Source organism: Streptomyces sp. NPDC025651, from assembly GCF_055558735.1.
This window is the reverse complement of record NZ_JBVHLZ010000004.1, coordinates 224,500-446,935: the sequence shown is the minus strand read 5'-3', so window position 1 is coordinate 446,935 and position 222,436 is coordinate 224,500. Positions and strand designations below refer to the sequence as shown.

The 222,436-nt window shown below is 70.7% G+C and carries 220 protein-coding genes, 4 tRNA genes, 1 pseudogene and 2 riboswitches (2 of these 227 running past the window's edge); of the genes and pseudogenes, 69 read left to right on the top strand and 156 right to left on the bottom strand.

Translation table 11 applies throughout. The features are described 5' to 3' along the window. Both ACZ4D5_RS18420 and ACZ4D5_RS18415 read right to left on the bottom strand, forming a co-directional pair. Window positions 1–302 carry the 5' end (the start) of a DUF4328 domain-containing protein gene (locus ACZ4D5_RS18420; protein ID WP_467773392.1) on the bottom strand. The gene continues 445 nt to the left of window position 1, outside the view, so only the first 302 of its 747 coding nucleotides appear in the window; its start codon is at window positions 300–302; its stop codon lies beyond the left edge, outside the window. Window positions 303–378: 76 nt separating this feature from the next. Continuing rightward, entirely contained in the window at window positions 379–1,977 is a 1,599-nt protein-coding gene (locus ACZ4D5_RS18415; protein WP_467773391.1) for a beta-N-acetylhexosaminidase, read from the bottom strand. A gap of 237 nt (window positions 1,978–2,214) precedes the next feature. Here ACZ4D5_RS18415 and ACZ4D5_RS18410 point away from each other — a divergent pair, with 237 nt between their 5' ends. The 8 genes from ACZ4D5_RS18410 (at window position 2,215) to ACZ4D5_RS18375 (ending at window position 8,873) form a co-directional block, all read left to right on the top strand. Further along, complete coding sequence (locus tag ACZ4D5_RS18410) at window positions 2,215–2,793, top strand: 2-oxo-4-hydroxy-4-carboxy-5-ureidoimidazoline decarboxylase (RefSeq protein WP_467773585.1); 579 nt, start codon at window positions 2,215–2,217, stop codon at window positions 2,791–2,793. 169 nt (window positions 2,794–2,962) lie between these two features. Then, on the top strand, window positions 2,963–3,343 hold the full coding sequence (gene sdhC / locus ACZ4D5_RS18405; protein ID WP_365139561.1) for a succinate dehydrogenase, cytochrome b556 subunit: 381 nt from the start codon (window positions 2,963–2,965) through the stop codon (window positions 3,341–3,343). 8 nt (window positions 3,344–3,351) lie between these two features. After that, entirely contained in the window at window positions 3,352–3,843 is a 492-nt protein-coding gene (locus ACZ4D5_RS18400; protein ID WP_055699964.1) for a succinate dehydrogenase hydrophobic membrane anchor subunit, read from the top strand. Between the two features lie 16 nt (window positions 3,844–3,859). Further along, entirely contained in the window at window positions 3,860–5,614 is a 1,755-nt protein-coding gene (gene sdhA / locus ACZ4D5_RS18395) for a succinate dehydrogenase flavoprotein subunit (RefSeq protein WP_467773390.1), read from the top strand. Next, window positions 5,614–6,381: a succinate dehydrogenase iron-sulfur subunit gene (locus ACZ4D5_RS18390; protein WP_467773389.1), complete on the top strand. Its 768-nt coding sequence runs from the start codon at window positions 5,614–5,616 to the stop codon at window positions 6,379–6,381. The genes sdhA and ACZ4D5_RS18390 overlap by 1 nt, the downstream gene beginning before the upstream one ends. A 222-nt stretch (window positions 6,382–6,603) precedes the next feature. Next, window positions 6,604–7,251, top strand: a complete 648-nt coding sequence (locus ACZ4D5_RS18385; protein WP_467773388.1) for a hypothetical protein — start codon at window positions 6,604–6,606, stop codon at window positions 7,249–7,251. Then, window positions 7,251–8,318: a hypothetical protein gene (locus ACZ4D5_RS18380; RefSeq protein WP_467773387.1), complete on the top strand. Its 1,068-nt coding sequence runs from the start codon at window positions 7,251–7,253 to the stop codon at window positions 8,316–8,318. Before ACZ4D5_RS18385 ends, ACZ4D5_RS18380 begins: the two co-directional genes overlap by 1 nt. Window positions 8,319–8,426: 108 nt before the next feature. Next, window positions 8,427–8,873: a VOC family protein gene (locus tag ACZ4D5_RS18375; RefSeq protein WP_467773386.1), complete on the top strand. Its 447-nt coding sequence runs from the start codon at window positions 8,427–8,429 to the stop codon at window positions 8,871–8,873. A 33-nt stretch (window positions 8,874–8,906) separates the two neighbouring features. Here the strand turns inward: ACZ4D5_RS18375 and ACZ4D5_RS18370 are convergent, their stop codons facing one another. The 5 genes from ACZ4D5_RS18370 to ACZ4D5_RS18350 all read right to left on the bottom strand — a co-directional run bounded on the left by ACZ4D5_RS18370 (window position 8,907) and on the right by ACZ4D5_RS18350 (window position 13,994). Next, the gene (locus ACZ4D5_RS18370; RefSeq protein WP_467773385.1) at window positions 8,907–11,393 is read right to left on the bottom strand and encodes a DUF4132 domain-containing protein; all 2,487 of its coding nucleotides are present in this window, start codon (window positions 11,391–11,393) and stop codon (window positions 8,907–8,909) included. After that, window positions 11,393–11,785 (bottom strand): hypothetical protein, encoded by a 393-nt coding sequence (locus ACZ4D5_RS18365; RefSeq protein WP_467773384.1) that lies wholly within the window; start codon window positions 11,783–11,785, stop codon window positions 11,393–11,395. The genes ACZ4D5_RS18370 and ACZ4D5_RS18365 overlap by 1 nt, the downstream gene beginning before the upstream one ends. Before the next feature lie 111 nt (window positions 11,786–11,896). Next, window positions 11,897–12,295, bottom strand: a complete 399-nt coding sequence (locus tag ACZ4D5_RS18360) for an ATP-binding protein (protein WP_467773383.1) — start codon at window positions 12,293–12,295, stop codon at window positions 11,897–11,899. A 173-nt stretch (window positions 12,296–12,468) separates the two neighbouring features. Continuing rightward, a complete protein-coding gene (locus ACZ4D5_RS18355) occupies window positions 12,469–13,749 on the bottom strand; it encodes a metallophosphoesterase (RefSeq protein WP_467773382.1) in 1,281 nt (426 codons plus the stop codon). A gap of 2 nt (window positions 13,750–13,751) precedes the next feature. Beyond that, on the bottom strand, window positions 13,752–13,994 hold the full coding sequence (locus ACZ4D5_RS18350) for an SCO4848 family membrane protein (RefSeq protein WP_362332231.1): 243 nt from the start codon (window positions 13,992–13,994) through the stop codon (window positions 13,752–13,754). 109 nt (window positions 13,995–14,103) lie between these two features. Here ACZ4D5_RS18350 and ACZ4D5_RS18345 point away from each other — a divergent pair, with 109 nt between their 5' ends. Next, on the top strand, window positions 14,104–15,363 hold the full coding sequence (locus ACZ4D5_RS18345; RefSeq protein WP_467773381.1) for a D-alanyl-D-alanine carboxypeptidase family protein: 1,260 nt from the start codon (window positions 14,104–14,106) through the stop codon (window positions 15,361–15,363). Here the strand turns inward: ACZ4D5_RS18345 and ACZ4D5_RS18340 are convergent. The 4 genes from ACZ4D5_RS18340 to ACZ4D5_RS18325 are packed head-to-tail and all read right to left on the bottom strand — an operon-like array spanning window position 15,308 to window position 18,237. Next, a complete protein-coding gene (locus ACZ4D5_RS18340; protein WP_467773380.1) occupies window positions 15,308–16,270 on the bottom strand; it encodes a YihY/virulence factor BrkB family protein in 963 nt (320 codons plus the stop codon). The genes ACZ4D5_RS18345 and ACZ4D5_RS18340 overlap by 56 nt on opposite strands. After that, window positions 16,258–16,755: a GtrA family protein gene (locus tag ACZ4D5_RS18335; protein WP_467773379.1), complete on the bottom strand. Its 498-nt coding sequence runs from the start codon at window positions 16,753–16,755 to the stop codon at window positions 16,258–16,260. Before ACZ4D5_RS18335 ends, ACZ4D5_RS18340 begins: the two co-directional genes overlap by 13 nt. An 11-nt stretch (window positions 16,756–16,766) precedes the next feature. Next, window positions 16,767–17,723 (bottom strand): decaprenyl-phosphate phosphoribosyltransferase, encoded by a 957-nt coding sequence (locus tag ACZ4D5_RS18330; RefSeq protein WP_467773378.1) that lies wholly within the window; start codon window positions 17,721–17,723, stop codon window positions 16,767–16,769. Next, the gene (locus ACZ4D5_RS18325; RefSeq protein ID WP_467773377.1) at window positions 17,716–18,237 is read right to left on the bottom strand and encodes a phosphatase PAP2 family protein; all 522 of its coding nucleotides are present in this window, start codon (window positions 18,235–18,237) and stop codon (window positions 17,716–17,718) included. The genes ACZ4D5_RS18330 and ACZ4D5_RS18325 overlap by 8 nt, the downstream gene beginning before the upstream one ends. Window positions 18,238–18,404: 167 nt before the next feature. Between ACZ4D5_RS18325 and ACZ4D5_RS18320 the strand changes: the two genes are divergently transcribed. After that, entirely contained in the window at window positions 18,405–19,805 is a 1,401-nt protein-coding gene (locus ACZ4D5_RS18320; protein WP_467773376.1) for an FAD-binding protein, read from the top strand. Window positions 19,806–19,818: 13 nt separating this feature from the next. Next, window positions 19,819–20,574: a decaprenylphospho-beta-D-erythro-pentofuranosid-2-ulose 2-reductase gene (locus ACZ4D5_RS18315; protein WP_467773375.1), complete on the top strand. Its 756-nt coding sequence runs from the start codon at window positions 19,819–19,821 to the stop codon at window positions 20,572–20,574. A 3-nt stretch (window positions 20,575–20,577) separates the two neighbouring features. On the opposite strand, the gene ACZ4D5_RS18310 is transcribed toward ACZ4D5_RS18315, so the two are convergent. The 4 genes from ACZ4D5_RS18310 to trpS form a co-directional block, all read right to left on the bottom strand. Then, window positions 20,578–21,795: a hypothetical protein gene (locus ACZ4D5_RS18310; RefSeq protein WP_467773374.1), complete on the bottom strand. Its 1,218-nt coding sequence runs from the start codon at window positions 21,793–21,795 to the stop codon at window positions 20,578–20,580. Window positions 21,796–21,804: 9 nt separating this feature from the next. Then, a complete protein-coding gene (locus ACZ4D5_RS18305) occupies window positions 21,805–22,995 on the bottom strand; it encodes a hypothetical protein (protein ID WP_467773373.1) in 1,191 nt (396 codons plus the stop codon). A gap of 49 nt (window positions 22,996–23,044) precedes the next feature. Beyond that, window positions 23,045–23,626, bottom strand: coding sequence for a 2'-5' RNA ligase family protein (locus tag ACZ4D5_RS18300; RefSeq protein ID WP_467773372.1), 582 nt, complete (start codon window positions 23,624–23,626; stop codon window positions 23,045–23,047). A gap of 86 nt (window positions 23,627–23,712) precedes the next feature. Continuing rightward, the gene (gene trpS / locus ACZ4D5_RS18295) at window positions 23,713–24,726 is read right to left on the bottom strand and encodes a tryptophan--tRNA ligase (protein WP_467773371.1); all 1,014 of its coding nucleotides are present in this window, start codon (window positions 24,724–24,726) and stop codon (window positions 23,713–23,715) included. A gap of 89 nt (window positions 24,727–24,815) precedes the next feature. Between trpS and ACZ4D5_RS18290 the strand changes: the two genes are divergently transcribed. From ACZ4D5_RS18290 to ACZ4D5_RS18280, 3 genes are all read left to right on the top strand, one after another. Further along, a complete protein-coding gene (locus tag ACZ4D5_RS18290) occupies window positions 24,816–25,418 on the top strand; it encodes an RNA polymerase sigma factor (protein WP_467773370.1) in 603 nt (200 codons plus the stop codon). Beyond that, entirely contained in the window at window positions 25,411–26,286 is an 876-nt protein-coding gene (locus tag ACZ4D5_RS18285) for a hypothetical protein (RefSeq protein WP_467773369.1), read from the top strand. The genes ACZ4D5_RS18290 and ACZ4D5_RS18285 overlap by 8 nt, the downstream gene beginning before the upstream one ends. Window positions 26,287–26,357: 71 nt before the next feature. Then, window positions 26,358–27,086 (top strand): hypothetical protein, encoded by a 729-nt coding sequence (locus tag ACZ4D5_RS18280; RefSeq protein ID WP_467773368.1) that lies wholly within the window; start codon window positions 26,358–26,360, stop codon window positions 27,084–27,086. Between the two features lie 101 nt (window positions 27,087–27,187). Here ACZ4D5_RS18280 and ACZ4D5_RS18275 read toward each other — a convergent pair whose 3' ends face one another. Further along, window positions 27,188–28,486: a serine hydroxymethyltransferase gene (locus ACZ4D5_RS18275; protein WP_467773367.1), complete on the bottom strand. Its 1,299-nt coding sequence runs from the start codon at window positions 28,484–28,486 to the stop codon at window positions 27,188–27,190. 40 nt (window positions 28,487–28,526) lie between these two features. Next, a riboswitch (ZMP/ZTP riboswitch) is annotated at window positions 28,527–28,617 on the bottom strand. 201 nt (window positions 28,618–28,818) lie between these two features. Here ACZ4D5_RS18275 and rocD point away from each other — a divergent pair. After that, the gene (gene rocD / locus ACZ4D5_RS18270; protein ID WP_467773584.1) at window positions 28,819–30,000 is read left to right on the top strand and encodes an ornithine--oxo-acid transaminase; all 1,182 of its coding nucleotides are present in this window, start codon (window positions 28,819–28,821) and stop codon (window positions 29,998–30,000) included. 523 nt (window positions 30,001–30,523) lie between these two features. Here the strand turns inward: rocD and ACZ4D5_RS18265 are convergent. From ACZ4D5_RS18265 to ACZ4D5_RS18255, 3 genes are all read right to left on the bottom strand, one after another. Then, the gene (locus tag ACZ4D5_RS18265) at window positions 30,524–31,081 is read right to left on the bottom strand and encodes a hypothetical protein (protein WP_467773366.1); all 558 of its coding nucleotides are present in this window, start codon (window positions 31,079–31,081) and stop codon (window positions 30,524–30,526) included. A 266-nt stretch (window positions 31,082–31,347) separates the two neighbouring features. Continuing rightward, entirely contained in the window at window positions 31,348–32,538 is a 1,191-nt protein-coding gene (locus ACZ4D5_RS18260) for a glutathionylspermidine synthase family protein (protein ID WP_467773365.1), read from the bottom strand. Between the two features lie 25 nt (window positions 32,539–32,563). Beyond that, a complete protein-coding gene (locus ACZ4D5_RS18255) occupies window positions 32,564–32,977 on the bottom strand; it encodes a hypothetical protein (protein ID WP_467773364.1) in 414 nt (137 codons plus the stop codon). 166 nt (window positions 32,978–33,143) lie between these two features. On the opposite strand from ACZ4D5_RS18255, the gene ACZ4D5_RS18250 reads away from it, so the two are divergent. Next, entirely contained in the window at window positions 33,144–33,974 is an 831-nt protein-coding gene (locus ACZ4D5_RS18250) for a DMT family protein (protein WP_467773583.1), read from the top strand. 339 nt (window positions 33,975–34,313) lie between these two features. Here ACZ4D5_RS18250 and pdxR read toward each other — a convergent pair whose 3' ends face one another. Continuing rightward, complete coding sequence (pdxR, locus tag ACZ4D5_RS18245; protein ID WP_467773363.1) at window positions 34,314–35,726, bottom strand: MocR-like pyridoxine biosynthesis transcription factor PdxR; 1,413 nt, start codon at window positions 35,724–35,726, stop codon at window positions 34,314–34,316. 47 nt (window positions 35,727–35,773) lie between these two features. On the opposite strand from pdxR, the gene ACZ4D5_RS18240 reads away from it, so the two are divergent. From ACZ4D5_RS18240 to ACZ4D5_RS18230, 3 genes are read left to right on the top strand one after another with little or no spacing between them, the layout of a single operon-like run. Beyond that, window positions 35,774–36,316 (top strand): carboxymuconolactone decarboxylase family protein, encoded by a 543-nt coding sequence (locus ACZ4D5_RS18240; protein WP_467773362.1) that lies wholly within the window; start codon window positions 35,774–35,776, stop codon window positions 36,314–36,316. Continuing rightward, window positions 36,313–36,759 carry a carboxymuconolactone decarboxylase family protein gene (locus tag ACZ4D5_RS18235; RefSeq protein WP_467773361.1) on the top strand — a complete coding sequence of 149 codons (447 nt, stop codon included), beginning with the start codon at window positions 36,313–36,315 and terminating at the stop codon, window positions 36,757–36,759. The genes ACZ4D5_RS18240 and ACZ4D5_RS18235 overlap by 4 nt, the downstream gene beginning before the upstream one ends. Further along, a complete protein-coding gene (locus ACZ4D5_RS18230; RefSeq protein ID WP_467773582.1) occupies window positions 36,756–37,484 on the top strand; it encodes an isocitrate lyase/PEP mutase family protein in 729 nt (242 codons plus the stop codon). Before ACZ4D5_RS18235 ends, ACZ4D5_RS18230 begins: the two co-directional genes overlap by 4 nt. Before the next feature lie 73 nt (window positions 37,485–37,557). On the opposite strand, the gene ACZ4D5_RS18225 is transcribed toward ACZ4D5_RS18230, so the two are convergent. From ACZ4D5_RS18225 to ACZ4D5_RS18205, 5 genes are all read right to left on the bottom strand, one after another. Further along, complete coding sequence (locus tag ACZ4D5_RS18225) at window positions 37,558–38,541, bottom strand: ABC transporter substrate-binding protein (protein WP_467773360.1); 984 nt, start codon at window positions 38,539–38,541, stop codon at window positions 37,558–37,560. A gap of 1 nt (window position 38,542) precedes the next feature. Beyond that, complete coding sequence (locus tag ACZ4D5_RS18220) at window positions 38,543–40,519, bottom strand: ABC transporter permease (RefSeq protein ID WP_467773359.1); 1,977 nt, start codon at window positions 40,517–40,519, stop codon at window positions 38,543–38,545. Then, window positions 40,519–41,637, bottom strand: a complete 1,119-nt coding sequence (locus ACZ4D5_RS18215) for a quaternary amine ABC transporter ATP-binding protein (protein ID WP_467773358.1) — start codon at window positions 41,635–41,637, stop codon at window positions 40,519–40,521. Before ACZ4D5_RS18215 ends, ACZ4D5_RS18220 begins: the two co-directional genes overlap by 1 nt. Next, window positions 41,634–43,166: a GMC family oxidoreductase gene (locus ACZ4D5_RS18210; RefSeq protein WP_467773357.1), complete on the bottom strand. Its 1,533-nt coding sequence runs from the start codon at window positions 43,164–43,166 to the stop codon at window positions 41,634–41,636. The genes ACZ4D5_RS18215 and ACZ4D5_RS18210 overlap by 4 nt, the downstream gene beginning before the upstream one ends. Before the next feature lie 153 nt (window positions 43,167–43,319). Next, entirely contained in the window at window positions 43,320–44,849 is a 1,530-nt protein-coding gene (locus tag ACZ4D5_RS18205; protein ID WP_467773356.1) for an aldehyde dehydrogenase family protein, read from the bottom strand. Window positions 44,850–45,005: 156 nt separating this feature from the next. Between ACZ4D5_RS18205 and ACZ4D5_RS18200 the strand changes: the two genes are divergently transcribed. Further along, on the top strand, window positions 45,006–45,857 hold the full coding sequence (locus ACZ4D5_RS18200) for a hypothetical protein (RefSeq protein WP_467773355.1): 852 nt from the start codon (window positions 45,006–45,008) through the stop codon (window positions 45,855–45,857). A gap of 28 nt (window positions 45,858–45,885) precedes the next feature. On the opposite strand, the gene ACZ4D5_RS18195 is transcribed toward ACZ4D5_RS18200, so the two are convergent. Together ACZ4D5_RS18195 and ACZ4D5_RS18190 are read right to left on the bottom strand one after the other, a co-directional pair. Next, the gene (locus ACZ4D5_RS18195; protein ID WP_467773354.1) at window positions 45,886–46,419 is read right to left on the bottom strand and encodes a hypothetical protein; all 534 of its coding nucleotides are present in this window, start codon (window positions 46,417–46,419) and stop codon (window positions 45,886–45,888) included. Beyond that, a complete protein-coding gene (locus ACZ4D5_RS18190; protein WP_055699457.1) occupies window positions 46,419–46,664 on the bottom strand; it encodes a helix-turn-helix transcriptional regulator in 246 nt (81 codons plus the stop codon). Before ACZ4D5_RS18190 ends, ACZ4D5_RS18195 begins: the two co-directional genes overlap by 1 nt. 35 nt (window positions 46,665–46,699) lie before the next feature. On the opposite strand from ACZ4D5_RS18190, the gene ACZ4D5_RS18185 reads away from it, so the two are divergent. Then, a complete protein-coding gene (locus ACZ4D5_RS18185; RefSeq protein ID WP_467773353.1) occupies window positions 46,700–47,068 on the top strand; it encodes a hypothetical protein in 369 nt (122 codons plus the stop codon). Between the two features lie 18 nt (window positions 47,069–47,086). Here the strand turns inward: ACZ4D5_RS18185 and ACZ4D5_RS18180 are convergent, their stop codons facing one another. Next, window positions 47,087–48,004, bottom strand: a complete 918-nt coding sequence (locus ACZ4D5_RS18180; protein ID WP_467773352.1) for a LysR family transcriptional regulator — start codon at window positions 48,002–48,004, stop codon at window positions 47,087–47,089. Between the two features lie 107 nt (window positions 48,005–48,111). Between ACZ4D5_RS18180 and ACZ4D5_RS18175 the strand changes: the two genes are divergently transcribed. Next, window positions 48,112–49,524 carry an MFS transporter gene (locus ACZ4D5_RS18175; RefSeq protein WP_467773581.1) on the top strand — a complete coding sequence of 471 codons (1,413 nt, stop codon included), beginning with the start codon at window positions 48,112–48,114 and terminating at the stop codon, window positions 49,522–49,524. Window positions 49,525–49,636: 112 nt separating this feature from the next. Here ACZ4D5_RS18175 and ACZ4D5_RS18170 read toward each other — a convergent pair whose 3' ends face one another. Continuing rightward, window positions 49,637–50,626 carry a malate dehydrogenase gene (locus ACZ4D5_RS18170; protein ID WP_467773351.1) on the bottom strand — a complete coding sequence of 330 codons (990 nt, stop codon included), beginning with the start codon at window positions 50,624–50,626 and terminating at the stop codon, window positions 49,637–49,639. Window positions 50,627–51,030: 404 nt separating this feature from the next. Next, the gene (locus ACZ4D5_RS18165) at window positions 51,031–52,296 is read right to left on the bottom strand and encodes an XRE family transcriptional regulator (protein WP_467773350.1); all 1,266 of its coding nucleotides are present in this window, start codon (window positions 52,294–52,296) and stop codon (window positions 51,031–51,033) included. A gap of 368 nt (window positions 52,297–52,664) precedes the next feature. Between ACZ4D5_RS18165 and ACZ4D5_RS18160 the strand changes: the two genes are divergently transcribed. After that, window positions 52,665–53,213: a peptidoglycan-binding domain-containing protein gene (locus ACZ4D5_RS18160; protein WP_467773349.1), complete on the top strand. Its 549-nt coding sequence runs from the start codon at window positions 52,665–52,667 to the stop codon at window positions 53,211–53,213. 98 nt (window positions 53,214–53,311) lie between these two features. Here the strand turns inward: ACZ4D5_RS18160 and ACZ4D5_RS18155 are convergent, their stop codons facing one another. The 3 genes from ACZ4D5_RS18155 to ACZ4D5_RS18145 form a co-directional block, all read right to left on the bottom strand. Continuing rightward, the gene (locus tag ACZ4D5_RS18155; RefSeq protein WP_467773348.1) at window positions 53,312–53,839 is read right to left on the bottom strand and encodes a helix-turn-helix domain-containing protein; all 528 of its coding nucleotides are present in this window, start codon (window positions 53,837–53,839) and stop codon (window positions 53,312–53,314) included. 389 nt (window positions 53,840–54,228) lie between these two features. Further along, a complete protein-coding gene (locus ACZ4D5_RS18150) occupies window positions 54,229–55,107 on the bottom strand; it encodes a helix-turn-helix domain-containing protein (protein WP_467773347.1) in 879 nt (292 codons plus the stop codon). A 23-nt stretch (window positions 55,108–55,130) separates the two neighbouring features. Further along, window positions 55,131–55,907: a peptidoglycan-binding protein gene (locus ACZ4D5_RS18145; RefSeq protein ID WP_467773346.1), complete on the bottom strand. Its 777-nt coding sequence runs from the start codon at window positions 55,905–55,907 to the stop codon at window positions 55,131–55,133. Window positions 55,908–56,191: 284 nt separating this feature from the next. On the opposite strand from ACZ4D5_RS18145, the gene ACZ4D5_RS18140 reads away from it, so the two are divergent. Beyond that, window positions 56,192–56,602: a peptidoglycan-binding domain-containing protein gene (locus ACZ4D5_RS18140; RefSeq protein WP_467773345.1), complete on the top strand. Its 411-nt coding sequence runs from the start codon at window positions 56,192–56,194 to the stop codon at window positions 56,600–56,602. 102 nt (window positions 56,603–56,704) lie between these two features. On the opposite strand, the gene ACZ4D5_RS18135 is transcribed toward ACZ4D5_RS18140, so the two are convergent. The 4 genes from ACZ4D5_RS18135 to ACZ4D5_RS18120 all read right to left on the bottom strand — a co-directional run bounded on the left by ACZ4D5_RS18135 (window position 56,705) and on the right by ACZ4D5_RS18120 (window position 60,219). After that, complete coding sequence (locus tag ACZ4D5_RS18135; protein ID WP_467773344.1) at window positions 56,705–57,397, bottom strand: response regulator; 693 nt, start codon at window positions 57,395–57,397, stop codon at window positions 56,705–56,707. A 4-nt stretch (window positions 57,398–57,401) separates the two neighbouring features. After that, window positions 57,402–58,565 (bottom strand): sensor histidine kinase, encoded by a 1,164-nt coding sequence (locus tag ACZ4D5_RS18130; RefSeq protein ID WP_467773343.1) that lies wholly within the window; start codon window positions 58,563–58,565, stop codon window positions 57,402–57,404. 306 nt (window positions 58,566–58,871) lie between these two features. Next, window positions 58,872–59,345, bottom strand: a complete 474-nt coding sequence (locus ACZ4D5_RS18125; protein WP_467773342.1) for a DUF3017 domain-containing protein — start codon at window positions 59,343–59,345, stop codon at window positions 58,872–58,874. A gap of 19 nt (window positions 59,346–59,364) precedes the next feature. Beyond that, window positions 59,365–60,219 carry a bifunctional methylenetetrahydrofolate dehydrogenase/methenyltetrahydrofolate cyclohydrolase gene (locus tag ACZ4D5_RS18120; protein ID WP_467773341.1) on the bottom strand — a complete coding sequence of 285 codons (855 nt, stop codon included), beginning with the start codon at window positions 60,217–60,219 and terminating at the stop codon, window positions 59,365–59,367. Window positions 60,220–60,462: 243 nt separating this feature from the next. Between ACZ4D5_RS18120 and ACZ4D5_RS18115 the strand changes: the two genes are divergently transcribed. The 4 genes from ACZ4D5_RS18115 (at window position 60,463) to ACZ4D5_RS18100 (ending at window position 63,835) form a co-directional block, all read left to right on the top strand. Further along, a complete protein-coding gene (locus ACZ4D5_RS18115) occupies window positions 60,463–61,089 on the top strand; it encodes a hypothetical protein (protein WP_467773340.1) in 627 nt (208 codons plus the stop codon). A 148-nt stretch (window positions 61,090–61,237) separates the two neighbouring features. Next, entirely contained in the window at window positions 61,238–61,987 is a 750-nt protein-coding gene (locus ACZ4D5_RS18110; RefSeq protein ID WP_467773339.1) for an FHA domain-containing protein, read from the top strand. Continuing rightward, window positions 61,984–63,516: a serine/threonine protein kinase gene (locus ACZ4D5_RS18105; RefSeq protein WP_467773338.1), complete on the top strand. Its 1,533-nt coding sequence runs from the start codon at window positions 61,984–61,986 to the stop codon at window positions 63,514–63,516. Before ACZ4D5_RS18110 ends, ACZ4D5_RS18105 begins: the two co-directional genes overlap by 4 nt. A gap of 112 nt (window positions 63,517–63,628) precedes the next feature. Further along, complete coding sequence (locus tag ACZ4D5_RS18100) at window positions 63,629–63,835, top strand: hypothetical protein (protein WP_467773337.1); 207 nt, start codon at window positions 63,629–63,631, stop codon at window positions 63,833–63,835. A gap of 79 nt (window positions 63,836–63,914) precedes the next feature. On the opposite strand, the gene purH is transcribed toward ACZ4D5_RS18100, so the two are convergent. Next, window positions 63,915–65,492, bottom strand: a complete 1,578-nt coding sequence (purH, locus tag ACZ4D5_RS18095) for a bifunctional phosphoribosylaminoimidazolecarboxamide formyltransferase/IMP cyclohydrolase (protein WP_467773336.1) — start codon at window positions 65,490–65,492, stop codon at window positions 63,915–63,917. Next, the gene (purN, locus tag ACZ4D5_RS18090; RefSeq protein ID WP_467773335.1) at window positions 65,489–66,127 is read right to left on the bottom strand and encodes a phosphoribosylglycinamide formyltransferase; all 639 of its coding nucleotides are present in this window, start codon (window positions 66,125–66,127) and stop codon (window positions 65,489–65,491) included. Before purN ends, purH begins: the two co-directional genes overlap by 4 nt. A 250-nt stretch (window positions 66,128–66,377) precedes the next feature. On the opposite strand from purN, the gene ACZ4D5_RS18085 reads away from it, so the two are divergent. Beyond that, window positions 66,378–67,145, top strand: coding sequence for a hypothetical protein (locus ACZ4D5_RS18085; protein WP_467773334.1), 768 nt, complete (start codon window positions 66,378–66,380; stop codon window positions 67,143–67,145). Between the two features lie 266 nt (window positions 67,146–67,411). Here ACZ4D5_RS18085 and ACZ4D5_RS18080 read toward each other — a convergent pair whose 3' ends face one another. Further along, window positions 67,412–69,049 carry a cell division protein PerM gene (locus tag ACZ4D5_RS18080; protein WP_467773333.1) on the bottom strand — a complete coding sequence of 546 codons (1,638 nt, stop codon included), beginning with the start codon at window positions 69,047–69,049 and terminating at the stop codon, window positions 67,412–67,414. A 108-nt stretch (window positions 69,050–69,157) separates the two neighbouring features. Between ACZ4D5_RS18080 and ACZ4D5_RS18075 the strand changes: the two genes are divergently transcribed. Continuing rightward, on the top strand, window positions 69,158–70,297 hold the full coding sequence (locus ACZ4D5_RS18075; RefSeq protein ID WP_467773332.1) for a helix-turn-helix domain-containing protein: 1,140 nt from the start codon (window positions 69,158–69,160) through the stop codon (window positions 70,295–70,297). Between the two features lie 126 nt (window positions 70,298–70,423). Here ACZ4D5_RS18075 and sucD read toward each other — a convergent pair whose 3' ends face one another. The 7 genes from sucD to ACZ4D5_RS18040 all read right to left on the bottom strand — a co-directional run bounded on the left by sucD (window position 70,424) and on the right by ACZ4D5_RS18040 (window position 79,818). Beyond that, complete coding sequence (sucD, locus tag ACZ4D5_RS18070; RefSeq protein WP_467773331.1) at window positions 70,424–71,308, bottom strand: succinate--CoA ligase subunit alpha; 885 nt, start codon at window positions 71,306–71,308, stop codon at window positions 70,424–70,426. 21 nt (window positions 71,309–71,329) lie between these two features. Beyond that, window positions 71,330–72,508, bottom strand: a complete 1,179-nt coding sequence (gene sucC, locus ACZ4D5_RS18065) for an ADP-forming succinate--CoA ligase subunit beta (RefSeq protein WP_467773330.1) — start codon at window positions 72,506–72,508, stop codon at window positions 71,330–71,332. A 312-nt stretch (window positions 72,509–72,820) separates the two neighbouring features. Further along, the gene (locus ACZ4D5_RS18060) at window positions 72,821–73,903 is read right to left on the bottom strand and encodes a hypothetical protein (RefSeq protein WP_467773329.1); all 1,083 of its coding nucleotides are present in this window, start codon (window positions 73,901–73,903) and stop codon (window positions 72,821–72,823) included. Between the two features lie 119 nt (window positions 73,904–74,022). Next, window positions 74,023–74,901, bottom strand: a complete 879-nt coding sequence (locus ACZ4D5_RS18055) for a hypothetical protein (RefSeq protein WP_467773328.1) — start codon at window positions 74,899–74,901, stop codon at window positions 74,023–74,025. A 176-nt stretch (window positions 74,902–75,077) separates the two neighbouring features. Further along, a complete protein-coding gene (locus ACZ4D5_RS18050; protein ID WP_467773327.1) occupies window positions 75,078–76,247 on the bottom strand; it encodes a VWA domain-containing protein in 1,170 nt (389 codons plus the stop codon). Continuing rightward, window positions 76,244–78,667, bottom strand: a complete 2,424-nt coding sequence (locus ACZ4D5_RS18045; protein ID WP_467773326.1) for a DUF5682 family protein — start codon at window positions 78,665–78,667, stop codon at window positions 76,244–76,246. The genes ACZ4D5_RS18050 and ACZ4D5_RS18045 overlap by 4 nt, the downstream gene beginning before the upstream one ends. Continuing rightward, on the bottom strand, window positions 78,664–79,818 hold the full coding sequence (locus ACZ4D5_RS18040) for an ATP-binding protein (RefSeq protein WP_467773325.1): 1,155 nt from the start codon (window positions 79,816–79,818) through the stop codon (window positions 78,664–78,666). Before ACZ4D5_RS18040 ends, ACZ4D5_RS18045 begins: the two co-directional genes overlap by 4 nt. Before the next feature lie 153 nt (window positions 79,819–79,971). On the opposite strand from ACZ4D5_RS18040, the gene ACZ4D5_RS18035 reads away from it, so the two are divergent. Beyond that, window positions 79,972–81,321, top strand: coding sequence for an SWIM zinc finger family protein (locus tag ACZ4D5_RS18035; RefSeq protein ID WP_467773324.1), 1,350 nt, complete (start codon window positions 79,972–79,974; stop codon window positions 81,319–81,321). A gap of 59 nt (window positions 81,322–81,380) precedes the next feature. Next, window positions 81,381–82,997: a DUF5691 domain-containing protein gene (locus tag ACZ4D5_RS18030; RefSeq protein ID WP_467773580.1), complete on the top strand. Its 1,617-nt coding sequence runs from the start codon at window positions 81,381–81,383 to the stop codon at window positions 82,995–82,997. Window positions 82,998–83,240: 243 nt separating this feature from the next. Here ACZ4D5_RS18030 and ACZ4D5_RS18025 read toward each other — a convergent pair whose 3' ends face one another. Then, complete coding sequence (locus tag ACZ4D5_RS18025) at window positions 83,241–83,651, bottom strand: cobalamin B12-binding domain-containing protein (RefSeq protein ID WP_467773323.1); 411 nt, start codon at window positions 83,649–83,651, stop codon at window positions 83,241–83,243. A gap of 499 nt (window positions 83,652–84,150) precedes the next feature. Between ACZ4D5_RS18025 and ACZ4D5_RS18020 the strand changes: the two genes are divergently transcribed. Further along, on the top strand, window positions 84,151–85,020 hold the full coding sequence (locus ACZ4D5_RS18020; protein ID WP_467773322.1) for a lipase family alpha/beta hydrolase: 870 nt from the start codon (window positions 84,151–84,153) through the stop codon (window positions 85,018–85,020). 219 nt (window positions 85,021–85,239) lie between these two features. Beyond that, on the top strand, window positions 85,240–86,760 hold the full coding sequence (locus ACZ4D5_RS18015) for a M23 family metallopeptidase (RefSeq protein ID WP_467773321.1): 1,521 nt from the start codon (window positions 85,240–85,242) through the stop codon (window positions 86,758–86,760). A gap of 21 nt (window positions 86,761–86,781) precedes the next feature. Here the strand turns inward: ACZ4D5_RS18015 and ACZ4D5_RS18010 are convergent, their stop codons facing one another. Then, window positions 86,782–89,376 carry an ATP-dependent DNA helicase gene (locus ACZ4D5_RS18010; protein WP_467773320.1) on the bottom strand — a complete coding sequence of 865 codons (2,595 nt, stop codon included), beginning with the start codon at window positions 89,374–89,376 and terminating at the stop codon, window positions 86,782–86,784. Window positions 89,377–89,643: 267 nt separating this feature from the next. Then, a riboswitch (cyclic di-AMP (ydaO/yuaA leader) is annotated at window positions 89,644–89,806 on the top strand. A 7-nt stretch (window positions 89,807–89,813) separates the two neighbouring features. On the opposite strand from ACZ4D5_RS18010, the gene ACZ4D5_RS18005 reads away from it, so the two are divergent. Beyond that, the gene (locus tag ACZ4D5_RS18005; protein WP_467773319.1) at window positions 89,814–91,022 is read left to right on the top strand and encodes a C40 family peptidase; all 1,209 of its coding nucleotides are present in this window, start codon (window positions 89,814–89,816) and stop codon (window positions 91,020–91,022) included. Between the two features lie 104 nt (window positions 91,023–91,126). On the opposite strand, the gene ACZ4D5_RS18000 is transcribed toward ACZ4D5_RS18005, so the two are convergent. Then, window positions 91,127–91,480 carry a hypothetical protein gene (locus tag ACZ4D5_RS18000; RefSeq protein ID WP_467773318.1) on the bottom strand — a complete coding sequence of 118 codons (354 nt, stop codon included), beginning with the start codon at window positions 91,478–91,480 and terminating at the stop codon, window positions 91,127–91,129. 344 nt (window positions 91,481–91,824) lie between these two features. On the opposite strand from ACZ4D5_RS18000, the gene ACZ4D5_RS17995 reads away from it, so the two are divergent. Then, window positions 91,825–92,874: a C40 family peptidase gene (locus tag ACZ4D5_RS17995; protein ID WP_467773317.1), complete on the top strand. Its 1,050-nt coding sequence runs from the start codon at window positions 91,825–91,827 to the stop codon at window positions 92,872–92,874. An 80-nt stretch (window positions 92,875–92,954) separates the two neighbouring features. Then, window positions 92,955–93,590, top strand: coding sequence for a hypothetical protein (locus tag ACZ4D5_RS17990; RefSeq protein WP_467773316.1), 636 nt, complete (start codon window positions 92,955–92,957; stop codon window positions 93,588–93,590). Window positions 93,591–93,639: 49 nt separating this feature from the next. On the opposite strand, the gene ACZ4D5_RS17985 is transcribed toward ACZ4D5_RS17990, so the two are convergent. Further along, entirely contained in the window at window positions 93,640–94,371 is a 732-nt protein-coding gene (locus ACZ4D5_RS17985) for a LuxR C-terminal-related transcriptional regulator (protein ID WP_467773315.1), read from the bottom strand. Then, window positions 94,368–95,657 carry an ATP-binding protein gene (locus ACZ4D5_RS17980; RefSeq protein WP_467773314.1) on the bottom strand — a complete coding sequence of 430 codons (1,290 nt, stop codon included), beginning with the start codon at window positions 95,655–95,657 and terminating at the stop codon, window positions 94,368–94,370. Before ACZ4D5_RS17980 ends, ACZ4D5_RS17985 begins: the two co-directional genes overlap by 4 nt. Window positions 95,658–95,841: 184 nt before the next feature. Here ACZ4D5_RS17980 and ACZ4D5_RS17975 point away from each other — a divergent pair, with 184 nt between their 5' ends. Both ACZ4D5_RS17975 and ACZ4D5_RS17970 read left to right on the top strand, forming a co-directional pair. After that, window positions 95,842–97,206 carry a PspC domain-containing protein gene (locus ACZ4D5_RS17975; RefSeq protein ID WP_467773313.1) on the top strand — a complete coding sequence of 455 codons (1,365 nt, stop codon included), beginning with the start codon at window positions 95,842–95,844 and terminating at the stop codon, window positions 97,204–97,206. Beyond that, window positions 97,193–97,432 carry a hypothetical protein gene (locus tag ACZ4D5_RS17970; protein WP_467773312.1) on the top strand — a complete coding sequence of 80 codons (240 nt, stop codon included), beginning with the start codon at window positions 97,193–97,195 and terminating at the stop codon, window positions 97,430–97,432. The genes ACZ4D5_RS17975 and ACZ4D5_RS17970 overlap by 14 nt, the downstream gene beginning before the upstream one ends. Here ACZ4D5_RS17970 and ACZ4D5_RS17965 read toward each other — a convergent pair. From ACZ4D5_RS17965 to ACZ4D5_RS17955, 3 genes are all read right to left on the bottom strand, one after another. Then, the gene (locus tag ACZ4D5_RS17965; protein ID WP_467773579.1) at window positions 97,429–97,938 is read right to left on the bottom strand and encodes a DoxX family protein; all 510 of its coding nucleotides are present in this window, start codon (window positions 97,936–97,938) and stop codon (window positions 97,429–97,431) included. The genes ACZ4D5_RS17970 and ACZ4D5_RS17965 overlap by 4 nt on opposite strands. Before the next feature lie 146 nt (window positions 97,939–98,084). Further along, window positions 98,085–99,350, bottom strand: coding sequence for a hypothetical protein (locus ACZ4D5_RS17960; protein ID WP_467773578.1), 1,266 nt, complete (start codon window positions 99,348–99,350; stop codon window positions 98,085–98,087). Between the two features lie 214 nt (window positions 99,351–99,564). Next, the gene (locus ACZ4D5_RS17955; RefSeq protein WP_467773311.1) at window positions 99,565–100,350 is read right to left on the bottom strand and encodes a class II aldolase/adducin family protein; all 786 of its coding nucleotides are present in this window, start codon (window positions 100,348–100,350) and stop codon (window positions 99,565–99,567) included. Between the two features lie 121 nt (window positions 100,351–100,471). Between ACZ4D5_RS17955 and ACZ4D5_RS17950 the strand changes: the two genes are divergently transcribed. Next, window positions 100,472–100,951 carry a pyridoxamine 5'-phosphate oxidase family protein gene (locus ACZ4D5_RS17950; RefSeq protein ID WP_467773310.1) on the top strand — a complete coding sequence of 160 codons (480 nt, stop codon included), beginning with the start codon at window positions 100,472–100,474 and terminating at the stop codon, window positions 100,949–100,951. 68 nt (window positions 100,952–101,019) lie between these two features. Here ACZ4D5_RS17950 and guaA read toward each other — a convergent pair whose 3' ends face one another. Further along, window positions 101,020–102,600, bottom strand: coding sequence for a glutamine-hydrolyzing GMP synthase (gene guaA, locus ACZ4D5_RS17945; RefSeq protein ID WP_467773309.1), 1,581 nt, complete (start codon window positions 102,598–102,600; stop codon window positions 101,020–101,022). A 442-nt stretch (window positions 102,601–103,042) separates the two neighbouring features. Here guaA and ACZ4D5_RS17940 point away from each other — a divergent pair, with 442 nt between their 5' ends. Next, window positions 103,043–103,336 (top strand): chorismate mutase, encoded by a 294-nt coding sequence (locus ACZ4D5_RS17940; RefSeq protein WP_467773308.1) that lies wholly within the window; start codon window positions 103,043–103,045, stop codon window positions 103,334–103,336. Between the two features lie 631 nt (window positions 103,337–103,967). Here the strand turns inward: ACZ4D5_RS17940 and ACZ4D5_RS17935 are convergent. The 3 genes from ACZ4D5_RS17935 to ACZ4D5_RS17925 all read right to left on the bottom strand — a co-directional run bounded on the left by ACZ4D5_RS17935 (window position 103,968) and on the right by ACZ4D5_RS17925 (window position 106,039). Then, window positions 103,968–104,672, bottom strand: a complete 705-nt coding sequence (locus ACZ4D5_RS17935) for a hypothetical protein (RefSeq protein ID WP_467773307.1) — start codon at window positions 104,670–104,672, stop codon at window positions 103,968–103,970. A 141-nt stretch (window positions 104,673–104,813) separates the two neighbouring features. After that, window positions 104,814–105,566, bottom strand: a complete 753-nt coding sequence (locus ACZ4D5_RS17930) for a hypothetical protein (RefSeq protein WP_467773306.1) — start codon at window positions 105,564–105,566, stop codon at window positions 104,814–104,816. A 107-nt stretch (window positions 105,567–105,673) separates the two neighbouring features. Then, window positions 105,674–106,039 (bottom strand): hypothetical protein, encoded by a 366-nt coding sequence (locus ACZ4D5_RS17925; protein WP_467773305.1) that lies wholly within the window; start codon window positions 106,037–106,039, stop codon window positions 105,674–105,676. 250 nt (window positions 106,040–106,289) lie between these two features. Here ACZ4D5_RS17925 and ACZ4D5_RS17920 point away from each other — a divergent pair, with 250 nt between their 5' ends. Further along, a complete protein-coding gene (locus tag ACZ4D5_RS17920) occupies window positions 106,290–107,342 on the top strand; it encodes a PT domain-containing protein (RefSeq protein ID WP_467773304.1) in 1,053 nt (350 codons plus the stop codon). A 93-nt stretch (window positions 107,343–107,435) separates the two neighbouring features. Here the strand turns inward: ACZ4D5_RS17920 and ACZ4D5_RS17915 are convergent, their stop codons facing one another. The 3 genes from ACZ4D5_RS17915 to ACZ4D5_RS17905 form a co-directional block, all read right to left on the bottom strand. Next, the gene (locus ACZ4D5_RS17915; RefSeq protein WP_467773303.1) at window positions 107,436–109,253 is read right to left on the bottom strand and encodes a GMC family oxidoreductase N-terminal domain-containing protein; all 1,818 of its coding nucleotides are present in this window, start codon (window positions 109,251–109,253) and stop codon (window positions 107,436–107,438) included. An 89-nt stretch (window positions 109,254–109,342) separates the two neighbouring features. After that, window positions 109,343–110,959 (bottom strand): succinic semialdehyde dehydrogenase, encoded by a 1,617-nt coding sequence (locus ACZ4D5_RS17910; protein WP_467773302.1) that lies wholly within the window; start codon window positions 110,957–110,959, stop codon window positions 109,343–109,345. Window positions 110,960–111,104: 145 nt separating this feature from the next. Continuing rightward, entirely contained in the window at window positions 111,105–112,805 is a 1,701-nt protein-coding gene (locus ACZ4D5_RS17905) for a serine/threonine-protein kinase (RefSeq protein ID WP_467773301.1), read from the bottom strand. Between the two features lie 278 nt (window positions 112,806–113,083). On the opposite strand from ACZ4D5_RS17905, the gene ACZ4D5_RS17900 reads away from it, so the two are divergent. Beyond that, window positions 113,084–113,386: a hypothetical protein gene (locus tag ACZ4D5_RS17900; RefSeq protein ID WP_467773300.1), complete on the top strand. Its 303-nt coding sequence runs from the start codon at window positions 113,084–113,086 to the stop codon at window positions 113,384–113,386. A 57-nt stretch (window positions 113,387–113,443) separates the two neighbouring features. Here ACZ4D5_RS17900 and ACZ4D5_RS17895 read toward each other — a convergent pair whose 3' ends face one another. The 6 genes from ACZ4D5_RS17895 to ACZ4D5_RS17870 form a co-directional block, all read right to left on the bottom strand. Then, window positions 113,444–115,201: a serine/threonine-protein kinase gene (locus ACZ4D5_RS17895; protein WP_467773299.1), complete on the bottom strand. Its 1,758-nt coding sequence runs from the start codon at window positions 115,199–115,201 to the stop codon at window positions 113,444–113,446. A gap of 102 nt (window positions 115,202–115,303) precedes the next feature. Then, entirely contained in the window at window positions 115,304–116,953 is a 1,650-nt protein-coding gene (locus ACZ4D5_RS17890) for a serine/threonine-protein kinase (RefSeq protein ID WP_467773298.1), read from the bottom strand. Window positions 116,954–117,076: 123 nt separating this feature from the next. Continuing rightward, window positions 117,077–118,654 (bottom strand): serine/threonine-protein kinase, encoded by a 1,578-nt coding sequence (locus tag ACZ4D5_RS17885; RefSeq protein WP_467773297.1) that lies wholly within the window; start codon window positions 118,652–118,654, stop codon window positions 117,077–117,079. Between the two features lie 147 nt (window positions 118,655–118,801). Further along, a complete protein-coding gene (locus ACZ4D5_RS17880; RefSeq protein ID WP_467773296.1) occupies window positions 118,802–121,606 on the bottom strand; it encodes a protein kinase in 2,805 nt (934 codons plus the stop codon). A gap of 197 nt (window positions 121,607–121,803) precedes the next feature. Continuing rightward, window positions 121,804–123,810 (bottom strand): serine/threonine-protein kinase, encoded by a 2,007-nt coding sequence (locus tag ACZ4D5_RS17875; protein ID WP_467773295.1) that lies wholly within the window; start codon window positions 123,808–123,810, stop codon window positions 121,804–121,806. Between the two features lie 310 nt (window positions 123,811–124,120). After that, window positions 124,121–125,830, bottom strand: a complete 1,710-nt coding sequence (locus ACZ4D5_RS17870) for a glycerol-3-phosphate dehydrogenase/oxidase (protein ID WP_467773294.1) — start codon at window positions 125,828–125,830, stop codon at window positions 124,121–124,123. 227 nt (window positions 125,831–126,057) lie between these two features. Here ACZ4D5_RS17870 and ACZ4D5_RS17865 point away from each other — a divergent pair, with 227 nt between their 5' ends. Beyond that, window positions 126,058–127,311, top strand: coding sequence for a nucleotide sugar dehydrogenase (locus tag ACZ4D5_RS17865; RefSeq protein ID WP_467773293.1), 1,254 nt, complete (start codon window positions 126,058–126,060; stop codon window positions 127,309–127,311). An 89-nt stretch (window positions 127,312–127,400) separates the two neighbouring features. On the opposite strand, the gene ACZ4D5_RS17860 is transcribed toward ACZ4D5_RS17865, so the two are convergent. The 4 genes from ACZ4D5_RS17860 to ACZ4D5_RS17845 all read right to left on the bottom strand — a co-directional run bounded on the left by ACZ4D5_RS17860 (window position 127,401) and on the right by ACZ4D5_RS17845 (window position 131,693). Further along, window positions 127,401–128,525, bottom strand: coding sequence for a GuaB3 family IMP dehydrogenase-related protein (locus ACZ4D5_RS17860; protein ID WP_362332478.1), 1,125 nt, complete (start codon window positions 128,523–128,525; stop codon window positions 127,401–127,403). A 111-nt stretch (window positions 128,526–128,636) separates the two neighbouring features. Further along, window positions 128,637–130,145, bottom strand: a complete 1,509-nt coding sequence (gene guaB, locus ACZ4D5_RS17855) for an IMP dehydrogenase (protein WP_467773292.1) — start codon at window positions 130,143–130,145, stop codon at window positions 128,637–128,639. Window positions 130,146–130,260: 115 nt separating this feature from the next. Next, window positions 130,261–130,836, bottom strand: coding sequence for a sigma-70 family RNA polymerase sigma factor (locus tag ACZ4D5_RS17850; RefSeq protein ID WP_127909693.1), 576 nt, complete (start codon window positions 130,834–130,836; stop codon window positions 130,261–130,263). A 245-nt stretch (window positions 130,837–131,081) separates the two neighbouring features. Beyond that, window positions 131,082–131,693, bottom strand: a complete 612-nt coding sequence (locus ACZ4D5_RS17845) for a response regulator transcription factor (RefSeq protein WP_003948568.1) — start codon at window positions 131,691–131,693, stop codon at window positions 131,082–131,084. A gap of 389 nt (window positions 131,694–132,082) precedes the next feature. Here ACZ4D5_RS17845 and ACZ4D5_RS17840 point away from each other — a divergent pair, with 389 nt between their 5' ends. Next, window positions 132,083–132,415 (top strand): WhiB family transcriptional regulator, encoded by a 333-nt coding sequence (locus ACZ4D5_RS17840; RefSeq protein WP_467773291.1) that lies wholly within the window; start codon window positions 132,083–132,085, stop codon window positions 132,413–132,415. Between the two features lie 69 nt (window positions 132,416–132,484). Here ACZ4D5_RS17840 and ACZ4D5_RS17835 read toward each other — a convergent pair whose 3' ends face one another. Beyond that, window positions 132,485–133,435: a LysR family transcriptional regulator gene (locus ACZ4D5_RS17835; RefSeq protein ID WP_467773290.1), complete on the bottom strand. Its 951-nt coding sequence runs from the start codon at window positions 133,433–133,435 to the stop codon at window positions 132,485–132,487. Window positions 133,436–133,514: 79 nt separating this feature from the next. Between ACZ4D5_RS17835 and ACZ4D5_RS17830 the strand changes: the two genes are divergently transcribed. After that, on the top strand, window positions 133,515–134,192 hold the full coding sequence (locus tag ACZ4D5_RS17830) for an MOSC domain-containing protein (protein ID WP_467773289.1): 678 nt from the start codon (window positions 133,515–133,517) through the stop codon (window positions 134,190–134,192). Window positions 134,193–134,211: 19 nt separating this feature from the next. Continuing rightward, a complete protein-coding gene (locus ACZ4D5_RS17825) occupies window positions 134,212–134,985 on the top strand; it encodes an SDR family NAD(P)-dependent oxidoreductase (protein ID WP_467773288.1) in 774 nt (257 codons plus the stop codon). Between the two features lie 160 nt (window positions 134,986–135,145). Here the strand turns inward: ACZ4D5_RS17825 and groL are convergent, their stop codons facing one another. From groL to ACZ4D5_RS17810, 3 genes are all read right to left on the bottom strand, one after another. After that, on the bottom strand, window positions 135,146–136,768 hold the full coding sequence (gene groL, locus ACZ4D5_RS17820) for a chaperonin GroEL (protein WP_467773287.1): 1,623 nt from the start codon (window positions 136,766–136,768) through the stop codon (window positions 135,146–135,148). Between the two features lie 127 nt (window positions 136,769–136,895). Then, window positions 136,896–137,204: a co-chaperone GroES gene (gene groES, locus ACZ4D5_RS17815; RefSeq protein ID WP_006347174.1), complete on the bottom strand. Its 309-nt coding sequence runs from the start codon at window positions 137,202–137,204 to the stop codon at window positions 136,896–136,898. 532 nt (window positions 137,205–137,736) lie between these two features. Further along, window positions 137,737–138,663: a polysaccharide deacetylase family protein gene (locus tag ACZ4D5_RS17810; RefSeq protein WP_467773286.1), complete on the bottom strand. Its 927-nt coding sequence runs from the start codon at window positions 138,661–138,663 to the stop codon at window positions 137,737–137,739. Window positions 138,664–138,745: 82 nt separating this feature from the next. On the opposite strand from ACZ4D5_RS17810, the gene ACZ4D5_RS17805 reads away from it, so the two are divergent. Next, window positions 138,746–139,969 (top strand): class I SAM-dependent methyltransferase, encoded by a 1,224-nt coding sequence (locus ACZ4D5_RS17805; protein ID WP_467773285.1) that lies wholly within the window; start codon window positions 138,746–138,748, stop codon window positions 139,967–139,969. A 50-nt stretch (window positions 139,970–140,019) separates the two neighbouring features. On the opposite strand, the gene ACZ4D5_RS17800 is transcribed toward ACZ4D5_RS17805, so the two are convergent. The 3 genes from ACZ4D5_RS17800 to ACZ4D5_RS17790 all read right to left on the bottom strand — a co-directional run bounded on the left by ACZ4D5_RS17800 (window position 140,020) and on the right by ACZ4D5_RS17790 (window position 143,289). After that, window positions 140,020–141,303 carry an RNA polymerase sigma factor gene (locus tag ACZ4D5_RS17800; protein ID WP_467773284.1) on the bottom strand — a complete coding sequence of 428 codons (1,284 nt, stop codon included), beginning with the start codon at window positions 141,301–141,303 and terminating at the stop codon, window positions 140,020–140,022. 66 nt (window positions 141,304–141,369) lie between these two features. Further along, window positions 141,370–141,735 (bottom strand): YciI family protein, encoded by a 366-nt coding sequence (locus ACZ4D5_RS17795; protein WP_467773283.1) that lies wholly within the window; start codon window positions 141,733–141,735, stop codon window positions 141,370–141,372. Window positions 141,736–141,777: 42 nt separating this feature from the next. Further along, window positions 141,778–143,289 carry an MFS transporter gene (locus ACZ4D5_RS17790; RefSeq protein ID WP_467773282.1) on the bottom strand — a complete coding sequence of 504 codons (1,512 nt, stop codon included), beginning with the start codon at window positions 143,287–143,289 and terminating at the stop codon, window positions 141,778–141,780. A gap of 82 nt (window positions 143,290–143,371) precedes the next feature. Here ACZ4D5_RS17790 and ACZ4D5_RS17785 point away from each other — a divergent pair, with 82 nt between their 5' ends. Next, window positions 143,372–144,052, top strand: coding sequence for a TetR/AcrR family transcriptional regulator (locus ACZ4D5_RS17785; protein WP_467773281.1), 681 nt, complete (start codon window positions 143,372–143,374; stop codon window positions 144,050–144,052). A 22-nt stretch (window positions 144,053–144,074) separates the two neighbouring features. Further along, window positions 144,075–144,689: a class I SAM-dependent methyltransferase gene (locus ACZ4D5_RS17780; RefSeq protein WP_467773280.1), complete on the top strand. Its 615-nt coding sequence runs from the start codon at window positions 144,075–144,077 to the stop codon at window positions 144,687–144,689. Here the strand turns inward: ACZ4D5_RS17780 and ACZ4D5_RS17775 are convergent. Genes ACZ4D5_RS17775 through tsaB form a run of 4 tightly spaced genes read right to left on the bottom strand, consistent with a single transcriptional unit; the run spans window position 144,686 to window position 147,228 of the window. After that, window positions 144,686–144,943, bottom strand: a complete 258-nt coding sequence (locus ACZ4D5_RS17775) for a hypothetical protein (RefSeq protein WP_467773279.1) — start codon at window positions 144,941–144,943, stop codon at window positions 144,686–144,688. The two genes, ACZ4D5_RS17780 and ACZ4D5_RS17775, sit on opposite strands and share 4 nt — an antisense overlap. After that, window positions 144,940–146,052 carry a tRNA (adenosine(37)-N6)-threonylcarbamoyltransferase complex transferase subunit TsaD gene (gene tsaD, locus ACZ4D5_RS17770; protein ID WP_467773278.1) on the bottom strand — a complete coding sequence of 371 codons (1,113 nt, stop codon included), beginning with the start codon at window positions 146,050–146,052 and terminating at the stop codon, window positions 144,940–144,942. Before tsaD ends, ACZ4D5_RS17775 begins: the two co-directional genes overlap by 4 nt. Continuing rightward, window positions 146,045–146,527, bottom strand: a complete 483-nt coding sequence (gene rimI, locus ACZ4D5_RS17765; RefSeq protein ID WP_467773577.1) for a ribosomal protein S18-alanine N-acetyltransferase — start codon at window positions 146,525–146,527, stop codon at window positions 146,045–146,047. Before rimI ends, tsaD begins: the two co-directional genes overlap by 8 nt. 44 nt (window positions 146,528–146,571) lie before the next feature. Then, window positions 146,572–147,228, bottom strand: a complete 657-nt coding sequence (tsaB, locus tag ACZ4D5_RS17760) for a tRNA (adenosine(37)-N6)-threonylcarbamoyltransferase complex dimerization subunit type 1 TsaB (protein WP_467773277.1) — start codon at window positions 147,226–147,228, stop codon at window positions 146,572–146,574. A gap of 133 nt (window positions 147,229–147,361) precedes the next feature. Here tsaB and ACZ4D5_RS17755 point away from each other — a divergent pair, with 133 nt between their 5' ends. Next, window positions 147,362–147,910: a hypothetical protein gene (locus ACZ4D5_RS17755; protein WP_467773276.1), complete on the top strand. Its 549-nt coding sequence runs from the start codon at window positions 147,362–147,364 to the stop codon at window positions 147,908–147,910. Between the two features lie 312 nt (window positions 147,911–148,222). On the opposite strand, the gene tsaE is transcribed toward ACZ4D5_RS17755, so the two are convergent. The 4 genes from tsaE to ACZ4D5_RS17735 form a co-directional block, all read right to left on the bottom strand. Further along, the gene (gene tsaE / locus ACZ4D5_RS17750; RefSeq protein ID WP_467773275.1) at window positions 148,223–148,735 is read right to left on the bottom strand and encodes a tRNA (adenosine(37)-N6)-threonylcarbamoyltransferase complex ATPase subunit type 1 TsaE; all 513 of its coding nucleotides are present in this window, start codon (window positions 148,733–148,735) and stop codon (window positions 148,223–148,225) included. Between the two features lie 77 nt (window positions 148,736–148,812). After that, on the bottom strand, window positions 148,813–150,009 hold the full coding sequence (locus ACZ4D5_RS17745) for an alpha/beta fold hydrolase (protein WP_467773274.1): 1,197 nt from the start codon (window positions 150,007–150,009) through the stop codon (window positions 148,813–148,815). A 33-nt stretch (window positions 150,010–150,042) separates the two neighbouring features. Then, window positions 150,043–151,203, bottom strand: a complete 1,161-nt coding sequence (gene alr / locus ACZ4D5_RS17740; protein WP_467773273.1) for an alanine racemase — start codon at window positions 151,201–151,203, stop codon at window positions 150,043–150,045. Window positions 151,204–151,297: 94 nt separating this feature from the next. Continuing rightward, the gene (locus tag ACZ4D5_RS17735) at window positions 151,298–152,212 is read right to left on the bottom strand and encodes a L,D-transpeptidase (protein WP_467773272.1); all 915 of its coding nucleotides are present in this window, start codon (window positions 152,210–152,212) and stop codon (window positions 151,298–151,300) included. 177 nt (window positions 152,213–152,389) lie between these two features. On the opposite strand from ACZ4D5_RS17735, the gene ACZ4D5_RS17730 reads away from it, so the two are divergent. After that, entirely contained in the window at window positions 152,390–152,977 is a 588-nt protein-coding gene (locus ACZ4D5_RS17730) for a TetR/AcrR family transcriptional regulator (RefSeq protein ID WP_467773271.1), read from the top strand. After that, window positions 152,974–153,807 (top strand): alpha/beta fold hydrolase, encoded by an 834-nt coding sequence (locus ACZ4D5_RS17725; RefSeq protein ID WP_467773270.1) that lies wholly within the window; start codon window positions 152,974–152,976, stop codon window positions 153,805–153,807. The genes ACZ4D5_RS17730 and ACZ4D5_RS17725 overlap by 4 nt, the downstream gene beginning before the upstream one ends. A gap of 48 nt (window positions 153,808–153,855) precedes the next feature. On the opposite strand, the gene ACZ4D5_RS17720 is transcribed toward ACZ4D5_RS17725, so the two are convergent. Then, window positions 153,856–155,292 carry an NAD(P)H-hydrate dehydratase gene (locus ACZ4D5_RS17720; RefSeq protein WP_467773269.1) on the bottom strand — a complete coding sequence of 479 codons (1,437 nt, stop codon included), beginning with the start codon at window positions 155,290–155,292 and terminating at the stop codon, window positions 153,856–153,858. A gap of 99 nt (window positions 155,293–155,391) precedes the next feature. Next, on the bottom strand, window positions 155,392–155,760 hold the full coding sequence (locus ACZ4D5_RS17715) for a holo-ACP synthase (protein ID WP_467773268.1): 369 nt from the start codon (window positions 155,758–155,760) through the stop codon (window positions 155,392–155,394). Window positions 155,761–155,818: 58 nt separating this feature from the next. Here ACZ4D5_RS17715 and coaA point away from each other — a divergent pair, with 58 nt between their 5' ends. Together coaA and ACZ4D5_RS17705 are read left to right on the top strand one after the other, a co-directional pair. Further along, window positions 155,819–156,817 carry a type I pantothenate kinase gene (gene coaA / locus ACZ4D5_RS17710; RefSeq protein WP_467773267.1) on the top strand — a complete coding sequence of 333 codons (999 nt, stop codon included), beginning with the start codon at window positions 155,819–155,821 and terminating at the stop codon, window positions 156,815–156,817. Window positions 156,818–156,851: 34 nt separating this feature from the next. Next, entirely contained in the window at window positions 156,852–157,799 is a 948-nt protein-coding gene (locus tag ACZ4D5_RS17705; protein ID WP_467773266.1) for a DUF389 domain-containing protein, read from the top strand. Here ACZ4D5_RS17705 and glmM read toward each other — a convergent pair. From glmM to ACZ4D5_RS17685, 4 genes are all read right to left on the bottom strand, one after another. Beyond that, on the bottom strand, window positions 157,796–159,154 hold the full coding sequence (gene glmM, locus ACZ4D5_RS17700; RefSeq protein WP_467773265.1) for a phosphoglucosamine mutase: 1,359 nt from the start codon (window positions 159,152–159,154) through the stop codon (window positions 157,796–157,798). The genes ACZ4D5_RS17705 and glmM overlap by 4 nt on opposite strands. Window positions 159,155–159,310: 156 nt before the next feature. Beyond that, window positions 159,311–159,826 (bottom strand): 30S ribosomal protein S9, encoded by a 516-nt coding sequence (gene rpsI / locus ACZ4D5_RS17695; protein WP_362332563.1) that lies wholly within the window; start codon window positions 159,824–159,826, stop codon window positions 159,311–159,313. Window positions 159,827–159,868: 42 nt separating this feature from the next. After that, window positions 159,869–160,312 carry a 50S ribosomal protein L13 gene (gene rplM, locus ACZ4D5_RS17690; protein ID WP_055569478.1) on the bottom strand — a complete coding sequence of 148 codons (444 nt, stop codon included), beginning with the start codon at window positions 160,310–160,312 and terminating at the stop codon, window positions 159,869–159,871. 211 nt (window positions 160,313–160,523) lie between these two features. Further along, complete coding sequence (locus ACZ4D5_RS17685) at window positions 160,524–161,732, bottom strand: glycosyltransferase family 87 protein (RefSeq protein ID WP_467773264.1); 1,209 nt, start codon at window positions 161,730–161,732, stop codon at window positions 160,524–160,526. Between the two features lie 74 nt (window positions 161,733–161,806). On the opposite strand from ACZ4D5_RS17685, the gene ACZ4D5_RS17680 reads away from it, so the two are divergent. Next, window positions 161,807–162,673 carry a hypothetical protein gene (locus ACZ4D5_RS17680; RefSeq protein WP_467773263.1) on the top strand — a complete coding sequence of 289 codons (867 nt, stop codon included), beginning with the start codon at window positions 161,807–161,809 and terminating at the stop codon, window positions 162,671–162,673. A 27-nt stretch (window positions 162,674–162,700) separates the two neighbouring features. Here ACZ4D5_RS17680 and truA read toward each other — a convergent pair whose 3' ends face one another. The 35 genes from truA to rpsL all read right to left on the bottom strand — a co-directional run bounded on the left by truA (window position 162,701) and on the right by rpsL (window position 184,782). Next, on the bottom strand, window positions 162,701–163,555 hold the full coding sequence (gene truA, locus ACZ4D5_RS17675) for a tRNA pseudouridine(38-40) synthase TruA (protein WP_467773262.1): 855 nt from the start codon (window positions 163,553–163,555) through the stop codon (window positions 162,701–162,703). Between the two features lie 70 nt (window positions 163,556–163,625). Then, window positions 163,626–164,126 (bottom strand): 50S ribosomal protein L17, encoded by a 501-nt coding sequence (gene rplQ, locus ACZ4D5_RS17670; protein WP_467773261.1) that lies wholly within the window; start codon window positions 164,124–164,126, stop codon window positions 163,626–163,628. Window positions 164,127–164,264: 138 nt separating this feature from the next. Next, window positions 164,265–165,287 carry a DNA-directed RNA polymerase subunit alpha gene (locus ACZ4D5_RS17665; protein ID WP_016645160.1) on the bottom strand — a complete coding sequence of 341 codons (1,023 nt, stop codon included), beginning with the start codon at window positions 165,285–165,287 and terminating at the stop codon, window positions 164,265–164,267. A 118-nt stretch (window positions 165,288–165,405) separates the two neighbouring features. After that, window positions 165,406–165,810: a 30S ribosomal protein S11 gene (rpsK, locus tag ACZ4D5_RS17660; RefSeq protein WP_003948617.1), complete on the bottom strand. Its 405-nt coding sequence runs from the start codon at window positions 165,808–165,810 to the stop codon at window positions 165,406–165,408. A 65-nt stretch (window positions 165,811–165,875) separates the two neighbouring features. Then, window positions 165,876–166,256, bottom strand: coding sequence for a 30S ribosomal protein S13 (rpsM, locus tag ACZ4D5_RS17655; protein WP_127912744.1), 381 nt, complete (start codon window positions 166,254–166,256; stop codon window positions 165,876–165,878). 199 nt (window positions 166,257–166,455) lie between these two features. Continuing rightward, window positions 166,456–166,569, bottom strand: coding sequence for a 50S ribosomal protein L36 (gene rpmJ / locus ACZ4D5_RS17650; RefSeq protein WP_003948619.1), 114 nt, complete (start codon window positions 166,567–166,569; stop codon window positions 166,456–166,458). Between the two features lie 58 nt (window positions 166,570–166,627). Further along, complete coding sequence (gene infA / locus ACZ4D5_RS17645; RefSeq protein ID WP_003948620.1) at window positions 166,628–166,849, bottom strand: translation initiation factor IF-1; 222 nt, start codon at window positions 166,847–166,849, stop codon at window positions 166,628–166,630. A 154-nt stretch (window positions 166,850–167,003) separates the two neighbouring features. After that, complete coding sequence (gene map, locus ACZ4D5_RS17640) at window positions 167,004–167,843, bottom strand: type I methionyl aminopeptidase (RefSeq protein WP_467773260.1); 840 nt, start codon at window positions 167,841–167,843, stop codon at window positions 167,004–167,006. A gap of 114 nt (window positions 167,844–167,957) precedes the next feature. Continuing rightward, window positions 167,958–168,611, bottom strand: a complete 654-nt coding sequence (locus ACZ4D5_RS17635; protein WP_362332582.1) for an adenylate kinase — start codon at window positions 168,609–168,611, stop codon at window positions 167,958–167,960. Then, window positions 168,611–169,924 carry a preprotein translocase subunit SecY gene (secY, locus tag ACZ4D5_RS17630; RefSeq protein WP_467773259.1) on the bottom strand — a complete coding sequence of 438 codons (1,314 nt, stop codon included), beginning with the start codon at window positions 169,922–169,924 and terminating at the stop codon, window positions 168,611–168,613. The genes ACZ4D5_RS17635 and secY overlap by 1 nt, the downstream gene beginning before the upstream one ends. Window positions 169,925–170,147: 223 nt before the next feature. Next, complete coding sequence (gene rplO, locus ACZ4D5_RS17625; RefSeq protein WP_055564835.1) at window positions 170,148–170,603, bottom strand: 50S ribosomal protein L15; 456 nt, start codon at window positions 170,601–170,603, stop codon at window positions 170,148–170,150. Between the two features lies 1 nt (window position 170,604). Next, window positions 170,605–170,787, bottom strand: coding sequence for a 50S ribosomal protein L30 (rpmD, locus tag ACZ4D5_RS17620; protein WP_005481207.1), 183 nt, complete (start codon window positions 170,785–170,787; stop codon window positions 170,605–170,607). Next, on the bottom strand, window positions 170,787–171,392 hold the full coding sequence (rpsE, locus tag ACZ4D5_RS17615) for a 30S ribosomal protein S5 (RefSeq protein ID WP_016645168.1): 606 nt from the start codon (window positions 171,390–171,392) through the stop codon (window positions 170,787–170,789). Before rpsE ends, rpmD begins: the two co-directional genes overlap by 1 nt. Window positions 171,393–171,433: 41 nt before the next feature. Next, window positions 171,434–171,817 carry a 50S ribosomal protein L18 gene (rplR, locus tag ACZ4D5_RS17610; RefSeq protein ID WP_055553510.1) on the bottom strand — a complete coding sequence of 128 codons (384 nt, stop codon included), beginning with the start codon at window positions 171,815–171,817 and terminating at the stop codon, window positions 171,434–171,436. A 3-nt stretch (window positions 171,818–171,820) separates the two neighbouring features. Then, window positions 171,821–172,360: a 50S ribosomal protein L6 gene (rplF, locus tag ACZ4D5_RS17605; protein ID WP_055698229.1), complete on the bottom strand. Its 540-nt coding sequence runs from the start codon at window positions 172,358–172,360 to the stop codon at window positions 171,821–171,823. Between the two features lie 21 nt (window positions 172,361–172,381). Further along, complete coding sequence (gene rpsH / locus ACZ4D5_RS17600) at window positions 172,382–172,780, bottom strand: 30S ribosomal protein S8 (protein WP_018528360.1); 399 nt, start codon at window positions 172,778–172,780, stop codon at window positions 172,382–172,384. Between the two features lie 223 nt (window positions 172,781–173,003). Next, the gene (locus ACZ4D5_RS17595; RefSeq protein WP_003956452.1) at window positions 173,004–173,189 is read right to left on the bottom strand and encodes a type Z 30S ribosomal protein S14; all 186 of its coding nucleotides are present in this window, start codon (window positions 173,187–173,189) and stop codon (window positions 173,004–173,006) included. Between the two features lie 5 nt (window positions 173,190–173,194). Then, the gene (gene rplE / locus ACZ4D5_RS17590) at window positions 173,195–173,752 is read right to left on the bottom strand and encodes a 50S ribosomal protein L5 (protein WP_062775145.1); all 558 of its coding nucleotides are present in this window, start codon (window positions 173,750–173,752) and stop codon (window positions 173,195–173,197) included. Next, on the bottom strand, window positions 173,752–174,075 hold the full coding sequence (gene rplX / locus ACZ4D5_RS17585; protein WP_016645174.1) for a 50S ribosomal protein L24: 324 nt from the start codon (window positions 174,073–174,075) through the stop codon (window positions 173,752–173,754). Before rplX ends, rplE begins: the two co-directional genes overlap by 1 nt. A gap of 2 nt (window positions 174,076–174,077) precedes the next feature. Next, window positions 174,078–174,446, bottom strand: coding sequence for a 50S ribosomal protein L14 (gene rplN / locus ACZ4D5_RS17580; protein ID WP_003974257.1), 369 nt, complete (start codon window positions 174,444–174,446; stop codon window positions 174,078–174,080). Window positions 174,447–174,552: 106 nt separating this feature from the next. After that, window positions 174,553–174,837, bottom strand: a complete 285-nt coding sequence (rpsQ, locus tag ACZ4D5_RS17575) for a 30S ribosomal protein S17 (protein ID WP_055564830.1) — start codon at window positions 174,835–174,837, stop codon at window positions 174,553–174,555. Further along, entirely contained in the window at window positions 174,837–175,061 is a 225-nt protein-coding gene (rpmC, locus tag ACZ4D5_RS17570) for a 50S ribosomal protein L29 (RefSeq protein WP_006347226.1), read from the bottom strand. Before rpmC ends, rpsQ begins: the two co-directional genes overlap by 1 nt. Then, on the bottom strand, window positions 175,061–175,480 hold the full coding sequence (gene rplP, locus ACZ4D5_RS17565) for a 50S ribosomal protein L16 (protein ID WP_059424836.1): 420 nt from the start codon (window positions 175,478–175,480) through the stop codon (window positions 175,061–175,063). The genes rpmC and rplP overlap by 1 nt, the downstream gene beginning before the upstream one ends. A 5-nt stretch (window positions 175,481–175,485) precedes the next feature. Beyond that, on the bottom strand, window positions 175,486–176,325 hold the full coding sequence (rpsC, locus tag ACZ4D5_RS17560) for a 30S ribosomal protein S3 (protein WP_055698226.1): 840 nt from the start codon (window positions 176,323–176,325) through the stop codon (window positions 175,486–175,488). Beyond that, entirely contained in the window at window positions 176,325–176,672 is a 348-nt protein-coding gene (rplV, locus tag ACZ4D5_RS17555; RefSeq protein WP_030208989.1) for a 50S ribosomal protein L22, read from the bottom strand. Before rplV ends, rpsC begins: the two co-directional genes overlap by 1 nt. Window positions 176,673–176,712: 40 nt before the next feature. Beyond that, entirely contained in the window at window positions 176,713–176,994 is a 282-nt protein-coding gene (rpsS, locus tag ACZ4D5_RS17550) for a 30S ribosomal protein S19 (RefSeq protein ID WP_030782571.1), read from the bottom strand. A 12-nt stretch (window positions 176,995–177,006) separates the two neighbouring features. Further along, entirely contained in the window at window positions 177,007–177,843 is an 837-nt protein-coding gene (rplB, locus tag ACZ4D5_RS17545) for a 50S ribosomal protein L2 (RefSeq protein ID WP_467773258.1), read from the bottom strand. A 39-nt stretch (window positions 177,844–177,882) separates the two neighbouring features. Further along, the gene (rplW, locus tag ACZ4D5_RS17540; RefSeq protein ID WP_055564827.1) at window positions 177,883–178,302 is read right to left on the bottom strand and encodes a 50S ribosomal protein L23; all 420 of its coding nucleotides are present in this window, start codon (window positions 178,300–178,302) and stop codon (window positions 177,883–177,885) included. Then, entirely contained in the window at window positions 178,302–178,955 is a 654-nt protein-coding gene (rplD, locus tag ACZ4D5_RS17535; RefSeq protein WP_150171088.1) for a 50S ribosomal protein L4, read from the bottom strand. The genes rplW and rplD overlap by 1 nt, the downstream gene beginning before the upstream one ends. A gap of 8 nt (window positions 178,956–178,963) precedes the next feature. Beyond that, window positions 178,964–179,608: a 50S ribosomal protein L3 gene (gene rplC, locus ACZ4D5_RS17530; RefSeq protein ID WP_055698223.1), complete on the bottom strand. Its 645-nt coding sequence runs from the start codon at window positions 179,606–179,608 to the stop codon at window positions 178,964–178,966. A gap of 14 nt (window positions 179,609–179,622) precedes the next feature. After that, window positions 179,623–179,931, bottom strand: a complete 309-nt coding sequence (gene rpsJ / locus ACZ4D5_RS17525) for a 30S ribosomal protein S10 (RefSeq protein WP_003948644.1) — start codon at window positions 179,929–179,931, stop codon at window positions 179,623–179,625. Window positions 179,932–180,433: 502 nt separating this feature from the next. Next, window positions 180,434–181,627, bottom strand: coding sequence for an elongation factor Tu (tuf, locus tag ACZ4D5_RS17520; protein WP_361164964.1), 1,194 nt, complete (start codon window positions 181,625–181,627; stop codon window positions 180,434–180,436). A gap of 144 nt (window positions 181,628–181,771) precedes the next feature. Then, a complete protein-coding gene (gene fusA / locus ACZ4D5_RS17515) occupies window positions 181,772–183,898 on the bottom strand; it encodes an elongation factor G (RefSeq protein ID WP_055698221.1) in 2,127 nt (708 codons plus the stop codon). Between the two features lie 39 nt (window positions 183,899–183,937). After that, window positions 183,938–184,408, bottom strand: a complete 471-nt coding sequence (gene rpsG, locus ACZ4D5_RS17510) for a 30S ribosomal protein S7 (RefSeq protein WP_003974303.1) — start codon at window positions 184,406–184,408, stop codon at window positions 183,938–183,940. Between the two features lie 2 nt (window positions 184,409–184,410). Beyond that, a complete protein-coding gene (gene rpsL / locus ACZ4D5_RS17505) occupies window positions 184,411–184,782 on the bottom strand; it encodes a 30S ribosomal protein S12 (RefSeq protein WP_003948652.1) in 372 nt (123 codons plus the stop codon). A gap of 363 nt (window positions 184,783–185,145) precedes the next feature. Between rpsL and ACZ4D5_RS17500 the strand changes: the two genes are divergently transcribed. The 5 genes from ACZ4D5_RS17500 (at window position 185,146) to ACZ4D5_RS17480 (ending at window position 190,623) form a co-directional block, all read left to right on the top strand. Then, complete coding sequence (locus ACZ4D5_RS17500; RefSeq protein ID WP_467773257.1) at window positions 185,146–185,865, top strand: Crp/Fnr family transcriptional regulator; 720 nt, start codon at window positions 185,146–185,148, stop codon at window positions 185,863–185,865. A 151-nt stretch (window positions 185,866–186,016) separates the two neighbouring features. Further along, window positions 186,017–186,883: a hypothetical protein gene (locus tag ACZ4D5_RS17495; protein WP_467773256.1), complete on the top strand. Its 867-nt coding sequence runs from the start codon at window positions 186,017–186,019 to the stop codon at window positions 186,881–186,883. Beyond that, window positions 186,880–189,024 (top strand): hypothetical protein, encoded by a 2,145-nt coding sequence (locus ACZ4D5_RS17490; protein ID WP_467773255.1) that lies wholly within the window; start codon window positions 186,880–186,882, stop codon window positions 189,022–189,024. Before ACZ4D5_RS17495 ends, ACZ4D5_RS17490 begins: the two co-directional genes overlap by 4 nt. Window positions 189,025–189,028: 4 nt before the next feature. Further along, window positions 189,029–190,105, top strand: a complete 1,077-nt coding sequence (locus ACZ4D5_RS17485; RefSeq protein ID WP_467773254.1) for a PE-PGRS family protein — start codon at window positions 189,029–189,031, stop codon at window positions 190,103–190,105. Next, on the top strand, window positions 190,102–190,623 hold the full coding sequence (locus ACZ4D5_RS17480; RefSeq protein WP_467773253.1) for a Pycsar system effector family protein: 522 nt from the start codon (window positions 190,102–190,104) through the stop codon (window positions 190,621–190,623). The genes ACZ4D5_RS17485 and ACZ4D5_RS17480 overlap by 4 nt, the downstream gene beginning before the upstream one ends. 213 nt (window positions 190,624–190,836) lie before the next feature. Here the strand turns inward: ACZ4D5_RS17480 and ACZ4D5_RS17475 are convergent, their stop codons facing one another. Then, window positions 190,837–191,022: a hypothetical protein gene (locus ACZ4D5_RS17475; RefSeq protein ID WP_467773252.1), complete on the bottom strand. Its 186-nt coding sequence runs from the start codon at window positions 191,020–191,022 to the stop codon at window positions 190,837–190,839. Between ACZ4D5_RS17475 and ACZ4D5_RS17470 the strand changes: the two genes are divergently transcribed. Continuing rightward, complete coding sequence (locus ACZ4D5_RS17470) at window positions 191,023–191,865, top strand: M48 family metalloprotease (RefSeq protein ID WP_467773251.1); 843 nt, start codon at window positions 191,023–191,025, stop codon at window positions 191,863–191,865. It abuts the gene before it with no gap. A gap of 71 nt (window positions 191,866–191,936) precedes the next feature. Here the strand turns inward: ACZ4D5_RS17470 and ACZ4D5_RS17465 are convergent, their stop codons facing one another. The 11 genes from ACZ4D5_RS17465 to ACZ4D5_RS17415 all read right to left on the bottom strand — a co-directional run bounded on the left by ACZ4D5_RS17465 (window position 191,937) and on the right by ACZ4D5_RS17415 (window position 206,277). Beyond that, complete coding sequence (locus ACZ4D5_RS17465; protein ID WP_467773250.1) at window positions 191,937–195,836, bottom strand: DNA-directed RNA polymerase subunit beta'; 3,900 nt, start codon at window positions 195,834–195,836, stop codon at window positions 191,937–191,939. Window positions 195,837–195,933: 97 nt separating this feature from the next. Further along, window positions 195,934–199,419 carry a DNA-directed RNA polymerase subunit beta gene (gene rpoB, locus ACZ4D5_RS17460; protein ID WP_467773249.1) on the bottom strand — a complete coding sequence of 1,162 codons (3,486 nt, stop codon included), beginning with the start codon at window positions 199,417–199,419 and terminating at the stop codon, window positions 195,934–195,936. A 574-nt stretch (window positions 199,420–199,993) separates the two neighbouring features. Continuing rightward, window positions 199,994–200,380, bottom strand: coding sequence for a 50S ribosomal protein L7/L12 (rplL, locus tag ACZ4D5_RS17455; RefSeq protein WP_362332625.1), 387 nt, complete (start codon window positions 200,378–200,380; stop codon window positions 199,994–199,996). Window positions 200,381–200,488: 108 nt separating this feature from the next. Continuing rightward, a complete protein-coding gene (gene rplJ, locus ACZ4D5_RS17450; RefSeq protein WP_362332628.1) occupies window positions 200,489–201,019 on the bottom strand; it encodes a 50S ribosomal protein L10 in 531 nt (176 codons plus the stop codon). Window positions 201,020–201,280: 261 nt separating this feature from the next. Next, window positions 201,281–202,249, bottom strand: coding sequence for an SCO4651 family lipoprotein (locus ACZ4D5_RS17445; RefSeq protein WP_467773248.1), 969 nt, complete (start codon window positions 202,247–202,249; stop codon window positions 201,281–201,283). 90 nt (window positions 202,250–202,339) lie between these two features. After that, window positions 202,340–203,242 carry an SCO4651 family lipoprotein gene (locus ACZ4D5_RS17440; protein ID WP_467773247.1) on the bottom strand — a complete coding sequence of 301 codons (903 nt, stop codon included), beginning with the start codon at window positions 203,240–203,242 and terminating at the stop codon, window positions 202,340–202,342. Window positions 203,243–203,416: 174 nt separating this feature from the next. After that, entirely contained in the window at window positions 203,417–204,139 is a 723-nt protein-coding gene (gene rplA / locus ACZ4D5_RS17435; RefSeq protein WP_362332636.1) for a 50S ribosomal protein L1, read from the bottom strand. Window positions 204,140–204,226: 87 nt separating this feature from the next. Continuing rightward, window positions 204,227–204,661 carry a 50S ribosomal protein L11 gene (gene rplK, locus ACZ4D5_RS17430; RefSeq protein ID WP_030782612.1) on the bottom strand — a complete coding sequence of 145 codons (435 nt, stop codon included), beginning with the start codon at window positions 204,659–204,661 and terminating at the stop codon, window positions 204,227–204,229. A gap of 177 nt (window positions 204,662–204,838) precedes the next feature. After that, a complete protein-coding gene (nusG, locus tag ACZ4D5_RS17425) occupies window positions 204,839–205,732 on the bottom strand; it encodes a transcription termination/antitermination protein NusG (protein ID WP_467773246.1) in 894 nt (297 codons plus the stop codon). A gap of 77 nt (window positions 205,733–205,809) precedes the next feature. Beyond that, a complete protein-coding gene (gene secE, locus ACZ4D5_RS17420) occupies window positions 205,810–206,097 on the bottom strand; it encodes a preprotein translocase subunit SecE (protein WP_362332642.1) in 288 nt (95 codons plus the stop codon). Window positions 206,098–206,204: 107 nt separating this feature from the next. After that, window positions 206,205–206,277: transfer RNA gene (locus ACZ4D5_RS17415), tRNA-Trp, on the bottom strand. A gap of 182 nt (window positions 206,278–206,459) precedes the next feature. Here ACZ4D5_RS17415 and ACZ4D5_RS17410 point away from each other — a divergent pair. Then, window positions 206,460–207,686 (top strand): pyridoxal phosphate-dependent aminotransferase, encoded by a 1,227-nt coding sequence (locus tag ACZ4D5_RS17410; RefSeq protein WP_467773245.1) that lies wholly within the window; start codon window positions 206,460–206,462, stop codon window positions 207,684–207,686. 143 nt (window positions 207,687–207,829) lie between these two features. Then, entirely contained in the window at window positions 207,830–208,849 is a 1,020-nt protein-coding gene (locus tag ACZ4D5_RS17405) for an adenosine deaminase (RefSeq protein ID WP_467773244.1), read from the top strand. Here the strand turns inward: ACZ4D5_RS17405 and ACZ4D5_RS17400 are convergent. Then, window positions 208,839–209,438: a TetR/AcrR family transcriptional regulator gene (locus ACZ4D5_RS17400; protein ID WP_467773243.1), complete on the bottom strand. Its 600-nt coding sequence runs from the start codon at window positions 209,436–209,438 to the stop codon at window positions 208,839–208,841. The two genes, ACZ4D5_RS17405 and ACZ4D5_RS17400, sit on opposite strands and share 11 nt — an antisense overlap. Before the next feature lie 85 nt (window positions 209,439–209,523). On the opposite strand from ACZ4D5_RS17400, the gene ACZ4D5_RS17395 reads away from it, so the two are divergent. After that, window positions 209,524–210,156 (top strand): NAD(P)-dependent oxidoreductase, encoded by a 633-nt coding sequence (locus tag ACZ4D5_RS17395; protein WP_467773242.1) that lies wholly within the window; start codon window positions 209,524–209,526, stop codon window positions 210,154–210,156. 71 nt (window positions 210,157–210,227) lie between these two features. Here ACZ4D5_RS17395 and ACZ4D5_RS17390 read toward each other — a convergent pair. The 8 genes and pseudogenes from ACZ4D5_RS17390 to ACZ4D5_RS17355 form a co-directional block, all read right to left on the bottom strand. Continuing rightward, window positions 210,228–211,301 (bottom strand): annotated as a pseudogene (locus ACZ4D5_RS17390) (UDP-N-acetylmuramate dehydrogenase); the annotation flags it as partial. A gap of 42 nt (window positions 211,302–211,343) precedes the next feature. Continuing rightward, window positions 211,344–212,780 (bottom strand): DHA2 family efflux MFS transporter permease subunit, encoded by a 1,437-nt coding sequence (locus tag ACZ4D5_RS17385; RefSeq protein WP_467773241.1) that lies wholly within the window; start codon window positions 212,778–212,780, stop codon window positions 211,344–211,346. Between the two features lie 151 nt (window positions 212,781–212,931). Then, complete coding sequence (locus ACZ4D5_RS17380) at window positions 212,932–213,489, bottom strand: TetR/AcrR family transcriptional regulator (RefSeq protein WP_467773240.1); 558 nt, start codon at window positions 213,487–213,489, stop codon at window positions 212,932–212,934. Between the two features lie 152 nt (window positions 213,490–213,641). Further along, window positions 213,642–214,070 carry a MaoC family dehydratase gene (locus tag ACZ4D5_RS17375; RefSeq protein WP_467773239.1) on the bottom strand — a complete coding sequence of 143 codons (429 nt, stop codon included), beginning with the start codon at window positions 214,068–214,070 and terminating at the stop codon, window positions 213,642–213,644. A 4-nt stretch (window positions 214,071–214,074) separates the two neighbouring features. Next, a complete protein-coding gene (locus tag ACZ4D5_RS17370; protein WP_467773238.1) occupies window positions 214,075–214,539 on the bottom strand; it encodes an FAS1-like dehydratase domain-containing protein in 465 nt (154 codons plus the stop codon). 85 nt (window positions 214,540–214,624) lie between these two features. Further along, window positions 214,625–214,789 (bottom strand): 50S ribosomal protein L33, encoded by a 165-nt coding sequence (gene rpmG, locus ACZ4D5_RS17365; protein WP_004571794.1) that lies wholly within the window; start codon window positions 214,787–214,789, stop codon window positions 214,625–214,627. An 88-nt stretch (window positions 214,790–214,877) separates the two neighbouring features. After that, a tRNA-Met gene (locus ACZ4D5_RS17360) sits at window positions 214,878–214,950 on the bottom strand. 47 nt (window positions 214,951–214,997) lie between these two features. Next, window positions 214,998–215,070, bottom strand: a tRNA-Thr gene (locus tag ACZ4D5_RS17355). 243 nt (window positions 215,071–215,313) lie between these two features. Between ACZ4D5_RS17355 and ACZ4D5_RS17350 the strand changes: the two genes are divergently transcribed. Both ACZ4D5_RS17350 and ACZ4D5_RS17345 read left to right on the top strand, forming a co-directional pair. After that, window positions 215,314–216,606 (top strand): amidohydrolase family protein, encoded by a 1,293-nt coding sequence (locus tag ACZ4D5_RS17350; RefSeq protein WP_467773237.1) that lies wholly within the window; start codon window positions 215,314–215,316, stop codon window positions 216,604–216,606. A 207-nt stretch (window positions 216,607–216,813) separates the two neighbouring features. Continuing rightward, the gene (locus tag ACZ4D5_RS17345; RefSeq protein WP_467773236.1) at window positions 216,814–217,470 is read left to right on the top strand and encodes an NAD(P)H-binding protein; all 657 of its coding nucleotides are present in this window, start codon (window positions 216,814–216,816) and stop codon (window positions 217,468–217,470) included. Window positions 217,471–217,542: 72 nt separating this feature from the next. Here the strand turns inward: ACZ4D5_RS17345 and ACZ4D5_RS17340 are convergent, their stop codons facing one another. After that, complete coding sequence (locus tag ACZ4D5_RS17340; RefSeq protein WP_362332675.1) at window positions 217,543–217,755, bottom strand: hypothetical protein; 213 nt, start codon at window positions 217,753–217,755, stop codon at window positions 217,543–217,545. Window positions 217,756–217,858: 103 nt separating this feature from the next. Further along, window positions 217,859–217,940, bottom strand: a tRNA-Tyr gene (locus ACZ4D5_RS17335). Between the two features lie 196 nt (window positions 217,941–218,136). On the opposite strand from ACZ4D5_RS17335, the gene ACZ4D5_RS17330 reads away from it, so the two are divergent. Next, window positions 218,137–218,625 carry a YajQ family cyclic di-GMP-binding protein gene (locus ACZ4D5_RS17330; protein ID WP_223776178.1) on the top strand — a complete coding sequence of 163 codons (489 nt, stop codon included), beginning with the start codon at window positions 218,137–218,139 and terminating at the stop codon, window positions 218,623–218,625. A gap of 121 nt (window positions 218,626–218,746) precedes the next feature. Here ACZ4D5_RS17330 and ACZ4D5_RS17325 read toward each other — a convergent pair whose 3' ends face one another. Then, the gene (locus ACZ4D5_RS17325; RefSeq protein ID WP_467773235.1) at window positions 218,747–219,013 is read right to left on the bottom strand and encodes a GlsB/YeaQ/YmgE family stress response membrane protein; all 267 of its coding nucleotides are present in this window, start codon (window positions 219,011–219,013) and stop codon (window positions 218,747–218,749) included. Window positions 219,014–219,116: 103 nt separating this feature from the next. Between ACZ4D5_RS17325 and ACZ4D5_RS17320 the strand changes: the two genes are divergently transcribed. After that, window positions 219,117–220,349 carry an APC family permease gene (locus ACZ4D5_RS17320; protein WP_467773234.1) on the top strand — a complete coding sequence of 411 codons (1,233 nt, stop codon included), beginning with the start codon at window positions 219,117–219,119 and terminating at the stop codon, window positions 220,347–220,349. A gap of 28 nt (window positions 220,350–220,377) precedes the next feature. Here the strand turns inward: ACZ4D5_RS17320 and ACZ4D5_RS17315 are convergent, their stop codons facing one another. The 4 genes in view from ACZ4D5_RS17315 to htpX are tightly spaced (at most 60 nt apart) and all read right to left on the bottom strand, a layout consistent with a single transcriptional unit that may run on beyond the window. Further along, window positions 220,378–220,914, bottom strand: a complete 537-nt coding sequence (locus ACZ4D5_RS17315; RefSeq protein ID WP_467773233.1) for an SMI1/KNR4 family protein — start codon at window positions 220,912–220,914, stop codon at window positions 220,378–220,380. Window positions 220,915–220,974: 60 nt separating this feature from the next. Continuing rightward, window positions 220,975–221,847 (bottom strand): barstar family protein, encoded by an 873-nt coding sequence (locus tag ACZ4D5_RS17310; RefSeq protein WP_467773232.1) that lies wholly within the window; start codon window positions 221,845–221,847, stop codon window positions 220,975–220,977. Between the two features lie 15 nt (window positions 221,848–221,862). Then, on the bottom strand, window positions 221,863–222,258 hold the full coding sequence (locus tag ACZ4D5_RS17305; RefSeq protein WP_467773231.1) for a YccF domain-containing protein: 396 nt from the start codon (window positions 222,256–222,258) through the stop codon (window positions 221,863–221,865). Further along, a protein-coding gene (gene htpX / locus ACZ4D5_RS17300) for a zinc metalloprotease HtpX (protein WP_467773230.1) crosses the window boundary here: on the bottom strand, window positions 222,255–222,436 show its 3' portion. Its footprint extends 682 nt past the window's final position; the window shows 182 of its 864 coding nt (coding positions 683–864); the start codon falls outside the window, past its right edge — the gene reads right to left on this strand; its stop codon occupies window positions 222,255–222,257. Before htpX ends, ACZ4D5_RS17305 begins: the two co-directional genes overlap by 4 nt.

Here is a 222,436-nt window from a genome sequence, read left to right as displayed (position 1 = left end):
AACCACACGATGAAGACGACGGCGGTCGCGAGCAGCACCACCACCTGGAGCACGCCGGAGGCGCTGTACAGCGAGTCGGCCCGCTCGGCGTCCCGCTCCATGTTCTCGCCGTAGTTCCCCGAGATCAGGTCGCCCGTCACGGACCGCATGACGGTGCCCGCCCACAGCGAGTACAGATCGACGACGATCATGACGGCGAGGAGCACCATGACCGCCCGGCTCAGCCCGACCGGCGAGCGCAGCCAGGCGGGCGGTCCGGCCGGCACAGAGGGCTGCTGCGGCGGAAGAGCTTGGTACTGCATGGTCGAGCGACCCCCCACGGGTGGTTCACGAACGTGTGAAAACCGCCCGCGTCCCTCCCCAGGGCGCTGACGGCGGCTATTGGACCGTACCAGCCAGTTTCACGAAGTCATTCCAGGGCAAAGCGGGCTTGCGCGGGTCCCACAGCTTCTGCACCGTCGCCCGCAGCGGCATCCGGATGCCCTGCGCCACCTGCTCCTGGCTCTGCGACCCCGCGAGGTCGCACCACACCGCGAACGTGCCCCCGAGGATCTGGTCGTCGTACTTCTCGCTCACCGCCCGCGTCCCGCGGATCACCAGCGGGGTCCAGCTCTCGTAGATCCGCTGCCCGGTCGGATAGCGGAAGGTGTTGGGCTGCCCGAGGACGTAGTAGAGGTACTCGTCGTTGTAGTTGACGAGCTTGCGGCCCGCCTCCAGGTACTCGACGGGCTCACGCGCGCCGATCTCCTTGCCCGTCCAGTACGCGACTTCGAGGTCGTCCGCGGCCTGCTCGGTCCCGCCGCGGAAGAACCCGTCGTTCCAGGCCTTCAGCTTCTTCTCGTACGGGCGCACGGTGTCGGCCCGGTCGTTCAGCCAGCCCGTGGCCAGGTCCTGCACGCGGCCCTCGGAGCCGTAGCGCTCGCGGGCCGCGGCGGCCAGCTGCGGATAGGAGGCCTCGGGGTTCTTGACCGTCAGGGCGCGGTATTCGTCGGCGCCGAGGTGCCAGTAGGCGCCGGGGAACAGCTCGGCGTACTCCTCCAGGAGATCGTCGACGATCTCGGCCGCCGCCGGCTTGGAGATGTCGACGGCGCCGCGCTGGGCGATGCCGCGGGCGTCGCGCAGCTGCAGCGAGGGGTGCTGGCGGATGACCGCGCCGAGGTGCCCCGGCGAGTCGATCTCCGGCACGACGGTGATGTGCCGGCTCGCGGCCAGCTTCAGGATGCGGCGGACCTCGGCCTTGGTGAGGTGGTCGGAGGAGACGACCTCCGGGTGCGAGTCCGACTCGATGCGGAAGGCCTGGTCGTCGGAGAAGTGCAGGCCGAGCTGGTTGAACTTCAGGTCGCCCAGCTCGCGGACGCGGTCCTCGATCCACTGCACGTCGAAGTGCTTGCGCGCGATGTCGAGCATGAAGCCCCGCTGCGGCTTGGCGGGACGGTCCCGCACGACGCCCTCGGGAGCGGTCCTGCCCCCGCTCACCTCCTGCTTGAGGGTGCGCGTCCCGTAGAAGACCCCGGCCTCGGCGGGCGCGGCGATCCGCACGGTGCGGTTCTTCACGGTGAGGGTGTAGGACTCCGGGCCGCCCTTCGCCCCGGGGCTGAGCACCAGTTCGACGTCGCCCTTTCGGGGGCTCTCGTCCCCCGCGTACCGGAGCTTCAGCTCCCCGGCGAGCAGGCGTCCCTCGTCGGCGAGGTCGTCGTCGCGGACGACGACGCGGCCGCCCTTCTCGTCGGGACGCCAGCCGGGGCCGCGGGCGGCGGTGTGCTCGCGCACGGCGGGGATGGTGGCCGGAGCCTTGGAAAGGGGGTAGCTCCTGGTCGGGTCCGGGGAGGGGGAGGCGGCGGACTTCCCGTCGGACGGGGGTGCGCTCCCCGGCGTTCCTCCGTCGCCGGAGGGCCACAGGAGGACGGTCAGCGCGACGGCCCCGGCGGTGGCGAGCCCCGCGGCCGCGAGGGGCGCGCGCCTCACCACGTACCCCATCCGGCATGTGCGCCCCTCGCACTCATTACGTCCCTTACGTCACGCAGCAGAGCCAGAGCCATGAATCCACGCTACGACCGCGCCCCGGAGCGCGCCCGTCCACACCGCACCGCGAAACTCTCCCATCTGAGTGAAATTCGCTCATCCATCGGACACCTCCCTCCACGTCTCGCTAGCGTTACGACAACCCCCACATCGCACCGCCCTTCCCCGACGCCCCCTGCCCAGGAGCGCACGCTGCCCCCGCACCGTTCCCCTCGACTCCCCGGCCCCACCGAGCCGCGGCATCTCAACTCGGCCGCTCCGGCGGAGGCCGAAGCCGCCCTGCTCACCTGCTGCGGCAGCCGGCACTGGGCCCGCCGCATCACCGCCCACCGCCCGTACCCCGACCTCGACGCGCTGCTCGCCGCGTCCGACGAGGCGGCGTACGACCTCGCGCCCGCCGACCTCTCCGAGGCCCTGGCCTGCGAACCCCTCGACACCGTGATCCCCCACCAGGGCGCGCCGAACGCCGGCTACACCGCGGCCCACACCGCCCTGCGGGCCGCCCACGCCGCGTACGAGAGCCGCTTCGGGCACACCTTCGTGATCTGCCTGGACGACGTCGCCCCCGGCGAGGCCCTCGACCATCTGCTCTCCGGCATCCGGTCACGCCTCGGCAACGATCCGGAGGAGGAGCGCGCCGTCGCCGCCGAGGAACTGCGCCGCCTGGCGCGCGGCCGCCTCACCCGGCTCGTCCTCGGCCCGGCCGACGGACACGCCGCGTGGGAAAGTCGCCCACAAACGCGCCCCGATAGCCCGTACGTGCCTGTTTGATTGCCTGTTTGATCACACCGGCGGACCCGGGGCAGGTCCACCGACAACTCGTCGATACGATGACGAGCGGCCGGTGGACCGTACCCGGCCGGGCTCGTCCGACGCCGCGGAGTTCGATTTGCTTACGCGTGGCGGCCGGCCCCAATCCCCGCTTTCGGAGGGTTCTGCCGTGCCGGCTGGAACGCTGTACCGCGGCCGGGAAGGAATGTGGTCCTGGGTGGCTCACCGAGTCACCGGCGTCCTCATCTTCTTCTTCCTGTTCGTGCATGTGCTCGACACCGCTCTCGTTCGCGTCTCTCCGGAGGCGTACGACGATGTCGTGGCCACCTACAAGACGCCCCTCGTCGCACTCCTCGAGTACGGCCTGGTCGCCGCCATCCTCTTCCACGCGCTCAACGGCCTGCGCGTCATCGCCGTCGACTTCTGGTCGAAGGGCCCGCGCTACCAGAAGCAGATGCTCTGGACCGTCGTGGGCATCTGGGTCGTGCTGATGGTCGGCGCGCTGTACCCGGTCCTCGGCCACGCCGTCCGCGAACTCTTCGGGAGCTGACGCCAGACATGTCTGACACCACGCTTGAGAAGTCCGGAACGTCCGGTGTGGGTCCCGTCGAGGGCGTGTCGCTCTACGACGTGGACAACCCGGCCCCGGTCATCGAGGCCCCGCGCAAGCGCACCTCCAAGACCCCGCGCTCGACCCGCGGCAACTTCGAGATGGCCGCATGGCTGTTCATGCGCCTGTCCGGTGTCGTCCTGGTCGTCCTCGTCCTCGGCCACCTGCTGATCCAGCTGGTGCTCGACGGCGGCGTCTCCAAGATCGGCTTCGCGTTCGTCGCCGGCCGCTGGGCCTCGCCGTTCTGGCAGGTCTGGGACCTGCTGATGCTGTGGCTCGCGATGCTGCACGGCGCCAACGGCCTGCGCACGGTCATCAACGACTACGCGGAGCGCCCGAACACGCGCCTGTGGCTCAAGGGCCTGCTGTACACCGCCACGGTGTTCACCATCCTTCTGGGCACGCTGGTGATCTTCACCTTCGACCCGAACATCCGCTAAAGCCGAGGCGACTTCCGTGAAGATTCACAAGTACGACACCGTCATCGTCGGCGCGGGCGGCGCCGGCATGCGCGCCGCCATCGAGGCGACGAAGCGCAGCCGCACCGCCGTGCTCACCAAGCTCTACCCCACGCGTTCCCACACGGGCGCCGCGCAGGGCGGCATGGCCGCCGCGCTCGCCAACGTGGAGGAGGACAACTGGGAGTGGCACACCTTCGACACGGTCAAGGGCGGTGACTACCTGGTCGACCAGGACGCCGCCGAGATCCTGGCGAAGGAGGCCATCGACGCGGTCCTGGACCTCGAGAAGATGGGCCTGCCGTTCAACCGCACCCCGGACGGCACCATCGACCAGCGCCGCTTCGGCGGCCACACCCGCAACCACGGCGAGGCCGCCGTGCGCCGGTCCTGCTACGCGGCCGACCGCACCGGCCACATGATCCTCCAGACCCTCTACCAGAACTGCGTCAAGGAGGGTGTGGAGTTCTTCAACGAGTTCTACGTCCTCGACCAGATCATCGTCGAGGAAGACGGGGTCAAGAAGAGCGCGGGCGTCGTCGCCTACGAACTGGCGACCGGCGAGATCCACATCTTCCAGGCCAAGGCCGTGGTCTACGCGTCCGGCGGCACCGGCAAGTTCTTCAAGGTGACCTCGAACGCCCACACGCTCACCGGCGACGGCCAGGCGGCCTGCTACCGGCGCGGGCTGCCGCTGGAGGACATGGAGTTCTTCCAGTTCCACCCGACCGGCATCTGGCGCATGGGCATCCTCCTGACGGAGGGCGCCCGCGGTGAGGGCGGCATCCTCCGCAACAAGGACGGCGAGCGCTTCATGGAGAAGTACGCGCCCGTCATGAAGGACCTCGCGTCCCGCGACGTCGTGTCCCGCTCCATCTACACGGAGATCCGTGAAGGCCGCGGCTGCGGCCCCGAGGGCGACCACGTCTACCTCGACCTCACGCACCTCCCGCCGGAGCAGCTGGACGCCAAGCTCCCGGACATCACCGAGTTCGCGCGCACGTACCTCGGCATCGAGCCCTACACGGACCCGATCCCGATCCAGCCGACCGCGCACTACGCCATGGGCGGCATCCCGACGAACGTCGAGGGCGAGGTCCTCGCGGACAACACCACCGTCGTCCCGGGTCTGTACGCGGCGGGCGAGGTGGCCTGCGTGTCGGTGCACGGCGCCAACCGCCTCGGCACCAACTCCCTCCTGGACATCAACGTCTTCGGCCGCCGCGCGGGCATCGCCGCCGCCGACTACGCGGCGAAGGCGGACTTCGTCGAGCTGCCGGAGAACCCGGAGGAGCTGGTCGTCTCCCAGGTCGAGCGGCTGCGCGACGCCACCGGAACCGAGCGGGTCGCCGAGCTCCGCAAGGAGCTGCAGGAGACCATGGACGCCAACGTCATGGTGTTCCGCACGGAGCAGACGATCAAGACGGCCGTGGAGAAGATCGCCGAACTCCGCGCCCGCTACAAGAACGTCTCGATCCAGGACAAGGGCAAGCGGTTCAACACCGACCTCCTGGAGGCCATCGAGCTGGGCAACCTGCTCGACCTGGCCGAGGTCATGGCGCAGTCCGCGCTCGCCCGCAAGGAGTCCCGCGGCGGTCACTACCGCGAGGACTTCCCCAACCGCGACGACGTCAACTTCATGCGCCACACCATGGCGTACCGCGAGGTCGGCGACGACGGCGCCGAGTCGATCCGCCTCGACTACAAGCCGGTCGTCCAGACCCGCTACCAGCCGATGGAGCGTAAGTACTGATGGCTACCCCGACGATGGACAAGCTGGAGGCCCTGGAGAAGGACTCCACGGCGTCCCACCTCATCACGGTCACGTTCCGCGTCCGCCGCTTCAACCCCGAGGTCTCGGCGGACGCCACGTGGGAAGACTTCCAGCTGGAGATCGACCCCAAGGAGCGCGTCCTCGACGGCCTCCACAAGATCAAGTGGGAGCTCGACGGCACGCTGACGTTCCGCCGCTCGTGCGCGCACGGCATCTGCGGCTCGGACGCCATGCGGATCAACGGCAAGAACCGTCTCGCCTGCAAGACCCTGATCAAGGACATCAACCCGGCCAAGCCGATCACGGTCGAGCCGATCAAGGGTCTGACGGTCCTGAAGGACCTGGTCGTCGACATGGACCCGTTCTTCCAGGCCTACCGCGACGTGATGCCGTTCCTCGTGACGAAGGGCAACGAGCCCACGCGCGAGCGCCTGCAGTCCGCCGAGGACCGCGAGCGCTTCGACGACACGACGAAGTGCATCCTCTGCGCGGCGTGCACGTCCTCGTGCCCGGTGTTCTGGAACGACGGCCAGTACTTCGGCCCCGCGGCGATCGTGAACGCCCACCGCTTCATCTTCGACAGCCGTGACGAGGCGGGCGAGCAGCGCCTGGAGATCCTCAACGACAAGGACGGCGTGTGGCGTTGCCGCACGACGTTCAACTGCACGGACGCGTGCCCGCGTGGCATCGAGGTCACGAAGGCGATCCAGGAAGTCAAGCGCGCCTTGATCACGCGCCGCTTCTGAGTCTCCTTCGGTACGTGCTTCTGGGCCCCGCTCCTTTCGAGGAGCGGGGCCCGAGTGCGTGTGGGGAAAAATCAGGGCACCGGCTGCCCGAAATTGCCCCATGAGTGCCGTCATGCCTGAAGAGTGGCGTGATCTGTTCGACGCGGTGGCGGGATGCGTGCTCAAGTGCCCCACGGATACCGTTGTTTCCCCTGCTTTCCCCCCCACCCTCGGGAGCCCAGAGTGAACCGCCCCCTCCGTCTCATGACGGCCGCGCTGACCGCGTCCGCGGCCCTGCTGTTGACCGCGTGTGGTTCTGGAGGGGGCGACGGCGGGTCCTCGGACAAGATTGCCGGGGCGGACGGCGGGAGCGAGGCGTCGGCCTCCAAGGAGCCCGCCAAGAAGCCCGACGGGATCAAGCGGCCCGAGGTCGAACTTCCGTCGGAGTTCAAGGCGAACTTCGTGAGCTGGACCAACAGCGACCCGAAGCTGCAGAGCATCCTGGACGACGGTCGGGAGGAGCTGCGGGCGAAGTACGCGGCGATCATCGAGGCCGACCCGAACTCACAGGCGGTCGCCTTCTACGACTCGGGCAGCTCCCTGACCACCGCCCGCAAGTGGATCAAGAGCTTCGTCGAGACCGACGACAGCCTGACCGGCGAGATCAAGGCCTACAACCCCAAGGTCCACGTCACCGACAACGGCGCGGGCGTGCTCTTCTACTGCGTCGACGAGCGCAAGTCGTCCACGAAGAACCGCAAGACCGACAAGGTCACCCACACCCCGGACAGCCCCGAATCGGTCCTGCAGTACCGGGCCAGGCTCACCAAGTCCCCTCAGGGCGTGTGGCAGACCGTCTCCCTCGACACCGTTCCGGGCGGGTGCAAGTGATGCGAGCCAAGACCAGGGCCTGTGCGTTCCTTCTCGCCACGGCCCTCTCCGTCGGCCTCTCCTCCACGGCGTACGCCATCGGAGGCAAGGACAACCAGAATCCGCCGGGCCCCTCCGGCGGCGCCAACGGCAACACCCTCATGGCCGGCGCCGGGACCACCAACATCCAGGTCTCCCAGGTCAGCGGCGGCAAGGGCGGATCGTCCAAGCCCGTCGTACCGGTGGACCCGAACTGGAAGCCCCCGGCCTGCTGGTACGAGCCCGTCGCCACGCCCGAGCAGGTCAAGGAAGCGGTGGAGCGGCTCAAGAAGGAGCCCAACAAGGACCTGGTCCCTGTGACGCCCACGCTCAGCTGGGGCCGGGACCTGATGATCGACCACTACGAAAAGGGCAAGACGCAGTCCGACGGTGCCGAGGGGTACAAGGACTTCAACATCGGCAAGGACGGCAAGTTCTGGCGAGGCGTCGTCAATCCGGACATGGAGGACGATCCGGAGGCGTACGACTGCGAGAAGAACCTCTTCTGGCAGGACGCGGGGACCGTCCCGAAGATCGCCAACGCCCCGACGCCCAAGGTCCTCGCCTCGTACGCCTACGACCAGATCAAGGTCCCCGACACCGAGGTCGAGATGAAGCCGCAAGGCAAGTCGACCGTCAACCTGCCGACTTGGGTCTGGCTGGACAAGGGCAAGTTCGAGCCCGTCAAGGTCAGGGCCGAGCTGCCCGGGACCGGCCTCTGGGCCGAGACCACCGCCAAGCCCAAGAGCCTGCACCTGGACCCGGGGACCTCGGACGCCGAGACCTTCCCCTCCGACGGCGAGTGCGCGGTCAACGACGACGGCAGCATCGGCACCCCGTACACCAAGGGCTCCTCCAAGGAGGACCCGCCGTGCGGCATCAAGTACCTGCGGGCCACCGGCGGCGACCCGTACCGGATGAAGGCCTCCATCACCTGGGAGATCACCTGGGAGGGCTCGGACGACGACGGCGTGCACGACCTGCCCGACGGCACCTTCGAGGGCACCCAGGACATCGACGTCCAGGAGATCCAGTCCATCAACCGGTGACCCGGCGCGGTCACCACTGAGGGCCGTACGGTCGAAGAAAGGCGCGCGCCGCGGTGCGGTCCATGCGCGCCTGCGCCCGTACGGCCCCCGCCGACCTAACCTGACGGAATGTCAGACAACCAGTCGGTCGGCCTGTCCGCTGACCAGCCCGCCGCCCGGCCGACGGAGCTGCTCGGCTTCGACAACGTCCTGTTCCCCGTCGGCGACCTCGGCGAGGCCGTCGGCTTCTACGAGCGCGCCGGTTTCCCGGTCGCCTGCCGGCTCGACGAGATCGGGCTCGCCATCCTGAAGGTCGGCAAGGAGACGCCGGGCGTGCTGCTGCGGGTGGAGGACGGCATCGTGCCGCGTACGCCGCCCTGGCCCTCGCCCCGCGTCTGGCTCGAGGTCCCGGACGCCCGCGCGAAGGGGCAGGCGCTCGCGGCCGCGGGGATCCCGCTCCTCGCGGAGCCGTTCTCCGTGGCCACCGGGTGGACCGTGGAGATCGCCGACGCGTGGGGGAACGTCGTCGGCTTCACGGACTACCTCAAGCGGCCGGAGCTGGCCCGCAATTCATGAACGCGGCGGCCGGTGCCACGGGAGGCGGCGCCGTCAGAGCTGGCTGCGGATCGTCGGGTCCGTGATCTCGTCGTCCCTGGCCAGCATCATCGCCTTGCTCAGGATCACCGCCAGCGTCCGGTCGCCCTCGAAGGGCAGGTAACCGGCCCCGCCCGTCGGCGCCGCCCCCACCGCCGAGGGGACGATGCAGACGTACTGGTCCGACGGCGTCCGCAGGATGTTCCCCGACCCCAGGTGGATCTTGTACGTGTGCAACTCGCCCCGCACGTGCAGGAACCGGCCCTCGACCGAGCACCGCTCGCCGATCGCGAGGCGCGGCACCAGGCGGGCGACCAGGTCCCTTCGCGTCTGCGCGCTCGGCCCGAGGTCGCCGAAGCCGTACGCCGTCCAGTACTCGCGGAAGCGTCCCGCGGGACCGCCGTCCTGCCACGTGGGGTCGTTGCCCACGCTGGCCACGCCCACGAACAGGTCGACGTCGCGCAGGACTTCGCTCAGGACCAGCTCGGGTATCTCCTCCAGGGGCAGCGGGTCGACCGGCTCGCCGCCGTCCCGCAGCCACATGCGGTACTCGCCGCCGCACGCGTGCGCGGAGTTCTCCGGGGCGTCGATCGGGTAGAAGCGGACCTGGTCGGTGCGGATCCGCAGATAGCTGCCCGCGTCGGTGAGGTCGTCGTCCCCGTTCTCGCCGCCGATGCCCTCGACCCAGTACTCGGCGCGCAGCCCCCACTGCGGCAGTTCGCGGACGGCGGGCGGGTACTCGTCGTCGACGCTCAGGCGCAGCTTGTTCCGCCAGCCCCGCACCGCCGCGAGCGAGTGGAACTGGTGCTGGCGCAGGACGTGCGCGGCGAAGCGGTTGGAGTACGTGCGCGTGGTCCGCTCGGCGTCGGTGAGGAGGTACACCTCGCGGTGGGCCTGTTTGAAGGGCTGGGTGATGCCGTGCCGCTCCAGCCAGTCGCGCCAGGCGACGATCTCGGCGGGTTCGTGGCCCACCGGGTGCCATGTCCCGACGGCCGAACCGCCCTTCACCGGCTCGTCGTCGAGGGTGCGCAGCTCCCCGTCGGCGTACCCGCACGCCGTCCCGTCGACGGTCCACAACAGGCGGCGGGCGAGCGTGCCGACCAGGGGGTGGTCGAGGATGCGCTCGCGCCACGCGTCGTACGTCCACGCGCGGCGGGCCAGGAACTGCCGGTCGAGCCGCTCCGTCTGCGCCGAGAGCATCTTGTCGATGTCCTTGACGGCGGCCTTCAGCTCCTTCAGGTCGTCCGCGTGGTCGCGCTTGACGGCGGCAGGCGGGGCCTTGACCTGCTTGCCCGCGCCGTTGCGCCACGCGAGCGACGCCTTCGTGCCGGTGATCGTCAACTCGGCCTCGCAGTCGCCGAGTCGGCGCAGACAGCGGCCGACCTCCGTGAGGCCGTACGCCGGGATCGCCAGTTCCTCCACCTCGTCACGGCTCAGCCCGAGCACCTCGGCCCGCGCCTCCAGGCCGGTGTTGATCATCTTGAGCGTGGTCTTGTACGTGACCCGGGAGGCGAGGCGGGACAGCTCGGCGAGGGACGCCTCGCCCTCGGCGCGGGCGAGCGCGACGACACCGGCGTTGGCGACCTTGGGGTTGCGCGGGCCGAGTCCCTGGATCTTGCGCAGGGAGGACTCGACGAGGGCCGCGAGGGTGCGGGCCGACTCCGGGTGGGGCGGCAGCAGGGCAAGGGTCCAGGCGAGGCCGCGGATCGCGTCGGCGTTGAACGGGTCGTACTCGTCGTTTGGCGCGATGCCGTAGCCGGTGTTCACGATCGGGTGGGTGCGGGCTCTGCCGACCAGGGCGAGCCAGTCCACCAGGGCGTACCGCACCTGGTCGGCGCCCAGGGGCCCGATCAGGGCGCGGGCCGTCTTCTCCCACTTGGCGCTGGGCTTGGCGGACTTGGCGGTGAGCGCGTGCCGCACGAGCGCGTGCCAGGCCTCGTCACGGTCCGCGAGGTCCTCCAGGGCACGGTCGGACCAGGCCTCGCCGGGGTTGAGCAGGGGCTCCGCGAACGACTCGACCGCCTTCTTCAACCCGGCGTCGTGGTTCCAGTACTGGACGACGGCGGTGCGCCGCAGCGCGGCGACGACGAGGGCGGGCGGGGTGCGGCCCGCGGCCTTCTCCGCCTCGACGAGTGAGACGGCCTCATGCGTCGACCCCACGCAGTGGCCCGAGCCCAGCTCCTCCAGACGCTTGGCCCGCTCCCCGGAGAGCGGGTCGCCCGGCAGGTCCTCGCCGATGATGCCCAGCAGCGTGAAGGCGTTGCTCCGCGTCGGCGATTCGCGGTGGTACGGACTGCTCAGCTCCACAAGGGCGTCGGCGACCCGGCGGCGCTCCTCCTGGGGCAGCGCGTGGACGACGGCGAGCGCCTTCTCCCCGTCATGGCTCCACTGGTTGCCGTTGGTGATCGCCGTCTTGAGGAGCTCCTCGGCGAGGCCCCGCATGTCGCCGTCGGCGGCGAACCGCTCCACGTTGCGCACCCGCTCCGGGTAGTGCCCGGCCATCAGCCACCCGCCAGCGGGACGAGCTTGAGGAACGTGACCTCCGTGCCCGGCGACAGGTCGACCTCGGCGTCCAGGTCCTCGACCTGCCGCTCACCGACAAGCACCAGGAAGCCGTTGCGCCCGAACGCCTCGACGGCCTGCTGGAACTGTCGCTCGGGGTCTATGCGGCGCGGGGTGCGCAGCTCGTACCCGTTCAGGGTCCGCTCGGCGTCGGTCGGCCGGACAAGCCCGCGGAAGACGCCGGCCGTACGGGAGTTGTACTCCGCGACCTCCTGGAACACACGCCGCCGAATCACCTCCCGCAGCACGAGCCGTTCCTCGGCCACGTCGAGGCCCCCACCGGAGCGCCGCTCCCCTGCAGTCGCCTCGTCGACGAACGTCACCATTCCCATGACGTGAAGGTAGAGGCCGCCACTGACAATCGGCCCGGCGGCTCCGCGACCCGCTGCCGGGCCTGCGTCGACGGCAGGGCACTGCCCACCGGCACGGTGAACGGAGCGGTTTCACCCCCGCACCAGGGCCCACACCGTCTTGCCGTACCTGCCGCGCCGCCACACGCCCCACGCCTCCGCGAGCGCGTCGAGGAGGCTCATGCCGCGGCCGCTCTCGTCCTCCCAGGCGGTGGCCGTGCGCAGTTCGGGGCCGGACGGGCTCTCGTCGGACACCTCGATGAAGCACGAGCCGTCGGCGAGCACCGTCACCGCGACCTCGAACTCCCGCTCGCGGACGAGTCCGTGGAGTATCGCGTTCGTCGCGAGCTCCGACACGAGGAGCACGGTGTCGCCGAACGCTCCTTGGTCCGCCGTATGCCCCCAGGCCGACAGATGGTCGTGCACCCTCCTCCGCGCGAGCGGCACGGACGCCGGGTGCGGTGGAAGCCTGAAGGCATCACGTCTCAACAAGTCCTCGTTCCCCCTCCGGCGCAGCACGCATCAAGAACCGCACAAACATCCGACACTCAATGCTGCGCAGAGGAGTCACGTCGTGTCACTGCGTCACCCTCTGGCCCGCCCTTATCCGGCCAGGTTCGGTCCAACTACCCGCACAGGGGCAGAAATACGCACCTCCGCCCTGCTCAGGCCTGCCGAGACGCCAGCTCCACGACCGTGATGTCCGAAGGCGCCCCGACCCGCACCGGCGGCCCCCACGCGCCCGCGCCGCGCGTCACGTAGAGCTGCGTGTCGCCGTACCGCTCAAGGCCTGCCAGCGTCGGATTGGCGAGGTCCGCGACGAAGTTGCCCGGCCACAGCTGGCCGCCGTGCGTGTGGCCGGAGAGCTGCAGGTCCACGCCGTGCTCGACCGCGTCGTGGATGACCACCGGCTGGTGCGCGAGGAGGACGGAGGCCCGCGAGCGGTCCCGGTCGCCGAGCGCCTTGGCGAAGTCGGGCCCCTTGCCCTCGTTCCCGCCCGCCACGTCGTCGACGCCGGCGAGGTCGAACCAGGGCAGTTCGGTGCGGGCGTTCCGCAACGGGCTCAGACCGAGTTCGCGTACGTGGTCGACCCACTGCTCGGCTCCGGAGAAGTACTCGTGGTTGCCCGTGACGAAGTACGCGCCGTGGCGGGCCCTCAGCCCCGCGAGCGGCGCGGCGGCCGGCCGGAGGTCCTCCACGCTGCCGTCCACCAGGTCGCCCACCACGGCGATCAGATCGGGCTGCGTGGCGTTGATGGTGTCGACCACGCGCCGCGTGAAGTCGCGCCCGAGGATCGGCCCGAGGTGGATGTCGCTGACCACGGCGACACGGAACCCGTGCGCACCGCGCGGCAGCTTCGCCAACGGCACGGTGACGCGCTTCACCTTGGGACCGCGCAGTACGCCGTAGGCCCCGTACCCGACGGTCCCCGCGGCGACGGCGGCGGCGGTCCCGCCGACGACTCGGGAGACGAAGAGGCGACGGGACGGAGCGGCGGGCTCCGGCTCCCGCGCCTCTGGCACCGGCTCCGGCACCAGCACCGACTCCGGCTCAGGCACCGGCACCGACTCCGGCTCAGGCACCGGCACCGACTCCGGCTCAGGCGCCGGCTGAGACACCTCGGCACGTCTCTCCAGCCACCTCCGCAGCACGGGCCGCGCAGGCTCCCCCACCAGCAGCGCGAGCAGCAGGTAGAGCGAGAGGGCCATCCACATGAACCCGGGCCAGGCGAGCACCTGCTGGAGGAGGAAGGGCGCCCCGGCGCGCTCGGCAAGGAGCGCCGCGAACATCAGCAGCGGCGCGGCCACGAAGAGCGCCGTCCCCGCCCGCCGGGCGAGCCCCGGCCCGGCCGTGGTGTCACGGACCAGACGGCGCCAGGCGTACCAGTGGAGGCCGGCGAACGCCGCGAGAACGGCGACGACCACGAGGACGACGAGGACGACCACGGCTATGAGGTTCTGCGCAGAGCGCGGACTCCACGGAACCCGATGGCCCCAACCACCGTCCCCAAGACAAAGGAGACAACGGCGAGCGTCAGGTGCACCCAGAAGTACCCGGTCGGGTTGTCGGCGTCATCGAAGGCCAGCCCACTGCCGTCCTTCCACAGGTTCTTGACGAAAGTGATCCAGATGAACCAGCTCCACACCCCGAAGGCGAGAAGGAACCAGGAGACCGGTCGGCTGAGCTTCATACGTTCAGTATCGCCAGCCTCTCTTCCGCACCGCCGCCGGGGTGGGGACGACGGGACACAGCGCACCTCGGCGCCGACTTCCACAGCCCGGCCCTGTACGTTCTCGTCCGTGCCTGCCTCCAAAAAAGCCGCCATGCTGCTCGCTACCGCGACATTGCTGACCATGTCGACCACCGCGCCCGCTTTCGCGGACGGCAAGCCGGGTGACAAGGACCAACCGAAGCCTCCCGCCTCGATGTCGACCGTCGGCGGCACCCTGCTCGGCAAGCCGGGCACCCAGGTGAAACTCAAGCCGGGCGCCCCCGTCCTGCCCAAGGACCTGTCGGCACGCTCCTGGATCGTCTCGGACGCGGAGTCCGGCGAGGTCCTCGCCGCGCACAACGCGCACTGGCGGCTGCCCCCCGCGAGCACCCTCAAGATGCTCTTCGCAGATACGGTTCTGCCGAAGTTCCCCAAGACGCAGAAGCACAAGGTCAAGCTCTCCGACCTGCAGGGCGTCGGCGCGGGCAGCAGCATGGTCGGCGTCAAGGAGAACGAGACGTACTCCGTCCACGACCTGTGGCTCGGCGTCTTCCTGCGCTCGGGCAACGACGCGGTGCACGTCCTGTCCGCGATGAACGACGGCGTCGACGAGACCGTCAAGGACATGCAGAAGCACGCGGAGGACCTGCAGGCGCTCGACACGCACGTGGTCTCCCCGGACGGCTACGACGAGAAGGGGCAGGTCTCCTCGGCGTACGACCTGACGCTGTTCGCCCGCTCCGGGCTGCAGAAGAAGGACTTCCGCGAGTACTGCGCGACGGCCACCGCCAAGTTCCCCGGCGAGACCAAGAAGGTCACCAAGGGCAAGGACAAGGGCAAGACGAAGCGCGAGTCCTTCGAGATCCAGAACACCAACCGGCTGCTCACCGGTGACGTCGGCATCAGCCCCTACAAGGGCATCGCCGGCGTCAAGAACGGCAGCACCACGAACGCGGGAAACACCTTCACCGGTGTTGCCGAACGCGACGGCAAGGTTCTCCTCGTCACCGTCATGAACCCCTCCTCCGGAGAGCCCCACGGGGTCTACAAGGAGACCGCCCGCCTCTTCGACTGGGGCTTCAAGGCCGCGGGCAAGGTCGACCCGGTGGGTGAGCTCGTCGCCCCGAAGGGCGCGGCCACCGGCGGCGCGGGCAAGGGAGCCCCGGGCGGCGACGGCAAGGGCGGGGTCGAGAAGGCGGCGCACTCCTCCGACAGCGGGTCGAGCGGCATGGGCATCGCCCTCGCGATCACCGGCGGCGTGGTCGTGGTGCTCGCCGCGGGTGTCTTCGTGATCAGGCGCCGGATGCCGCTGCCCGGCCCGGGCGGTCGTCGGGCGCGTCAGGACTGACGGCAGGCGTCTCCTCTTCACCCTCCGCCCCCTCTTCCGCTTCCGCTTCCGCTGCACGTGAGGCCTTCTGCGTCGCCGTCCAGGCGGCGCAGAACAGCAGCAGCTTGGCGGTGAAGTTGATCCACAGGAGCAGCGCGACGGGCACTCCGAAGGCGCCGTACATGCTCTTCGCGGCGACCCCCTTCATGTAGCCGCCGAGCAGCAGCTTGAGCAGCTCGAACCCGGCCGCGCCGATCAGCCCCGCGGTGATCAGCTCGCGCCGGTGCGGCTGGACGCCGGGCAGCAGCGTCAGGACGTAGAGCAGCAGCAGGAAGTCCGCGAGGACGGCGATGGCGAACGCGACGACCTGGAGCAGCACCGCGCCCCAGCCCTTCTCGTCGATGCCGAGGAGGTCGGCGGTCCAGCCGACGGCAGTCGAGGCGAGCGCGGACGCGGCGAACGACGCGAGGCCCGCGCCGCCGAGGCCGATGAGCACCCCGGCGTCCTTGGCCTTGCGCAGGACGGGGTTCTCCTCGTCGTCCTCCAGCTCCCAGACGGCCCGCAGGCACTCCCTCATCGAGCCGACCCAGCCGATGCCGGTGAAGAGCAGCAGGGCGCCCGCGACGAGACCGACGGTGCCCGCGTTGGCGACCAGGGCGTTCAGGTCCAGCTGGTCGGAGATGCCGGGGACCTGCTCGGTGAGCTTGTCCTCGATGCTGGCCTGCTGCTTCTTGGAGAGCGTCGCCGCGGCGACCGCGGCCGCGACGGTGAGCAGCGGGAAGAGCGCGAGGAAGCTGATGAACGTCATGGCGGCCGCGAGGCGGGACCAGTGCACGCGGTCGAGCCGTTCATAGGCGTGCCACGCGTGCGTGCGCATGCCCTTCTCCACCAGCGGCCCGATGCCGGGCAGTTTCTTCAACCAGTCCATGACGCCTCCGTGCCTGCTGTTCTGCCCGGGATCCTGCCCGCCGCGCGGAAGACCAAGGTCCGGGTACCCCAGAACCTCAGCACAGTGGCGAGCGCCATGCCGATTCCGGCACCCGAGACGGTGTCCGCGCGCTGCGAGGTGAGGCCGAGCCCGTAGTGGGACACGGCGAGGCACAGCAACTGGACGAGGGCCCCCGCGATGTTGACCCCGAAGAACACCGCGTACTGGCGCAGCCGCGAGACCTCCGCGGTCCTGCCCCGGTAGGTGCCGAGCGCGTTGCCGGCGTACGCCACCGAACAACCCGCTACGAAGGAGAGCGATTTCGCGGTCAGCGGGTCCAGGCCCACCGGTCCGCGCAGCCAGACGAACAGGCCGAGGTCGGCCGCGTAGGCGCAGATCCCGGTGACGGCGAAGCCGAGCAGTTCGGGCCCGAGCGACCGCAGTCGCTCGCGTAGGGAATTCAAACCCACCCGTTCGCGACTCATCTGTCCACGACTCACCAGTCCGCGACCGCGAGCCCGTACATCGCGAGCCAGACGAGGCCGATCACGGCGAGCGCCCTGTCCCTCAGGACGACGTCCTCCGGCTCCCCCGCGGTGCCCCGGTCGGCGAAGACGGCGTACCGCAGGATCGCGAGGATGAAGGCCGCCATGGACAGCTGGCGCCAGGGCAGCAGGCTGCCGTTGGCGGTACCGCCCTCCTCCATGGCCCACAGGCAGTATGCGAGGACGGCGACCCCCGCGGCCAGCTGCCATACGAAGCGCAGGTACCCGGTGGTGTATTCGGTGAGCAACGCGCGCGTGGCGCCCAGCTTCTCGGAGCTCGCGGACATCTGCACGGCTTCGGAGTAGCGCTTGGCGGAGACCATGAAGAGCGCGCCGAAGCCGGTGGTGATCAGGAACCAGCGCGAGAGGGGGATCTCCAGGGCGAGCCCGCCGATCATGGCACGCATCAGGAAGCCGGTCGTGACGATCGTCAGGTCGACGACGAGGACGTGCTTGAGGCTGACGCAGTAGGCGAGTTGCATGCCCACGTACGCGGCCAGGAGCGCCGCGGTCAGCGGCGTGCACAGGACGGCGGCGGCCGCGGGCGCGAGGACGGCCAGGAGCCCTCCGGTGGCGTACGCGACGGATACCGGAACCTGTCCGGCGGCGACCGGCCTGCGGCACTTGGTGGGGTGGGCCCGGTCGGCCTCGGCGTCGCGCGCGTCGTTGATCAGGTAGACGGCGGACGCGGCGGCCGTGAACAGCACGAAGACGATCGCGACTTGGGCGAGGGCGTGCCGCGAGAAGAGCTCACCCGCGGCCGCGGGTGCCGCGACGACCAGGACGTTCTTCACCCACTGGCGCGGGCGGGCGGTCTTGAGGAGGCCGAGCGGCAGTCCGACCGGGCCGGGGTTCGGGGGCTGGGGCGGACGGGGCCGCTCCAGGACGGCGGCGATACGTTCAGGCACGGCCACGGCCTCCGTTCATCCAGGTGGCGCCCACGCGCGCGGTGAGCGCGCCGAGCGCCGCGCCCGCGGCCACGTCCGAGGGGTAGTGGACGCCGACGACCATCCGGGAGACGCACATCGCGGCGGCCAGCGGCGGGACGAGGTGGGCGCCGACGGGGCGCAGCGCGCCGTACGCGACGGCCGCCGCGGCCGCCGACGTGGCGTGCGAGCTGGGGAAGGAGTGCCGGCCCGCGGTGCGCACGAGCGGTTCGACTCCGTTGTGGGCGCCGGGGCGCGGGCGGCGGACGACCCGCTTGACGCCCATGCTGGCCAGGTGTGCGGCGGCGGTCAGCGCCGTACCGCGCAGCCAGGCGCTTCGGCGCTCGCGGTCGACGGCGGCGCCCGCGAGTCCCGCGGCGATCCAGAGCGCGCCGTGCTCGCCGCTCCAGGACAGGGCGCGGGCGGCGGCCGCCACGCGCGGGTCGGTGCCGCAGTCGCGCAGGGCCGACAGCAACCGGTGGTCCATGTCGTGCATGTGGCCTCATTTTCGAAGACATTTCGAGAGCTGGGCATCTCGACTCTTCTAGGCAACGCCCCAATAATTCCGGCAATGTTGGGTGACACTCCATCAATCACCCATTTCGGTGAGGGTATGGATGGTTTAGAGCGAACCACACTTCTACGGGCGATACGGTCGCTTTCATGCCTGCCGACTCCCCCGCCGATTCCCTCCCCCGCACCCCCGTCCCCGCGGCCTCCTCCGTGTCCGTCTCCGGCTGGGGCCGCACCGCACCCACCACCGCCCGGCTGGTGAGACCCCGTACGCACGAGGAGGCCGCGGCCGCGGTGCGCGACTGCGGGGAGCGCGGCGGCATCGCACGCGGCCTGGGCCGGGCCTACGGGGACGCCGCGCAGAACGCGGGGGGCGCCGTCTTCGACATGACGGGCCTCGACCGGGTGCGCGCCATCGACGCGGACGCGGGCACGGTGATCTGCGACGCCGGGGTCTCGCTGCACCGCCTGATGGAAGTCCTGCTCCCCCTCGGCTGGTTCGTGCCGGTGACCCCGGGGACCCGCTATGTGACGGTCGGCGGGGCGATCGGCGCCGACATCCACGGCAAGAACCACCACGTCTCGGGGTCGTTCTCGCGCCATGTCCTCGCGATGGACCTGCTCACCGCGGACGGCACGGTCCACACGGTCACGCCCGGCACACCCCTGTTCGACGCGACGGCGGGCGGCATGGGCCTGACCGGCGTGATCCTGTCGGCGACCGTCCAACTCCAGCCGGTCGAGACGTCCTTGATGAGCGTCGACACCGAACGCGCCACGGACCTCGACGACTTGATGGCCCGCCTCACCGCCACCGACCACCGCTACCGCTACTCGGTCGCCTGGATCGACCTCCTCGCGCGCGGGGCCTCCATGGGCCGCTCGGTCCTGACCCGCGGCGACCACGCGCCCCTGGACGCCCTCCCGCAGCGGGCACGCGCGCGTAGAGCCCCTCTCGCGTTCCGCCCGGGACAGCTTCCCGCCGCCCCCTCCTTCGTCCCCGAGGGCCTGCTCGGCAAGGCCTCGGTGGGCCTCTTCAACGAACTCTGGTACCGCAAGGCGCCCCGCTCCCGCACGGGCGAGCTCCAGAAGATCTCCACCTTCTTCCACCCCCTGGACGGCGTCCCGCACTGGAACCGCATCTACGGCCGCAGCGGCTTCGTCCAGTACCAATTCGTCGTCGGATACGGCAAGGAGGAGGCCCTGCGCCGCATCGTGCGGCGCATCTCGGAGCGCGGCTGCCCCTCCTTCCTCGCCGTACTGAAGCGCTTCGGAGAGAGCGATCCGGGCTGGCTGTCCTTCCCGATGCCCGGCTGGACGCTCGCCCTCGACATCCCGGCGAACCTCCCCGGACTCGGCGCCTTCCTCGACGACCTCGACGAGGAGGTGGCCGCCGCCGACGGGCGCATCTACCTCGCCAAGGACTCCCGGCTGCGGCCCGAGATGCTCGCCGCCATGTACCCACGGCTCGACGACTTCCGCGCGCTGCGGGCCGATCTCGACCCGCGCGGGGTGTTCCGCTCGGACCTCTCGCGCCGCCTCGCCCTCTAGGAGACCGGTACTCATGAAAGACGCCTTCGGCACCCCTCAGTCCCTGCTCGTCCTCGGCGGCACCTCCGAGATCGGCCTCGCCACCGCCCGTCGCCTCGTCGCCCGCCGCACCCGCACGGTGTGGCTGGCCGGGCGCCCCTCGCCGGACCTGGAGAAGGCCGCGGCCGAGCTGCGCGACATGGGCGCGGACGTGCGCACCGTCGCCTTCGACGCACTCGACTCCGAGTCCCACGAAGAGGTCCTCGGCAAGCTCTTCACCGAGGGCGACGTCGACATGGTGCTGCTCGCCTTCGGCATCCTCGGCGACCAGGCGCGCGACGAGGACGAGCCCCTCTCCGCGGTGCGCGTCGCCCAGACCAACTACACGGGCGCCGTCTCGGCCGGCCTTGTGTGCGCGCGGGCCCTGCAGTCCCAGGGGCACGGCTCCCTGGTGGTGCTCTCCTCGGTGGCCGGCGAGCGCGCACGCCGCTCGAACTTCATCTACGGCTCCAGCAAGGCGGGCCTCGACGCCTTCGCCCAGGGCCTGGGCGACGCTCTGCACGGCACCGGAGTGCACGTGATGGTCGTCCGCCCCGGCTTCGTGCGCTCGAAGATGACGGCCGGCCTGGAGGAGGCCCCCATGGCGACCACCCCGGACGCGGTGGCCCAGGCCATCGAGACGGGGCTGCGCAGGCGCTCCGAGACGGTGTGGGTGCCGGGGGCGCTGCGGGTGGTCATGTCGGCGCTGCGGCACGTGCCGAGGCCGGTGTTCCGGCGCCTGCCCGTCTAGGGGTCAGCCCCTCGCGGGTTCGTACGTGGCGACGACGGGCAGGGTCAGCGGGTTGCCGCTCTGCATCACGTAGACCTTGCCCGCGCCGACGAACTTCCTGGTGCCGGGCACCGGGACGATCGGTTCGAGCCAGAGCTGCTGCTTGCCCTCGGCCGTGACCTCGCCCTCGGCGGGCAGGCGCGGCCAGGTGAGCTTGGCGCAGCGGCCCTCCGGCGAGCGGTAACGGCCCACTCCGAAGAGCAGCCCTCCGTCAGGGCCATGCGTGACGATGCCTCTGGAGAGGCACGGGTCCTTGGCCGCGCCCTTCTGTTCGTGCCAGCGGGAGCCGTCCCAGCGCAGCAGGATGTGCTCGACGGCAGGCTCGTCCTCGACCTCTCCGTGGTTGAAGGTGTGCGATCCGTACGCCCACACCTCCTTCGAAGACACCGCCTCCACACCGTCCAGGGAAGCCCCCGGCTCGGGCGGGACGGGCTCAGGGAAGCGGTATTCGGGCGTCTGCGTGAGCGTCCAGGTCTTTCCGTCCCAGTGCATCGCCGCGGGCTGGTTGAGCTCGCCGCCGTCACCGCCCACTCCGGAGCCGCTGTCCCGGAAGCCGACCGCCCACAGGTCGTCGCCGGACGTGCCGTCGAGCGAGGCCGCCCCGGCGGGCAGCGTGTGGGGGTTCCAACGGTTGCCGTCCCAGTGCAGGACCTGCTTCTGGCCGCGCACCACCCATACGTCGTCCGGGGCGAACACCTTGGTCTCGGTGATGGCTCCTTCGACCGGCGGCCGTGGCACGCGCTGCCAGCGGGAGCCGTCCCAACGGGCCGCGCTCGCCCCGGAGGTGAGGCCGGAGGCGAAGAGCCACACGTTGTCAGGACCGGAGGAGTCCAGCCGCGGAGTGAAGATGTTCCCGTCGAGCTCGGCGGGCGGCTCCTGCCGCTGCCAGGTGCCGTCCGCGTAGTGCAGCAGGTACTGGCCGTCGGGGTCGCTCATGCTGCCGTCGCGCCGCTCGTAGCCCGCCGCCCAGATGTCGTCGGCGGACGCCGCGGTGACGGCGGTCAGTTCGCCCTTGGCGGCCTTGTCGACGTGCTCCAGCTTCCAGGAGCCGCCCTTGGACGGCGTGGCGGCCCCCTTGGAGGGGCTTCCCTCGGGGGCGGTGCGGGTGGGGCCGCTGTCGCCGCTGCCGCAGCCCGCTGCGGCGAGGGCCAGCACGGCCAGGATCACGGCGGTCTTCTTCATGGCCTGCTCCTAGCGCTTCAGGGTGACGACGACGGCTTTGTACGTGGGCGATCCGGACTGCATGACGTCGACCTTGCCGACACCGAGCACCTTGTCCGTGCCCGGTACGGGAACGATCCGCTTGAGCCAGAGCTGCTGCTGCGACTCCCGGCGCACGCCGTCGGTCGTCGCGGGCAGCCGGTGCTTCTTGATCTTGCTGCAGGTGCCGTCGGTGGTGAGGTGCCAGTTGCCGTCCATGAAGAAGCCGCGGTCGCCGTCCCGCATCACGGGTTTGCGGTACTCGCAGGCTCCGGGAAAGGGCTCGGCCTCAGCCCAGCGGGAGCCGTCCCAGCGCAGGGTGAAGGACGACGGCCGCTCATCGGGGTTCTCTTCGGCGTCGTACCCCTTGAAGGAGTGGTTTCCGGAGACGACGGCGTACGTCCTGGAGGCGACGTCGAGCTCCGTGAACTCGGCGAAGGGTTCGGGCGGCACCGGGTCGGTGAAGCGGAACGTCGGGGTCTTGGAGAGCGTCCACTTCTTGCCGTCGAAGTGCGCCGCGGCGGGCTGCGACACCTGGCCGCCCGGGCCGCCGACGCCCGGCCCCGTCGTGCGCGAGCCGACCGCCCACACGTCGTCCTGCGCCGAGCCCGCGAGGGTGACGATCTTCTCCGCGGGCATCGGCGTCACCGTCCAGCGGCTGCCGTCCCAGTGCGTCACCTTGCCGTCGTCCTGGAGCACCCACACGTCGTCCGGGGAAATGACCTCGACGTCCTTGATCGGCCCGGCCGGAGCGTTCCCCACGGGCCCCCAGCGGGTGCCGTCCCAGAGCGCGTACCTCGGGTTCGCCGGGGCCGCCGCGCTGTTCTCCGTAGTGTGCAGCCAGATGCCCGCCGACCCCAGGGACTCCATCCGCGAGATGAACGGGTTGCCCTTGATCGGCATCGGCTCGCGCGACCACTTCTCGCCGTCGAAGTGCAGCAGGTGCCCCTTGGCGAACCGCCCGTCGGCGACGCGGTCGGAGCCCAGGGCCCAGATGTCGTCCGGGGCCAGGGCGGCCCCGTCGATCAGCTCGCCGTCGACCTCGTCGATGCGCTCGTACTCCCAGGACAGCCCGGTCGCACGGGGCTTCGGCCTGGAGTCGGCGTCTTGTGCGGACCGCTCTGTACCGCAGCCCGCCGCCACGACGGCGCACACGACGGCAAAAGCCGCCAGCCTCCGCATTCTGCGCATGGTCCCCCCCGGCACGATCGGCCGGGGGCGCCGCCCCCGGTCAGCGAGCGGGCAGCGTACCCCGTGCCGCGGGGGCCGCAGCCTGAGGGGGCACTACGGAGCCGCCGAAAACGAAGTCGCGCAGCTTGCGCCAGATGCCGTCGGCACCCTGCTCGTACAGGGCGAAGCCGGTGCACGGCCACTCCGCCTCGTACTCGGCGAGCTCCTCATAGGCACGGTCCATGGCCTCCTCGGAGATGCCGTGCGCCACCGTGACGTGCGGGTGGTACGGGAACTGCAGCTCGCGCGCCACCGGTCCCGACGCGTCCCGGACCCGCTCCTGCAGCCAGGAACAGGCCGAAGCGCCCGCCACGACCTGTACGAAGACGACGGGCGACAGCGGACGGAAGGTGCCCGTCCCCGAGAGGCGCATCGGGAAGGGGCGCCCGGCCGCGGCGACCGAGACGAGGTGCGCCTCGACCGCGGGCAGCGCCGAGGCGTCGACCTCGGTGGGCGGCAGCAGGGTCACGTGGGTGGGGATGCCGTGCGCCGCGGGGTCCCCGAAGCCCGCACGCCGCTCCTGGAGCAGGCTGCCATGTGGCTCCGGGACCGCGATCGAGACGCCGATCGTTACGGTCCCCACGTCGTACTCCTGTCGTCGTGTCGATGGGCAAGGGGGCGCTGCCCGGCGGGCAGCGCAGGTACGGCTGTCGTGCTCGGTCCGGCGGCTCAGTGCTTGGCGGGCAGGAAGCCCACCTTGTCGTACGCCTGCGCGAGGGTCTCGGCGGCGACGGCACGGGCCTTCTCCGCGCCCTTGGCCAGGATCGAGTCGAGCGTCTCCGGGTCGTCCAGGTACTCCTGGGTGCGGTTCCGGAACGGCGTCACGAACTCGACCATGACCTCGGCGAGGTCGGTCTTCAGCGCACCGTAGCCCTTGCCGGCGTACTTCTGCTCCAGTTCCGCGATACCGGTGCCGGTGAGCGTGGAGTAGATGCTGAGGAGGTTGCTGACGCCGGGCTTCTCCGCCACGTCGTAGCGGATCACCGTGTCGGTGTCGGTGACGGCGCTCTTGACCTTCTTGGCGGTGGCCTTGGGCTCGTCGAGGAGGTTGATCAGGCCCTTCGGCGTGGACGCCGACTTGCTCATCTTGATCGACGGGTCCTGGAGGTCGTAGATCTTCGCCGTCTCCTTGAGGATGTACGGCGACGGCACCGTGAACGTCTCGCCGAAGCGGCCGTTGAAGCGCTCGGCGAGGTCACGGGTGAGCTCGATGTGCTGACGCTGGTCCTCGCCGACCGGGACCTCGTGGGCCTGGTACAGCAGGATGTCCGCGACCTGCAGGATCGGATACGTGAAGAGGCCGACGGAGGCGCGGTCGGCGCCCTGCTTGGCGGACTTGTCCTTGAACTGCGTCATGCGGGAGGCCTCGCCGAAGCCGGTGAGGCAGTTCATCACCCAGGCGAGCTGGGCGTGCTCGGGCACGTGGCTCTGGACGAAGAGCGTGCAGCGCTCGGGGTCGAGACCGGCGGCGAGCAGCTGGGCCGCGGCGAGCCGGGTGTTGGCGCGCAGCTCCGCGGGGTCCTGCGCGACCGTGATCGCGTGCAGGTCCACCACCATGTAGAAGGCGTCGTGGGACTCCTGCAGCGCCACCCACTGGCGCACCGCGCCGAGGTAGTTGCCGAGGTGGAACGAGCCGGCGGTGGGCTGGATTCCGGAGAGCACACGAGGACGTTCAGAGGCCATGGTCCCCATTCTCTCAGGTGACTCTCATAGCTCGGAAACAGGTGTGTGACGGGTGGGAACCGATCGGGCACGGCCGGTGTATCAAGGGTGTGAGGGCACAGGGGGAGGTCCTGGAGGGGGGCCGCGTCGTCGACGAGGGTGCGGTGATCGCCCGCGTGCGCGCCGGAGAAGCGGAGGCGTACGCGGAATTGGTGCGCGCGTTCACCGGCATCGCACTCAGGGCGGCGACGGCACTCGGCGCGGGACCGGACGCGGAAGACGTGGTGCAGCAGGCCTTCTTCAAGGCGTACTGCTCGCTGGGGCGGTTCAGGGACGGCTCGGCGTTCAAGCCGTGGCTGCTCGCGATCGTCGCCAATGAGACGAGGAACACAGTGCGTTCGGCGGTCCGGCAGCGTTCGGTCGTCGGCCGGGAGGCGGCACTGGCGGAAGCGGAGCCGTTGATACCGGAATCGGCGGACCCGGCGGTCGCAGCCCTGCGGGACGAGCGCAGGACGGCGCTGCTCGCCGCCCTGGACCAGCTCGGTGACGACCACCGCCTGGTCGTCACCTACCGCTATCTCCTGGAGATGGACGAGACGGAGACGGCCCAGGCGCTCGGCTGGCCGCGGGGCACGGTGAAGTCCCGGCTGAACCGCGCGCTGCGCAAGCTGGAACGACTGCTTCCCGGGGAGGGAGGTGAGGGACATGAGTGAGCGGCACCACGAGAGCGAGCCGACCGACCCGACCGGCCCGACCGGCCCGACCGACGCGGACGAGGCGGCGCGGCTGCGCGAGGAACTGCGCGCGCTCGGCCGGTCGATGGACGCGCGGGGGCCGGGCGGGGAGACGATGGCCGAGCGGGTCATCGCACAGATACTCGCGGAGCGGGCACCGGTCCCGGTGGCCGAGCCGCCCGGCGCCGTCGAGCGGCTGCGGCGGCTGCGGCGCGGTCTGCGGACGCGGTGGCGGGCGGTGACGGCGGCGCTGTGCGGGCTGCTGACGGTGCTCGCGCTCACGCCTCCGGTGCGGGCGGCGGTCTTCGAATGGTTCGACTTCGGCGGCGTCGAGGTGCGGTACGACCCGTCGGCGACACCGTCGGCCGGCGCGGGCGTGCCCGGGTGCGCCGATCCGGTGTCCGTCGCGCAGGCCCGGCGCCTGGCCGGGTTCATGCCCGCGGTGCCGAAGGCGCTCGGCGCGCCGGACGCGGTGTCGGTGACGCGCGAGCCGGACTCCCGTGTCCTGGTCAGCCTCTGCTGGCGGGAGAACGGCCGGACGATACGCCTCGACGAGTACGCGGCGCTGCTGGACCCCGGCTTCGCCAAGACGGTGCCGGTGCTGCCCGACTGGGTCGAGGTCGGCGAGGAGGCGGGGCTGTGGTTCGCGCGGCCGCATCGGCTCACGTTCTGGCTGGTGGAAGGGGACGGCGACCGCTGGCGTCGGACCGAGCGGACGGCGGGGCCGACGCTGCTGTGGACGCGCGGGCAGGAGCTGACGCTGCGGCTCGAAGGAGTGGCGTCGAAGGAGCGGGCGCTGGAGATCGCGGAATCCGTTCCGAGTGGCGGGCCCGGATCGGGAACCTGAAGGGCTCGGGCGGTGTACCAGAAGTGAATCGGCGCGGAGGACCGCGCCGCCGGGCGGCTGGGGGATCGGACATGCGGACGGCAAGGGGACTGTGCGGATCGGCGGCCGGACTGGGCGTCGCGACGGCTCTGGTGATGCTCACCGCACCACAGGCGGCGGCCGGCGGATCGACAAGCGTGCTGCTGGTCTCACCGGAGAGCGCGAGGAGCGCGTCGCTCTACTACAACGCCGAGGAATACGACGAGCTGGAGCGCTGGCTGGAGCCCGCCCCCATGCGGGCGGGCGAGGACCCGCCGGGGCTCGGCGTCGGCGAGGACACCCGGCAGATCAACGTCACATGGATGGCCCACGACGTGCGCCCATGGCGGGTGGACCGGGTCTATCCGCCGATGAAGGGCAGGCCGGACGACGTCTGGGTGCACAGGTCGACGGACATCTCATCGCTGCACGGCAAGTGGTACCGCGTCAAGGAGCCCAAGCGCCTGGTGTCCCTGTTCAAGGAGCTCGGCCTCCTCGGCAAGGCGTCCGACGAGGGCAACTCCGGAATCGCGCCGAACATGGGGGACGACGCGGGGCCCACCGCCCCCGAGGAGGACAAGGACCAGCAGGCGGCTGCCCCGGGAGGCGGCGGGCCGGGCAGTGACGGCACACAGTGGTGGTGGGCGATACCGGGCGCCGGAGCAGGTGCGGCCGCCGCACTGCTGCTGCGGGGGCCGGTGATCGAAGGCTGGACGTCGGCGAAGACCTGGCGCCGTCGGCCTCGGGAGACGGGACCGCGGCAGGAGGTGCGGGACATCTGAGAGCGCGGGACGCGTGAGGCCGCGCGACGTATGAGGCCCGCCCGACGGCCGCCGCCCCCGCCGGAAGGCTGGCGGGGGCGGCGACCGAAGCGGTGATGGCCTCAGGCGGTGGGCAGGCCCGGCGCCGGGTGGGCTGTCATCAGGTCGGCGACCTCGGACCTGATCTTCGCCAGGGCGTCCTCGTCCCCGGTGCGCGCGGCGGCGACACCGCGGTCGATCCACTCGGCGACGGTCGCCATGTGCTCGGTGCCGAGTCCACGGGAGGTGAGGGAGGGGGTGCCGATCCGGACGCCCGAGGGGTCGAACGGCTTCCTCGGGTCGAACGGCACGGTGTTGTAGTTGACGACGATCCCGGCCCGGTCCAGGGCCTTCGCGGCGACCTTGCCCGGGACGTCCTTGGGGGTGAGGTCCATCAGGATCAGGTGGTTGTCGGTGCCGCCGGAGACCAGGTCGAAGCCGCGGGCGAGCAGGGCGTCGGCGAGAGCCTTGGCGTTGGCGACGACCGCGTGGGCGTAGTCACGGAAGGAGGGACGGGACGCCTCGTGGAGGGCGACCGCGATGGCCGCGGTGGTCTGGTTGTGCGGGCCGCCCTGGAGGCCGGGGAAGACCGCCTTGTCGATGGCCTTGGCGTGCTCCTCGCGGGACATGAGCATCGCGCCACGCGGGCCGCGCAGGGTCTTGTGCGTGGTCGTGGAGATCACGTCGGCGTGCGGCACCGGTGAGGGGTGGGCGCCGCCCGCGATCAGACCGGCGATGTGCGCGATGTCGGCCACCAGGACCGAACCGGCCTCACGGGCGATCTCGGCGAAGGCGGCGAAGTCGATGGTGCGAGGGAGGGCGGTGCCACCGCAGAAGATCAGCTTGGGGCGTTCCTTGAGGGCGAGGTCGCGGACCTCGTCGAGGTCGATGCGGCCGTTCGTCTCGGGGTCGGAGGTCTGGCGCACCCCGTACTGCACGCCGCGGAACCACTTGCCGGTGGCGGAGACGCCCCAGCCGTGGGTGAGGTGGCCGCCCATCGGCAGGGCCATGCCCATCACGGTGTCGCCGGGTTCGGCGAAGGCGAGGTACACGGCGAGGTTGGCCGGGGAGCCGGAGTAGGGCTGGACGTTGGCGTGCTCGACGCCGAAGACGGCCTTGGCGCGGGCGATGGCCAGGCCCTCGACGGGGTCGATGTTCTGCTGGCCCTCGTAGTAGCGGCGGCCCGGATAGCCCTCGCTGTACTTGTTCTGCAGGACGGTCCCGGAAGCCTCCAGGACCGCGGAGGAGACGTAGTTCTCGCTGGGGATCAGGCGCAGGGTGTCGGCCTGCAGCTGCTCCTCGGCGCCGACGAGGGCGGCGAGTTCGGGGTCCTCGGCGGCGAGGGCGGGATGGTGCCGAGTGGGAGAGGAAGGGAGAGTCATGGCGTCCTCCGGGGCGAGCGGTGAGTGTCCGGTCGTGGTCCCGGGGTGCCCAGGCGGGCGGCACCTCGAAGGTTCTGCCTCGCACGGCTTCCTCGGGGTCCGTTCCCCGTACGCCAGTCGCCGTGCTGTAGAGGCCACCATAGCTGGCACGCCGATGCGGCATGTTTCTTCGTCCGCGATGCGAGCGACGATAGAACTTGGGCGCCACACCCGCCCCACGCCGCAGGACGATCGGAGACCCCGTGTCGACTACGTCATCTCCCTTTGGATCATCTTCGTCAGCTGCTTCAGCTTCGTCATCGTCGTCTTCGTCGTCGGCCACCGAGGGGTTCATCGCCTCGGCTGAGGCGCACAGCGCGCACAACTACCATCCGCTGCCCATCGTGGTCGCCTCGGCCGAGGGCGCGTGGATGACCGACGTCGAGGGGCGCCGCTACCTCGACATGCTCGCCGGGTACTCGGCGCTGAACTTCGGGCACGGGAACCGCCGGCTGATCGAGGCGGCCAAGGCCCAGTTGGACCGGGTCACGCTGACCTCGCGGGCCTTCCACCACGACAGGTTCGCCGAGTTCTGTACGCGCCTGGCCGCGCTCTGCGGCAAGGAGATGGTGCTGCCCATGAACACCGGCGCGGAGGCCGTCGAGACGGCCGTGAAGACCGCGCGGAAGTGGGGGTACCGGATCAAGGGGGTGCCGGACGGACAGGCCAAGATCGTTGTCGCGGCCGGCAACTTCCACGGGCGGACCACGACCATCGTCAGCTTCTCCACGGACGAGGAGGCACGGGCGGACTTCGGGCCGTACACACCCGGCTTCGAGATCGTGCCGTACGGCGATCTGGCGGCGCTGCGGGCGGCGGTCACCGACGACACCGTCGCGGTGCTGGTCGAACCGATCCAGGGCGAGGCCGGGGTGCTCGTGCCGCCGGCCGGATATCTGGCGGGGGTCAGGGAGTTGACCCGGGAGCGCGGGGTCCTCTTCATCGCGGACGAGATCCAGTCGGGGCTGGGCAGGACGGGCCGCACATTCGCGTCCGAGCACGAGGGCGTGGTGCCGGACATGTATGTGCTGGGCAAGGCGCTCGGGGGCGGGGTCGTGCCGGTCTCGGCGGTCGTGGCGGACGCGGACGTGCTCGGGGTGTTCAAGCCGGGTGAGCACGGGTCGACGTTCGGCGGCAATCCGCTCGCCTGCGCCGTGGCGCTCGAGGTGATCGACATGCTGTCGACGGGCGAGTTCCAGCAGCGGGCCACGGAGCTGGGCGAGCATCTGCACGCCGAGCTGGGGCTGTTGACCGGGACCGGCAAGGTGACGGAGGTGCGGGGGCGTGGGCTGTGGGCGGGTGTCGACATCGCGCCGTCGTACGGCACGGGCCGGGAGATCTCGGAGAAGTTGATGGATCGGGGAGTGCTGGTCAAGGACACACACGGTTCGACGATTCGGATCGCTCCCCCGCTGGTGATCAGCAAGGAGGATCTGGACTGGGGGCTCGATCAGTTGAGGGCGGTGTTGAGTTAGTGGAGGGGGGCGTATGAGTGTGAGTGGCGGGGCGTAGCTGAACGGCGGCCAGCTGCATGGCGCGGCGGCTTGGCGCGGCGGCCTCGGGTAGCGGCTTGTCGGGTAGCGGGAGGGGCGGGGTCAGGCCTCCGAACCCTCCGCTCGTCCCTCGTACGGTCCCTTCTCGTACGTCGCGTTCCGCGCGAGGCAGAGGGCGCGCCCTCTGCCTCGCGGGGGCGGGCGGCCGTGCCGGGGACGCAGAAGCTCCTGGACGCCTTCGGGTACGACGCCGCCACGCCTTCGGGTACGACGTCGCCATCGACTACCGCCGGGGCGGCCTGCCCGAACTGCTCGCGCAGGCCGCGCCCGACGGCGTGGACCGACCCGGCGGCCGCGTCGCGTTGGTCGGCGCCATCAGGAGGCGACGCCGCGCGGCATGCTCGCGGCTCGTCGCAGTCGGCCTACCCCAGTCGGCCTGCCGCAGTCGGCCTGTCATGGTCAGCCCGCCGCGATCGACCCGTCGCGGTCCGTCGGTTCAGTCGGGTCAGCTGACGGCCATCTTCGTGATCCGGTACGTGACCTGGTACTTCCACTTGCCCATCCACGTTCCGCCCTCGAAGTACCAGGGCTTGTCGCCGCTGCGCAGTTCCGAGACGGGCAGGCTGAAGGTGAGCTGACCCAGTTCGTCGTCCGGGTCGATCTTCTTCAGGACCTCGTTCGCCGTGGTGCTGGTCTCGTCGATGATCTGTTGGCCGACCTGCCCCGGAATGGGCTTGAGGTTGTTGATGGAGTTGGACATCTCCTTGAGCGCCTGGCCGTACTTGCCCCAGTCCGCCGCGAAGTCCTCGTCGAACGCCGCGATCCCCAGGTGCACCGTTTCCGAGAGGGCGATCTCGCCCTCGAACATCACGGCCTCGCTGGGGTTGAACGGCTTCGTCTGGTTGTCGTTGATGTCGATCGGCTTGGTGAGCACGACCTGGCGCTGCTCACCGCCGATGACACCGCCGACGATGTAGAACTCGTCGCCGCCGAGGTTGTCCTCGGTGTCGTAACAGTGCACCTTGACCAGTTCGATGCGAATGCGTGCCATTTCAGTCGCCATGAATCCGGCTTCCTTCCGAGAGGAATGGGCGAGCGAACGGATGGGCGATGCGCCATCAGTCTGCGGAGCCGTGCGCAGGGCGAACAGAATTCTTTCCGGCCAGCTGGACACCGACCGGATACTGCACAGAGAACTGAGGGTGCCGGGAGCGGACAGGGCATGAGTGACACACGGTGCGCCCGCCGGGGCCCCGGCGGGGCCGAAATGCCTTGCCGATAAAGGTGACTTCGGACGTCATCAAGGTTTCACAGAGTTACGTCAAGAATTCACAGAATTACGTGCGGGATGAACCGCGCGTACTCGTCCGTGACGAGCCCCGACGACTCCCGGATGCCGAGCCCCGCCGCCTCGCCCTCCACGACCCACGCGCCGAGGACGGCCCGGTTGCCGTCGAATTCCGGCAGCGGCGCCAACTCCTGGTAACAGCAGGCCTCTTCACGCGCGGCCGCCTCGGACTCGGCCCCCGGCTCGTGCACCGTCACTCCCGCGCCCTCCCTGCCCAGCAGCGGCTTCGCCACGTAGCCCGTGGACGCGGCCAGTTCGCGCGGGCCGTCCAAGTAGGCCGGCAGCAGGTTCGGGTGGCCCGGATACAGCTCCCACAACACGGCGAGCAGCGCCTTGTTGGACAGGAGCATCTTCCAGGCGGGCTCGATCCACAGCGTCGATCCGGTGCCACCGCCGTTGTCGAGGGTCTCCATGACGTGCGGCGCGAAGCGGTCCGTGGTGAGCCACTCCCACGGGTAGAGCTTGAAGCAACTGCGCATGAAGCGGAGCTTCTTGTCGACGAAGCGGCGCGAGAGACGGTCCCAGCCGATGTCCTCCATGGAGATGGACTCCGTGGCCAGGCCCGCCTGGTCGGCCGTCTCGCGCAGATAGGCGACCGTCATCAGGTCCTCGCCGAGCTCGTCGGCGGCGGAGTGCGCGAAGTACAGCGGGCCGCCCGGCGGCAGCAGCGGGGCCTGCTTCTTCCAGGCGTCGACGAGGCGCTCGTGCAGGGAGTTCCACTGGTCGGCGCCGGGAAAGCGCTCCTCCATCCAGAACCACTGCGGGCTCGCCGCCTCGACCAGGGAGGTGGGCGTGTCGGCGTTGTACTCCAGCATCTTGGCGGGGCCCGTGCCGTCGTGGCGCAGGTCGAACCGACCGTACAGGGACGGGAGTTCCTCGCGCCTGCGCCAGGCCTCGGTGACGGCGTCGGCCACCCGCGGGTCCGTGATGCCGAGGTCGGCGAGGCGGTCGTGCTCGACGATGTGCGCGGCGGCGGCCAGGCACATCGCGTGCAGCTCCTCGACGACCTCCTCCAGCGCCTCCACCTCGGGGAGCGAGAAGACGTAGTACGCGCTCTCGTCCCAGTAGGGGCGCAGGGTGCCGTCGGGGTAGCGGGTGAGCGGATAGATCAGCCCCTGGTCCTCGACGGTCTGCTGCCAGCCGGGGCGGGGTTCCGTGGTGCGGCGTTCCATGGCGTGGGTGTCCGTGTCGTCCCGGTCAGCCGCCGCCGCTGCCGCTGCCCGAGCAGCCGAAGCCGTCGCGGTCGACGGCCTCGCTGCGGCTGAAGGTGCCGTAATCGGCGTAGCGGCCGTCGACCTCGGAGTCGTAGTACCAGGCGGGGTCGGGACGGCCGGAGGACTTACCGGAGCCGGTGCCGGAGCTGGTGCCGGTGCCGGTGCCGTACGAACCCGAGCCCTTCTTGCGGGCCTTGCCCGACGAGGACGACGACCCCGACGACGAGCAGTTCTTGTCGGCCATGACCTTGTACCCGAGGAGCGCGTCGTAGCTGTCCCGGTCCACGCAGCGCCGGTCCGGATCCGAGCCGCAGGAGGTCAGGGCCGCCGCGAGGACGCCCATGCCGCCGAGGACGACGGTGCTGGAGCGCAGCCGCCGTGGTTGCTTCTGTGTCATGTGGTGCCGGTCCCCCGTGCTGTTCCGCGCTTCGTACGCGATGTCGCGTACACGATCAGCGATCAGCGTAGGGAAGCGCCCGCGCACCGTGCCAGGCGGCTCCACCGGATATCCCTTGGGTCTCCTTTGACTCACCTTCATCTAAAGTCACTTCGTGTCTCTTGGGATGATTTGCGCACTCGGCTCAGCGGTCTGTTTCGGCACGGCCTCGGTTCTGCAGGCGGTCGCCGCGCGCGCCACCGCGCCGGGCACCGGCTCCGGTGTCGATCCGGCGCTGCTGGTGCGCGCCCTGCGCCAGTGGCGCTACCTCGCGGGGCTCGGCCTCGACGGTCTCGGCTTCCTGCTGCAGATCGTCGCCCTGCGCTCCCTTCCGATCTACGCGGTGGGGGCGGCGCTCGCCGCGAGCCTCGCCGTCACGGCGGTGGTCGCGGCGCGGCTTCTGCACGTGCGGCTCAGCGGCGTCGAGTGGGGTGCGGTGGGCGTCGTCTGCGCGGGGCTCGCGATGCTGGGGCTCGCGTCCGGGGACGAGGGGGATCACGGGGGTTCGACGACGCTTCGGTACGTGATGCTGGGCGTCGCCGTGGCCGTGCTGGTGCTCGGTGCCGTGGCGGGGCGGTTGCCGGACCGGGGGCGGGCACTGGCGCTCGGGCTCGGGGCGGGGTGCGGCTTCGGGGTGGTCGAGGTGGCGGTGCGGCTCATCGACGACGTGTCGCCGGGGGCGCTGGTCGCCAATCCGGCGACGTACGCCTTGGTGGTGGGCGGAGGGGCGGCGTTTCTGCTGCTGACGTCCGCGTTGCAGCGGGGGTCGGTGACGGCCGCCACCGCCGGGATGGTGATCGGGGAGACGATCGGGCCCGCGTTGGTCGGTGTGGTCTGGCTTGGTGACCGGACGCGGGAGGGGCTGGGGTGGCTGGCGGTGCTGGGGTTCGCCGTGGCCGTGGCGGGGGCGTTGGCGTTGGCCCGATTTGGAGAGGCGCCGGCGGAGGGGGCTCGGTAGGCCTCCGGCGGTTCTCTCCCCAAGCCCGCCCCTTCCCGAAACTGGGGCTCCGCCCCAGACCCCGCTCCTCAAACGCCGGAGGGGCTGAAAGAAGACAAGCGCCGGAGGGGCTGAAGGAACAAGCGCCGAACGGGCTGAAGCCCTCGCGCCGGACAGGCTGAAGCGCTCGCACCGAACGGGCTGAAGCGCTCGTGCCGGACGGGCTGGGGATTTTGCGTCGGACGGGATCCGGCTATCCAGCCCGTCCGGCGATTGAGGACGAACTCGGCGGAGCCGGTGATCCACGGCGGCCCTCGGTGATCGCCCGGACACGGGACACCGTCACAGCGCGGAGCATCGTCACGGCAGCACCCTGCACAGCGCCTCCAACGCCCCCGTCCACGCATGCTCCGCAGGAGTCCCGTACCCCACCACCAGCGCGTCCCGCTGCCGCGCCGTCGCCCGTGGGTGGCGGAAGCGGGAGAGGCCCTGGACCGCGAGGCGTTCCCAGTTGGCCGCCTGGACGATGGACTGCTCCGTGCCCGGCGGGAGTTCGAGGACCGCGTGGAGGCCCGCCGCGATGCCCGTGGCGCGGACCTCGGGAGACCGCGCCGCGAGCGCCTCGACGAGCTGGTCGCGGCGGCGGCGGTAGCGGAGGCGGGCGCCGCGCACATGGCGGTCGTACGCACCCGACGTGAGGAACTCCGCCAGCGTCAGCTGGTCGGGCGTGCCGCAGGACCAGCCCGCCGCGTCCTTCTCACCGAGCACCTCGTCCCGCACGCCGGACGGCACCACCATCCAGCCCAGGCGCAGGCCGGGCGCGAGGGACTTGCTGGCCGTGCCGAGGTAGACCACGCGCTCGGGGTCGAGGCCCTGGAGCGCGCCGACGGGCTGGCGGTCGTAGCGGAACTCGCCGTCGTAGTCGTCCTCCAGGATCAGCCCGCCCTCGCGCCGCGCCCAGTCGACCGCCGCCGCCCGCCGGTCCGGGAGCAGCGGCACGCCCATCGGGAACTGGTGCGCGGGGGTCAGCAGGACCGCCTTCGACGAGCCCGCCCCGGAGCCCAACCCGGCGGTGCTCGTGCCCAGTTCGTCGAAGCCGAGCGGCGCCGTGCGCAGGCCAGCGCGGTGCAGCAGGTCCCAGTGGACGTCCAGGCCGTACGACTCCACGGTCACCTCCCGCAGGCCTCGGCGGCGCAGGACGGCGCCCATGAGCGACAGGCCGTGCACGAACCCGGCGGTGACGACGATGCGGTCGGGGTCCGCGTGGACGCCGCGCGCCCGCGCGAGGTACCCGGCAAGGGCCTCGCGGAGTTCGACGCGGCCGCGCGGATCGCCGTACCCGAGCGCGTCGTTGGGCGCCTTCGCCAGGGCACGGCGGGCCGCCTTGAGCCACTCCGCGCGCGGGAAGGAGGAGAGGTCCGGGGTGCCGGGACTCAGGTCGTACGTCGGCGCCCCGACGGGCCTGCGGGTCGGCGCGGGGCGTACCGGCGGCGCCACGACCCGCTCCGCCACCCGTGTGCCCGACCCCTGCCGCGCGGTGAGCCAGCCCTCGGCCACCAGGTCCGCGTACGCGTCGGCGACCGTGTTGCGCGCGATGCCGAGGTCGGCGGCGAGGGAGCGGGACGACGGCAGGCGGGTACCGGGGGCCAGGCGGCCGCCGCGCACGGCCTCCCGCAGCGCGTCGGTCAGGCCCTTGCGGACACCGTGACGCGAGGCGCCGCCGCCCGTCTCCAGGTGGAGGTCGACGCCCAAAGTGGCCCAGGTTTCTCCCATGGAAATGGACCATACCCGTGGGCTACCGCGACCGTAGGGTCAATGCCATGACGACGAACGAGATGACGCACGAGAACGCCACCGAGAGCACCGCCCGGGCCGCCTCCGCCAAGGAGTACGTCCACGAGCACACCCCCCGCCTCGCCTGGGCCAAGCACGCCCCCGAGGTCTTCAAGGCCATGATCAAGCTCGACACGGCCGCCCGCAGGGGACTCGACCCGGTGATCTTCGAGCTGGTCAAGATCCGCGCCTCGCAGATCAACCACTGCGCCCTCTGCCTCGACATGCACACCAAGGACGCGCTCGCGGCCGGCGAGAGCGTCGAGCGGATCATCCAGCTCAGCGCGTGGGAGGAGTCGCAGCACTTCTACACGGCCAAGGAGGTCGCCGCGATCGAGCTGACCGAGGCGATCACCGTCCTCACCGACGGCTTCGTGCCGGACGAGGTGTACGCGAAGGCCGCCGAGCACTTCGACGAGGCCGAGCTCACCCAGCTCATCGCCGCGATCACCGTCATCAACGCGTGGAACCGCTTCGGCGTCTCCACCCGCCAGGTGCCGGGCCACTACAAGGCGGGGGACGTCAAGTGACGCCTCGCACCACACACTTGGACAAGGGCGTCGCCGGCGCGATGAGCGCGCTGAGCGCCGCCGCCAAGAAGGGGCTCGGCGATCCCGTGCTCGCCGAGCTGGTGATGATGCGGGCCTCGCAGATCAACGCGTGCGCGTTCTGTCTGGACATGCATGTGGACATCGCGCTGAAGAACGGCGAGACGCCGAAGCGGATCGCGCTTCTCAACTCCTGGGAAGAGGCCGGGGAGTTCTTCGACGAGCGCGAGCGGGCGGCGCTCGCGCTGACCGAGGCGGTCACCGTCCTCACCGACGGCTTCGTGCCGGACGAGGTGTACGCGAAGGCCGCCGAGCACTTCGACGAGGCCGAACTCGCCCATCTCATCGGGCTGATCACCGTCATCAACAGCTGGAACCGGTTGATGGTCAGCCGCCGCATCGAGCCCGGAGGCCCCGCGTGGTGAACCCCGTCGACACCCTGCGCGCCCTGCACCACGGCCGGGCCCCCGGCGATCCGCTGATCCTGCCCGGGCCCTGGGACGCCGCGAGCGCCCGGGTCTTCGAGGAGGCGGGCAGCCCCGCGCTCGCCACACCCAGCGCGGGGATCGCGCTCTCCCTCGGGTACGAGGACGGGCAGGTGCCGCCGAAGGAGATGTTCGCGGCGGTCGCCCGGATCACGCGGGCCGTGTCCGTGCCGGTGACGATGGACGCCGAGACCGGCTACGGCCTCGCGGCCAAGGAGCTGGTGGACCGGATCCTGGACGCGGGGGCCGTCGGCTGCAACCTGGAGGACTCCTACGGGGGCAAGGGCGCGACGGGGATCCTGCGGGATCCCCGGGAGCAGGCGGAGTGGCTCGCGGAGGTGCGGGAGGTCGCGGGGGAGCGGCTCGTCATCAATGCGCGGGTGGATACGTTCGTACGTGGTGTCGCGGACCCGGAGCGGGCGATCGAACGGGCCCGGCTGTACGTGGCGGCGGGGGTGGACTGCGTGTATCCGATCCTCGCGCCGGCGGAGGCGATTCCCGTGCTGCGGGCGGGGATCGAGGGACCGCTGAACTTCCTGGCCACGGCGGATGGTCCCGCTCCGCGGGAGTTGGGGGAACTCGGGGCCACGCGGGTCACGTTCGGGCCCGGTCTGCTGCGGCGGGCCATGGGGGCCTTGCGGGGCATGGCCGATGAGTTGACGTAGACGTGGCGGTGCCCACCCGTGCCGGCCTTGCGGCACGGGTGGGCACCACGAACAACAGCGACAGCCGCGGCGGCTACTTGGGCAGCCACGCCTTCCACTTGTTCTCGTTCTTGTCGATCCACGCCTTCGCCGCGTCGTCCGGCGACATCTTCTTGTCGGCGATCATCAGGGAGACCTCGTTCTGGTCCTCCTCCGACCACGTGAAGTTCTTCAGGAACTCCGCGGCGTCGCCGCCGTTCTTGGCGAAGTCCGCGTTGAAGTACTTCTGCAGCGGCGTGTGCGGATAGGCGCACTTGATCTTGGCGGGGTCGGCGTCGCAGCCCTCCTTGTACTCGGGCAGCTTCACCTCCGTCATCGGCACCTTCTCGAACAGCCACTGCGGCTTGTACCAGTAGGTGAGGAACGGCTTCTTCTGCTTGGCGAACTGCTCGATCTGCGTGATCTGCGCCGCCTCGGACCCCGCGAAGACGACCTCGTAGTCCAGGTCCAGGTTCTTCACCAGGGCCTTGTCGTTCGTCACGTACGACGGGGAGCCGTCCATGAGCTGGCCCTTGTCGCCGCTCTCCGACGTGCGGAACTGGTCGGCGTACTTGTTGAGGTTCTTCCAGTCCTTGACGTCCGGGTGCTTCTCGGCGAAGTACGTCGGGACGTACCAGCCGATGTGCCCCGTCACGCCGACGTCGCCGCCGGGGACGATCGTCTTCTTGTCCTTGACGTAGCGCTGTTCCTGCTCGGGGTGGCCCCAGTCCTCCATGATCGCGTCGACGCGGCCCTGGCTGAGGGCGTCCCAGGCGGGGACCTCGTCGATCTGGACCTTGTCGACCCGGTAGCCCAGCTCGTTCTTGAGCAGGTACTCGGCGACGGCGACGTCCGCCTGCGCGCCGACCCAGGACTGGACCGAGAGGGTCACCGTCTTGGCTCCGGCGGCGTTCGCGTACGGCGACGCCTGCTTGGTCATGTCGGCGGCGCCGCAGCCGGAGAGCGCGAGCAGCGCCCCGGTGGCCGTGACGGCGCTCATCACACGTGCACGACGTGTACGAAGCGTACGAACTCGCATGTCACGCTCCCTTCTTCGCGCGCGGTGCCCTGCGTTCCGTCGGCTGCGTGACCCGGTCGAGCATCAGGCCGAGGCAGACGATCGCGACACCGGCCACCAGGCCGGTCGCCAGGTCGCCCTGCGCGATGCCGAACACCACGTCGTAGCCGAGCGCGCCGCCGCCGACCAGACCGCCGATGACGACGACGGCGAGGACCAGGACGACGCCCTGGTTGAGGGCGAGCATGAGCGCGGGGCGGGCCAGCGGCAGCTGGACCTGGCGCAGCTGCTGCCAGCTGGTGGCGCCGAGCGAGCGCGAGGACTCCATCGCGGCGCCGTCGACCTGGCGCAGCCCCTGCGTGGTGATGCGCACGACGGCGGGCAGCGCGTAGACGACGGCGGCGGCGACCGCGGGGGCGCGGCCGATGCCGAAGAGGGCGACGACCGGGATCAGGTACACGAACTGCGGCATCGTCTGGAAGACGTCGAGCACCGGGCGCAGCAGGCGTTCGAGCCGCTTGCTGCGGGAGGCCGCGATGCCGATGGCGAAGCCGAGGACCAGCGTCACGGCGACACCGGCGAGGACCTGCGCGAGCGTGTCGAGGGACTTGTTCCACACGCCGAGCACGCCGATCGCGCCCATCGCGGCGACGGCGGTCAGAGCCGTCTGCCAGGTGCCGATCAGCCACGCGAGCGCGGCGACGATGAGGAGGACCGACCACCAGGGCAGGCCCTGCAGGCCGTCGCGGACCGGGTTGAGGACCCAGGTGGTGAAGTGGGCCGCCCAGTCGGCGGTGCCGCCGACGACGGGCACGCCGGTGTAGATGTGGTCGACCATCCAGTCCTTGGCCGTGTTGACCGACGGGGCGATGTTGACGACCCAGTTCGTCGGCCAGTCCACGCGGTCCGCGAAGCGGGCGGCGAGCGCGACGACGACGGTCACGCCGGCCGCGATCGACCAGCCGCGCCAGCCGCGCAGCGGCGAGTCGTCCTCGGCGTACGCGCCCATGCGCGCACCCGCGGCGCCCGTCACGCGGTCCAGGACCACGGCGAGCAGCACGATCGGGATGCCCGCGGCGAGCGCCTGACCGACGTCGACGGTGGACAGCGCCTGGTAGACGCGGTCGCCGAGGCCGCCCGCGCCGATCACCGAGGCGATGACGGCCATGGAGAGCGCCATCATGATCGTCTGGTTGACGCCGAGCAGGAGCTGCTTGAGGGCCAGCGGCAGGCGCGCGGAGAACAGGCGCTGGCGCCCGGTCGCGCCGAGCGAGCTCACCGCCTCCATCACGCCGCCGTCCGCGCCGCGCAGGCCGAGCGCGGTGAGCCGGGCCATGGGCGGAGCGGCGTACACGACCGTCGCGATGACGGCGGCCGGGACGCCCATGCCGAAGACCAGGGCGAACGGCAGCAGGTACGCGTACGCGGGAAGGACCTGCATGGTGTCGAGGACCGGCCGCAGGACGCGGAAGACCCGGTCGTTGAGTCCGCCCGCGAGGCCGAGCAGGAGGCCGAGGACGACCGAGGCGAGGACCGCCACGATCATCAGGGCCAGCGTCTGCATGGTCGGCACCCACATGCCGAGCAGTCCGCACACGGCGAACGACGCGGAGGCCATGACGGCGAGCCTGACGCCCGCCACGCGCCAGGCGATCAGCCCGGCCGCGGCGGTCACGCCGGCCCATCCGGCGGCGAGCAGCACCAGGTAGACGGCGCGCACGGAGAGCACGATCGCGTTGCTGACGTGCCCGAAGAAGTAGGTGAACAGCCAGTGGCTGTCGCGGTTGTCGATGATCCAGTCGGTGGTCTTGCCCAGCGGCTCGGTCAGATCGACGGTGAGGGCGTCCGGCCAGGCGCCGGAGGCCCACTTGGCGTTGACGATCGGCACGATGACGGCCGCGACGACGGCGAGCAGCAGGAGCTTGCCGACGGCGCGGTGCCTCAGGAGCGCGCCGATTCCCGTATCTCGTACGGGGCTGGATGCGGTGGCGGTGGCCATCAGGCGACCACCTCGCCCTGGCCGGGGATCGTTGGCGCGGCGGCCTCGGTGCCCGCGACGACGGCGAGCAGACCGGCGTGGTCCACCACGCCCAGGCACCGCTTGCCGTCCATGACGCGCACCGGGAAGCCGGAGCGCGCGACGGCCTCGATGGCCTCGGCGACCTTGGCGTCGGGCGCGAGGGCCGCGCCGCGGGTCTCCTCGTCGGCGTCGGCGGGGCGCATGGCGCTGCGCACGCTCATCACGTCGGCGCGCGGCACGTCGCGGACGAAGTCGCGCACGTAGTCGTCGGCCGGGGAGCCGACGATCTCCTCGGGGGTGCCGAGCTGGACGACGCGGCCGTCGCGCATCAGGGCGATGCGGTCGCCGAGCTTGAGGGCCTCGCCGAGGTCGTGGGTGATGAAGACCATCGTGCGGCCCTCCTCACGGTGCAGGCGCACGACCTCTTCCTGCATGTCGCGGCGGATCAGCGGGTCGAGCGCGCTGAACGGCTCGTCGAACAGCAGGACCTCGGGGTCCACGGCGAGGGCGCGGGCCAGGCCCACGCGCTGCTGCTGGCCGCCGGAGAGCTGGCCGGGCTTGCGCTGTTCGAGGCCTTCGAGGCCGACCTTCTTGACCACTTCGAGGGCCTTGGCGCGGCGCTCGGCCTTGCCGACGCCCTGGATCTCCAGGCCGTACGCGACGTTGTCGAGGACCGAGCGGTGCGGCAGCAGGCCGAAGTGCTGGAAGACCATGGCGGCGCGGTGGCGGCGCAGTTCGCGCAGCCGGGCCTTGTCCATGGCGAGGACGTCCTCGCCGTCGATGGCGAGGGAGCCGGAGGTCGGCTCGATGAGGCGGGTCAGGCAGCGCACGAGCGTGGACTTGCCGGAGCCCGACAGGCCCATGACGACGAAGACCTCGCCCTTGTTGACCTCGAAGGACACATCGCGCACAGCGGCGGTGCAGCCGGTCCGCTCGCGCAGTTCGGCCGGGCTCAGGCCGTGCAGCGAGGTGTCGTCCGGTATTCGCTCGGCGCCGGGGCCGAAAACCTTCCAGAGCTTCTCGACGGCGAAGACGGGACCGCCTTCGTGCGCCTTCTTGCCGGTGTCCGTGGACGTCGTCACGGTGGCCTCGCTCATCGGCCGTCACCACCAAGGATCTCGGCACATTTCTCCCCGACCATGAGCACTCCGATCATCGGGTTCACGGCAGGCATCGTCGGGAAGACGGATGCGTCCGCGATACGGATTCCGGCCAGGCCCCGGATCTTCAACTCCGGGTCGACCACGGCGAGTTCATCAGTGGAAGCGCCCATTCGGCAGGTGCCCGCCGGGTGGTAGACGGTGTGCGCGGCCTTGCGCACCAGTTCGCTGATCTCCTCGTCCTCGGTGACGTCCGGGCCGGGGAAGACCTCGCGCTTGAGCCACTTCTTGAACGGCTCGGCCTCGGCGACCCTGCGCGCCAGCTTGATGCCGTCGACGAGCGTCTGCCCGTCGTAGTCGCCCTCGTCCTCGAAGTACTTGAAGTCGAGCGCGGGCTTGACCTCGGGGTCGGCCGACGTGAGGTAGAGACGCCCGCGGGCACGGGACTTGGGGATGTTCGGCGTCATGGAGACACCGTGCTCGGGGCGCTCGTAGCCGAGGCGCTCCGGGTTGTCGGTGAACGGGATCTGGTAGAAGTGGAACATCAGGTCCGGGCCCTTGTGCTCCGGGTCCCGCTTCACGAACAGACCGGCGTCCGAGTCCATCGCGGAGTTGCCGGGGATCGGCCCGTTGGTCTCCCAGACGATGACCGACTCGGGGTGGTCGATGAGGTTCTCGCCGACGCCCGGCAGGTCGTGCACGACCGGGATGCCGAGTGCTTCGAGGTCCTTCTTGGGGCCGATGCCGGAGTGCAGGAGCAGCCGCGGCGTGTCGACGGCGCCGGCGCAGACGAGCACCTCGCGGCGGGCGGTCAGAAGCTTCTCCTCGCCCTCCTTGGTGCGCACGTGCACGCCGCGCGCGGTCTTGCCGTCAAGCTCCAGCTTGTGCGCCCAGGTCTCCAGGAACAGGTGGAGGTTGGGGCGGTCACCGGCCTCCATGTGGGGGTGCAGGTAGGCGACGGACGCGGAGGAACGCTTGTTGTTCTCCGGGTGGTACGAGAGGTCGAAGAAGCCGACGCCCTCGTCGAACGGCTTGTCGTTGAAGCCGACGACCTCCGGGACGCCGAGGGCGGTCTTCGTCGCCTCGACCCAGTCGGTGGCGATCTGGTTCTGGTCCTTCTTGGCGACGCGCACGATGTTGTTGCGCAGCTTGCCGAAGTAGGGGTCCATCGCCTTGGCGTTCCAGCCGGTGGCGCCCGCCTCCTCCCACTCGTCCCAGTCGGACGGCAGCGGCTTGAAGGAGATCAGGGTGTTGTGCGACGAGCACCCGCCGAGCACCTTGGCGCGGCTGTGCAGGATGTGCGAGTTGCCGCGCGGCTGCTCGGTGGTCGTGTACTCGTAGTCGAGCTCACCGCCGAGCAGGCCGAGCCACTTGCGCAGCGTGAGGACGTCCTCACGGCCGATGTCGCTGGGTCCGCCCTCGATGACGGCGACGGTGACGTCCGGGTTCTCGGTGAGACGGGACGCGATCACCGATCCTGCGGTGCCGCCACCGACGATGACGTAGTCGAACTCGGTCTGGGACATGCGTGGTGCTCCTCTTCCTGCGAGGTCGTGCCAAGGTGCTTGCGCGTAAGGGGCGGGGGGTGCCTGAACTTCCTGGACTTCGGGACCTACGGACCTACGGACCTACGGACGTCCGGGATTCCGGACGTCCGTCCTTCCGTACGCGGCTGGGGACTAGCCCGCGAACCAGCGGACCGGCGCGGGCGCCAGGTTCTGGTAGATGTGCTTGGACTCGCGGTACTCGGCGAGCCCGGCGGGACCGAGCTCGCGCCCGACGCCGCTCTTGCCGAAGCCGCCCCACTCCGCCTGCGGCAGGTAGGGGTGGAAGTCGTTGATCCAGATGGTGCCGTGGCGCATCCGGCGGGCCATGCGGGCGGCCAGGCCCTGGTCGGTGGTCCACACGGCGCCCGCGAGGCCGTACTCGGTGTCGTTGGCGAGCGCGACGGCCTCGTCCTCGGTGGTGAAGGTCTCGACGGTCAGGACGGGCCCGAAGACCTCTTCCCGCACGACCCTCATCCCGCGGTGGCACTGGTCGAGCACGGTCGGCTCGTAGAAGTAGCCCTCGGCGGGGCGGACGTCGCTGGGCTCGGGACGCTTGCCGCCGGAGCGCAGGACCGCGCCCTCCTCCAGGGCGGAGGCGACGTACATCTCGGTCTTCTCGCGCTGCTGCGCGGAAACGAGCGGTCCGCACTCGACGCCCTCTTCGGTGCCGCGGCCGAGCTTGATCTTCTCGGCGCGGCGGGCGAGTTCGGCCACGAAGCGCTCGCGGACGGACTCCTCGACGATGAGGCGGCCGCCGGCGGAGCAGACCTGCCCGCTGTGGATGAAGGCGGCGTTCAGCGCCTGGTCGACGGCGGTGTCGAAGCCCTCGTCGGTGGCGCAGGCGTCGGCGAACACCACGTTCGGGTTCTTGCCGCCGAGCTCCAGGGCGACCTTCTTCACGCCGAGCGCGGCGGCCTGGGCGACCTTGGTGCCGGAGACGAGGCCGCCGGTGAAGGAGACCAGGTCGACGTCCGGGTGGTCGGCGAGCCGGGCGCCGACGGTGTGGCCGGGGCCGGTCACGATGTTGGCGACACCGGCGGGCAGACCGGCCTCGACGAGCAGCTCGACGAGGGCCACCGTCGTCAGCGGGGTGATCTCGCTGGGCTTGATGACGAAGGTGTTGCCGGCGGCGAGCGCGGGCGCGATCTTCCAGCTGGCCTGGAGCAGCGGGTAGTTCCAGGGCGTGATCATCGAGCAGACGCCGATGGGCTCGTGCACGACGACGCTGTGGATGTCGTCGGAGCCCGCGTCCACGACGCGGCCCGCGCCCTCGCCGATCACGAGGTCGGCGAAGTACCGGAAGGCGTCGGCGACGCAGTCCACGTCGACGCGGCCCTCTTCGAGGGTCTTGCCCGCGTCGCGGCTCTCCAGGAGCCCGATCTCCTCACGGTCGCGTACGAGGAGATCGGCGACGCGGCGCAGCAGCGCGGCGCGCTCGGCGACCGGCGTGCTCGGCCAGGGGCCCTCGTCGAAGGCCTTGCGGGCTGCGGCGATGGCGGCGTCCGCGTCTTCCGCTCCGCCCTCGGCGATCACGGCGAACGGCTTCGCGTCCGCCGGGTCGAGGATCTCGCGGGTGGCGCCGGAGGCGGCGCTCAGCCACTCTCCGCCCACATGGATGGTCTGTTGTGCGGACACGTCCCGTTTGCCTTCCGTTCCTGTCATTCGCCCCGCCTGTCACTCGCGGTAGCCGGGTGCACCTGCCCTGAGGGGGAGAAACCATGCGCATCCAGTGGCCGAAAGTGCGCTGTGTCACTGCGCATGCGGGCACTCGTGGCAAAACGTACGCTCGATACACGTTTTGTCACCGGAGGTGACGTGATGAGTGGAATGTCCCGCAAGCGAACTGTGGGAAGCGCGGCGTGCTGTGTCGTTGCCCTGCTGATCCTGCCCGCATGTTCCTCGGATGGCGACGAGAAGGACAAGGCGAGCGGCACGAGCAGTGCCGACGGCGGGAGCGACGGGGGCGACGACGGCGGCAACGGCGTCGAGGGCATGAGCGCGCAGGAGATCTCCGACAAGGCGAAGCAGGAACTCCTTGACGCGAAGTCGGTGCACATCTCGATGAAGGCGACGGGCGCGGACGCCACGAAGGACTCCGACTCGGACTCGGACGACCCGACGTCCATGGAGCTGACGCTCGACCGGGACGAGAACTGCACCGGCACGATGAGAATGGCCAACGGCGCCACGCTCGAACTGGTCAAGCGCGGCGACAAGGTGTGGATGAAGCCGGACGAGACTTTCTGGAAGACGCAGGTCCCCGGCGGCGACGGCGAGGCGGCGGCCGAGATCTTCAAGAACCGCTACGTCCACGGCAGCACGAGCGACGCGATGCTCAAGGAGGCCGCCGAGGTCTGCGACCTCGGCAAGATCCAGAGGGACATCGAGGACGACTCGGACGACGACACGAAGTCACTGAAGAAGGGCGGGACCACGAAGGTCGACGGCACCTCCGCGATCACCCTGACCGGCACGGACGACGGCAAGGAGACCACGCTGTACGTCGCCACCGAGGGCAAGCCCTACCTGCTCAAGGCGGTGGAGAAGGGCGACGGCGACGACACGACGACGACCTTCTCGGACTACGACGAGCCGGTCCCGTCGAAGACGCCGTCGGCGGACGAGTCGGTGGACGTGTCGAAGCTGCAGGAGCGGCTGCAGAAGGTGTGAGTCAGGAGCGGTCGCGGAAGGTGTGGAGTCAGGCGACCTCGACGACCTCGTCGAGGTCCGGCTCGTCCTGCGCGGTCAGCCCCGCGATCCACAGCGGCATCAGCCAGTGCAGGACGAAGAGGGTGAACAGGACGGGGAAGAGGAGCCCTTCGCCGTCCCACCCCTGGAGCGCGACCCCTCCCGCGCCCGCGGCTGCCGCCAACAGGACCCACAGCATGGCACCCCGGGCGCGGGCCGCCACCCGCTCGCGCTCGGCGCGCTGCCGCTCGTCGAGGGCGCGGACGCGCAGTTCGAGGAGGCCGCGGGTGGCGCCGTTGATGACGCCGGTGGCGAAGCCCCACGGCAGAAGCAGGGCGAGCATCGTCCACATCGCCCACCGCTGACCTCCCACGACGGTGAGCAGCCAGGCGGCCGCGCCCGCCGCCGTCAGCGCGATGTGGACGACGACCACGAGGCGCCTGCGCGCGGCGGTGGCGTACAGGGGCGCGGCCTCGCGCCGGTTCATGAGCGCGACCATCCGCCGGTCGTATCCGGTCAACTCCTGCACTCGCTGGTCCCCCATCACTGATTCCTCCCGTAGACCTGGTCCGTGAGCGGGCGAAACGGTTCGAGGGAGAACAGCGCCTCGACCGGCAGCTCGAAGTACTTCGCGATCTTCAGCGCGAGGTCGAGGCTCGGGTTGTACTGCCCGCGCTCGATGTAGCCGATGGTCTGGTAGTGGGCCCCCACCGCCTCGGCCAGGCTCTGACGCGACACCTTTCGCTCGGCGCGCACCATCGCCAACCTGTTGTGCACTTGCTCGCTCATGTATAAGAAGTACTACATTTTCGAGTACGGCAGCAATGACCACGAAGGCAGGAAGCGGGAAGATGTTCGGCACCAAGCGGGAACTGATGGTGATCGCCCTGCGCGACACGGACGCGGTCGCGGACGAGCTGCGCGAGGCGCTCGCGACGGCCGACGAGAGGGAGCGCCCCGGCCTGGAGCGCGCGGCGGAGCTCGTCGCGCGCACGGCCGCCGTCCCGGACACCGAGGTGCGCGGCCGCTGGGCCCTGCGCCGGATCGCCGCCTCCGGACACACGGGCCCCGCCGACTCGGTCCACGCGGTCAAGGCCCTGCGCCAGGCCGAGCCGGGCCTGAGCCTGGCGTCGGCGGTGCGGCTGTCCAAGGAGGCGGCGGCGCTGCAGGCGGCGGGGACCCCTCACTCCTGAGCCACGAGCAGGTCCCGCTCACTCCTGAGCCACGAGCAGGTCCCGCGCGCACGTCCGCAGCCACGCGTGCGCCGGGTCCGCGTCGTGGCGCGGGTGCCAGGCCATGCCCAGCGGGAGGGGCGGCAGGTCCACCGGGACCTCGAAGGTGACCAGGCCCAGGGCCTCCGCGAGAGGGCGGGTCCATGACGCGGCCAGGCCCACCAGGTCCGTGCGCAGCAGGACGAAGACGGACGACGAGAACGTCGCCATGCTGCCCACCACCCGCCTGTTCAGACCGAGTTCGGCGAGCGCGGCGTCCAGCGGCCCGGACAGCCGCCCTCTGCGAGACACGGTCACATGGTCGACCGCCGCGAACCGGCGCACCGTCAACTTCCCTTTCAACAGGGGGTGTCCGGGCCGCGCCATGCCGATCATCCGGTCCTCGCGGATCGTCTCCACCCGCACCTCGGGCGCCGTCGTGTCGATCACGCCGAGCTCCAGATCGGCGATGCCCTGCCGCAGCATGGGCTCGTCGACGTGGCTCTCGCCGAGGAAGCGCAGCCGTACGCCGGGGGCCTCGTCGGCGGCGCGGGCGAAGAGCGCGGGGCCGTACGCGGCGGCGATCGCGTCGGAGCCGAGGATCGTGAGGGTGCGGGAGACCGTGCGCAGGTCGACGGCGCCGGGCCCGGCGAAGAGCGCGCGGGCCCGCTCCACCACCGCGCTCACCTCGGCCTGCACGGCCAGCGCGTGCGGCGTCGGCACCATCTGCCGCCCGGCCCGTACGAGGACGGGGTCACCGAGAGCCTTGCGGATGCGTCCGAGGGTGCGGCTCATCGCGGGCTCCGACAGATGCAGCCTGCGGGCCGCACCGGACACGCTCTGTTCGTCGAGCAGGACGTCGAGGGCGAGCAGCAGGTTGAGATCGAGCCCGGCACCACTGGATTGCGTCACACGCATCAATCCCTTGTGAAAGTTGCACTGGAAAGCAAGTCAGGGTCGAGCCTACGGTGGCAAGGCATCCCACACCACGACGCTCCCGAGGAGGAGCCTTGCCCTCGCCTGCCCTGAAGCCGCCGACACCGCAATCGACATCAGCGGCCCCGCCCGCGAAGTCCGAATCCCCGCTGAAGCGTTCGACGCTGCTCACCCTCTGCGCCTGCGTGCTCGTCGCCCAGGGCATGGTCGCCGCCATCAACCTCCTTGTGCCGCAGCTGAGTTCGTCCGGTCTGCACCCCTCGTCGAGCGAACTCCTGTGGATCGTCGACGCGTACGTCATCGTCTTCGCGGGGCTCCTCATCCCGGCCGGCGCGCTCGGCGACCGGTACGGCCGCAAGGGCGCGCTGCTCTGCGGACTCGGCCTCTTCGCCGCGGGCGCGACCGTCAGCGCGCTCGCCGTCTCCCCCACGATGCTGATCGCGGGGCGCGGCGTCTCCGGTGCGGGCGCCGCGCTGATCATGCCCGCGACCATGTCGATCCTGATGCGCGTCGCCTCGCAGGATGAGCGGCCGCGCGCCGTCGCCTCCTGGACGCTCGCCGCCGGGCTCGGCGGCCTCACGGGCAACCTCGGCGGCGGACTCGTCGGCCAGTACCTGTCCTGGCGCGCGCTGTTCTGGGTGGTGGTGCCGCTCGCCGCGCTGCTCGCCCTCGCCGTGGCCCGCACGACGCCCCGTACGGACAGGACGGTCGGGGACCGGGCACCGTCCCTGGACCCGCTCGGCACGCTCCTGCTCACCGGCGGTCTGCTCGCGCTGCTCTTCGGCATCATCGAGAGCCCGATGTACGGCTGGACGTCCGCGCGCATCCTGGCCGCCTTCGCGATCGGCGCGGCCCTCGTCGCGCTGTTCGTGGCGCACGCCCTGCGCTCGCGCGCCCCGCTCTTCGACCCCCGGGTCTTCGCCACGCCGCGCCTGCGCGCCGCGACGCTCGGCACGGCGGCAAGCTTCTTCGGCCTCTTCTCCCTCTTCTACGTCAACTCGCAGTACCTGCAGTACGAGAAGGGATACGGCGCCGCACGCGCGGGCCTCGCGATCATCCCGCTGACCATCGGCATGGTGCTCGTGCCCAGGCTCGCCGCGCGCTGGTCGGGACCGCCGCGCGTGGTGGCGGGCGGTGGTCTGCTCCTGATCGGCCTGGGCCTGCTTGGCGCGTCCACCGCGAACGGCTCGACGCCCTACGCGATCTACGCCTGCTGGCTCCTGGTCATCTCGGCGGGCACGGGCCTGTGCATGCCCACGCTCACGCTGAGCGTCGTCGGCTCGCTCCCGCCCCACCAGGCGGGCCTGGGCTCCGGCCTCAGCACCTCGGCACGCGAGGTCGGCGCGGCACTCGGCGTGGCCGTCACCGGCACGGCCCTCGCCTCGCACGCCTCGGGCGGCTTCGCGGGCGGCATGGAGGCGGCGCTGCGGATCGTGGCGCTCGTGGTGATCGCCGCGGCGGCACTGGTCGCACTCGGCTACGGCGGGACGCGGAAGACGTGAGGCCCGCAGAAACGTGATCGCCCCGGCAGCAGCTGCTGCCGGGGCGATCACGCGGAAGTCGTGCGCCTCGGACGAGGCCGACTCGGACGAGGCCGACTCAGATGAGGCCGACTCAGATGAGGCCGAGACCGCGCACGGCCTCGCGCTCCTCGGCGAGCTCCTTCACGGACGCGTCGATGCGCGCACGAGAGAACTCGTTGATCTCGAGCCCCTGGACGATCTCGTACTTGCCGTCCTTGGTGGTGACGGGGAAGGAGGAGATGAGCCCCTCCGGAACGCCGTACGAACCGTCCGACGGGATGCCCATGGAGGTCCAGTCGCCCTCGGCGGTGCCGTTGACCCACGTGTGGACGTGGTCGATGGCGGCGTTGGCGGCGGAGGCGGCCGAGGACGCGCCACGGGCCTCGATGATCGCGGCGCCGCGCTTGGCGACGGTCGGGATGAACTCGTCGGCGAGCCAGGCCTGGTCGCCCACGACCTCGGCGGCGTTCTTTCCGGCGATCTCCGCGTGGAAGATGTCCGGGTACTGGGTGGCCGAGTGGTTGCCCCAGATGGTGAGCCGCTTGATGTCGGCGACGGACGAGCCCGTCTTCTTCGCCAGCTGCGACAGGGCGCGGTTGTGGTCCAGGCGGGTCATCGCGGTGAAGCGCTCGGCCGGTACGTCCGGGGCGGCGGCCTGCGCGATGAGCGCGTTGGTGTTGGCGGGGTTGCCGACGACCAGCACCTTGATGTCGTCGGCGGCGTGGTCGTTGATGGCCTTGCCCTGCGGCTTGAAGATGCCGCCGTTGGCCTCCAGGAGGTCACCGCGCTCCATGCCCTTGGTGCGGGGGCGGGCGCCGACGAGCAGAGCGACGTTCGCACCGTCGAAGGCGACGTTGGGGTCGTCACTGATCTCGATCGAGTTCAGCAGCGGGAAGGCGCAGTCGTCGAGCTCCATGGCGGTGCCCTCGGCGGCCTTCAGGGCCGGCGTGATCTCCAGAAGGCGCAGGTTGACCGGCACGTCCGCGCCGAGCAGGTGGCCCGAGGCGATGCGGAAGAGCAGCGCGTAGCCGATCTGGCCGGCCGCGCCGGTGACGGTGACATTCACGGGAGTGCGGGTCATGGCGATCTCCGTAAGACAGCTGGCGGTGGGGGTCCCTGTCCTTCGTACTGGTGTACCGGATCCCCTCTTTCCTGGATCCCCGCCGACGCCTTCTTCGAGTCCTCGATCGCCTCTCGATGATCGATCTCTTGGCATCAAGAGAGATCCGCCGTCAGGCTATCGCGCCCCGCCCACCCCTGGCCGCCGGGTCCGTGTGGCCCCGCCCACAGCGTTTCCCCGGGGGCGGCCGCCACCTCGGGAGAGGGAGCGTGGCGGCCGCCGTGGGGGTGTGACCACTCCCGTGGGGGTACGGTGCGCCTGCCCTCCGGGAGGCGTGTCATTCCCCTTGCCCCCTGACTTTTCTGTGCGGGGCGGCAGCACCTCCACCGCCGACGCCCCGCGGACGAACCCCCGCTCGCCCGCGGCTACTCCGTGCAGCCCGTCTGGCCGGACGCCAGCGTCGCGCAGGCCTTCGCCGCCGTGCCGTTCTTGACCGCCACCATCGGGGTGTACGCGTCGAAGTCCGCGTTCACCGTGCCCTTCTGCTTGGCCTCCGCTCCCCCGCCCGACCCCGTGATGGTGACCTCGTCCCCCGGAGTCGCCTGCGTGATCCGCGCCCACGCGGCCCCGCACGTCTTGCTGTACCGCACCTCGACCAGCGCCTTGCCGACCGTGGCCCGCGACGTGGTCTTCGCCAACTCACCGCCGCAGCCCATGTTCTCGGGGTCCTTGCCCGCGCAGTCCTTGCCGTTGCACTCGACCCCGGCAGGCAGGTTGTCGTCGCTGGTCGTCGGCGCCGCGGGCGGCTTGGACGCGTCGTCCCCCTTGTCGTCGCCGCCGAAGCCGGTCAGGAAGACCGCGGCCGCGATGACGACGAGGGCGCCGACCACCCCCGCGAGGAACATGGTCAGCTTCCTGCGCCGCCGCTGCCCGTCGGGCGAGTCCCCGCCCCGCAGCGGCTCGCGCGTGCCGGGCGGCGGCGCACCGGCGGCGCCCCGTCCGGCATCCCCGAAGGCGGACGCGGAGACATCGCCGTACGAGCCCTGGGAACCGTACGACCCCTGAGAGGCGGAGGCCCCGTACGCAGAACTGGAAGCGGACCCGGCAGCCCCCGCGGACCCGGCAGCCCCCGCGGGCCCGGGAGCCTGAGGCGGCACGGTAGGCACCACCCCCGCAGGCCCGGCCACCCCCGTCGCACGTCCGAGCCCGCCGGAGCCGTTACGCGCGGCAGCGGCACCGGCGCCGGCACCAGCCCCGGCCCCACCGCCAGGCTTCGCGGAACCGGAAGGCTTGGGCTCCTTGGCCGACTTGGAGGACTTGGAGGACTTCGCGGATCCGGTGGGGTGGGGCCCCAACTCCCCCAGCGCGGCCCGCGCCTGGGAGATGCGGATCGCCTGCATGGTCATGTCGTGCCGCATCTCGGAGCGGCTCCAGGCGCGCTCCGCGAGCTCCCACATGGTGATGAGGTGCACCGGCGGCGTCCCCGTCACCTCGGCCAGCGCGACGATCGCCCCCTTCGGCGCGAGCAGCCGCCCGTTCAGATAGCGCTCCCACGACGTCTTGCTGTAGCCGGTCCTGTCCGACACCGCTGCGATGCTCAGACCGCTGCGGTCGACCAGCCTGCGCAGCTGGCTGGCGAACTCCCTGACCTGCGGATCGAGCTCATCCGGTAGCGCCTTCCAACGAGGCATTGCTCCCCCTATTCCCCCCGTACGTGCCTGTCCTGCCCCCGCGCCGACCCCGCGCCGACCCTGCGCCGTCCCCGCGAAGTCCTTCTGGACTACCCAGAGGGATGCGCAAAGCCAGGATGTCAGTTCCCGGAGTGGGGGCGCACGGGAGCATTCGGGCCACTGGCGTGCACGGTCGCACTCCCCGCAGCCCACGGTCCGGGCCCGTGGTCCCGGTTCCAGTGTCCCACCGCCGTCCCGCTCCCCGACGCGGAACCCCAGGCTGCGACCCGGGACGTCCCAAAGCTTCCCGATTGCGGGAGTTGACCCTTTTTCCACGGTCCCCGACGCGGAAGCATCGAGGGCAGTCAGCGCACCACTAGGGGGATCACATGCGCAACACCCAGGGCAGGCCGAAGAGGCTCATCATGGCGGCGGTGGCCGTGGCGGCGGGGGCGGGCCTCGCGCTCGGCGGCGTCGCGCCGCTCGCCCAGGCCACCGGGCCGCACGTCGTCGACGGCAAGGGCGCCGCGTACAACGACTGGGGCGACGAGGGCGAGCTGTCGCGCTGGAGCCACGCGGACAGCAACGCCACGCGGCTGTGGCAGACCGTCCTGTACGCGGACGGCGCCAAGTGGAAGGACGGCAACGGGCAGCAGCACACGTTCAAGAAGTCGGACATCGACGGCCGCTTCGGCAAGAAGACCGCGTCGGCCACCAAGTACTGGCAGCACAACGAAGACCTCGAGGACGTCGACGGCATCGCGGGCAAGGAGACCTTCGGGGCCGCGGACGACTTCCTGGACGGGCCGAACGGCAGCGGCGGCTGGGTCACGTACAGCGGCTACAGCCACGACGTGACGTTCAAGCGGATCGGCGGCACGTACCACGTGAAGGTCTACGACCAGTGGGAGAAGGCGGCGTACGACTGGCGCAGCTGATCCACGGCGGCGCACGCCGCACCGCACCCCCCCGGGGGACCGCCACGCGGAGGCGGTCCCCTCGGCGCGTGCCCGGCGCGTGCCCTTCGTGCGCGACCTCAGCCCGCGCTCCGCACGAGGAGCCACAGCACCCCGGCGAGCAGCACCGCGACGACGACGAGCGCGGCGCAGGCGACGAACCGCCAGGACGGGCCGGCGCGGTGTCCGTGCGGTTCCTCCCGCTCCTCGCGCACCAGCGGAGGGACCGGCTCCCACCAGGGCACGGTCGGCTCCTCGCCGTTACGCCCGCCGACGCTTTCCCGCACCGGGGGGACACGCTCCACGGCGTCCTCGGCGCCGCCCCGCTCCAGCCCGCCCCGAGGCCAGGCCCGCACCGCCAACTCCCAGCGCACGCCGAAGCGTTCGCAGTCGACGCCCGCCACCCGGCACAGCGCGGCGACCGCCTGGCGGGGCGGGGGCTGCTGGGCGTTGAGGTAGCGCTGCCAGGAGGACTTGCTGTACGCGGTCCGCTGGCCGAGGGCGACCAGGCTGAGCCCCGTTCGGTCCTTGAGCAGCCTCAGCTGCTCGACGAAGTGCCGCACCTCCGGCGGAAGTCCCTCTGGAAGAGGCTGCCAGCCCGTACCCATGGCCCACCCCCCGAGCCTCGCCCGCCCCGCTTCGGCGAGCTGTCCCGCCCGCTTGGCGGAAGTGACGGCCGGACACGGCGGAATGGTTCCGCCCGGCTACCGCCCGGCTCCGTCACAAGCTTCGGACCAGGGTCGTAGCACTCCCCGAACACCGTTGCGGAATGGTCACCTCCGTGCCACAGGGACCTGGCATCCCTTGAACGCGCTTGGCGGGTCCATGACTCTGGATCTCGAGCGGAACGCACCGCTTACATCGGGAGAATCCAGCAGGAAGCACCCTTCCGAATCGGCGGCGCCCGTCCTCCCACGGGGGAGAGGACGGGCGCCGTCTCTCGTGTTCCGCACCTCGATCAGGACGCCCGCCACCGAAATCCGCGCCCGAAGCGGCCTCACTCCCCGAAGCACTGCCGCCCTTCACTCCCCGCCGTCACCAGACAGACCCGCGCCCCGGAAGGCCCACCGGACCCGCCCCCGCCCGCCGCGGTCATCCGTGTGGCCAGATAGCGCCGCGCGTCCCGCGCCTCGTCCGCCGCGACCGCCTTCCGCACGGCCCCCGGCACCGTCAGCTCGACCCGGTCCCCGGGGCGCAGCCCCCTGGCACGCACCCACACCGCGCGGCACGCCTTGCCGTGCCGCAGCTCGACGCGGCGGGCGTCGTCGAAGTCGCGCACGGCGAGCGACGTCACCTGCCCCTGTCCGCCGCAGCCCATCCGTACCGGGTCCCGGCCCTCGCAGGCCTTCCCGACGCACCGTGGTTCGTAGGGCGCGGGCGCGGTCCCCCGCGCCGTCCCGGGCCCGCCGCGCTCCCCGCTCCCCGTGCCGGCTCCCGCCACCACGGCGAGCCCCGCGAGCACGACCGCCGCCGCGACGCCCGCGGCGAGAACGGCGCCCCGACGCCGCCGGGCCACCGGGCCGACCGCCTCCGCCGAAGCCCCGGGAACAGAACCCCCGGCTCCGGAAGCAGTGCCCCCGGCAGCGGCATCCGCCACGCCCGGTCCCGTCCCCCCGCTCCGCGCCGCCCGCCCGCTCCACGCCGCGTCCGCCAGCTCCCACAGCGCGAGCAGCCGCCCCGGCTCCTCCCCCGCGAGGCCGCACAGCGCGACGACCGCCTGGCGCGGCGCGGGCTTCTTGCCGTTGAGATACCGCTCCCAGGACGACTTGCTGTACGGCGTGCGCAGGGCGAGCGCCGCCAGGCTCAGTCCGGTACGCTCCCGCAACTCCCGCAGCGCCGCGCTCAGTCGGCCGCACTCGGCGGGCGGCGTCGGCACAAGGCCACCAGGCCGATCCGCACTCACTTGCGCAACTCCCCCCAGGTGTCGGGCCCCACGATCCCGTCGTCCACCAGGCCGCGCGCCCGCTGGAAGCGCGTGACCGCCCTCTTCGTGCCGTCCCCGTACGCGCCGTCGACCGCGCCCGCCCCGAACCCGGCCCGCTTCAGGAGGCATTGGGCCTCGACGACCTCCCAGCCGCTGCCGCCCCGGTCGAGCAGGGCCTCCCGGGTCAGGCTGTACCCGGCGTACCGCGCGCCGTCCTCGCGGCCGTCGTCGCAGTCGTACGTACGCCCCTTCTGATACGAGTACACACCCAGCCCTTGTTCATCGTCGCCCCACCACGCGCCCCCGGCGAGAAGCCCGGCGCCGAATCCCGCGGCCATGGCGAGCACGGCACCGACGACCGCGAGCCGCAGCGGCACACGTCGCCTCCGCCGCCCCGCATCCGGCGCCGCCTCGGACCCGGGCACCGACTCGGCCCCGGTGGCCCCAATCGCGGCCCCTGCCCCGACACCCCCGGTCCCGGCCCCGCCCCCTCCCGACGCCACCACGACCTCGTGCAGCACCAGAAGCCGCGTCGACTCCGCCCCGCACACCCGCGCCAGCTCCTCGACGGCCTCGCGCGGCACGGGCAGCTTGCCGTTGAGATAGCGCTCCCAGGAGGAGCGGCTGTACGAGGTCTTGGCGGAGAGCGAGGCCAGACTCAGCCCGCTGCGGTCCTTCAACCGCCGCAGCTGGACCACGAGTTCCCGCTCCCGGTCCCCCAGCGATACCGGCAGTTCCTTCCAACGCGACATGTTCCACTCCATTCGCGTCCTCCCCCGAGGCGACAGGCGCCCTTGTCCCCACGAAGGATGGCGGCTGCAGACACACCGGTTCCCCGGCCCCGCCGCCCCCGTCCCACGATCGCGTCACCGGGCGGCCCATCCCCGCAGGTCAGCGCGTGGGACATCCCCGAAGGGCCCAACTCGGCCATTTCTCCTGGCCGTTGACCCGCCCGTCACGGCAGTGTCAGTGGTGCACACCGGGCGGCGCGGTCCACTCCGCGCCGCCCTCCACACCGACAACCACCGGGGGAACCATGATCAGCACGCGCAAGCGCCTCACCGTCGGCTTCGCCTCCCTGGCCCTCGCGGGCGGCCTCGCGGGCGGCGTCCTGTCCAGCACGCCGGCGGGCGCGGCCCAGCCCGAGAGCACCGCCAAGGTCGCCGCTCCCTGCGGCTACAAGGGCGGCCACCCGACCCTGTACATCGGCTCCAACGACGGCAAGGCGATCAAGCACGCCCAGTGCCTCCTGAACAAGGTCTGGGGCTGGGGCGACTACGTCAAGATCGACGGCTGGTACGGCGAGAAGACCGCGCACGCCGTGAAGGTCAGCCAGCAGAACTGCAACAAGACCCGCAAGCCCGACATCGCCGTGGACGGCGTGGTGGGCCCGAACACCTGGAAGGTGCTGCACCCGGACACGAACAAGAGCTTCTGCCAGCGCTGAGCACCCTGCGCACGAGCGCGGCCCGTCCTCCCCGGGGGAGAGGACGGGCCGCCCGCACGTCCACGAGCCGCCGCCCGCACGACTGCGAGCCGCCCCGCACGTCTACCCGCCGCCGCCCCCCGGCGTCACCAGCCCCGTCTCGTACGCCACCACCACCGCCTGCGCCCTGCTGTCGAGGTCGAGCTTGCCCATCGTGCGGTTGAGGTGCGTCTTGACGGTGGCCTCGCTGATGTAGAGCCGCTCGGCGATGTCCGCGTTGGTCAGGCCGCGCGCGATCAGCTTCAGGACCTCGACCTCGCGCAGGGTCAGCACCCCGAGATCGGGAGGTGTGCGCCCCTCCTCGGCGTCGGCCCCCGCCGCCTGCCGCGCGAACGCCTCGACCAGGCGCCGCGTCACGCTGGGCGCGAAGAGCGCGTCGCCGCCGCCGACGGCCGCCACCGCGGCGAGCAGCCGCTCGGGCCCGGAGTCCTTCAGCAGGAACCCGGAGGCGCCCGCGCGCAGCGCCCCGTACACGTACTCGTCGAGGTCGAAGGTGGTGAGCACCAGGATGCGCGGCGGCGGTTCGGGCGCCTGCTCGAGGATCTTCGCGGTGGCCGTGATGCCGTTCATGCCGGGCATGCGGATGTCCATCAGGACGACGTCGGGCGCGGTCCGCGCGGCGAGCTCCACGGCTTCGTCGCCGTCGCCCGCCTCGCCCACGACCTCGATGCCGGGCGCGGCGCGCAGCAGCCCCACCAGCCCCGCACGGATGAGGAACTGGTCGTCGACGACGAGCACCTTGATGGAAGCGGTCATCCGGTCATTCCGATGCGTCGTCCCCCCGCGCCGCGGCCCGTGCCGAGGTCGGCAGGGTGAGTCGCACGGCGAACCCTCCCTCGCTCAGCGGGCCGATGCTGATCGTCCCGCCGTAGAGCTTGGCCCGCTCCCGCATCCCAAGCAAGCCATGCCCGCTACCGGTGCGTACTCTGGCCGGAATCACCCCCTTTCCGTCGTCGGTGACGGACACCTCGATATGGCCGTTCCTGTAGGCGAGTTCGACGGCGGCCGCGGCGCCGTGGGCGTGTTTCAGCACGTTGGTCAGCGCTTCCTGCACCACGCGGTACGCGCACAGCTCCACGCCGGGCGCGAGGGGGCGGGGCGTTCCCGTGACGCGCAGCTCGACGGTGACGCCTCCGGCGCGCACCCGCTCGACCATCTCCTCCAGGCGGGCGAGGCCGGGCATCGGTGCCGCGGGGGCCTCGTCGTCGTGCCCGCCGCCCTCGGCGCGCAGCACCCGCAGCATGCGGCGCAGCTCTTCGAGGGCTTCGCCGCTGGTCCCCGCGATGGTGCCGAGCGCGGCGCGCGCGGTGGCGGGGTCGGAGCCGAAGACGAACGTGGCGAGGCCCGCCTGCACGGATATCACCGACATGTGATGGGCGACGACGTCGTGCAGCTCGCGCGCGATCCGCCCCCGCTCCTCGGCGACCTCACGCCGGGCCCGCTCGTCCTGCTCCCGTTTCAACTCCCGGGCCAGTTCGGCGGATTGATGCGCGACGTGGCCGAAGCGCAGCAGGACGAGGGAGAAGCCGACGGCCTGGCCGATGACGGAGGCCATCACGGAGCCCTCGCTGACCAGACCGGCGTGGATCCAGACGGCGCACATCAGCGCGGCGCCGGGCAGGGCGACGCGCAGGGGCCGCAGGGAGGCGAGGGTGTAGACGGCGAGCATGGGCCCGAAGGTGTTCACGACGGGCCAGTAGCCGGCGGTGATGTACACGAGGCACACCGCGTGCACGACGAGCAGTACCGTGAGCGGCGCCTTGCTCCTGAACACGACCGGCAGGTTGACCAGCGCCACCAACACGTAGCCCCTGGCGTCCAGTTCGGGCCAGCCCTGCTTGGCGGACTCCTGCCCGAGCAGCACGGCCACCGTGGTCAGGGCGACCGCGATGAGCGCGTCGACGGCAAGGGGGCGGATCCGCATCGCCGCAGCGTAACCCGCGTACGGGCGGTGGAACGTCAACCAGCCGCGGTACCGCGGAAGTTGCAGGAACCGGAGGCCTACCACGCAAGTGGTAGGCGAAGTTCAACCGAGCGTGCGACGTCACGACGGGCGGCGGACCGTAGCGTCGGAAAACGGACCGCGGGCCGTCGCGGGGAGGCGACGGCGGGGGACCCCGGTCCACACGACGGTGGCCCGTCCCCTCGGGGGAGGACGGGCCACCGTCGTACGAGGCTCACGCGGTGCCCGGCACCGCACGCGCACCGCCTAGATCGTGCAGTGCAGGGTCTAGATCGTGTAGTGCAGGGTGTCGTCCAGGAACGGGATCTCCAGCCACGGCTGGGGCTGCGCCATCATCGCGAGGAGCACGATGGCGAGGCCGAGCGCCCCGTACGTGACCATGTCCGTGAAGCGGGAGCGCACCGCGAGCATGCCCACGTCCGGCAGCGCCCAGCGCAGCACGGCGCCGCCGATCAGCGCGATGCCGACCAGCATCGTGCCGACGCGGAACACGTCGAGCGCGGTGAGCAGCAGCCCGAGCCCGACCAGGGAGACGACCCCGAGCAGCGGCCACTGGCGGGCCGGCGCGGGCGCGTCACCGGGCGCGGCCCGGCCGCCGCCCTCGGGCCTCGCGGTGTCCCGGGTGAACAGCGGGAAGCGGCGCGACACCTTCCGCGGCCGCCCGTCCGGGCCCGGCGCGCTGATGGCGCCCTTGGCCCGGGAAGCCTCCGGGGTGTCCCCCGGGTCGCGTTCTGCGCTCATGGCCTCGGCCCTTTCCGGTTCAGCCCGCGGAGCGTTCCGCGGCCTCGACGACGTTCACCAGGAGCTGGGCGCGGGTCATCGGGCCGACGCCGCCCGGGTTCGGGGAGATCCAGCCCGCGACCTCGGCGACGCCCGGGTGGACATCGCCGACGATCTTGCCGTTCTCGTCGCGGGAGACGCCGACGTCCAGGACCGCGGCGCCCGGCTTCACGTCCTCGGGCTTGATCAGGTGCGGCACGCCCGCGGCGGCGACGATGATGTCGGCCCGCTTCAGGTGCGCGGCGAGGTCACGGGTGCCGGTGTGGCACTGGGTGACCGTGGCGTTCTCGGACTTGCGAGTGAGAAGGAGCGGCATGGGCCGGCCGATGGTCACGCCGCGTCCGACGACGACGACCTCGGCGCCCTTGATCTCCACGTCGTGCTGCCGGAGCAGGCGGATGATGCCGTACGGGGTGCAGGGCAGCGGCGCGGGCTCGTTCAGGACGAGGCGGCCGAGGTTCGTCGGGTGCAGACCGTCGGCGTCCTTGGCCGGGTCCATCAGCTCCAGGATGCGGTTCTCGTCGATGCCCTTGGGCAGCGGCAGCTGGACGATGTACCCGGTGCAGGCCGGGTCCTCGTTGAGCTCGCGGACGACCGCCTCGATCTCCTCCTGGGAGGCCGTGGCGGGCAGTTCGCGCTGGATCGAGGCGATGCCGACCTGCGCGCAGTCGCGGTGCTTGCCGGCGACGTACTTCTGGCTGCCCGGGTCGTCGCCGACCAGGACGGTGCCGAGTCCGGGCGTGACGCCCTTCTCCTTCAGGGCCGCCACGCGGGCGGTCAGTTCGGACTTGATCGCGGCTGCGGTGGCCTTGCCATCGAGAATCTGGGCGGTCATGCCTCCCATCTTCCCGGATGAGCCCCGCCCGGTACCAATCAGGGCACTCCTGCGGCCCACCCGCTGTTCAGGAGGTTGCACTTGCACAACACATACGGAATGCGGCTGGACAAATAAGCCATGGCTAAAGAACGATATGCGGCACAGTGCCGCGGGCAGTGTCGGGGGGACGGACCGCATCTGTAGAACTTCCTCCGTGATGTGCCGCGTCGTCCCCGCACTACCCGACGGAGGAAGACCGCCATGAGTTACGGCGACCCGAACAACCCCTACGGGCAGCCGCCCCAGCAGCCCCCGGCCGCTCCCGGGTACGGCTACCCCCAGCAGACCCCGCCCGGCGTCCCGCCCCAGCAGGGCTACGGCTACCCGCAGCAGCCGGCCTACCCCGGCTACCCGGGCGGCAACATGATGCAGCAGACGATGCCGGGACTCCTGGTCACGGCACGGGTCTTCCTGTTCCTCATCTCGGCGGTGCAGATCCTGGCGGCGATCGGCTACCTGTACGCCGCCGCGGTCGCGAACGACGTCTCCGACAGCGCCGACGAGATCGGGTTCAGCGACGCGGGCGACTTCGGCGACGCGGCCACCGGCGTCTTCGTGATCATCGCGCTCATCGCGGCCGGCCTCGCGGCCCTGTCGATCACGCTCGGCGTGAAGTTCAGCCGCGGCGGCCAGGGCGTGCGCATCACGACCGTGGTCTACGGCGCGCTCGGCGGCATCGTCGGCCTCATCGGCCTCTTCATCGGCCTGGACTCCGGCTTCGCGACCGCCGTCATCGGCCCGCTGATCTGGGTCGTCTTCGCCGTCATCATCACGATGGCCCCGGTCGTCCCGAGCGGCACGGCGTGGTTCAACCGCCCGCGCTACTGAGCGAGTTGGCCTCCCGACCTCACCGGTTGGGCGTCTTTACGCCAACTTCACCCAAGGGCCGTACCTCTCACCGCATATGAGGGGTACGGCCCTTGGTCGTCGCCCTATCCTGTGCCGCACTGGCTGCCGAGGAACGGGGGACGGAGCCTTGTACAGCATCATCGTCGTACCACCCCTCATGCCGGACGCTCCCGGGGAGAGCGGCGCACAGATCCGGCTCGGACCCGGCGAACGCCTCGCCTTCGGCCGGTCCGCGGAGGACAACGGCCTGAGGATCGACCACGAGGGGGTCTCCCGCACGGCGGGCGAGATCACCGCGCACGGCGCCTTCTGGATACTGAGCAACCTCAGCACCCACCAGACGTACGTGGTGGAGAACCCCGAAGGCGCGGGCGAGCACATCAAGATCGGCCCGGGCCGCCTGGACGCCCCCGTGCCGTTCGAGTTCTCCCGGGTGGTCCTGCCGGCCTCCGGCGACCTCCTCCACTTCGACGTGTGGGCGCCGCGCCACGACTTCCTGCGCGGCGGGACGGGCGCGGAGGGCGCCACCACCCGGCCGTCCTTCTCCGTCGACCGCACCAAGCGGTACTTCGCGGTGCTCACCGCCCTGTGCGAGCCACGCCTTCGCGGTGCGCCGCACGCGCCGCCGCCCACCGTCGACCAGGTCGTGGAGCGCCTGCGGCCCGGCTGGCCCACGGTGAGCCGGGCCACCGTGCAGTGGAACATCGACTACCTCGCGGTGAAGCTGCGCCTGAAGCCGGCGCCGGACTCGGCCGAGCCCGGCGCGCGCCTGAACGGCAAGAAGGAGTCCCTGGTTTCCCTCGCGCTGCGCTTCGACCTCGTGCGCGAGGACGACCTGGTGGTGCTCTCGCCGCCCCGGAGCGGGGCGCGCCCATGACCGAGGACCCGTACGCCGTCGAGGTGCCCAAGGGCTACCGCGTCGGCCCCTGGAGCGTCCGCGAACCGCTCGCGAGCGGCGCCTTCGGCAGTGTGTACGCCGCCCGGCGCACCGCACCCGCCGACGGTGTGCCGCAGACGGCCGCGCTGAAGTTCCTGCCGACCGGTCTGAGCACCCCGCGCAGGCTGAGCCATCTGCGCGAACTGGCCGAGCGCGAGGTCGAGTTGCTGCGCCGAGTGCAGCGTCCGCGCCTGATCAGGCTGTACGAGACGCTGACGGTCGACGACGCGGCGCACCCCGCGCTCGACGGCGCCACCGTCCTCGTGCTGGAGCGGGCGGAGGGCTCCCTCGCGGCCCTGCTCGACCTGCCCGAGCCGCATCCCGCGGGGCCCGCGCTGCTCGCGCAGATCTGCGAGGGCCTGCACCAGCTGCACGCCGCGGGCTGGGTGCACGGCGACCTGAAGCCCGCCAACGTCCTTCTGATGAAGGACGGTTCGGCCCGCCTCGCCGACTTCAACATGGCCGCCGAGCTGGAGGGCACCCACGCCTACACGCCCGCCTTCGCCACGCCCGACTACACCCCGCCCGAACTCCTCTGGTCCGAGATCGGCGAACGCGGCCGCCAGATCCGCCCCACCGCCGACATCTGGGCCTTCGGCGTCCTGGCCCACCAGACCCTCACCGGCACCTTCCCGCTGCCCGGCGGCACCTCGTCGGCCCGCAGGGACGCCGCGATCAGCTATGCCCGGGGCACGGAGGAACTCCGCCTCTCCCCCGAACTCCCGCCCGAGTGGCGGGAGATCGTCACCGACTGCCTGGCCCGCACCCACGAGGAGCGCTCCGCGCACGAGACGGAGACCCTCCTGCGCAGGGCGGAGCAGGCGGCGGGCGCGTCCCGCTCCCCCAGGCTCCCCCGCCTGCGCCCCCGCCGGGTACGCCCCCTCGCGCTCGCCTCGGGCGCGCTGGCGACGGCCCTGCTCGCGACGGGCGGGGCCCTCGCCCTGCGCGACGACGAGCGCCCGCCGGACCCCGCGCGGTACGGCGCCGACGAACTCCGCACGGACCGCGGCATCCCCGCGGCCTACCGCAAGCTGATCGTCGACGCGGCCCACGACTGCAAGGAGAAGGACGTCACGCCGGCCCTGATCGCGGCCCTCCTGAAGGTCGAGAGCAACTTCGACCCGGACCTCTCGGACCCTCCCAACGACGAGTACGGCATTGCCCGTTGGACCCCGAGTGTCCTGTGGTACTGGATGGACCCGAGGAAAAAGCCCAAGAAGATCAAGGATCTGAAGCCGCCTTTCCCGCCCAGCGTCTCGATCCCGGCAGTGGGCCGCTACACCTGCGACATCGCCCGCCAGCTGTACGGCCCCGACCGGCTCGACGGCACCCGAGCCGCACTGATCGCCGCCGCCTACCGCACCTCTGTCCAGGTCGTGAACAAGTCCGGCGGAGTCCCCGCGAAGTACCGCACCCACACCGACCGCGTCGATCGCTACCTCAAGGAGTACACGCCCAAGGCGAGTTGAGGACCCTCTGACGTCCCAGGTACCGGCCGTGGCCGCCCGAGCCGAGGCTGAGGCGGCACACCGACCAGCTCGTCGTCGGTCGGTACCGACCGCACAGGGGGAGAGCTCATGCGTGTCACACACAGGTGGGGAACCGCGCTCGGCCTGGGAGTGCCCCAAGGGGTACGTGTGCTTCTGGACCAAGGGCGTGTACGCCTACAACCCGTACAACTACGGCGGCATCCCCCGCCACTTCGTCCCGGGCGCCAAGTCCGGCCTGGCAAGCGACCTGAATCCGCGCGGCGTCCGCATCCGGTCCGTCGCCTGGGCCTGGAGCTGACCGCACGCACCGGACAAAGCCCGGCGGCCACGCCCTCCTCGGGGGAAGGGCGTGGCCGCCGTCATGCGTCAGGTGCCGCTCAGTGGAAGAAGTGGCGCGTCCCCGTGAAGTACATCGTGACGCCCGCCTTCTTCGCGGCCTCCACGACCAGTTCGTCGCGGACCGAACCGCCCGGCTGGACCACGGCCTTGACGCCCGCCGCGGTCAGGATCTCCAGGCCGTCGGGGAAGGGGAAGAACGCGTCGGAGGCGGCGTAGGAACCGCGGGCCCGCTCCTCGCCCGCGCGCTCGACCGCGAGCTTCGCGGAGTCGACGCGGTTGACCTGGCCCATGCCGACGCCGACCGAGGCGCCGCCCTTGGCGAGCAGGATCGCGTTGGACTTCACCGCGCGGCACGCCTTCCAGGCGAAGGCCAGCTCGGCGAGCTCGCCCTCGCCCAGCGCATCGCCCGTGGCGAGCGTCCAGTTGGCGGGGTTGTCGCCGTCGGCCTGCAGCCGGTCGGTGACCTGCAGCAGCGCGCCGCCGTCGATCTGCTTGGTCTCCACGGCGTTCGACGGCGCCTGGTGGGCGCGCAGCACGCGGATGTTCTTCTTCTTGGTCAGCGCCTCCAGAGCGCCGTCCTCGTACTCCGGGGCGACGATGACCTCGGTGAAGATGTCGGCGACCTGCTCCGCCATCTCCTTCGACACCGGACGGTTCACCGCGATGACGCCGCCGAACGCGGAGAGCGGGTCGCAGGCGTGCGCCTTGCGGTGCGCCTCGGCGACGTTCCCGCCGATCGCGATGCCGCACGGGTTGGCGTGCTTGATGATCGCGACGCAGGGCTCGTCGTGGTCGTACGCGGCACGGCGCGCGGCGTCCGTGTCCGTGAAGTTGTTGTACGACATCTCCTTGCCGTGCAGCTGCTCGGCCTCGGCGAGGCCGCCCGTGCCGTCGACGTACAGCGCGGCGCCCTGGTGGGGGTTCTCGCCGTAGCGGAGCACGTTCTTGCGCGCGTACGTGGCGCCGAGGAACTCGGGGAAGCCACTCTCGTCAGCCGCGGCGTAGCCGTCCGCGAACCAGGACGCCACCGCCACGTCGTACGCCGCCGTGTGCTGGAACGCTTCTCCCGCGAGCCGCTTGCGCGCCGCCAGGTCGAAGCCGCCGGCCTTGACCGCCGCGAGCACGTCGGCGTACCGCTTCGGGTCGGTGACGACCGCGACCGAGGGGTGGTTCTTGGCGGCGGCGCGGACCATGGACGGGCCGCCGATGTCGATCTGCTCGACGCACTCGTCGGGGGTGGCGCCCGAGGCGACGGTCTCCTTGAAGGGGTACAGGTTCACGACCACGAGCTGGAAGGGCTCGACACCGAGCTCGGCGAGCTGCCGCCGGTGGTCCTCGAGGCGCAGGTCGGCGAGGATGCCCGCGTGCACCTTCGGGTGCAGCGTCTTGACCCGGCCGTCCAGGCACTCGGGGAAGCCGGTGAGCTCCTCGACCTTGGTGACGGGCACGCCCGCGGCAGCGATCTTCGCGGCGGTGGAACCGGTGGAGACGAGCTCGACGCCCGCCTCGTGCAGCCCGCGCGCGAGCTCTTCCAGGCCGGTCTTGTCGTAGACGCTGACCAGCGCGCGCTTGATGGGGCGCTGCGCGGCGTTCGCGTTCGTAGCTTCGGCGGTCACGGGATAAGAACCTTTCGTCCCTCAATGCGGTAGCCGTGCCGGGCCAGACGCCCCACGACATCGACGAGCAGCGTGCGCTCGACTTCCTTGATGCGCTCGTGCAGAGCGCTCTCGTCGTCCTCGTCCCGGACCTCGACCACGCCCTGGGCGATGATCGGGCCGGTGTCGACGCCGTCGTCGACGAAGTGGACGGTGCAGCCGGTGACCTTCACGCCGTACGCGAGCGCGTCGCGCGCGCCGTGGGCCCCCGGAAAACTGGGCAGCAGCGCGGGGTGCGTGTTCACGAACCGCCCGCCGAAGCGCGCGAGGAACTCCTTCCCCACGATCTTCATGAACCCGGCGGAGACCACCAGGTCGGGCTCGTGCGCGGCGGTCGCCTCCGCCAGGGCGGCGTCCCACTCGTCACGGGTCGCGTGGTCCTTCACCCGGCACACAAAGGTCGGGATCCCGGCGCGCTCGGCGCGCTCGAGGCCCGCGATGCCCGCACGGTCGGCGCCCACGGCGGCGATCTCGGCGCCGTAGGCCTCGGCGCCCTCGGCGTGGATGGTGTCGATCAGGGCCTGAAGGTTCGTGCCCGACCCGGAGACCAGCACGACGAGTCGCTTGGGGCGCGCGACCACAGCGCTCTCGGCCACAGCGGGGCCCTTTCTCGGAAGGTGCGTCTTTGTACGGTCGTACGAAGGCTTCGAGCCCCGCGATACGGGGAACTCTACGAAGCGGCCGACCGTCAGCAACGATACCGGCACACGGAACCGCCCCTCACGGGACGGGGGCGCGGGCGGAGGGTAGCGTCTGGGGAAACGCGCCTGAATACCGACGAACGCCGTGCCGCCGAGCCGCCGAGCCGCTCCGGCACGGCCCTACCAAGGGGAAGACGCACACCTGATGCCGGACCGTAGCCGCCCTTCGTCTCCACCGCAGGACTCCGACTCCCAGGGGCCTCAGTCCCGGGGCTCGGGTGCCCAGGGAACGGGCAAGGACGACGACAATCCCTTCGCGCCGCCGCCTGAGGGGACACCGGACCGGCCGTGGCAGCCGCGCCGCCCCTCGGGCGACTCCGCCCCGGACGGTTCCCAGGGCGGCGAGCACGGCTCCCCGTGGGGCAGCCAGTGGAGCGACCGCCAGCCCGGCCGCTCCCCGGGCAGCTTCGGCGAACGCCCCGGCCAGCAGGGCGGCCCCGGCAAGGAGGGTCCCTCAGGCCCCGGCGGCGGCCTGCGCTGGGACCCGACGGACCCCGCCCAGCGCCGCGCGCGCTACGCCCTGCTCTCCGGCATGTGGGCCTTCTTCTTCGCGCTGTTCGGCTGGCGTTACGTGGCACTGCTGCTGGGCGCGCTCGCGACGATGTGGGCCATCCAGTCGCTGCGCGCCAAGCAGCGCACGCCGGACCCGACGGCCCCGGCACCGGCCGCCGCGCAGGGCGGCACGCCCCAGCCCGGCCCCTCGTCCACGCGCCCGCAGACGACGGCCGCGATCAGCGGCCTGGTGACGGGGGCGCTCGCGCTGGTCATGGTGGCGGGGACGTTCACGGCCCAGCTGGTCTACCGCGACTACTACACGTGTGTGGACGACGCGCTGACCAGCGCGTCGAAGCAGAACTGCGAGGATCTCCTGCCGAAGCAGTTGCGCCCGCTTCTGGGGGAGCAGGACGACTAGCCTGCGTCTTGGCCTCGGGCCCCGTTCACTCCGCGTTGTGGGGGGGACGGGGCCTGTGCGTTGTTGGTCTGGTGTGGTGTGCCTCGTGCGGGTTCGTCGTGGTTGGTCGCGCAGTTCCCCGCGCCCCTTCCGGGGCGCACCCCTGGCGTGCCTCGTGCGGGTTCGTCGTGGTTGATCGCGCAGTTCCCCGCGCCCCTTCCGGGGCGCACCCCCGGCGTGCCTCGTGCGGCTGAGCCGCATGTGTTGCCGCCTCGGGGCGTTGCCGCTCAGGACGGCTCCGGGGGGTGTTCGGATGCCTGCTTCAGGGCCTGCCAGCGGGCCTCGCGGGCCGCGTCGTCGTGCCAGGCCAGGGCCGTGCCGTCGTGTTCGGCCGGGGGCAGGAAGTCGTACGGCTCGAAGCCTTGCGCCTCCGGTGCTTCGGGCGGCTCGGCGGCTGTCGGGGCCGTGCCCCCGGCAGCCGCCTTCCGCCCCGCCCACGGAAGCGGCACCCGCGGCAATCGCGGACGCGGCAGCCGAGGCCTCGGTACGCGCAGCCTCGGCACCCGCAGCGACGGCAGCGCGACGCGCGGCACCCACGCCCACCGCCCCGCCCCCGACGGCTCCCGCAGCCGCCACGCCCGCAGCCCCAGCGCCGCGGGCACCCCGACCAGCGCCATCCACCCCAGCGCCGCCGCCCCCACCTGCCACCACACCGGCCCGAACTCGGCGAGCACCGCCACGCCCATCGGCCCGCCCGCCAGCGCCGCGAGCCCCGCCATCGCCGCCCCGCACAGCGCCGCCGCCCCCACGACGCCCGCGGCCGTCCGCCCCCGCGACCACGCCTCGTCCCGCTCCCCGAAGGCGGGCGCCGCCGCCTGCACCGTGCACCACGCCACCACCAGGCCCGCCACCACGGGCACCGCCCCCACGGCCCAGCTCAGCGGCGACCCGGGCCCCGCCGGCGGCACCGCCGCGAACAGCGGGAAGGGCGGCAGCAGGGGTCCCGCGTCCACGGCGAGGGGCCCCGCGACGGTCGCCGTGCCGAGGGCGAAGCCTGGACCGAGGCCATAGGCCGCGCCCCACACCGCCGCGTTCGGCACCAGCGCGAGGGCCAGCAGAAGCACCGCGAGCCGCCCCGACCACACGTCCGTGACCTGCGCGAACGACGCCTGCGCCGCCCCCGCGTGCAGCACGAGCGACACCGCGACGAGCAGCGCGCCCCCGCCGACGAGCACCGCCGTCCCTGCCGCCCCGGCCCGTGCGACGGCCAGCGCCCTGCGGCGCACGAAGAACCCCCGTACGAACACGGCCCGCACCCCGCCGGGCAGCGCGGTCAAGGCCCGCCGCAGGAACCCCGGCAGCGGCCCGCGCGGACGCCCGTGCGCCGTCCACACCCCGAACCCGGCCGCGCCCACCGCGAGCAGCGGCACATGGACGGCCGCGCCGAACCAGTCGGGCCGCAGCTCACCGCCCGCCGCGTACAGCGTCGCGGCCGCGCCGCACAGCAGATACCCGGTGACCACCCCGCACCACGCCGTCCGCACCGAGTGCCCGCGCCCCTCGGGAGCCGCCGCGTCGCGCGCCGCGCGGTGCAGCAGCCACCCGGGGAGCACGACGAGCAGCAGCGGCGTCACACCGATCGGCGCGGGCGCCCCCGAGAGCGTGTCCGTCCTGATCAGCTCCGTGCCGTGCGCGAGGAGCCACAGCCCCGCCGCGACGTGCAGCGCGCCGCCGGGTCCGCTGTCGGGATACGGCGAGCTGATCCACAGCACCATCACCAGGACCGCGAACGAGCCGAGCCCCAGGCCCGCGGCGACGGCCCCGCCCACCACGCAGGTGGCCAGTCCGGGCGAACGGTCACGGGCCCGTTCGCGCAGCGGCTTCACGGGCGGCAACGAGGCGCTGTGGTCGGTCGTTTGGGTCACCCGGCCATGCTCCCAACGACACGCGCTTTCTCCTCGTAACAGGCGAATACCGGATGTGTCGCTCAATATACGTTTATGTACTTTTTCGTACGGCGGAACGGCTGAGACATGACCCAAACCCCCGCCATCCCGCTGCCGTCCCCCAAGGAACGCCGCAGGCTGCGCGAGGCAAAGTCGCTGAGCCAGGCCGACCTCGCCGCCAAGGTGGGCGTCACCCGCGAGACGGTCCGCTCCTGGGAGACGGGCCGCACCAGCCCGAGGGGCCGCAAACGCGAGGCGTACGCGAAGCTCTTGAACGCGATCGCGTCTGAGAAGACTCAGGCGGGGACGAGGGTGAAGACGAGCCCCGAGCCTCCGGCAGAACGGGCGGCGGAGCCGCAGAGTCCCGCACCCGTACCGGTGGCGGTGGCGGTACCGGTCGCCACCACAGCCACGGTTGAGCACGACCGCCCCCTGAGCCCCGCCCAGGCCTTCGACGCCCTCTGCGCCCGCACCGCCCCCGCCCTGGTCCGCCAGACCTACCTGCTCACCGGCAGACGCACCCTGGCCCAGGAATCAGTGGAACGCGCCTTCCAGACGGCCTGGCAGCGCTGGCCCGAGGTGGCCGTGGACCGCGACCCCGCGGGCTGGGTCCGCGCAGCGGCGTACGAGTACGCGATGTCGCCCTGGCACCGCTTCCGCCCCAGCCAACGCCACCCCGACGCCCCGCCCGCGGAACCGGCCGACCGCGCCTTCCTCGACGTACTCCTGAGCCTGCCGCCCGCGCAGCGCCGCACCCTGCTGCTCTACGACGGCGTCGGCCTCGACCTGCCCGAGACGGCGGCCGAGACGGAGGCGAGCACGCCCGCCGCCGCCAACCGCCTCCTGCACGCGCGCGAGGCGATCGCCGAGCAGCTGCCGGACCTGGCGGACCCCGAGGCACTGCACCGCCGCCTCGGGGAGGTCGGCGGGGCGGAGAAGCTCCGCACACCCAAGGCGGACCGGGTACGCACCGGAAGCGAGCACCGCGCCCGCTTCTGGACCCGCGCGGCCATCGCGTTCACGACGCTGATCATCGGCGCGACGGCCCTGACCCTGAAAACGGCCCCCACCCACTACGAGCCCCCGCAGTCCCCGGGCAGGGCCATCAGCGGAGTACCGCCGAGGATGGGCCCGGGCCCGCTGTCGTACGAGGAAACGGAACTCCGCGAGAAACTCCGCGGTGAACTCCAGAACGGCCCGGAACGCCTGACCCCCCAACCGAAGTAGCCGCCCCCTCGCAGGAGCACCCCGTAAGGGGCGCGGGGAACTGCGCGAACAACCCCCACGACCCGCAGCCGAACAACACAGTGGGCCCGCACCTCACAAGAGGTGCGGGCCCACTGTGAACAGCTGTCAGCCCGCCAGGATGGCCCGCGCGAGCTTCGCCGTCTCGGTCGGCGTCTTGCCCACCTTCACGCCCGCGGCCTCAAGCGCTTCCTTCTTGGCCTGCGCGGTGCCGGAGGAGCCGGAGACGATGGCGCCGGCGTGGCCCATGGTCTTGCCCTCGGGCGCGGTGAAGCCGGCGACGTAGCCGACGACGGGCTTCGTCACGTTGGCCTTGATGAAGTCCGCCGCGCGCTCCTCCGCGTCGCCGCCGATCTCGCCGATCATGACGATCAGGTCGGTCTCGGGGTCGGCCTCGAACGCCTCCAGGGCGTCGATGTGCGTCGTGCCGATGACCGGGTCGCCACCGATGCCGACGGCCGAGGAGAAGCCGATGTCACGGAGCTCGTACATCATCTGGTACGTCAGCGTGCCGGACTTCGAGACCAGGCCGATGCGGCCCGGCTTCGTGATGTCGCCCGGGATGATGCCGGCGTTCGACTGGCCCGGGGTGATCAGACCGGGGCAGTTCGGGCCGATGATGCGGGTCTTGTTGCCCTTCGACTTCGCGTACGCCCAGAAGGCGGCGGAGTCGTGGACGGCGATGCCCTCGGTGATGACCACGGCGAGCGGGATCTCGGCGTCGATCGCCTCGACCACGGCGGCCTTGGAGAAGGCCGGCGGCACGAAGAGGACGGAGACGTTGGCGCCCGTCTTCTCCATGGCCTCCTTGACCGAGCCGAAGACCGGGACCTCGGTGCCGTCGAAGTCGACGGACGTGCCGGCCTTGCGCGGGTTCACGCCGCCGACGATGTTCGTGCCGTCACCCAGCATGAGCTTGGTGTGCTTCATGCCCGTGGCACCGGTCATGCCCTGGACGATGACCTTGCTGTCCTTGTTGAGGAAGATAGCCATGGCTGTTCTTTCCCTCGTCCCTTACTTCGCGGCCGCGAGCTCGGCGGCCTTGTCGGCCGCGCCGTCCATGGTGTCCACACGCTGCACGAGCGGGTGGTTGGCGTCGCTCAGGATCTTGCGACCCAGCTCCGCGTTGTTGCCGTCGAGGCGCACGACCAGCGGCTTCTCGACCTTCTCGCCCTTCGAGGCGAGCAGCTCCAGGGCCTGCACGATGCCGTTGGCGACCTCGTCGCACGCGGTGATGCCACCGAAGACGTTGACGAAGACGGACTTGACGTCCGAGTCGCCGAGGATGATCTCCAGGCCGTTCGCCATGACCTCGGCGGAGGCGCCGCCACCGATGTCGAGGAAGTTGGCGGGCTTCACGCCGCCGTGGTTCTCACCGGCGTACGCGACGACGTCGAGGGTGCTCATGACGAGACCCGCGCCGTTGCCGATGATGCCGACCTCGCCGTCGAGCTTGACGTAGTTGAGGTTCTTGGCCTTGGCGGCAGCCTCGAGCGGGTTGGCTGCGTCCTTGTCCTCGAGAGCCTCGTGGTCGGGCTGGCGGAAGTCGGCGTTCTCGTCGAGCGAGACCTTGCCGTCCAGGGCCAGGATGCGACCGTCCTTGGTCTTCACCAGCGGGTTGACCTCGACGAGGAGCGCGTCCTCGGCGACGAAGGTCTCCCACAGGGTCACCATCGCCTCGGCGACGCCCTCGGCCACGTCGGCCGGGAACTTCGCCTGGGCCACGATCTCGCGGGCCTTCTCGATCGTGACGCCCTCGTTGGAGTCGACCGGGACCTTCGCGAGGGCCTCGGGGGTCTTCTCCGCGACCTCCTCGATGTCCATGCCGCCCTGCACCGAGGCCATGGCCAGGAAGGTGCGGTTGGTGCGGTCGAGGAGGTACGAGACGTAGTACTCCGCCTCGATCTCCGGGGACAGCTCGGCGATCATCACCTTGTGGACCGTGTGGCCCTTGATGTCCATGCCGAGGATGTCCGTCGCACGGGCGACGGCCTCGTCCGGGTTCGCCGCCAGCTTCACGCCGCCGGCCTTGCCGCGGCCACCGACCTTCACCTGCGCCTTGACGACCGACTTGCCGCCAAGACGCTCGGTGGCCTCGCGCGCCGCCTCAGGCGTGTCGATGACTTCACCGGCCAGCACCGGTACACCGTGCTTGGCGAAGAGGTCCCTCGCCTGGTACTCGAACAGGTCCACGCGCGTCCGTCCCTTATCCGTGATCTCGCTGCGATCTCGCTGCTTTGGTGTCAGCTGTCTGCGTGGGCGTGCCGCGGAGGGCAACGTGACTGCGCTGTCACAAGGGAGGCGTAGGACGGAGTCCAGTACGCGGCATGTCCGTCCCGCAGGTTATCGCCGCGGGACGTAGGTCCCTAAATCGCAGATCACATTTGGGCGGTGATGACGGTCACAGATCGCGCGGTCACCGCGGCAAAATCTCCCGGCCGCCGCCGCGGGCAGGCGGCCCCTGTGACTGCAGGGGCCGCCTGTTTGCTCTGGTTGCTCCAGCGATCAGGCGGTGTACGGGGTGTACGAGGCGACGGAGTCGTACACGGAGCCGTGCGTCGGCAGGTACTCCGGCGTCACGTCACCGGTCACGCCCTGGACGCCGGTGACCGCGTTGCCCGCGAGCGCCTGCGCGTCGGGGGCGACGGTGCCGGTCAGGTCCTGGGCGAACGGCCGCACGTCACCCGTCACCCCCTGCGCCAGGCCGTACGCGCTGCCGCCCACGCCCTGCACGACGGGCTGCACCTGGTCGGTGACGCCCTGCACGAGCGGCGTGACCGAGCCGACGACGCCGCCCGCGAAGGGCTGGACGTCATCGCCCACGACCGTCTGGACGAAGGGCTGCACGTCACCGACGACGCCCTGCGCGAGGTACGACACGTCGCCGACGGCCTGCCCGGCGACCGGCAGAACACCGTCGACGGCGGTGGCGGCGACGGGCGGCAGCACGGAGGCGGCGGTCTCGTCGACGATCGGCGAGGCGGCGGTGGTGGCACCCGTGGCGGCACCCGTGGCCGCGGCGGTGGCCGTCGCGGTGGCGTCCTGGGCGTGGCCCGGGGCCTGCGCGACGGTGCCTTCGAGGTTCGGTTCGAGGTTCGGGGCGAAGGCGGAGAGGGGGCCGAAGAGGTAGTCGATGTCGTCGACGCCTTCGACGTCCCCGACGCCGCCGGCCTCCGGGAGCCGGTCCTGGACGTCCTGCTGCTGGATCCGGTCCTGGACCTGACCCTGGAGCTGGTCCCGGACCTGGTTCTGAACGTGGTTGCCGACCTGGTCGCGGTCGACGGACTCGACCGTGCCCCTGACGTCGGCGACCTTGCCCTTGGCCTCGGCCACCTTGCCCTTGGCCTCGGCGACCTTGCCCTTCGCGTCGGTGACGTCCACGCCGTCGACGCCGCCCTTGAGGCCCTCGACGCCACCCTTGACGTCGTCGACGGCGCCCTTGGCGTCCGCGACGGTGTCGGACGCCTGGTCCGGGACGGCGATGGAGTGCTGGGGCAGCTCGTCCGCGCTGGCGACGGCGGAGCCGAGCGCCCAGGCGCCGGTGACGCCGGCGGCTATGACGATGGAACGGCGGATGTTCTTGTTCATGGTGGTTCGGATCCTTCGAATTCGAGCTCTGGCTATGAATCCGGTCCGCGGATGTACGGGACCGGCGGGCAGACCTGTTCCGCCCCCGCGCGGCAGGTCGTCGCGGGGAAAGGGCTGCCCTAGCCAGGGAATTCGGGGATGTCCCGGTGTCTGTCGCGGGTCGGCGCGGGCCCAGGGGGGAGCCCCGGGCCGGAGACCAGCCGGACCGGCGCACGGCCGCCGAGCGCGGCGGCGTGCAGATCGCCGTGGCCCTGCCGGGAGGAACTGCCGTCGCCCGCCGTCGCGTTGCCGATGCTGCCGCCCGGCTGCCCGGGCGTGGGGAGGGACGGGTGACCCGTGCCGTACTCGCCCGCGGTGGCGTCGCCTTGCGCGTGATGGTTGCCCGAGTCCGCGCCCGGGCGCCAACCGACCGCCGTGTACGAGGAGTCGGCCCGCGGCCCGGCCGGCCGCTCGGCGCGGTGCTCCCGCCTCTTCGAGGAGTCACCGTCACGCGACGGCCCGGCCTCGTGGGCGGGAGCGGGCTCCGGCTCGGCGCCGCTGTCGTGACCGGGCTCTTCACCGAGGTCCGGCAGCGGCCGCTCGGGCAGCACCTCGGAGGGGTCGGGGGCGTTGCGCAGGGCGCCGGTCGCCTCGTGCACGACCTCGCCGACGGGACGTACGACTGGGCGCACGGCCGTTCGCACGGCGGGCTGCGCCACCGACTTCACCGGCTCCGTGACCGGCTCCGTGACGTTCCGCACCGTACGGGTGACCGGCTCGGCGGGCGGGTCGACGGCCGCGTCGGCGAGCGGCTCGGCCTGCTTCAGGGGCTGGGTCCGCACCGGTACCGCGTCGCCGCCCACGAGCCCGTCCGCCGCCTGCGCCCGCTCCCCGAACAGAAGGCCGAGGACGAACAACCCGCCGACCAGCAGCACCACTTGCAGCGCACGCCGCCCGGCCGCCGCGCGCACGAAGCGCTCGGCGGCACCGGACGGTACGGCTGCGGAAGCGGGACTCAAGGCGGAGAAGGTCCTCTGGGACGGAGAGAGGGGGTGGAGAGGGGTGGAGAGGGGGTGGAGTGGGGGAAGAGAGACGGCGGGGCGGCGGGGCGGAACTCATCGCTCCGCCGACAAGGCGCGACGATCCTCGCACGGGACGCCCGCCGGAGCGCAAGCCCCCTGTTACCGATGCGTAGTCATGTCCGCTTCCCCGCGCTCGTGTCCGGTATGGGAAGAGGGCGCCTTTCGATCGCCGCGGCCATCACGTCCGGGAAGAGGTCCGGGGTGCACGCGAAGGCGGGCGCGTCCAGCGCGGCGAGCGCCGCCGCGTGTTCGCGGTCGTACGCGGGCGTCCCCTCGTCGGACAGTGCGAGCAGCGTCACGAACTGCACGCCCGACGCCTTCATCGCCGCGACCCGCTTCAGCATTTCGTCGCGTATGCCGCCTTCGTAGAGGTCGCTGATGAGGACGACGACCGTGTCGGCGGGGCGGGTGATCTGCGACTGGCAGTACGCCAGCGCCCGGTTGATGTCGGTGCCGCCGCCCAACTGCGTGCCGAAGAGGACGTCGACCGGGTCGTCGAGCTGGTCGGTGAGGTCGACGACGTTCGTGTCGAAGACGACCAGCCGCGTGTCGAGCGAGCGCATGGAGCCGAGCACGGCGCCGAACACCGAGGCGTAGACGACGGACGCGGCCATGGACCCCGACTGGTCGATGCAGAGGACGACCTCCTTCTTCACGGACTGCGATGCCCGCCCGTACCCGATGAGCCGCTCGGGCACGACCGTCCTGTACTGCGGCAGGTAGTTCTTGAGGTTGGCCGCGATCGTGCGGTTCCAGTCGATGTCGTGGTGGCGCGGTCTGCTGACGCGGGCGCTGCGGTCCAGGGCACCGGTGAGCGTGGAGCGGGTCCGCGTCGCGAGCCGCTTCTCCAGGTCCTCGACGACCTTGCGTACGACCGCACGCGCGGTCTCCTTGGTCGTCTCCGGCATGGCCTTGTTGAGCGAGAGCAGCGTGCCCACCAGGTGCACGTCCGCGTCGACGGCCTCCAGCATCTCGGGCTCCAGGAGCAGCGTGGAGAGCCCGAGCCGGTCGATGGCGTCGCGCTGCATGACCTGGACGACTGAGGAGGGGAAGTACGTCCGGATGTCCCCGAGCCAGCGCGCCACGGACGGCGCGGACCCCCCGAGCCCCGCCGAACGGTCCCGCCCCCGGGCGCCCTTGTCGTCGCCCCTCCCGTACAGCGCGGTGAGCGCGCCGTCCATCGCCGCGTCCTGTCCGGCGAGCGCGCACCCCGTGCCGTCGGCGCCGTCGCCGCCCAGCACGAGCCGCCACCGCCGCAGCCGCTCGTCCGTCATCTCGCTCATCGGGCCACCCCCACAAAGTCCTTCCCCACAAGGTCGTTCCGCACGAGGCCGTTCCGCACGAGGCCGTCGCTCTCGCTCCGCGTCGGCGGCATGCCGAGCAGCAGGCGTACGACGGGCTCCACGGCGTCCGCGCGCCCGGCGTCGATGTCCTCGGCGAACCCGGGCACACCACTTCCGCCCACCGCGCCGCCGGCCCCGGACGTCCCGCGCCGCACCAGCTCCCCCAACGTCCGGCGCACACCCGGCTCGTACGCCGAGAAGGTCCTTCGCAACAGCGGCAGTACGTCGATGAAGGCACCGTCCGACACCCCGCTCAGCCAGTCGTCGACAAGGCCGAGCAGCCGCTCGTCGTGCACGAGCAGCATCCCGCCCCCGGACCCGCCCCCGACGAACCCCTCGATCCATGCGGCCCCTTCGGCAGGTTCGCTCCCCCGGGACAGAGCAAGCCCCATGAGCCGAGCGACCTCGCTATCCCCCAACTCCCCGCAGTCCAACAACAACCGCACGGCCCGCCCGCGGACCACTCCGGCAACGCTGTCCCGCTGCCCCAACACCCGCAGCACGGAGTACCACCGCTCCCGCACACCTTCTCCGGCCGCCCCGGCTGTGGGCACCGATGAACCGGGCGGCACCTCACCCTCGAAGCCACCCCCCACCCGGAACTCCCCCAACAGCCCCACCGCCTGATGAACCCCGTCCACATACCCCCGCAGAGCAAGCGCGGCCTCCGCGTCGACCCCCGCGCACGCGGGCGGCAGCCCCACGAACACCCGCTCCGCAAGCCCCAGAGCCACCTCCCCCAGCGCCTCCGTCCCCGTCCCCCGAACATCCCCGTACCGAAGCGCCCTCACCAGCGCGGGCAACGCCTGCGCAAGCTGCCCCACATCCGCGTCCAGCGCCGCCCGATCCGCAAGTACCCGCATCACCACAGGCAACGCGTCCGGCAACTCCGCCAGCAGACACCGCTCGGCGAGCGCGGTGACGTCCGCGAGGCCCCCCGCCTCGACCGCGTCGGCCGACGCCTTGCCCGTGGCCGCGCCCAGCACCGTGGTCCCCCACACCCCCGCCTCCGCGACCCGCACGGACAGCTCCGGCTCCCACCGAAGACGCCACGTCTCCCGGAACGTCCCGGTGCTCCCCCGGGACGCCACCGGCTCGCCCCAGCCGATGCCGAGCAGCCGCAGCCGGTGCAGCAGCCTGCTGCGCCCCGCGTCCGTTTCCTTGCGGAGGTCCAGCTCCAACTCCCGCTCCAGCGCCTCCGGTTTGAGCCGCAGCCTGCGCTGCACGCGCGCGAGGTCCCGCTGCAAAGGCACCGCGGGTGCCGCATCGGGCACCTCCCCCAGCACGTCCCCGACGACGAGCCTGTCCCGCACGAGGGCGAGCGGCACGTCCGAGCCCTCGCACATCACCGCCCGCACGGCGTCGGTCGTCTCGGTGAGCCCGGCCAGCGGCCGCCCTCGCATCGCGGCGAGCGTGTCGGCGAGCCGCACGGCCTCGATGACGTGGGCGGACGAGACGAGCCTGTCCTCGTCGCGCAGCAGTCCCGCGACCTTCGTCATCCAGCGCTCGACGGGCCGGTCTGGGGCGCTGAACAGGTGGCCGTACCACCCGGGGGACGCGATGCCCGCGCCGTACCCGCTGGAGCGCGAGAGCCTGCGGTGGGTCCAGGGCACCCACGTCAGCTCCGCCTTCACCTTGGGCAGCCCCTTGAGCAGGGCCCGGTCGGCCGCCACGGTACTTCTGCGGCGCAGTGCGGGCACGTGCCAGGCCCCGCACACCACGGCGACCCCGTCAGGCCCGAACTCCTTCTGGGCGGCGCGCATGTGGAGCCGCATGTGCGCCTCGCGCACCAGGTCACGGGTGTGCCCGCCGTCCCCGTAGGTCTCGCGCAGCACCCCCATGGCGTCGCTCAGGGCCTCGAACGGCGCGAACGCGTCACCGGCCGCGCCGCGGTGCTCGACGACGTCCTCCCACCAGCGCTCGGGGTCGTCGTACCCCGCGGTCTCCGCGAGCACCGCGATGGGGTCGATCCGTACGGCCCCCTCGCCCTCCGGGGGCTCCGCCGGTGACTCCTGCGGGCCCTCCTCGGCGTGCGCGAGCGAGTGCGCCGCCGGAAGGTCGAAGAAGCGCACCGGCACACCGCGCGTGACGGCCCAGCGGATCGCCACCCACTCCGGGGAGAACTCGGCGAGCGGCCAGAACGCCGAGCGCCCCGGCTCGTCCACCACGTGCGCGAGCAGCGCGACCGGCGGCCGCATGCCCTCGTCGGCGGCGAGCTCCACGAGGGAGTCGGCCTCCGGCGGGCCCTCGACGAGGACGACGCCGGGGCGCGCCTCGTCGAGCGCGGCCCGCACGGCACGCGCCGACCCCGGCCCGTGGTGCCGCACGCCGAGCAGCAGCGGTTCCCTCGCCGTCGTCATGCGCTCACCTCGCGGCACGCGCGGTAGAAGTCCTTCCAGCCGTCCCGCTCCCGCACGACCGCCTCCAGGTACTCCTGCCAGATCACGCGGTCCGCCGCGGGGTCGCGCACGACGGCGCCGAGAAGGCCGGCCGCGACGTCACCGGGGCGCAGGACGCCGTCTCCGAAGTGGGCCGCCAGGGCAAGGCCGTTGGTGACGACGGAGATCGCCTCGGCCGTCGACAGGGTGCCGCTGGGCGACTTCACCTTCGTACGCCCGTCGGCCGTGACGCCGTCGCGCAGCTCGCGGAAGACGGTGACGACACGGCGTATCTCGTCGATGCCCTCCGGGCCCGTGGGCAGGTCGAGGGAGCGGCCGATCTGGTCGACGCGGCGCGAGACGATGTCGACCTCGGCGTCGGCGCTCTCCGGCAGCGGCAGGACGACGGTGTTGAAGCGGCGGCGCAGGGCGCTCGACAGGTCGTTGACACCGCGGTCGCGGTCGTTGGCCGTGGCGATGAGGTTGAAGCCGCGCACGGCCTGCACCTCCTGGCCCAACTCCGGGATCGGCAGGGTCTTTTCCGACAGGATCGTGATCAGCGTGTCCTGTACGTCGGCCGGGATGCGGGTCAGCTCCTCGACGCGCGCGGTCATCCCCTCGGACATGGCGCGCATGACGGGGCTGGGCACGAGCGCGTCGCGGCTGGGGCCGTGCGCGAGCAACTGGGCGTAGTTCCACCCGTACCGGATGGCTTCCTCCGGGGTGCCCGCCGTGCCCTGCACGAGCAGCGTCGAGTCCCCGCTGACCGCGGCGGCGAGGTGCTCGGACACCCATGTCTTGGCGGTGCCCGGCACGCCGAGGAGGAGCAGGGCCCGGTCGGTGGCGAGCGTGGTGACGGCGACCTCGACGATGCGGCGCGGCCCCACGTACTTCGGCGTGATCACGGTGCCGTCGGGCAGAGTGCCGCCGAGGAGGTACGTCGCCACGGCCCACGGCGAGAGCTTCCACCGCTGGGGCCTGGGCCGGTCGTCCTGCGCGGCGAGCGCGGCCAGCTCGGCGGCGAAGGCGTCCTCGGCATGCGGCCTGAGCGCCTGCGCGCCGCTCGCGGAACCGGGCGCGGGCGTCGTCCGATTCGCGGTCGCGGACGTCGTCGAGTCGACGGAAACGGTCATGGAGCGATCCCCCTCCAGCTCGTCCGGACGCATCTGGCCCGGATGTGTCTCCACCGTGCACCACGCCACTGACAATCGCCCCGGGAAAGCCCCTGACCTGCGCGAACTCCCGGCGCAGGGCCGATTGTCAGTGGCGGCACCTACCTTCGAACCATGACTCAGCAGGGGGTGCGCTGGACGGCGGATCAGGTGCTCGCACTCGCGCCTGACGCCCCGTCACGCAAGGCGGGAAGCAAACTCGGCGTCGCCGGCCCATGGTCGGAGGCGGGCAGTTCGGACGAGGGGACGGTGTGGGGGCTGTGCAAGGGCAGTGGCAGCAAGCCGTATCAGACGGTCGTCGACATCGCGGACGCGGCGGGTCCCGCGTACAAGTGCAGTTGTCCGAGCCGGAAGTTCCCGTGCAAGCACGCGCTGGGGCTGCTGCTCGTCTGGGCGGGCGCGGACGGCACTGTGCCGGAGGGGGAACCGCCGGCGTGGGCCGAGGAGTGGCTGGCCTCGCGCCGCAAGAAGGCGGAGAACAGGCGGAGTTCGGCCGCGGCGCCCGCCGCCGCGGCCGACCCTGAGGCCGCGCGCAGAAGAGCGGAGAGGCGGGCCGAGCGGATCACCGCGGGGGCGACGGAGCTGGAGCAGCGCCTGTCCGACCTGCTCCGCTCCGGCACGGCCGCGGCCGAGCAGGCGGGGTACGGCCTGTGGGAGGAGACCGCGGCCCGCATGGTCGACGCACAGGCGCCCGGACTCGCCGCGAGAGTAAGGGAGTTGGGCGCCCTTCCCGCCTCGGGGCCCGGCTGGCCGGTGCGCCTCCTGGAGGAGTGCGCGCTGATCCACCTCCTCGACCAGGGCTGGCTCCACCGCGACGACCTGCCGGACGACCTGGCGGCCACGGTCCGCTCCCGCATCGGCCTGTCCGCGCAGCCGGAGGGCCCGCCGGTCCGGGACCGGTGGCTGGTCCTCGCGCAGTACGACACGGCGGACAGCCGACTCACCACGCGCCGCATATGGCTGTACGGAAAGGACTCCGGCCGCACCGCGCTCCTCCTCTCCTACGGGGCGGCGGGCCGCGCCCCCGCGCTCGCCCTGCCGGTGGGCCTCGCGCTCGACGCGGAGGTGACCGGATATCCGGGCGCGGGACAGCTGCGCGCGGACCTGGGCGAGCAGTTCACGGCGCCGGCGCCGACCACACAGCGGCCACCGGGCGTACGACCGGACGAGGCCACCGCACGCTACGGCGAGGCCCTGCGCGCGGACCCCTGGCTGGAGTCGTGGCCGGTGACTCTCTCCGAGGTGATACCGACGCGGAACACAGGCATCTGGCAACTGGCCGACCCCACAGCCGATATGGCCCTGCCGATAGCGCCGCACGCGACCTCCAGACCGGGCCTGTGGCGCCTGGTCGCCCTCTCCGGAGGCGCACCGCTGACCGTGTTCGGCGAGTGCGGCCACCAAGGCTTCACCCCCCTCGCGGCCTGGCCGAAGGACGCGGGAGAGACGGTGCCGCTGTGCTGACGTACGGACACGGGAGAGAAGGTGCCGCCGTGCTGACGAACGGACACGAGGAGAAGCAGATGCCGCACCCCTCAACAACGCCTCCTTCATGGGACGACCTCGTCACCACGGCCCTGCTGGGCACGGACCGCCGCGCCCTGCCCGCCGCACTCCACACCCCCGGCAAGGAGGCGCCCCTCGCCCTCCTGGACGCGGCGGCCGTGCAGACGGTGCGCCGCAGGGCGGGCCTGCGCCCGGTCCCGGCCGCCGCCCCGCCCGAGCCCGCACCGGCCGACCCCAGGCCACCGGTGCCGCCCGCGGCCAGGCGCAGGCTCGCGACACTCCTCACCGACCAGCCGGGCTCCGCGGGCGGTGGCCGACGGGGCGCGGCGCCGGACCTCATGGAACTCCTCCCCCAGTGGCTGTCCCTGGCCAACTCCCGTGGCTACGGCGCCCCTCCGGAGCTGCTGCCCGCTCTCCTGAACGCGGCACGCGGCCGCACGGACCTGCGCCCGCAGGCCCTCACCTTCGCGGGCCCGAGGGCGCTGTGGCTGGCCCGCCTCAACCCGGACTGGAAGTTCGCGCTCAGGGCGACACCCGGAGGCGGCGTCTCGCTGCCGTCCCCCGACGACACCCCGAAGATCCGACAGCTGTGGGAGGAGGGCCTCTTCGCGGAACGCGTGGCGCTCCTGACCACACTCCGCACCCACGCCCCGGCCACAGCCGGAGAACTGCTCGCATCGACCTGGTCGACGGAGCGGGCGGAGGACCGCCTGATGTTCCTGGACTCGCTCCGCACGGGCCTGTCCGCCGAGGACGAGCCGTTCCTGGAGCAGGCGCTCACCGACCGCAGCCGCAACGTCCGCTCCACGGCGGCGGAGCTCCTGTCCGCGCTCCCCCACTCGGCCCTGGCGGTCCGGATGTCGTCACGCGCGGCTTCCTGCGTAGCCGTGGACCACACCACCGACAGCCCGACCCTGACCGTGGAAGCACCCCATGAGTGCGACGCGGGCATGGAAAGGGACGGCGTCACCCCGAAGCCCCCCGCCGGCCGTGGTGAACGCTCGTGGTGGCTGGGCCAGTTGGTGGACTCGGCCCCGCTCTCCACCTGGCAGACCCGCCTCGGCGACCGCACCCCGACAGAGATCGTGGCGCTCCCGGTGGCGGACGACTGGCGGAGCGAGCTGCACGCCGCGTGGTGCCGTGCGGCGGTGCGCCAGCGGGACGCCGCCTGGTCCAGGGCGCTGCTCGGTGCCCCCGCGTCCCCCGACGCGGCGGGCCCGGGAGCCGTCTCCCTCGCCGAACGCGCCAAGCTCCTGGCCACGCTGCCCGCCGCCGAGCGGGCCGACTGGGTGGCCGGTTTCATCGCGGCGCACGGCCTGTCGGAGGCCTTCCAGCTCCTGGGAGTCTGCGCGGTCCCCTGGGCGGAGCCGCTGGGGCGCGCCGTGGTGGACTCCCTGAACATCGCGCGGGACGCGGGCAGTTACCCCTGGAGCTTCAGCGGCGTGATGGGCCTCGCGGAGCGCTGCCTCGACCCGGCGGAGGCGGTCCGCCTGGACGCCCTCACCGCGACCCCGGACGAGCCGGAAGACGCCGCACCGGGCGCCGGCGGCTACTGGTCGGAAGCGTTCCAACGCCTGGTGACCACCCTGCGCCTACGCGCGGCGATCCACGCGGAACTTCCCCCACCGCGGTGACGTATCCAGCCCGGGTGAGCACAGCAGGAGCGAGCCCGGGTGAGCACAGCAGGAACGGCAGACCGAACCCGAGACGGCCGCAGCCGCGTACGCACGGGAGGGGGCGTGGGGGCATGCCCGCACGGAGCACCGCGCACCAAGCTCACGCGAGCCGCCGCAGCCAAGCCACCCACGCCCCGCGGACGAACCCCAGACGAAGCCCCGGCGCACCCCGCCCGGGAGCCCGCTCAAGGCGCCGCCAGATCAGGCGGCCTGCCGCACGTTCCCCCGTACCCACTCCACGATCGACGCGGTCGTGGCCCCGGGCGTGAAGATCTCCGCGACGCCCTTCTCCTTCAGCGGCGCGATGTCCGCCTCCGGAATGATCCCGCCGCCGAACACCTTGATGTCCTCCGCGTCCCGCTCCTTCAACAGCTCCAACACCCGCGCGAACAACGTGTTGTGCGCCCCGGACAGAATGGAGAGCCCGATCGCGTCGGCGTCCTCCTGGATCGCGGTGTCCACCACCTGCTCGGGCGTCTGGTGCAGCCCGGTGTAGATGACCTCCATACCGGCGTCACGCAACGCCCGCGCGATCACCTTCGCCCCACGATCGTGCCCGTCGAGCCCCGGCTTGGCGACCACCACGCGGATCGGCCCGGCTGCCACACCCATCACTGCCTCCATGTACCGATGTCCGTACCGACACCACTCTGTCCCGGCACGGATACCCCGCACCACACCGGCCGGGGAAGTGAACGAACGTTATCCACAGCATCCCGCAAGCGGCAGTTTCACGGTGGAGAGCGAGGGGGAAATCACACGTTGGGACACGTTCGCTGCGCGCCCATCCGTTGCGCAAGGGCTCACGCTCCGCATCCGGACCAGGCGCGAGGGGAGCCGCAACGAGATCGCCGGACCACCACGCCGGCAGCCGCACGGCATGGTGGTCCGGTGCATCGGCAACGCAACGGGGGCACGGAGCACGGAGCACGCACCACAGATCACCGACCACGAATCACTCGGCACCACCGGCACCACCCGCACCGCACGCACCGCAAAGCACCGTGCAACGGAATCCGCCCCTCGCCCAGCCGACTTCCTCGCTCTCGACTCCCCCTAGGGCACACGGGGGACAGAGCCGTCCTCCCGTGCGTCAATCGGGAGGTCGACGATGCCGGTCACAGGGGCCCACCCCTTTCGCCCCCTCAGCACACTGCTGCCAAAGCTCCCCACACTGCTGCCAAGACTCCCAGGACTCCCTGCCCTCCTGAAGTCGACCGCCCTGGAGCTGGCGATCCTCGCGGGCCACCTCCTCCTCTATCCCTCGGGCATCACCCAGGAGCGCAGGACGGCACCCGTCCAGCCACCCCCCGACGCCCCCCGCCTCCCCCCGGACGGCAGGCCCCCGGTCCTCCTCCTGCACGGCTTCATCGACAACCGCTCGGTCTTCGTCCTGCTCCGCCGCGCCCTGACCAAGGACGGCGGACGCCGCGTGGAGTCCCTCAACTACTCGCCGCTGACGTGCGACATCCGCACCGCCGCGGAACTGCTCGGCCGCCACGTCGAGGAGCTCTGCGAGCGCACGGGCCACACCCACGTGGACGTCGTCGGGCACAGCCTCGGCGGCCTGATCGCCCGCTACTACGCGCAGCGGCTCGGCGGCGACGTACGCATACGTACGTTGGTCACGCTCGGCACACCGCACTCGGGCACCCGCGTCGCGCCGCTCGCGGACGCGCACCCGATCGTCCGGCAGATGCGCCCGGGGTCCGAGGTGATCGAAGAGCTGAAGGAGCCGTCACCACACTGCCGCACGCACTTCGTGAGCTTCTGGAGCGACCTGGACCAGATCATGGTCCCGCTGGAGACGGCGTGCGTCGACCACCCCGACCTGATCGCGCAGAACGTCCGCGTGACCGGCATCGGCCATCTCGCGCTGCCGGTGCACCCGGCGGTCGCGAACGGCATACGCCAGGCGCTCGACCTGGCGAACCCGGGAGCCGACGCCAAGGGCGCGCCGAACGGACTCACCGTGGCCTGAGCCGAAAACGGACTCCCGGTGACCTGAACCGAAAAGAAGCCCCCACCGATCGAACGAACCTCGAACGCAGAGCCAAAGCTGTGCCCACAGTCCGCCGAAAGGCGGCCGAATGCCCGTTTCCTGAGACCACGAAACCTGCCGAAGATTGTCGCGCCCGTATACCGCCGGGTACAGTCGCCGCACTGCTCCGCCCTTGCTGCCGAGGCGAAAGAGAAGTTGGTGAACGACCGTCACCCGTCGGGGAGCTCGACTCCCCAGCCCTCGGCACCCGGCGCCGACTACGCGCACTACGCGGCGTACGACCACCAAGGCGCCCAGCCCGGCGGCTACGGCTACGACACGTACGCCACCGGCACCTTCACCACCGACGGCACCGGCTCCGACACCGGCACCTTCGCCACGGACCCCCTCTTCGGCGACATGCCCGGCGGCACCGGCGGCCAGTACGACACGGGTCAGTGGGCGACCACCACGGGCACCCAGCAGACGCTCAACTACGACGCGTACGCCGCGCAGCACCACGCCGCCACGTACGACACCGGCAGTTACGACACCACTTCCGTCTGGTCGACCGGCGGCTACCAGCACCTCGCCGACATCCCCTCGCAGCCGGGTCCGGACACCACCGGCCAGTGGGACGCGGGCCTCTGGAACCAGGCCCCGCAGACCGGCCAGTGGGACACGCAGACCTTCGACACGGGCGCGTACGACGCGACGGCGTGGAACTCCGCGGGCGACACCCACGAGGCGCACGACGCACACAAGGCGCACGACGCCCACGACCCGCACGAAGCACCTCGGCCGTACGAGTCCGCGGAGCCCGAGGACGCCCAGCCGTACGAGCTCACCGACCAGTACGAGATCGCGGCCGACTCCGCGTACGACTCCACGGATCACGAGTCCGCGGACGCCGAACCGCCCGCGGACTCCTGGTCCCCCGCGCCTTCCGCCCCCCGCGCCTCCCGAGGAAGGAACGGCGGCGACCCCGCGGGCGGTGGCCGCTCCAGGACCCGCCGCCGCACCCCCGCCAAGCGCTCCGCCCTCCTCACCGTCGCCGTGCCCTCGGCGTGCGTGATGGGCGTCGCCGGGGTGGCCGCCGCCTCCGTGGGCAACTTCGGCGGCGACGACGAGAAGGACACGACGGCATCGGCACCGGACGCCACGTCCGTGAAGCCCTCCGCCGCCAACAACAAGCTGGACACCCAGCTGGCGAACCTCTCCGCCGACGCGGGGGACTTCGCCGACCGCGCGAGCCGCACGCAGGAGCGCATCGACCTCAGGGCCGAGAAGGTGGCCGCCGAGAAGAAGGCGGCCGCGGAGGCCGCGCGCAAGGAGCGGCTGCGCCCCAAGTTCGCCCTGCCGGTCAAGCAGCACGGTCTGAGCGCGATGTACGGCCAGGCGGGCATCAACTGGATGTCCGCGCACTCCGGCATCGACTTCCCGGTGTCGTACGGCACGGAGGTCATGGCCGCCACCGACGGCACCGTGTCCACGAAGTGGAACAGCGCCTACGGCAACATGGCGATCGTGACCGCGAAGGACGGCACGGAGACGTGGTACTGCCACCTCTCCACGCACAAGATCTCCAGCGGCCCCGTGAAGGCGGGCGACGTCATCGCCTTCTCCGGAAACTCCGGCAACTCCACGGGCCCGCACCTGCACTTCGAGGTGCGCCCCGGCGGCGGCTCGGCGATCGACCCGCTGCCGTGGCTGCGCAGCCACGGCCTCGACCCGACGTAACCCCGGCCGCCGCCTTCGGCGTCAGAGCTTCTCGACCGGTGCGTACCGCAGCAGGAGCCGCTTCGGCTTGGGCTCGCCGAAGTCCACCGTCGCCTCGGCGTTCGCGCCCGTCCCCTTCACCCCGACCACCGTGCCGAGGCCGAACTGGTCGTGCGTGACGCGGTCGCCGACCGCGAGCGAGACCACCGGCTTCTCCGACGCACGGCGCGTGGCGAAGCCCTGCGCGCCGCCGGAGCGGGAGCGCGAGGAGGACAGCGTCGAGGCGATGCCGCCGGCCGGGCCCGAGGAGCGGGACGGCGCCGGGGCGCCGACGGAGCCGGTCCGCTTCCAGTCCAGGTGCGCGTCCGGGATCTCCTCCAGGAAGCGCGACGGCGGGTTGTACGAGGGCTGGCCCCAGGCGCTGCGCATGGAGGACCGCGTCAGATAGAGCCGTTCACGCGCGCGCGTGATGCCCACGTACGCGAGGCGGCGCTCCTCCTCCAGCTCCTTGACCTGCCCGAGGGAGCGCATGTGCGGGAAGACGCCGTCCTCCATGCCGGTCAGGAACACCACGGGGAATTCGAGGCCCTTGGCGGTGTGCAGCGTCATGAGGGTGATGACTCCGGAGCCGTCGTCCTCCTCGTCCGGGATCTGGTCGGAGTCGGCGACCAGGGCGACACGCTCCAGGAAGTCGGAGAGCGACCCGACGGGAGCGGCACCTTCCGCACCCTCGACGGCCCCGGCGGTTTCCGTGCCCGCCGCGGTTTCCGTGCCCTCGGCGGCCTCCGCGCCCGCCACGGCTGCCGCGCCCGCCGCGGTCCCCTCGGCACCCGAGTCGCCTTCCGCCCGGCCGTTCTCCTGCTCGAACTCCAGCGCCACGGCGGCGAGTTCCTGGAGGTTCTCGATGCGGGTCTCGTCCTGCGGGTCGGTCGAGGCCTGCAACTCGGCCAGATAGCCGGTGCGTTCGAGCACGGCCTCCAGGACGACGGCCGGGCCCGCGCCCGACTCGACGATGGTCCGCAGCTCCTCCATCAGCGTGTTGAAACGCTTGACGGCGTTGACCGAGCGGGCCGCCATTCCGTACGCCTCGTCGACGCGGCGCAGGGCCTGCGGGAAGGAGATCTTCTCGCGCTGCGAGAGCGCGTCGATCATCGCCTCCGCGCGGTCGCCGATGCCCCGCTTGGGCACGTTGAGAATGCGGCGCAGCGGGACCGCGTCCTCGGGGTTGGCGAGAACACGCAGGTAGGCGAGGACGTCGCGGACTTCCTTGCGCTCGTAGAAGCGGACGCCGCCGACGACCTTGTAGGGCAGGCCGACGCGGATGAAGATCTCTTCGAAGACACGGGACTGGGCGTTCGTGCGGTAGAAGATCGCGACGTCGCCGGCCTTGGCGTCGCCCGCGTCCGTGAGGCGGTCGATCTCGTCGGCGACGAACTGCGCCTCGTCGTGCTCGGTGTCGGCGACGTACCCGGTGATGCGTGCGCCCGCGCCCTGGTTGGTCCACAGGTTCTTGGGGCGGCGGCTCTCGTTCCGCTCGATGACCGCGTTCGCGGCGCTCAGGATCGTCTGCGTGGAGCGGTAGTTCTGCTCCAGGAGGATCGTCGTCGCGTCGGTGTAGTCCTCCTCGAACTGGAGGATGTTGCGGATGGTGGCGCCGCGGAAGGCGTAGATCGACTGGTCCGCGTCACCCACGACGCACAGCTCGGCCGGGTCGTCCCCCTCGCCTCCGGAGGGGCCGACCAGCTCGCGCACCAGGGCGTACTGGGCGTGGTTGGTGTCCTGGTACTCGTCGACCATGACGTGCCGGAAGCGGCGGCGGTAGTGCTCGGCGACGTCCGGGAAGGCGCGCAGGAGGTGGACCGTCGTCATGATCAGGTCGTCGAAGTCCAGGGCGTTCGCCTCGCGGAGGCGGGACTGGTACATCGCGTAGGCCTGGGCGAGGGTCTTCTCGAAGCCGTCGGCGGCCTGGCCCGCGAAGTCCTCCTCGTCGATCAGCTCGTTCTTCAGGTTCGAGATCTTGGCGCTGAAGGACTTCGGCGGGAACTTCTTCGGGTCGAGGTCCAGGTCGCGGCAGACCAGGGCCATCAGGCGCTTGGAGTCCGCGGCGTCGTAGATCGAGAAGGAGGAGGTGAAGCCCAGCTTCTTGTACTCGCGGCGCAGGATGCGGACGCAGGCGCTGTGGAAGGTCGAGACCCACATCGCGTTCGCCCGCGGGCCCACGAGCTGCTCGACGCGCTCCTTCATCTCGCCCGCGGCCTTGTTCGTGAAGGTGATCGCGAGGATCTGGCCGGGGTGCACACCACGCTCGGCGAGGAGGTGCGCGATGCGGTGGGTGAGCACGCGGGTCTTGCCGGAGCCCGCGCCGGCGACGATGAGCAGCGGGGAACCGGCGTGCACGACGGCCGCGCGCTGGTTCTCGTTCAGCCCGTCGAGGAGCGTGGCCGGGTCGATGACCGGGCGCGGGGCGCCGTCGCGGTAGTGCGTGTCCCGGGACAGGGGCGCGTCGAACTTCCCGTCGAACAAGTCGTCCGGAATGGGCTCCGGAGCGCTGTCCTCGGGCGGCGGCGGGGGCTCTTCGTCCGCGGCCCGTGAGGGCTGCAGGTCCGCCAGGAAGCTGTCATCAAAGAGGCTGCTCATCGCCTCCCGAGTCTAGGCGGCCCCACTGACAACCCGCCCCGGGTTCCGGCCACCTTCCCCTGGGAGCGACGCCCCGCCTACGCCCCGCCTACGCCCCGCCCCCGGACGGTCACACTCCGCATCCGTCCGGCGCGGCCGCGTCAAGGGCCTCGTAACGTCACGAAAATGTATCGGGCATATCGAACATCAACCTTCACACGGACCACACGAGTTGGCTAGCGTGCCCGGCGGGCCGCTCGTCCCCCACCGGCGAACCCCGCCGGGAACGGGTGGCCTCCGCCGAGTCCGACATGTTCGGAGCCGGGGACCCACCAAGACCTTGGGGTGAATCGGTCCCGTACGAAGCACGAAGTACGGGGCTGTAGGGCAACCTTCCGGACCACCCGCCCGAACCCGACAGCTAACCCGGTAGGCGGTCTACGGAAGGAGTCGCCTCCTTGGCGTCGCACCGCAAGCCGCGGACCCGGGCAGCCGGAATACGCACGACCCCCGCCATCGGTATCACGACGGCGGCCCTCACCTCCGTGGCCCTCCTGTCGCAGAGCGCGCAGGCCGCGCCCTCCGCACCGACGAAGCCCAGCCTCGAAGAGGTCCAGAAGAAGGTCGACGACCTCTACCACCAGGCGGGCGTGGCCACCCAGAAGTACAACTCGGCCAAGGAACGCACCGACAAGCAGCGCAAGAAGGTCGACCGCCTGCTCGACGACGTGGCCAAGCGCACCGACAAGCTGAACGAGGCGCGCCAGGAGCTCGGCTCCTTCGCCGCCGCGCAGTACCGCACCGGCGCCGTCTCCGACACGGCCACGATGATGCTCGCCGACGACCCGCAGGGCTACTTCGACCAGAACCACCTGTCGGACCGGCTCACCGAGCGCCAGAAGAAGGCCGTCGACGACTACCAGGCGCAGCAGGTGTCGGCGTCGAAGCAGCGTACGAAGGCGGCGAAGAGCCTCAAGACGCTGAGCGACTCGCGGGACGACCTCAGGACGAGCAAGCAGACCGTCCAGAAGAAGCTGGGCGAGGCCCGTGAGCTGCTTTCGGAGCTGACCGCCGAGGAGAAGGCCCGGCTCGCGGCGATCGAGCGGAAGAAGGAGCAGGAGGCCAAGCGCAAGGCCGAGGAGCTGGCCCGCAAGCAGGCCGCCGAGGCGGAGCGCAAGCGCAAGGCGGAGGAGGCGGCCCAGAAGGAGAAGGAGCAGGAGGACGGCCAGGACTCGGGCACCGGATCGGGTTCGGGTTCCGACACCGGCTCCGGATCGGGATCGGGATCGGGCTCCGGGAGCACGGACAGCAGTTACGCCGCCAAGGCCGCGAAGGTCATCGACTTCGCGGAGGCCCAGATCGGCAAGCCGTACGTCTGGGGCGCCACCGGGCCCGACTCCTACGACTGCTCCGGGCTCACCCAGGACGCGTGGAAGGCCGCCGGGATCTCGCTGCCGCGCACGACGTGGGACCAGGTGAAGGTCGGCACGACCGTGAAGACCGCCGATGCCCAGCCGGGCGACCTGGTGTTCTTCTACGACGACATCAGTCACGTGGGCATCTACATCGGCAACGGCAAGATGATCCACGCCCCGAAGCCGGGCGCGAACGTCCGCGTCGAGTCGATCTACTACATGCCGATCCACAGCGTGGTGCGTCCCGCGTAAGCACCCTCTACGCGCGTGTGGCCCGCATCCCCCGGAGGATGCGGGCCACACGCGCGTAGAGGCGGAGAACTCAGGTCCGCGGCGCACTCGGGTTCACGGAGAACTCAGGTCCACAGCACCGCGATGAAGATGTTCGCCGTGGTCAGCAGGCCGACCGCGCCGAACAGGCCCTTGTCGACCTTCTCCTCGTCGCGCTTCACATAGACCAGCGCGAGGATCACGATCAGCACGGCCATCTTGATGCCGATCTTGAGGTTGTTGACCGTGTTGCCGTCCGCCTGGTTGAGGCCCACCAGGGCCACACCGGTGACGAGCATGACCAACGCGCCGTGCAGCATCGCCGGGCCGAAGCGGGCCGCGCCCTGACCCATCTGCTTCATCTGGGTCAGGAAGCCGCCCAGGAGCGAGGCGATGCCGATGATGTGCAGGCCGACGAAGAGATGGATGAGTACGTCCATGAGGCCGGAGCCTAGCCGGGGCGCTCGGGGCCACGGCAGGGACCCCCGTACCACCACTCCGCGGGCAGGCGTGCCACAAACGCCCCATCGGTCACCGATGCGCAGGAAGAGGACATCACCTCATGATCGACACGGTCGGACACGGTCACTTTTCCGCCCACTTCTGCCAGTTGCGCACAATCCGTCACCAACCCGTGACGGTCAGGTTTAGCGTCCTCCAGCAGGTGACCGGCTCCCCACCGTCGTCCCGCCCAGGACGGCAGTCGGCCACCACCGCCGAGAAACCCGGCGGCGGCCCGCTCCCCCTGTGCGGGCCGCCGCCGGACACGTAAGGAGCCCGATTCGTGGCAGCGCACCGCAAGCCCAGACAGCGCTCGCTCAGCGGGAGCACCGCCCGCACCGCCGCCACCCTGGCCCTCGCGGGAGCCGCGTCGGCGACCGCCTTCGACGGCACGGGACACGCGGAACCGCGGCTCAGCCCCGCCGAGGTGAAGTCCAAGGTCGACGCGCTCTACCACGAGGCGGAGATAGCCACCGAGAAGTACAACGGCGCGGAGGAGAAGGCGGAGAAGGCCGAGAAGTCGCTCAGGAAACTGCGTGACGAGGCGGCCCGCAAGACGGAGAAGCTCAACTCCGCCCGCAACTGCCTGGGTTCGTACGCGGCGGCGCAGTACCGGGCGGGCGGCATCGACCCCTCCGTGCAACTCGCGCTCTCCTCCGACCCCGAGCAGTTCCTGGACCGCGCCGCGCTCGCCGACCGCGCCGGCAGCCGCCAGGCCGCGGCCGTCAGCGGCGTACGAAAGCAGCTCCGCTCGATCGACCAGCTGCACAGCGAGGCCGACGACCGCCTGGCCGCCCTCACGGCGCGCCAGGCGGAGCTGCGCAAGCACAAGAAGACGGTCACCGACAAGCTCGGCGAGGCGAAGCGGCTGCTGTCCCGGCTCACCGCCGACCAGCGCGCCAGGATCGCCGACGACGAGGGCGACCGGGCCGCCCGTTCAGCGGGCCGCGACGCGGCCGTGGGCGCGCCCTCCAAGGCCCCCAACGCCCGTGCCGCGGCCGCCGTCTCGTACGCGTACAAAGCCATCGGCAGCCCCTACGTATGGGGCGCCACGGGCCCGAGTGCCTTCGACTGCTCGGGGCTCACCCAGGCCGCCTACCGCTCGGCGGGCGTCTCCCTGCCCCGCACCACCTACGCCCAGATCGGCGCCGGCGAGCGGGTCTCCCGCTCCGAACTGCGCCCCGGCGACCTGGTGTTCTTCTACTCAGGCATCAGCCATGTCGGCCTCTATGTCGGCAACGGCCAGATGATCCACGCCCCGAACCCGAGCGCGCCGGTGCGGCTCGCGCCCATCGACCAGATGCCGTTCGCGGGGGCCACCCGCGTGGTGTGAGCCGGTGCGCCGCCCGGCGCCGAGCCGGTGCGCCCGACCACCGGTGATCAGGCACGACACCCACCAGTAATGTCGGGCACATGCCTAGCCGTACGCTGCCGCCGCCTCCGCCTCCCCCACATCTGCGCACCTGGCCGGACCGGCAGGCGCTGCTCGCGGACCGGGAGAGGGCACTGCGGGAGCTGCGCAGGCGGCACCTCGGGGTGCACAGGCTCCTGCTGCTGTGGCTGTGCGGCGTCGGCGGCGTCATCGGCTGGGCGCTGCTGACCCAGCCGATCAAGTACATCGACGACAAGGACCCCGGCGTCTTCCTCCTGGCCCCGGTCCTCGCGGTGGCCGGCCTGGCGGCACTGGCCCCCTCGGTGATCGGCGTCGTCCTCGGCATCCGCCGCGACCGGCGGATACGGGAACTCACCGACGCCTGGCTGGCGTTGGACAACCATCCGGCGTCCGACGCCCGGCTGCGCTCCCCCGGCCTCAGCCTCTGCTGGCTCCTGGCCTCCCTCGCCCTGTGCGCGCTCGGCCTGTGGGCGTCCTTCGCCGCGGCCGCGTACGCCGAACCGGGCCGCGAGACGTACACCGACGTCGCGCTCGGCATGGGCACCGGCCTGATCCTGTGGCTGACGGGCCTGCTCGGCGCCGCGAAGGCCGCGGGACACTACCGCTGGGCCCTGCGGAAGCTGGGCCCGGCCCGGGCCCGCGCCGCACACCGCTAGCGCCGCACGGCGCCCGGGCGGCCCACCGCCCGGACCGCGCGGCGGCCGGTCAGACCAGTCGCCGAGCCGTCGCCCACCGCGTCAGCTCGTGGCGGTTGGACAGCTGGAGCTTCCGCAGGACCGCCGACACATGCGACTCGACGGTCTTCACGGAGATGAAGAGCTGCTTGGCGATCTCCTTGTACGCGTACCCGCGCGCGATGAGCCGCAGGACCTCCCGCTCGCGCTGGGTGAGGCGGTCCAGGTCCTCGTCCACCGGGGGCGCGTCGGTGGAGGCGAAGGCGTCGAGCACGAAGCCCGCCAGGCGCGGCGAGAACACCGCGTCGCCCTCCTGCACACGGAAGACGGAGTCCACCAGGTCGGTTCCGGTGATGGTCTTGGTGACATAGCCGCGGGCGCCGCCCCGGATGACGCCGATGACATCCTCGGCGGCGTCCGAGACCGAGAGCGCGAGGAAGCGCACCGGGCTCTCCCCGTCGGCCATCAACGGCGCGCAGCGGCGCAGGACTTCCACGCCACCGCCGCCGGGGAGGTGCACGTCCAGGAGGACGACCTCGGGGCGGGTCGCGGTGATGACCGTGACCGCCTGGTCGACGTCGGCCGCCTCGCCGACGACCTCGACGCCGGTGACGTCGGTCCTGCCGATCTCCGCCTGCACTCCGGTGCGGAACATCCGGTGGTCGTCAACCAGGACGACCCGCACGCGACGCCCGCCCGCACCGCCGCCCTCGTCCGAACCGGTCGGCTCCACGGGCTCGTTCGCCTCGGTCGCGTCGCTCATGTCGTCGCCGTCCTCTCCATTTCCAGCTCGACTTCGGTGCCGCCGCCGGGCACCGCGCGCAGCCGCGCCGTGCCGCCGTTGCGCTGCATGCGGCCGATGATCGATTCTCGTACGCCCATGCGGTCGTCCGGCACCGCGTCCAGGTCGAAGCCGGGACCGCGGTCCCGGACGGACACGAACACCGTCTCTCCCTCGACTTCGGCGAAGACCTGCACCGCGCCGCCCTCGCCACCGTACTTGGCGGCGTTGACCATCGCTTCCCTCGCGGCCTGCATCTGTGCGGTCAGGCGCTCGTCGAGCGGGCAGTCGCCGACCACGACGACCTCGATGGGCACGCCGTGCTTGTCCTCGACCTCGGCCGCGCTGCGGCGGACCGCCTCGGCGAGGGTGTCGGGCTCCTCGTCCTCGTCCTTGCCGGTGCCCTCGGGTTTGTAGAGCCAGGCGCGCAGGTCGCGCTCCTGGGCACGGGCGAGGCGGCGCACCTCGCCCGGACTCTCCGCGTTGCGCTGGATCAGGGTCAGGGTGTGCAGCACGGAGTCGTGGACGTGGGCGGCGACCTCGGCCCGCTCCTGGGCCCGGATGCGCATCAGCCGCTCCTCGGAGAGGTCCTGCATCATGCGGACGAGATAGGGGCCCGCGAGGAGCGCGATGCCGACGACGACGGCGAGCGCGGCCTGCAGCACGGCGCCCAGATGCGCGGCGGAGCCCTGCAGCACGAAGATCCCGGAGACCCCCGCGCCGACCAGGAGCACCCCGGCGGCGGACCGGGCGAGCGTCAGGGTGCGGCGGCGCCGGCCGACGGCCATCCAGCGGGCCCTGCGGGCGTTGTCGGCCTGCCGCCAGACGAGGGCGACACCGGCGGCGACGAGCAGGGTGGGGACGACGTACGCCTTCGTCGAGCCGTCCAGGTCCACATTGCCGACGAAGACCATGGCGACGACGACCATCGCGAGGAGCGCGACGATCTGGCCCTTGTCGGGCTTGCGGGCCACGAGTCTGCGGCGGCCGTCCGGCGCCGTCTCGGTCGTGACCGCAGCGGGCGGCCGCTCGGAGTCGACGCCGCCCACGCCGAGCGGGACGAAGAACCAGAACGCCGCGTACAGCAACGCGCCGAGGCCGTCCGCCGCGAACAGGCCGACGAAGACGAGCCTGACCCAGACCACGGGCAGCCCGAGATGCCCGGCGAGGCCGCGCGCGACGCCGCCGAGCCAACGGCCGTCACCGCTGCGGTAGAGCTTGCGCAGCGGTCGGACGTCGTCGAGGGGCGGTGCGGCGGCTTCCGGCATGTCATCGATATTCACACGCGAGCGCGTGTACGGACATCAGGGTCCGCCCCCGAGACTTCCCTGATCTCGGGCCCTGCCCCGGCCCTGTCAGGGGTGGGACCCGATGCGTCTCAGGGGCGATATCAGGGTTCGGCCAGGGTCGTCCCGACTGCCGCGGCGGGCCCGCGGCCGTCACCATGGACGCATGACAGATCAGCAGCCCGCCGAGACGGCGGCCGAGGCAGCCATCGGCGACGCCCTGCGCACCGCGCACGGCGAGCGGAGCGGCGCCGCGGGCGGTCACGAGCCGGGTCTGCCCGTGGAGGAGCCCAAGCTCTTCCGCGACCGCCGGCAGAAGAAGCTCGGCGGCGTGTGCGCCGGGCTCGGCAGGCACTGCGACATGGACCCGGTGATCTTCCGCATCGGCCTCGCGGTGCTCGCGATCACCAGCGGCCTCGGCCTGGTCTTCTACGGCTTCGCCTGGCTCTTCGTGCCGTACGACGACGAGGAGGAGAACGAGGCGCGCAGGCTCCTCTCCGGCCGCGTCGACGGCCAGGCCCTGACCGCGGTGCTCTTCGCGCTCGTCGGCTGCGGCGTCTTCCTCACCCTGCTGAACAACGGCGGGGCGCTCACCTTCGCCGCCGTCCTCGCCCTGCTGCTCGCGGGCGCGGGGTACTGGTCGCGGCAGCGCGACACCCTCGGCCCCGACCCGGTGGCGGCGCAGGCCGCGGCGGACGCCCCGCCGGAGGCCAAGGCCCCGCCCGTCACGGGCAGCCCTTCGTGGTGGCGCGACCCGATAGTCAAGGACGGCACGCACGACGGGATCTCGGGCTACTTCTGGGGCCCCGGAAGCCTCGACATCGCCTACCAGCCGACAGGCAGGCACCAGGGCGTGCCCCGGCGGGAGGCCACGCCCGCCCCGGCGCCGGGTCCCCGCGGACCGCGCTGGATCGGCGGCTGGGTGTTCCTGCTAGCCCTGCTCGCCGGCGGCCTCGGCACCGGCCTGACCTGGGACGGACACCCGCTCGGCACGTCGTTGCAGACCGGCCTCGCCTGCGCGCTGGCGGTGTTCGGCGTCGGCATCGCGGTCAGCGCCTTCCTGGGGCGCACCGGCGCCGGATCGATCGTGCTCGCCGTCCTGACCGCGGGGCTCCTCGCGGGCGCGGCGGCCCTGCCCAAGAGCATCACCACGCACTACGCGCGCACGGACTGGATACCGACCTCGGTGGCGGACGTCCGCTCCCAGTACGAGGTGGGGCTCGGCACGGGCACACTCGACCTGAGCAAGGTCGACATCGGCAAGGGCAAGACGCTGAAGACCAGTGCCGAGATCGGCGCGGGCGACCTCAGGGTGATCGTGCCGAAGGACGCCACCGTGCGCCTGGACGCGGAAGTGGGCGTCGGCGACATCGTGCTGCCGGGCGACAAGAACAAGGACCTGGACGTCGCGCCGGGCCGGGAGAAGAAGGTGACGCTGGCGCCGCCCGCGGGCAGCAAGGACGGCGGCACGATCGATCTGCGCCTCGAAGTCGGCGTCGGACAAGCGAAGGTGACCCGTGCTACGTCATGAATTCCACCCCGGAAAGCTGGTGGCAGGCTTCTTCCTGCTGACGGTCGCCGTCGTGTACGCGGGTGACGCGGGCGGCGCCTGGGAGGCGCCGTGGTTCGTCGCCCTGCCGCTCGTGATGGTCGGTCTCTTCCTCGCGGGCGTGGCGGCGACGATCCATGGAATACGCCCGAGGGGCACCGCCCGTCCGGGTGGCCGCTCGCGGGTCGCCGAGGAGCGGCGGGACTAGAGCCCCGCGACGCCCCTGCGGCGGTCGGCGAGCACGGCGTCGACGGAGAAGACGGACGCCCCGGCGAGCACCAGCGGCAGCCACGCCATCAGGTACGCCAGGTCGTTGCCGTAGTAGTAGGGCTCGGTGGACCAGCTGACGGTCAGCCAGAGGCTGAGCGAGATCAGCGCGCCGCCGAGCGCGGCGAGCCGGGCGAACAGGCCGAGCAGGGTGCCGATGCCGACGGCCAGTTCACCGAAGGCGATGGCGTAGCCGAAGCCGACGGGGCTCTTGAGGGACAGGTCGACCAGTGCGGGGATGGCGGAGATGTCGCGGACGCCCTCCATCATGGCGCCGATCGAGCCTGTGCCACTGGCCTGCATGAAGGTGCTGTCGGTGAGCTTGTCCAGGCCGGCGTAGATGAAGGTGACGCCCAGGAAGACGCGCAGGGGGAGCAGGGCGTAGCGGGTGGCGGACTCCCGCCAGTCGTCGCGCCTGACGTAGCTGGTGTGGCTGTCCGTCCGCATCTGCGCCATGGCACTCCGCCGCCTCTCCCGTACGCCTGTCGTCCCGTCATCCGACGATACGTACGAAGTGGGGCCGCTGCTCAGTGGCGTGCGCCGGATTCCACGACATCGACCCGGAAGCCCCAGGGGGAGGGAGGCCCGATGGTTCAGTCCGTGACGTCGATCGGGACGCGGTTCGTCTCCACGCCCGCGGCCGTGATCACCTGCACCTCGACGCGGCCGGGCTCGACGTCGACCGGGACGGGCACGGTCAGTGTCGCGTCGGTCGGATTGGTGAAGCCGCCGGGCACGGGCACGAGCGGGACATGGACGTGCACGGCGCCGATGCGGACGACCGTGCGGGCGAGCCGGTCCGCGTCCCCCGCGCCCGGCGGGACGAAGCCCGCGCCGCGGATCTCGATGTCGTCGCCCGTCCGAATGGGGGCGTCGAGGTCACCGGCCTCCCGCGCGCGGACGACGGAGAGGATCACCGGACGGCCGCCTTCGGAGTACTTCCCCGCGAGGTACGTCGCGGCCGACACCAGCACGAGCAGGGCAAGACCCCACGGCAGATCGGGCAGCTGCTCGGGCCGCCGCGCGAGGCGTACGGCGGCGAAGACCACGGCGACGGCGCTGACCAGGACGTACTGCGTGTCGGTGAAGCTGCCGCGGCCCGCGTCGTCGGTGAGCGGGTCGGCGGCCCGCGGCCGGTCCGCGCGCACCTTCTGCAGCCGCTGGCCGAGCACCCGCAGGCCGACGACCCTGCGGACGAGGACGGCGACCCCGCACACCACGGCGAGGACGGTCACCGTCCCCGCGGCGCGGGCGAGTTCGAGCCCGGCGATCAGCTCGTCGCGCTTGTCGTGCCCCGATGCGGCGGCCAGCTCGCCCGCGAGGACGAGCACCGCGAAGACGACGAACAGCACCCAGCAGGCGGCCACGGCGCGCGAGGTGGAGAGCCGGTTGTCCTCGCCGATCACCGGCGCGAGGACCCCGCCGCGCGCCCGGTGCGCGTACGCCGCGCCGGTCAGCGCCCCGCCCACCACCAGGGCCGCGAGGAGCCCCGCGGTGCGCGCGGCCGTCCAGCCGGTGCCGATCGCGGTGAGCGCCTGGACCAGGAGCAGCACCCCGAAGGCGACCCAGACGGCGGCGAGCGTGCGCGTCCACAGCCGGTGCAGCCAGGCCTCGCCCTCGGCCCTGCCGCGCTCGGCGACGGCGCGCGCGGACTGCGTCAGTTCGTCCGACACCCACTGCCGCGAGGCGCCCGCCGAGTGCGCGACGGCCGCGGGCAGCCCCTCCCCCGCGGCGAGCTCGTCGCGCTTGGCGAGGAAGGCGGCCACGGCCTGCCGATGCCCCTCGCGTGCCCCGTGCGGGCAGCCGCCGCACGTGCAGCCGCCGCCGTGCGCGCCCTGCCTCGCCTCCTGCACCGCCACCGCGTACGCCGCCTTCCCCACCCTCGAAGCCCCTCGGGCCCCCTGTGAACTTCCTTGCAGAGAAAGGGAATTGTGCCGTACTGAAGGGCGAACGAATCCCGCGGGTCAGGTCAGCGGGGGTGAACGGGCCACACCCGTGTTGACGTCCGGGGCGCGGCCGTTGACGCCCGGGGCACGGCCGTCGACCACCGCCCCGCGTCGCCCGGCCCCCGCCTCACGCCAGCAGATCCGGTTCGCTGCGGCTGACGTCCTGCCACAGCGACTGGTAGTTGATCCACGCCACCAGGTCGCTGCCGAGCTGCTCGCGGGTCTGCACCGCCTGCTTGTGCCCGATCAGCACGGGCCGGCCCGCGGCCCGCGCGCTCAGCTGGACCTGGCAGGAGCGCTCCATGGCGATGAACCACCAGGCCGCGGCGTCGACGGAGTCCCCGACGGTGAGCAGCCCGTGGTTGCGCAGGATCACCGCCTTGTGGTCACCGAGCGCGGCCGCGATCCTGCGGCCCTCATCGGCGTCCACGACGACGCCCGTGTAGCCGTCGTACAGCGCATGGCTCTCGTAGAAGGCGCAGGCCTCCTGGGTGATCGGGTCCAGGAGCTCGCCGAGGGTGGAGAGCGCGCGGCCGTGCAGCGAGTGGCAGTGCGCGACGGCGACCACGTCGGGCCGCGCCAGATGCGCCTGGGCGTGCACGGTGAACGCGGCCTGATTGACGTGATAGCGCCCCTCGACCACCTGCCCCTCGGCGTTGGCGAGGACGAGGTCGCCGACGGTGACGTGCTTGAAGGGCATCCCGAAGGGGTTCACCCAGAAGCAGTCGGTGTACTCCGGGTCGCGCGCGGTGATGTGCCCCGAGACCCCGTCCTCGTACCCGAGCCTCCCGAAGATCCGCAGCGCCCCGGCGAGCCGCTCCTTGCGGTGCCGTCGCTCGTCCGCCACGGAGTCGTGCACGGGCGGCATCGCGAACTGCAACCGCTCGACGGGTATCGGTGTGGGCGCCTGCATGTGGTGTCCTCCATCCCTGGCTGTACGAGGCGGAAGGTACCGGTGGTGCGTACAGGAGAACAGGGGGACGGCGCGCGCAAAGACGACAGGAGATGTCGGGTATCGGCGCCAGACTCGACGTATGCCGATCAACTGGGAAGCCTTCGCCACCGCAGAGCCGGACCTCGCCGCGACCGTCGAGAAGCGCTTCGGCGCGTTCACGCACCACGTCCTCGCGACCCTCCGCAAGGACGGGTCACCGCGCACCACCGGTCTCGAAGTCCGCTTCCTGAACGGGGAGTTGTGGCTCGGCATGATGCCGAACTCCGTCAAGGCACTCGACCTGCGCCGCGATCCGCGCTTCGCGCTGCAGGCGAACCCGGGCGCGGGCACGGAGATGGCGGGCGGCGACGTCCGCATCGCGGGACGCGCGGTCGAGGTGCGCGACCCGGAGCTCCGCGCGCGCTACACGGACACGGTGAACCCGCCGGACCCGGACGCCTTCCACCTCTTCCGCACCGAGCTGACGGAGGTGGTCCGTACGTACATCGAGGACGGGAAGTACCTGGCGGTGCAGCTGTGGAAGCCGGGCTCGCCGTTGAAGACCACACGACGGACCTGACCCTCGTACGCGAACGGCGCCGCCCACCTCGCGTGAGGCGGACGGCGCCGTTCAGGACATCCGGGAGGTCACTCCCACTCGATGGTCCCCGGCGGCTTCGACGTCACGTCGAGCACGACGCGGTTCACGTCGGCGACCTCGTTCGTGATGCGCGTCGAGATCTTCGCGAGCACCTCGTACGGCATGCGGGTCCAGTCGGCCGTCATGGCGTCCTCGGACGAGACGGGGCGCAGGACGATCGGGTGGCCGTAGGTGCGGCCGTCGCCCTGGACGCCGACGCTGCGGACGTCCGCGAGCAGCACGACCGGGCACTGCCAGATCTCGCGGTCGAGACCGGCCGCCGTCAGCTCCTCGCGGGCGATGGCGTCGGCCTCGCGCAGCAGGTCCAGGCGGTCCTTGGTGACCTCGCCGACGATGCGGATGCCGAGGCCGGGGCCGGGGAACGGCTGGCGCTGGACGATCTCGTCCGGCAGGCCGAGCTCGGCGCCGACCATCCGGACCTCGTCCTTGAACAGCTTGCGCAGCGGCTCGATGAGCTCGAACTCGATGTCGTCGGGCAGGCCGCCGACATTGTGGTGCGACTTGATGTTCGCCGTGCCGGTGCCGCCGCCGGACTCGACGACGTCCGGGTAGAGCGTGCCCTGCACCAGGAAGGCGACCTCGGGGCCGTCCTCCTGGAGGATCTCCAGCTGCGCCTGCTCGAAGACGCGGATGAACTCACGGCCGATGATCTTGCGCTTGGTCTCCGGGTCGGAGACCCCGGCCAGCGCGTTCAGGAAGCGCTCGCTCGCGTCGACGACCTTGAGGTTCGCGCCGGTCGCGGCGACGAAGTCCTTCTCGACCTGCTCGGTCTCGCCCTTGCGCATCAGGCCGTGGTCGACGTACACGCAGGTGAGCTGCGAGCCGATGGCCTTCTGCACGAGGGCCGCGGCGACGGCGGAGTCCACGCCGCCGGACAGGCCGCAGATCGCGCGCTTGTCGCCGACCTGCTCGCGGATGGCGGCGACCTGCTCGTCGATGACGTTGCCGGTCGTCCAGTTCGGCTTGAGGCCCGCGCCGCGGTAGAGGAAGTGCTCCAGGACCTGCTGGCCGTGCGTGGAGTGCATCACCTCGGGGTGGTACTGCACGGCGTACAGCTTCTTCTCGTCGTTCTCGAAGGCGGCGACCGGCACGACGTCCGTGGACGCGGTGACCGCGAAGCCCTCGGGCGCCGCGCTGCACGCGTCGCCGTGCGACATCCAGACCGACTGCTCGGCCGGGGTGCCCTCGAAGAGGGTGGAGCCGGGCTTGGAGACGGTCAGCGGGGTGCGGCCGTACTCACGCGCGCCGTTGTCGTCGACCGTGCCGCCCAGGGAGACGGCCATCAGCTGGAAGCCGTAGCACATGCCGAAGACGGGGACGCCGGCCTCGAAGAGCTGGCGGTCGACCGTGGGCGCGTTCTCCGCGTACACCGACGAGGGGCCGCCGGACAGGATGATCGCCGCGGGGTTCTTGGCGAGCATCTCGGAGACCGGCATCGTGCTCGGCACGATCTCGCTGTAGACCCGGGCCTCACGGACACGACGGGCGATGAGCTGGGCGTACTGCGCTCCGAAGTCGACGACCAGAACGGTGTCGGGAGCGGCGGCAGCGGGGGGCGCTGATGGCACGGCGGCGGCCTTCCGGCGTTGAGCGTGAGCGGTGCGTGGAGCAGAGGCTCGTGCGTGAGCAGGGGGTCTGTTTTGTCGATTCTAACGGGCGTGGCGGGACCCCCCTCGTCGTATCCGACGGACCCCGGGCCCACAAGCCCGGCGCCCCGGGGCCCAGGAGCACGCCGGGTATCGGCGCATGGACGGGCCGTCTCAGCATCCGAGCCGTGCGGGAACCGGATTGACCGGGCACACGCGCGTGGGGGCATACTGTGCCCGTGACCAAGCACCTCAGCTTCCTCTTTACCTATGGCAACCGGCCCACCGGCTGCCATGGTCGAGCTGCTTGATCCACTGACAAGCGACTTACCGGGCGCCCCGGGCCGACAAGGCCCGGGGCGCTCTGTCGTTCGCGGACCTTGCCGCTCCGGGGCTCCCCTCCCCTTCCGACAAGGAGCCCCCGATGACCGTCACCGCCACCGCCACCGACAAGACCGGCGCCCGCACCCCCGAGGCCGCCGGCGTGATCGAGAACGCACGCGAGCGGATCGACACCCTCGACGACCGCATCATCGGCCTCATCCAAGAACGGATGGCCGTCTCGGCCGTCATCCAGGAGGCGCGCATCACCTCCGGTGGCCGCCGCGTGAACCTCTCCCGCGAGATGGAGGTCCTCGGCCACTACAGGGAGGCGCTCGGCAAGCCCGGCACGACGCTCGCGATGACGCTCCTGGAGCTGTGCCGGGGCCGCGTCTGACGCCCGCCGCCGGGGCGCGGGTACCTGCGGACCTGAGTTCGGATCGGTTCTCACCCGTACGGCGCGTGACCGGTTCCGGGCGGGCTTCGTTGGTCCCGGTGTCCGTGCCAGCCAGGGGCGGGCCCGCAAGAACCACGCGTGGCTCCGCTGGAGCGATGAGGCGTACGGATTCATGCCGTACGCCGTGGGACCTCGCTCCAGTGACGTGACCGGACGGCAGGGGACAGCAGCCCGGTCACCCAAGAGAACGGTCGGCTCCGGGGACGCCCGGAGCCGACCGGCCTCCGTCCCCGAACCCCCCGGCCCTTTCCCCTATAGATGTGGTCGAAACGGTTGCGCCGTGAACAGCGCATCCAGCACGATGCCTAGAAGGGTCGGGCTTCAAGTCCCCCCGTCCACAGCTTCATTGCCATTGGTCGATACCACGCGAGCGCCCCCAGTGCGCCGGGTCGGCCACCGGCACCTCGAACCAGCGGCGCACTCCCCCCGGCGCCGCCCCGAGGCACCGACGCTGCCCTGACGTCGGTGCTGACAGCCAAGGGCCCCGCGGATCCGTCCCGCGGGGCCCTTCGCTCTGTCCGGACTCGCTTCATGCTCTGCCCGGACTCGCTTCAGCTCTGTCCGAACTCGCTTACAGCGAAGCCAACTTCTTCACCTGCGCGTCGACGATCTCGCCCGGCACTCCGAACTTCTTCGGCTGCAGCAGGTTGATCGAGTAGAAGGCGGCGAGCGTCGAACCACTGCGTACGACGGTGAAGCTCATCGGCGTCTTCTGGCCCTCGATGAGACCCACGACCTTGTACGAGACGCCCTCGTCCCCCGACTTCGGGGCGGGCAGGGCGGCCACGTCGCGGTACTCGGAGTCCGCGTGTTCGTACGCGTCGCACTTCTCCGTGGCCGTACGCAGGTCGCCCATGACCTTCTTGGCGTCGGCCTCCTCGTGCGCGATCAGCGCGAGCGTCACGACCGTTGCGTCCAGTTCGTCGGTGCCGGTCACGATCCGGCCGACGCGGGACTTCGCCGCGGGCTGCGTGGCGAACATGAACATGTCGGCGAGCGGCTGGCACGCCGCCGGGTCCGAGGGCACGGTCTCGGCCGGCATGTCCGCCGCGGACATCTTCTCGACCTTGTAGCCCTTGAGGTCGCCCTTGACGAGCACCGCCTTCTCCAGGTCGGCGGCGGTGAGCACGGGCGACGCGGGGGACTTCTTCGCGACCGGCTTCTTGCCGCCGTCCCCGTTGTCGCCGCCACCGCTGTCGCCGCCGCACGCTGCGGTCAGGCCCAGCGCGACCGTGACGGACGCGGCCACGACGGCCCGATACACAGTTGACTTCACGTTTCCTGCCTTCATCTCACGGCGCGGGCGAACGGCCCGCACCGAGGCGAAATGAAAGCCGCAGACTCACGTGCCCCACCAGCCTTTTGCGTAACGATCAGAAACCGCCGAAAAGGTTGTACGGAACGCGTGTGAGGTGAGTCAGACCTTGGCGAGCTGCGCGTCGACGATCGCGGGCGCCACCTTCGGGTCCTCGTCCGCCGTGGGCGTCCCCGTGCCGTTCATGCCGTCCTTCGCGGCCTCCTTGTCGCGCTGGACACCTTCGGGGTCGTAGAGATTCGACGCGTCGAAGGCGACGAGCGTGCCGCCGCTGCGGACCACCGTGACGCTCTCGCGCATCACGAACTCACCTGTGCGCCGGGCGACTTTGTACGAGATCGCCCCGTCGCCCTTGTCCGGCGCGGACAGCGCCTCGACCCCGAAGTAGCGCTGGTCGCCGACGCGGAAGTCGGCGCACTTCCTCGACTTGGCCGCGGCGCCCAGGTCGGCCATGGCCTTCTCCGCGTCGGCCTCGGCGAAGGCGGACAGCTTGACGCGGGTCGTCGTGACGTCCTTGTCCGACGTGGGGGTCACGACGCGGCCCGTGCGGGCCTTCGGCTTCGACGGGGCGCCGGTGTCGAGCACGGCGGCGAGCGGCGCGCACTCGGCGGGGGACGGCTTCCCGGTCGGCCGGTCGGCGCCCTCGGCCTCGGCCGCCTCGGGCTTCTCGACCTTGTAGCCCTTCACGTCGCCGGTGGCCAGGGCCGCCTTCTCCAGCCTCGCCACCGCGCCGCCGCTCGCGCCCGGCTTCGCCGACTTCTCGTCGTCGTCACCGCCCGCGCCGCACGCGGCGCTCGCCCCGAGTGCGGCCACGACGGAGACGGCCACCAGGGCCCGCGACACAGCTGACTTCACGTTCTCTTCCCCCGCTTCGCTTGCGTCTCGCACGATGCGGAGTCACCCGCACCCCTTCTACGACGGAAGGTGATCACTTTCGGTTCCGTGCCGCGGGGCCCGATGCCTCACCAGCCCCAGATCCAGAAACGGAACGGGCTGAGCAGGGCGATGGCGAGGGCCATGCCGCCGATCACGATCACCACGCTCCACACCCTGCGGCGGCGCTCGGAGCGCTCGCTGCGGCGCGGGCCCGTCGGCGCGGAGCGCCAGTCGTCCGGCTGCCACCGCACGGGGTCGCCCTCGCGCCTGCGCCGCCTGCGGCGGAGCCGCCCCTCCTGCGCGGCCTGTCGACGCGCGGCCTCCTCGTCGAGGCGCCGCAGCCTTTCGGCCACCATCCGGGCCCGTGCCGATGGCTCCTTCGGCGCGGACGCGCGTATCTCCCGCTCGCTGTCCTTCTCGAACCTCTCCCACACCTCGTCGGGTATGGCCATGCTGTCCCCTCCCCTTGAGACCGCCGAGCGTCACGCCCCTTTTGGGCGGGGGAAGTTCTACGGCACCCCCTCCCACCAGCACAAGCGATGTGAGTCACGCCACATAAGAATTCTGTGAGATCAGGGACAACCATTCACAGGGATCACAGGTCAAGCACTGCGTAACAACGGCCACACCCGCGTCCCCACCGCGGAGGCCTCCACCTCCGCGCTGCCGACCAGGCAGTGCGCCGGACTTCCTGAGGTCTTCATGAAGCTTCGTCGCGCCATGGCCGCGGCGGCCGCCACCGCCGTCATAGCCCCGCTCGCGCTCCTGTCGGCTCCGGCCGCGTTCGCGACCGAGGACACCACTCCGACGCCGGCCGTCACGGACTCCGAGACGCCCAAGCCGACCGACACCGAGACGCCGACCGAGAAGCCCACCGAGAAGCCGACGGACAAGCCGACCGAGAAGCCGACCGACAAGCCCACGGACAAGCCGACCGAGAAGCCGACCGACAAGCCCACGGACAAGCCGACCGAGACGGAAGAGCCCACCGAGAAGCCCACCGAGACGGAGGAGCCGACGGAGGAGCCGACCGAGGAGCCCACCGAGCCGGCCGACTGCCCGGTCGACGACGACGGCGTGGACGTCGACTCCGAGCTGGAGGTCGAACTCGTCGGCCTGCCCGGCAAGATCGTCGCCGGCAGCGGCTGGCACCAGTTCAAGCTGACCGCCGCCAACCCCACCGACGAGGCGCTCGGCGAGGTCCGCTGGATCGCGGCCGTGGACAACGACTCGGACAGCGCCGACGAGAAGGACTGGCTGAGCAACTACGCCGACCTCCAGTTCTTCGACCCCGAGACCAAGTCCTGGGAGTCGATCGACGGCGACCTGAACGGCGGCCTCGCCTTCGGTGAGACCGAGCTCGGCCCGAACGAGAAGGTCGACATCAAGCTGCGCCTCAAGGTCAGCGCCAAGGCGCCCGCGGGTCCCGGCTACGCGATCGGCCTGGGCAGCTACGTCGACTCCGAGGCCGACTGCGCCCACAACTCGTTCGCGTACTACCCGCTGACGATCCTCAAGCCGGGCAGCAAGAACGAGAACCCGGGCACGGCCAAGCCGAACCCGGACAAGAAGCTGCCGTCCGGCGTCAAGCAGCCGCAGGGCGGCGCCAAGGAGCTCCAGCCCACCGGCAACCTCGCCGCGACCGGCTCCAGCTCGATGCTGCCGACCATCGGTCTCGTCGGCGGCGCCGCCGTCGTCGTCGGTGCGGGCGCGGTCTTCGTCGTCCGTCGCCGCAAGGCCGACGCCGCCGTCTGACCGACGGCACCGCCGCGCGACAGCGGCACCTGATCACGCGGAAGGACCTGCGCTCGGAGGGGGGTGCAGGTCCTTACGTGTGTCCAGGGGCGCCTACTTCTTCGGCGGCACCGTCGGCATCCCCAGGAACGGCAGCTTCAGCGCGCCGAAGGCGTCCGCGGGGACCGCGGGGGCCTTCGGCGCGACCGCCGCGAGTCGCACGTACGCGGAGCCCTGCGCCGGGCGCGGGTCCTCGCCGCCCTTGTTGGGCCAGAACGACATCGCGCGCTCGGCCTGCGCGGTGATCGTCAGGGACGGATTCACGCCGAGGTTCGCCGAGACCGCGGCGCCGTCGACCACCGAGATGCCCGGGTGGCCGTACAGCCGGTGGTAGGGGTCGATGACACCGGTGTCCGCCGAGTCGCCGATCGGGCAGCCGCCGAGGAAGTGCGCGGTCAGCGGGGTGCCCATGAGCTCGCCGATGTTGGAGCCCGCGAAGCCGTTGATCTCCTGGGAGAGGATCGTCGCCGCGCGCGTGGCCTCGGGGATCTGGTCCGGGTTGGGCGCGCCGTGGCCCTGCCGCGCGGTGAGCAGGCCCTTCCCGAGGCCCTTCTCCTTGCGGTACGTGGTCAGGGAGTTGTCGAGCGACTGCATGACCAGGCCGATGATGGTCCGCTCCGACCAGCGCCGGTTGGAGAGCGAGCGGACCGCGAGCAGCGGGTGGCGCGCCATGTTGGCCGCCCAGCCGACGACCCGGTCCTTGCCGCCCTTCACGCTGTACGGGACCTGGAGCAGCGTCATGCCGCCCATCGCGTTGGACTTCTTGCCGTAGCGGACGGGCTCGATGTGCGTGTTCTCGTTCGGGTGGATCGACGAGGTGATCGCGACGCCCCTGGTGAAGTCGACCTTCGGCGCGCCGTGCCGCTTGCGGTAGCGGCGGTCGGTGGTCTGGGCGCCCACCAGGGCCTCGGAGTTGGTGCGGGTGAGCGTGCCGAGCCGGTGGGAGATCTGCGGGAGCAGGCCGTTGTCCTTCATGCGGTGCAGGAGCGTCTGCGTGCCGTACGTACCTGCGGCGATGACCACCTTGCGCGCCTTGAACGTCCGACCCTTGCCCTTGCGTTTGTCGTCGGTGGGCAGGGTGGCCACCGCGTACCCGCCCCGCGAGTCCTCGGTGACGGCGACGACCGACGTCATCGGGTGGATGACGGCGCCCGCCTTCTCCGCGAGGTAGAGGTAGTTCTCGTTGAGGGTGTTCTTCGCGCCGTGCCGGCAGCCGGTCATGCACTCGCCGCACTCGGTGCAGGCGCGCCGCGAGGGGCCCGCGCCGCCGAAGTAGGGGTCGGGGACCTCGGCGCCCGGCCTGGCCTTCGACGTGCCGTCCGCGTCGTCCTCGTCGCCGAAGAAGACGCCGACGGGCGCCATGTGGAAGCTGTCGCCGACCCCCATCTCCTGTGCGGCCGCCTTCAGATGGACGTCGGAGGGCGTGGTCGTCGGGTTGAGCCGCACGCCGAGCATGCGCTTGGCCTGCTCGTAGTAGGGGTGCAGCTCGTCCTGCCAGTCCGTGATGTCCTTCCACTGCGGGTCGTTGAAGAACGGGGCGGGCGGTACGTAGAGGGTGTTGGCGTAGTTCAGCGAGCCGCCGCCGACTCCGGCGCCCGCGAGGACCATCACGTTGCCGAGCAGGTGGATGCGCTGGATGCCGTAGAGGCCGAGTGCCGGGGCCCAGAGGTAGTTCTTCAGGTCCCAGGAGTTCTTGGGCAGCGTCGCGCGGGTGAAGCGTCGGCCCGCCTCCAGTACGCCGACGCGGTAGCCCTTCTCCGTCAGGCGCAGCGCGGAGACGGCGCCGCCGAAGCCGCTGCCTACGACGATGACGTCGTAGTCGTACGTGGCGTCGTCGCCCGGCTGGTTTTGGGCAGAGCTCTCCTGTGACATGGACTCTCCTCGTCAAATTGCCCGCGGGCCGTCTGTGGTTGCTCGCGCAGTTCCCCGCGTCCCTTCGGGGCGCTCCTGGTGGGGTGCTGCTAGCGCAGGCGCAGCGCCTTCATCACCTTCAGGCTCGTGGTCATGAACGCCGCGTACTTCTCGTCGTCCAGGCCGAACGACGGGGCGAGCGGCATGATCCGCTGGGTGGCGACGGTCTGCGCCTCGGTGTACTTGAGGATGCCCTCGGAGCCGTGGCGGCGGCCGAGCCCGGACTCCTTCATGCCGCCCATCGGGGACTGCACGCTGCCGTAGGCGGGCGCGTAGCCCTCGTTGACGTTGACCGTGCCGGTGCGCAGGCGGGCTGCGACCTTGCGGCCGCGGCCGCCGTCCTTCGTCCAGACCGAGGAGTTCAGGCCGTACGGCGTGGCGTTGGCGAGCTCGATCGCCTCGTTCTCGTCCGTGAAGCGGTAGAGGGAGACGACGGGGCCGAAGGTCTCTTCGTTGCAGACCGACATCGGGGCCTCGACGCCGTCCAGGATGGTCGGCTCGAAGAAGTAGGGGCCGATGTCCGGGCGCGCGACGCCGCCCGCGACGAGCGTGGCGCCCTTGGCGACGGCCTCCTCGACGTGCCGGGTCACGGTCTCCAGCTGGCGCTCGCCCACGAGCGAGCCCATGTCGGCGCCGTACGCGAGGGACTTGCCGAGCCGCATGGCCTTCGTGCGCTCCGCGAAGCGCTCCACGAACCGGTCGGCGATCGACTCGTGGACGTACAACCGCTCGATGGAGATGCACAGTTGGCCGGCGGAGGAGAAGCAGGCCCGCACGGCGCCCGCGGCGGCCTTCTCCACGTCGGCGTCGTGCAGCACCAACATCGCGTTCTTGCCGCCGAGTTCGAGCGAGACGCCGACCAGGCGGGCGGCGGCGCCCTGCGCGACCTCGCGGCCGGTGCGGGTGGAGCCGGTGAAGGAGACGTAATCGGCGTGCTTGACGATCTCGGGGCCGACGACCGGGCCCTCGCCGAGCACGACCTGGAAGACCTCCGAAGGCAGGCCCGCCTCGATGATCAGGTCACGGGCCCACAGGGCGGTGAGGCAGGTCTCCGTGTCGGGCTTCATCACGAGGGCGTTGCCCGCGACGAGGGCGGGCAGCGCGTCGCCGATGGACAGCTCGAAGGGGTAGTTCCAGGGCGCTATCTGCCCGACGACACCGCGCGGCTGGCGGTTCTCGGTGACCTTGGTGAGGGTCGGGACGACGCCGGTGTGCCGCTTGGGGCTCAGGTACGAGGGGGCCTTGCGGCCGTAGTGCCGGGCGGCGACCGCGACGGCCTGGATCTCCTCGTGCGCGTGGAGGCGGGCCTTGCCGGTCTCCAGCTGGATCAGGTCGAGGACCTCGGCCTGGCGCTGGAGCACCAGGTCGTGGAAGCGCAGCAGGACGGCGGCGCGCTGCTTGACGGGGGTCCTGGCCCAGGCGACCTGGGCGGTGCGGGCCCGCTCGAAGGCGGTGGCGACGTCCTCGGGGGTGGACTCGGGCAGGTCGGCCAGCTTCTCGCCGGTGAGCGGCGTGTGGTTGGCCGTGCGTCCCGAGCCGACGACATCACGGGTGAGCTGGGCGATCAGCTCGGGCGTGACCACGTCGGCGGCGGTGCGCGCGCCTTCGGGGGCCGGGGCGGTCGGGTTCGTTCCGAGGGGCGCTGCGGTGGCCTGCGAGTCCGTCATGCTCGTGAGAGTAGGCCCACGTCAGGGTTTTGGGTACCCATCGGTAATGGGCCTTCACCGGTCACTCACACGCCGCCAGTGATTACTGGCGACAAAGCCGCTGATCAGGCCGTTGTCCCGGCGTGCGGCGCGCTGCCGGGCATTTTCAGGAGTTGGTCATGTCCTTGCCGATCTTGAGGCGCTCCCGTACGCCCTTGAAGAGCGCGGTGCCCTCCTTCTCCTCCGGCGTCCCCTTGGGCATGTCCACGCGCAGCTCGTAGAACTCCTGGTCGTCCGTGATGACCAGCAGCTGCATGCAGCGGGTCGCGGTGCCGTCGTCGTACGTCGTGTCGGCGATGACCGCGTCGTAGCCGTTGAAGGACGTCTGCGTGTAGTTCGTGCGCGCGCCCTCGTCGTTGTCGTGCCAGATCGACGCCTCCTGCTTGGCCCAGGTCATGGCGGGCGCCGACGCCATGACCTCCTTGGTGAGCCGGACTTGGAGCAGGCTGCTCTCCGAGGGGCTGTAGACCACGAGACGGGCCGCGATCCGCGCGTGGTCGGCGTCGCTGTCCTCGCGCGCGAAGACCTTGTACTCGCTCGGCACGGAGATCTCCGCGTCGAGCTTCCGCTCGGGCCGGGTCTTCCAGGCGGGCCGCTTCTGCGCGGGTTCCTCCATGGGCGGCGCGGCCTCGCCCACCTCGGCCTCCCCGTACGCCTCTTCCTCACCGCCCCTGTCCCCCATCGAGACACCGAGCCAGACACCGCCGCCGACGAGCAGCGCGCCGGCGAGGGCGGCGGCGATCAGGGCGGGGGTCCGGCGGGACGAGCCGCCACGGGGCTCCGAGGCGACGGTGGGCTCGGGCGTCCGGGCCCGGCCGGGCGCCGGGGCGGGTTCCTGGCCCCGGCCGGGGTCGGCGTCCGGCTCCCGGGAGATCCGCAACGTCCCCACGTCGTCCGACAACTCCCTCAGCCCCGAAGGGTCCTGCGCCGGCTCGGACCCGAACGGCTCCGGCAGCGGCCGCCCCTCCGCCACGGCCTCCAGGGCCGTCGCCACCTCGAAGGCGTCGGGCCGCAGCTCCGGTTCCTTGGACAGCAACCGCTGGATGAGCGGCGCCAGTTCACCGGCCCGCCCCGGCGGCGGCGCCTCCGCGGAGAGGACGGCCGCGAGCGTGGACTCAAGTGTCGTACGCCGGAAGGGGGACCAACCCTCGACCGCCGCGTACAGCAGGACGCCGAGCGACCACAGGTCCGACTCGGGGCCCGCCCCGCGCCCCGACATCCGCTCGGGGGCGATGAATTCGAGCGACCCGACGAACTCGCCGCTCACCGTCAGCGACTCCTCGCCCTGGATGTGCGCGATGCCGAAGTCGGTGAGGACGACGCGGCCGTGCGGGCCGATGAGGACGTTGGCGGGCTTCACGTCGCGGTGCACGATGCCACGCGTGTGCGCGGCGGCGAGGGCGCCGACGACTGCGAGGCCGACGCGGGCCGTCTCGGCGGGCTCCAGCGCGTCGCGCCGGAGCTTCTCGTGCAGCGACTCGCCTCGCACCAACTCCATGACGATCCACGGCAGTCCGTCCTCCAGGACCACGTCGTGGATGGTGACCGCCGCCGGATGGTCGACGCTCGCCGCGGCCCGGGCCTCGCGGTGCAGCCGCGCGTACGCACGCCGGTGCGCGGCGTCGTGCGGATCCCCCGGAAGCCGCGGCTCCTTGACCGCCACGTCCCGCCCGACCAACTCGTCGACGGCACGCCACACGGTGCCCATACCGCCCGACCCGATGCGCTCGGCGAGGCGGTAGCGACCGCCGATCAGACGTCCCCCGCCCGAACGCTCCCTGTCCTGGCGTCCCCCGTCAGTGCTCATGCCACATGAGTACCGTGCGAGGGCGCCAAGGACCAATACGGTGATCCACCTGTAACCGTGAGGGCCGGGGATCTTGAGCCTCGCGGCAGTCGATATCGTCCTCCGGAACCCGGAGTTCACTCACCGACCACAGTGAACTCCCGTACAGGACCAAGGGGGATCCCAGCATGCGATCCAAAGTGGCCGCGCTTGCGCTCACCGTCGCCTCGGCCGCGACCATGACAGTGATGGCACCCGGAGGGTCAGCAGAAGCGGCCTCGGCGCGCTCATGCCAGACAGTGAATCTGGGAACGTTCAAAGACGGAGGGGTCTGCTTCTACCACCGCTCGGACAACATCAAGGTCTTCTACTCGGGCAACGGCCAGAAGGGCTGGAAGATCACGGGTTCCGGGCACACGACCGACGGACGCAAGCTCAAGTGCGTCAACCGCAAGCGGGACTCCATCAAGACCTGTGACTACAACCTGTCGGAGAGTGCGCTGCTGACGTATCGGATCACCGCCAGCAGGCCCGGCTCCACGACGAAGAAGAGCCCCTGGCTCACGGTGAGCGTCCGCACCGGAAAGCCCGTCAACAGCTGATCGCCCCGCTTCCTCGGGGCGCCTGCGTGCAGGCGCCCCGAGCGCGGTTTCCATCCGTCAGAGCTTGTCGAGCTCCAGATCGGAGATCGCGGTCTCGGCTACCTCGCGGCCGCGTGCCGTGAAGTCCCCCTTGCCGGGGTAGCCAATCGTCAACTTGTACATGTCGCCGGACTTGGTCTTGTAGTAGAGGGCCTTGAGTTCGCGCGGGCGCGGGTTGTCGCTGTCCGTCGTGGAGTAGACGACGGTGTTCTCCGCGGCCTTCTCCCCCTTGAACTCGGTCTCCTTGGAGTCGCTCGTGGGCGCGGGGTCGGAGGCCATGCCGAGGTCGTAACTGCCCGACTTCTTGAAGTCCGCGTCGTCGTCGTACATCTCGGCGGCCGCGGTGCCTGCGATGTCACCGTTGACGTCCTCGGACTTCTTCATGAGCTCCAGGGCGATCCAGACACTGCCGCTCGGGTCGGTGTACTGGACCCAGTGCCTCTTCTCGTCCGAGTTGTCGTCCTCGGACTTCGTGTAGCCCTCGGGCACGGCGACGGTCGCCGCCAGTTCCTTCGACTTCTCCTTCTTCCACCCCTCCGCGTCCGAGCCCCCGAAGGGATTCATCGCCACCAGCACGCCCGCCGCCACCGCCGCGACGACCACGCCCGCGACGATCGCCAGGGTCTTGCGGCTCAGGAAGATTCCCTTGCCGTCGTGGCCCGTGCCGCCGGGCCCCGCGACCGTGACGACCTGCGTCGGCGCCGCCTGCGGGGGCGTGGCCGCCTCTTCCAGGAGCGCGCGGACCTGCGCGGCGTTCGGGCGCTGGGCGGGGTCCTTGGCCAGCAGGCGGTTGATCGCGTCGGCGAGCGGGCCCGAGGCCGACGCGGGCGCCGCGGGTGTCGCGTTCAGGACGGACTGGAGCGTCGCGGGGGTGTTGTTGCGGCGGAACGGCGAGACGCCCTCCGTGGCCGCGTACAGGACGACGCCCAGCGACCAGAGGTCGGACGCCGGACCGGGGCGCTGGCCCAACACCCGCTCCGGGGCTATGAATTCGGGCGAGCCGACGAAGCCGCCGGTGTCCGTCAGGTTGGTCTCGCCCTCGATCTGGGCGATGCCGAAGTCGGTCAGGACTACGCGGTCGTGCCGGCCCAGCATGACGTTGTCCGGCTTCACGTCACGGTGCAGGATGCCCGCCTGGTGCGCGGCGTCCAGGGCGTTCAGTACGGCCAGGCCGATGCGGGCGGCGTCGCGCGCGCCGAGCGTGCCCTCCTGGAGCGCGGCGCCGAGCGAACGGCCCTGGACCAGCTCCATCACGATCCACGGCTGGCCTTCCTCGACCGCGACGTCGTGGACGTTGACCACGGCCGGGTGGTCGAGCCGGGCCGCGGCGCGCGCCTCGCGGCGCATCCGCTCGAAGGCGTTGGCGCGCTCCCGCTCGGGCAGGTGGTCGGGGACGCGCGGCTCCTTCACGGCGACCTCGCGGTCCACCGTCTCGTCCTTGGCGCGCCACACCGTGCCCATGCCGCCGTGGCCGAGCTTGGACAGCAGCCGGTAGCGGCCCGCGATCAGCCGGCCGGCGCCGGGCTCCGCCTCGGCCTGCCGGTTCGGCACGGCCTGATCCGGCACGACCTGGGTGGGCTGGGCGTACGGAGAAGGGGGCGGTGTGGGAGCGGCGGGCTGCGACGGCTGGTGCGGCTGCTGCTGCGCGTACGGGTTGCCGGGGTGAGCACCACCGTTCTGGCCGGATTGCCCCGGTACGCCGGGCTGTTGCGGCGGCTGGAGGCCGAAGCTGGTGGGTTCATACGGGCCGTAGGAGGCTCCCCCGTCGTTACTCATGCCCCCATGAGTACCTTGCGGGGCACCTCGGTTTCCAGCCAGGCCGCCCACTTGTGACCGGGGTGATGCACGCGGCACCGCACGCATCGCAGCGGCCTCTCGTCACCGACGTACGAACGTGTCGACCGCCGCGTCGAAGTACCTCCGCGCCTGCGCCGCGTCCCCCACCGGCGCCGAGACCCACACGTCGTACATCCGGCCGCCCTCCTCCCAGCACAGGTCGAATGTGTGCCGGGCGCCCTCCTCCTCGAAGAAGCCGTCCCAGGTGAACTCCCACAGGGCCGCGGGCCTGCCGTTGCGCGTGGTCTCCGTGACCTTGCCGTCGCGGTAGCCGGGGTTGTTCTTCGGCCCCTCGGCGTCGGCACGGCGCTGCGCCGCGAGCGGGCCACCGGGCTCGCGGGCCGCCTTCTTGATGCCGATGCGGTACGTGCCGCCCGGCGAGACGTAGAAGACGCGGGGCCCGTCCACCTCCCGCCGGAACCCTTCGGGCACGGCGAGCGCGAAGCCCGCGGGGTCCTTCGCGATGCGGAAGCCCTGCGGAGCCTCGGGCGAGGAAGGCCTCGGCGTGGCGGTCGTCACCGTGACCGTGGGCGTGGGCGAACTCGGCGGCGCGGAGGACGAGGTGGCCGGTGTGCCGCCGCCCTCGCCGCCCCTGTTCAACAGGAGCACGGCGGAGACCCCGGCCCCCGCGACGGCGGCGACCAGGGCAGCGGCGATCAGGACGACCTTGCCGTGCCCGCCGGGCGCCTTCGCATGCCCGCCGTGCCCCTTCGCATGCCCGGCGGCGGGCGCCCGCGGCCCCAGGGGCAGATCGCGCTGCGTGGGCGTGTATCCACCGCGCCGCGCGGCCTCCGGCATCCGCCCCGTCTCGACGTACGCCCGCAGCAGCCGTTCCGCCTCCTCCGCGTCGATCCTTCGCTCCGGATCGCGGTCCAGGAGGCCGAGCACGACGGGCAGGAGCGGCGCGGCCGCCGCGGGCGGGCGTATCTCGTCGTAGACGACGGCGTGCAGGACCCCGCCGATCGAGTCACGGCGGAACGGCGACTCCCCCGCCAGCGCGGTGACGAGCAGCGCGCCCAGCGACCACAGGTCCGACTCGGGCCCGGTCCGCTCCCCCGCCATCCGCTCCGGCGCGGTGTACTCGGGCGAGCCCACGAACGACCCGACCTCCGTCAGCGTCGTCGCCCCGGTGAGCTGCGCGATCCCGAAGTCGGTGAGCACGACACGGCCGGTGGCGCTCTCCAGGAGTACGTTGGCGGGCTTGAGGTCTCGGTGCAGGATGCCCGACTCGTGGGCGGCCCGCAGCGCGCCGATCAGGTCGATGCCCATCCGCGCGACGGCATGCGCGTCCAGCGGCCCCTGCCGTGCGATCCGCCCGGCCAGCGAACCGCCCTCGATCAACTCCATGACGATGTACGGGTGTTCGTCCTGCACGACGACGTCATGGACGACGATGACGTGCGGGTGCCGCAACTGCGCCACGGCCCGGGCCTCGCGCAGCGTCCGCTCGCGCTGCTGCTCCGCCTCGGTCTCGGAGAGCGTCTCGTCGAGCTCCAGTTCCTTGACGGCGACCTGACGGCCCAGAAGCTGGTCGGTGGCGCGCCAGACGACCCCCATGCCGCCCCGGCCGAGCCGCGCCTCCAGGCGGTAACGACCGGCGATCACACGGGTGTTGGCGCCTCCGGTGCCGCCTCCGCCGACGCTGCCCCCGCCGGCGCCGGCCCCACCGGCGTGGTCTCCCAGGCTCCCCATGCGGCCATCATGCCCCACACGTGTGCGAACGGAATGGGTCGGACAGAGCCGCGGGCAGGTTCCGGCCGCCGCCGCCCGTCACCGGGGGGACGTACCAGGCGCCCCAGGCGTCGGCGCGGGCGCTCAGCCCTCCCGCCATCCCCGGAGCATCGCGTCGAACTGCTCCCGGGTGGTGTCCCAGTCGTCGGCGGGGGCCGACAGGTAGATGGCGTACTCGACGCCGTCACGGCTGAGATAGGTCTGCTCGATGGCGCGGCGCGGGCCCGCGGTCGTGTCGTTGGCCCCCGCCGTCCAGCTGAACTCCCAGAGGGATCCCGACTGGTCGCGGAATTTGTTGGAGTTCAGGTGCAGCCGCTGGTACGCGGGGAGCTTGGGCTTGAGGCCCTTCTCCAGGGCCAGTTGGTGCGTGTAGGAGCTCTCGAACCGCGGGTTGCGGTCGATGCCGATGCGCAGGAAGCGCCGCCCGTCGTCGGGCGTGTAGTCGACCTGGTTGCCGTCCATCTCGCGCTTCCAGCCCTTGGGCAGCATGAGGCTGAAGCCGTCCGGGTCGTTCACCCGCTCCCAGTCGTCGGGGATGCCGCCGACCGACTTGCCGGGGTCGGCCACGAAGCCCGGAGTCTGCGCCTGGCGCTCGCCCTGCTCGCCGCCGCCCGTGTAGTGCAGATACCCGAAGACGCCGGCGCCGCCGAGCAGCGCGGCCACGACGACGAGCGCGGCGACGGCGAGCCCGCGGCGGCGCCTCCCCGAGGCGGGCGGCTCCGAGGCCCCCGTGTCGACCACGGTGGCGGGATCCGGTCCCGACCGGGCGGCGGTGACGGTGGTGGGCCGGTCCGTGGCGTGCACCCGCGTCGGCACGTACGCCTGCGCCGCGCTCGGCCGCCGCCCCTCCGCGGCCTCGGCGAGCATCGCCTCGGCCTCCTCGGCGGTCGGCCTGGCCGCCGGATCCTTGCGGAGCAGCGCGCTGATGATCGGGGCGAGAGCGCCCGCGCGCTCGAGCGGCGCGGGCTCCTCGGTGACCACGGCCTGCATGGTGCCGAGCGGCGACGTGCGCCGGAACGGCGAGATGCCCTCGACAGCCGTGTACAGCGTCGCGCCGAGCGCCCACAGGTCGGACGCGGGGCCCGGGTTGCCGCCGCTGACGCGCTCGGGCGCCAAGTAGTCGACGGAGCCGACGACTTCCCCGGTCCGCGTGATCGTCGAGTCGCCCTCGATCGCCGCGATCCCGAAGTCGGTGAGCAGGATCCGGCGGTCGGTCGCCAGGAGGACGTTGCCGGGCTTGACGTCGCGGTGCAGCACCCCGGCGGCGTGCGCGGCGCGCAGGGCCTTGAGGGTCCACAGGCCGATGCGGGCCGCCTCGACGGGCTCGACGCGGCCGTCGTCCTTGACCGCGTCCGCCAGCGAACGGCCCTCGACCAGCTCCATCACGATCCAGGGCCGGTCGTCGTACTGCACGACGTCGTGGACGGTGACCACCGCGGGGTGGTTGATCCGGGCCGCGGCCCGCGCCTCCGTCTGCGTACGCGCGAACAGGACCGCGCGGTCGGCCTCCTGCACGAACTGGGCTGCCGTCAGCTCCTTGACGGCCACGGCACGGTGCAGCACCTCGTCCTGCGCGCGCCACACCCGTCCCATGCCACCACGCCCGATGGACTCACCGAGTCGGTAGCGGCCCGCGAGGAGCAGGCCCTGGCTCTGATTCACGTTACCCCGCAATGGTCTTGACAGGGCCAGGTTAAGGAGCGGGGGCCGCGCAGGGAACCGCAGGGGGTCTTAGGAGACCGCTCCGTTAGCTCGCGGCGGCCCCTGAATGCCGGGTGGTGACGGTCGGACGGCATCCGGTGACAGGTGTCAGCCGACGACTTGATACGTGGCCGACGCCTGCTCGTACAGCCGCGTCACCTCGTCCCGCTCCGCCTCGGGCCCCCGCACCTGCACCACGTGGTACTTCCCCCCGACGACCATCGCGAGATTGCGTACGAAGACCTCGCGGCCCGCGGAGTCCTGCCAGGTGAACTGCCCTTCGGCCATGGCACGTCCGCCGACGTCGATGCGCCGCATGCCGCTGGAGGTGGCCCAGGAGGAGTCGCGGAACGGCTGCAGCTCGCGCTCGTCCTCGCGCTGGTACTTCATGGGGTCGCTGCCGTAGCCGTCCGTGCTGTCGCGGCCCGGGACGACGAGCAGCTCGAAGTCGCCGTGGGTGTAACGGACCTGGCCGCGGCCGTTCTTGGGCTGCCGGTCCCAGCCGTCGGCCACGGCGACGCGGAAGCCCTCGGCGTCCTTGCGCAGGACGAAGCCTTGCGGCAGCTCGGGTCCGTTGCTCTGCGGCTCCTGCGAACTGGGTTGGTTGCCGGGCTTGTCCTTGCCCTTGTCCTTCTCCGGCCGGTCTTCCTCGGGCTTGTCCTTGCCGGAGCCGTCGCCGGCCCCGCCACTGGTGCCCGGCGCCGAACTGGCCTCGCCCGCACTGCCCGCCCGGTCGCCCGAGGTGCCCTCGTCGGCCTTGGGCATGAACACCACCGCGTACGTGATGGCCGCGGCGAGCCCGATCAGGATGGCCACCAGCAAGAGCCGCCCGAGCGAGCGGGGGCGGGCCCCGCCACGGGCCTGCGGCACGCGTGCGCGGCGCTCGGGGCCTTGATGGCGATCGGGTCGTTCGCGTTCGCGGGGAGGTCGGGGCTCGGGGGGCAGCCCGGGGTCGCGCGGGGGCCGGGCGGTGGGGCTCGGCGCGCCCAGAGGCGAGGCGACGCGGACGTCCCCGCCCTTGGCGCCACGCTTCTTGCCGCGCTTGTGCCGACCGTGCCCGTTGCCCTGGCCGTTCCCGGCGGGGGCGGCGGTGCCCCGCCGCTTGCGCACGACCTCGCCGCGGCGGCGTACGACGGGCAGCCGCCCCGCGTCGTACGGCGGCACCGGCACGACATGCGCCCCGGCCTCCGGCTCCGGCGCGGAACGCACCAACGAGCGCAGCCAGCCGCTCAGTTCCTCGAAGTCGAGCCGGTCGGTGGGGTCCTGCCGCAGCAGCGACTCGACCACGGGCCGCAGGGGTCCGCACTCCTCGGCGAAGGCGGGCGGCTCGGCGCACACCATCTGCACGAGCTCGGCCGTGCTGTCCTCCGGGTAGGGCGCATGCCCCTGCACGGCGCGGAAGAGCAGCGCCCCCAGGGCCCACAGGTCGGTGGCGGGCCCGATCGGCGCGGCAAGCCGCCAGTTCTCGTGCACGGGTCCGGCCTGCTCGGGCGCCCACCGCTCGGTGACGGCCCCCACGACCACCATGCGCGCATGCCGAGCCCGCTCGGCGGCGAGGGCGGTGGCGGGCCCACGCAGCACGCCACCTTCGACACCGGGGTCGCCCCAACTCCCGTAGGAAGAACCGGATCCACGCGAGGCGGCCCCTTCAGCTCCTGAGGCGTCCCGGCTCCCGTGGGGAGCGGCAGCCGCGCGGCTACCGGCGCCGCCGTTCCTCTCGTCGCTCACGTCGCTCTCGGCGAAGCCGCCGAAGTCACCGAAACCGCCGGCCCCCTGCCCGACCGACCCTCCGGGCAGCGCCGACCGCCCCGAACGCCCTCCGGCACCCGTACCCGCCCCGGAGCCTTCCGCGTGCCGCGCGGACGGGCCGCCGGGGCGTGGGACCGCGCCATGCCAAGGCTTCGTCCCCGCCACGCCGTAGGGGTCGGCTATCCGCCCGGCGGTCCCCGGCTCCTCGTCCGTCCGCCCTGCGGCCCCGGGCTCCTCGTCGCTGTCCCGCGCACCGCGCGCCGGCGCGTACCCGGCCGGGGGTGCCGGCAGACCGCCCTCGTCGTCCACGCGCGCCGCGGCCCGCGTGCCCGCGCGATACGCCGCGACCGCCCCCGGCCGCCGGGCCGCCCGCGCACCGTTCCCCTCCGGCTCCGGAGCGGGATCAAGGGGTACGTCCTCAGCCTCGTGCCCGGAGGTGTCTCCGTACGAGTACCCGGAAGTGTCTCCGTACGAAGTCCCCCCGAACCCCGCCACGTTCCCCACCGACCCCGCCGAGCCCGCGGCCTGCCCCGCCTCCACGGGCCGGGGGTCGTACCCGCAGAGGGCCTCCTCGGCCGCACCGGCCGCGAGGCCCGTCAGCATCACGCGGCCGTCGTCGCATATCAACACCGTCCGCGCGGTGATGTTCCGATGCACCCACCCGTGCGCGTGCAGCACCCGCAGCGCCGCGAGGACGTCGGCCGCGACCTCGGCCGCCCGGTAGGCGCTCAGCGGCCGGTCCGCGAGCAGGGCCGCCAGCGGCCTCGCCGCCACCAACTCGCTGACTATCCACAGCGAGCCGCCCTCCGCGAACACGTCGAAGACCTGGTCGAGCCGGGGGTGGTCCGGTATCTGCGCGGCCGCCTGCGCCGCCTCGATCGCGCGCCGCACCGCCGGATCCGTGGGCCTGCGCGTCGTCCGTGCCGAGGCCCGCCGCACCCCGGCCCCGCCGGTCCGCGCCACGAACCCGTCGGGCAGATCGCGCAGATCGTCCTCGTCGACCACCTCGGCCTCGACGATCTCCGGCAACGGCACCTGCCGGACCAGGACTTCCTGCCCGCTGTACGTGTCGAAGGCGCGCGACTCGGCGAGTTCGTACTCGTCCGAGGGCGGCATGGGCAGGCGGTAGCGGTCGGCGAGCACCCGTCCCGCATAGTCGTCCACGACGCCTCCCCCGTCCGCCCGGTGGTCAATTCCGTTCGTCTTGCGGCTCGTTGCGGCTGCGTACCGTCCGCAAGCACTCACGATACGTGCCGTGGACGAACCGCAATGGGGGATATGAGATCTAAGGCCAGAACTCCCGGCCGTACAACCTCAGGACTCGAAACCGCATCGCCTCGGCCCCCCGGAACCGACCGGCCTCAGGACTTCGGCTGGAACGTCTTCGTGAAGGTCCGCCACGCGGCCTTCCGCTGCTCGCTCCCCCAGTCGTCGGCCTTGGCGGTGTACATCATTCCGTACCCGAGCCCGCCGTTGACGACGAAGCCCCGGTCGACCGAGCGGTACTTGGTGCCGCCCTCCACGTAGGTGAACTCCCAGTCGGCCGTGTTCCAGCCGCGGAAGTCCACCTTCTCTATCCGGATCCGGTCGTACTGCGACCGGACCATGAAGTTCTCCTGGTTCTTCCAGTCGCTGACCGGGTTGTCCTTGGGCGTGGACGTCCAGCCGATCAGCAGCTTCTGGCCGTCCGGCCCGCCGAACCGCGCCCCGGCCCGCCCCGTGGACTGGAACTTCCAGCCCTTGGGCAGCCCGATCTTGAAGCCCTGGGCGTGCTTGTACGTCGACGCGGCACCGTCCCCCGGCTTCTTGCCGTCGTCGCCCTTGCTCGGGTCGTGGCCCTCGCCCTCGTCGGGGTCCGCGCTCTCGTCCTTGGCCGGGTCCTTGCCCTGCTCGTCCCCGGAACCAGCGCCCTTGCCGGCGTCCTTGTCCTCGTCCTTGCCGGAGTCCTTGCCCTTGCCGTCGCCACCGGCACTCGCCCCGCTGGACGCGGCCTTGTCGCCACCCTTGCTGTCCTTGCCGGAACCGCCTTCGTCCCCGCCCGAGATCGCGAAGGCGAGCACCGTGCCGAGCACCGCGAGCACGGCCACCACGGACACGATCACCAGCGTCCGGCGCGGCACCACATCGGTGAGCGACGCCTTGGGCGGCACCCGCGGCGGCACGCCCCCCGCGTCGGACGGCGAACCGGCGGGCGCGGAGGCGGAGGTGGAGGCGGAGGTGGAAGCGGAGGTGGACGCCCCCGCACCGCGCGCGGTGGCCGAGGCCGCCGCCTTCCGCACGGACTGCAGGGCGCCCTTCAACCGCTCGGCGGCCTCCTCGGCCTTGCGCCCGGCGGAGGCGGAGGCAGCGGACACACCCCCGGCGCCCGCGGCGGCACCGGCCCCACCCGCGGCCTTGCCCGGCTTCGTCAGCCGGGCCGTCTTCGCCGGCTTGGGCGACTTCGGCGGCTTCGGCGGCGCGGGCGGCAGCGGGACCACCTTGGTCGCCTCCACCGGCTCCGGCTCCGCCTTGGGCTCCGGCGCGTGGATCACGTCCATCAGGAGCGCCCGCGCCCCCGTGTCGTCGAGCCGCTGCTCCGGGTCCTTGGCCAGAAGGCCGTAGATGACCTTCTCCAACGGTCCGGCGTTCACCGGCTGTTCGACGTCCTCGGTCATGACCGCGGTGAGGGTCGCGATGGCCGACCCCTTGTCGTACGGAGGGACGCCCTCCACCGCCGCGTACAGCAGACCGCCCAGCGACCACATGTCGGCCGCGGGCCCCGGCTTGTGCCCGCGCGCCCGCTCCGGAGCGATGTACGAGGGCGCGCCGACGAGCATGCCGGTGGACGTGATCGAGGGGTCGCCCTCGACCTGCGCGATGCCGAAGTCCGTCAGAACGACCCGGCCGTCCTCGGCGATCAGCACGTTCGACGGCTTCACGTCACGGTGCAGGATGCCCTCGCGGTGCGCGGACCGCAGCACGTCGAGCACGGCGAGGCCGACCTCGGCCGCCCGCCGCGGCGTGAGCAGCCCGTCCTCACGGATCGCCTCCGCAAGCGACTTGCCCTCGACCAGCTCCATCACGATCCACGGGCGGTCGTCCTCGTCGACCACGTCATAGACCGTCACGGCGCTGGTGTTGCGGATCCGCGCGATCGCCTTGGCCTCGCGCAACGTCCGCGTGATGAGACGCCGCTTCTCCTCCTCGTCGATGCTCGAGGGGAACCGCAGCTCCTTCACGGCGACCGTACGGCCCAGCGTCTCGTCCTTGGCGCGCCAGACCGTGCCCATGCCGCCGCGGCCGAGCACTTCTCCCAGCCGGTAGCGCCCGGCGAGGAGACGTTCGCTCTTGTCCTGACGGGCCTCACCCGTCTGCTCCGCGTCCGACATGCGTCCCCTCTGCTGCTACCGCTGCTACCCGAGCAACCCGCCCTGACAGAGCCTTCATTGTCCCTTACTCGGGGACCGGCCGGCGCCCAGGGTCCACCGTCCCTCATCAGCCTCACAACGGGGCCGGCACAGAGGGCACAGAGCACGCAGAACGCACAAGGCGCGCAAGACTGCCAGAGCGCTCGGCACATACGAGGCGCTCCTCCCTCGCCCACAACCTCCAAGAGCCTCCGGGCGTAATCCCCCGCGAACTCCAGCCGGAACCGGCGCGCCTGACCACCGAGTTCCGCCCCGCCCCCTGGCATCCCCCCTAGGCGAGCGGCACGATGTCCGGCGCCCCCAGCCGCGCCGCGTCCGCCGTCAGGTCGTCGGGCTGCCGCTGCGACTCGCGCTCGGCCTCCACCCGCTTCTCGTAGTGCTGCACCTCCCGTTCGATCTGGTCCTTGTCCCAGCCGAGGACCGGCGCCATCAACTCGGCGCACTCCCGGGCGCTGCGCGTACCCCGGTCGAACGTCTCGATCGAGATGCGCGTACGCCGCGTCAGCACGTCGTCGAGGTGCCGGGCGCCTTCGTGCGAAGCGGCGTAGACGACTTCGGCCCGCAGGTAGTCGTCGGCGCCCGTCAGCGGCTCGCCCAGCGTGGGGTCCGCGGTGACGAGTTCGAGCACTTCCTCGGCCAGCGAGCCGTACCGGTTCAACAGGTGCTCCACGCGCACCACATGAAGGCCCGTCCGGGCGGCGATCCTCGCGCGGGCGTTCCACAGCGCCTTGTACCCCTCGGCGCCGACCAGCGGGATGTCCTCCGTGACACAGTCGGCGACCCGCTGGTCCAGACCGTGCACCGCTTCGTCGACGGCGTCCTTGGCCATCACGCGGTACGTCGTGTACTTGCCGCCGGCGACGACCACCAGGCCGGGTGCCGGATGCGCGACCGTGTGCTCGCGGGACAGCTTGCTCGTGGCGTCCGACTCGCCGGCGAGCAGGGGACGCAGACCCGCGTACACCCCTTGGACGTCGTCGCGCGAAAGCGGCACCGAGAGCACCGAGTTCACGTGCTCGAGCAGATAGTCGATGTCGGCGCTGGAGGCGGCCGGGTGCGCCTTGTCCAGGTCCCAGTCCGTGTCGGTCGTCCCCACGATCCAGTGCCGTCCCCACGGGATGACGAAGAGGACGCTCTTCTCGGTGCGCAGGATCAGTCCGGTCGACGAGCTGATCCGGTCCTTGGGCACGACCAGGTGGATGCCCTTGGAGGCCCTGACGTGGAACTGGCCGCGCTCCCCCACCATCGCCTGGGTGTCGTCCGTCCACACGCCGGTCGCGTTCACGATCTGCTTGGCCCGGATCTCGTACTCCCCGCCGCCCTCCACGTCCTGCACCCGGGCGCCGACGACGCGCTCGCCCTCGCGCAGGAATCCGGTGACCCGCGCGCGGTTGGCGACCTTCGCGCCGTACGCCGCGGCGGTGCGCACCAGGGTGGCGACGTAGCGGGCGTCGTCCATCTGTGCGTCGTAGTACTGCATGGCGCCGACCAGGGCGTCCTTCTTCAGGCACGGGGCGACGCGCAGGGCGTGGCGGCGCGTCAGATGGCGGTGCAGGGGCAGGCCTCGGCCGTGGCCTCGGGACATCGACATGGCGTCGTAGAGCGCGACGCCCGATCCGGCGTACAACCTCTCCCAGCCCTTGTGCTGCAAGGGGTAGAGGAAGGGCACCGGCTTCACGAGGTGCGGGGCGAGCCGCTCCAGGAGCAGGCCGCGCTCCTTCAGCGCCTCCCGCACGAGCGCGAAGTCGAGCATCTCCAGATAGCGCAGCCCGCCGTGGATCAGCTTGCTCGACCGGCTCGACGTGCCCGAAGCCCAGTCCCTCGCCTCGACCAGGCCGGTGGACAGGCCGCGGGTCACCGCGTCGAGGGCCGTTCCCGCGCCGACCACTCCCGCGCCCACGACCAGGACGTCCAGCTCCCGGTCGGCCATTCCCGCAAGTGACTCGGCACGCTCCGCCGGCCCCAGTGTCGCTGTCCTCACCGCTGCCTCCCGTTGAGATCGGGTGTGGTCGGACTCACATCATGCCCAGATTTCGGCGCCGCCCGCTGATCGCGACCCCAGCCTGTGGACAACACTCCGGAGCCCGACGCGGGACAATGCCGCAAATCGGTCATATTTACTCCTAGTCTGACATTGCGCTGGTCCGCCTTGTCCACAGGGCTTGCGCGCTCGTCCCGCTCCGGCTATTGGGAGGACGGCCCACCGCCATGCCCGCAGATCTCGCCGTCATCGGTCTCGGCCACCTCGGCCTGCCCCTCGCCCAGGCCGCCGTCGCACACGGCGTCGCCACCATCGGCTACGACCCCGTCCGCGCCACCGACCTGGCCGGCGGCCGCCTGCCCTGCGACGGCGCGGAAGGCGCCCTCACCGCCGCCGACGTCCGCCGGATGCTCTCGGGGGGCTTCCGGCCGACCACCAACCCCGTCGAACTCGGCAGGGTCCGCACCGCCGTCATCTGCGCCCCCACGCCACCGGCCGCCGACCGCTCGCTCGACCTGAGCCAGGTGGCCGAGGCCGCACGGGCACTGGCCGCACGCCTGCGCCCGCACACCACCGTGATCCTCGAATCCCCCGCCTACCCGGGGACCACCGAGGAATTCCTCCGCCCCATCCTGGAGACCGGCTCGGGCCTGCGCGCGGGGCGCGACTTCCACCTGGCCTACTCCCCCGGCCGCCTCGACCCCGGCAACCGCACCCACGGTTACGCCACCACCCCCAAGGTCATCGGCGGCCTCACCCCGGCCTGCACCGAGTCGGCCGCCGCCTTCTACGGCCGCCTCACCGACAAGGTCGTCCGCGCCCGGGGCCCCCGCGAGGCCGAGACCGTGCACCTCCTGGAGACCAACTACCGGCACGTGAACATGGCCCTGGTCAACGAAATGGCGGTGCTCTGCCACGACCTCGGCATCGACCTGTGGGACGTCATCCGCTGCGCCGAGACCAAGCCCTTCGGCTTCCAGGCCTTCCGCCCCGGACCCGGCGTCGGCGGCCACGGCGTCCCGCTCGACATCCCGACCCCCTCGCGCGGCGCCCGCCCCCTGCGCATGGTCGAACTGGCCCAGCAGGTCAACGACCGCATGCCGCAGTACGTCATCCAGCGCGCGGCGACCCTGCTCAACGAACACGGCAAGTCCGCCCGCGGCGCCCGCGTCCTCCTGCTCGGCGTGACCTACAAGCCCGACCTCGCCGACCAGCAGGGCGCCCCCGCCCAGGAGGTGGCGACCCGCCTCATGGAGCTGGGCGCGGCCGTCAGCTACCACGACCCCTACGTCCCCAACTGGAGCGTCCTCGGCCGCCCCGTCCCGCGCGCGGACTCCCTCTACGAGGCGGCCGCCGACGCCGACCTCACGATCCTGCTCCAGCACCACCGCACGTACGACCTGCAGGGTCTGGCCGTGAAGGCGCAGTTGCTCCTCGACACCCGGGGGGCGACGCCCGCAGGCGCGGCCCACCGCCTGTAGGCACGCACGCGTGCCCGCACACGCGCGTGGGGCCCGGACGCATCGGCGTCCGGGCCCCACCTCAGTCACACGCTCTGCTCAGCGCGGCGTCACCGCTTGTGCTGGGCGTCCGCGACCGTCACCTCGACGCGCTGGAACTCCTTGAGCTCGCTGTAGCCCGTCGTCGCCATCGCGCGGCGCAGCGCTCCGAAGAAGTTCATCGAGCCGTCCGGGATGTGCGACGGCCCCGTGAGGATCTCCTCGGTCGTGCCGACCGTGCCCAGGTCGACCTTCTTGCCGCGCGGCACGTCCTCGTGGACGGCCTCCATGCCCCAGTGGTGGCCCTTGCCGGGCGCGTCCGTGGCGCGGGCCAGCGGGGAGCCCATCATGACGGAGTCGGCACCGCACGCGATGGCCTTGGGCAGGTCGCCGGACCAGCCCACGCCGCCGTCGGCGATGACGTGCACGTACCGGCCGCCGGACTCGTCCATGTAGTCGCGGCGGGCGGCCGCGACGTCGGCGACGGCGGTGGCCATCGGCACCTGGATGCCCAGGACGTTGCGCGTGGTGTGCGCGGCGCCGCCGCCGAAGCCGACCAGGACACCCGCGGCGCCCGTGCGCATCAGGTGCAGGGCGGCGGTGTAGGTGGCGCAGCCGCCCACGATGACCGGCACGTCGAGCTCGTAGATGAACTGCTTCAGGTTGAGCGGCTCGGCGGCACCGGAGACGTGCTCCGCGGAGACGGTGGTGCCGCGGATCACGAAGATGTCGACGCCCGCGTCCACGACGGCCTTGGAGAACTCGGCGGTGCGCTGCGGCGAGAGCGCGGCGGCGGTCACGACGCCCGAGTCGCGCACCTCCTTGATGCGCTGCCCGATCAGGTCGGCCTTGATCGGGGCCGCGTAGATCTCCTGGAGGCGCCGGGTCGCGGTCTCCGCGTCCAGCTCGGCGATCTCGTCGAGCAGCGGCTGCGGGTCCTCGTACCGCGTCCAGAGGCCCTCGAGGTTGAGGACGCCGAGGCCGCCCAGCTCACCGATGCGGATGGCCGTCTGCGGGGAGACCACCGAGTCCATGGGGGCGGCCAGGAAGGGCAGCTCGAAGCGGTAGGCGTCGATCTGCCACGCGATCGAGACCTCCTTCGGGTCGCGGGTGCGCCGGCTCGGTACGACGGCGATGTCGTCGAAGGCGTACGCGCGGCGGCCGCGCTTGCCGCGCCCGATCTCGATCTCAGTCACGTTGTGGGGCCTTTCCCTCTTGGTCTGCCTGTCCAGTATCCCCGACACACACGGGAGGGGCGGCCCCGGTGATCGGGACCGCCCCATCCACGCGCGCGTGGAGCCGGAAAACTACTTACTACGGCTGTAGTTCGGCGCCTCGACCGTCATCTGGATGTCGTGCGGGTGGCTCTCCTTGAGACCCGCGGACGTGATGCGTACGAAGCGGCCGTTGGCCTGCAGGTCCGGGACGGTGCGCCCGCCCACGTAGAACATCGACTGGCGCAGACCGCCCACCAGCTGGTGGACGACCGCCGAGAGCGGGCCGCGGTAGGGGACCTGGCCCTCGATGCCCTCGGGCACCAGCTTCTCGTCGGAGGCGACGCCCTCCTGGAAGTAGCGGTCCTTGGAGAAGGACTTCTGCTCGCCGCGCGACTGCATGGCGCCGAGCGAACCCATGCCGCGGTACGACTTGAACTGCTTGCCGTTGATGAAGAGCAGCTCTCCGGGGGACTCCTCGCAGCCGGCGAGCAGCGAGCCCAGCATGACCGTGTCCGCACCGGCGACGAGCGCCTTGGCGATGTCTCCGGAGTACTGCAGGCCGCCGTCGCCGATGACCGGGACACCGGCCTCCTTGGCGGCGAGCGAGGCCTCGTAGATGGCGGTGACCTGCGGGACACCGATACCGGCGACGACACGCGTCGTACAGATGGAGCCCGGTCCCACGCCGACCTTGATGCCGTCGACACCGGAGTCGATGAGCGCCTTGGCGCCGTCACGCGTGGCGATGTTGCCGCCGATGACGTCCACGCCGGGGGCGTCGGACTTGATCTTGGCGACCATGTCGCCGACCAGGCGGGAGTGGCCGTGCGCGGTGTCGACGACGATGAAGTCGACGCCCGCCGCGACCAGGGCCTGGGCCCGCTCGAAGGCGTCGCCCGCGACGCCGACGGCGGCGCCGACCAGGAGGCGGCCTTCCTTGTCCTTGGCGGCGTTCGGGTACTTCTCGGCCTTCACGAAGTCCTTGACCGTGATGAGGCCCTTGAGCACGCCCGCGTCGTCGACCAGCGGAAGCTTCTCGATCTTGTGGCGGCGCAGCAGCTCCATGGCGTCGACGCCGGAGATGCCGACCTTGCCGGTCACGAGCGGCATGGGCGTCATGACCTCGCGCACCTGGCGCGAGCGGTCCGACTCGAAGGCCATGTCGCGGTTGGTGACGATGCCGAGCAGCTTGCCCGCGGCGTCGGTCACCGGGACGCCGCTGATGCGGAACTTCGCGCAGATCGCGTCGGCCTCGGCCAGCGTCGCGTCCGGGTGCACCGTGATCGGGTCGGTGACCATGCCGGACTCGGAGCGCTTGACCAGGTCGACCTGGTTGGCCTGGTCGGCGATGGAGAGGTTGCGGTGCAGCACACCGACGCCGCCCTGCCGCGCCATGGCGATCGCCATGCGGGACTCGGTGACCTTGTCCATCGCCGCGGACAGCAGCGGAACGTTCACCCGGACGTTCTTCGAGACGAGCGAGGAAGTGTCGATCTGGTCGGGCGCCATGTCCGACGCGCCCGGCAGCAGCAGCACGTCGTCGTAGGTCAGCCCGAGTGTCGCGAATTTCTCGGGCACTCCGTCGACGTTTGCAGTCATGACACCTTCCCCAAATGGCCTTGATCGGTGCGGATGTCCATGCTAACGGGATCCGAGGGTGTCTCATTCCACGATCAAGATCATCCGTGAGCTTTGTACGTTCCTACGTCGCCGCCTACTGCTCGGCGAGCGCCCGCAGACGGCTCAGCGCCCGGTGCTGGGCCACGCGCACCGCCCCGGGTGACATCCCCAACATCTGGCCGGTCTCCTCGGCCGTGAGCCCGACGGCGATCCGCAGGAGCAGCAGCTCGCGCTGGTTCTCCGGAAGGTTGGCGAGGAGCTTCTTGGCCCACTCCGCATCGCTGCTGAGCAGGGCGCGCTCCTCCGGTCCGAGCGAGTCGTCGGGACGCTCGGGCATCTCGTCGGAGGGCACGGCCGTGGATCCCGGGTGCCGCATCGCCGCGCGCTGCAGATCGGCCACCTTGTGCGCGGCGATCGCGAAGACGAAGGCCTCGAAGGGGCGCCCCGTGTCCTTGTAGCGCGGCAGGGCGAGCAGCACCGCGACGCAGACTTCCTGCGCCAGGTCCTCCACGAAGTGCCGTGCGTCACCCGGCAGTCGGGACAGCCGGGTGCGGCAGTAGCGCAGCGCGAGGGGATGGACATGCGCGAGGAGGTCGTGCGTGGCCTGCTCGTCGCCCTCCACGGCGCGAAGGACGAGGGCACCGATCACCGTCGTCTTGTCATCGCGCATCGGTCCATGGTGCCTTGGCGTCGACTGATCCGTGGCACCGCGTCCGTAGTTGTGCACTGAAGCGTTATGAGCAGGTGCGCCGGAACTCATCTCCTGCGCCCTCCCCTCCCGCTCGATCGACTCGTCCCCGAGGAACTCCACACATCAAGGATGCGGCATCGGCGACGAAACAAGCAGCGGCGGGCGTCCGTCACCCCGCCCACCGCACGGCGGGCGGGGATCGCCGTCCCCCCGCGGCGACACACTTAGCGGACCAGGCCCCAGCGGAAACCGAGGGCCACCGCGTGCGCCCGGTCCGAGGCGCCGAGCTTCTTGAAGAGCCGCCTGGCGTGCGTCTTCACGGTGTCCTCGGAGAGGAAGAGCTCGCGCCCGATCTCCGCGTTCGAGCGGCCGTGGCTCATGCCTTCGAGGACCTGGATCTCACGCGCGGTGAGCGTGGGCGCGGCGCCCATCTCGGCCGAGCGGAGCCTGCGCGGGGCGAGCCGCCACGTCGGGTCGGCGAGGGCCTGCGTGACGGTCGCGCGCAGCTCCGCACGCGAGGCGTCCTTGTGCAGATAGCCCCTGGCACCGGCGGCCACCGCGAGCGCGACCCCGTCCAGGTCCTCGGCGACGGTGAGCATGATGATGCGTGCACCGGGGTCGGCGGACAGCAGCCGCCGCACGGTCTCGACGCCGCCCAGACCGGGCATGCGTACGTCCATCAGAATCAGGTCCGAGCGGTCGGCGCCCCAGCGGCGGAGGACTTCCTCGCCGTTGGCCGCCGTCGTCACACGCTCGACGCCGGGCACGGTCGCGACCGCGCGGCGGAGCGCCTCTCGGGCAAGCGGGGAGTCGTCGCAGACGAGGACCGATGTCATGACTGTCCTCCGCGGCTCTCACAGCTGCTGCGCGTCACCTTGAGCCTCCAGGCTGGTACATATTCGTCACCTGTGCGGTTGACGCTCTCGGACACCTGCCCGAGCGCTTGTTCTTTCAACCGCCTCGCACTCTCAACGACGGTCACCCGAAAGAGTTACGGGGCGATCGGCCACCTTCGACACTCTACGTGAGGGCGCGGACACAGCGCAGAGCGCGCGAGAGACCCTCAACCTTTCATCACAAGCTATGCCCCATTTAGCGGCATTTCTTCCCTTTTGCTGGTGTCTGTGGCTAGATTCGCAATGAGTCATATTTTCATCTCCTTAGACAGTAGATGTACGGTCATGGGCACCGTATCCGCGTCAGAACGGCATCAAGGGGACCAGCAATGGCAGATTTCTCCCGCCTTCCCGGACCGAACGCAGATCTGTGGGACTGGCAGCTCCTCGCGGCCTGCCGCGGGGTCGACAGCTCGCTCTTCTTCCACCCGGAGGGCGAGCGGGGAGCGGCGCGCAGCGCACGTGAGAACTCCGCCAAGGAGGTCTGCATGCGGTGCCCGGTGCGCGCGGAGTGCGCCGCTCACGCACTCGCGGTGCGCGAGCCGTACGGCGTATGGGGCGGATTGACCGAGGACGAGCGCGAAGAACTCATGGGACGCGCGCGCCACCGTCTCGTCACGGCGTCCGCCTCTGCGGGCAGAGCCGCCGTCTCACACGGCTGAAGGAACGTTTCTTCGAAACGGTGAATCGAATGCGGCGCAGGGAATTCCGAGGCGGGCCCCGCGGCTCCGTCAGCGGGCCGCGGCCCGCGCGAGGTGGTCCAGCGTGGCGGCGACGGCCGGCACCTGCGCCAGGTCCGGCAGTGTGAGCGCGACGATCTCCCGCCGCACGGCGGGCTCCACCGTCACGGTGCGGGCACCCCTGGGGCGCACCGACTCGATCGCGAGCTCGGGCAGCACCGCCACCCCCAGGCCCGCGCCGACCAGGCCGATCACGGCCGGATAGTCGTCGGTCGCGAAGTCGATCCGGGGCGCGAAGCCCGCGCTCTCGCAGACCTCCACCAGCTGTCTGCGGCAGCGGGGGCAGCCCGCGATCCAGGGCTCGTCGGCGAACTCCCCGATGGTCACCGCGCCCGCCTCGGCGAGTCGGTGCCCCTCGGGCACGAGGCCGACGAGCCGGTCCGCGAGCAGCGGGCGCACGACGAGGTCCTCCCACTCCTCCGCGGCGGACGCGCCGTCGCCCTCCCGGCTCCCACCACCGCTCTTTCCCTGCGGCGCGTCGCGCCGCCCCTCATACCGAAAGGCCAGCGCCACGTCGCAGTCGCCCTCGCGCAGCATCTCCACCGAGCGCGGCGGCTCGGCCTCCACGAGGGAGACGCGCGTGCCCGGGTGGGCCGCGCGGAGCGCCGCGAGCGCGCCGGGGACCAGCGTCGAACTGCCGCTGGGGAAAGAAACCAGCCGCACCCGGCCCGCGCGCAGGCCCGCGATGGCGGCGACCTCCTCCTCCGCGGCGGTGAGCCCGGCGAGGATGCCCGCGGCGTGCCGGACCAGGGCCTCGCCCGCCTGCGTCAGGCGCATCTCACGGCCGGTGCGGATCAGGAGCGGTGTGCCGGTCGAGGCTTCGAGGGCCTTCATCTGCTGGCTGACCGCGGGCTGGGTGCAGCCGAGCTCGCGGGCCGCGGCCGAGAAGGAGCCGGTGGCTGCCACGGCGCGCAGGACACGGAGATGACGGGCCTCGATCATGATTCGAGCATAAGCGACGCTTGGGCATGGCGCGAAATATCGCATCGCACCTTTGAGATCTTCCGCCTAGCCTGCCTCCATGGAGCTTCTCTCGGTAAATCTGGGCCGACCCAAGGCCGTCGAGTACACCGACGCACCCACCGGCACCGCCATCGACAAGCAACCCGCGCAGGGACCGGTCAGGGTGACCGCGCCCGGCGCCAAGGGCGTCGGCGGAAGCGGCCTCGCCGGCGACGAGATCTGCGACCGCCGACGGCACGGCGGCGACGACCAGGCCGTGTACGCGTACGCCCGTGAAGACCTCGACGCCTGGGAGCGCGCCCTTGAACGGCCGCTGTGCCACGGCGTGTTCGGCGAGAACCTCACGACGTCCGGTGTCGACGTGAGCGGCGCGAAGATCGGCGAGCGCTGGCGGGTCGGCCCGGACCTGCTGCTCGAAGTGACGAGCTCGCGCATCCCCTGCCGCACGTTCCAGGAGCACCTCGACGAGAAGGGGTGGATGAAGCGGTTCACGCGGCAGGGTGCGCCGGGCGCCTATCTGCGGGTGATCGAGCCCGGTGAGATCCAGGCCGGTGACACCGTCGAGATCGTGCACAGGCCGGAGCACGAGATCACCGTCTCCCTCTACTTCCGGGCCGTCACGACGGAGCAGGAGCTGCTGCCGCGGCTGCTCGAGGCGGGCGACGCGCTGCACCCCGAGGCGACCGAGCGGGCGCACACCTACCTCGCGAAGTACGCGCAACACAGCGGTCACTAGATCTCACTAGCCTTGGTCCATGACTACGGCTCTGATTACGGGATCAACCGCCGGCATCGGCGCCGCCTTCGCGCGGCGCCTCGCCGGTGACGGGCACAACCTCGTTCTGGTGGCGCGCGACACCGAGCGACTGCACGAGCAGGCGACCGAACTGCACGACCGGCACGGCATCGAGGCGGAGGTGCTGACCGCGGACCTCTCGACGGACGAGGGCATCGAGTCCGTCGAGAAGCGCCTCTCGCACCGCAGGGACCCGGTCGACCTGCTGATCAACAACGCCGGATTCGGCAACAAGGGCCGTTATCTGGAGGTCTCGCTCAGCGACGAGCTGACCATGCTCAAGGTGCACTGCGAGGCGGTGCTCCGGCTGACGTCGGCCGCCGCGGAGTCGATGCGGGAGCGCGGCCGCGGCGGCGTCGTGAACGTCGCGTCGGTGGCGGCGTTCGTGCCGCGCGGGACGTACGGCGCGTCGAAGGCCTGGATCGTGCAGTTCACCCAGGGCGCGGCGAAGGACCTGGCGGGGTCCGGGGTGCGGATGATGGCGCTGTGCCCCGGCTTCGTCCGCACGGAGTTCCACCAGCGGGCCGGGATGGGCACGTCCAACATCCCCGGCTGGATGTGGCTCGAGGCGGACAAGCTGGTCGCGGCGGCACTGACCGACCTGTCCCGCGGCAAGACCCTGTCGATCCCCGACCCGAGGTACAAGGCCCTGATGGGCGTGGTGAAGCTGACCCCGCGGGGGCTGCTGGGCGGTGTCACGTCTCGCACGGGCCGCAAGTACGGCCCGCAGTAGCTTCCGGAGCGGGACTGCGTCTGCCGAGGCCCGTCGGTCGCCGGCTGCGGGTCGTGGTCCGTCCCTCGCGCAGTTCCCCGCGCCCCTTCGGGGCGCCCGAAAACACCGAGGTCCGGTTTTCCCCCGTGAGGGAAAACCGGACCTCGGTCACAGGCTCAGGTCAGTGCGAGTGACCGTGGCCGTGACCGGCCTCGGCCTCCTCCTCCGCCGGCTTCTCGACGACCAGGGTCTCGGTCGTGAGGAGCAGGGAGGCGATGGACGCGGCGTTCTCCAGCGCGGAGCGCGTGACCTTGACCGGGTCGATGACGCCGGCCTTGACCAGGTCGCCGTACTCACCGGTGGCGGCGTTGAAGCCGAAGCCCTTGTCGAGCTCGGCGACCTTCGAGGTGATGACGTAGCCCTCGAGGCCGGCGTTCTCGGCGATCCAGCGCAGCGGCTCGACGGCGGCGCGGCGGACGACCGCGACACCGGTGGCCTCGTCGCCGTCCTTGCCGAGGTTGCCCTCGAGGACCTTGACGGCGTGCACCAGAGCGGAGCCACCACCGGAGACGATGCCCTCCTCGACCGCGGCGCGGGTCGCGGAGATGGCGTCCTCCAGACGGTGCTTCTTCTCCTTCAGCTCCACCTCGGTGGCGGCGCCGACCTTGATCACGCACACGCCGCCGGCCAGCTTCGCGAGGCGCTCCTGGAGCTTCTCACGGTCCCAGTCGGAGTCCGTGGCGTCGATCTCGGCCTTGATCTGGGCGACGCGGCCCTCGACGTCACCGGCGTTGCCGCCGCCGTCGACGATCGTCGTGTCGTCCTTGGTGATGGTGACGCGGCGGGCGGTGCCGAGCACGTCCAGGCCGACCTGGTCGAGCTTGAGGCCGACCTCTTCGGCGATGACGGTGCCGCCGGTGAGGGTGGCGATGTCACCGAGCATGGCCTTGCGGCGGTCGCCGAAGCCGGGGGCCTTCACCGCGACGGCGTTGAAGGTGCCGCGGATCTTGTTCACGACCAGGGTCGACAGGGCCTCGCCCTCGACGTCCTCGGCGATGATCAGGAGCGGCTTCGAGGCGTTGGCCTGGATGACCTTCTCGAGCAGCGGCAGGAGGTCCTGGATGGAGGAGATCTTGCCCTGGTGGATCAGGATGTACGGGTCGTCGAGGACGGCCTCCATACGCTCCTGGTCGGACACCATGTACGGGGACAGGTAACCCTTGTCGAAGGCCATGCCCTCGGTGAAGTCGAGCTCCAGGCCGAAGGTGTTGGACTCCTCGACGGTGATGACACCGTCCTTGCCGACCTTGTCCATCGCCTCGGCGATGAGCTCGCCGACCTGCGGGTCCTGGGCCGACAGACCGGCGACGGCCGCGATGTCGGCCTTGTCGTCGATCGGACGGGCGGTGGCGAGGAGCTCCTCGGAGACGGCCGCGACGGCGGCGTCGATGCCCTTCTTCAGGGCGGCCGGGGAGGCGCCCGCGGCGACGTTGCGCAGGCCTTCCTTGACCAGGGCCTGGGCGAGCACGGTGGCGGTGGTGGTGCCGTCACCAGCGATGTCGTTGGTCTTGGTCGCCACCTCCTTCACCAGCTGGGCGCCGAGGTTCTCGTACGGGTCCTCGACCTCGACCTCACGGGCGATGGTGACGCCGTCGTTGGTGATGGTCGGGGCACCGAACTTCTTGTCGATGACGACGTTGCGGCCGCGGGGGCCGATCGTCACCTTGACCGTGTCGGCAAGCTTGTTGACGCCGCGCTCAAGGGCGCGACGGGCGTCCTCGTCGAACTTCAGGATCTTCGCCATGGGAGCGATTCAGCCCTCTCGAAAACTCGGGTGAACGAACCGCGCCCCTCGCCGCCCGGCAATCAGCGGGGTGACCAGGGGCGCAGCTCAAAAGCAAATCTGCTGGTGAAGCAGGTGAAGCGGTGAATTACTTCTCGACGATCGCGAGCACGTCGCGAGCCGAGAGGACGAGGTACTCGTCGCCGTTGTACTTCACCTCGGTGCCGCCGTACTTGCTGTACAGCACGACATCGCCGACCTTGACGTCGAGCGGCAGGCGCTCGCCGTTCTCGAAGCGGCCCGGGCCCACGGCGAGGACGGCGCCCTCCTGGGGCTTCTCCTTCGCGGTGTCCGGAATGACCAGGCCGGAGGCCGTGGTCTGCTCGGCGTCGAGCGGCTGGACCACAATGCGGTCCTCGAGCGGCTTGATGGCAACCTTGGAGCTGGCGGTCGTCACGATCCGGTCTCCCCCTTCGGAGATCTCACGGGGTTAAGAGTCTGAGTGTGGCGACCAGGTGGATCCGTCGTCGCGGGTGCCGGACCTGCCCGTCGCTGTTGGCACTCTCCAGTGGTGAGTGCCAGAAGCGAGACTAGGACGGGGATTAGCACTCGGTCAAGCGGAGTGCCAATCGACTGCGTCGGGCTTTACGGGGATGGGGTGCCCCCTGGCGAGGTCGGCGCCTCTGTGGCCTTGCCTGGGCAACGTGTTCTGTGGGCCTGCGGTTCCTTGCCCGCGGCACGGGGCCGCCTCGTTTCCCCTTGCCCGGCAGGTGGGGCCGTGCCCACCCGTTCCGCCGTGCGGAACGCCTGCCCACAGCCGGGACCAGCCTGTCCCGGCGGCTTTCGTTGCGGCATCTTCTGGGCCGCCTTTCTGCCCAGCCTCTCGATCGGGTCCACCGATTCCGCGCAGCCCGTGAGGAGCGTGGGCGCGAGGACGCCGCACAGCAGGGCCCCGGCGAGGAGGCGGCGGCGCGCCCACGCCCGGGGGGTCACAGGTAGTCCTCCAGCCTGGCCACCGCGTACCCCTTGTCCGTGACCGTCTTCATGACCCGGCGGACCATGTCGGGCATGGTGCCCTTCCAGTCCTCGCGCCCCCGGAAGTGCGTGAGGATGATGTCGCCGGGGTGCAGGTCCCGGTCCCACTCGCGCCACTCCATGTGGTCCGCGAAGGCCTCCGACGCCCACAGCGGCACCGCCTTGACGCCGCAGGACTTGGCGGCGCGCAGGGTGTCGACGTCGTAGTTGCCGTAGGGCGGACGGAAGAGCTCGGGCCGCTTGCCGTAGCGCTTCTCGATGGTGTCCTGCATGCCGCAGATCTCGCGGCGCTGCGCCTCGTACGAAAGCGCGGGCATGTAGCGGTGGTTGAGGGTGTGGTTGTTCAGGGAGACGCCGCGGTCCTGCATCTTCTTGAAGTAGGCGTAATCCTCCTTGACCAGGTAGTCGCTGAGGAACGCGGTGTACGGGATCTTCAGGTCGCTCATCATCTTCAGCAGCGCCGGGTCCTTCTCGGCGCCGTCGTCGATGGTCAGGAAGACGACCTTCTCCGTGGTCGGGATCGTCGTGAAGACGGGCGGCAGGCTCGACTGACCCTTGACCTCGAAGCCCTTGCGGGTGGTGATCCGCGGCTTGGTCTTCGGCGCCGGCGGCGCGACCAGCGGTGTCCTGGCCAGGCCCCAGCGCTTGGCGGCCGCGGCGCGTGCGGCCTGGGCCGCGCCGAGCTTCTGGGCGTAGGAGTCCAGGGCGCGGGCGGGCGGGGCCTGGAGCGGCTGCTGGCCGTGGGCGGGCTTCACGGCATCGGAGTCGCCCCCGGAGGCACAGCCCGACGCGATCGCGGCGACGGTCAGGACCGCCAGCGCGGTACGTGTCCGGTTCTTCCGCCTTCCGGCGGATTCCTCGTTTTGTCGTACTAGTTGCATGGCGCCGGATCCTCGCAGCTCAAGGCCCCTTCGAGGGGCCGACACCGCCACCGGCCGCGCACCATCCACCGACTGGCCCACAATGGGGCAGGTGAACGACCCGAACACGCCGAGCAGCCTCGACGACCCCCTCGCCGCCTTCGCCGCCCTGCTCACCGAGGAGGGCCGGGCCCTGCTCGACGAGGTGCGGGACGTCGAGCCCGCCCAGGAGCTCGCCGCCGCCACCCGGCTGCGCCGCGAGCACCCGGCGCCGCTGGTCTCGGCCGCCCTGGCCCAGGCGCGGCTGCGGCAGCGGGCCGCGGCGAAGTTCGGTGCCGAGGACGCGGCCCGGATGTTCTTCACGCCGAACGGCGTCGAGCAGGCGACGCGCACGTCCGTCGCCGCCTACCGCGCCGAGCGGTTCAAGACCGCCGGCGTGCGGTCCGTCGCCGACCTCTGCTGCGGCATCGGCGGCGACGCGCTCGCCCTCGCGCGGGTCGGCATCTCCGTGCTCGCCGTCGACCGTTCTCCGCTGACCTGCGCCGTCGCCCGCGCCAACGCCGAGGCGCTCGGTCTCTCCGAGCTGATCGAGGTCCGCGAGGCCGATGTCACCGAGGTGGACACGTCCGCGTACGACGCGGTGTTCGTGGACCCGGCGCGCCGGGGCGGACGCGGGCGGATCTTCGACCCCGAGGCCTACTCGCCGCCCCTGTCCTGGGCGGTCGCGGCGGCGCTCGAGGCCCCGCGTGCCGCGCTGAAGATCGCCCCCGGCATTCCCCACGAGGCGGTCCCCGCCGAGGCGGAGGCCGAGTGGATCTCGGACGGCGGCGACGTGAAGGAGGCCGTGCTGTGGTTCGGCACGGACGCGCCCTCCTCGCACCGCGCGACGCTCCTGCCCGGCGGCGCCACCCTGTGGACCTCGCTCGACGCGATGCCGCCCGACCCCGAGGTGCGGCCCGTGGGGCGTTACCTGTACGAGCCCGACGGCGCCGTCATCCGCGCCCACCTGGTCGCCCGGGTCGCCGAGGAGGTGGCGGGCGGGCTGGTCGACGAGACCATCGCGTACGTCACCTCCGACGAGCGCCACGACACCGCGTACGCGACCGCGTACGAGATCACCGACCAACTCCCCTTCAACGTGAAGAAGTTGAAGGCCCTGCTGCGGGAGCGGGAGGTCGGCATCCTGACGGTGAAGAAGCGGGGGTCGGCGGTGGAGCCGGAGGAGCTGCGGAAGAAGGTGAAGCCGCAGGGCAAGAACGCGGCGACTGTTTTCATGACGCGGGTGGCGGGGGCGCCGACGATGCTGATCGGCCACCCGGCCCCGTAAGGGGCGCGGGGAGCTGCGCGACCAGCCACAACGAACCCGCGGCCAACGCCTCAGCAGTCGGCCGCCCGAGCCAAGAGCAATTCCCGCTCCCTCTCGTTCCGCGCCAGCGACGCCGCCCGTTCGAACTCCGCCCGCGCCTCGGCCCGTCGGCCGAGGCGGGCAAGGAGATCACCCCGCACGCTGGGCAGCAAGTGGTAGGCCTTCAGGGCCGGTTCGGCGGCGAGTGCGTCGACCAGGGCCAGGCCCGCCTCAGGCCCCTCGCCCATCGAGACCGCGACGGCGCGGTTCAGTTCGACCACCGGGGACGGGGCGCGGGCCGCGAGCAGGTCGTAGAGGGCGGCGATCTGCCGCCAGTCGGTCTCCTCGTACGTGTGCGCGTGGGTGTGGCAGGCGGCGATGGCGGCCTGCAGCGCGTACGAGCCGAGAGGGCCCTGTGCCGCCGCCTGCGCGCGGGCCAGGGCGGCGTACCCGCGCCGGATCAGCATCTGGTTCCAGCGGGTCCTGTTCTGGTCCTTGAGCAGTACCGGCTCGCCGGACGGGCCCGTGCGCGCCGCCGAGCGCGACGCCTGGAGCTCCAACAGCGCGGCCAGGCCGTGCACTTCGGACTCCTTGGGCATCAGCCCCGCGAGCACGCGCACCAGCCGCAGCGCGTCCTCGCACAGGGCGGGGCGCAGCAGGTCGTCGCCCGCCGTGGCCGCGTACCCCTCGTTGAAGATGAGGTAAATGACCTCCAGGACCGAGCCGAGGCGGGCCTCGCGGTCCGGGCCGTACGGGACCTCGAAGGCGACGCCCCTGGCGGCGAGGGTGCGCTTGGCCCGCACGATGCGCTGCGCCACGGTCGGCTCCGGCGCGAGCACGGCGCGGGCGATCTCCGCGGTGGTCAGACCGCCGAGCAGGCGCAGGGTCAGCGCCACGCGGGCCTCCGTGGAGAGCACCGGGTGGCAGGCGGTGAAGACGAGGCGGAGCAGGTCGTCGTCGATGGCTTCGGGGTCGGCGAGTTCGGCGGGCTCGTCCCCGTGGGGCGGCGCGGTCTCCAGGTCACGGCCCATCTCCGCCAGCTTGCGGGCGTAGCGCTCACGGCGGCGCACCAGGTCGACGGCGCGGTGCTTGGCGGCGGTCATGAGCCAGGCGCCCGGGTTGTCGGGGACGCCCCGCTCGGGCCACTGTTCGAGGGCCGCCACCAGGGCGTCCTGCGCCAACTCCTCGGCGATGCCGACGTCTCGTACGATCCGCGCGACGCCGGCGATGATGCGCGGCGACTCCATGCGGAAGACCGTTTCGACGGTGTCGGGCGTGGTGCGGCGGGGGTGCTCCGGCGGATGGCTCACGGCCATCCATCAGAGCACCCCCGCGCCGCCCCGGCAAAGGCGCGCCGGGGAGCCGGGGTCCGGCCCCGGCGGTCAGCAGCCGCCGGCCTCCTCGATCTCCCGCACCTCCGCGGTGATCGTCCAGTAGTCCTCGTGGGTCCTCAGGAACCGCTTGGTCCACTCGATCGCCTCGGCCTTGTCCTTGGCCTGCACGAGGGAGTAGCCGCCGATGACCTCCTTGGTCTCGGTGAACGGGCCGTCGGTGACCGACAGTTCACCCTTGTCCCAGGTCACGCGGGCGCCCTCGGAGGTCGGCCGGAGGCCCGCGGTGTCGAGCATCACCCCGGCCTTGGTGATCTCCTCGAGCAGCGCGCCCATGCGCTCCTGCAGCTCGGGGCTCGGGCCGCCCTCGGGCACGTTGTTCTCGTCGATGCGGATCATCGTCAGAAAGCGCGGCATGGTGGTCTCCCGTCAGGTGGCGGCGGGGCTTCTTCCCGCCTCTCACCCCTGCGTCGAACGGGGGACGCCCGTTTCGACATCGTCGCCGAGATTTTTCGACGTTTCTTGTGCGGCGTACGTCTGCGCAGGTCGCAGCGGTGACGGGGCGGGCGCGCGGCGGCCGTGGAGCGCCGCCGTCGCCAGCGCGGCCGCCACCAGGAGCCCCGCGGACACCGCGAAGGCCGCCGCGTGCCCCTCGGCCAGGTCGGCGGGCCCGCGCCCCGAGCCCGTGGCGCTCGCCGCGACGGTGACCAGGACCGCGAGGCCCAGCGAGCCGCCGAGCTGGCGCGAGCTGTTGAGCAGCCCGGAGGCCATGCCGGTCTCCTCGGGGGCGACGCCGTTGGTCGCCGCCGTGCCCAGCGGCACGAAGCACATGCCGATGCCGACGCTCGCGACCAGCGAGGGCCCGAGGACGGAGCCCAGGAACGTGCCGCCCGCCTCGACCGTCAGCGCGAACCAGCCGAACCCGGCGGCCCCCAGCAGCCCGCCCGCCACGAGCAGCGTCCGCTCGCCGAGGCGCCCCACGGCCTTGGTCGCCACCGTCGACCCGGCCACGACGCCCGCGCAGAACGGCAGGAACGCGGCGCCGGCCGCCGTCGGCCCGTACCCCATGACCTGCTGGAGGTAGAGCGAGGTGAAGTAGAAGGCGGCGAACTGCCCCGACGACATCAGCAGCGAGAAGACGTTGGCGGAGAGCACCGGGCGGTGGGAGGTGCCGAGCAGGCCGAGCCGCAGCAGCGGCTCGCGCTTGCGGGCCTCGACGGCGACGAAGGCCGCGAGCAGCACGACCGCGGCGCCGAGCGTGCCCAGCGTGGTGCCGGACCCCCAGCCGTAGGTCTCGGTGCGCACGAGGCCGAGGACGAGCACCGCCATCCCGGCCGTGACCAGCAGGGCGCCCGCCACGTCCAGGCGCGGCGCGGGCCCCGTACGGCGGTCGACGGGCACCCCGCGCCGCGCGGCGATGAGCGCGGCGAGCACCACGGGGACGTTGATCAGCATCACGGAGCGCCAGCCCACCCAGTCGGTGAGCAGGCCGCCCGCCATGATCCCGACCGCGCCGCCGAGCGCGCCGGAGACGCCCCACAGGCCGAGCGCCCGTGAACGCGCGGGCCCCGCCGCGTAGTTGACGGTGATCAGTGCGAGCGCCACGGGGGCGAGGGCCGCCGCGCCCGCGCCCTGCACCGCGCGTGCCGCGATGAGCTGCCCCGGCGTCAGGGCGAGCCCGCCCGCCAGGCTGGCCGCGCCGAAGACCACGAAGCCCCAGACGAGGCTGCGCCGCCGCCCGACCAGGTCGGCGAGGCGCCCGCCGAGCATGAGCAGGCCGCCGAAGGCGAGCGCGTAGGCGTTGACGACCCACAGCAGCGAGTCGTCGCCGAAGCCGAGGTCGTCGCCCATGTCGGGCAGCGCGATGTTGACGACGGACATGTCGAGGGAGACGAGGAACTGCACGGTGAGCACCACCGGAAGCAGCCAACGTCCTTGCGGAGCGTTCGAGTTCACCTTGTTCTGCACCATGCGGGGTACATTACTGTACGACGTATAGAAATTGCACGGGGGGCATCGCCCACAGCATCGGGGCAGGCGGGACAATGGGCGGGTGGCAGCAGAAGAGAAGGCGCAGAAGCGCGGCGTGGGGCGCCCCCGCCGCATCGAGCCGGAGGCGATCGTCGACGCCGCCCGCCGGATCCTCCAGGAGGGGGGCGTCGCCGCCCTGAGCATGCGCCGCGTCGCCAAGGAGGTCGGCACGACGCCGATGGCGCTCTACCACCACGTGCGCGACAAGGACGAGCTCCTGATGCTCACGCTCTCCGGCACCGCCGACACGGTTCCCCGCCCCGAGCTCCCCGACGACCCGCGCGACCGCCTCCTCGCCGTCTCCCTGCACATGCACGGCACGCTGGCGCGCATGCCCTGGGTGGTCGAGGTGCTCAGCCTCGGCGAGCTCACCGACAAGGGCGCCCTGTGGATGGTCGAGGAGATCGTCGGCGCGGGCATCGACTGCGGCCTCACGCCCGCCGAGGCCGTGCGCGCCTACCGGACCGTCTGGCACTGCGTCTACGGCGACCTGGTCTTCCGCCACGCGATGGAGCGCCGCGCCGCCGACCCCGACCGCAAGCGGCACTTCCCCGAGATGCTCACGGACGCGGACGCCGCCGAGCTCCCCCACCTCTCGGCCCTCGCGGGGAGCTGGGCCGAACTGACCGAGGACTACGACATCGCACGTCAACTGGCCGCGGTGGTCGACGGGTTGCTGGGCCGGGCGGGAGCCGGCCGCTGAGGCGTGTGCCAGGCTCCTACGCATGCCCTTCGACCACAACGACCACTATCACCGGCTGCTCCTGCGCAACCTGCCGCCGCACGGCCGCACCGCCCTCGACATCGGCTGCGGGACCGGCCGCTTCGCCCGCCTCCTCGCGGCGCGCGGCTACGAGGTCGACGCGCTCGACCCCTCGGCGGAGGTGATCGCCGAGGCGGAGGCGGCCGGCGGCGGGCCCCGCTTCCGCCGGGCCGACGTGACCCGGGAAGAGCTGCCCGACGGCCACTACGACGTCATCACCTGCCTGGCGAGCCTGCACCACATGCCGTTCGACACGGTCACACGCCTGCGCGCGGCCCTCGCCCCCGGCGGCAGCCTGCTCGTCCTCGGCTGCCACGCCGGAACGACCCCGTGGGACGTCGTGGCGTCCCCGGCCAACGCGGTGGCACGGGTCGCGGTGTACGCGGGCGAGCGCCTGCGCGGCGACCGCACGCCCCCGCTCAAGGCCCCGGTGCGCGAGCCGGACATGCGCCTCCCGCAGGTCCGCGCCGAGGCAGCCCGCCTCCTGCCCGGCAGCCGGGTGCGCCAACTCCTCTTCTGGCGCTACCTGTTGACCTACAGCCGCCCGCTCCCCCGGCGCACCGGAGGAAAGGGCTAGCTCTCCTCCACCGACTCGAACCGCCACCTGTGTACCGCCCGCGTCACCAACTCCGGTGAGGGCTCGGGCAGTTCGGGCAGGTCCGCGTCGTACTCGGCGTCCCACCAGGTGATGACCAGGACCCGGTCCTGCGGTGCGCTGAAGGTCTCGCGGCGGACCGGCTTCCCGGACAGCTCCTGCGCCCGCGCCCAGGCGAGCAGCTCGGCCCCGCGCCCCTCGACGGCACGGGCCTCCCACATCAGCGCGACGCTCATGAGTACAGGTTCTCCTTGCTGACCTCGTGCACGTGGTCGTGGTCGTGGCTGTGCGCGTGCCCGGGCACGTGCGGCTCCGTCACCGGCAGCGACGAGTCCGCCGACAGGTCCCAGTCGGAGGCCGCCCTGTTCCGCGCCACCATCTCGGCGCCGAGGGCCGCGACCATCGCGCCGTTGTCCGTGCACAGCTTCGGGCGCGGCACGCGAAGCCGGATCCCGGCCTTCTCGCACCGCTCCTGGGCGAGCGCCCGCAGCCGCGAGTTGGCGGCCACGCCGCCACCGATCATCAGGTGGTCGACGCCCTCGTCCTTGCAGGCCCGCACGGCCTTGCGGGTCAGCACGTCGACGACGGCCTCCTGGAAGGACGCCGACACGTCCCGCACCGGCACCTCCTCGCCCGCGGCCCGCTTCGCCTCGATCCAGCGCGCGACGGACGTCTTGAGACCCGAGAAGGAGAAGTCGTACGCGGGGTCGCGGGGCCCGGTGAGGCCACGCGGGAACGCGATCGCCTCCGGGTCGCCCTCGCGCGCGTACCGGTCGATGACGGGCCCGCCGGGGAAGCCGAGGTTCAGCACCCGCGCGATCTTGTCGAAGGCCTCGCCCGCCGCGTCGTCGATGGTCGCGCCGAGCGGCCGCACGTCCGAGGTGATGTCGGTGGACAGGAGCAGCGAGGAGTGACCGCCCGACACCAGCAGCGCCATGGTCGGCTCGGGCAGCGGCCCGTGCTCCAGCTGGTCGACGCAGATGTGCGAGGCCAGGTGGTTGACGCCGTAGAGCGGCTTGTCGAGGGCGTACGCGTACGCCTTGGCGGCCGAGACGCCGACGAGCAGCGCTCCCGCGAGCCCTGGACCCGCGGTGACCGCGATGCCGTCGAGGTCCTTCGCGCTCACGCCCGCGTCCTTCAGGGCGCGCTCGATGGTCGGCACCATCGCCTCGAGGTGCGCGCGGGATGCGACCTCGGGCACGACGCCGCCGAAGCGGGCGTGCTCGTCGACGCTGGAGGCGACGGCGTCCGCGAGCAGGGTGGTGCCGCGCACGATGCCGACGCCGGTCTCGTCGCAGGAGGTCTCGATGCCGAGGACGAGGGGTTCGTCGCGCGAGTCAGCCATGAATCTCGGTTCCTTGTACGCCGGTTACGGAAGTGGAGGGGTCGGTGCGGCGCATGACCAGGGCGTCCACGTTGCCGGGCTGGTAGTAGCCGCGCCTGAAGCCGATGGGCTCGAAGCCGAAGCGCTCGTACAGCTTCTGGGCCCGGGTGTTGTCGACCCGCACTTCCAGCATGACCTCGGCGCACTCGAAGGCGGTCGCGGCCTGCAGCAGGTCGGTGAGGAGACGGGCGCCGAGGCCCGTGCCCCAGTGGTCGCGGGCCACGGCGATGGTCTGGACGTCCGCGAGGTCCCCGGAGGCGGCGAGCCCCGCGTACCCGACGAGGCGGTCGCCGTCCATGGCCACCACATAGCGGCGGGTGGCGAGGGGGCCGCGCGCGTGGGCGAGCTCGGACCAGAACATCCCGCGCGACCAGGCGTCGTCCGGGAAGAGCTCCTTCTCCAGGGCGAACACCGGGTCGATGTCCCACCAGCGCATCTCGCGCAGCACGGCGCCCTCGGTCGCCTGGGTCACCTGGGTGGTCACTTGGGGGTGACCACCTTGTAGTTCTTGGGCACCTGCGCGTCCGGCCTGCGCAGGTACAGGGGCCGCGGCTCCAGGAGCTCCTCGCCCGCCGCGAGCTTCTCGGCGGCGAGCGACGCGAGCGCGGCCGCCGAGACGTGCTCGGGGGCGCGGGCGTCGGGGAAGGTCTCGGGGTAGAGCAGCGCGCCCGCGCCGACGGCGGGCACCCCCTCGACCTCGGCGGCGATGTCCGCGGGCCGGTCGACGGCCGCGTCACTCACCCGCGTGCGTACGTCGCTGTAGCGCGCCCAGTAGACCTCCTTGCGCCGGGCGTCGGTGGCCACGACGAAGGGGCCGGACTCGATGCCGGAGGCGTACGCGAGGCCGTCGAGCGTGCACACCCCGTGCACGGGGACGCCGAGGGCGAGGCCGAAGGTGTCGGCGGTCATCAGGCCGACGCGCAGTCCGGTGTAGGGGCCGGGGCCCACGCCGACGACGATGCCGGTGACGGCGTCGAGTCTCAGTCCGGCGTCGGCGAGCACCCGGTCGACGGCCGGAAGCAGCAGTTCTCCGTGACGGCGGGCGTCCACCTGGCTCGACTCCGACACGACGGAGGAGCCGTCGTGGAGGGCGACGGTGACGGCGGGCGTTGCGGTATCCAGAGCGAGCAAGAGCACGCGAACAGCCTACGGCTCCGACGCCGGTCGCACGGCCGCACCGGCATGGGGTGCGGCTGCCGGAGGAAGGGGCGCGGCTGCTGCTACCGTCACCTCGTAGCCGGACGCAGTACGAAGAAGTGGGTGGCGCAAGGTGTCAAGGAGCAGCTCGGGATTTGTGGCCGCGCTCACCGCCGCCGCGGTCGCCGCGGTCGGCTTCCTCGCCTACCAGGCGTCGGCCAGCGCACCCGAAGGCCTGGCCAAGACCCCCGACAAGACGTCATCGAGCGCTCCGCGCTCCCCCAAGGACAAGAAGAACCCGACGGCGGTCCCCGCGCGGTCCGGGTCGGGCGAGCGGGTCGTGTACTCGCTGGGCGACGACCGCGTCTGGCTGGTCGATTCCTCCGGCAAGGCCAAGCTCACCTTCGAGGTCACGCCGGGCACGGTCGACCCCGCGCCGGGCACCTACACGGTCAGCTCCCGCCAGGGTTCGGTCACCGGAACGGACGGCACGCCGATCGAGCACGTCGTCCGGTTCACCACGGTCGAGGGCGTCACGATCGGCTTCAGCGCGGCGGTCGACGGCTCGACGCCGAAGCCGGACCCGGACAAGAAGACGGGCGGCATCCGCGAGTCCCGCGCCCATGGCGACGCCATGTGGGAGTTCGCGGGGATCAACCAGAAAGTCGTCGTCGTTCCGTAAGCGGGGCCGGGTCGCGCGGAGGCGTGGAGACGGCGCTCGCCGCGGCGCACGACGCCAGCAGATCACTCATGGACAGGCCCGTGGGAGCCACGGCACCGGATGGCCCCGGCAGCCCGTGCGGCTGCGGCTGTGCGTCACGTTCTGAAGCCGGCATGGATGCCTCCTGGAGCTCCGGGAGCAGACGTGGTTAGGTAGACCTAACCAGGACCTGTATCCATGTGACCACGCGCGACGCGGGCAGCGCAACATCTTGCCGACGTCTTGTCGGAACGTTGGGGCGAACCTACGAGAACACCCGGCTGCCTGGCCGGATCAGGCCGCGAGCGAGGCCAGATCCGCGTCCGCCCACCGCGCGCCGAGCCCGGTCAGCGTGACCTCGCGAACCTCGTCCGTCGTGTCCCCGACGGCGCGGTCGATGACGACGTGCAGCCGGTCGTCGGAGAGCTCCTCGACCTTGCCGTCGCCCCACTCCACGACGATCACCGATTCGGGGAGCGACACGTCGAGGTCGAGGTCCTCCATCTCGTCGAGCCCGCCGCCCAGGCGGTACGCGTCGACGTGCACCAGCGCGGGCCCCTCGCCGAGCGGCGGGTGCACACGGGCGATGACGAAGGTCGGCGAGGTGACGGCGCCCCGCACCCCGAGGCCCTCGCCGAGGCCGCGGGTCAGGGTCGTCTTCCCGGCACCGAGCTCGCCGGTGAGCATGACGAGGTCGCCGGGGCGCAGGAGTTTGGCCAGGCGGCGGCCCAACTCGCCCATCTGCTCGGGGGAGTTGACGGTGATCTTGAGTACGTTGGCGGGGGCCTGGTGGTGCGGTGCTTCCATACCGCCCACGTTAGCCGCTGGAGGTCCTCGCATCGGCCGCCGCCGGGACCGCGCCCGCCCGTCTCCCGCCGCCACCCTTACAAGGCCGCGCTGCGCGCCTCTGCTTTCACCCTTGCGAGCAGCTCCGCGAGCCGGTCCGTGACCACCTCGGGGTGCTCCAGCATGACCAGGTGGCCGGCGTCCGGGACGAGGACGAGCTCGGCGTCCGGCAGCCGCTCGGCGATCGCCTCGCTGTGCTCGCTCGGCGTGACCAGGTCCTTCTCCCCGGCCAGCACGAGCACCGGGAGGCCGGCGAAGTGCGCGAGCGCCTCCGCCTTGTCGTGCTCGGCAAACGCCGGGTAGAACTCGGCGACCACGTCGATCGGCGTCGACTCGATCATCCGCTCGGCGAAACGCGCGATGGCCGGGTCCACGTCCTTGCGCGAGAACGAGTAGCGCTTGATGACGCCCGCGAAGAGGTCCGCGGTGGCCCGCCGTCCCCGCTCCACCAGCTCGGCCTGCGAGCCGAGCGCCCGCAGCACGCCGGGCAGCACCTTCCTGACGGCGTTCATCCCGGCCACCGGAAGCCCGAAGTTCACCTGACCGAGCTTCCCCGACGACGTACCGACCAGGGCGATGCCCACGACGCGCTCGCGGATCAGGTCGGGGAACTGGTCGGCGAGGGCCATGGTCGTCATGCCGCCCATGGAGTGCCCGACGAGGACGAGCGGCCCCTCCGGCGCGGCGGCGTCGACGACGGCCTTCAGGTCGCGCCCCAACTGGTCGATGGAGACCGGCACATCGCCCTCGACCTGGCCCACCCCGCGCCCCGAGCGGGCATGGCTGCGCTGGTCCCAGTAGACGGCGCGGACGACTCCGCGCAGGGCGGCCCGCTGGAAGTGCCAGGAGTCCTGGCTCAGGCAGTAGCCGTGGCTGAAGACGACGGTGACCGGCGCGGGCTCCCTGCGGCCGAAGAGCCGGCGCCGCCTGCCCTGGTCGCTGTCCGCCTCGACCTCTTCGACCTCGTACGAGAGCTCGGTGCCGTCGTCCGCGTACGCCGTGCCGGGCATGCCGCGCAGCGAGCCGTACGGACCCGCGGAGTCGAGTGCGAGCCTCGCCTTCTTGCGCATGCCGCGGCCGACCGTGAGCCGCTCGATGGCGACGCCCGCGGCCGCGCCCGCGGCGATGACTCCTATCGCGGCGCCGGCCACCCCGGCCCTGCGCCAGTTGCCGGCCGCCGCGGCGACTTCCGTCACCGCTTCCGCCGCGGCCGCCCCCGTGCTGCTCTCGCTCACGTGCCGCTCCTACTCAGTGGTCGGACTGCCCGTTCACATCTCTCCGCTGCCGGGCCGCTCATTCACGTAGACGCGCGGGACGCGGGATCCGATGCGCGTGACGATCTCGTACGCGATGGTGCCCGACGCCTGCGCCCAGTCCTCGGCGGTCGGCTCGCCCCGGTCGCCCGGGCCGAACAGCACTGCCTCCGCGCCGACTTCGGGCTCGTCCCCGCCGAGGTCGACGACGAACTGGTCCATCGCGACGCGACCCGCGACGGTACGCCACTTGCCTCCGATGAGGACCGGGCCCGTGCCGGAGGCGTGGCGCGGGACCCCGTCGCCGTACCCGGCGGGGACGAGGCCGAGGGTCGTCTCGCCGGGGGTGATGTAGTGATGCCCGTAACTCACGCCGTGACCCGCCGGGGCGTGCTTCACATGGGCGAGCGAGGCGCTGAGCGTCATGACGGGCCGCAGGCCGAAGTCCTGCGGGGTGCCCACCTCGGGGCTCGGCGAGATGCCGTACATCGCGATGCCCGGGCGGACGAGGTCGAAGTGGGTCTCGGGAAGCGTGAGCGTCCCCGGGGAGTTGGCGATGTGCCGCACCTCGGGGCGTATCCCCCGCTCCTCGGCGTACGCCACCATCTCGCGGAAGACCGTGAGCTGGGCCGCGATCGAGGGGTGGCCCGGCTCGTCGGCGCACGCGAAGTGCGACCAGAGGCCGGTGACCTTGACCAGTCCCTCGGCCTCGGCGCGCAGGGACTCGGCGATCAGCTCGGGCCAGTCGGCGGGCAGGCAGCCGTTCCGCCCGAGGCCCGTGTCGGCCTTGAGCTGGATACGGGCCGTCCTGCCGAGCCCGCGGGCGGCGTCCGTCACCTCGCGCAGCGCCCACAGCGCGCTCACCGACATGTCCAGATCGGCCTCGATGCCCTCGCGCCAGGGGCCGCCCGGCGTCCACAGCCAGCACATGATCCGGCCGGGCAGTCCCGCGGCGCGCACGGCCAGGGCCTCCTCGGGCGTGGCCGTGCCGATCCAGGTGGCGCCGGCCTCGCGGGCGGCCTCGGCGCAGGGCACCATTCCGTGGCCGTACGCGTCCGCCTTCACGACGGCCATGAACGCGGCGTCCGGCGCGTGGGCGCGCAGCGAGCGCACGTTGGCGCGCAGGGCGGCGAGGTCGATCTCGGCGCGGACACGGAAGGCGGCTGTCTCGTTCATCGCGGACAAGTGTCTCAGAGCGCGCCGACAACCCCGTTCCCACGGCCGCTCACCCGGCCCACGAGGCCCGTGGGCCAGATGCCGGGCTCGCGGGTCAGGTGCCGGGCTTGCGTCCCCACACATAGACGCGGTCGCCCTTGAGCAGTGTCTTCCACAGCGCGCGGGCGTCGGTGAGGCGCATGTTCACGCAGCCGCGCGAGCCCGGCGGGCTGTACACGTTGCCGTAGATCGCGTGGAACGCCTGCCCGCCGCTGAAGAACTGGCTGTACGGCATGGGGGTGTTGTACAGCGACGACCAGTGGTTCTTGTGCTTCCAGTAGACCTTGTGCCAGCCGGGGCGGGTCCCGTACCCGGCACGTCCGGTGCGGATCGGCACGGGACCGAGCAGCACCTCCTTGCCCTTCTGCACCCACATCAGCTGCCGGGACAGGTCGACGCAGGCGAGGCGGTACGCGCGCGTGGGGCAGTCCCTCGCGGCGTTGGGGTTCTTGCGCGCGGAGATCCACCGCATGCGGGCCCAGGTCACCGGGCCCGCGAAGCCGATCGCGGGCCGGATCCCCTGCTTCTTCTGGAACGCGCTGATGGCCTCGCAGTCCGTCGCGGACTGCCTGCCGTCCACCGGGCGCCCGAGCCAGCGCTCGGCCTGCCGCTGATAGGGCCCGGCGCTCCTGGTGCACGCGGGCGCGGCGGCCTTGGTGACGACCTCGCTCGCCGGCACGTACTCGATGAGGGCGTCGACGCCGGGCGGCGCCTCCATGGGCTCGATCGCGTCCTCGGCGGCGCTCGGCTCGTACACGTGCGGCAGCAGGGCCTGGTCGGGGGTGTCCAACTGCCAGGGGTGGAGCGGCGTGAGCGGGATTCCGGGGACCAGCGGGGCGGTCGCGGGCGACGCGGGCCGCGGCGGGACGGGGTCCGCAAAGGCGGTTCCCGCGGCCGCGGGGGCGGCGGGCAGGACGGCGGCCAGGGCGAGCAGCACGGTGAGTCCGCGCTCGGCTGTCTTGCTGATCATTCGATGAGCGAACCCCGACCGCACACCGGGCGGCCGTCAGCCGCGCGGAGGGATCACTCGAAGGGCCTGTCACGAAAAACCATTTCCTAGGACTCCTAGGTTTCTGTCTACCATCCCTAGGGATTGGCTGATCGCCGAACAGCCGCGGATCTCCTCCTACGGAAGGCGACGAACCCCATGGCCCGAGCAGGTCTGACCCGTGAGCGCGTGGTGGAGGCGGCCGCCGACCTGGCGGACGAGATCGGCCTGGAGAACATCACGGTCTCGGCCCTCGCCCGCGGCTTCGGCGTGAAGGACGCGAGCCTGTACTCGCACGTCAGGAACATCGCCGACCTCAGGGCACGGATCGCGCTGCGGGCCACGGGCGAGTTGGCGGACCTCATCGGCCCCGCGGTCGCGGGCCGCTCCGGCAAGGACGCCCTGACCGCCTTCGCCGACGCGTACCGCGGCTTCGCCCTCGCCCACCCCGGCAGGTACGCGGCCACCAACCTCCAGCTGGACCCGGCCCTCGCCGCCGAGGCCCCGGGCCCGCGCCGCGTCGCCGAGTACACCTACGCCCTGCTGCGCGGCTACGACCTGACCGAGCCCGACCTGACCGACGCGGTACGCCTGCTGCGCGGCACCTTCCACGGCTACGTCGACCTGGAACTCTCCGCGGGCTTCGGCCACCCCCGCGACGTGCGGACCTCCTGGCACCGCGCCGTGGACGCCCTGCACGTGCTCCTGGAGCACTGGCCCACCCCCGAAAGGACCACCCCCGCATGACCATCGAGTCCGCCCGCCTCAAGGTCCCCGGCGCGACGCTCCACCACGAGATACGCCGGAGCGAAGGCCCCGTCCTCCTGATGCTCCCCGGCGGAGGCGGCGACAGCGCGGTCTTCGACGGCGTCGCGGAGTTCCTGGCCGCCGAGTTCACCGTCGTCACGGTCGACCCCCGCGGCTACTCGCACAGCACGCTGGACGGCCCCCGCGAGGAACAGCGCGTACAGACGCAGTCGGACGACGCGCACCGCCTCCTGGAGGCGCTCTCCCCGCACGAACCCGCGTACGTCTTCGGCAGCAGCGCGGGCGCGGTCGTCGCCCTCGACCTGCTGGCCCGCCACCCGCACCGGCTGCGCCACGTCGTCGCGCACGAGCCGCCGTGCTTCGCGCTGCTGCCGGACGCCGAGGAGCAGCGCGCCTTCGTCCACGAGGTCCGCGACCTCCTGCGCGCCCGGGGCCACGGCCCGGCGGCCGCGCGCTTCCTCCAGGGCCTGGGCGGCACGCTCGAACCGCTCCCCGACCCCGCGACGCTGCCCCCGCGCACGGCGGGCATGCTGACCCGCCTGATGGCGAACAACCCGCACTTCCTGGAGTACGAGCTGGTCCCGTTCACGACGCACGTCCCCGACCTGGCGGCCCTGCGCGAGACCGCGCCCCGCCTGACCCTGGCCGCGGGCATCGCGTCGCGCGGCCGCCTCCCGTATCGCCCGGCGGCCCTGATGGCAGACCGACTGGGCCTGGACCTGCAGGAGTTCCCCGGCGGCCACTCGGGCTACACGGACGCCCCGCTCCCGTTCGCGAAGCAGCTCCTGAAGACTCTCCGAGCCGGCTAGAGCGGCATCCCCGTACACGCCTTCCACAGCGGCATCCGTACGCACCTTCTACAGCGGCGTACGAACCTCCCGCCAGGCGGCGGGAATCGCCTCGGCCACATCCTGCGCCCCCACCGGCGCCCCGTCCGCGGCGAGCCGCCCCGCGAGCCCGTGCAGATGGGCGGCCACGGAGCCCGCGTCCCGTGCGTCGAGCCCCGCGGCCAGCAGGGATCCGGCGAGTCCGGACAGCACGTCACCGCTGCCTGCGGTGGCGAGCCAGGAGGTCCCGGTGGGATTGACGCGCACGGCCCCGTCGGCCGAGCCGACCAGGGTGGTGGACCCCTTCAGCAACACGGTCGCCCCGTACCGCCCCGCCAACTCCCGCACGGCGGCGAGCCTCCCCGCCTCGACCTCCTCGCGGGCGACACCGAGCAGGGCGGCGGCCTCCCCGGCGTGCGGCGTGAGCAGCGTGGGGGCCCGCCGCGCCCGCACCTCGCGCTCCCCCGCGAGCCGCAGCCCGTCGGCGTCGATCAGCAGGGGCACATCGGCGGCGAGCACGTCCCCCAGCCGCTCGGCGTCGTCACCGAGGCCGGGCCCCGCGACCCAGGCCTGCACACGCCCGGCCTTCGACGGAGGCCCGGCGGACACCAGTGCCTCGGGGAACCGCGCGATGACGGCGTCGGCGGCGGGCCCCACGTACCGCACGGCGCCCGCGCCCCCGCGCAGCGCACCGGCGACGGCGAGCACGGCCGCTCCGGGATACCGCGCCGACCCGGCGACGATCCCGACGACGCCACGCCGATACTTGTCGCTCTCGCCGCCGGGAACGGGCAGCAGCCCGGCGACATCAGCGAACTGAAGGGCCTCCAACTCGCCTGCGCGGCCCTCAAGTTCGAGCCCGATGCCGACAAGCCGCACGACCCCGGCGTACTCCCGGGCGGGATCGACCAACAGCCCGGGCTTGTACGCCCCGAAGGTCACCGTCACATCGGCCCGCACCGCGTCGCCGTGCACCTCCCCCGTGTCGGCGTCGACGCCGCTGGGCAGATCCACCGCGACGACCACCGCGTCCCGTGCGGCGGCGACGAGTTCGGCGGCACGCTCCCGGAGCCCGCCGCGCCCCCCGATCCCCACGATCCCGTCGACGACGAGCCGCGCCCCGGCGACAAGCTCCTCGGCCCGCGCGCCGTCGCCCGCCACGACGACGCCCCCGGCCGCCCGCAGCGCGGCGAGCCCGCCGGGGTGGGTGCGCTCCGGGGCGAGCAGCACGGCACTGACCCCGGCACCCCGCCGCGCCAGCCGTGCCCCCGCGTACAGGGCGTCGCCGCCGTTGTCCCCGCTGCCCACCAGCAGCGTGACCCGCGCCCCGTACACCTTCCCGAGCAGCTGCGCGCACGCGACGGCGAGCCCGGCCGCGGCCCGCTGCATCAGCGCCCCTTCGGGCAGCCGCCCCATCAACTCCCGCTCAGCGGCCCTGACACTCTCCACGCTGTACGCAGTACGCATGGCCCCAGTCTCCCCCCACCACCGCGCACGACGCCTGCTCGCGGCGCCACCGACGACATCCTGCGGCCGCAGACGCCGCCCCGGCCCCTCAGGGCCCCCTCACCCCTCAGCAATCACCACCGCGGAAGCCACCCCCGCGTCATGGCTGAGCGACACGTGCCACGACCGCACCCCCAACTCCGAGGCCCGCTCGGCCACGGTCCCCGCCACCCTCACCCGCGGCTGCCCACTCGCCTCGACGTACACCTCCGCGTCGGTCCACCGAAGCCCCGCCGGCGCCCCCAACGCCTTGGCCAAGGCCTCCTTCGCCGCGAACCGCGCCGCCAGCGACGCGACCCCCCGCCGCTCCCCGCTCGGCAGCAGCAACTCGCTCTCCACGAACAGCCGCTCGGCCATCCCGGGCGTCCGCTCCAGCGCGGCCCCGAACCGCTCGATCTCCGCGACATCGATGCCAACCCCAATAATCATCTCCGCAGCGTGACACACCCCACCCCCGCTCCCGTTCAAACAGCCGTAACAATGGACTGTGATCTCTTCGGTCTCCGAGCCCACCAAGGCTCCGCGGAGCGCCCACCGGCACAGGCCGGAGGCGACTCCCTACGTCGACCTCACCCGCACCGAGTGGAGCGCTCTCCGCGAGAAGACGCCCCTGCCCCTGACGGCGGAGGAGGTGGAGAAGCTCCGCGGCCTCGGCGACGTCATCGACCTGGACGAGGTCCGCGACATCTACCTCCCGCTCTCCCGACTCCTCAACCTCTACGTGGGCGCGACGGACGGCCTCCGCGGCGCCCTCAACACCTTCCTCGGCGAGAAGGGCTCCCAGTCGGGCACGCCCTTCGTCATAGGAGTCGCGGGCTCCGTGGCGGTCGGCAAGTCGACGGTCGCCCGCCTCCTCCAGGCACTGCTCTCCCGCTGGCCGGAACACCCCCGCGTGGAGCTGGTCACCACGGACGGCTTCCTGCTCCCCACCAAGGAGCTGGAGGCCCGCGGCCTGATGTCCCGCAAGGGCTTCCCCGAGTCGTACGACCGCCGCGCCCTCACCCGCTTCGTGGCGGACATCAAGGCGGGCAAGGACGAGGTGACCGCGCCCGTCTACTCCCACCTGATCTACGACATCGTCCCGAACCAGCGCCTCACGGTCCGCCGCCCGGACATCCTCATCGTCGAGGGCCTGAACGTCCTGCAGCCCGCGCTCCCCGGCAAGGACGGCCGCACCCGCGTGGGCCTCGCGGATTACTTCGACTTCAGCGTGTACGTGGACGCCCGCACCGAGGACATCGAGCGCTGGTACCTGAACCGCTTCAAGAAGCTGCGCCAGACGGCCTTCCAGAACCCGTCCTCGTACTTCCGCAAGTACACCCAGGTCTCGGAGGAGGAGGCGCTCGACTACGCCCGCACCACCTGGCGCACGATCAACAAGGTCAACCTCCTGGAGAACGTGGCGCCCACCCGGGGCCGGGCGGCCCTGGTCATCCGCAAGGGCCCCGACCACAAGGTGCAGCGCCTGCGCCTGCGCAAACTCTGATCCGGCCCGGCGCACACCCGGTTACCCTGCGGACATGCTGCACCTACGCCTGATCACCCCGGCGGACAAGACCGACGAGGTGGTGCGCCTGATCGAGAACACGGTCGGCGCCACCCACCTCGCGGTGGTCCCCGGCGCCGCCCGCAACCCGGTGGGCGACGTCGTCATGTGCGACGTCGCGCGCGAGGCGGGCGACGAACTGCTCGGCGGCCTGCGCACGCTGGAGATCGACAAGTGCGGCTCCATCGCCCTGGAGAACATCGACCTGTCGCTCTCGCACCGCGCGGACAAGGCGGAGGACGAGGCGCCGGGCGAGGGCGCGGACGCGGTCCTGTGGGAGCAGCTGACCGACGCGACCCACGAGGAGTCGACGCTCTCGGTCACGTACGTCGCGTTCCTCACGATCGCCACGATGATCGCGGCCTGCGGCGTCGTCCTCGACAACGCGATCCTGATCGTGGGCGCGATGGCGGTGGGCCCGGAGTTCGGCCCGCTGGCCGGCTTCTGCACGGCCCTGGTCCGGCGCGCGCCCCGCCTCGCCCTGCGCTCGCTGACCGCACTGGTCGTGGGCTTCGCGGCGGCGATGGTGGTGACGGTCGGGTTCAGCTACTTCATGGACGCGATGGACCTGTTCAGCGACAGCGCCCTCAAGTCGGAGCGCCCGAACACGAACTTCATCTACCGGCCCGACTGGTTCTCGTTCGTGGTGGCGGTCCTGGCGGGCGCGGCGGGCACGCTCTCGCTCACCTCGGCGAAGTCGGGCGCCTTGGTCGGCGTGGCGATCTCCGTGACGACGGTCCCCGCGGCGGCGAACGCCGCGGTCGCCTTCAGCTACAACGAGTACAAGCAGGCGTGGGGCTCCACGGAGCAGCTGCTCCTGAATCTCCTGGGCATCGTCCTCGCGGGCACGCTCACGCTGCTGGCCCAGAAACTCCTGTGGGCCCGGCAGCGCGAGCGCACCGCGAAGTCACAACACCTCTAGCCGAGCGCCGACTTCACGACGTCGGCGAGCCGCCCGGCCACGGACCGCGCCTGCTCGATGTCCGCGGCCTCGACCATGACCCGCACCAGCGGCTCGGTCCCGGAGGGCCGAAGCAGCACCCGCCCCGTGGAGCCCAGCTCGCGCTCGGCGTCGGCGACGGCGGCGGACAGCTCGGGCGAGGTCTTCACGCGCGACTTGTCGACGTCGGGCACGTTGATGAGCACCTGCGGCAGCCGCTCCATGACACTCGCGAGATCCGCGAGGGAGCGCCCCGTCTCGGCGACCCGCGCGGCCAGCAGCAGCCCGGTCAGCGTGCCGTCGCCGGTGGTCGCGTGGTCCAGGACGATGACGTGCCCGGACTGCTCGCCGCCGAGGGCGAAACCGTGCTCCTTCATCGACTCGAGGACGTACCGGTCACCGACGGCGGTCTGCACCAGGGACAGCCCCTGGCCCTCCATGGCGAGCTTGAAGCCGAGGTTGGACATGACGGTGGCGACAACGGTGTCGTGACGCAGCGTGCCGTGCTCCCGCATGGCGAGGGCGAGCACGGCGAGGATCTGGTCGCCGTCCACCTCGGCACCGGTGTGGTCCACGGCGAGGCAGCGGTCGGCGTCCCCGTCGTGGGCGACGCCGAAGTCGGCCTTGTGCTCGACGACGGCGGCCTTGAGCAGGTCGAGGTGCGTGGACCCGCAGCCGTCGTTGATGTTCAGCCCGTCGGGCTGGGCGCCGATCGTGATGACCTCGGCACCGGCGCGCGCGAAGGCCTCGGGCGAGACGCGGGCGGCGGCGCCGTGCGCCTCGTCGAGGACGATCTTCAGACCGTCGAGACGGTTGGGCAGGACACCGAGCAGATGCGCGATGTACTGGTCGAGGCCCTGGTCGTACGACGTCACACGGCCGACACCGGCCCCGGTGGGCCGCTGCCAGGGAGCGCCGGTGCGGTGCTCCTCGTACACGGATTCGATGCGGTCCTCAAGATCGTCGGCGAGCTTGTGGCCGCCGCGCGCGAAGAACTTGATGCCGTTGTCGGGCATGGCGTTGTGGCTTGCCGAGAGCATCACGCCGAGGTCGGCGCCCAGCGCACCGGTGAGATGGGCCACCGCGGGGGTGGGCAGCACACCGACGCGCAGGACGTCCACGCCCGCGCTCGCGAGGCCCGCCACCACGGCGGCCTCCAGGAACTCCCCGGACGCGCGCGGGTCACGTCCCACCACCGCCGTCGGGCGATGACCCTCGAAGGTGCCCGCCTCGGCCAGTACGTGCGCCGCCGCCACGGAGAGTCCGAGCGCGAGCTCGGCCGTCAGATCCGCGTTGGCGACACCGCGCACGCCGTCCGTGCCGAAGAGTCGTCCCACTGCTGTCCTCCGAACGTTCAAGAAAAACCATGAACCCCTGGCAAGGGAGTCCCAGAACCAAGAGGGTCCCAGGCCCCCAGGGGTTCCTGATAAACGAACGCCCCGGCAGCACGGTGCGTGCCGCCGGGGCGAACGAGTGGTACAAGCAGGCAGCGATTAGCGCTTGCTGTACTGCGGGGCCTTACGGGCCTTCTTGAGACCGGCCTTCTTGCGCTCGACCGCACGGTCGTCACGCTTGAGGTAACCGGCCTTCTTCAGGGCGCCGCGGTTGTTCTCGACGTCGGCCTCGTTCAGCGCGCGGGCGACACCGAGACGGAGCGCACCGGCCTGACCGGAGACGCCGCCACCCGCGATGCGGGCGATGACGTCGTAGCGGCCGTCGAGCTCGAGCACCTTGAAGGGCTCGTTGACTTCCTGCTGGTGGACCTTGTTCGGGAAGTAGTCCTCGAGCGTGCGCCCGTTGACCTTCCACTTGCCGGTGCCCGGGACGATCCGGACGCGGGCGATGGCGTTCTTGCGACGGCCCAGGCCGGCGGCCGGCTGCGGGTCGCCGAAGCGCGCGGCGTTCGACTCCGAGGTGTACTCGCCCTCGACGGGGGCCTCGGACTCGGTGGTGTACTGCTCGACGTCAGCGATCTCTTCGAGAGGCTGCTCAACGGTGGTCTCGGCCACGATTCTCCTCAGATTCTTTTTCGTCTTAGGGGGTGGCCGGAACTACTGCGCGACCTGGGTGATCTCGAACGGGACCGGCTGCTGAGCGCCGTGCGGGTGCTGGTCGCCCGCGTAGACCTTCAGCTTCGAGAGCATCTGACGGCCCAGGGTGTTCTTGGGGAGCATGCCCTTGACGGCCTTCTCGATGGCCTTCTCGGGGCTCTTCTCGAGCAGCTCGTCGTAACGGACGGAACGCAGACCACCCGGGTAACCGGAGTGGCGGTACGCCATCTTCTGGGTCTTCTTGTTGCCGGAGAGGTGCACCTTCTCCGCGTTGATGATGATGACGAAGTCACCGGTGTCAACGTGGGGGGCGTAAATCGCCTTGTGCTTGCCGCGCAGGAGAGAGGCGGCGGTGGTCGCCAGACGTCCCAGGACGATGTCCTGAGCGTCGATGACGTGCCACTGGCGGGTCACATCGCCGGGCTTGGGGCTGTACGTACGCACTTCGTAGCCTTCGCTTCTTCAGTGGATGGGGTCCAGACACACGGCACCCAGGAAGCGATCATGCAGCTGGGGCCCACAATGCCGGGGACGCTAACCCGTATGCGAGCCACTGGTAACTGCTCCAGGGAACCTACGTATGGGCCCTTTCGCGTGAGAACGAGGAAGCCAATACGTATCAGTCCACGAGACTACCCGCGCCGCCCCGTATGGGTCAAAACGCGGCTCTGGAGACCGGCACCGCGGGCTCCGCCGCTTCGGGCGACCCTGCCACACCCAGGCTAACGGGCCCCCGCCGGACACAGCACCGCGCGACCGTGACCGCGAGGACACACAGCGTGAAGCAGTCCTTGAAGGCCCGCCTGGTCCCCGGCTCCAGCCACGGCCAGGAGAACCCCGGCACCTGCGGCACGAGCGCCACCCAGAACCAGGGACCACGAGCCGCGGCCCCCGGCGTCAGCACCCCGGCGAGCAGCAGCGGAACCACACACAGCAGATAGTGGTCGTACGAAGGCCGGGAGACGAGAAAGGCCGAAAGCATCAGCATCGTGGCGCACTCCACCACCCGCGCGGGCCCCGCGTCCCCTCTCCCCCACCGCCGCCACGCACACCACACCCCGGCCGCGGCCGCACCCCCGGCGAGCAGCGTCGCCCCCACCTGCGGCACCCCGAGCCGCCCGAGCACCACCGAGGGCGACGCTTCATAGAGACGCACGAAGGAGTCCTCGCCGCGCAGCAGGAACGGCAGCGTCCGCGTGAAGAACCCGGCGGGGTCCGGCAGCACGAGCGCGGCGGCCACCGACACCGCCACGGGCACCCCCACCGCGACCCCCAGCGCCCGCCACCGCCGCGCGAGGACGAAGAGGAGCACGACGGGCGCGAGCAGCGGCTTCACCGCGACGGCGGCGCCGATCACGAGCCCCGCCGCCACCCACCGCTCCCGGCACGCGAGGAGCAGCGCGAGCGGAAGGGCGACGGCGGAGGCCACCGTCCAGTTGCCCAGCTGGACGAGGTGCCCGAAGGGCGCGAAGCCGAGCGCGAGCCCGAGCAGCCCGTACACGGCGAACCGGCTGCGCCACGACACCCCGTGGATCCGCAGCGCGCACGCCCACCCGAAGGCGAGCCCCGCCGTGACGCCCGCGGGCACGAGGAAGCGCACCACGGACGCCGGAAGCAGGACCTGCGGCACCGCCGCGAGCACGGCACCCGGCAGATAGAGGAAGTGCCGGTCGGCATAGGGCGAACGCCCGTCCAGCCACGCCTCGGCGGCGCGCACGACGATCGCGTCGTCCATCCCGCCGTCCGGGTAGCGCAGCCCGACCCGCACCACCCCGGCGGCCAGCACCACGGCGAGCACGCACCACACATGCCGCCCCGCGGGCCGCAACAACCAACCATTTACGGCCGTTTTGCCCTTGTTCATACGCCTCAGGCTAGGTCGGCCACCCCACGCGACCCCGGCTCAACATCCCCAACTCCCCGTCTAAGATGCGCCCCATGAGCTTTGGGCAAGGGGGACCTCAGTGGGGTCCGGGCGGAACGGGCGGGCCCGGCGGCGGGCCCACGCCCGACTGGGCGGCGCTCGCCGAGGCCTCCGAGGCACGCAACCGGCGCCGCAAGTGGCTGCTGATCGGCGGCGGCGCGTTCGCCACGGTCGGCATCGCGGCGGCCGTGGCCATCACGGTCGTCTCCGCGAACAGCGACGACGCCTCGGCGTCGAACAAGCCGGCCAGCGAGCTTCCCGCGACCGCGGACATCCCCGGCGCGAGCGACGACCCCGGCCCGTCCTTCGAGGCCACCACGCCGCCTCCCCCGCCGGACCCCAAGGACTTCATCTCCAGCGCCAAGAAGGACAAGGCGCCGCTCACCCCGGAGGGCCTCTTCCCCGGCAAGACCTTCACCTCGGGCGAGAACGTCTACAAGAAGGGCCCGACGGACAGCACCAAGAAGTGCGCGGCCGTCACCCAGCCCTCCCTCGGCTCGGTCCTCGCCAAGAACGACTGCACGCGCCTGATCCGCGCCAGCTACCTCAAGGACGGCATCGCGGTCACCATCGGCGTCGCCGTCTTCGACACCGCGGCCGACGCCGCGAAGGTCAAGCAGCAGGCCGAGAAGGGTCTGGTCAACTCCCTTTCCGGCAAGGGCGTCCCGGGCTTCTGCCGCACGGGCGTGTGCCGCGGCACGTACAACGCCTACGGCCGGTACGCGTACTTCACCACCACGGGCTACACCAGCGGCAAGGACGTGACGACGAAGGACAGCAAGGCCTACGCCGCCGGCGACACCCTGGCCCGCTTCGCCTTCCAGCGGATCAACCAGCGGGGCGAGGCCCAGGCGTCGGCCGCGGCGGGCGCCCCGCAGTAGTCCGGCGGTTCGGGGCCCGGCCGGGGCTCAGCAGCACCCGGCCCCGGGCAACGTCCGCTTGTTGCGCGCCTCTTTGCTGCGCGCGGCGAGCAACTCGTCGGCGGGGTAGCCGACTTCCTCCAGCGTGAGCCCGTGCGGCCGCACGACGTGCACGGCAGAGTCGCGCACACCGGCTTCGAGCACCTTGCCCGGCCACTCCACGGGCCGGTGCCCGTCGCCCACGAACAGCATGGCCCCGACGAGCGACCGCACCATGTTGTGGCAGAACGCGTCGGCCCGCACGGTAGCTTCGAGAATCCCGTCTTCCCGCCGCTCCCACCGCAGTTCCTGCAGCGTACGAATGGTCGTGGCGCCCTCGCGCTTCTTGCAGTAAGCGGCGAAGTCGTGCTCGCCGATGAGCCGTTCGGCGGCGGCGTTCATGGCGTCGAGGTCCAACTCCCAGTCGTGCCACAGCACATGACCCCGCAACAGCGGATCGACGCCACCAGGGTGGTCGGTCACGCGATAGGCGTACCGCCGCCACACGGCCGAGAACCGGGCGTTGAACCCGACGGGCGCCTCGGCGACCTTCCACACCCGTACATCGTGCGGAAGCCGCCCGGCGAGCCGCCGCAGCAGCTTCTCCCGGTGCTCGTCCCACACGCTCTCCGGCAGATCGACGTGGGCGACCTGCCCCCGCGCGTGCACTCCGCTGTCGGTCCGCCCCGCGACGGTCAGCTCGTACGTCTCCTTCGACCGCGTCACGGTCCGCAGCGCGTCCTCGATCTCACCCTGGACGGTCCGCTGCCCCTCGCGCTGCTTGGCCCAGCCGGAGAAGTCCTTGCCGTCGTAGCTCAGGTCGAGCCGCACCCGGACGAACCCGGGCTCCACTTCCTCACTCACACACAGATCCTCTCAGGAACGCGAAAGCGGGCCCGCCCCAAGGGGCGGACCCGCTCACGAAGGCTCGGCCTCAGGCGTCCTTGGACTCCTCAGCCGGGGCCTCGACAGCCTCGTCGGACTTGGCCTCGACGGCCTCGTCCTTCTTCAGGGCGTCTTCCTTGACGGCACGCTTCGTCGCCGCCTCGGCCTCACCGGTGGCCTCCTGGGCCACGGTCAGGGCCTCAACCAGCTCGATGATCGCCATGGGCGCGTTGTCGCCACGACGGTTACCGATCTTGGTGATGCGGGTGTAGCCACCCGGGCGGTTCTCGTAGCGCGGGCCGATCTCCGTGAAGAGCGTGTGCACGATGCTCTTGTCGGTGATGACGGACAGCACCTGGCGGCGGTTGTGAAGGTCACCCTTCTTCGCCTTGGTGACCAGACGCTCCGCGTACGGACGCAGACGACGGGCCTTGGCCTCGGTCGTCGTGATCCGGCCGTGCTCGAAGAGCTGCTTGGCGAGGTTCGCCAGCAGAAGCTTCTCGTGCGCGGCGCTGCCGCCCAGACGGGCACCCTTGGTGGGCTTCGGCATGGTGTTTCTCCTTGATGTCTGCCCCGGCCGTATCAGGTACCGGAGTCAGCGGAATCCGCGCCCCGTAAGGGGCGCGGGGAACTGCGCAACCAGCCGAAGCGGGCCCGCAGCCAAAATCAAACCGCCGGTCCCGAGCTCTTAGTACTGCTCGGTCTCGACGAACCCGGCGTCCGCGTCGTCGTCCGCGCCGAAGGCGTCGGCGGCGGCGGTCGGGTCGAAGCCGGGGGGCGAGTCCTTCAGCGCGAGACCCATGCCGTTCAGCTTCATCTTGACCTCGTCGATCGACTTCGCACCGAAGTTGCGGATATCGAGCAGGTCCGCCTCGGAGCGGGCCACGAGCTCACCCACGGAGTGGATGCCCTCGCGCTTGAGGCAGTTGTACGAGCGAACGGTGAGCTCGAGCTCCTCGATCGGCAGCGCCAGGTCGGCGGCGAGGGCGGCGTCCGTCGGGGACGGGCCCATGTCGATGCCCTCGGCGTCGATGTTGAGCTCGCGGGCCAGACCGAACAGCTCGACCAGGGTCTTGCCGGCGGACGCCATGGCGTCACGCGGGCGCATGGCCTGCTTGGTCTCGACGTCGACGATCAGCTTGTCGAAGTCGGTGCGCTGCTCGACACGGGTCGCCTCGACCTTGTACGTGACCTTGAGCACCGGCGAGTAGATGGAGTCGACCGGAATGCGACCGATCTCCTGGCCCACCTGCTTGTTCTGCACGGCGGAGACGTAGCCGCGACCGCGCTCGACGGTCAGCTCCATCTCCAGCTTGCCCTTGCCGTTGAGCGTGGCGAGGACGAGGTCGGGGTTGTGCACCTCGACACCGGCCGGCGGGGCGATGTCAGCGGCGGTGACGAGGCCCGGGCCCTGCTTGCGCAGGTACATCACGACGGGCTCGTCGTGCTCGCTGGAGACCACCAGCTGCTTGATGTTGAGGATGAGGTCGGTGACGTCTTCCTTGACGCCCGGCACGGTGGTGAACTCGTGCAGGACACCGTCGATGCGGATGGACGTGACAGCCGCACCCGGGATCGAGGAGAGAAGGGTCCGACGCAGGGAGTTGCCGAGGGTGTAACCGAAGCCCGGCTCCAGCGGCTCGATCACGAACCGGGAGCGGAACTCGTCGACGACCTCTTCGGTCAACGAGGGACGCTGAGCAATCAGCATGTTGCGATCCTTCAGGTCAGGGGCACCCACTATTTGATGCCCTGATGTATTGCAAGGGTACGGGCGATACGCCTCCGAAGAGCCGTACCGCCCGAATCCTCAAGTCAAGCGACGTGCGTCAGACGCGGCGGCGCTTGGGGGGACGGCAGCCGTTGTGCGGCGTGGGCGTCACGTCCTGGATCGAGCCGACCTCAAGACCGGTCGCCTGGAGCGAACGGATGGCGGTCTCACGACCGGAACCCGGGCCCTTGACGAAGACGTCGACCTTGCGCATGCCGTGCTCCTGGGCGCGACGGGCAGCCGACTCGGCGGCCATCTGCGCGGCGAACGGCGTGGACTTGCGCGAGCCCTTGAAGCCGACGTGGCCGGCGGAGGCCCAGGAGATCACGTTGCCGGTCGGGTCCGTGATGGACACGATCGTGTTGTTGAACGTGCTCTTGATGTGAGCGTGCCCGTGGGCGACGTTCTTCTTTTCCTTGCGGCGCACCTTCTTGGCAGCGCCCTGACGACCCTTGGGGGGCATCTATAACTCCTACGGGAGGTGGTCGGTCCTGCAGCGTCAGCTGTCGATAGACCGCTGAGCGAGGACTACTTCTTGCCCGGCTTCTTCTTACCGGCGATGGCGCGACGCGGGCCCTTGCGGGTGCGGGCGTTCGTGCTGGTGCGCTGACCGCGGACGGGCAGACCACGACGGTGACGGAGACCCTGGTAGCAGCCGATCTCGACCTTGCGGCGGATGTCGGCCTGGATCTCGCGACGGAGGTCACCCTCGGTCTTGATGTTGGCGTCCACGTACTCACGGATCTTGACGAGGTCTTCCTCGGTCAGGTCGCGAACGCGGGTGTTGCGGTCCACCTCGGTGGCGTCCAGCGTCTGCTGGGCCAGCGTGCGGCCGATGCCGAACACGTAGGTGAGGGCGACCTCGATGCGCTTGTCGCGCGGGAGGTCAACGCCTTCAACGCGTGCCATTCATGGCTCCTGTTGATTCTTCGGAGGTCTTCAGCAGAACCACTCCCAGGTGCCGTATGAGGTACATCCTGGGTCCCCGGCCTCCGACCGGGGGTGTCGCCCTCCATGACCGACGGAACGTCGGCGGAACTGAAGAGGGACGGGTCCTGCGTATGTGCTTACTTGCGTCGCGCGAAAATCTGCGAACTGCAGTCGTACGTCAGCCCTGGCGCTGCTTGTGGCGCGGGTTGTCGCAGATGATCATGACCCGGCCGTGACGGCGGATCACCCTGCACTTGTCGCAGATCTTCTTGACGCTCGGCTTGACCTTCATTGGGTGAGGTTCTCCGGGTCAGTGCCACCACCCCGCCGGAGCGGGATGCGGGCAAGATCTACTTGTACCGGTAGACGATCCGGCCACGCGTCAGGTCGTACGGAGACAGCTCCACCACGACCCGGTCGTCAGGGAGGATGCGGATGTAGTGCATGCGCATCTTGCCGCTGATGTGTGCCAGGACCTGGTGGCCGTTCTGGAGCTCCACCTTGAACATGGCGTTCGGAAGAGACTCGACGACAGTGCCTTCGATCTCGATGGCACCTTGCTTCTTGGCCACGCTTCGCCCTTCGAATCGACTACCTTGATCGACTCCGCATCTCCGCATGCAGACACACGGATGCACGAGAGCCGACGCGTCAGTCTACGTCAGTGCACCCGGAAAGACGAATCGAGAAAGTCTGCCCCATGACGAAGATCCTTAAGCGGAGGGGTCAGGACCCCAGCGGGTCCGGCGCCACCGAGACCCCGTACGCCGCGAGCCGCTCCTTGCCGCAGTCCGGAGCCGTCAGCACCAGCGGCCCCTCCTCCGTCAACGCCACCGAGTGCTCCCAGTGCGAGGACCAGGTGCCGTCCGTCGTGATGACGGTCCAGTCGTCCTTCAGGACCTCCGTACGCGGCGTTCCCAGCGAGACCATCGGCTCGATGGCGAGGCAGAAGCCGGGCACCAGCTTGGGGCCCTTGCCCCGGCGGCGCTCGACGTAGTTCAGGAGGTGGGGGTCCATGTGCATCTCGGTGCCGATGCCATGGCCGCCGTAGTCCTCGACGATGCCGTACTTGCCGCCGCCCGGCTTCGGCTGCCGGCGGATGTACGTCTCGATGGCCCGGGAGATGTCGACCAGCCGGTTGCCCTGCTTCATGGCCGCGATACCGGCCCACATCGACTCCTCGGTCACCCGGGAGAGCTCGACCAGCTCCGGAGCGTGACCGGTGCCCACGAACGCCGTGTACGCCGCATCGCCGTGCCAGCCGTCGATGATCGCGCCTGCGTCGATGGAGATGATGTCGCCGTCCTTCAGGACGGTCTTGTCGTCCGGGATGCCGTGCACGACGACCTCGTTGACCGAGGTGCAGATCGTGGCGGGGAAGCCGCCGTACCCGAGGAAGTTGGACTTCGCGCCGTGCTCCGCGATCACCTTGCGCGCGACCTCGTCCAGGTCCTTGGTGGTGGCGCCGGGCACCGCGGCCTCACGGGTCGCGGCGTGGATCGCGGCGACGACAAGGCCCGCCTCACGCATCTTCGCGATCTGCTCGGGGGTCTTGATCTGCACCATGGGACTTCCGCTCTCCGTCATCCGTCGAAACGACTACGTACACGCATCGGGTACGTAGACAACAGTACGGCCGCGGTCCCCCTCAGGGGCACCGCGGCCGAAACAGCGTAATGCTTACTTGTCGCCCTTGAGGGCGTCCATCGCGCGCTTGGTGACCTCGTCCACCTTGCCGAGCGCCGAGATCGTGACGACCAGGCCCTGGGCCTTGTAGTGGTCGATGATCGGCTCGGTCTCGCGGTGGTACACGTCGAGCCGCTTGCGCACGGTCTCTTCCTTGTCGTCCCCGCGCTGGTACAGCTCGCCGCCGCAGACGTCGCAGACGCCCTCGGCCTTCGGCTTGCTGTACGTCACGTGGAAGACGTGGCTGGAGTCGTTGCGGCAGATGCGGCGGCCCGCGATGCGCTTGACGACCTCGTCCTCCGGGACCTCCAGGTCCAGGACGGCGTCGAGCTTCTGACCGTCCGCCTTGAGCGCCTCGTCCAGCGCCTCGGCCTGCGACACGTTGCGCGGGAAGCCGTCGAGCAGGAAGCCGCCCTCGGCATCCGGCTGCGCCATGCGGTCCTTCGCCATGCCGATGGTCACCTCGTCGGGAACGAGGTTGCCGGCGTCCATGAACGCCTTCGCCTGCTTGCCCAGCTCCGTGCCCTGGCTGATGTTGGCACGGAAGAGGTCGCCCGTGGAGATGTGCGGGATCGACAGGTTCTTGGCAAGGAACGCGGCCTGCGTTCCCTTGCCCGCACCGGGCGGCCCGACGAGGACGATTCGCATCAGCGGAGGAACCCTTCGTAATTGCGCTGCTGGAGCTGGCTCTCGATCTGCTTCACGGTTTCCAGACCCACACCCACGATGATGAGGATGCTCGTCCCGCCGAACGGGAAGTTCTGGTTGGCCCCGAAGCCCACCAACGCCATCGTCGGCACGAGAGCGATCAGACCCAGATACAGCGAACCCGGCCAGGTGATCCGGTTGAGTACGTAGCTCAGATACTCAGCGGTCGGTCGGCCAGCCCGGATGCCCGGGATGAAGCCACCATACTTCTTCATGTTGTCGGCGACTTCCTCGGGGTTGAAGGAGATCGCGACGTAGAAGAAGGCGAAGAAGACGATCAGAACGAAGTACGTGGCGATGTAAATCGGGTGGTCACCCTTGGTCAGGTTCGCCTCGATCCACTGCTTCCATCCCGAGTTGCCACCCGCGAACTGGGCGACCAGCGCCGGAATGTAGAGCAGCGAAGAGGCAAAGATCACAGGGATGATGCCCGCCTGATTGACCTTCAGGGGGATGTACGTCGACGTACCGCCGTAGGACCGGCGGCCGATCATGCGCTTCGCGTACTGGACCGGGATGCGTCGCTGCGCCTGCTCGACGAAGACCACCAGGCCGACCATGACCAGACCGACGAGGATGACGGTTCCGAACTCGATCCAGCCCTTCGCGAGGTCACCCTGCTCCTTGATGGCCCACAGGGCGCTCGGGAAGGTGGCGGCGATCGAGATGAACATCAGGATGGACATGCCGTTGCCGATGCCGCGGTCGGTGATGAGCTCACCGAGCCACATCACACAGGCCGTACCGGCGGTCATCGTGATGACCATCGTGATGGTGACGAAGATCGACTGGTCGGGGACGATCTGACTGGCGACGGGGCAGCCCTGGAAAAGGGTGCCGGTGCGGGCGGTGGCCACCAGGCCGGTGCCCTGAAGGATCGCGAGCGCGATGGTCAGATAGCGCGTGTACTGCGTGATCTTCGCCGTGCCTGCCTGGCCCTCCTTCTTGAGGGCCTCGAGCCGCGGGATCACCACGGTCAGCAGCTGCAGAATGATGCTCGCCGTGATGTACGGCATGATGCCGAGCGCGAAGATCGTGATCTGCAGCAGCGCGCCACCGCTGAACATGTTGACGAGACCGAACAGGCCCTGGTTCGCATTGGCGTTGTCGATGCAGGCCTGGACGCTCTTGTAGTCGACACCGGGAATCGGCACGTTCGTGCCCACCCGGTAGATCACGATGATGCCCAGCGTGAAGAGCAGCTTCTTGCGCAGGTCGGGCGTCTTGAACGCCCGGGCGAACGCGGTGAGCACGGTGCCTCCTGCGACCCCCGCGCGCGTGCGCCAGAGGTGGTGGTCTGAGGTTCGACGAATACGTATCAGTCAAGAAAACCGTGCGGACAGACCGCACGGAGCTTAGACAGTGCACGCCACCTTACCGGCGACCGTGCCCCCCTTGGAACGACCAACCGGGGATGCCCCTTTTGTGGGGCATCCCCGGTTGGGAATCGTTCATGTCATCGACACGTCTGAGGGATCAGACGAGCTCGGTGACGGTACCGCCGGCGGCGGTGATCTTCTCCTTGGCGGAGCCGGAGACGGCGTCGACCGTCACCTGCAGCGCCACGGTGACCTCACCCTGGCCGAGGACCTTGACGAGGCTGTTCTTGCGAACGGCACCCTTGGCGACGAGACCCTCGACGGTGACCTCGCCACCCTCCGGGTACAGCGCGCTCAGCTTGTCGAGGTTCACGACCTGGAACTCGGTCTTGAACGGGTTCTTGAAGCCCTTGAGCTTCGGGAGACGCATGTGGAGGGGCATCTGGCCACCCTCGAAGCGCTCCGGAACCTGGTAACGGGCCTTGGTGCCCTTGGTACCACGACCAGCGGTCTTACCCTTGGACGCCTCACCACGACCCACACGGGTCTTGGCGGTCTTGGCGCCCGGGGCGGGCCGGAGGTTGTGGACCTTCAGCGGGTTCTGCTCCGCCATGTCAGTCGACCTCCTCAACCGTCACGAGGTGGCGGACGGTGTGCACCATTCCGCGGAACTCGGGGCGGTCCTCCTTGACGACCTGCGTGTTGATGCCCTTGAGACCAAGGGAACGCAGGGTGTCGCGGTGGTTCTGCTTGCTGCCGATGTACGACTTCGTCTGCGTGATCTTGAGCTGTGCCATTACGCACCCGCTCCCGCACGCGCACGAAGGAGAGCCGCGGGGGCGACGTCCTCGAGGGGCAGACCACGGCGAGCCGCGATCTCCTCGGGACGCTGCAGGCCCTTGAGGGCCGCCACGGTCGCGTGCACGATGTTGATCGCGTTGTCGGAGCCCAGGGACTTCGACAGGATGTCGTGAACGCCGGCGCACTCGAGCACGGCACGCACCGGGCCACCGGCGATAACACCGGTACCGGGGGAAGCAGGCTTCAGCAGGACGACGCCCGCCGCCTTCTCACCCTGGATGGGGTGCGGGATGGTGCCCTGGATACGGGGGACCTTGAAGAAGTGCTTCTTGGCCTCCTCAACACCCTTGGCGATGGCGGCCGGCACCTCCTTGGCCTTGCCGTAACCGACACCCACGGTGCCGTCACCGTCGCCCACCACGACCAGCGCGGTGAAGCTGAAGCGACGACCACCCTTCACAACCTTGGCGACGCGGTTGATCGCGACAACGCGCTCAACGTACGCGGTCTTCTCGGCGGCAGCAGCGCCACCGTCGCGACCCTTCCGGTCCCGCCGCTCGCCGCCACCGGCACCGCCACCGCGGCGCTGGGGTCCAGCCATTGGAATTACCTCTCTCTGTTTCCGCTAGCTACGGAACCGACTCAGAACTTGAGTCCGGCTTCGCGGGCGGCGTCCGCCAGGGCGGCGATGCGCCCGGCGTACTGGTTACCACCACGGTCGAACACGACAGCCTCGACACCGGCGGCCTTGGCGCGCTCGGCGACCAGGGCGCCGACCGACTTGGCCTGCGCGGACTTGTCGCCCTCGGCGCCGCGGATCGTGGTGTCCAGGGTCGAGGCCGACGCCAGGGTGTGACCCTTGATGTCGTCGATGACCTGGGCCACGATGTGGCGGTTGGAGCGCGTCACGACCAGGCGCGGACGCTCAGCCGTACCCGAGATGTGCTTACGGATGCGGATGTGACGACGCTTGATGGCAGCACGCTTGTAAGCGTCGCCCTTAGCAATCTTGACACCGTATGCCATGGCTTACTTACCCGCCTTTCCGACCTTGCGGCGGATGACTTCGCCTTCGTACTTGACGCCCTTGGCCTTGTACGGGTCGGGCTTGCGCAGCTTGCGGATGTTGGCCGCAACCTCGCCGACCTTCTGCTTGTCGATGCCCTCGACCGAGAAACGGGTCGCGGACTCCACCTTGAAGGTGATGCCCTCGGGGGCCTCGACCAGGATCGGGTGGCTGTAGCCCAGCGAGAACTCCAGGTTGGAGCCCTTCGCGAGGACGCGGTAACCGACACCGCTGATTTCGAGCTTCTTCACGTAACCCTGGGTCACGCCGGTGATCATGTTCGCCACCAGCGTGCGGGACAGGCCGTGCAGGGCCTTGTTCTGACGCTCGTCGTTCGGGCGGGTGACGTTCAGGACGCCGTCCTCACCCTTAGCGATCTCGATCGGCGCGACGACGGTGTGCGTGAGGGAACCCTTGGGGCCCTTCACCGCGACCGTACGGCCGTCGATGGTGACGTCCACGCCGGCGGGAACCGTGATGGGGAGCTTGCCAATACGCGACATTAGCTATTCCTCCGTTCCCGACTACCAGACGTAGGCGAGGACTTCCCCACCTACGCCCTTCTTGCCTGCCTGCTGGCCGGTCAGGAGACCGTGCGACGTGGAGATGATCGCCACGCCGAGGCCGCCGAGGACCTTCGGCAGGTTGGTGGACTTCGCGTAAACCCGGAGACCGGGCTTGGAGATCCGCTTGATGCCCGCGATGGAGCGCTCACGGTTCGGGCCGAACTTCAGCTCGAGAACGAGGTTCTTGCCGACCTCGGCGTCCTCGACCTTCCAGCCCGTGATGAAGCCCTCCTGCTGGAGGATCTCCGCGATGTGCGACTTGATCTTGCTGTGCGGCATCGCCACGGTGTCGTGGTACGCCGAGTTCGCGTTACGCAGACGAGTCAGCATGTCCGCGATCGGATCAGTCATGGTCATGAATTGGCCTTCGGCCTCTCTCGCCGGGGTTTCCTATCTGCGCCATCCCTCTCCCCACTCAGAGGCGGGACGGGTGCGGCGCGGGGACCTACGGCGTAGTAAGTCGTACGGGGCGGCGGGCGCCCAACCACACAAGCCTAAGCCATGTGCGGCCGGGCCCCTACCGACCCATTGCTTACCGAGAGCCTCCGGTAATCCCTCAAGTCCTCAGGACAGAAGGGAATTACCAGGAGCTCTTGGTCACGCCCGGCAGCTCGCCACGGTGAGCCATCTCACGAAGGCACACGCGGCACAGGCCGAACTTGCGGTACACGGAGTGCGGGCGGCCGCAGCGCTGGCAGCGGGTGTACGCACGCACACCGAACTTGGGCTTACGAGCAGCCTTGGCAATCAGAGCCTTCTTCGCCATCTCGCTTACGCCTCCTTGAACGGGAAGCCGAGGTGACGAAGGAGCGCACGGCCCTCAGCGTCGTTGGTCGCCGTGGTGACCACGGTGATGTCCATACCCCGGACGCGGTCGATCTTGTCCTGGTCGATCTCGTGGAACATGACCTGCTCGGTGAGACCGAAGGTGTAGTTGCCACGGCCGTCGAACTGCTTGGGGGACAGACCACGGAAGTCGCGGATGCGCGGCAGCGCGAGCGACAGGGTGCGGTCCAGGAACTCCCACATGCGGTCGCCACGGAGCGTGACGTGGCAGCCGATCGGCTGACCCTCGCGCAGCTTGAACTGCGCGATGGACTTCCGGGCCTTCGTCACGGCCGGCTTCTGACCGGTGATCGTGGTCAGGTCGCGGATGGCGCCGTCGATCAGCTTCGAGTCACGGGCGGCGTCGCCGACACCCATGTTGACCACGATCTTGACCAGGCCGGGGATCTGCATGACGTTCTCGTACGAGAACTCCTCACGCAGCTTGCCCGCGATCTCCTCGCGGTACTTCGTCTTGAGACGCGGAGTGGTGGTGGTCGTCATCAGATGTCCTCACCCGTCCGCTTGGCAACGCGGATCTTGTTGCCCTCGTCGTCGAAGCGGTAACCGACGCGCGTGACGACCTTGTTGCCGTCCTTCTCCACGACCAGCTGGACGTTGGAGACGTGGACGGGGGCCTCGGTGGTCACGATGCCGCCGGCCTGCGAGCCGCTGGCGGTCGGGCCGGCCTTCGTGTGCTTCTTGACCCGGTTGACACCCTCGACCAGGACGCGCTCGTCGCGCGGGTAAGCGGCAATGACCTTGCCCTGCTTGCCCTTGTCCTTACCGGTGATGACCTGGACCAGGTCGCCCTTCTTGATCTTCATGCTTACAGCACCTCCGGCGCGAGCGAGATGATCTTCATGAACTTCTTCTCGCGCAGCTCACGGCCGACGGGGCCGAAGATACGGGTGCCGCGAGGGTCGCCGTCGTTCTTCAGAATGACGGCGGCGTTCTCGTCGAAGCGGATGTACGAGCCGTCCGGACGGCGGCGCTCCTTGACGGTGCGAACGATGACCGCCTTGACGACGTCACCCTTCTTCACGTTGCCACCGGGGATCGCGTCCTTGACGGTGGCGACGATGACGTCACCGATGCCCGCGTAGCGGCGACCCGAGCCACCGAGAACACGGATGGTGAGGATTTCCTTCGCACCCGTGTTGTCGGCGACGCGAAGTCGCGACTCCTGCTGGATCACGTCTATCTCCTGTTTGTCTGCCGGTTCCCGGCAGGGGCTTCTCTCTTACGAGATGGGCCCCTGCCGAGCCTGGCGGAACGAACTCTGAGGGATACCCCTCAGAGAATTACTTGGCCTTCTCGAGGATCTCGACGATGCGCCAGCGCTTGGTCGCCGACAGCGGGCGCGTCTCCATCAGGAGGACGCGGTCGCCGACGCCGGCAGCGTTCTGCTCGTCGTGCGCCTTGAGCTTGTTCGTACGGCGGATGACCTTGCCGTACAGCGCGTGCTTGACGCGGTCCTCGACAGCGACGACGACGGTCTTGTCCATCTTGTCGCTGACGACCAGGCCCTCACGGGTCTTGCGGAAGCCGCGGTCGGTCTTCGTCTCAGTCACGTTGCTCTCGCTCATCAGGCGCTCTCCACCGTCTCGATGCCCAGCTCGCGCTCACGCATCAGGGTGTAGATCCGCGCGATGTCCTTACGGACGGCCTTGAGCCGACCGTGGTTCTCGAGCTGACCGGTCGCCGCCTGGAAGCGGAGGTTGAACAGCTCTTCCTTGGCCTCGCGAAGCTTGTTGACAAGCTCCTCGTTGCCCAGTTCGCGCAGCTCGGACGCCTTGGTTCCCGCCGACATCACGCTTCACCTGCCTCGCGCTTAACGATCTTGCACTTCATCGGCAGCTTGTGCGCTGCACGAGTCAGCGCCTCACGCGCGATCTTCTCGTTGGGGTACGACAGCTCGAACATCACGCGTCCGGGCTTGACGTTGGCGACCCACCACTCCGGCGAACCCTTACCGGAACCCATGCGGGTCTCGGCAGGCTTCTTGGTGAGGGGGCGGTCCGGGTAGATGTTGATCCAGACCTTGCCGCCACGCTTGATGTGACGCGTCATGGCGATACGAGCGGCCTCGATCTGACGGTTCGTCACGTACGCCGGGGTCAGCGCCTGGATGCCGTACTCGCCGAACGCAACCTGCGTGCCACCCTTGGACATACCGCTGCGCTTCGGGTGGTGCTGCTTGCGGTGCTTGACCCTACGGGGGATCAGCATTTCGGTCAGGCCTCCGTTCCGGTGCTCTCAGCAGCCGGAGCGGCAGCGGCGGGAGCGTCGGCCTTGGGGGCCTCGGCAGCCGGCGCGGACTGCTGCTGCGGCTTGCGACCGCGGCCGCCACGCTCGCCACCGCGGCCACCACGGGCCGGGCGGTCGTTGCCACCACGGGCCGGGCGGTTGCCGGCGCGGGCAGCGGCGTTCTCGGCGCGGACCTCGGCGATGTTCTTGACGTCGCCCTTGTAGATCCAGACCTTCACGCCGATGCGGCCGAAGGTCGTCTTGGCCTCGAAGAAGCCGTAGTCCACGTTCGCGCGGAGCGTGTGCAGGGGCACACGGCCCTCGCGGTAGAACTCCGAGCGGGACATCTCGGCGCCGCCGAGACGGCCACCGCACTGGATCTTGATGCCCTTGGCGCCCGCCTTCATCGCCGACTGCATGCTCTTGCGCATGGCACGACGGAAGGAGACGCGGGAGGACAGCTGCTCCGCGACGGCCTGGGCCACCAGCTGAGCGTCGACCTCGGGGTTCTTGACCTCGAGGATGTTCAGCTGGACCTGCTTGCCCGTGAGCTTCTCGAGGTCACCGCGGATGCGGTCGGCCTCGGCGCCACGGCGGCCGATGACGATGCCGGGACGAGCGGTGTGGATGTCCACACGCACGCGGTCACGGGTGCGCTCGATCTCCACCTTCGAGATGCCGGCGCGCTCCATGCCGGACGTCATCATCCGACGGATGGCGACGTCTTCCTTGACGTAGTCCTTGTACAGCTTGTCGGCGTACCAACGCGACTTGAAGTCGGTCGTGACACCGAGCCGGAACCCGTGCGGGTTTACCTTCTGGCCCATTACCGGGTTCCTTCCTTGCTGCTGACGACCACGGTGATGTGGCTGGTCCGCTTACGGATCCGGTAGGCACGGCCCTGGGCACGCGGACGGAACCGCTTCAGGGTCGGGCCCTCATCCACGTACGCCTCGCTGATGTACAGCGACGAGGCGTCGGAGTGGTCGTAGTTGTGCGCGGCGTTGGCAATGGCGCTGTCCAGCACCTTGCCGACCGGCACGCTCGCGGCCTGCGGGGCGAAACGCAGGACCGCCTGAGCCTCCGTGGCATCCATGCCACGGATGAGGTCCACCACGCGGCGGGCCTTCATGGGCGTGACGCGGATGTACCGCGCCTGGGCCCTGGCTTCCATGGTTGTCCCTTCGGTGTTAGTCATAGTCGTTCCACCCCGCTTAGCGGCGCTTCGACTTCCGGTCGTCCTTGACGTGGCCGCGGAAGGTGCGAGTCGGCGAGAACTCGCCGAGCTTGTGGCCGACCATCGACTCGGTGACGAACACCGGGATGTGGGTCTTGCCGTTGTGCACCGCGATCGTGTGACCCAGCATGCTGGGGATGATCATCGAGCGCCGGGACCAGGTCTTGATGACGTTCTTGGTGCCTGCTTCGTTCTGGGCGTCCACCTTCTTCACGAGGTGGTCGTCGACGAAGGGCCCCTTCTTGAGACTGCGCGGCATCTAAACCCGCTCCTAGCGCTTCTTGTTCGACTTGCGGCGGCGGACGATGTACTTGTTGCTCGCCTTGTTGCGATCACGAGTACGACCCTCCTTCTTGCCCCACGGCGAGACCGGGTGGCGACCACCGGAGGTCTTGCCTTCACCACCACCGTGCGGGTGGTCGACCGGGTTCATGACGACACCACGCACGGTCGGGCGGACGCCCTTCCAGCGCATGCGGCCGGCCTTGCCCCAGTTGATGTTCGACTGCTCGGCGTTGCCGACCTCGCCGATGGTGGCGCGGCAGCGCACGTCGACGAGACGGATCTCGCCGGACGGCATGCGCAGGTGGGCCATCTGACCCTCACGGGCCAGCAGCTGCACCGAGGCACCCGCGGAGCGGGCGAACTTGGCGCCGCCGCCCGGGCGGAGCTCCACCGAGTGGATGGTGGTACCGACCGGGATGTTGCGCAGAGCCAGGTTGTTGCCCGGCTTGATGTCGGCCGACGGGCCGGACTCGATGCGCTGACCCTGCTCGACGCCGCGCGGGGCGAGGATGTAGCGCTTCTCGCCGTCCGCGTAGTGCAGCAGCGCGATGCGCGCGGTGCGGTTGGGGTCGTACTCGATGTGCGCGACCTTGGCCGGCACGCCGTCCTTGTCGTGACGACGGAAGTCGATCACGCGGTAGGCGCGCTTGTGTCCGCCACCCTGGTGGCGAACCGTGATCCGACCGGCGTTGTTACGGCCGCCCTTGCTGTGCAGCGGGCGGACCAGCGACTTCTCCGGCGTGGACCGCGTTACCTCGACGAAGTCGGCAACGCTGGAGCCACGACGGCCCGGCGTAGTCGGCTTGTACTTGCGGATTCCCATTTCTCAGTCCTCGTCCGATATTCGGACCAGGGCGCTCCGTTAGGAGGCCTGGCCGAAGATGTCGATACGGTCGCCCTCAGCAAGGGTCACGATGGCGCGCTTGGTGTCGGCACGCTTGCCGAAACCGGTGCGCGTACGCTTCCGCTTGCCCTGACGGTTGATCGTGTTGACGCCGGTGACCTTGACCGAGAAGACCGCCTCGACGGCCTGCTTGATCTGGGTCTTGTTGGCGCCCGGGGCCACGATGAACGTGTACTTGCCCTCGTCGAGCAGCGCGTACGACTTCTCGGAGACGACCGGCTTGACGAGGACGTCGCGCGGGTCCGAGAAGGACTTGCTCAGCGGGGTGGGCTCAACGGCGATCTTGCCCTCGGTCGCGATGCGCTTCGCCTTGGCGACGCGCGCGGCCTTGGCGGCCTTCGCGGCCTTGGACGCGATGCTCTGGTGACGAATGGCCATCAGGCTTCGCTCCCTTCGGTGTCAGTGGCCTTCGGGCCGGACACGAAGGACTCGAACGCGGCCTTGGTGAAGACCACGTCGTCCGAGACGAGCACGTCGTACGTGTTCAGCTGGCCCGGCTCCAGGATGTGGACCTGGGGCAGGTTGCGGGCGGAGAGCAGCGACAGCTCGTCCGAGCGCTCGATGACCAGGAGCACGTTCTTGCGCTCGCTGACCTTGCCGAGCAGGCTCTTCGCGGCCTTCGTCGAGATCTCGCCCTCGACCACGCCGGAGACGACGTGGATGCGGGAGTTGCGCGCCCGGTCGGTGAGGGCGTGACGCAGAGCGGCAGCCTTCATCTTCTTGGGAGTGCGCTGCGAGTAGTCGCGCGGCACGGGGCCGTGGACGACGCCACCGCCGGCGAACTGCGGCGCACGGGTCGAACCCTGGCGCGCGCGGCCGGTGCCCTTCTGGCGGTAAGGCTTCTTGCCACCACCACGGACTTCGCCGCGGGTCTTGGTCTTGTGCGTGCCCTGACGGGCCGCGGCCAGCTGCGCGACGACGACCTGGTGGATCAGCGGGATGCTGATCTTCTCGACGTCGAAGATCTCCGCGGGGAGCTCGACCGTCCCGGTCTTGTCGCCTGCCGGCGAAAGGATGTCAATGGTGCTCATGGGTTACCTCAGGCCCCCTTGGCCGCGGTACGGACCAGGACGAGGCCGCCGTTCGGACCAGGAACCGCGCCCTTGATGAGCAGCAGGCCCTTCTCCGCGTCAACGGCGTGGACGGTCAGGTTCTGGGTGGTGACCCGCTCGTTGCCCATGCGGCCCGCCATGCGCATGCCCTTGAAGACACGGCCGGGGGTGGCACAGCCACCGATGGAACCGGGCTTGCGGTGCACGCGGTGGGCACCGTGGGAGGCCTTGCCACCGTGGAAGTTGTGACGCTTCATCACACCGGCGAAGCCCTTGCCCTTGCTCTTGCCGGTGACGTCGACCTTGATACCGGCCTCGAACGTCTCGGCAGTCAGCTCCTGGCCGAGGGTGTACTCGCTGGCGTCAGCGGTACGGATCTCGACGAGGTGGCGACGGGGGGTCACGTCGGCCTTGGCGAAGTGGCCCTTGAGGGGCTTGTTCACCTTGCGCGGGTCGATCTCGCCGAAGGCGATCTGGACCGACTCGTAGCCGTCGCTGTCATTCGTACGGACCTGGGTAACGACGCAGGGTCCGGCCTTGACCACGGTCACCGGGACGACACGGTTGTTCTCGTCCCAGACCTGGGTCATGCCGAGCTTCTCGCCCAGGATGCCCTTGATCTGCTTGGTCATCTCTCTCGCGCCCTTCAGAGCTTGATCTCGATGTCAACGCCGGCCGGAAGGTCCAGGCGCATCAGCGAGTCAACGGTCTTGGGCGTCGGGTCGAGGATGTCGATCAGGCGCTTGTGCGTGCGCATCTCGAAGTGCTCGCGCGAGTCCTTGTACTTGTGCGGCGACTTGATGACGCAGTACACGTTCTTCTCAGTGGGCAGCGGCACCGGGCCCGCGACCGACGCACCAGTACGCGTCACCGTCTCGACGATCTTCTTCGCCGAGGAGTCGATGACCTCGTGGTCGTAGGCCTTGAGCCGGATGCGGATCTTCTGTCCCGCCATGGCTACTTAGTAGTCCTTTGTCTCGAACGCTCTGGCCCCCGGGAGGCCCTTTTTTCTACTTCCTCCGACCCACGCGGTCGGGCGTGTCGCAGTCCCGCTCACACAGATCTCCCGAAGGATTTCCCTGCTAGGGGCTGCGGCCCTCGATGACCGCGGGTCCGGGGGAAGAAACCCACCGGGCGCCTGGTCGAGCCACCGCACCGCACTTCCCGAAAGATTCCCGTACGTCCGCCACAGCGCTGCCTTACGGCAGATGGGGCGACGAGTACTGTGGGACTCGCTTTCAGTCCTCCCGGCGGGAGGCGCACAGCATCGGCACTCAACCGAGCAACCTGAACAGTGTGCCATACGTGGGATGCCGAAGGCCAATCGGGGCGAACTGTCAAGCTGCCACGACCTGAATCGCGTACGCAAAGAGCCCCGCCCACCCGAAGGTGAACGGGGCTCTTCGCTGCGCTCAGTTCAGAGCGACCGGGTCTCCCCGATCTTCAAGCAAGCGGACTTACTTGTTGATCTTGGTGACCTGGCCGGCGCCGACGGTCCGGCCACCCTCACGGATGGCGAACTTCAGGCCCTCTTCCATGGCGACGGGCTGGATGAGCTCGACGGTCATCTCGGTGTTGTCGCCCGGCATGACCATCTCGGTGCCCTCGGGGAGGGTCACGACGCCGGTCACGTCCGTGGTGCGGAAGTAGAACTGCGGGCGGTAGTTGTTGAAGAACGGGGTGTGACGGCCACCCTCGTCCTTCGACAGGATGTAGGCCTGGGCCTCGAACTCGGTGTGCGGCGTGACCGAACCGGGCTTGATGATGACCTGGCCGCGCTCGACGTCCTCGCGCTTGATGCCACGGAGGAGCAGACCGACGTTCTCACCGGCCTGGCCCTCGTCGAGCAGCTTGCGGAACATCTCGATGCCGGTGACCGTGGTGGTGGTCTTCTCGGTCTTGATGCCGATGATGTCGACGGTCTCGTTGACCTTGAGGATGCCGCGCTCGATACGACCGGTGACGACGGTGCCACGACCGGTGATCGTGAAGACGTCCTCGATCGGCATCAGGAACGGCTTGTCGACGTCACGCTCGGGCTCCGGGATGGACTCGTCGACAGCCTTCATCAGGTTGAGGACGGACTCACCCCACTCCTTGTCGCCCTCGAGCGCCTTGAGCGCCGAGACCTTGACGACCGGAACGTCGTCGCCCGGGAACTCGTACTCGGAGAGGAGCTCACGGACCTCGAGCTCGACGAGCTCCAGGATCTCCTCGTCGTCCACCATGTCGGCCTTGTTCAGGGCGACGACGATGTACGGAACGCCGACCTGGCGGGCCAGGAGCACGTGCTCCTTGGTCTGCGGCATCGGGCCGTCGGTGGCGGCGACCACGAGGATGGCGCCGTCCATCTGCGCGGCACCCGTGATCATGTTCTTGATGTAGTCCGCGTGACCGGGGCAGTCGACGTGGGCGTAGTGACGCGTCTCCGTCTGGTACTCGACGTGCGCGATGGAGATCGTGATACCGCGCTGGCGCTCTTCGGGAGCCTTGTCGATCTGGTCGAAGGCCGAGGCCTCGTTCAGCTCGGGGTACGCGTCGTGCAGCACCTTGGTAATGGCGGCCGTGAGGGTCGTCTTACCGTGGTCAATGTGACCGATGGTGCCGATGTTGACGTGCGGCTTAGTCCGCTCGAACTTCGCCTTCGCCACTGGGTCCTCCTGTGGAGTGGTTCTGTACGCCTTGCTTCATCGGCGCCAGGTGATCTTTGCTGGGAAGCCAGCCGCCGGGGTTCTTGCCCTACGGGGTCGAACCCCGGCGGATGGTGTCAAGCCTAAAGCGTGAACTCGGGTGAGTTACTCGCCCTTGGCCTTCGCGATGATCTCCTCGGCGACGTTCCGCGGAACCTCGGCGTAGGAGTCGAACTGCATTGAGTAGCTTGCGCGACCCGACGTCTTGCTGCGGAGGTCTCCGACGTAGCCGAACATCTCCGAGAGGGGCACGAGGCCCTTCACGACGCGAGCGCCGCTGCGCTCCTCCATGGCCTGGATCTGGCCACGGCGGGAGTTGATGTCACCGATGACATCGCCCATGTAGTCCTCGGGCGTGGTGACCTCGACGGCCATCATCGGCTCGAGCAGCACGGGGCTGGCCTTGCGCGCGGCCTCCTTGAAGGCCTGCGAACCGGCGATCTTGAAGGCGAGCTCCGAGGAGTCGACCTCGTGGTAGGCGCCGTCGATGAGCGTGACGCGGACGCCCGTCATCTCGTAGCCGGCCAGGATGCCGAACTGCATGGCCTCCTGAGCACCCGCGTCCACCGAGGGGATGTACTCCTTGGGGATGCGGCCACCGGTGACCTTGTTCACGAACTCGTACGACGCGTCGCCGCCCTCGATGGGCTCGATCGCGATCTGCACCTTCGCGAACTGACCGGTACCACCGGTCTGCTTCTTGTGGGTGTAGTCGACGCGCTCGACGGCCTTGCGGATCGTCTCGCGGTACGCCACCTGCGGCTTGCCGACGTTCGCCTCGACGCGGAACTCGCGCTTCATGCGGTCGACGAGCACCTCGAGGTGAAGCTCGCCCATACCACCGATGATGGTCTGGCCGGTCTCCTCGTCCGAGTGGACCTGGAAGGAGGGGTCCTCCTCCGAGAGGCGCTGGATGGCGACACCCAGCTTCTCCTGGTCGCCCTTGGACTTCGGCTCGATGGCGACCTGGATGACCGGCGCCGGGAAGTCCATGGACTCCAGGATCACCGGCTGCTTGTCGTCACAGAGCGTCTCACCCGTGGTGGTCTGCTTCAGACCCATGACGGCGACGATGTCACCGGCGCCCACCGACTCGATCTCCTCACGCTTGTTCGCGTGCATGCGGTAGATCTTGCCGATGCGCTCCTTCTTGCCCTTGACGGAGTTCAGCACCGCGGTGCCGGAGTCCAGGCGACCGGAGTAGATCCGGACGAAGGTGAGCTTGCCGAGGTGCGGGTCGCTCGCGATCTTGAACGCGAGGGCCGACAGCGGCTCGTCGTCGGACGGCTTGCGCTTGACGACCGTCTCCGGGTCCTTCACGTCGTGGCCCTCGATGGCCTCGACGTCCAGGGGGGACGGCAGGTAGCGCACGACCGCGTCGAGCAGGGGCTGGACGCCCTTGTTCTTGAACGCGGTACCGCAGAAGACGGGGGTGACGGTGGTGTCGCCGCCCTTGCCGGAGGCGATGGTGATGCGACGGATCGCCGCGTACAGCTGCTCCTCGGAGGGCTCCTGGCCCTCGAGGTACAGCTCCATCATCTCTTCGTCGTTCTCCGCGACGGCCTCGAGCAGCTTGCCGCGGTACTCCTCGGCAGCCTCGGTGTGCGTGTCGGGGATGTCGACGATGTCGTAGGCCTCGCCCATCTTGGTCTCGGCGGACCAGACGAAGGCCTTCATCGTGACGAGGTCGACGACACCCTTGAAGTCAGCCTCTGCACCGATGGGCAGCTGCATGACCAGCGGGGTCGCACCGAGGCGGTCGACGATCATGTCGACGCAGCGGTGGAACTCGGCACCCGTACGGTCGAGCTTGTTGACGAAGCAGATGCGCGGGACGCCGTAGCGGTCCGCCTGACGCCACACGGTCTCGGACTGGGGCTCAACGCCGGCGACGCCGTCGAACACCGTCACGGCACCGTCGAGCACGCGGAGCGAGCGCTCCACCTCGACGGTGAAGTCGACGTGGCCCGGGGTGTCGATGATGTTGATGGTGTGGTCGACGTCGTTCAGCGGCCAGTGACAGGTGGTGGCAGCAGAGGTGATCGTGATGCCACGCTCCTGCTCCTGCTCCATCCAGTCCATCGTGGCGGCGCCGTCGTGGACCTCACCGATCTTGTACGACACACCGGTGTAGAACAGGATCCGCTCGGTGGTCGTCGTCTTGCCCGCGTCGATGTGGGCCATGATGCCGATGTTGCGCACCTTGGCCAGGTCAAGTGAAGTGGTAGCCATGTCGGCTCAGTCTTCTCTCGGTCTCGATGTGGGTAGCGACTACCAGCGGTAGTGCGCGAAGGCCTTGTTGGACTCGGCCATCTTGTGGGTGTCCTCGCGCTTCTTCACAGCGGCACCGAGGCCGTTGGAGGCGTCGAGGAGCTCGTTGAGCAGACGCTCGGTCATGGTCTTCTCGCGACGGGCGCGGGAGTAACCCACCAGCCAGCGCAGGGCCAGCGTGTTGGCACGACCGGGCTTGACCTCGATCGGAACCTGGTAGGTCGCACCACCGACGCGGCGGGACTTGACCTCGAGGGTCGGCTTGATGTTCTCAAGCGCGCGCTTCAGCGTGATGACCGGGTCGTTGCCGGTCTTCTCGCGCAGGCCCTCCATGGCGCCGTACACGATGCGCTCGGCGGTGGAGCGCTTGCCGTTCAGCAGCACCTTGTTGATGAGGGAGGTCACCAGAGGAGAACCGTAGACCGGGTCGATGATGACCGGGCGCTTCGGGGCGGGGCCCTTACGAGGCATTCTTACTTCTCCTTCTTGGCGCCGTAGCGGCTGCGGGCCTGCTTGCGGTTCTTGACACCCTGGGTGTCGAGGGAACCGCGGATGATCTTGTAGCGAACACCAGGCAGGTCCTTCACACGGCCACCACGCACGAGCACGATGGAGTGCTCCTGCAGGTTGTGTCCCTCACCCGGAATGTAGGCCGTGACCTCGATCCCGGAGGTCAGACGCACACGCGCGACCTTACGGAGGGCCGAGTTCGGCTTCTTCGGGGTGGTCGTGAACACACGCGTGCAGACGCCACGGCGCTGGGGCGAACCCTCGAGTGCGGGCGTCTTGTTCTTCTCGACCTTGTCCTGCCGGCCCTTGCGGACCAGCTGCTGGATCGTAGGCACTACTTCTCCGGTTTCTGTGTGCCGAATAGTAAAGCTAACCTGGAACGTTGCCGACCCACGCGGTCGGGTGTGTCGAAGGCTGCAGACTCCCGCCGCAAGGCGGGAAGGGGCGCAGATTTCGGTGGCCGTTCTCGGACTCACGATGCGGTTGAGGACACGCGCGCGAGCCCAGGCACACCCCAGGCACAAGGTCTGAGCGTACCTACCTCATCGGGTTCGGTCAAAACAAATGCAGGCCACCGCGACACGCCGGACTTCTCGCCCATCGCCGTACGCCGTCCGACGCCCGATCCTGTCCATTCCGTGCTCATGGGCCGCTCACTTTGAGTAGCTTGATCGCTCCGCTGGACGATCGGGGGGCCCATGACGGAGTCGCACTTACCCGGGGACGACGGTCTGGACGACCGCGTCCCCTTTCTCGCCCGCCTGGAGAGCGAGGAGCGGTCCGCTCTGATCACGCTCGGCCACGAACTGAGTTTCGGGCCGCGCATCCAGCTCCTGCACCAGAACGAACCGTCCTCGCACATCCTGCTCATCCTGCACGGCTGGACCAAGGTGACGGCGGCGGCCGCCAACGGCTACGAGGCGCTGCTCGCCCTGCGCGGCCCCGGCGACATCATCGGTGAGTCCGCCGCGCTGACCGGGCGGCCGCGCTCGGCGACGGTCACCGCGCTGGAGGCCGTGCGCGCGGTCGCCGTCGAGCACGAGCGCTTCACGGAGTTCCTCGGCCGCTCCCCCGCCGCCTCGTTCGCCCTGCTCGGGCTGACCTCCGACCGCACCAGGGCGGCCGACCGGCGCCGCCTGGAGTTCGCGTCCATGAGCGTGAAGGAACGGCTGGCCGCGCTGCTGCTCGATCTCGCGCGCACGCACGGGCGTCGTACGGACGGAGGCATCGAGCTCGCCGTGCCGCTGAGCAAGCAGGAGCTCGCCGGGTCCGTCGGAGCGTCCCGGGAGATGGTCCAGCGGCTGCTCAAGGATTTGCGGGACCGCGGTGCGGTGGCCACCGGGCGGCGCGCTCTCGTGATCATGCGGCCGGACGTACTGCGGCGCATCGCGCGCGCGGAGCGCCCCAGGACCTGGTGACCGAGGGGCCTGGTGACCGAGGGCAGTCGCGCCCTCCCTCGGAGCGACTCTGTGCACACGGTCACACTTCGAGTGCGTCATCCGCCCTCACCACGGGGAGTCGGCCGTCGGCACGCTTCAGGTCGGCGAACTCCCCGAGCGAAGGGCGAACATGACCGACCCCGTGAGCCGCACCATCCTGCTGCTCGACATCGAGAAGTACAGCGACCGGGACGACGTCGAACAGGCGTACCTGCGGCGCATGTTGTACGACATCACCGACCGCGCCCTCGAAAGCGCCGGCATCGACGAAACCCTGCGGCTCCGTGCCGACCGCGGCGACTCCGTGATGGAGCTGATCGATGCCAACGCCTCGGTGCACGCCCTGCTGCGCGCCCTGCTCGGCGAGGTGCCCGCCCAGCTGCGGGCGGTGAACCGGATGGCGTCGAGCTCCGCGCAGATGCGGCTGCGCGCCGTGCTCGCCACCGGATACGTCGCGGTCGACGACCTCGACGGGTGGGTCGGCTCCGACCTCAACCACGCCTGCCGGCTGCTCGACGGCGACGTACTGCGGGCAGCGCTGCGGGAACGTACGAACGACTTCGCGCTCTGCGTCTCGGAGGGCGTCCACGCGGGGATCGTGCGGCACGACAGGCCCGGCGTACCGGCCGACGAGTTCCACGCCGTGACGGTGGACAGCAAGAACGGGCCGCTGCGGGCGTGGCTGCACGGGCCGGTTCCCGCCGGGGCCGACGACCACGGTGAGAGGGGGGCGGGGGGAGCCCCGGCGCCGGATGCCGGCTCGGGGGAGCGTCCGGCGCCGGGGCGGGAGGCGTCCGCGCAGGCGGGCGGCACACCTGCGGGCAGCGCGCCTGCGGCCGGCACACCTGCGGGCGGCCCCACCTTCACCTTCAACGGCGGCTCGGTCACCTTCGGCGGTTCCCTCGTCGGCGGCGACCAGCACGGGGTGTCGGGCGGGACGGTGCACGGCGACGTCCACCTCGGCGGCACGGGCACCCGGCGCGGTGAGGAGTCGTGACCGCGTACGCCGATCAGCGCGCGGACCAGGAGCACCCCGCCGCCCAGGACGCCGACAGCGGCGCGGCGCCACCGCCCCAGGACTCCGCGAACGGGCCACAGGGACAGCCCGACGAGCCACAGGAAGCCCATGCCGCGCGACGCGAACTCATCGAGCACGCACCGGAGTTCATCCTCGGCGCCTCGACCGTGTTCGGCGGCTCCCTGGTCGGCGGCAGCCAGCACGGGGTGTCCGGCGGCCAGGTCGCGGGCGACGTCTTCATGGGCGGCAAGACCGAGCACCACCACCACGGCCCCGCGGGTCCCCGGCACGCCTCCGGCGAGATCCCGCGTGCCGAACTCGACGGACTCGCCACGGTCTTCGCGGAGAGCGACTCCTTCGGCCCCGCCCTCGAACGGCTTTCCCGGGAGCGGGTGGTGATCCTCACCGGGGCGCACTCCACCGGGCGCAGGGCCGCCGCCCTGATGCTGCTGCACCGGATCGGCGTGCGCGCGGTGCGGGCCCTGGACCCCGACGTCTCCCCCGCCGCGCTCGCGGACCAGATCACCGGGCCGCACGGACACGTCCTGTGCGAGCTCGCCCTCAGCCGGGGGCGTCCCCTGCGCGAGCACCACGTACTCGCCGTACGGGACCGGCTGCGCGAACACGACGGCTACCTCGTCGTGACGGCCGAACGGTCCGCCGCCCTGCACGGCGTCGCGACCGAGCGGTGGGAGCCGCCGAAGGCCGCCGACATCCTCCACAACCACCTCAGCCGGCTGCTCGGCGGGGCCGGCGCCGAGGAGGTGGCCGGGCTCGACGTGGCGCGCGACTTCCTCGCCCACGACCACCGGCCGCAGGAACTGGCCGACTTCGCCGGTCGGTTGGCCGACTTCCGGCGCGGCACCACGTCCCTGGACGATCTCGCGGGGTTCAGCCGGGCCACGGTCGAGCAGCAGGTGCGGCAGTGGTTCGACGACTCCGCGACCGACCTGCGGCACAAGGCGTTCCTGGTCTCCCTCGCGGTCTTCGACCAGGCACCGTACGCGCTCGCAGCCGAGCTCGGCGACCGGCTCTTCGCGGAGCTCCAGCTCACCGAGGCCCCGGAGGAGCCCGCCCGGATCCCCGTCTTCGGCTCCTCCCCCGCCGAGCGCCTGCGCCTGGCACGCGCCCGCGGATACGAGGAGAACGAGGCCACGGAGTGGGGCCCGGTCCCCCAGCTGATGGCCGAGTACGAGGATCCGCGCACCGCCCGTGTCCTGCTGGAGGAGGTGTGGACCGGGCACCCGTCCGCGCGCCCGGCCCTGGTCCGCTGGATCAAGCAGCTCGCCGCCGACCGCCGTCCCGTCGTCCGCACCCGGGCCGCGGCCTGCACCGCGATGCTCGCCGCCGCCGACCTGCCGTCCGCGATGGCGCAGCTCATCGACGGCTGGGCCACCACGCGCGCCTTCGCGCCCCGCCTCATCGCCGCCAACGCGCTGACGCTGGCGCATCTCCTCGGCGTCGGCGCCGTCCCGAGAATCCTCACCCAGTGGTGCACCGACCGGCACTACGCCCGCCGCTGGACCGCGATCCGCGGCTACGCCCTGCTCGCGCCGCTCAGTCCCGACCAGGCACCCGCCGCTCTCGACGCGCTCGCGGGCCGGGCCCGCACCGACGCGAGCAGCGACTACGAACAGGGCCAGCTCGCCCAGTCGGCCGCGCTGCTCCTCGCCGCGGGCGACCGCACCGAGATGCTCGGCTCGCTGGCCGCCCTCGGCCGCCAGGAGTCGCCCGCCGTGCGCTCCTTCGTGCTCTCCGCCTTCGTGACGGCCTGCGCGCACACCGACGACGACGGGGTGCTCGCCTGGTTCGCCGAGGAGGGCGTGCGCAACCCGGACGGCATCCGCGACCTGGCTGCGCTCTGGCGCCTCGCGCTGAACGACCGCGCCCACACGCGGGCTGCCCTCGCCGCCCTGCGCTCCTGGGTGTACGAGGCCGAACGGCGCCCCGAGACCGAGTTCGCCGTCGCCACCCTGCTGCCCCTGCTCGTCGTCAGCGGCGAGGACCTGGCCCGGCTCAGCCATCTGCTGCGCACCGTGCCGGGCAGCCGCGGCGGGCCGCCGCCCGAAGTCGCCGGACGCCTGATGACCGTACTGACAGCCCATCCAACGAGGAGTTGAGCACATGGCGGACTTCCGCCGCCCGCCCGAGTGGCAGCAACAGGCCGACCGCCACACGCAGTTGGTCGACCCGGTCCTCACCGTGCGGCCGATCTCCCGCTTCGAGTTCGCCCGCCGCCCCGCCACCGGGATCGACAACGCCCTGGTCTTCGCCACGGCCAAGGGGACGTACGACGCGTTCGTCCCGCCGCACCGGCCCACGCGCGGGGACGCCGCGTCCCAGCGCTACACGGCGGTGTACGAGGTCGACATGGGACTGCACACCGTCCATCTCGACCTGGAACTGCCCAGCGACGACGACGCCTTCACCTTCGCCGCGAGCGTCGACCTCAGCTGGCAGGTCGGCGACCCCACGCGGTACGTGACGAGCGGCGAGCGCAACGTCCCCGGCAGACTGCGCGGCGAGCTGGAACACCTCGCGCGGCCGCTCACCCGGCGCCACTCCATCGAGGAGAGCCCGGCGGCCGAGTCCGCGGTCCAGCGCGCCGTCGACTCCGTACCCGGCGGCTTCGCCTCCGCCATCGGACTGCGCGTCGGCTGCGCGGTGCGGCTGCGGCTCGACGAGGCGGCGATCGCGCACCGCAGACAGCTGCGGGACATCCGGTACGCCGGTGAGCTCCTCGACCCGCAGCACGCACTGCGGATGCGGGCACAGCACCAGGACCACGAGCTGGAGCTGCTGCGGGCCCAGCAGGCACAGGAGATCCAGACCCAGAAGATCGAGTTCTACCAGTACCACCTGCAGCGGGGCGGCACCGCGGCCCTGGCCCTGCATCTGTCCCAGCACCCCGAGGACACCCAGCTGGTCGCCGAACACGTGCTCAACGACCAGCGCCAGATGATCCAGGTCCAGTCCGACCTGGCCAAACAACTGCTCAACAGCGACGAGCTGGAGGACTACCAGAAGGAGCAGCCCCGCCGCCTGGCCATGCAGGTGGCCAACGACATCCTCAACCAGCGGCTCCCCGGCGCCACGCAGCAGCCGCCCGCTCCCCCGGCGCCACCGACTCCCCCGGCCGCTCCCGCGCCGGAGGGCGGCTACATCGAACAGCCGCCGGGCCCCGAGGACCGGCCCCGGTGACGTCCTCCACCGACCCGTCGCCCGCGCACACCCACACGGAGGTCGGGGAGCGACTGCTCGTCGACCTCCGCGCGGAGATCGGCAGAGCCGACAGCAAGGCGTCCGTCCTGGTGGCCGCGCTGGGCCTGACCGGCGGGGTCTTCAGCGGGCGCCTGGCGAGCAGCGACTGGACACCGGCACGGCTCGGTCCGCAGGGCCAGGCCGTGTGGTGGCTCGGCGCGCTCAGCCTGGTCCTCGCGCTGTTCTCCCTGCTGATGGCCGTCCTGCCGCGCTATCGCGGCGCGCCGTGGACGCCGGGCAGGCCCCTCACGTACTTCGGCGACATCCGGCTCGCCGCCCGTACGGGAGAGCTCGCGGACGCGCTGACCGAGACCGCGCGCGACCCGGGCCGTGCGCTGCTCACGGCCCTCGACGAGACCAGCCGGATCGCCGCCCGCAAACACCAGTGGATCCGCGCCGGCCTGGTCGCCTTCTGCGCGGGCACCGCCCTGATCCCAGCCTCGCTGCTCATCGACTGACCTCTCCCCACCCGACCGAGGATCCCCATGACACAACCGCCGACGCCCCAGCCGGACCCGACCCACCCCCCGAAGTACCCCGACACCGGGGCCGCTCCCTCGTACCCCCAAGAACCCCGGTACCCCGGCGGACAGCACCCCTCGGCGACTCCCTCGGAGCCGCAGTACCCGATACCGCAGGCACCCCCCTCGTACCCCCAGAGCCCTCACCCCCTAGGCCAGCAGCCCCCCTCGTACCCCCAGACCACACAGCCCCAACCCCAACCCCAGCACCAGCACCAGCAGCCGCCCCAGCCCGAGCCGCACCCCCACGAGATCGACCTCGGCCAGCGCCGTGTCCACCTCGCCGAGCATCAGCGCGGCGCCGACGTCACCGCCATCGGCGGTCTGCTCCTGCACGTGCCGAACTTCATCTGCAGCCTGGTGATCGTCGGCATGGTCGCGCTCCTCTTCGGCGGGATCGGAGTGATCCTCGTCCTGCTCTGGCTGCTGAGCGGGCTGCTCGTCTTCAACCGCGCCGCCGAGGGCGTCATCGCCCGCCGCCTGCTGCGCCTGCGCTACCCCACCCAGGAGGAGCGCGCCCGCCTCGAACCGGTCTGGCACGAGGTCACCGCACGCGCGGGTGTCGAAGGACGTACGTACCAGCTGTGGATCGAGGACAGCGACGACCTGAACGCGGTGGCCGCCGCGGGCCACATCGTCGGCGTCACCCGCTTCGCCGTGGACCGTCTGCCCTCGGGCCAGCTCGCCGCCGTCCTCGCGCACGAGCTGGGCCACCACATCGGCGGGCACTCCTGGTCGTCCCTGCTCGGCTACTGGTACGCGCTGCCCGGGCGCCTCGCCTGGCGCGTGGTGCGCGGCGCCGCGGCCGGCATCCGCCGCGTCTCCGGCTGTCTGGCCTGCTTCGGGGCTGGCCTCCTCGTCATGGTCTTCGGTGGCCTGATCGCCGTCACCATCCAGACGCTGTACGGCCTTCCGCTGCTGATCCTCGCCATGCCGTACGCCATCGCCGCGATGGGCCGCCGCGCGGAGCTCCGCGCGGACCAGCAGGCGGCCGCCCTCGGCTTCGCGCCGATGCTCGTCGAGGTCCTCGACCAGATGGAACGCGCCCAGCACGCGGCGCTCCCGGTGGGCAGCAACGCGCGCCCCCGGCAGGAGTCGCTGGCACGGCTCCTCGCCTCGCACCCCGACCACCACACCCGCCTGCACCACCTGCAGCCCTACCTGCGGCCGAGGGCCTGACCCACGCCGCCGGAGAACGCCGAAGGGCGGCCACCCCACACGGGGTGACCGCCCTTCAACAAACCCAGGCCTTACTGGTTGTACGGCCCGTAGTCGTAGTCCTCCAGCGGAACGGCCTGGCCGGAGCCCGTGCCGAACGGGGAGTAATCGATGTCGTCGTAGCCGACGGCCGAGTACATCGCGGCCTTGGCCTCCTCGGTGGGCTCCACCCGGATGTTGCGGTAGCGGGAAAGACCCGTACCGGCCGGGATGAGCTTACCGATGATGACGTTCTCCTTGAGGCCGATGAGGCTGTCGGACTTGGCGTTGATCGCCGCATCCGTCAGGACTCGGGTCGTCTCCTGGAAGGAGGCGGCCGACAGCCAGGACTCCGTCGCCAGCGAGGCCTTGGTGATACCCATCAGCTGCGGACGACCGGAGGCCGGGTGGCCGCCTTCCGTCACGACCCGACGGTTCTCGGTCTCGAACTTCGAGCGCTCGACGAGCTCGCCCGGCAGCAGCTCCGCGTCGCCGGACTCGATGATCGTCACGCGGCGCAGCATCTGCCGGATGATGATCTCGATGTGCTTGTCGTGGATCGACACACCCTGCGAGTTGTAGACCTTCTGGACTTCGCCGACCAGGTGGACCTGGACCGCGCGCTGACCGAGGATCCGCAGCACGTCGTGCGGGTTGGTGGCACCGAAGGTGAGCTTCTGGCCCACCTCGACGTGGTCACCCTCGCGCACCAGGACCTTGGCACGCTTCGAGATCGGGAACGCCGTCTCGTCGCTGCCGTCGTCCGGGGTGACGACGATCTTCTTGGTCTTCTCGGTCTCCTCGATGCGGACACGGCCCGCGGCCTCGGAGATCGGGGCGACACCCTTCGGCGTACGAGCCTCGAAGAGCTCGACGACACGGGGCAGACCCTGGGTGATGTCGTCACCGGCCACACCACCGGTGTGGAAGGTACGCATCGTCAGCTGGGTACCGGGCTCACCGATGGACTGGGCGGCGATGATGCCGACCGCCTCACCGATGTCGACCAGCTTGCCGGTGGCGAGCGAACGGCCGTAGCAGAAGGCACAGGTGCCGACCGCGGACTCACAGGTCAGGACCGAGCGGGTCTTGACCTCCTCGACGCCGTTGGCGACCAGGGCGTCGATGAGCACGTCACCGAGGTCGACGTTGGCCGGCGCGATGACCTTGCCGTCGATGACGACGTCCTCGGCCAGCATGCGGGCGTAGACCGAGGTCTCGACGTTCTCCGTCTTGCGGAGCACACCGTCCTCGCCCTTGACCGCGATCTTCAGCTTCAGACCGCGCTCGGTGCCGCAGTCCTCCTCGCGAATGATGACGTCCTGGGAGACGTCGACCAGACGACGGGTGAGGTAACCGGAGTCGGCGGTACGAAGGGCGGTGTCCGCGAGACCCTTACGGGCACCGTGCGTGGAGATGAAGTACTCCAGCACGGACAGGCCCTCACGGAAGGACGCCTTGATCGGACGCGGGATGGTCTCGTTCTTCGCGTTCGACACCAGACCACGCATACCGGCGATCTGCCGCATCTGCATCATGTTTCCTCGGGCACCCGAGTCAACCATCATGAAGATGGGGTTGGTCTTGGGGAAGTTCGCGTTCATCGCCTCGGCAACCTCGTTGGTCGCCTTGGTCCAGATCGCGATGAGCTCCTGCGTGCGCTCGTCCTTGGTGATCAGACCGCGCTCGTACTGCTTCTGGACCTTCTCGTCCTGCGCCTCGTAGCCCGCGACGATCGCCTTCTTGGCCTCGGGGACCACGACGTCGGAGATGGCCACGGTGACACCGGAACGGGTCGCCCAGTAGAAGCCGGCCGCCTTCAGGTTGTCGAGCGTCGCCGCCACGATGACCTTGGGGTAGCGCTCGGCGAGGTCGTTGACGATCTCGGAGAGCTGCTTCTTGCCGACCGAGTAGTCGACGAACGGGTAGTCCTCGGGCAGCAGCTCGTTGAAGAGCGCGCGGCCCAGGGTCGTACGCAGCCGGAAGCTGTCGCCCTGCTGGTACTCCTGCTCGCCCTCCTCGACGGCCGGCGGGGTCCAGCCGCGCGGCGGGATGGTGCCCACCGGGAAGCGGATGTCGACCTTCGCCTGCAGCGAGAGCTCACGGGCGTCGAACGCCATGATCGCCTCGGCCGTGGAGCCGAACGAACGGCCCTCGCCCTTGACCTCGCGCTCCTCTTCGTCCGTGGTGAGGAAGAAGAGACCGAGCACCATGTCCTGGGTCGGCATGGTGACCGGACGGCCGTCGGCCGGCTTGAGGATGTTGTTCGAGGACAGCATCAGGATGCGGGCCTCGGCCTGCGCCTCCGCGGAGAGCGGCAGGTGGACGGCCATCTGGTCACCGTCGAAGTCCGCGTTGAACGCGGTGCAGACGAGCGGGTGGATCTGGATGGCCTTGCCCTCGACCAGCTGCGGCTCGAAGGCCTGGATGCCGAGGCGGTGCAGCGTGGGCGCACGGTTCAGCAGAACCGGGTGCTCGGCGATGACCTCTTCGAGGACGTCGTACACGACCGTGCGGCCGCGCTCGACCATCCGCTTGGCGCTCTTGATGTTCTGCGCGTGGTTCAGGTCGACCAGGCGCTTCATCACGAACGGCTTGAAGAGCTCCAGGGCCATGGCCTTGGGCAGACCGCACTGGTGCAGCTTCAGCTGCGGACCGACGACGATCACGGAACGCGCGGAGTAGTCCACACGCTTACCGAGCAGGTTCTGACGGAATCGACCCTGCTTACCCTTCAGCATGTCGCTGAGGGACTTCAGCGGACGGTTGCCGGGGCCCGTGACCGGGCGACCACGACGGCCGTTGTCGAAGAGGGCGTCGACCGCCTCCTGGAGCATGCGCTTCTCGTTGTTCACGATGATCTCGGGCGCACCGAGGTCGAGAAGGCGCTTCAGACGGTTGTTGCGGTTGATCACGCGGCGGTACAGGTCGTTCAGGTCGGAGGTCGCGAAGCGGCCACCGTCCAGCTGCACCATCGGACGCAGGTCCGGCGGGATGACCGGCACGCAGTCCAGAACCATGCCCTTGGGGCTGTTGCTGGTCTGCAGGAACGCGGAGACGACCTTGAGGCGCTTGAGCGCACGGGTCTTCTTCTGGCCCTTGCCGGTACGGATGATCTCGCGGAGGCGCTCGGCCTCCTCGTCGAGGTCGAAGGACTCCAGGCGCTTCTGCAGCGCCGCGGCACCCATCGAGCCGTCGAAGTACGTGCCGAAGCGGTCACGCAGCTCGCGGTAGAGCAGCTCGTCGCCCTCGAGGTCCTGGACCTTGAGGTTCTTGAAGCGGTTCCACACCTCGTCGAGACGGTCGATCTCGCGCTGGGCGCGGTCGCGCAGCTGCTTCATCTCGCGCTCGGCGCCCTCGCGCACCTTGCGGCGCACATCGGCCTTGGCACCCTCGGCCTCGAGCTCGGCCAGGTCGGTCTCGAGCTTCTTGGCGCGGGCCTCCAGGTCGGAGTCGCGACGGTTCTCGATCTGCTGACGCTCGACGGAGACGTGCGCCTCCAGGGACGGCAGGTCGCGCGTACGGCGCTCCTCGTCCACGAACGTGATCATGTACGCCGCGAAGTAGATGACCTTCTCGAGGTCCTTCGGGGCGAGGTCGAGGAGGTAGCCCAGGCGCGACGGGACGCCCTTGAAGTACCAGATGTGCGTGACGGGCGCGGCCAGCTCAATGTGGCCCATCCGCTCGCGGCGCACCTTGGCGCGCGTGACCTCGACGCCACAGCGCTCACAGATGATGCCCTTGAAGCGGACACGCTTGTACTTGCCGCAGTAGCACTCCCAGTCCCGGGTCGGACCGAAGATCTTCTCGCAGAAGAGTCCGTCCTTCTCGGGCTTCAGGGTGCGGTAGTTGATGGTCTCCGGCTTCTTGACCTCGCCGTGCGACCACTGTCGGATGTCGTCCGCGGTGGCAAGGCCGATCCGCAGCTCGTCGAAGAAGTTGACGTCGAGCACTTGTCGTCAATCCCTCTTTCGGGGTCGTGTCTCAATCATGGTCTGTACGGGTCCGGGGCGGGGCCGGGACCTCACTGGGAGGTCCCGGCCAGACCCGTCAGACCTCTTCGACGCTGCTCGGCTCGCGCCGGGACAGGTCGATACCGAGCTCCTCCGCCGCGCGGAAGACGTCCTCGTCGGTGTCACGCATCTCGATGGACATGCCGTCCGAGGACAGCACCTCCACGTTGAGGCAGAGCGACTGCATTTCCTTGATGAGCACCTTGAAGGACTCGGGAATGCCGGGCTCGGGGATGTTCTCGCCCTTGACGATGGCCTCGTAGACCTTCACGCGGCCGGTGACGTCGTCGGACTTGATCGTCAGCAGCTCCTGGAGGGCGTATGCGGCGCCGTAAGCCTCGAGCGCCCACACCTCCATCTCACCGAAGCGCTGACCACCGAACTGAGCCTTACCACCCAGCGGCTGCTGGGTGATCATCGAGTACGGACCGGTCGAGCGGGCGTGCAGCTTGTCGTCGACCAGGTGGTGCAGCTTGAGGATGTACATGTACCCGACCGAGATCGGGTCCGGGAACGGCTCACCGGAGCGGCCGTCGAACAGCTGCGCCTTGCCGGACGGGAGCACCATGCGCTCGCCGTCGCGGTTCGGGATGGTGTGCTGCAGCAGACCGGCGAGCTCGTCCTCACGCGCACCGTCGAAGACGGGGGTGGCGACGTTCGTCCCGGGCTGAACGCTGTCGGCACCGATGGCCTGCAGGCGCTGCGCCCAGTCGTCCGCGAGGCCGGAGACGTCCCAGCCGCGGCTGGCGAGCCAGCCGAGGTGGATCTCCAGGACCTGTCCCGGGTTCATTCGGGACGGCACACCCAGCGGGTTCAGGATGATGTCGACCGGAGTTCCGTCCTCGAGGAACGGCATGTCCTCGATCGGAAGGATCTTCGAGATAACACCCTTGTTGCCGTGGCGGCCGGCGAGCTTGTCACCGTCCGTGATCTTGCGCTTCTGCGCCACGTAGACGCGAACCAGCTGGTTCACGCCCGGCGGCAGCTCGTCGCCCTCTTCACGGTCGAAGACGCGTACGCCGATGACCTTGCCGGTCTCGCCGTGCGGCACCTTCAGGGAGGTGTCACGGACCTCGCGCGCCTTCTCACCGAAGATCGCGCGGAGCAGACGCTCCTCCGGGGTCAGCTCGGTCTCACCCTTGGGCGTGACCTTGCCGACGAGGATGTCGCCGGCGATGACCTCGGCGCCGATGCGGATGATGCCGCGCTCGTCGAGGTCGGCGAGGACCTCCTCGGAGACGTTCGGGATGTCCCGGGTGATCTCCTCCGGGCCGAGCTTGGTGTCACGGGCGTCGACCTCGTGCTCCTCGATGTGGATCGAGGAGAGGACGTCGTCCTGCACGAGGCGCTGCGACAGGATGATCGCGTCCTCGTAGTTGTGACCCTCCCACGGCATGAACGCCACGAGCAGGTTCTTGCCGAGGGCCATCTCGCCCTCTTCGGTCGCGGGACCGTCGGCCAGGACCTGGCCCTCGATCACGCGGGCGCCCTCGTCGACGACAACCTTCTGGTTGACGGAGGTGCCCTGGTTCGAGCGCGAGAACTTGGCGATGCGGTACGTGGTGTACGTGCCGTCGTCGTTGGTGACGGTGACGTAGTCCGCGGAGACCTCCTGGACCACACCCGGCTTCTCGGCCTTGATGACGTCACCGGCGTCGGTGGCGCAGCGGTACTCCATGCCGGTGCCGACGAGCGGCGCCTCGGACTTAATGAGCGGCACCGCCTGACGCATCATGTTCGCGCCCATGAGCGCGCGGTTGGCGTCGTCGTGCTCGAGGAACGGGATCATGGCGGTCGCGACCGACACCATCTGGCGCGGCGAGACGTCCATGTAGTCGACGTCGTCACCGGGGACGTAGTCGACCTCGCCGCCGCGGCGGCGGACCAGCACACGGGCCTCGGCGAACCGGAACTCGTCGGTCAGCGGCGCGTTGGCCTGCGCGATGACGAAGCGGTCTTCCTCGTCGGCCGTGAGGTAGTCGACGTCGTCACCGACGACACCGTCGACGACCTTGCGGTACGGCGTCTCGATGAAGCCGAACGCGTTGATGCGGCCGTACGAGGCGAGCGAACCGATCAGACCGATGTTCGGGCCTTCGGGCGTCTCGATCGGGCACATGCGGCCGTAGTGAGACGGGTGCACGTCTCGGACCTCGAAGCCGGCCCGCTCACGGGAGAGACCACCCGGGCCGAGGGCGTTCAGACGACGCTTGTGCGTCAGCCCCGACAGCGGGTTGTTCTGGTCCATGAACTGGGACAGCTGGCTGGTGCCGAAGAACTCCTTGATGGAGGCGACGACCGGCCGGATGTTGATCAGGGTCTGCGGCGTGATCGCCTCGACGTCCTGGGTCGTCATGCGCTCGCGCACGACGCGCTCCATACGGGCGAGACCCGTACGGACCTGGTTCTGGATCAGCTCGCCGACGTTACGGATACGACGGTTGCCGAAGTGATCGATGTCGTCGGTCTCGACGATGATCTCGCGGCCGGACTCACCGATCGTCTCGGTCTCACCGGCGTGCAGCTTCACCAGGTACTTGATCGTGGCGATGATGTCGTCGGTGGTGAGCACGCCGGCGTCCAGCGGCTCGTCCGCACCGAGCTTCTTGTTCACCTTGTAGCGGCCGACCTTCGCGAGGTCGTAGCGCTTCGGGTTGAAGTAGAGGTTCTCGAGCAGCGTCTGCGCGGCCTCACGGGTCGGGGGCTCGCCCGGACGCAGCTTGCGGTAGATGTCGAGCAGCGCGTCGTCCTGACCCTGGGTGTGGTCCTTCTCCAGGGTGGCGCGCATGGACTCGTACTCGCCGAACTCCTCGAGGATCTGCTCGGTCGTCCAACCGAGGGCCTTGAGGAGGACGGTGACGGACTGCTTGCGCTTGCGGTCGATGCGCACACCGACCATGTCGCGCTTGTCGATCTCCATCTCGAGCCAGGCACCACGGGACGGGATGACCTTGGCCGAGAAGATGTCCTTGTCGGACGTCTTGTCGATGGAGGAGTCGAAGTAGACACCGGGCGAGCGGACGAGCTGCGACACCACGACACGCTCGGTGCCGTTGATGACGAAGGTGCCCTTGTTCGTCATGAGCGGGAAGTCGCCCATGAAGACCGTCTGGGACTTGATCTCGCCGGTCTCGTTGTTGGTGAACTCAGCGGTGACGAAGAGCGGGGCGGCGTACGTGAAGTCGCGCTCCTTGCACTCGTCGATCGAGTTCTTGGGAGGCTCGAAGCGGTGGTCGCGGAACGTCAGGGACATCGACCCGGAGAAGTCCTCGATCGGGGAGATCTCCTCGAAGATCTCTTCCAGACCGGACTTGGTGGGGACGTTCTGTCCGCTTTCCAGAGCCGCCTCGACACGAGCCTTCCACGCGTCATTGCCGAGCAGCCAGTCAAAGCTCTCGGTCTGCAGCGCAAGAAGGTTCGGAACCTCGAGGGGCTCCTTGATCTTTGCAAAGGAGATGCGCAGCGGGGCGGTGCTGGCGCCGTTGTTCGTATTCGCGGTCGAGGCAGTGCGCGAGGCGGCCAAGAGGGGGTCCTTCCGAGGGCTCGGACTCACTACGCGCGTACCGGTCCCAGGCTGGACACAGAGACAGAAATCCCAGGTCAGGGAAGTTTCAGTCCACGGTGCTCAAGCATGGGCATGCCCCTGGTGACGGGCAGGAGGCAGCTAACAGGCAGCGCAAAGGGTCAGTGTAGCCAGTTGGCCCACTGATGTCCAGTGCGGGTTCTGGGAGACCCTCGTTGTTCTCAACCCCTGCTGCAAGCCACGCCCTCGATGCACATCGATACTGCCCTCTTCGCCGCCGATCCATGCCTCGGATGCGGATCGTTGTGACGACGCGTCCTGAGAATTGCGCGCTGCGTGCGGTTCGTCAAGGCCCCCCTGCCCGGACAAGGCCCTGAGATCGTCACCGTCACGGCCGTCCCGAGGCACAACGAAGATCACCATACTCGCCGGGACCGACAGCGCAAGGCACCCGCCGCGGGAGCCCCCGAGAACGCCGAAAGGCGACCACCCAGATGGGTGATCGCCCTAGGCGACCCTCGCGTTACAGCGTCTCCGCCGTACGAGGGTGAAAAGAGTCAGACGACTCGTGAGGTCACTTGACCTCGACGGAGGCGCCGGCGCCCTCGAGGGCCTCCTTGGCCTTGTCCGCGGCGTCCTTGGCGACCTTCTCGAGGACCGGCTTCGGGGTGCCGTCGACGAGGTCCTTGGCCTCCTTCAGACCCAGGGAGGTCAGCTCACGCACGACCTTGATGACCTGGATCTTCTTGTCGCCGGCACCCGTGAGGATGACGTCGAACTCGTCCTGCTCGGCCTCGGCCTCAGCGGCGCCGCCAGCGGCACCACCGGCGACGACGACCGGCGCGGCAGCGGCGGCGGTGACGTCGAACTTCTCCTCGAAGGCCTTCACGAACTCGGAGAGCTCGATGAGGGTCATCTCTTCGAACTGCGCGAGCAGGTCGTCCTGGGACAGCTTCGCCATGATGGCGTCCTTCCACTAATTCGGCTGGTGCCGTGTGTACATGAAGGCGGGCGTACGTTGGGCCCGCTGTGACCGCCGCGTCAGGCAGCGGTCAATGTGCGAGCCGAATTACTCGGCACCGCCCTGCTCGGCCTGCTTGGCACGAAGCGCCTCCGCGGTGCGGACGAACTTCGACGGCAGCGCCTGGAAGACAGAGGCAGCCTGCGACTGCTTGCCCTTGAACGCACCGGCCAGCTTGCTGAGCAGAACCTCGCGGGACTCGAGGTCCGCAAGCTTCTTGATCTCGTCGGCGGACAGCGCCTTGCCGTCAAGGACACCGCCCTTGATGACGAGGTTGGGGTTCTCCTTGGCGAAGTCACGAAGACCCTTCGCCGACTCCACCGGGTCACCGGTGACGAAGGCGACCGCCGTCGGACCGTTGAACAGGTCGTCGAGCGTGTCGATCCCGGCCTCGTTGGCCGCGATCTTGGTCAGCGTGTTCTTCACCACGGCGTACTCGGAGTTCGCACCGAGGGAACGGCGCAGCTGCTTGAGCTGGGCCACGGTGAGACCCCGGTACTCGGTCAGCACGGCGGCGTTCGAGCTGCGGAACTTGTCCGTGAGCTCGGCTACCGCGGCAGCCTTGTCGGGCGTCGGCATAGAGCGTCGGCCTCCTTCCGGGTGATGAGGACCGCTCAGAAGGGGCTGGGAAAAACAGAACGCCCCGGCGCAGGCGCACGGGGCGTGAGCTCGACCAGACGGAATCCGTCCGGGAGCACTTCCACAGTCACCTGCGCGGGTCGTCCGCAGTTTCAGCGGATCCTTCGGCCGCCGCACACTCTTTCGAGCACACGGCAACGACCAGCGGTCTTTGGCTTCTGTGGAAGAGTACGCGAACGGGTCCGCGTCAAGCAAATCCGGTCAGAGGGCGCTGTCCGAGCCCGCACCCGCGCCGGCCTTGCCGAGCTCCTTGAACATCTCCATGAGGTCGAAGGTCTGCCCGGCCGGCGGTGCGGTCACCTTGGCGGCGGTGCCGTAGTCGGAGAAGGTCTGCGACATCTTCACCGTGCCCTGGGGGCTCTTCATGTCGATGTCCATGCGGACGGGCAGGTCGTCCTCGTTGACCCAGACCTCGGTGTCGTATCCCTTGATGCCGGACTTCTCGATGTTCTCGAGGAGCTTCTCGCGCTCGCTCTTGCTGAGCACCTCGTCGAGGCCCTTGTTGCTCTCCATCATTTCCTTGACGGTGAGCCGGCCCTTGTAGCGCTGGGTCTCCACTCCGTCGACCTTCGCGGGGCCGAGGTGCTTCAGGTTCGGCGAGTCGATGAGCATCGCGAGCTGCTTCGCCGGGTCCTGGTTCATGTTGTCCAGGCCGCCGGTCATCTGCTTCGCGAGGTTCTCGTCGCCGGCCTGCTCGGCGATGGAGTTGAGGTCCATCTTCATCCAGCGCTTGCCGTCCATGTCCTTGGCCGCCTTGGCGCCCATGTCCATGTACATCACGTTGTCGCGCCAGAGCATCCGGACCTTCTCCGGAGCGTCCGGGTCGCCCTCGGTGAGCGCCGAGCCCGTGATCGTCATGTCCATCACCGTCGGGTCCCAGCCCATGACGCCGGACATCTTCATGTCGCCGCCGCCGTCCATCGCGGCCGGCATCGACATGGTCATCTCGACCTTGGCCGACTTGGCGGCCGAGGTCTTCTTGTACGCGGCCGTGATGACCTCGGTCACCTGCGAACGGGACTGGGTCGTGCCCGAGTCGCCCGCCGCCTTGTCGGACTTGTCGTCGCCCCCACCACAGGCGACCGCGCCGGTACACAGCAGCGCCGTGGTGAGCACGGCGCCCATCGCCCGCTGACGTCCCTTGCGTCCACGTACGACACCAACAGTCATGACCCCACCCCTAGGAACACATGATCGACACATTTCTGACTGCCGAGGGTACCCGAGGGGTGGGAGACGTGGCCTGCGAGTTCTGCCTGGCTAGACGGCGGGCTGCTTGTTCATGAGGTCCTTGAAGCTCATGGTGTCCGAGGCCGGGGGCTTCTGGACGGAGAGCGGCGTGCCGTAGTCGCTGTAGTAGGCGGTCTGCGAGAAGTCGCCGTTCTTCGTCTCGGCCTTCTCGACCTTCTTCACCAGCAGGTCGTCGTCGTTGACCCAGATGTCGATCGTCTCGGTGCTCATGCCGGCCTGCTCGAACTGCTTCTTCAGCTCGGACAGTTGGCCCTCGTCCAGGTCCGTGCTCTTGGCGGTGAAGTCCGCGATGTCGACCGTGCCCGAGTAGTGGGTCGCCTGCGTGCCGCGGACCTTCTCCTCACCCACGCGCTTCACGTCGCCCGAGGCCAGCAGCATCTTCACCGACTGGTTCGGCGTGGTGTTCTGCATCTGGTCCTGGAACGCCTCGCCCGCGGCGCCGCTGAGCTCGGCCAGCGTGGCGTAGTCGTACTCGAGCCAGTGCTTGCCCCCGCCCGCCTGGGCCGCGAACTTGTCGCCCATGTTCGCGTAGAAGCCGTTCTTCAGATAGCGGTAGTCGATCTTCGTCTGACCGAGCTGCTCCATCTGCTGGGCCTGCGTACCACCCGTGAAGGTCACCGTCATCTTGCCCGTGATGCCGTCCGACCAGCCCATGACGCCCTTCATGTCCATGGACGTCTGCGTGCCCATGGTGGTCGAGCCGTCGATCCGGGCGGTGTCCGCCTTGTCGGTCGACTTCTCGACGGAGCGCAGAGCGGCTATCGGGCTGACGCTGATCCCGCCCTTGTCCTTGTCGCCGTCCGCCTTGTCCGAGGAGCCGCCGGAGCCGCCCGAACCGCAGGCCGCGACGCCGGTCAGAGCGGCGGCCACCGCTATCGAGAGCCCCGCGCGGCGCATGGTCGTGCTGTTCATGTAGTCCCACCCCTTGGCATTCGTGGTGGCCCGCACGCTAGCGCAGGCCTCTGACAGACGTATCCGAAAGCCCCGTACGCAAGAAAGCCCGTACACAAACAGGACGGGCCCCGCACCTCGAAAGGTTGCGGGGCCCGTCCACAGAACGCGTACGCGACGCGGCTGCCGTCAGGTTCAGACGGCGGCCGGGTCCTCCTCGACGAGGAGGTTGCGGGTGCGGTTCGAGTCCAGCGGAATGCCGGGGCCCATCGTGGTGGTGATGGCGGCCTTCTTGATGTAACGACCCTTGGCGGCCGACGGCTTCAGACGGAGGATCTCCTCCAGGGCCGCGGCGTAGTTCTCCACCAGCTTGGTGTCGTCGAAGGACACCTTGCCGATGATGAAGTGCAGGTTCGAGTGCTTGTCGACGCGGAACTCGATCTTGCCGCCCTTGATGTCGTTGACAGCCTTCACGACGTCGGGGGTGACGGTGCCGGTCTTCGGGTTCGGCATCAGACCACGCGGACCGAGCACGCGGCCGAGGCGGCCGACCTTGCCCATGAGGTCCGGGGTGGCGACGACGGCGTCGAAGTCCAGACGGCCCTTCGCGACCTCGTCGATGAGCTCGTCGGCGCCGACGATGTCGGCCCCAGCGGCTTCCGCGGCCGCAGCACGGTCACCGGTCGCGAAGACCAGGACCCGGGCGGTCTTGCCGGTGCCGTGCGGGAGGTTCACGGTGCCGCGGACCATCTGGTCGGCCTTGCGCGGGTCGACGCCCAGACGCATGGCGACCTCGACGGTGCCGTCGAACTTGGTCGAGGAGGTCTCCTTGGCGAGACGGACGGCCTCGAGCGGGGCGTACAGCTTCTCCCGGTCGATCTTGGCGTCCGCAGCGCGGAGAGTCTTGCTGCGCTTCACTACTGCTCCTGTTGGTTCAGGTATGGAGTCGTGGTGCGGGCCAGCGCTTGGCCCTACCACTGAGAAAGGTCAGACGGGGGGAGGTTCTCAGCCCTCGACCGTGATGCCCATGGAACGGGCGGTGCCGGCGATGATCTTCGAAGCGGCGTCCAGGTCGTTGGCGTTGAGGTCTTCCATCTTGGTCTGCGCGATCTCGCGGATCTGCGCCTCGGTGACCTTGGCGACCTTGGTCTTGTGGGGCTCGCCGGAGCCCTTCTCGACACCAGCGGCCTTCAGGATCATCTTGGCGGCCGGCGGCGTCTTGGTGATGAAGGTGAAGGAGCGGTCCTCGTAGACCGTGATCTCCACCGGGATCACCCAGCCACGCTGCGACTCGGTCGCGGCGTTGTAGGCCTTGCAGAACTCCATGATGTTGACGCCGTGCTGGCCCAGCGCGGGACCGACCGGCGGGGCCGGGTTGGCGGCACCAGCCTGGATCTGGAGCTTGATCAGCCCCGTGACCTTCTTCTTCTTGGGAGGCATTGCTCTCTCCGGGTCCTAGTGAGAGTTTTCAGCCGACCATCCGGTCATCCGGATGGAGGCATACCGCACAACGATAACGGGTATAGTCGCGCAGCTAAAAACCGAGCAGGTCAGACAGGCTTTGACAGCCCGCCTGACCTGGTCGGAAGCGTGTGTTCCAGAGGAAGCCCGTGGAGGCTAGTTCTTCTGGATCTGGTCGAAGCTGAGCTCGACCGGGGTCTCGCGGCCGAAGATCTCGACGAGACCCTTGACCTTCTTCGAGTCGGCGTTGATCTCGTTGATCGTCGCCTGCAGCGTCGCGAACGGGCCGTCGGTGACGGTGACCGAGTCGCCGACCTCGAAGTCCAGGACCTGGACCTCGACCTTGCGCTGCGGAGCGGGCTTGCCCTCGGCCTCGGCGGCCTCGCGGGCGGCCTTCTCCTCGGCCTCCGGGGCGAGCATCTTGACGATCTCGTCCAGGGTCAGCGGGTACGGGTCGTAGGCGTTGCCCACGAAGCCGGTGACGCCGGGGGTGTTGCGGACGACGCCCCAGGACTCGTTCGTCAGGTCCATGCGCACCAGCACGTAGCCGGGGAGCTTGTTCTGACGGATGGTCTTGCGCTCGCCGTTCTTGATCTGGGCGACCTCTTCCTGCGGCACCTCGGCCTGGAAGATGAAGTCCTCGACGTTCAGCGAGACGGCACGCTGCTCGAGGTTGGTCTTCACGCGGTTCTCGTAACCGGCGTAGGTGTGGATGACGTACCACTCGCCGGGGAGGGTGCGGAGCTCCTCGCGCAGGGCGACGATCGGGTCGACCGGCTCGGCCTCCTCCTCGGGCGCCTCGTCCACGGCGTCCTCCGCGGGCTGCTCGTCGGCGACCTCGGCGACGGCGTCCTCGTCCTCCTCGGACTCGGCGACAGCCTCGGCGTCGCCCTCCAGGTGGATGGCGGCCTCTTCGGCGGGCTCGCCGGCGGCGGCGTCGGCAGCCTCGGCCTGATCCGGCTCCTCGGCGTCCGCCGCCTCGACGATGTCGAGCTCGTCCTCAACGGACTCGACCGACTCGATGGCGTCGTTCAGGTTCGGGTCAGACACGGTGGCTGCTTCTTCCTGGATACATGGGGTGGAACACGCGAATAGGGGCGCCGGGTACGGCGCCCTTCGCTCTCGGCTCAGCCGAAGATGTACTTGACAGCGTGGCTGAAGCCATAGTCAATCACGGTCACAAGGCCGATCATGATGACGACGAAGACAATCACCACGGTGGTGTAGGTGCTCAGCTGACTGCGAGTCGGCCAGACGACCTTGCGGAGCTCCGCGATGATCTGGCGGTAGAAGAGCGCGAGACGGCCGAAGGGGCCCTTCTTGCCTCGCTTGCCACCCTTGCGGGCCTTCTTCTTGGACTCCGGCGCCTCGTCCTCGGCATCAGGCATGTCGATGGAGCCCACGGCGTCCGTCACTCGTCCTCACCTGATTCCGGGTCGTGGCCGTGCCGCGCCCGGTTGAGCCGCACGGCGGTGCATTGCAGTACGTACATGCGCACACATCCTGGCGAAGGAGTGTGTAGCAGGGCCGGAGGGACTTGAACCCCCAACCGCTGGTTTTGGAGACCAGTGCTCTACCAATTGAGCTACGACCCTTTGATTTCCCCCAACCTACCGCATCCGCCCATGTGCACGGAGTGCGTCGAGAGGAAGCGGCCGGTGAGGGCCAACGAGCAGTGAGTGTACGTGGTCTGCGGCCCCCCGTCGAACAGAAAGGGATCCGATGCTCTTGGAAACCCGTGTGCCCGGGCAGTTTCGGGTCTGGAACGATGGGGTTCATGAGCGCTGCTACTCCTCCGACCGAGCGCCGGGTGTCCGCGCGCATCGGCGCGATCTCCGAGTCCGCGACCCTCGCCGTCGACGCCAAGGCCAAGGCCCTCAAGGCCGCCGGGCGCCCGGTGATCGGCTTCGGCGCGGGTGAGCCCGACTTCCCGACGCCGGACTACATCGTCGAAGCGGCCGTCGAGGCCTGCAAGAACCCGAAGTTCCACCGCTACACGCCGGCCGGTGGCCTCCCCGAGCTCAAAGCCGCGATCGCCACGAAGACGCTGCGCGACTCGGGCTACGAGGTCGACGCGTCGCAGATCCTGGTGACCAACGGCGGCAAGCAGGCCATCTACGAAGCGTTTGCCGCGATCCTCGACCCGGGCGACGAGGTCATCGTCCCGGCTCCGTACTGGACGACGTACCCGGAGTCGATCCGTCTCGCCGGCGGTGTCCCGGTCGAGGTCGTCGCCGACGAGACCACCGGCTACCGCGTCTCCGTCGAGCAGCTCGAGGCCGCTCGCACGGAGCGCACGAAGGTCGTGCTCTTCGTCTCGCCGTCGAACCCCACGGGTGCCGTCTACAGCGAGGCCGACGCCGAGGCGATCGGGCGCTGGGCCGTCGAGCACGGCCTGTGGGTCATGACCGACGAGATCTACGAACACCTCGTCTACGGAGACGCGAAGTTCACCTCGCTCCCCGCGATCCTGCCCGAGCTGCGCGACAAGTGCATCGTGGTCAACGGCGTCGCCAAGACGTACGCGATGACCGGCTGGCGCGTGGGGTGGATCATCGGCCCGAAGGACGTGGTCAAGGCCGCGACGAACCTCCAGTCGCACGCCACGTCCAACGTCTCCAACGTCGCGCAGGCCGCCGCGCTCGCGGCCGTCTCCGGTGACCTGGTCGCCGTGGAGAAGATGCGCGAGGCCTTCGACCGGCGCCGCAAGACCATCGTGCGGATGCTCAACGACATCGAGGGCGTCATCTGCCCCGAGCCCGAGGGCGCCTTCTACGCCTACCCCTCGGTGAAGGGCCTCATCGGCAAGGAGATCCGCGGCAAGCGCCCGCAGGACTCCGTCGAGCTGGCCGCGCTGATCCTGGAGGAGGCCGAGGTCGCGGTGGTTCCGGGCGAGGCCTTCGGGACGCCGGGTTACCTGCGCCTCTCGTACGCCCTCGGTGACGAGGACCTCGTCGAGGGCGTCTCGCGGATCCAGAAGCTGCTCGCCGAGGCCCGCGACTGAGGTCGACGCAAGAAAACAGCGCTCCACGCGTGCGTGCGGGCCGTCTCTCCCTTCGGAGAGGCGGCCCGCTTCTTCGTTCGGGAAAGGTCCCGAAGGTGGAAAGCCGCTACCGGGACGCCATGTGCGTACGGCAAGATCCTGGAATGGAGCGTGTACGAGACGTAAGAGAGCTGCCGAAGGCCCATCTGCACCTGCACTTCACCGGGTCGATGCGGCCCACCACCTTGCTGGAGCTCGCCGACAAGTACGGCGTGCGGCTCCCCGAGGCGCTGACCGGCGCCGAGCCGCCGAAGCTGCGCGCCACGGACGAGCGCGGGTGGTTCCGCTTCCAGCGCCTCTACGACGCCGCGCGCTCCTGTCTGCGCGAGCCCGAGGACATCCGGCGTCTGGTGCGCGAGGCCGCGGAGGAGGATCTGCGGGACGGGTCGGGGTGGCTGGAGATCCAGGTCGACCCGACGTCGTACGCGCCGCGCCTGGGAGGCCTCATCCCGGCCCTGGAAATCATCCTGGACGCCGTCGAGAGCGCCTCGCGGGAGACCGGCCTGGGGATGCGCGTCCTCGTCGCCGCGAACCGCATGAAGCACCCTCTGGACGCCCGCACGCTGGCACGGCTCGCCGTGCGGTACGCGGACCGGGGCATCGTCGGCTTCGGGCTCTCCAACGACGAACGCCGGGGCATGGCGCGGGACTTCGACCGCGCCTTCGCCATCGCGCGCGACGGCGGCCTGCTCGCGGCACCGCACGGCGGCGAGCTGACCGGACCCGCGTCGGTGCGGGACTGCCTGGACGACCTGCACGCGGCCCGGATCGGGCACGGGGTGCGGGCCGCCGAGGACCCGCGGCTCCTGAAGCGCCTCGCCGACCGGGGCGTGACCTGCGAGGTGTGCCCGGCGTCGAACGTGGCCCTCGGGGTCTACGAGAAGCCCGAGGACGTGCCGCTGCGGACGCTGTTCGACGCCGGGGTGCCGTTGGCGCTCGGCGCGGACGACCCGCTGCTCTTCGGGGCGCGCCTGGCCGACCAGTACGAGATCGCACGCAGGCACCACGACTTCGACGACGCCGAACTGGCCGAACTCGCGCGGCAGTCGGTGCGCGGCTCGGCCGCGCCCGAGGACGTCCGGGCGAAGTTGCTGGCCGGGGTCGACGAGTGGCTCAGCGACTGATCCCGGCCAGGAGCGTGCGGGCGAGCCCGGCCGCGAACTCCTCGACGGGCTGCGGGGGCCGCTTGCCGACCGTGGCGTCGTAGGCGAACGCCCGCTGGGCACAGGCCCCCATGAGGAGCGAGGCCGCCGCGAAGGTGTCGGCGTCGGGGGCGATCCGGCCGGCGTCCCGCTCGGTGCGGAGATAGGCGTCGAGGGCCTCGATGGGCATGTGGGGGCCGGTGCCCATCTCGCGCATGGAGTCCTCGTGGCGGCGCTTGAGCTTGGTCTCGGCGTACAAGGAGGCCGCGATCGGGAAGCTCTCCGCGTAGAAGTCGCTGGCCAGACGCGCGATCTCGGTGAGGTTCTCCAGGACGTCGCGCTCCCCCGGCTTCTCGACGAGCTCCTTCAGGAGAGGGCCGAGCCGGGGCAGCCTCTCCTTGAGGACGCTCACGAACAGCTCTTCCTTGCTCGCGAAGTGCTTGTACAGCGCTGCTTCGGAGCAGCCTGCCGCCTTGGCGATCTCCTTGGTGGTGGCCCGTGCCAGGCCGCGAGTGAACATCAGTTCGTGGGCCGCGTCGAGGATGCGGGCCCTGGTGGGCTTCTGCTGCATGGGCGTCCAACCGGCTTGACGAAGGGGTGAGTGCTTACTCACTCTAGGGGTGAGTGAATACTTACCCACCTGGAGGGGGCGCGCAATGAGGCTCACAGTGTTCGGTGCGACCGGCGGCGTCGGTCAGGAGATCGTTCGGCAGGCTCTGGCGGCGGGGCACCAGGTCACGGCGGTGGTGCGCGAGCCGGCGCGGCTCACCGTGACGGGGAAGGGCCTCGATGTCTTCCCGGCGGACGTACGGGATCCGGAGGCGCTGCGCGCGGCGGTCGCGGGCCGGGACGCGGTGCTTTCGGGCCTCGGGGCGCGCACGCGCGCGGACACGGGGGTCGTCACGGAGCTGACGCGCTCCGTGGTGCGCGCGATGGACGCGGAGGGCGTGCGGCGGCTCGTGGTCGTCAGCGCGGGCCCGGTGGGTCCGCAGCCGACGGACTCGCCGCTCTTCGACCGCGCCCTGCGGGTCGTGATCGGCATGATCTTCAAGGGCGTGTACGCCGACCTGACCGTCATGGAGGCCGATCTGGCGGGCAGCGCGACGGACTGGACGTCGGTCCGCCCGCCGAGGCTCCTGGACAAGCCCCTCACCGGCACCTACCGGAAGGTCGTGGGCGGCTTCCCGCGCGCGGGACGCACGATCGCGCGCGCGGACGTGGCGCACGCGATGCTCGGGGCGGTCAACGATCCGGCGACCGTGAAGCAGGGAGTCGGCATCGCCGACTGACCCCCCTTGGAGCCCCCTTGGAGCCCCCTTGGAGCCCCCTTGGAGCCCCCTTGGAGCCCCCTTGGAGCCCCCTAAAGGCTGACGCCCACCGTCACCGGTTCGTTGACCAGCGTGACCCCGAAGGCGTCCCGCACCCCGGCGACGACCTCGCGGGCCAGCGCCAGCAGGTCCTCGGTGGTCGCGCCGCCGCGGTTGGTGAGGGCGAGGGTGTGCTTGGTGGAGATGCGGGCCCGGCCCTCTCCGTAGCCCTTGGTGAAGCCCGCCTTGTCGATGAGCCAGGCGGCCGAGGTCTTCACGTGGCCGTCGCCCGTCGGGAAGGCGGGCGGGGTGACGTCAGGGCCGAGGCGGTCCGTCACGCGCGCGTGGAAGGCGGCGAACTCCTCCTCGGTGAGGATCGGGTTGGTGAAGAAGGACCCGGCGGACCAGCTGTCGTGGTCCTCGGGGTCGAGCACCATGCCCTTGCCGGCGCGGAGCTTGAGGACGGTCTCCCTGGCGACCGCGGCCGGGACCCGCTCGCCCGCCTCGACACCGAGCGTGCGCGCCGTCTCGGGGTACTTGAGAGGGGCGCTCATGCCCTGCGCGTCCTCGAGCTCGAAGCGGACCCGCAGGACCACGAAGCGGTCGGGATCGGCCTTGAAGCGGCTGTGGCGGTACGAGAACTCGCACTCGGCGTTCGGAATCGCGACCGTCTCGTGCGTCTTCCGGTCGTACGCGATCACCTCGGTGATCGTCGACGAGACCTCCTGGCCGTACGCCCCCACGTTCTGGATCGGCGTCGCGCCCGCGGATCCGGGGATTCCGGCGAGGCACTCGATGCCCGCGAGGCCGGCCTCGACGGTGCGGGCGACCGCGTCGGTCCAGACCTCGCCGGCCGCCAACTCCAGCTTCGCGCCGTCCAGTTCGAAGCCACGGGTGGCGATGCGCAGGGCGGTGCCGTCGAAGCCCTTGTCGCCGATGACCAGGTTCGAGCCACCGCCGATGAGCAGCAGCGGGGTCCCTGACGCGTCGGCCTCGCGGACGGCGGCGATCACCTCGGCGTCGGTCGTCGCGGTGATCAGACGGGTCGCGGGGCCACCGAGGCGGAAGGTGGTCAGCGGGGCGAGGGGAGCATCGTGGAGTTCCTGCACGTGCTCAAGGGTACGAGAACGACCCCACCGGTCAGGGCGGGGCCGTTCTCCCGCGGTCGCTCAGACGGCGACCAGCGTGTCCTCCGGCTTCGAGGCGGCCTGCTCCGGCGCCCCGGGCGTCGACCGCCGGGACGGGATGCACAGCGCCGCCACCGCCGCGAGGGCCACCGTCGCGGCGCCCACCCACAGCGCGGGCACCAGGCCGTCCACGAAGTTCCGCGCGGGGACATAGCCGCCCTGCGCCGTGAAGATCGAGGACATCACGGCGATGCCGAGGGCGCCGCCGACCTCGCGCAGCGCGTTGTTGGCTCCGGAGGCGATGCCCTGCTCGTGCGGCCGGACGCCGGACATGACCAGGTTGGAGGCCGGCGCGAAGAACAGGGACATCCCGACACCGCTGACGATCAGGGCCGGCAGCTGGGCGGCGTACGAGACGTCGGGCGCCGCCACGACGGCGTACCAGGCAAGGCCGACGGCCTGCAGGAAGAGTCCGGCGGCGACGACCGGGCGGCCGCCGAGCCGGTCGGAGAGGTACCCGGCGAGCGGCGAGACGAGCATCGGCATCCCGGTCCAGGGCAGCATCCGCAGTCCGGCCTCGGTGGGCGAGTAGCCGAGGACACCCTGCATGTACTGGCTGAGCAGGAAGATCGAGCCGAACATCCCGAGGAACATCAACAGGCTCGCGGCGTTGATCCCGGAGAACGCACGACTACGGAAGAGGCGCATCGGAAGGATCGGCGCCTTGTTGTGGATCCCGTGGTGGATGAAACCGCCGAGCAGCGCGGCACCCGCGACCAGGCTGACCAGGACCGTGGCACTGGCCCAGCCGTCGAGGGGCCCGCGCACCAGGGCGTACACGATTCCGAAGAGCCCGCCGCTGGCGAGCAGGGTGCCGGCGATGTCGAGGCGCGCCCCGGGGCCGTACGACTCGGCGAGGCGGAGGCGCGCGAGCGGCAGCAAGGCCACGCCGAGCGGGACGTTCAACCAGAAGATCCACTGCCAGGAGACGTGCTCGGTGAGGCTGCCGCCGATCAGCGGGCCGCCGGCGACCGCCAGGCCGTTGACGGCGCCCCATATGCCGTACGCCATACCGCGCTTGGCGGCGGGCACGGCCGCCGTGAGGAGGGTCAGCGTGAGCGGCATCATGATCGCGGCGCCGACGCCCTGCACCGCGCGGGCGGCGATCAGCGCCTCGATGCCGGGCGCGAGGGCCGCGGCGGCGGAGGCTCCGGTGAAGACCGTGAGGCCCACGGTGAAGAGCTTGCGGCGGCCGAAGCGGTCGCCCAGGGCCGCGCCGAACATCAGCAGCACGGCGAAGGTGAGGGTGTAGGCGCTCACCGTCCATTCGAGGTCGTGCAGCGCTCCTCCGAAGTCCTCGCGGATGGAGGGCAGCGCGGTGGTGACGACGAGATTGTCGAGCGCCGCCATGAACCCGGCGACGCTGGTGATGACGAGGGCCCACACCGCTCCCCCGCGCCGTGCGATCTGCTGTGACACTTGTTTCCCCCTGAGGTTAGTTATTGATGACTAACTTTCATGGGCACAAAAATGCGCCCTGGGTGACACACACTTCTCGCCGCTCGGACTTCACCGCCCGGACCAAGCCTTCAGGCCTGCCTCTCAGGGCATGGCTTCCAAGACATGGCCTTCAAGGCTTGGGCTGCGCCGAGTCGTAGAAGCCGGTCCACACCCGGTGGTCGGACGGGAACCCCATCGACACCAGGACGTTGACCAACATCCCGTACGCCAGGAACTGCGTCGTCTCGTTGACATCCGCCCCCAGCGCGAGGCAGACCGTGTCGTACATCTCCATCCAGGCGGCCCGCAGAGCCGCCCCGAGCTCGTGATCGCCGGTCGCTTCCGCGGCGGTCACGGCGACGTAGATCTGCATCTGCATGAACAGCTTGTCCGGGTCGTCGGCGATGAGCGCCTGATAGGCCCGCCCCATGGCATGCACGGCCTCCTCGGCGTCCAGCCCTTCGGACGCGGCCCTGAAGACCTCCGTGACCTCCTGGCAGCAGCGCTCGGCCGCGGCCAGGAAGATGGCCTGCTTGCCCGGGAAGAGCCGGAAGAGATACGGCTGCGAGACACCCACACGCTTGGCGATCGCCTCGGTGGAGGTGCCCTTGTAGCCGGCGCGGGCGAACTCGACCATCGCCGCGCGGATGACGCTCTCGCGCCGCTCCTCTGCGCTCATCCTGACCATGCGAGAAAGTTAGTGTCCAATCACTAAGTAGTCAAGAGGCTGGACGGCCGCCCACCGGACAGTCACCCCTCGCCCATGCGTAAGGGGCGCCCCGCAATGGAGGACGCCCCTTACCTGCGTCTACGTACTCGCGTTTACGTGCCCGCCAACCGTCAGGCCAGCTGCACGACCGCTCGCGACATGCCGAGCACCTTCTGCTCCGCGCTCCTGGCGAGGAGGTCCACCCGTACGCGGTTGCCGTCCAGCTTGGCCGCGACCTTGGCGCTGACCTCGATGGTGGCGCCCTTGTCGTCGTTGGGGACGACGACGGGCTTGGTGAAGCGCACGCCGTACTCGACGACCGTGCCCGGGTCACCCACCCAGTCGGTCACGACGCGGATCGCCTCGGCCATGGTGAACATGCCGTGCGCGATGACGTCGGGAAGGCCGACCTCGACCGCGAACTTCTCGTTCCAGTGGATCGGGTTGAAGTCACCCGAGGCACCCGCGTACCGCACCAACGTGGCACGCGTCACAGGAAAGCTCTGGGCGGGCAGCTCGGTGCCGACCTCGACGTCCTCGTACGCAATCTTCGCCGTCATCGCCTCACACTTCCTCTGCCGCAGGCTCCGCCGCACGCGCGACGAGCTTGGTCCAGGCCGTCACGACGTGCTCGCCGGCCTCGTCGTGGACCTCGCCGCGGATGTCCAGGACGTCGTTGCCCGCGAGCGACTTGATCGACTCGATGGTCGAGGTGACCGTGAGCCGGTCGCCCGCGCGCACGGGGCGGGTGTAGGCGAACTTCTGGTCGCCGTGCACGACGCGGCTGTAGTCCAGGCCGAGCTGCGGGTCCTCGATGACCTGTCCCGCGGCCTTGAAAGTGATCGCGAACACAAAAGTCGGCGGGGCGATCACATCGGAGTGACCGAGCGCCTTGGCCGCCTCCGTGTCGACGTACGCGGGATTGGCGTCCCCCACCGCCTCGGCGAACTCGCGGATCTTCTCCCTGCCGACCTCATAAGGGTCAGTGGGGGGATAGGAACGTCCCACGAAGGACTGGTCGAGCGCCATGGACTCGGCACCTCCTGCGGTTGGTTTGTAAACGACACGAGGCCGCCCCCAACAAACGGGGACGGCCTCGTGTACGAGCCTGTGTTTAGCGCGTTTCGCGGTGCGCAGTGTGCGCGTTGCAGCGCGGGCAGTGCTTCTTCATCTCAAGACGGTCCGGGTCGTTACGCCGGTTCTTCTTGGTGATGTAGTTCCGCTCCTTGCACTCCACGCAGGCCAGCGTGATCTTCGGGCGGACGTCGGTGGCAGCCACGTGAGTGCTCCTTGACGGACGGATGGACGGATGAACGCAAAAAAGAGTAGCCGATCGAAGGACCGACCCCACAATCGGCTACCAGGAGTAGCGGTGACCGGACTTGAACCGGTGACACAGCGATTATGAGCCGCTTGCTCTACCGACTGAGCTACACCGCTGCGATGCCGGATCTCCCCGCCCGAAGGCGAGGATCACTCGACATCAGAGCCCCAATGCGGAATCGAACCGCAGACCTTCTCCTTACCATGGAGACGCTCTACCGACTGAGCTATTGGGGCGAGCGATGAAGACATTACACGGTTGGTCGCCGATCGCCCAAATCCGTTTCGCCGGGCCCGTCCCGGGGCATCGCGAAGCCCGCCTCAGAGGTCTGTGAACGCCCCATCCGTGCGCTCGCACCACACCGGTACGACTATTGCGCTCCTCCTCGAAGCGGGCCTTTCACCGTCCTAGGCTCGACTCACGCTGCGTGATCTTGACGCCACGAGCGACCGCAGCCGCCGCCGAGCCCCAGGAGCGCGATGCCCGACAGCCACCCGCAGCAGCCCCACTCCTCCGGCTCCTCCGACCCCTCGGGTTCCGACTCCGCGGGCTCCGGGGCCGTGCTCCTCTGCGGCGCGCGGCTCACCGACGGCCGCACCGTGGACGTCCGGCTCGGCGGCGGGCGCATCGAGGCGGTCGGCACGGCCGGCAGCCTGAGCGCCCACGCCGCGCGCGTGGACCTCGGCGGCTACCTCCTCCTGCCGGCGGCCGCGGAGCCGCACGCGCACGGCGACACGGCGCTCTCGGCGGACGCGGCGGGCCCCGTCTCGTACGACGTCCCCGACGTGCAGCGCAGGGCCACGGAGGCGGCTCTGCTGCAGCTCGGGCACGGCGCCACGGCGCTGCGCTCGCACGTGCGGATCGGCGACGTCCAGGGGCTCGGCCCGATGGAGGCGGTGCTGCAGGCGCGGCGTTCGCTGCGGGGCCTGGTCGACCTGACGGCGGTCGCCGTGCCGCGGCTGCTGACCGGCGTCGCGGGTGCCGACGGCCTCGCGATGCTGCGGGACGCGGTGAAAATGGGCGCCTCCGTAGTGGGCGGTTGCCCCGATCTGGACCCCGATCCGACGGGGTACGCGGAGGCGGTCCTGGAGCTCGCCGCGGAGCACGGCTGCCCCGTCGACCTGCACACGGACGGTGACGATCCGGCGCGGCTCGGGCGGCTCGCGGCGATGGCGGGCGGCCTGCGGGCCGGCGTGACGATCGGGCCGTGCGGCGGCCTCGGGCGGCTGCCCAGGGACGTGGCCTCGCGCACCGTCGACCAGCTCGCGGCGGCGGGCGTGACGGTGGTCTGTCTGCCGCAGGGCGGGTGCGGGAGCGCGGAGCGGCGCGGGGTGGCCCCCGTGCGGTTGTTGCGGGCGGCGGGGGTGCGGGTCGCCGCGGGCAGCGGTGCCATGCGGGACGTGTCGAACCCGGTGGGGCGCGGGGATCCGCTGGAGGCCGCGTACCTGCTGGCCTCGCGGTGTGGGCTGCGGCCCGAGGACGCCTACGGCGCGGTGAGCGGGGCGGCGCGGGCGGCCATGGGGCTGCCCGAGGTGCGGGTCGAGGCGGGCTTCCCCGCGGAACTCCTCGCGGTGCGCGGCGACCGGCTCGCGGGGGCGCTGTCGCTGGCGTACAGCCGGATCGTGGTGCATCGGGGGCGCGTTGTGGCGCGGACCAGCGCGGTGCGCGAGTACTGCGACTCCGCCGCGGCGGTGGCACTGGACCTGCCGCGGCAGGGGCGGTCGACGGGGGCTGCTCCGGGGCGCTCGAAGGACGACGAGGCGTCGTCCTGAGCTCCTGAGGACGGCGGCGGGAGGCGGGGGGTCGGGCAGGCTGTGGCGGGGCCGGTGTCTTCGCCGGAGTACGCGCGCGTGCCCCGTCACCGATTCAGTCCCCCTGACTGATCTCAACCCGCTGCCCGGCTCCGGCTCCGCTGCCTGAATCCGGGCCTCCACGCGCGCGTGGAGCGCTCGCGTCCGCACTGCCGTACGGTCGGGAGTATGCGCATTGTCATCGCTGGGGGTCATGGTCAGATCGCGCTGCGGCTGGAGCGTCTGCTCGCCGCGCGCGGTGACGAAGTCGCCGGGCTGATCCGCAACGCCGGGCAGGCGGACGATCTGCGCGCGGCCGGTGCCGAACCGGTGCTGTGCGACCTGGAGTCCGCGTCGGTCGACGAGGTCGCCGGGCATCTGCGCGGCGCCGACGCGGCCGTCTTCGCGGCGGGCGCGGGACCGGGCAGCGGCGCCGAACGCAAGAACACCGTGGACCGCGGCGCGGCCGTGCTCTTCGCGGACGCGGCGGAGCGGGCCGGGGTGCGGCGCTATGTCGTCGTGTCGTCGATGGGCGCCGATCCGGGGCACCAGGGCGACGAGATCTTCGACGCGTATCTGCGGGCCAAGGGCGAGGCGGACGCGGACGTACGCGCGCGTGCCGCCCTGGACTGGACGATCCTGCGCCCCGGGATGCTGACGGACGACGCGGGCACCGGTCTCGTGCGTCTGGAGGCGTCGACCGGGCGCGGGCCGATCCCGCGGGACGACGTCGCCGCGGTGCTCGCTGAACTCCTGGAGACGTCGGCGACGGCCGGTCTGACGCTGGAGCTGGTCAGCGGGTCCGTGCCGGTGTCGGTGGCGGTCAAGTCGGTTGCGGGCAACTGAGATCCGCGGATCGGGCCACGGGGTGGGCCGCGGTGCGGAGAGCCGCGGCTGAAGGCCGCCGCTGAGGGCCGCTCAGAACAGCGGGAGCTGTCCGGGGCACTCCGGGACCACGTAGCCGTCCAGAGCGGGCTGTGCGGCGCCCAGCTGGGCCTGCCTGCGGGAGCCGGGGCAGGAGATCAGGTCGCCGGTGCCGCGCGGGCCCGGTGGGTCGTGGCGGGCGAACCGTCCGCCGACGACGGCGATCTCGCGGCGGCACTCCGGGCAGTTTCTGCGACGCGTGGACATGGGCCCATTTTGTGCCCAGTGACCCGCGAACACATACGAGAACACATACGAAAAGACCCTCCCCGTCTTGCGTTTCCGCAAGTCGGAGAGGGTCTCCTTCGTGTGGCGGCGCCAGGATTCGAACCTGGGAAGGCTGAGCCGGCAGATTTACAGTCTGCTCCCTTTGGCCGCTCGGGCACACCGCCGGGTTTGCTGCCTGGCCCCGCTTTCGCGGCGCTCCGTGGCAACGACGTAAACGATACCTGATGCACAGGGGTGCTTCGCCACCCGATTGATCGGCACCCCGCGCGGGGCCGGTGGCTAGGCTTTGCGGATGCGGCCAGCGTCAGTCGGCCGTGTATCCGCTGAGTACGCATACCCCGATACAAGGAGCCACAGGACATGGCCGACTCCAGTTTCGACATCGTCTCGAAGGTCGAGCGGCAGGAGGTCGACAACGCCCTCAACCAGGCCGCCAAGGAGATCTCGCAGCGCTACGACTTCAAGGGCACGGGTGCCTCGATCTCGTGGTCCGGCGAGAAGATCCTGATGGAGGCGAGCGGCGAGGAGCGGGTCAAGGCGATCCTCGATGTCTTCCAGTCCAAGCTGGTCAAGCGCGGCATCTCGCTGAAGGCGCTGGACGCGGGCGAGCCGCAGCTGTCCGGCAAGGAGTACAAGATCTTCGCCTCGATCGAGGAGGGCATCTCCCAGGAGAACGCGAAGAAGGTCGCGAAGATCATCCGCGATGAGGGCCCCAAGGGCGTCAAGGCGCAGGTCCAGGGCGACGAGCTGCGGGTCAGCTCGAAGAGCCGGGACGACCTGCAGGCCGTACAGGCACTGCTCAAGGGGCAGGACTTCGACTTCGCGCTGCAGTTCGTGAACTACCGGTAAGTCCCGGTCGGCCTGCGGCCCGGTGCCGACCGGCCGTTCGCAGGCGTACGACGACGAAGGGCGGGCACCCCACTCGGGGTGCCCGCCCTTGCTGCTGGCCGCAGTTCGGGGGAGCGGCGCCTCAGCGGCGCGAGTGGCCGAAGAGGATGCGGTAGGCGACCAGCAGGACGAGGGAGCCGCCGATGGCGGCGGCCCAGGTGGCTCCGTCGTAGAAGTCGTCGGCGATCGGGCGGTCGAGGTAGCGGGCGGATATCCAGCCGCCGATGAAGGCGCCCGCGATACCGATGACGGTCGTACCGATGAAGCCGCCCGGGTCACGGCCGGGCAGCAGCAGTTTGGCGACGGCTCCGGCCAGCAGCCCCAGAACGATCCAGCTGATGATGCCCATACGGTGACCCGGCCTTTCTCGCGCGGTGAGCTTTTGTGCGCTGTTGTCCTGGAGGACGTCTCTACGGAGTGACGCGGTTGCGGTGATCCGTAAGGTGCGGCGTATGACACAACGTGTGGAACTCCGGCGGACGCTCGGGGTCTTCGATGCGGTGATGATCGGCCTCGGGGCGATGGTGGGGGCGGGGATCTTCGCGGCGCTCGGTCCCGCGGCGCGGGCCGGGGGCTCGGGGCTGCTGATCGGCCTCGCGGTCGCCGGCGTGGTCGCGTACTGCAACGCGACGGCTTCGGCGCGGCTCGCGGCGCGGTATCCGGCCTCGGGCGGCACCTATGTCTACGGGCGGGAGCGGCTCGGGGAGTTCTGGGGGTATCTGGCGGGCTGGGCGTTCGTCGTCGGCAAGACCGCCTCGTGCGCCGCGATGGGACTGACCGTCGGGGCGTACGTCTGGCCGGGGCAGGCGCACGCGGTGGCGGTCGGGGCCGTGGTGCTGCTGACTGCCGTGAATTACCTGGGTGTTCAGAAGTCGGCGTGGCTGACGCGCGGGATCGTGGCGGTGGTCCTTGCCGTGCTGGCGGCGGTCGTGACCGTCTGTCTCGGGTCGGGGGCGTCCGACGCCGGGCGTCTGGACGTGGGGCTCTCGGGCGGCGTCGGTGGGGTGCTGCAGGCCGCCGGGCTGCTGTTCTTCGCCTTCGCCGGGTACGCGCGGATCGCGACGCTGGGCGAGGAGGTGCGGGATCCGGCGCGCACGATTCCGCGGGCGGTCCCGCTGGCGTTGGGCATCGCGCTGTGCGTGTACGTGGCCGTCGCGGTGGCCGCGCTGTCCGTGCTGGGGGCCGATGGGCTCGCCGGGGCGACGGCTCCGCTGGCCGACGCGGTGCGCGCGGCGGGGGCTCCGGAGCTCGTGCCGGTGGTGCGGGTGGGCGCGGCGGTGGCGGCGCTGGGCTCGCTGCTCGCGCTGATCCTGGGTGTCTCCCGGACCACGCTGGCCATGGCGCGGGACGGGCATCTGCCGGGGGTCCTCGCGGCCGTGCATCCGCGCTTCCGGGTGCCGCATCGGGCAGAGGTCGCCGTCGGAGCCGTGGTCGCGGTGGCGGCGGCGACGGTGGACGTGCGTGGGGCGATCGGCTTCTCCTCCTTCGGGGTGCTCGTGTACTACGCGGTCGCCAACGCCTCTGCGTGGACGCTGAGTTCGTCGCCCTTCGCGCGCGCCCTGCCGTTGGTGGGCGGTGTCGGGTGCGTGACGCTGGCGTTCTCCTTGCCGGTGTCCTCGGTGCTGGCCGGTGCGCTGGTGCTGGCGGTGGGGGCCGCGGCGTACGGGGTGCGGAGGCGGCGCTGACGGCTTCGGCGAGGCCTCCGGAGCGTGCTCACGCGTGCGTGCGGTCGTCCTGCCACGTCGGCAGGTCCACGCCGTCGTTGTCCTCCTCGTACCACCCCGTGCCGTCGAGCCACGACGTGAGCCAGGCCGTGAGGGACGGGGAGTCGACGAACCAGGCGCGGCGCGGGTCGCCGCCGTTGGGCTCGAAGAGCAGGACCTGGGCCGTGTCGGCGCGGCAGTCCACGCACGCGTACATGGCGCAGCCCCAGTGGGAGATCGGCAGCACGCCTTCGGGCCAGCCCCAGTCGGAGCCGCGCATCGCGAGGTACTTCTCGACGACGGCCGGCTCGCCTCCGGACGACTTGCCTTCGAGCAGGGGCAACAAGCCGTACTCCGGGCCGAATCCGCCGTCTCCTATGCGGGTGTAGAGCGCGGCGAGCAGCGGCGGCAGGCGGAAGCCCAGGGCGGCCTCGGCCCGGGCCAGGGTGTCCTCGTCCGCGGGGGCGGGCAGGGAGTCCCAGCCCCAGGGGCGGGTGGCGCGCGCCTCGGCGGCCACGCGGGCCAGCAACTGCTCGGTCTCGGTCATGAGTTCATGGTGGACCACGGCACTGACAATCCCCCGCGCCCTCCCCCGCCCGCTCGCCCGTCAGGCCAGGACGACCTCGACGTCCATCAGTACGAGGAAGTCGACCAGTTCCTCGAAGGACGGCGGGCGGTGGTCCGTGCGGGGCGTGACGCCGAGACAGGTCCGTGCGGTGTGTGCGTCGTGCCAGACGAGGGTGAAGGGCGGCCGTGCGCCAGGGCCTTCGCTCAGGCAGCGGGAGAGGGTGCCCACGTTCCGCCCGAAGTACCCTCCTGGACCGTTCATCGCCTCGCCGAGCGCGCAGTAGAAGGCGGGTTCGTCGGTGATGTGGCGGCCGTCCAGGTGGTACGTGGCTCCCTGTCCGGTGTCCGGCACGGGGTTCGGTCCGGAGATCGGTCCGGAGGTCGGTTCGGAGATCGGTCCGTGTCGGCTCGACGTCTCCTGGGCGACGGCCAGCCAGTGGGCCCGGCCTTCCGTGCCGTGGCGCGCCCAGAGGTTGGGTTCGGTGGGGCGGCCGCGCCACCAGACGTCCCAGACCTCTCCGGCGGCGCGCGGCGGCCGTACCGTCCACGGGTCGAGTGCCAGGTCGACGAGGCCGCGCCCGCGCGCGGACGGGATCCAGGCGACGACCTCGCCCTCCACGGCGTGCTGCAGCGTCTGGCCCCGCCGGCCGAGGCGCAGGACCCTGCCGTGCCCGAGGTCTCCCTTGCCGGCCGCCAGCGCGTCCTTCAGGGCCCCGCGGGGCGAGCAGCCGAGCAGACGCACGGGAGGCTCCGCGAGCTCCTCCGGCGCGCCGTCACGCCCCTCAAGGGTGCTTGCCGCGCCGGGCGGTTGGTCGGCGAAGAGGTGCTCCGCGTCCGCGCACAGGGCCCAGATCTCGTCGTACGGGGACGCGTCGGGGTCGTACGCCGCGAGGGCGTACCTCGGCGGCTGCACCGGAGTGCGCCCGCTCTAGTAGCGCGCGGCGAACGGCTGGTCCGTGCGGACGATCTCGCGGCCCAGGGGCAGCAAGGAGACCGGGATCAGCTTGAAGTTGGCGACCCCCAGCGGGATGCCGATGATCGTGACACACAGGAGGAAGCCCGTGACGATGTGGCCGATCGCGAGCCACCAGCCCGCGAGGACCAGCCACAGGACGTTGCCCACGCAGGAGGGCGCGCCCGCGTCGCGGCGCTCCACCGTCGTGTAGCCGAAGGGCCACAGGGCATAGCGGCCGATGCGGAAGCTGGCCAGGCCGAACGGGATGCCGATGATCGTGATGCAGAGCAGCACGCCCGCGAGGAGGTAGCCCAGGAACATCCAGAATCCGCAGAGGACGAGCCATATGACGTTGAGGATTGTCTTCACTGCTGGCGACCTGCCATCTGCTCGAGTCGGGCGATGCGCTCCGCCATCGGCGGATGCGTGGAGAACATCTTGGACATGCCCTGCCCCGGGCGGAAGGGGTTCGCGATCATCATGTGACTCGCCGTCTCGAGACGGGGCTCGGGCGGGAGCGGCAACTGCTTTGTCCCTGCGTCGAGTT

Bases quoted from the DNA above. Each gene is read 5' to 3' on its own strand.
- ACZ4D5_RS18415 (WP_467773391.1), bottom strand. From the start codon at position 1,977: ATGGGGTACGTGGTGAGGCGCGCGCCCCTCGCGGCCGCGGGGCTCGCC.
- ACZ4D5_RS18400 (WP_055699964.1), top strand. From the start codon at position 3,352: ATGTCTGACACCACGCTTGAGAAGTCCGGAACGTCCGGTGTGGGTCCC.
- ACZ4D5_RS18390 (WP_467773389.1), top strand. From the start codon at position 5,614: ATGGCTACCCCGACGATGGACAAGCTGGAGGCCCTGGAGAAGGACTCC.
- ACZ4D5_RS18380 (WP_467773387.1), top strand. From the start codon at position 7,251: ATGCGAGCCAAGACCAGGGCCTGTGCGTTCCTTCTCGCCACGGCCCTC.
- ACZ4D5_RS18375 (WP_467773386.1), top strand. From the start codon at position 8,427: ATGTCAGACAACCAGTCGGTCGGCCTGTCCGCTGACCAGCCCGCCGCC.
- ACZ4D5_RS18370 (WP_467773385.1), bottom strand. From the start codon at position 11,393: ATGGCCGGGCACTACCCGGAGCGGGTGCGCAACGTGGAGCGGTTCGCC.
- ACZ4D5_RS18365 (WP_467773384.1), bottom strand. From the start codon at position 11,785: ATGGGAATGGTGACGTTCGTCGACGAGGCGACTGCAGGGGAGCGGCGC.
- ACZ4D5_RS18350 (WP_362332231.1), bottom strand. From the start codon at position 13,994: ATGAAGCTCAGCCGACCGGTCTCCTGGTTCCTTCTCGCCTTCGGGGTG.
- ACZ4D5_RS18340 (WP_467773380.1), bottom strand. From the start codon at position 16,270: ATGGACTGGTTGAAGAAACTGCCCGGCATCGGGCCGCTGGTGGAGAAG.
- ACZ4D5_RS18335 (WP_467773379.1), bottom strand. From the start codon at position 16,755: ATGAGTCGCGAACGGGTGGGTTTGAATTCCCTACGCGAGCGACTGCGG.
- ACZ4D5_RS18325 (WP_467773377.1), bottom strand. From the start codon at position 18,237: ATGCACGACATGGACCACCGGTTGCTGTCGGCCCTGCGCGACTGCGGC.
- ACZ4D5_RS18320 (WP_467773376.1), top strand. From the start codon at position 18,405: ATGCCTGCCGACTCCCCCGCCGATTCCCTCCCCCGCACCCCCGTCCCC.
- ACZ4D5_RS18315 (WP_467773375.1), top strand. From the start codon at position 19,819: ATGAAAGACGCCTTCGGCACCCCTCAGTCCCTGCTCGTCCTCGGCGGC.
- ACZ4D5_RS18310 (WP_467773374.1), bottom strand. From the start codon at position 21,795: ATGAAGAAGACCGCCGTGATCCTGGCCGTGCTGGCCCTCGCCGCAGCG.
- ACZ4D5_RS18305 (WP_467773373.1), bottom strand. From the start codon at position 22,995: ATGCGGAGGCTGGCGGCTTTTGCCGTCGTGTGCGCCGTCGTGGCGGCG.
- trpS (WP_467773371.1), bottom strand. From the start codon at position 24,726: ATGGCCTCTGAACGTCCTCGTGTGCTCTCCGGAATCCAGCCCACCGCC.
- ACZ4D5_RS18285 (WP_467773369.1), top strand. From the start codon at position 25,411: ATGAGTGAGCGGCACCACGAGAGCGAGCCGACCGACCCGACCGGCCCG.
- ACZ4D5_RS18280 (WP_467773368.1), top strand. From the start codon at position 26,358: ATGCGGACGGCAAGGGGACTGTGCGGATCGGCGGCCGGACTGGGCGTC.
- ACZ4D5_RS18275 (WP_467773367.1), bottom strand. From the start codon at position 28,486: ATGACTCTCCCTTCCTCTCCCACTCGGCACCATCCCGCCCTCGCCGCC.
- ACZ4D5_RS18265 (WP_467773366.1), bottom strand. From the start codon at position 31,081: ATGGCGACTGAAATGGCACGCATTCGCATCGAACTGGTCAAGGTGCAC.
- ACZ4D5_RS18260 (WP_467773365.1), bottom strand. From the start codon at position 32,538: ATGGAACGCCGCACCACGGAACCCCGCCCCGGCTGGCAGCAGACCGTC.
- ACZ4D5_RS18255 (WP_467773364.1), bottom strand. From the start codon at position 32,977: ATGACACAGAAGCAACCACGGCGGCTGCGCTCCAGCACCGTCGTCCTC.
- ACZ4D5_RS18250 (WP_467773583.1), top strand. From the start codon at position 33,144: ATGATTTGCGCACTCGGCTCAGCGGTCTGTTTCGGCACGGCCTCGGTT.
- pdxR (WP_467773363.1), bottom strand. From the start codon at position 35,726: ATGGGAGAAACCTGGGCCACTTTGGGCGTCGACCTCCACCTGGAGACG.
- ACZ4D5_RS18240 (WP_467773362.1), top strand. From the start codon at position 35,774: ATGACGACGAACGAGATGACGCACGAGAACGCCACCGAGAGCACCGCC.
- ACZ4D5_RS18225 (WP_467773360.1), bottom strand. From the start codon at position 38,541: ATGCGAGTTCGTACGCTTCGTACACGTCGTGCACGTGTGATGAGCGCC.
- ACZ4D5_RS18220 (WP_467773359.1), bottom strand. From the start codon at position 40,519: ATGGCCACCGCCACCGCATCCAGCCCCGTACGAGATACGGGAATCGGC.
- ACZ4D5_RS18215 (WP_467773358.1), bottom strand. From the start codon at position 41,637: ATGAGCGAGGCCACCGTGACGACGTCCACGGACACCGGCAAGAAGGCG.
- ACZ4D5_RS18210 (WP_467773357.1), bottom strand. From the start codon at position 43,166: ATGTCCCAGACCGAGTTCGACTACGTCATCGTCGGTGGCGGCACCGCA.
- ACZ4D5_RS18205 (WP_467773356.1), bottom strand. From the start codon at position 44,849: ATGACAGGAACGGAAGGCAAACGGGACGTGTCCGCACAACAGACCATC.
- ACZ4D5_RS18200 (WP_467773355.1), top strand. From the start codon at position 45,006: ATGAGTGGAATGTCCCGCAAGCGAACTGTGGGAAGCGCGGCGTGCTGT.
- ACZ4D5_RS18195 (WP_467773354.1), bottom strand. From the start codon at position 46,419: ATGGGGGACCAGCGAGTGCAGGAGTTGACCGGATACGACCGGCGGATG.
- ACZ4D5_RS18190 (WP_055699457.1), bottom strand. From the start codon at position 46,664: ATGAGCGAGCAAGTGCACAACAGGTTGGCGATGGTGCGCGCCGAGCGA.
- ACZ4D5_RS18185 (WP_467773353.1), top strand. From the start codon at position 46,700: ATGACCACGAAGGCAGGAAGCGGGAAGATGTTCGGCACCAAGCGGGAA.
- ACZ4D5_RS18180 (WP_467773352.1), bottom strand. From the start codon at position 48,004: ATGCGTGTGACGCAATCCAGTGGTGCCGGGCTCGATCTCAACCTGCTG.
- ACZ4D5_RS18170 (WP_467773351.1), bottom strand. From the start codon at position 50,626: ATGACCCGCACTCCCGTGAATGTCACCGTCACCGGCGCGGCCGGCCAG.
- ACZ4D5_RS18165 (WP_467773350.1), bottom strand. From the start codon at position 52,296: ATGCCTCGTTGGAAGGCGCTACCGGATGAGCTCGATCCGCAGGTCAGG.
- ACZ4D5_RS18160 (WP_467773349.1), top strand. From the start codon at position 52,665: ATGCGCAACACCCAGGGCAGGCCGAAGAGGCTCATCATGGCGGCGGTG.
- ACZ4D5_RS18155 (WP_467773348.1), bottom strand. From the start codon at position 53,839: ATGGGTACGGGCTGGCAGCCTCTTCCAGAGGGACTTCCGCCGGAGGTG.
- ACZ4D5_RS18145 (WP_467773346.1), bottom strand. From the start codon at position 55,907: ATGTCGCGTTGGAAGGAACTGCCGGTATCGCTGGGGGACCGGGAGCGG.
- ACZ4D5_RS18140 (WP_467773345.1), top strand. From the start codon at position 56,192: ATGATCAGCACGCGCAAGCGCCTCACCGTCGGCTTCGCCTCCCTGGCC.
- ACZ4D5_RS18135 (WP_467773344.1), bottom strand. From the start codon at position 57,397: ATGACCGCTTCCATCAAGGTGCTCGTCGTCGACGACCAGTTCCTCATC.
- ACZ4D5_RS18130 (WP_467773343.1), bottom strand. From the start codon at position 58,565: ATGCGGATCCGCCCCCTTGCCGTCGACGCGCTCATCGCGGTCGCCCTG.
- ACZ4D5_RS18125 (WP_467773342.1), bottom strand. From the start codon at position 59,345: ATGAGCGCAGAACGCGACCCGGGGGACACCCCGGAGGCTTCCCGGGCC.
- ACZ4D5_RS18120 (WP_467773341.1), bottom strand. From the start codon at position 60,219: ATGACCGCCCAGATTCTCGATGGCAAGGCCACCGCAGCCGCGATCAAG.
- ACZ4D5_RS18115 (WP_467773340.1), top strand. From the start codon at position 60,463: ATGAGTTACGGCGACCCGAACAACCCCTACGGGCAGCCGCCCCAGCAG.
- ACZ4D5_RS18105 (WP_467773338.1), top strand. From the start codon at position 61,984: ATGACCGAGGACCCGTACGCCGTCGAGGTGCCCAAGGGCTACCGCGTC.
- ACZ4D5_RS18085 (WP_467773334.1), top strand. From the start codon at position 66,378: ATGCCGGACCGTAGCCGCCCTTCGTCTCCACCGCAGGACTCCGACTCC.
- ACZ4D5_RS18075 (WP_467773332.1), top strand. From the start codon at position 69,158: ATGACCCAAACCCCCGCCATCCCGCTGCCGTCCCCCAAGGAACGCCGC.
- sucD (WP_467773331.1), bottom strand. From the start codon at position 71,308: ATGGCTATCTTCCTCAACAAGGACAGCAAGGTCATCGTCCAGGGCATG.
- ACZ4D5_RS18060 (WP_467773329.1), bottom strand. From the start codon at position 73,903: ATGAACAAGAACATCCGCCGTTCCATCGTCATAGCCGCCGGCGTCACC.
- ACZ4D5_RS18050 (WP_467773327.1), bottom strand. From the start codon at position 76,247: ATGAGCGAGATGACGGACGAGCGGCTGCGGCGGTGGCGGCTCGTGCTG.
- ACZ4D5_RS18045 (WP_467773326.1), bottom strand. From the start codon at position 78,667: ATGACGACGGCGAGGGAACCGCTGCTGCTCGGCGTGCGGCACCACGGG.
- ACZ4D5_RS18040 (WP_467773325.1), bottom strand. From the start codon at position 79,818: ATGACCGTTTCCGTCGACTCGACGACGTCCGCGACCGCGAATCGGACG.
- ACZ4D5_RS18035 (WP_467773324.1), top strand. From the start codon at position 79,972: ATGACTCAGCAGGGGGTGCGCTGGACGGCGGATCAGGTGCTCGCACTC.
- ACZ4D5_RS18030 (WP_467773580.1), top strand. From the start codon at position 81,381: ATGCCGCACCCCTCAACAACGCCTCCTTCATGGGACGACCTCGTCACC.
- ACZ4D5_RS18025 (WP_467773323.1), bottom strand. From the start codon at position 83,651: ATGGGTGTGGCAGCCGGGCCGATCCGCGTGGTGGTCGCCAAGCCGGGG.
- ACZ4D5_RS18020 (WP_467773322.1), top strand. From the start codon at position 84,151: ATGCCGGTCACAGGGGCCCACCCCTTTCGCCCCCTCAGCACACTGCTG.
- ACZ4D5_RS18010 (WP_467773320.1), bottom strand. From the start codon at position 89,376: ATGAGCAGCCTCTTTGATGACAGCTTCCTGGCGGACCTGCAGCCCTCA.
- ACZ4D5_RS18000 (WP_467773318.1), bottom strand. From the start codon at position 91,480: ATGGACGTACTCATCCATCTCTTCGTCGGCCTGCACATCATCGGCATC.
- ACZ4D5_RS17990 (WP_467773316.1), top strand. From the start codon at position 92,955: ATGCCTAGCCGTACGCTGCCGCCGCCTCCGCCTCCCCCACATCTGCGC.
- ACZ4D5_RS17985 (WP_467773315.1), bottom strand. From the start codon at position 94,371: ATGAGCGACGCGACCGAGGCGAACGAGCCCGTGGAGCCGACCGGTTCG.
- ACZ4D5_RS17980 (WP_467773314.1), bottom strand. From the start codon at position 95,657: ATGCCGGAAGCCGCCGCACCGCCCCTCGACGACGTCCGACCGCTGCGC.
- ACZ4D5_RS17975 (WP_467773313.1), top strand. From the start codon at position 95,842: ATGACAGATCAGCAGCCCGCCGAGACGGCGGCCGAGGCAGCCATCGGC.
- ACZ4D5_RS17965 (WP_467773579.1), bottom strand. From the start codon at position 97,938: ATGCGGACGGACAGCCACACCAGCTACGTCAGGCGCGACGACTGGCGG.
- ACZ4D5_RS17955 (WP_467773311.1), bottom strand. From the start codon at position 100,350: ATGCAGGCGCCCACACCGATACCCGTCGAGCGGTTGCAGTTCGCGATG.
- ACZ4D5_RS17950 (WP_467773310.1), top strand. From the start codon at position 100,472: ATGCCGATCAACTGGGAAGCCTTCGCCACCGCAGAGCCGGACCTCGCC.
- ACZ4D5_RS17940 (WP_467773308.1), top strand. From the start codon at position 103,043: ATGACCGTCACCGCCACCGCCACCGACAAGACCGGCGCCCGCACCCCC.
- ACZ4D5_RS17925 (WP_467773305.1), bottom strand. From the start codon at position 106,039: ATGGCCATACCCGACGAGGTGTGGGAGAGGTTCGAGAAGGACAGCGAG.
- ACZ4D5_RS17920 (WP_467773304.1), top strand. From the start codon at position 106,290: ATGAAGCTTCGTCGCGCCATGGCCGCGGCGGCCGCCACCGCCGTCATA.
- ACZ4D5_RS17915 (WP_467773303.1), bottom strand. From the start codon at position 109,253: ATGTCACAGGAGAGCTCTGCCCAAAACCAGCCGGGCGACGACGCCACG.
- ACZ4D5_RS17910 (WP_467773302.1), bottom strand. From the start codon at position 110,959: ATGACGGACTCGCAGGCCACCGCAGCGCCCCTCGGAACGAACCCGACC.
- ACZ4D5_RS17905 (WP_467773301.1), bottom strand. From the start codon at position 112,805: ATGAGCACTGACGGGGGACGCCAGGACAGGGAGCGTTCGGGCGGGGGA.
- ACZ4D5_RS17895 (WP_467773299.1), bottom strand. From the start codon at position 115,201: ATGAGTAACGACGGGGGAGCCTCCTACGGCCCGTATGAACCCACCAGC.
- ACZ4D5_RS17890 (WP_467773298.1), bottom strand. From the start codon at position 116,953: ATGGGGAGCCTGGGAGACCACGCCGGTGGGGCCGGCGCCGGCGGGGGC.
- ACZ4D5_RS17875 (WP_467773295.1), bottom strand. From the start codon at position 123,810: ATGTCGGACGCGGAGCAGACGGGTGAGGCCCGTCAGGACAAGAGCGAA.
- ACZ4D5_RS17865 (WP_467773293.1), top strand. From the start codon at position 126,058: ATGCCCGCAGATCTCGCCGTCATCGGTCTCGGCCACCTCGGCCTGCCC.
- guaB (WP_467773292.1), bottom strand. From the start codon at position 130,145: ATGACTGCAAACGTCGACGGAGTGCCCGAGAAATTCGCGACACTCGGG.
- ACZ4D5_RS17850 (WP_127909693.1), bottom strand. From the start codon at position 130,836: ATGCGCGATGACAAGACGACGGTGATCGGTGCCCTCGTCCTTCGCGCC.
- ACZ4D5_RS17845 (WP_003948568.1), bottom strand. From the start codon at position 131,693: ATGACATCGGTCCTCGTCTGCGACGACTCCCCGCTTGCCCGAGAGGCG.
- ACZ4D5_RS17840 (WP_467773291.1), top strand. From the start codon at position 132,083: ATGGCAGATTTCTCCCGCCTTCCCGGACCGAACGCAGATCTGTGGGAC.
- ACZ4D5_RS17835 (WP_467773290.1), bottom strand. From the start codon at position 133,435: ATGATCGAGGCCCGTCATCTCCGTGTCCTGCGCGCCGTGGCAGCCACC.
- ACZ4D5_RS17830 (WP_467773289.1), top strand. From the start codon at position 133,515: ATGGAGCTTCTCTCGGTAAATCTGGGCCGACCCAAGGCCGTCGAGTAC.
- ACZ4D5_RS17825 (WP_467773288.1), top strand. From the start codon at position 134,212: ATGACTACGGCTCTGATTACGGGATCAACCGCCGGCATCGGCGCCGCC.
- groL (WP_467773287.1), bottom strand. From the start codon at position 136,768: ATGGCGAAGATCCTGAAGTTCGACGAGGACGCCCGTCGCGCCCTTGAG.
- ACZ4D5_RS17810 (WP_467773286.1), bottom strand. From the start codon at position 138,663: ATGCAACTAGTACGACAAAACGAGGAATCCGCCGGAAGGCGGAAGAAC.
- ACZ4D5_RS17805 (WP_467773285.1), top strand. From the start codon at position 138,746: ATGGGGCAGGTGAACGACCCGAACACGCCGAGCAGCCTCGACGACCCC.
- ACZ4D5_RS17800 (WP_467773284.1), bottom strand. From the start codon at position 141,303: ATGGCCGTGAGCCATCCGCCGGAGCACCCCCGCCGCACCACGCCCGAC.
- ACZ4D5_RS17795 (WP_467773283.1), bottom strand. From the start codon at position 141,735: ATGCCGCGCTTTCTGACGATGATCCGCATCGACGAGAACAACGTGCCC.
- ACZ4D5_RS17790 (WP_467773282.1), bottom strand. From the start codon at position 143,289: ATGGTGCAGAACAAGGTGAACTCGAACGCTCCGCAAGGACGTTGGCTG.
- ACZ4D5_RS17780 (WP_467773280.1), top strand. From the start codon at position 144,075: ATGCCCTTCGACCACAACGACCACTATCACCGGCTGCTCCTGCGCAAC.
- ACZ4D5_RS17775 (WP_467773279.1), bottom strand. From the start codon at position 144,943: ATGAGCGTCGCGCTGATGTGGGAGGCCCGTGCCGTCGAGGGGCGCGGG.
- tsaD (WP_467773278.1), bottom strand. From the start codon at position 146,052: ATGGCTGACTCGCGCGACGAACCCCTCGTCCTCGGCATCGAGACCTCC.
- rimI (WP_467773577.1), bottom strand. From the start codon at position 146,527: ATGCGCTGGTGGGACATCGACCCGGTGTTCGCCCTGGAGAAGGAGCTC.
- tsaE (WP_467773275.1), bottom strand. From the start codon at position 148,735: ATGGAAGCACCGCACCACCAGGCCCCCGCCAACGTACTCAAGATCACC.
- alr (WP_467773273.1), bottom strand. From the start codon at position 151,203: ATGAACGAGACAGCCGCCTTCCGTGTCCGCGCCGAGATCGACCTCGCC.
- ACZ4D5_RS17735 (WP_467773272.1), bottom strand. From the start codon at position 152,212: ATGATCAGCAAGACAGCCGAGCGCGGACTCACCGTGCTGCTCGCCCTG.
- ACZ4D5_RS17730 (WP_467773271.1), top strand. From the start codon at position 152,390: ATGGCCCGAGCAGGTCTGACCCGTGAGCGCGTGGTGGAGGCGGCCGCC.
- ACZ4D5_RS17725 (WP_467773270.1), top strand. From the start codon at position 152,974: ATGACCATCGAGTCCGCCCGCCTCAAGGTCCCCGGCGCGACGCTCCAC.
- ACZ4D5_RS17720 (WP_467773269.1), bottom strand. From the start codon at position 155,292: ATGCGTACTGCGTACAGCGTGGAGAGTGTCAGGGCCGCTGAGCGGGAG.
- ACZ4D5_RS17715 (WP_467773268.1), bottom strand. From the start codon at position 155,760: ATGATTATTGGGGTTGGCATCGATGTCGCGGAGATCGAGCGGTTCGGG.
- ACZ4D5_RS17705 (WP_467773266.1), top strand. From the start codon at position 156,852: ATGCTGCACCTACGCCTGATCACCCCGGCGGACAAGACCGACGAGGTG.
- ACZ4D5_RS17685 (WP_467773264.1), bottom strand. From the start codon at position 161,732: ATGAACAAGGGCAAAACGGCCGTAAATGGTTGGTTGTTGCGGCCCGCG.
- ACZ4D5_RS17680 (WP_467773263.1), top strand. From the start codon at position 161,807: ATGAGCTTTGGGCAAGGGGGACCTCAGTGGGGTCCGGGCGGAACGGGC.
- rplQ (WP_467773261.1), bottom strand. From the start codon at position 164,126: ATGCCGAAGCCCACCAAGGGTGCCCGTCTGGGCGGCAGCGCCGCGCAC.
- ACZ4D5_RS17665 (WP_016645160.1), bottom strand. From the start codon at position 165,287: ATGCTGATTGCTCAGCGTCCCTCGTTGACCGAAGAGGTCGTCGACGAG.
- rpsK (WP_003948617.1), bottom strand. From the start codon at position 165,810: ATGCCCCCCAAGGGTCGTCAGGGCGCTGCCAAGAAGGTGCGCCGCAAG.
- rpsM (WP_127912744.1), bottom strand. From the start codon at position 166,256: ATGGCACGCGTTGAAGGCGTTGACCTCCCGCGCGACAAGCGCATCGAG.
- rpmJ (WP_003948619.1), bottom strand. From the start codon at position 166,569: ATGAAGGTCAAGCCGAGCGTCAAGAAGATCTGCGACAAGTGCAGGGTG.
- map (WP_467773260.1), bottom strand. From the start codon at position 167,843: ATGGTGCAGATCAAGACCCCCGAGCAGATCGCGAAGATGCGTGAGGCG.
- ACZ4D5_RS17635 (WP_362332582.1), bottom strand. From the start codon at position 168,611: ATGCGAATCGTCCTCGTCGGGCCGCCCGGTGCGGGCAAGGGAACGCAG.
- rplO (WP_055564835.1), bottom strand. From the start codon at position 170,603: ATGGCGGAGCAGAACCCGCTGAAGGTCCACAACCTCCGGCCCGCCCCG.
- rpmD (WP_005481207.1), bottom strand. From the start codon at position 170,787: ATGGCACAGCTCAAGATCACGCAGACGAAGTCGTACATCGGCAGCAAG.
- rpsE (WP_016645168.1), bottom strand. From the start codon at position 171,392: ATGGCTGGACCCCAGCGCCGCGGTGGCGGTGCCGGTGGCGGCGAGCGG.
- rplR (WP_055553510.1), bottom strand. From the start codon at position 171,817: ATGGCATACGGTGTCAAGATTGCTAAGGGCGACGCTTACAAGCGTGCT.
- rplF (WP_055698229.1), bottom strand. From the start codon at position 172,360: ATGTCGCGTATTGGCAAGCTCCCCATCACGGTTCCCGCCGGCGTGGAC.
- rpsH (WP_018528360.1), bottom strand. From the start codon at position 172,780: ATGACCATGACTGATCCGATCGCGGACATGCTGACTCGTCTGCGTAAC.
- ACZ4D5_RS17595 (WP_003956452.1), bottom strand. From the start codon at position 173,189: ATGGCGAAGAAGGCTCTGATTGCCAAGGCTGCTCGTAAGCCCAAGTTC.
- rplE (WP_062775145.1), bottom strand. From the start codon at position 173,752: ATGACGACCACCACCACTCCGCGTCTCAAGACGAAGTACCGCGAGGAG.
- rplX (WP_016645174.1), bottom strand. From the start codon at position 174,075: ATGAAGATCAAGAAGGGCGACCTGGTCCAGGTCATCACCGGTAAGGAC.
- rpsQ (WP_055564830.1), bottom strand. From the start codon at position 174,837: ATGAGCGAGAGCAACGTGACTGAGACGAAGACCGACCGCGGCTTCCGC.
- rpmC (WP_006347226.1), bottom strand. From the start codon at position 175,061: ATGTCGGCGGGAACCAAGGCGTCCGAGCTGCGCGAACTGGGCAACGAG.
- rplP (WP_059424836.1), bottom strand. From the start codon at position 175,480: ATGCTGATCCCCCGTAGGGTCAAGCACCGCAAGCAGCACCACCCGAAG.
- rpsC (WP_055698226.1), bottom strand. From the start codon at position 176,325: ATGGGCCAGAAGGTAAACCCGCACGGGTTCCGGCTCGGTGTCACGACC.
- rplV (WP_030208989.1), bottom strand. From the start codon at position 176,672: ATGGAAGCCAGGGCCCAGGCGCGGTACATCCGCGTCACGCCCATGAAG.
- rpsS (WP_030782571.1), bottom strand. From the start codon at position 176,994: ATGCCGCGCAGTCTCAAGAAGGGGCCCTTCGTCGACGACCACCTCGTG.
- rplB (WP_467773258.1), bottom strand. From the start codon at position 177,843: ATGGGAATCCGCAAGTACAAGCCGACTACGCCGGGCCGTCGTGGCTCC.
- rplW (WP_055564827.1), bottom strand. From the start codon at position 178,302: ATGGCCATTCGTCACCAGAGCATCGCGTCCAAGGCCGCGAAGGCCGCC.
- rplD (WP_150171088.1), bottom strand. From the start codon at position 178,955: ATGAGCACCATTGACATCCTTTCGCCGGCAGGCGACAAGACCGGGACG.
- rplC (WP_055698223.1), bottom strand. From the start codon at position 179,608: ATGACCAAGCAGATCAAGGGCATCCTGGGCGAGAAGCTCGGCATGACC.
- rpsJ (WP_003948644.1), bottom strand. From the start codon at position 179,931: ATGGCGGGACAGAAGATCCGCATCCGGCTCAAGGCCTACGACCACGAG.
- fusA (WP_055698221.1), bottom strand. From the start codon at position 183,898: ATGGCTACCACTTCACTTGACCTGGCCAAGGTGCGCAACATCGGCATC.
- rpsG (WP_003974303.1), bottom strand. From the start codon at position 184,408: ATGCCTCGTAAGGGCCCCGCCCCGAAGCGCCCGGTCATCATCGACCCG.
- ACZ4D5_RS17500 (WP_467773257.1), top strand. From the start codon at position 185,146: ATGACGGAGTCGCACTTACCCGGGGACGACGGTCTGGACGACCGCGTC.
- ACZ4D5_RS17495 (WP_467773256.1), top strand. From the start codon at position 186,017: ATGACCGACCCCGTGAGCCGCACCATCCTGCTGCTCGACATCGAGAAG.
- ACZ4D5_RS17485 (WP_467773254.1), top strand. From the start codon at position 189,029: ATGGCGGACTTCCGCCGCCCGCCCGAGTGGCAGCAACAGGCCGACCGC.
- rplL (WP_362332625.1), bottom strand. From the start codon at position 200,380: ATGGCGAAGCTGTCCCAGGACGACCTGCTCGCGCAGTTCGAAGAGATG.
- rplJ (WP_362332628.1), bottom strand. From the start codon at position 201,019: ATGCCGACGCCCGACAAGGCTGCCGCGGTAGCCGAGCTCACGGACAAG.
- ACZ4D5_RS17445 (WP_467773248.1), bottom strand. From the start codon at position 202,249: ATGACTGTTGGTGTCGTACGTGGACGCAAGGGACGTCAGCGGGCGATG.
- ACZ4D5_RS17440 (WP_467773247.1), bottom strand. From the start codon at position 203,242: ATGAACAGCACGACCATGCGCCGCGCGGGGCTCTCGATAGCGGTGGCC.
- rplK (WP_030782612.1), bottom strand. From the start codon at position 204,661: ATGCCTCCCAAGAAGAAGAAGGTCACGGGGCTGATCAAGCTCCAGATC.
- ACZ4D5_RS17410 (WP_467773245.1), top strand. From the start codon at position 206,460: ATGAGCGCTGCTACTCCTCCGACCGAGCGCCGGGTGTCCGCGCGCATC.
- ACZ4D5_RS17405 (WP_467773244.1), top strand. From the start codon at position 207,830: ATGGAGCGTGTACGAGACGTAAGAGAGCTGCCGAAGGCCCATCTGCAC.
- ACZ4D5_RS17400 (WP_467773243.1), bottom strand. From the start codon at position 209,438: ATGCAGCAGAAGCCCACCAGGGCCCGCATCCTCGACGCGGCCCACGAA.
- ACZ4D5_RS17395 (WP_467773242.1), top strand. From the start codon at position 209,524: ATGAGGCTCACAGTGTTCGGTGCGACCGGCGGCGTCGGTCAGGAGATC.
- ACZ4D5_RS17380 (WP_467773240.1), bottom strand. From the start codon at position 213,489: ATGGTCAGGATGAGCGCAGAGGAGCGGCGCGAGAGCGTCATCCGCGCG.
- ACZ4D5_RS17375 (WP_467773239.1), bottom strand. From the start codon at position 214,070: ATGACGGCGAAGATTGCGTACGAGGACGTCGAGGTCGGCACCGAGCTG.
- ACZ4D5_RS17370 (WP_467773238.1), bottom strand. From the start codon at position 214,539: ATGGCGCTCGACCAGTCCTTCGTGGGACGTTCCTATCCCCCCACTGAC.
- ACZ4D5_RS17350 (WP_467773237.1), top strand. From the start codon at position 215,314: ATGCCCGACAGCCACCCGCAGCAGCCCCACTCCTCCGGCTCCTCCGAC.
- ACZ4D5_RS17345 (WP_467773236.1), top strand. From the start codon at position 216,814: ATGCGCATTGTCATCGCTGGGGGTCATGGTCAGATCGCGCTGCGGCTG.
- ACZ4D5_RS17340 (WP_362332675.1), bottom strand. From the start codon at position 217,755: ATGTCCACGCGTCGCAGAAACTGCCCGGAGTGCCGCCGCGAGATCGCC.
- ACZ4D5_RS17330 (WP_223776178.1), top strand. From the start codon at position 218,137: ATGGCCGACTCCAGTTTCGACATCGTCTCGAAGGTCGAGCGGCAGGAG.
- ACZ4D5_RS17325 (WP_467773235.1), bottom strand. From the start codon at position 219,013: ATGGGCATCATCAGCTGGATCGTTCTGGGGCTGCTGGCCGGAGCCGTC.
- ACZ4D5_RS17320 (WP_467773234.1), top strand. From the start codon at position 219,117: ATGACACAACGTGTGGAACTCCGGCGGACGCTCGGGGTCTTCGATGCG.
- ACZ4D5_RS17315 (WP_467773233.1), bottom strand. From the start codon at position 220,914: ATGACCGAGACCGAGCAGTTGCTGGCCCGCGTGGCCGCCGAGGCGCGC.